This window comes from Bradyrhizobium sp. CCBAU 53338, assembly GCF_015291665.1.
In the GTDB taxonomy this organism is placed as follows: Bacteria; Pseudomonadota; Alphaproteobacteria; order Rhizobiales; family Xanthobacteraceae; genus Bradyrhizobium.
In genome coordinates this window covers 576716-807401 of record NZ_CP030049.1, presented here as the reverse complement: position 1 = coordinate 807401, position 230686 = coordinate 576716, and the positions used below count along the sequence as shown (strand labels likewise).

200 protein-coding genes and 24 pseudogenes (2 of these 224 cut by a window edge) are annotated in these 230686 nt (G+C 58.5%); 67 read left to right on the top strand and 157 right to left on the bottom strand.

Annotated elements, in window-relative coordinates:
- The 4 genes and pseudogenes from XH90_RS37965 to XH90_RS37950 all read right to left on the bottom strand — a co-directional run.
- Positions 1 to 718, bottom strand: the 5' portion of a protein-coding gene (locus XH90_RS37965) for a hypothetical protein (RefSeq protein WP_128929588.1). The gene continues 449 nt to the left of window position 1, outside the view; 718 of the gene's 1167 nt are visible here — the first part of the coding sequence; the start codon lies at positions 716 to 718; its stop codon lies beyond the left edge, outside the window.
- On the bottom strand, positions 718 to 1614 hold the full coding sequence (locus XH90_RS37960) for an ATP-binding protein (RefSeq protein WP_128929589.1): 897 nt from the start codon (positions 1612 to 1614) through the stop codon (positions 718 to 720). The genes XH90_RS37965 and XH90_RS37960 overlap by 1 nt, the downstream gene beginning before the upstream one ends.
- On the bottom strand, positions 1611 to 2111 hold the full coding sequence (locus XH90_RS37955; protein ID WP_128929590.1) for a hypothetical protein: 501 nt from the start codon (positions 2109 to 2111) through the stop codon (positions 1611 to 1613). Before XH90_RS37955 ends, XH90_RS37960 begins: the two co-directional genes overlap by 4 nt.
- Positions 2112 to 2113: 2 nt before the next feature.
- Positions 2114 to 3053 (bottom strand): annotated as a pseudogene (locus tag XH90_RS37950) (CBASS oligonucleotide cyclase).
- A gap of 212 nt (positions 3054 to 3265) precedes the next feature.
- Between XH90_RS37950 and XH90_RS37945 the strand changes: the two are divergent.
- Complete coding sequence (locus XH90_RS37945) at positions 3266 to 4330, top strand: XRE family transcriptional regulator (RefSeq protein ID WP_128929591.1); 1065 nt, start codon at positions 3266 to 3268, stop codon at positions 4328 to 4330.
- Between the two features lie 1796 nt (positions 4331 to 6126).
- Here the strand turns inward: XH90_RS37945 and XH90_RS37940 are convergent.
- Entirely contained in the window at positions 6127 to 7047 is a 921-nt protein-coding gene (locus XH90_RS37940) for a nucleotidyl transferase AbiEii/AbiGii toxin family protein (RefSeq protein WP_128929592.1), read from the bottom strand.
- Positions 7034 to 7831 carry a type IV toxin-antitoxin system AbiEi family antitoxin gene (locus tag XH90_RS37935; RefSeq protein WP_128929593.1) on the bottom strand — a complete coding sequence of 266 codons (798 nt, stop codon included), beginning with the start codon at positions 7829 to 7831 and terminating at the stop codon, positions 7034 to 7036. The genes XH90_RS37940 and XH90_RS37935 overlap by 14 nt, the downstream gene beginning before the upstream one ends.
- 315 nt (positions 7832 to 8146) lie before the next feature.
- Here XH90_RS37935 and XH90_RS37930 point away from each other — a divergent pair.
- Positions 8147 to 9422 (top strand): annotated as a pseudogene (locus tag XH90_RS37930) (DUF2130 domain-containing protein).
- A 416-nt stretch (positions 9423 to 9838) separates the two neighbouring features.
- Here XH90_RS37930 and XH90_RS39515 read toward each other — a convergent pair.
- A pseudogene (locus XH90_RS39515) lies at positions 9839 to 11050 on the bottom strand (AAA family ATPase).
- Positions 11051 to 11175: 125 nt separating this feature from the next.
- On the opposite strand from XH90_RS39515, the pseudogene XH90_RS37915 reads away from it, so the two are divergent.
- Positions 11176 to 11518, top strand: a pseudogene (locus tag XH90_RS37915) (transposase); the annotation flags it as partial.
- Here the strand turns inward: XH90_RS37915 and XH90_RS37910 are convergent.
- From XH90_RS37910 to XH90_RS37880, 7 genes and pseudogenes are all read right to left on the bottom strand, one after another.
- Entirely contained in the window at positions 11428 to 11823 is a 396-nt protein-coding gene (locus XH90_RS37910) for an AAA family ATPase (RefSeq protein ID WP_164935606.1), read from the bottom strand. The pseudogene XH90_RS37915 and the gene XH90_RS37910 sit on opposite strands and share 91 nt — an antisense overlap.
- A gap of 129 nt (positions 11824 to 11952) precedes the next feature.
- On the bottom strand, positions 11953 to 12699 hold the full coding sequence (locus XH90_RS37905) for a restriction endonuclease (RefSeq protein ID WP_128929596.1): 747 nt from the start codon (positions 12697 to 12699) through the stop codon (positions 11953 to 11955).
- Positions 12700 to 12750: 51 nt separating this feature from the next.
- A pseudogene (locus XH90_RS37900) lies at positions 12751 to 13757 on the bottom strand (nucleotidyl transferase AbiEii/AbiGii toxin family protein).
- Positions 13750 to 14349, bottom strand: coding sequence for a DUF6088 family protein (locus XH90_RS37895; protein WP_128955174.1), 600 nt, complete (start codon positions 14347 to 14349; stop codon positions 13750 to 13752). Before XH90_RS37895 ends, XH90_RS37900 begins: the two are co-directional and overlap by 8 nt.
- A gap of 179 nt (positions 14350 to 14528) precedes the next feature.
- A complete protein-coding gene (locus XH90_RS37890) occupies positions 14529 to 14945 on the bottom strand; it encodes a hypothetical protein (RefSeq protein WP_128929598.1) in 417 nt (138 codons plus the stop codon).
- Positions 14946 to 15003: 58 nt separating this feature from the next.
- Positions 15004 to 16197, bottom strand: a complete 1194-nt coding sequence (locus tag XH90_RS37885; protein WP_128929599.1) for a Fic family protein — start codon at positions 16195 to 16197, stop codon at positions 15004 to 15006.
- Between the two features lie 405 nt (positions 16198 to 16602).
- Complete coding sequence (locus tag XH90_RS37880) at positions 16603 to 17427, bottom strand: hypothetical protein (RefSeq protein WP_128929600.1); 825 nt, start codon at positions 17425 to 17427, stop codon at positions 16603 to 16605.
- Positions 17428 to 17483: 56 nt separating this feature from the next.
- Here XH90_RS37880 and XH90_RS37875 point away from each other — a divergent pair, with 56 nt between their 5' ends.
- Entirely contained in the window at positions 17484 to 17903 is a 420-nt protein-coding gene (locus tag XH90_RS37875) for a GFA family protein (RefSeq protein ID WP_128929601.1), read from the top strand.
- 52 nt (positions 17904 to 17955) lie between these two features.
- On the opposite strand, the pseudogene XH90_RS39730 reads toward XH90_RS37875, so the two are convergent.
- Positions 17956 to 18678: pseudogene (locus XH90_RS39730) on the bottom strand (CBASS cGAMP synthase); the annotation flags it as partial.
- Positions 18679 to 18991: 313 nt separating this feature from the next.
- Between XH90_RS39730 and XH90_RS37865 the strand changes: the two are divergent.
- The 5 genes from XH90_RS37865 to XH90_RS37845 all read left to right on the top strand — a co-directional run bounded on the left by XH90_RS37865 (position 18992) and on the right by XH90_RS37845 (position 22488).
- On the top strand, positions 18992 to 19183 hold the full coding sequence (locus XH90_RS37865; RefSeq protein ID WP_128929603.1) for a hypothetical protein: 192 nt from the start codon (positions 18992 to 18994) through the stop codon (positions 19181 to 19183).
- 240 nt (positions 19184 to 19423) lie between these two features.
- Complete coding sequence (locus XH90_RS37860; protein ID WP_128929604.1) at positions 19424 to 19681, top strand: hypothetical protein; 258 nt, start codon at positions 19424 to 19426, stop codon at positions 19679 to 19681.
- A gap of 111 nt (positions 19682 to 19792) precedes the next feature.
- Positions 19793 to 20593 carry an SAM-dependent methyltransferase gene (locus XH90_RS37855; RefSeq protein ID WP_194408521.1) on the top strand — a complete coding sequence of 267 codons (801 nt, stop codon included), beginning with the start codon at positions 19793 to 19795 and terminating at the stop codon, positions 20591 to 20593.
- 15 nt (positions 20594 to 20608) lie between these two features.
- Positions 20609 to 20830 (top strand): hypothetical protein, encoded by a 222-nt coding sequence (locus tag XH90_RS37850; protein WP_128929606.1) that lies wholly within the window; start codon positions 20609 to 20611, stop codon positions 20828 to 20830.
- A complete protein-coding gene (locus XH90_RS37845; RefSeq protein ID WP_128929607.1) occupies positions 20827 to 22488 on the top strand; it encodes a hypothetical protein in 1662 nt (553 codons plus the stop codon). Before XH90_RS37850 ends, XH90_RS37845 begins: the two co-directional genes overlap by 4 nt.
- 280 nt (positions 22489 to 22768) lie before the next feature.
- On the opposite strand, the pseudogene XH90_RS39510 reads toward XH90_RS37845, so the two are convergent.
- The 3 pseudogenes from XH90_RS39510 to istA (XH90_RS37835) all read right to left on the bottom strand — a co-directional run.
- Positions 22769 to 23168, bottom strand: a pseudogene (locus XH90_RS39510) (hypothetical protein); the annotation flags it as partial.
- A gap of 211 nt (positions 23169 to 23379) precedes the next feature.
- Positions 23380 to 24102 (bottom strand): annotated as a pseudogene (gene istB, locus XH90_RS37840) (IS21-like element helper ATPase IstB); the annotation flags it as partial.
- Between the two features lie 8 nt (positions 24103 to 24110).
- Positions 24111 to 25601, bottom strand: a pseudogene (gene istA, locus XH90_RS37835) (IS21 family transposase); the annotation flags it as partial.
- A gap of 115 nt (positions 25602 to 25716) precedes the next feature.
- Here istA (XH90_RS37835) and XH90_RS37830 point away from each other — a divergent pair.
- From XH90_RS37830 to XH90_RS37820, 3 genes and pseudogenes are all read left to right on the top strand, one after another.
- Positions 25717 to 26103: pseudogene (locus XH90_RS37830) on the top strand (transposase); the annotation flags it as partial.
- Positions 26100 to 26702 carry a plasmid pRiA4b ORF-3 family protein gene (locus tag XH90_RS37825; RefSeq protein WP_128929609.1) on the top strand — a complete coding sequence of 201 codons (603 nt, stop codon included), beginning with the start codon at positions 26100 to 26102 and terminating at the stop codon, positions 26700 to 26702. The pseudogene XH90_RS37830 and the gene XH90_RS37825, both read left to right, overlap by 4 nt.
- A complete protein-coding gene (locus tag XH90_RS37820) occupies positions 26666 to 27013 on the top strand; it encodes a hypothetical protein (protein ID WP_371746379.1) in 348 nt (115 codons plus the stop codon). The genes XH90_RS37825 and XH90_RS37820 overlap by 37 nt, the downstream gene beginning before the upstream one ends.
- Before the next feature lie 81 nt (positions 27014 to 27094).
- On the opposite strand, the gene XH90_RS37815 is transcribed toward XH90_RS37820, so the two are convergent.
- From XH90_RS37815 to XH90_RS37685, 27 genes and pseudogenes are all read right to left on the bottom strand, one after another.
- Positions 27095 to 27751, bottom strand: coding sequence for a GntR family transcriptional regulator (locus tag XH90_RS37815; RefSeq protein ID WP_128929610.1), 657 nt, complete (start codon positions 27749 to 27751; stop codon positions 27095 to 27097).
- 162 nt (positions 27752 to 27913) lie between these two features.
- Positions 27914 to 29320, bottom strand: coding sequence for an MmgE/PrpD family protein (locus XH90_RS37810; protein WP_128929611.1), 1407 nt, complete (start codon positions 29318 to 29320; stop codon positions 27914 to 27916).
- Positions 29321 to 29524: 204 nt separating this feature from the next.
- Positions 29525 to 30346 (bottom strand): pyrroline-5-carboxylate reductase, encoded by an 822-nt coding sequence (locus XH90_RS37805; RefSeq protein ID WP_164933845.1) that lies wholly within the window; start codon positions 30344 to 30346, stop codon positions 29525 to 29527.
- A gap of 29 nt (positions 30347 to 30375) precedes the next feature.
- Positions 30376 to 31692 (bottom strand): FAD-binding oxidoreductase, encoded by a 1317-nt coding sequence (locus tag XH90_RS37800; RefSeq protein WP_128929613.1) that lies wholly within the window; start codon positions 31690 to 31692, stop codon positions 30376 to 30378.
- A 7-nt stretch (positions 31693 to 31699) separates the two neighbouring features.
- Positions 31700 to 32995: an FAD-binding oxidoreductase gene (locus XH90_RS37795; protein WP_128929614.1), complete on the bottom strand. Its 1296-nt coding sequence runs from the start codon at positions 32993 to 32995 to the stop codon at positions 31700 to 31702.
- 116 nt (positions 32996 to 33111) lie between these two features.
- Positions 33112 to 34666: pseudogene (locus tag XH90_RS37790) on the bottom strand (MFS transporter).
- A gap of 124 nt (positions 34667 to 34790) precedes the next feature.
- Positions 34791 to 35816: an Ldh family oxidoreductase gene (locus tag XH90_RS37785; RefSeq protein WP_164933844.1), complete on the bottom strand. Its 1026-nt coding sequence runs from the start codon at positions 35814 to 35816 to the stop codon at positions 34791 to 34793.
- Between the two features lie 25 nt (positions 35817 to 35841).
- Positions 35842 to 36609: a LamB/YcsF family protein gene (locus tag XH90_RS37780; protein WP_128929616.1), complete on the bottom strand. Its 768-nt coding sequence runs from the start codon at positions 36607 to 36609 to the stop codon at positions 35842 to 35844.
- Positions 36587 to 37633: a biotin-dependent carboxyltransferase family protein gene (locus tag XH90_RS37775; RefSeq protein WP_128929617.1), complete on the bottom strand. Its 1047-nt coding sequence runs from the start codon at positions 37631 to 37633 to the stop codon at positions 36587 to 36589. The genes XH90_RS37780 and XH90_RS37775 overlap by 23 nt, the downstream gene beginning before the upstream one ends.
- Positions 37630 to 38334 carry a carboxyltransferase domain-containing protein gene (locus XH90_RS40065; RefSeq protein ID WP_128929618.1) on the bottom strand — a complete coding sequence of 235 codons (705 nt, stop codon included), beginning with the start codon at positions 38332 to 38334 and terminating at the stop codon, positions 37630 to 37632. Before XH90_RS40065 ends, XH90_RS37775 begins: the two co-directional genes overlap by 4 nt.
- 16 nt (positions 38335 to 38350) lie before the next feature.
- Positions 38351 to 39775, bottom strand: a complete 1425-nt coding sequence (locus XH90_RS37765; protein WP_128929619.1) for an MmgE/PrpD family protein — start codon at positions 39773 to 39775, stop codon at positions 38351 to 38353.
- A gap of 22 nt (positions 39776 to 39797) precedes the next feature.
- Positions 39798 to 41015, bottom strand: a complete 1218-nt coding sequence (locus tag XH90_RS37760; protein ID WP_128929620.1) for a pyridoxal phosphate-dependent aminotransferase — start codon at positions 41013 to 41015, stop codon at positions 39798 to 39800.
- Positions 41016 to 41086: 71 nt separating this feature from the next.
- Positions 41087 to 42154, bottom strand: coding sequence for an extracellular solute-binding protein (locus tag XH90_RS37755; protein WP_128929621.1), 1068 nt, complete (start codon positions 42152 to 42154; stop codon positions 41087 to 41089).
- A gap of 117 nt (positions 42155 to 42271) precedes the next feature.
- Complete coding sequence (locus tag XH90_RS37750) at positions 42272 to 43339, bottom strand: extracellular solute-binding protein (protein ID WP_128929622.1); 1068 nt, start codon at positions 43337 to 43339, stop codon at positions 42272 to 42274.
- 71 nt (positions 43340 to 43410) lie between these two features.
- The gene (locus tag XH90_RS37745; RefSeq protein WP_164933842.1) at positions 43411 to 45225 is read right to left on the bottom strand and encodes an ABC transporter permease subunit; all 1815 of its coding nucleotides are present in this window, start codon (positions 45223 to 45225) and stop codon (positions 43411 to 43413) included.
- On the bottom strand, positions 45222 to 46250 hold the full coding sequence (locus XH90_RS37740; RefSeq protein WP_128955179.1) for an ABC transporter ATP-binding protein: 1029 nt from the start codon (positions 46248 to 46250) through the stop codon (positions 45222 to 45224). Before XH90_RS37740 ends, XH90_RS37745 begins: the two co-directional genes overlap by 4 nt.
- Before the next feature lie 13 nt (positions 46251 to 46263).
- Positions 46264 to 47721, bottom strand: coding sequence for an NAD-dependent succinate-semialdehyde dehydrogenase (locus XH90_RS37735; RefSeq protein ID WP_128955180.1), 1458 nt, complete (start codon positions 47719 to 47721; stop codon positions 46264 to 46266).
- Positions 47718 to 48302 (bottom strand): thiamine pyrophosphate-dependent enzyme, encoded by a 585-nt coding sequence (locus XH90_RS37730; protein WP_128929626.1) that lies wholly within the window; start codon positions 48300 to 48302, stop codon positions 47718 to 47720. Before XH90_RS37730 ends, XH90_RS37735 begins: the two co-directional genes overlap by 4 nt.
- A gap of 11 nt (positions 48303 to 48313) precedes the next feature.
- A complete protein-coding gene (locus XH90_RS37725) occupies positions 48314 to 48829 on the bottom strand; it encodes a thiamine pyrophosphate-binding protein (protein WP_164933841.1) in 516 nt (171 codons plus the stop codon).
- A 243-nt stretch (positions 48830 to 49072) separates the two neighbouring features.
- Positions 49073 to 50491, bottom strand: a complete 1419-nt coding sequence (locus tag XH90_RS37720) for an amidase (RefSeq protein WP_128929628.1) — start codon at positions 50489 to 50491, stop codon at positions 49073 to 49075.
- A gap of 71 nt (positions 50492 to 50562) precedes the next feature.
- The gene (locus XH90_RS37715; RefSeq protein WP_194408520.1) at positions 50563 to 51939 is read right to left on the bottom strand and encodes an FAD-binding oxidoreductase; all 1377 of its coding nucleotides are present in this window, start codon (positions 51937 to 51939) and stop codon (positions 50563 to 50565) included.
- Positions 51940 to 52159: 220 nt separating this feature from the next.
- Positions 52160 to 53323: an FAD-binding oxidoreductase gene (locus tag XH90_RS37710; protein WP_128955182.1), complete on the bottom strand. Its 1164-nt coding sequence runs from the start codon at positions 53321 to 53323 to the stop codon at positions 52160 to 52162.
- Between the two features lie 77 nt (positions 53324 to 53400).
- Complete coding sequence (locus XH90_RS37705; RefSeq protein ID WP_128929630.1) at positions 53401 to 53805, bottom strand: biotin/lipoyl-containing protein; 405 nt, start codon at positions 53803 to 53805, stop codon at positions 53401 to 53403.
- Complete coding sequence (locus XH90_RS37700; protein ID WP_164933826.1) at positions 53802 to 53972, bottom strand: biotin carboxylase N-terminal domain-containing protein; 171 nt, start codon at positions 53970 to 53972, stop codon at positions 53802 to 53804. The genes XH90_RS37705 and XH90_RS37700 overlap by 4 nt, the downstream gene beginning before the upstream one ends.
- 4 nt (positions 53973 to 53976) lie before the next feature.
- Positions 53977 to 54390, bottom strand: a complete 414-nt coding sequence (locus XH90_RS37695) for a biotin/lipoyl-containing protein (protein WP_128929632.1) — start codon at positions 54388 to 54390, stop codon at positions 53977 to 53979.
- A gap of 205 nt (positions 54391 to 54595) precedes the next feature.
- Positions 54596 to 56101 carry an argininosuccinate lyase gene (locus tag XH90_RS37690; RefSeq protein WP_128929633.1) on the bottom strand — a complete coding sequence of 502 codons (1506 nt, stop codon included), beginning with the start codon at positions 56099 to 56101 and terminating at the stop codon, positions 54596 to 54598.
- Between the two features lie 242 nt (positions 56102 to 56343).
- Entirely contained in the window at positions 56344 to 57636 is a 1293-nt protein-coding gene (locus XH90_RS37685; RefSeq protein ID WP_128929634.1) for an aminotransferase class I/II-fold pyridoxal phosphate-dependent enzyme, read from the bottom strand.
- Positions 57637 to 58484: 848 nt separating this feature from the next.
- Here XH90_RS37685 and XH90_RS37680 point away from each other — a divergent pair.
- The 4 genes from XH90_RS37680 (at position 58485) to XH90_RS40060 (ending at position 60585) form a co-directional block, all read left to right on the top strand.
- Complete coding sequence (locus XH90_RS37680) at positions 58485 to 58811, top strand: hypothetical protein (RefSeq protein ID WP_128929635.1); 327 nt, start codon at positions 58485 to 58487, stop codon at positions 58809 to 58811.
- A gap of 187 nt (positions 58812 to 58998) precedes the next feature.
- A complete protein-coding gene (locus tag XH90_RS37675) occupies positions 58999 to 59313 on the top strand; it encodes an extracellular solute-binding protein (protein WP_164933840.1) in 315 nt (104 codons plus the stop codon).
- Between the two features lie 272 nt (positions 59314 to 59585).
- Positions 59586 to 60449 carry an asparaginase gene (locus XH90_RS37670; protein WP_128929637.1) on the top strand — a complete coding sequence of 288 codons (864 nt, stop codon included), beginning with the start codon at positions 59586 to 59588 and terminating at the stop codon, positions 60447 to 60449.
- A complete protein-coding gene (locus tag XH90_RS40060) occupies positions 60361 to 60585 on the top strand; it encodes a hypothetical protein (protein WP_371746378.1) in 225 nt (74 codons plus the stop codon). Before XH90_RS37670 ends, XH90_RS40060 begins: the two co-directional genes overlap by 89 nt.
- A 521-nt stretch (positions 60586 to 61106) precedes the next feature.
- Here the strand turns inward: XH90_RS40060 and XH90_RS37665 are convergent.
- From XH90_RS37665 to XH90_RS37645, 5 genes are all read right to left on the bottom strand, one after another.
- The gene (locus XH90_RS37665; protein WP_128929638.1) at positions 61107 to 61835 is read right to left on the bottom strand and encodes a bifunctional 2-polyprenyl-6-hydroxyphenol methylase/3-demethylubiquinol 3-O-methyltransferase UbiG; all 729 of its coding nucleotides are present in this window, start codon (positions 61833 to 61835) and stop codon (positions 61107 to 61109) included.
- A gap of 797 nt (positions 61836 to 62632) precedes the next feature.
- Positions 62633 to 63562, bottom strand: a complete 930-nt coding sequence (locus XH90_RS37660) for an alpha/beta hydrolase (protein WP_206733167.1) — start codon at positions 63560 to 63562, stop codon at positions 62633 to 62635.
- On the bottom strand, positions 63559 to 64899 hold the full coding sequence (locus tag XH90_RS37655; protein ID WP_164933839.1) for an MFS transporter: 1341 nt from the start codon (positions 64897 to 64899) through the stop codon (positions 63559 to 63561). The genes XH90_RS37660 and XH90_RS37655 overlap by 4 nt, the downstream gene beginning before the upstream one ends.
- Before the next feature lie 114 nt (positions 64900 to 65013).
- On the bottom strand, positions 65014 to 66636 hold the full coding sequence (locus XH90_RS37650; protein ID WP_128929640.1) for an FAD-dependent monooxygenase: 1623 nt from the start codon (positions 66634 to 66636) through the stop codon (positions 65014 to 65016).
- 42 nt (positions 66637 to 66678) lie between these two features.
- Positions 66679 to 67371, bottom strand: coding sequence for a GntR family transcriptional regulator (locus XH90_RS37645; protein WP_128929641.1), 693 nt, complete (start codon positions 67369 to 67371; stop codon positions 66679 to 66681).
- A 93-nt stretch (positions 67372 to 67464) separates the two neighbouring features.
- Between XH90_RS37645 and XH90_RS37640 the strand changes: the two genes are divergently transcribed.
- The 4 genes and pseudogenes from XH90_RS37640 (at position 67465) to XH90_RS37625 (ending at position 70085) form a co-directional block, all read left to right on the top strand.
- Positions 67465 to 68244, top strand: a complete 780-nt coding sequence (locus tag XH90_RS37640; protein WP_128929642.1) for an SDR family oxidoreductase — start codon at positions 67465 to 67467, stop codon at positions 68242 to 68244.
- A 27-nt stretch (positions 68245 to 68271) separates the two neighbouring features.
- Positions 68272 to 69216, top strand: coding sequence for a VOC family protein (locus tag XH90_RS37635; RefSeq protein WP_128955087.1), 945 nt, complete (start codon positions 68272 to 68274; stop codon positions 69214 to 69216).
- 229 nt (positions 69217 to 69445) lie between these two features.
- A complete protein-coding gene (locus XH90_RS37630; protein WP_128929644.1) occupies positions 69446 to 69691 on the top strand; it encodes a type II toxin-antitoxin system VapB family antitoxin in 246 nt (81 codons plus the stop codon).
- A pseudogene (locus XH90_RS37625) lies at positions 69691 to 70085 on the top strand (type II toxin-antitoxin system VapC family toxin). The gene XH90_RS37630 and the pseudogene XH90_RS37625 overlap by 1 nt, the downstream one beginning before the upstream one ends.
- Positions 70086 to 70508: 423 nt before the next feature.
- On the opposite strand, the gene XH90_RS37620 reads toward XH90_RS37625, so the two are convergent.
- From XH90_RS37620 to XH90_RS37590, 7 genes are all read right to left on the bottom strand, one after another.
- Positions 70509 to 70814, bottom strand: coding sequence for a hypothetical protein (locus XH90_RS37620; RefSeq protein ID WP_164933838.1), 306 nt, complete (start codon positions 70812 to 70814; stop codon positions 70509 to 70511).
- Positions 70815 to 71632: 818 nt separating this feature from the next.
- Entirely contained in the window at positions 71633 to 72571 is a 939-nt protein-coding gene (locus tag XH90_RS37615; RefSeq protein WP_128929645.1) for an ABC transporter substrate-binding protein, read from the bottom strand.
- Positions 72568 to 73662, bottom strand: coding sequence for an LLM class flavin-dependent oxidoreductase (locus XH90_RS37610; RefSeq protein WP_128929646.1), 1095 nt, complete (start codon positions 73660 to 73662; stop codon positions 72568 to 72570). Before XH90_RS37610 ends, XH90_RS37615 begins: the two co-directional genes overlap by 4 nt.
- Before the next feature lie 28 nt (positions 73663 to 73690).
- Positions 73691 to 74863: an acyl-CoA dehydrogenase family protein gene (locus XH90_RS37605; RefSeq protein ID WP_128929647.1), complete on the bottom strand. Its 1173-nt coding sequence runs from the start codon at positions 74861 to 74863 to the stop codon at positions 73691 to 73693.
- On the bottom strand, positions 74857 to 75639 hold the full coding sequence (locus XH90_RS37600) for an ABC transporter ATP-binding protein (RefSeq protein WP_128929648.1): 783 nt from the start codon (positions 75637 to 75639) through the stop codon (positions 74857 to 74859). Before XH90_RS37600 ends, XH90_RS37605 begins: the two co-directional genes overlap by 7 nt.
- The gene (locus tag XH90_RS37595) at positions 75633 to 76649 is read right to left on the bottom strand and encodes an ABC transporter permease (RefSeq protein WP_128929649.1); all 1017 of its coding nucleotides are present in this window, start codon (positions 76647 to 76649) and stop codon (positions 75633 to 75635) included. Before XH90_RS37595 ends, XH90_RS37600 begins: the two co-directional genes overlap by 7 nt.
- The gene (locus XH90_RS37590) at positions 76627 to 77727 is read right to left on the bottom strand and encodes an ABC transporter substrate-binding protein (protein ID WP_128929650.1); all 1101 of its coding nucleotides are present in this window, start codon (positions 77725 to 77727) and stop codon (positions 76627 to 76629) included. Before XH90_RS37590 ends, XH90_RS37595 begins: the two co-directional genes overlap by 23 nt.
- A 477-nt stretch (positions 77728 to 78204) precedes the next feature.
- Between XH90_RS37590 and XH90_RS37585 the strand changes: the two genes are divergently transcribed.
- Positions 78205 to 79185, top strand: a complete 981-nt coding sequence (locus XH90_RS37585) for an ABC transporter substrate-binding protein (RefSeq protein WP_128929651.1) — start codon at positions 78205 to 78207, stop codon at positions 79183 to 79185.
- Between the two features lie 213 nt (positions 79186 to 79398).
- Here XH90_RS37585 and XH90_RS37580 read toward each other — a convergent pair whose 3' ends face one another.
- From XH90_RS37580 to XH90_RS37515, 14 genes are all read right to left on the bottom strand, one after another.
- The gene (locus tag XH90_RS37580; protein WP_232995584.1) at positions 79399 to 79689 is read right to left on the bottom strand and encodes a WGR domain-containing protein; all 291 of its coding nucleotides are present in this window, start codon (positions 79687 to 79689) and stop codon (positions 79399 to 79401) included.
- Positions 79690 to 80021: 332 nt separating this feature from the next.
- Positions 80022 to 80339 carry a hypothetical protein gene (locus XH90_RS37575; RefSeq protein ID WP_128929652.1) on the bottom strand — a complete coding sequence of 106 codons (318 nt, stop codon included), beginning with the start codon at positions 80337 to 80339 and terminating at the stop codon, positions 80022 to 80024.
- A 1306-nt stretch (positions 80340 to 81645) separates the two neighbouring features.
- Complete coding sequence (locus XH90_RS37570) at positions 81646 to 82878, bottom strand: type II toxin-antitoxin system HipA family toxin (protein ID WP_128929653.1); 1233 nt, start codon at positions 82876 to 82878, stop codon at positions 81646 to 81648.
- Positions 82878 to 83258 carry a helix-turn-helix domain-containing protein gene (locus XH90_RS37565; RefSeq protein WP_128929654.1) on the bottom strand — a complete coding sequence of 127 codons (381 nt, stop codon included), beginning with the start codon at positions 83256 to 83258 and terminating at the stop codon, positions 82878 to 82880. Before XH90_RS37565 ends, XH90_RS37570 begins: the two co-directional genes overlap by 1 nt.
- A gap of 202 nt (positions 83259 to 83460) precedes the next feature.
- Positions 83461 to 83637 carry a hypothetical protein gene (locus XH90_RS39505; protein ID WP_232995585.1) on the bottom strand — a complete coding sequence of 59 codons (177 nt, stop codon included), beginning with the start codon at positions 83635 to 83637 and terminating at the stop codon, positions 83461 to 83463.
- A gap of 310 nt (positions 83638 to 83947) precedes the next feature.
- On the bottom strand, positions 83948 to 84679 hold the full coding sequence (locus tag XH90_RS37555; RefSeq protein WP_232995649.1) for an enoyl-CoA hydratase/isomerase family protein: 732 nt from the start codon (positions 84677 to 84679) through the stop codon (positions 83948 to 83950).
- A 41-nt stretch (positions 84680 to 84720) separates the two neighbouring features.
- Entirely contained in the window at positions 84721 to 85296 is a 576-nt protein-coding gene (locus XH90_RS37550) for a cysteine dioxygenase (protein ID WP_164933837.1), read from the bottom strand.
- Between the two features lies 1 nt (position 85297).
- Entirely contained in the window at positions 85298 to 86488 is a 1191-nt protein-coding gene (locus XH90_RS37545; protein WP_128929657.1) for a CaiB/BaiF CoA-transferase family protein, read from the bottom strand.
- Positions 86489 to 86561: 73 nt separating this feature from the next.
- Positions 86562 to 87968 carry an MmgE/PrpD family protein gene (locus XH90_RS37540; protein WP_128929658.1) on the bottom strand — a complete coding sequence of 469 codons (1407 nt, stop codon included), beginning with the start codon at positions 87966 to 87968 and terminating at the stop codon, positions 86562 to 86564.
- 40 nt (positions 87969 to 88008) lie between these two features.
- Positions 88009 to 89115 carry an ABC transporter substrate-binding protein gene (locus XH90_RS37535; protein WP_128929659.1) on the bottom strand — a complete coding sequence of 369 codons (1107 nt, stop codon included), beginning with the start codon at positions 89113 to 89115 and terminating at the stop codon, positions 88009 to 88011.
- Between the two features lie 19 nt (positions 89116 to 89134).
- Complete coding sequence (locus XH90_RS37530) at positions 89135 to 89953, bottom strand: ABC transporter permease (RefSeq protein ID WP_164933836.1); 819 nt, start codon at positions 89951 to 89953, stop codon at positions 89135 to 89137.
- 40 nt (positions 89954 to 89993) lie between these two features.
- A complete protein-coding gene (locus XH90_RS37525) occupies positions 89994 to 90800 on the bottom strand; it encodes an ABC transporter ATP-binding protein (protein WP_164933835.1) in 807 nt (268 codons plus the stop codon).
- Between the two features lie 16 nt (positions 90801 to 90816).
- Complete coding sequence (locus tag XH90_RS37520) at positions 90817 to 91449, bottom strand: thiamine pyrophosphate-dependent enzyme (protein ID WP_206733166.1); 633 nt, start codon at positions 91447 to 91449, stop codon at positions 90817 to 90819.
- A gap of 5 nt (positions 91450 to 91454) precedes the next feature.
- On the bottom strand, positions 91455 to 92012 hold the full coding sequence (locus XH90_RS37515; RefSeq protein ID WP_232995587.1) for a phosphonopyruvate decarboxylase: 558 nt from the start codon (positions 92010 to 92012) through the stop codon (positions 91455 to 91457).
- Between the two features lie 292 nt (positions 92013 to 92304).
- Between XH90_RS37515 and XH90_RS37510 the strand changes: the two genes are divergently transcribed.
- Positions 92305 to 93753: an aldehyde dehydrogenase gene (locus tag XH90_RS37510; RefSeq protein WP_128929662.1), complete on the top strand. Its 1449-nt coding sequence runs from the start codon at positions 92305 to 92307 to the stop codon at positions 93751 to 93753.
- A 153-nt stretch (positions 93754 to 93906) separates the two neighbouring features.
- Entirely contained in the window at positions 93907 to 95166 is a 1260-nt protein-coding gene (locus XH90_RS37505) for a Glu/Leu/Phe/Val dehydrogenase (RefSeq protein WP_128929663.1), read from the top strand.
- A gap of 198 nt (positions 95167 to 95364) precedes the next feature.
- Here XH90_RS37505 and XH90_RS37500 read toward each other — a convergent pair whose 3' ends face one another.
- Positions 95365 to 96300: a LysR substrate-binding domain-containing protein gene (locus tag XH90_RS37500; RefSeq protein ID WP_128929664.1), complete on the bottom strand. Its 936-nt coding sequence runs from the start codon at positions 96298 to 96300 to the stop codon at positions 95365 to 95367.
- 92 nt (positions 96301 to 96392) lie between these two features.
- Here XH90_RS37500 and XH90_RS37495 point away from each other — a divergent pair, with 92 nt between their 5' ends.
- Both XH90_RS37495 and XH90_RS37490 read left to right on the top strand, forming a co-directional pair.
- Positions 96393 to 97241, top strand: coding sequence for a MaoC family dehydratase N-terminal domain-containing protein (locus tag XH90_RS37495; protein WP_128929665.1), 849 nt, complete (start codon positions 96393 to 96395; stop codon positions 97239 to 97241).
- Positions 97242 to 97254: 13 nt separating this feature from the next.
- Positions 97255 to 98406 (top strand): CaiB/BaiF CoA-transferase family protein, encoded by a 1152-nt coding sequence (locus tag XH90_RS37490; RefSeq protein WP_128929666.1) that lies wholly within the window; start codon positions 97255 to 97257, stop codon positions 98404 to 98406.
- 137 nt (positions 98407 to 98543) lie between these two features.
- On the opposite strand, the gene XH90_RS37485 is transcribed toward XH90_RS37490, so the two are convergent.
- The 21 genes from XH90_RS37485 to XH90_RS37385 form a co-directional block, all read right to left on the bottom strand.
- On the bottom strand, positions 98544 to 99908 hold the full coding sequence (locus XH90_RS37485; RefSeq protein WP_128929667.1) for an acetyl/propionyl/methylcrotonyl-CoA carboxylase subunit alpha: 1365 nt from the start codon (positions 99906 to 99908) through the stop codon (positions 98544 to 98546).
- Positions 99908 to 100675 (bottom strand): LamB/YcsF family protein, encoded by a 768-nt coding sequence (locus tag XH90_RS37480; protein ID WP_128929668.1) that lies wholly within the window; start codon positions 100673 to 100675, stop codon positions 99908 to 99910. Before XH90_RS37480 ends, XH90_RS37485 begins: the two co-directional genes overlap by 1 nt.
- A 28-nt stretch (positions 100676 to 100703) precedes the next feature.
- Complete coding sequence (locus tag XH90_RS37475; protein ID WP_128929669.1) at positions 100704 to 101117, bottom strand: biotin/lipoyl-containing protein; 414 nt, start codon at positions 101115 to 101117, stop codon at positions 100704 to 100706.
- A complete protein-coding gene (locus XH90_RS37470; RefSeq protein ID WP_128929670.1) occupies positions 101114 to 102118 on the bottom strand; it encodes a biotin-dependent carboxyltransferase family protein in 1005 nt (334 codons plus the stop codon). The genes XH90_RS37475 and XH90_RS37470 overlap by 4 nt, the downstream gene beginning before the upstream one ends.
- Positions 102115 to 102819, bottom strand: a complete 705-nt coding sequence (locus XH90_RS37465; RefSeq protein WP_128929671.1) for an allophanate hydrolase subunit 1 — start codon at positions 102817 to 102819, stop codon at positions 102115 to 102117. Before XH90_RS37465 ends, XH90_RS37470 begins: the two co-directional genes overlap by 4 nt.
- Entirely contained in the window at positions 102816 to 103292 is a 477-nt protein-coding gene (locus tag XH90_RS37460; RefSeq protein WP_164933834.1) for a biotin/lipoyl-containing protein, read from the bottom strand. The genes XH90_RS37465 and XH90_RS37460 overlap by 4 nt, the downstream gene beginning before the upstream one ends.
- 257 nt (positions 103293 to 103549) lie before the next feature.
- Positions 103550 to 104350, bottom strand: a complete 801-nt coding sequence (locus tag XH90_RS37455) for an ABC transporter permease (protein ID WP_128929673.1) — start codon at positions 104348 to 104350, stop codon at positions 103550 to 103552.
- Positions 104351 to 104359: 9 nt separating this feature from the next.
- A complete protein-coding gene (locus tag XH90_RS37450; protein WP_206733165.1) occupies positions 104360 to 105256 on the bottom strand; it encodes an ABC transporter permease in 897 nt (298 codons plus the stop codon).
- A gap of 26 nt (positions 105257 to 105282) precedes the next feature.
- Positions 105283 to 106329 carry an extracellular solute-binding protein gene (locus XH90_RS37445; protein WP_164933833.1) on the bottom strand — a complete coding sequence of 349 codons (1047 nt, stop codon included), beginning with the start codon at positions 106327 to 106329 and terminating at the stop codon, positions 105283 to 105285.
- The gene (locus XH90_RS37440) at positions 106326 to 107483 is read right to left on the bottom strand and encodes an ABC transporter ATP-binding protein (RefSeq protein ID WP_128929675.1); all 1158 of its coding nucleotides are present in this window, start codon (positions 107481 to 107483) and stop codon (positions 106326 to 106328) included. Before XH90_RS37440 ends, XH90_RS37445 begins: the two co-directional genes overlap by 4 nt.
- Positions 107476 to 108237: an aspartate/glutamate racemase family protein gene (locus XH90_RS37435; protein WP_128929676.1), complete on the bottom strand. Its 762-nt coding sequence runs from the start codon at positions 108235 to 108237 to the stop codon at positions 107476 to 107478. Before XH90_RS37435 ends, XH90_RS37440 begins: the two co-directional genes overlap by 8 nt.
- Positions 108238 to 108554: 317 nt before the next feature.
- Positions 108555 to 109790: a pyridoxal phosphate-dependent aminotransferase gene (locus tag XH90_RS37430; RefSeq protein WP_128929677.1), complete on the bottom strand. Its 1236-nt coding sequence runs from the start codon at positions 109788 to 109790 to the stop codon at positions 108555 to 108557.
- A gap of 274 nt (positions 109791 to 110064) precedes the next feature.
- On the bottom strand, positions 110065 to 110406 hold the full coding sequence (locus XH90_RS39725; protein WP_283810013.1) for a carbonic anhydrase: 342 nt from the start codon (positions 110404 to 110406) through the stop codon (positions 110065 to 110067).
- Positions 110407 to 110831: 425 nt separating this feature from the next.
- Positions 110832 to 111698, bottom strand: coding sequence for a DUF1989 domain-containing protein (locus XH90_RS37420; RefSeq protein WP_128929678.1), 867 nt, complete (start codon positions 111696 to 111698; stop codon positions 110832 to 110834).
- Positions 111699 to 111742: 44 nt separating this feature from the next.
- A complete protein-coding gene (gene ehuA, locus XH90_RS37415; RefSeq protein WP_188637407.1) occupies positions 111743 to 112522 on the bottom strand; it encodes an ectoine/hydroxyectoine ABC transporter ATP-binding protein EhuA in 780 nt (259 codons plus the stop codon).
- Positions 112522 to 113181, bottom strand: a complete 660-nt coding sequence (gene ehuD / locus XH90_RS37410; RefSeq protein ID WP_128955088.1) for an ectoine/hydroxyectoine ABC transporter permease subunit EhuD — start codon at positions 113179 to 113181, stop codon at positions 112522 to 112524. Before ehuD ends, ehuA begins: the two co-directional genes overlap by 1 nt.
- Positions 113178 to 113861, bottom strand: a complete 684-nt coding sequence (locus XH90_RS37405) for an amino acid ABC transporter permease (protein WP_128929681.1) — start codon at positions 113859 to 113861, stop codon at positions 113178 to 113180. Before XH90_RS37405 ends, ehuD begins: the two co-directional genes overlap by 4 nt.
- 28 nt (positions 113862 to 113889) lie before the next feature.
- Positions 113890 to 114735: an ectoine/hydroxyectoine ABC transporter substrate-binding protein EhuB gene (gene ehuB / locus XH90_RS37400; RefSeq protein ID WP_164933832.1), complete on the bottom strand. Its 846-nt coding sequence runs from the start codon at positions 114733 to 114735 to the stop codon at positions 113890 to 113892.
- A 277-nt stretch (positions 114736 to 115012) separates the two neighbouring features.
- Positions 115013 to 115936, bottom strand: coding sequence for a LysR family transcriptional regulator (locus tag XH90_RS37395; RefSeq protein WP_128929683.1), 924 nt, complete (start codon positions 115934 to 115936; stop codon positions 115013 to 115015).
- 83 nt (positions 115937 to 116019) lie between these two features.
- Positions 116020 to 116925, bottom strand: coding sequence for a TrmB family transcriptional regulator (locus XH90_RS37390; protein ID WP_206733164.1), 906 nt, complete (start codon positions 116923 to 116925; stop codon positions 116020 to 116022).
- 782 nt (positions 116926 to 117707) lie between these two features.
- Complete coding sequence (locus XH90_RS37385) at positions 117708 to 118592, bottom strand: LysR family transcriptional regulator (RefSeq protein ID WP_232995588.1); 885 nt, start codon at positions 118590 to 118592, stop codon at positions 117708 to 117710.
- A 92-nt stretch (positions 118593 to 118684) separates the two neighbouring features.
- Here XH90_RS37385 and XH90_RS37380 point away from each other — a divergent pair, with 92 nt between their 5' ends.
- From XH90_RS37380 to XH90_RS37370, 3 genes are all read left to right on the top strand, one after another.
- On the top strand, positions 118685 to 119743 hold the full coding sequence (locus tag XH90_RS37380) for a YeiH family protein (protein WP_128929685.1): 1059 nt from the start codon (positions 118685 to 118687) through the stop codon (positions 119741 to 119743).
- Between the two features lie 185 nt (positions 119744 to 119928).
- Positions 119929 to 121170 carry a CaiB/BaiF CoA-transferase family protein gene (locus XH90_RS37375; protein ID WP_128929686.1) on the top strand — a complete coding sequence of 414 codons (1242 nt, stop codon included), beginning with the start codon at positions 119929 to 119931 and terminating at the stop codon, positions 121168 to 121170.
- A gap of 24 nt (positions 121171 to 121194) precedes the next feature.
- Positions 121195 to 122064, top strand: coding sequence for a CoA ester lyase (locus XH90_RS37370; RefSeq protein ID WP_128929687.1), 870 nt, complete (start codon positions 121195 to 121197; stop codon positions 122062 to 122064).
- 54 nt (positions 122065 to 122118) lie between these two features.
- On the opposite strand, the gene XH90_RS37365 is transcribed toward XH90_RS37370, so the two are convergent.
- The 5 genes from XH90_RS37365 to tcuA form a co-directional block, all read right to left on the bottom strand.
- Positions 122119 to 122952 (bottom strand): ABC transporter ATP-binding protein, encoded by an 834-nt coding sequence (locus tag XH90_RS37365; RefSeq protein ID WP_128929688.1) that lies wholly within the window; start codon positions 122950 to 122952, stop codon positions 122119 to 122121.
- Complete coding sequence (locus tag XH90_RS37360; RefSeq protein ID WP_128929689.1) at positions 122942 to 123709, bottom strand: ABC transporter permease; 768 nt, start codon at positions 123707 to 123709, stop codon at positions 122942 to 122944. The genes XH90_RS37365 and XH90_RS37360 overlap by 11 nt, the downstream gene beginning before the upstream one ends.
- Before the next feature lie 71 nt (positions 123710 to 123780).
- Positions 123781 to 124650, bottom strand: coding sequence for an ABC transporter permease (locus XH90_RS37355; protein WP_128955089.1), 870 nt, complete (start codon positions 124648 to 124650; stop codon positions 123781 to 123783).
- 10 nt (positions 124651 to 124660) lie between these two features.
- Positions 124661 to 125656, bottom strand: a complete 996-nt coding sequence (locus XH90_RS37350; RefSeq protein ID WP_206733163.1) for an ABC transporter substrate-binding protein — start codon at positions 125654 to 125656, stop codon at positions 124661 to 124663.
- 54 nt (positions 125657 to 125710) lie between these two features.
- The gene (tcuA, locus tag XH90_RS37345; RefSeq protein ID WP_128929691.1) at positions 125711 to 127219 is read right to left on the bottom strand and encodes an FAD-dependent tricarballylate dehydrogenase TcuA; all 1509 of its coding nucleotides are present in this window, start codon (positions 127217 to 127219) and stop codon (positions 125711 to 125713) included.
- A gap of 130 nt (positions 127220 to 127349) precedes the next feature.
- Here tcuA and XH90_RS37340 point away from each other — a divergent pair, with 130 nt between their 5' ends.
- The 5 genes and pseudogenes from XH90_RS37340 to XH90_RS37320 all read left to right on the top strand — a co-directional run.
- Positions 127350 to 128099: an electron transfer flavoprotein subunit beta/FixA family protein gene (locus XH90_RS37340; protein ID WP_128929692.1), complete on the top strand. Its 750-nt coding sequence runs from the start codon at positions 127350 to 127352 to the stop codon at positions 128097 to 128099.
- Complete coding sequence (locus tag XH90_RS37335; RefSeq protein WP_128955090.1) at positions 128099 to 129037, top strand: electron transfer flavoprotein subunit alpha/FixB family protein; 939 nt, start codon at positions 128099 to 128101, stop codon at positions 129035 to 129037. The genes XH90_RS37340 and XH90_RS37335 overlap by 1 nt, the downstream gene beginning before the upstream one ends.
- 296 nt (positions 129038 to 129333) lie before the next feature.
- On the top strand, positions 129334 to 130194 hold the full coding sequence (locus XH90_RS37330; protein ID WP_128929693.1) for a site-specific integrase: 861 nt from the start codon (positions 129334 to 129336) through the stop codon (positions 130192 to 130194).
- 9 nt (positions 130195 to 130203) lie between these two features.
- Entirely contained in the window at positions 130204 to 131382 is a 1179-nt protein-coding gene (locus XH90_RS37325) for an IS91 family transposase (protein ID WP_128955091.1), read from the top strand.
- Between the two features lie 374 nt (positions 131383 to 131756).
- A pseudogene (locus tag XH90_RS37320) lies at positions 131757 to 132769 on the top strand (IS701 family transposase); the annotation flags it as partial.
- A 50-nt stretch (positions 132770 to 132819) separates the two neighbouring features.
- Here the strand turns inward: XH90_RS37320 and XH90_RS37315 are convergent.
- Positions 132820 to 133056 (bottom strand): response regulator transcription factor, encoded by a 237-nt coding sequence (locus tag XH90_RS37315; protein WP_128929695.1) that lies wholly within the window; start codon positions 133054 to 133056, stop codon positions 132820 to 132822.
- A gap of 2008 nt (positions 133057 to 135064) precedes the next feature.
- Between XH90_RS37315 and XH90_RS37310 the strand changes: the two are divergent.
- A pseudogene (locus XH90_RS37310) lies at positions 135065 to 136179 on the top strand (IS630 family transposase).
- 411 nt (positions 136180 to 136590) lie between these two features.
- Here XH90_RS37310 and XH90_RS37305 read toward each other — a convergent pair.
- The 4 genes from XH90_RS37305 to XH90_RS37290 form a co-directional block, all read right to left on the bottom strand.
- Positions 136591 to 137385 carry a phosphosulfolactate synthase gene (locus XH90_RS37305; protein ID WP_206733162.1) on the bottom strand — a complete coding sequence of 265 codons (795 nt, stop codon included), beginning with the start codon at positions 137383 to 137385 and terminating at the stop codon, positions 136591 to 136593.
- Positions 137385 to 138662: a 2-methylaconitate cis-trans isomerase PrpF family protein gene (locus tag XH90_RS37300; RefSeq protein ID WP_206733161.1), complete on the bottom strand. Its 1278-nt coding sequence runs from the start codon at positions 138660 to 138662 to the stop codon at positions 137385 to 137387. Before XH90_RS37300 ends, XH90_RS37305 begins: the two co-directional genes overlap by 1 nt.
- The gene (locus XH90_RS37295) at positions 138607 to 140019 is read right to left on the bottom strand and encodes an MmgE/PrpD family protein (protein ID WP_128929697.1); all 1413 of its coding nucleotides are present in this window, start codon (positions 140017 to 140019) and stop codon (positions 138607 to 138609) included. The genes XH90_RS37300 and XH90_RS37295 overlap by 56 nt, the downstream gene beginning before the upstream one ends.
- Before the next feature lie 574 nt (positions 140020 to 140593).
- Positions 140594 to 140770, bottom strand: coding sequence for a hypothetical protein (locus XH90_RS37290; protein ID WP_164933831.1), 177 nt, complete (start codon positions 140768 to 140770; stop codon positions 140594 to 140596).
- A gap of 355 nt (positions 140771 to 141125) precedes the next feature.
- Here XH90_RS37290 and XH90_RS37285 point away from each other — a divergent pair, with 355 nt between their 5' ends.
- The 6 genes and pseudogenes from XH90_RS37285 (at position 141126) to XH90_RS37260 (ending at position 150372) form a co-directional block, all read left to right on the top strand.
- On the top strand, positions 141126 to 142052 hold the full coding sequence (locus tag XH90_RS37285; protein ID WP_164933830.1) for a tripartite tricarboxylate transporter substrate binding protein: 927 nt from the start codon (positions 141126 to 141128) through the stop codon (positions 142050 to 142052).
- 189 nt (positions 142053 to 142241) lie between these two features.
- Positions 142242 to 143042 carry an IclR family transcriptional regulator C-terminal domain-containing protein gene (locus XH90_RS37280; protein ID WP_164933829.1) on the top strand — a complete coding sequence of 267 codons (801 nt, stop codon included), beginning with the start codon at positions 142242 to 142244 and terminating at the stop codon, positions 143040 to 143042.
- 25 nt (positions 143043 to 143067) lie between these two features.
- Entirely contained in the window at positions 143068 to 146823 is a 3756-nt protein-coding gene (locus tag XH90_RS37275; RefSeq protein WP_128958244.1) for a hydantoinase B/oxoprolinase family protein, read from the top strand.
- 16 nt (positions 146824 to 146839) lie between these two features.
- Positions 146840 to 147541, top strand: a complete 702-nt coding sequence (locus XH90_RS37270) for a ribonuclease activity regulator RraA (protein ID WP_128929700.1) — start codon at positions 146840 to 146842, stop codon at positions 147539 to 147541.
- 46 nt (positions 147542 to 147587) lie between these two features.
- A pseudogene (locus XH90_RS37265) lies at positions 147588 to 148789 on the top strand (pyridoxal phosphate-dependent aminotransferase).
- 236 nt (positions 148790 to 149025) lie between these two features.
- Positions 149026 to 150372 (top strand): IS5 family transposase, encoded by a 1347-nt coding sequence (locus XH90_RS37260; protein ID WP_128929701.1) that lies wholly within the window; start codon positions 149026 to 149028, stop codon positions 150370 to 150372.
- Between the two features lie 174 nt (positions 150373 to 150546).
- Here the strand turns inward: XH90_RS37260 and XH90_RS37255 are convergent, their stop codons facing one another.
- The 11 genes and pseudogenes from XH90_RS37255 to XH90_RS40045 form a co-directional block, all read right to left on the bottom strand.
- Positions 150547 to 151956, bottom strand: coding sequence for a DUF2130 domain-containing protein (locus XH90_RS37255; protein WP_128929702.1), 1410 nt, complete (start codon positions 151954 to 151956; stop codon positions 150547 to 150549).
- A 107-nt stretch (positions 151957 to 152063) separates the two neighbouring features.
- On the bottom strand, positions 152064 to 152384 hold the full coding sequence (locus XH90_RS37250; protein WP_128929703.1) for a hypothetical protein: 321 nt from the start codon (positions 152382 to 152384) through the stop codon (positions 152064 to 152066).
- Between the two features lie 167 nt (positions 152385 to 152551).
- Entirely contained in the window at positions 152552 to 152638 is an 87-nt protein-coding gene (locus tag XH90_RS40055) for a hypothetical protein (RefSeq protein ID WP_371746381.1), read from the bottom strand.
- Positions 152639 to 152708: 70 nt separating this feature from the next.
- Complete coding sequence (locus XH90_RS39490) at positions 152709 to 152897, bottom strand: hypothetical protein (protein ID WP_232995589.1); 189 nt, start codon at positions 152895 to 152897, stop codon at positions 152709 to 152711.
- Positions 152898 to 152962: 65 nt separating this feature from the next.
- A pseudogene (locus tag XH90_RS39485) lies at positions 152963 to 153061 on the bottom strand (hypothetical protein); the annotation flags it as partial.
- A gap of 1120 nt (positions 153062 to 154181) precedes the next feature.
- Positions 154182 to 154622 (bottom strand): VirK family protein, encoded by a 441-nt coding sequence (locus tag XH90_RS37235; protein WP_128929705.1) that lies wholly within the window; start codon positions 154620 to 154622, stop codon positions 154182 to 154184.
- A 197-nt stretch (positions 154623 to 154819) separates the two neighbouring features.
- Positions 154820 to 155794, bottom strand: a complete 975-nt coding sequence (locus tag XH90_RS37230; RefSeq protein WP_232995590.1) for an IS4 family transposase — start codon at positions 155792 to 155794, stop codon at positions 154820 to 154822.
- The gene (locus tag XH90_RS40050; RefSeq protein ID WP_232995591.1) at positions 155791 to 156306 is read right to left on the bottom strand and encodes a transposase DNA-binding-containing protein; all 516 of its coding nucleotides are present in this window, start codon (positions 156304 to 156306) and stop codon (positions 155791 to 155793) included. The genes XH90_RS37230 and XH90_RS40050 overlap by 4 nt, the downstream gene beginning before the upstream one ends.
- Before the next feature lie 190 nt (positions 156307 to 156496).
- Positions 156497 to 156923 (bottom strand): annotated as a pseudogene (locus tag XH90_RS37225) (transposase); the annotation flags it as partial.
- Positions 156924 to 157351: 428 nt separating this feature from the next.
- Positions 157352 to 157516: pseudogene (gene tnpB / locus XH90_RS37220) on the bottom strand (IS66 family insertion sequence element accessory protein TnpB); the annotation flags it as partial.
- 110 nt (positions 157517 to 157626) lie between these two features.
- Positions 157627 to 157941: a transposase gene (locus XH90_RS40045; RefSeq protein ID WP_128929707.1), complete on the bottom strand. Its 315-nt coding sequence runs from the start codon at positions 157939 to 157941 to the stop codon at positions 157627 to 157629.
- A 2043-nt stretch (positions 157942 to 159984) separates the two neighbouring features.
- Between XH90_RS40045 and XH90_RS37210 the strand changes: the two genes are divergently transcribed.
- The 4 genes and pseudogenes from XH90_RS37210 to XH90_RS37195 all read left to right on the top strand — a co-directional run bounded on the left by XH90_RS37210 (position 159985) and on the right by XH90_RS37195 (position 166703).
- Positions 159985 to 162630 carry a PAS domain-containing protein gene (locus tag XH90_RS37210; RefSeq protein ID WP_128929708.1) on the top strand — a complete coding sequence of 882 codons (2646 nt, stop codon included), beginning with the start codon at positions 159985 to 159987 and terminating at the stop codon, positions 162628 to 162630.
- A gap of 1271 nt (positions 162631 to 163901) precedes the next feature.
- On the top strand, positions 163902 to 164600 hold the full coding sequence (locus XH90_RS37205; protein ID WP_128929709.1) for a response regulator transcription factor: 699 nt from the start codon (positions 163902 to 163904) through the stop codon (positions 164598 to 164600).
- A 70-nt stretch (positions 164601 to 164670) separates the two neighbouring features.
- Positions 164671 to 166061, top strand: a pseudogene (locus XH90_RS37200) (type II and III secretion system protein family protein).
- Positions 166062 to 166070: 9 nt separating this feature from the next.
- Entirely contained in the window at positions 166071 to 166703 is a 633-nt protein-coding gene (locus XH90_RS37195; RefSeq protein ID WP_128929710.1) for a CpaD family pilus assembly lipoprotein, read from the top strand.
- A gap of 166 nt (positions 166704 to 166869) precedes the next feature.
- Here XH90_RS37195 and XH90_RS37190 read toward each other — a convergent pair whose 3' ends face one another.
- The 11 genes from XH90_RS37190 to XH90_RS37140 all read right to left on the bottom strand — a co-directional run bounded on the left by XH90_RS37190 (position 166870) and on the right by XH90_RS37140 (position 175555).
- Positions 166870 to 167907 carry an EscU/YscU/HrcU family type III secretion system export apparatus switch protein gene (locus tag XH90_RS37190; RefSeq protein WP_128929711.1) on the bottom strand — a complete coding sequence of 346 codons (1038 nt, stop codon included), beginning with the start codon at positions 167905 to 167907 and terminating at the stop codon, positions 166870 to 166872.
- Complete coding sequence (gene sctT / locus XH90_RS37185) at positions 167904 to 168719, bottom strand: type III secretion system export apparatus subunit SctT (RefSeq protein ID WP_128929712.1); 816 nt, start codon at positions 168717 to 168719, stop codon at positions 167904 to 167906. Before sctT ends, XH90_RS37190 begins: the two co-directional genes overlap by 4 nt.
- Positions 168720 to 168982: 263 nt before the next feature.
- The gene (locus XH90_RS37180) at positions 168983 to 169258 is read right to left on the bottom strand and encodes an EscS/YscS/HrcS family type III secretion system export apparatus protein (protein ID WP_128929713.1); all 276 of its coding nucleotides are present in this window, start codon (positions 169256 to 169258) and stop codon (positions 168983 to 168985) included.
- Between the two features lies 1 nt (position 169259).
- Positions 169260 to 169925 (bottom strand): type III secretion system export apparatus subunit SctR, encoded by a 666-nt coding sequence (sctR, locus tag XH90_RS37175; RefSeq protein ID WP_128929714.1) that lies wholly within the window; start codon positions 169923 to 169925, stop codon positions 169260 to 169262.
- On the bottom strand, positions 169918 to 170991 hold the full coding sequence (gene sctQ / locus XH90_RS37170; RefSeq protein WP_128929715.1) for a type III secretion system cytoplasmic ring protein SctQ: 1074 nt from the start codon (positions 170989 to 170991) through the stop codon (positions 169918 to 169920). Before sctQ ends, sctR begins: the two co-directional genes overlap by 8 nt.
- A 44-nt stretch (positions 170992 to 171035) precedes the next feature.
- Positions 171036 to 171572: a hypothetical protein gene (locus XH90_RS37165; RefSeq protein WP_128955093.1), complete on the bottom strand. Its 537-nt coding sequence runs from the start codon at positions 171570 to 171572 to the stop codon at positions 171036 to 171038.
- The gene (gene sctN / locus XH90_RS37160; RefSeq protein ID WP_128929717.1) at positions 171548 to 172903 is read right to left on the bottom strand and encodes a type III secretion system ATPase SctN; all 1356 of its coding nucleotides are present in this window, start codon (positions 172901 to 172903) and stop codon (positions 171548 to 171550) included. Before sctN ends, XH90_RS37165 begins: the two co-directional genes overlap by 25 nt.
- A complete protein-coding gene (gene sctL / locus XH90_RS37155; RefSeq protein WP_128929718.1) occupies positions 172900 to 173523 on the bottom strand; it encodes a type III secretion system stator protein SctL in 624 nt (207 codons plus the stop codon). The genes sctN and sctL overlap by 4 nt, the downstream gene beginning before the upstream one ends.
- Complete coding sequence (locus XH90_RS37150) at positions 173520 to 174152, bottom strand: nodulation protein NolU (RefSeq protein ID WP_232995592.1); 633 nt, start codon at positions 174150 to 174152, stop codon at positions 173520 to 173522. The genes sctL and XH90_RS37150 overlap by 4 nt, the downstream gene beginning before the upstream one ends.
- A gap of 10 nt (positions 174153 to 174162) precedes the next feature.
- Positions 174163 to 175029 carry a type III secretion system inner membrane ring lipoprotein SctJ gene (gene sctJ, locus XH90_RS37145; RefSeq protein WP_128929719.1) on the bottom strand — a complete coding sequence of 289 codons (867 nt, stop codon included), beginning with the start codon at positions 175027 to 175029 and terminating at the stop codon, positions 174163 to 174165.
- A gap of 10 nt (positions 175030 to 175039) precedes the next feature.
- Entirely contained in the window at positions 175040 to 175555 is a 516-nt protein-coding gene (locus XH90_RS37140; RefSeq protein ID WP_232995593.1) for a nodulation protein NolB, read from the bottom strand.
- A 207-nt stretch (positions 175556 to 175762) separates the two neighbouring features.
- Between XH90_RS37140 and XH90_RS37135 the strand changes: the two genes are divergently transcribed.
- The 8 genes from XH90_RS37135 to XH90_RS39480 all read left to right on the top strand — a co-directional run bounded on the left by XH90_RS37135 (position 175763) and on the right by XH90_RS39480 (position 184946).
- Positions 175763 to 176434: a nodulation protein NolW gene (locus tag XH90_RS37135; protein WP_128929720.1), complete on the top strand. Its 672-nt coding sequence runs from the start codon at positions 175763 to 175765 to the stop codon at positions 176432 to 176434.
- A 715-nt stretch (positions 176435 to 177149) separates the two neighbouring features.
- Positions 177150 to 178943, top strand: coding sequence for an HrpF/NolX family T3SS translocon protein (locus XH90_RS37130; protein WP_128929721.1), 1794 nt, complete (start codon positions 177150 to 177152; stop codon positions 178941 to 178943).
- A 1209-nt stretch (positions 178944 to 180152) separates the two neighbouring features.
- Positions 180153 to 180386, top strand: coding sequence for a hypothetical protein (locus XH90_RS37125; RefSeq protein ID WP_128929722.1), 234 nt, complete (start codon positions 180153 to 180155; stop codon positions 180384 to 180386).
- Positions 180387 to 180492: 106 nt separating this feature from the next.
- The gene (locus XH90_RS37120; protein WP_128955094.1) at positions 180493 to 181386 is read left to right on the top strand and encodes a hypothetical protein; all 894 of its coding nucleotides are present in this window, start codon (positions 180493 to 180495) and stop codon (positions 181384 to 181386) included.
- Positions 181387 to 181418: 32 nt separating this feature from the next.
- Entirely contained in the window at positions 181419 to 181955 is a 537-nt protein-coding gene (locus tag XH90_RS37115; RefSeq protein WP_128929724.1) for a hypothetical protein, read from the top strand.
- A gap of 2 nt (positions 181956 to 181957) precedes the next feature.
- Complete coding sequence (locus tag XH90_RS37110) at positions 181958 to 182380, top strand: histidine kinase (RefSeq protein ID WP_128929725.1); 423 nt, start codon at positions 181958 to 181960, stop codon at positions 182378 to 182380.
- 10 nt (positions 182381 to 182390) lie between these two features.
- Positions 182391 to 184508, top strand: coding sequence for a type III secretion system export apparatus subunit SctV (sctV, locus tag XH90_RS37105; protein WP_128929726.1), 2118 nt, complete (start codon positions 182391 to 182393; stop codon positions 184506 to 184508).
- Between the two features lie 216 nt (positions 184509 to 184724).
- Positions 184725 to 184946: a tetratricopeptide repeat protein gene (locus XH90_RS39480; RefSeq protein ID WP_232995594.1), complete on the top strand. Its 222-nt coding sequence runs from the start codon at positions 184725 to 184727 to the stop codon at positions 184944 to 184946.
- 910 nt (positions 184947 to 185856) lie between these two features.
- Here the strand turns inward: XH90_RS39480 and XH90_RS37095 are convergent.
- From XH90_RS37095 to XH90_RS39475, 3 genes are all read right to left on the bottom strand, one after another.
- Positions 185857 to 186654 carry an effector protein NopP gene (locus tag XH90_RS37095; RefSeq protein WP_276575808.1) on the bottom strand — a complete coding sequence of 266 codons (798 nt, stop codon included), beginning with the start codon at positions 186652 to 186654 and terminating at the stop codon, positions 185857 to 185859.
- Between the two features lie 446 nt (positions 186655 to 187100).
- Entirely contained in the window at positions 187101 to 187670 is a 570-nt protein-coding gene (locus tag XH90_RS37090) for a maturase (protein ID WP_232995595.1), read from the bottom strand.
- Positions 187636 to 187890 carry a hypothetical protein gene (locus XH90_RS39475; protein ID WP_232995652.1) on the bottom strand — a complete coding sequence of 85 codons (255 nt, stop codon included), beginning with the start codon at positions 187888 to 187890 and terminating at the stop codon, positions 187636 to 187638. The genes XH90_RS37090 and XH90_RS39475 overlap by 35 nt, the downstream gene beginning before the upstream one ends.
- Before the next feature lie 366 nt (positions 187891 to 188256).
- Here XH90_RS39475 and XH90_RS37085 point away from each other — a divergent pair, with 366 nt between their 5' ends.
- The 4 genes and pseudogenes from XH90_RS37085 to XH90_RS39460 all read left to right on the top strand — a co-directional run bounded on the left by XH90_RS37085 (position 188257) and on the right by XH90_RS39460 (position 189657).
- Complete coding sequence (locus XH90_RS37085) at positions 188257 to 188424, top strand: DUF2309 domain-containing protein (protein ID WP_164933827.1); 168 nt, start codon at positions 188257 to 188259, stop codon at positions 188422 to 188424.
- Complete coding sequence (locus tag XH90_RS39470) at positions 188417 to 189160, top strand: recombinase family protein (protein WP_232995596.1); 744 nt, start codon at positions 188417 to 188419, stop codon at positions 189158 to 189160. The genes XH90_RS37085 and XH90_RS39470 overlap by 8 nt, the downstream gene beginning before the upstream one ends.
- Positions 189061 to 189291 (top strand): annotated as a pseudogene (locus XH90_RS39465) (recombinase family protein); the annotation flags it as partial. The gene XH90_RS39470 and the pseudogene XH90_RS39465, both read left to right, overlap by 100 nt.
- Positions 189292 to 189387: 96 nt before the next feature.
- Positions 189388 to 189657, top strand: coding sequence for a zinc ribbon domain-containing protein (locus tag XH90_RS39460; protein WP_232995653.1), 270 nt, complete (start codon positions 189388 to 189390; stop codon positions 189655 to 189657).
- An 86-nt stretch (positions 189658 to 189743) separates the two neighbouring features.
- Here the strand turns inward: XH90_RS39460 and XH90_RS37075 are convergent, their stop codons facing one another.
- The 4 genes and pseudogenes from XH90_RS37075 to XH90_RS37060 all read right to left on the bottom strand — a co-directional run bounded on the left by XH90_RS37075 (position 189744) and on the right by XH90_RS37060 (position 192685).
- A complete protein-coding gene (locus tag XH90_RS37075; protein ID WP_128929727.1) occupies positions 189744 to 190376 on the bottom strand; it encodes a hypothetical protein in 633 nt (210 codons plus the stop codon).
- Positions 190377 to 190815: 439 nt separating this feature from the next.
- Positions 190816 to 190965: a DUF2274 domain-containing protein gene (locus XH90_RS37070; RefSeq protein ID WP_232995654.1), complete on the bottom strand. Its 150-nt coding sequence runs from the start codon at positions 190963 to 190965 to the stop codon at positions 190816 to 190818.
- Positions 190966 to 191087: 122 nt separating this feature from the next.
- A pseudogene (locus XH90_RS37065) lies at positions 191088 to 192206 on the bottom strand (IS630 family transposase).
- A 194-nt stretch (positions 192207 to 192400) separates the two neighbouring features.
- On the bottom strand, positions 192401 to 192685 hold the full coding sequence (locus tag XH90_RS37060; protein WP_128929728.1) for a hypothetical protein: 285 nt from the start codon (positions 192683 to 192685) through the stop codon (positions 192401 to 192403).
- Between the two features lie 330 nt (positions 192686 to 193015).
- Here XH90_RS37060 and XH90_RS37055 point away from each other — a divergent pair, with 330 nt between their 5' ends.
- The 3 genes from XH90_RS37055 to istB (XH90_RS37045) all read left to right on the top strand — a co-directional run bounded on the left by XH90_RS37055 (position 193016) and on the right by istB (XH90_RS37045) (position 196652).
- Positions 193016 to 194041, top strand: a complete 1026-nt coding sequence (locus tag XH90_RS37055; protein WP_164934317.1) for an IS110 family transposase — start codon at positions 193016 to 193018, stop codon at positions 194039 to 194041.
- Between the two features lie 281 nt (positions 194042 to 194322).
- On the top strand, positions 194323 to 195813 hold the full coding sequence (gene istA / locus XH90_RS37050) for an IS21 family transposase (RefSeq protein WP_128929730.1): 1491 nt from the start codon (positions 194323 to 194325) through the stop codon (positions 195811 to 195813).
- Positions 195810 to 196652, top strand: a complete 843-nt coding sequence (gene istB, locus XH90_RS37045; protein ID WP_128955095.1) for an IS21-like element helper ATPase IstB — start codon at positions 195810 to 195812, stop codon at positions 196650 to 196652. The genes istA (XH90_RS37050) and istB (XH90_RS37045) overlap by 4 nt, the downstream gene beginning before the upstream one ends.
- Before the next feature lie 706 nt (positions 196653 to 197358).
- Here istB (XH90_RS37045) and XH90_RS37040 read toward each other — a convergent pair.
- The 24 genes and pseudogenes from XH90_RS37040 to XH90_RS36930 all read right to left on the bottom strand — a co-directional run bounded on the left by XH90_RS37040 (position 197359) and on the right by XH90_RS36930 (position 220885).
- On the bottom strand, positions 197359 to 198081 hold the full coding sequence (locus tag XH90_RS37040; RefSeq protein ID WP_128929732.1) for an LrgB family protein: 723 nt from the start codon (positions 198079 to 198081) through the stop codon (positions 197359 to 197361).
- Positions 198078 to 198455 (bottom strand): CidA/LrgA family protein, encoded by a 378-nt coding sequence (locus XH90_RS37035; protein ID WP_128929733.1) that lies wholly within the window; start codon positions 198453 to 198455, stop codon positions 198078 to 198080. The genes XH90_RS37040 and XH90_RS37035 overlap by 4 nt, the downstream gene beginning before the upstream one ends.
- A gap of 273 nt (positions 198456 to 198728) precedes the next feature.
- Positions 198729 to 199010, bottom strand: a complete 282-nt coding sequence (locus XH90_RS37030) for an aldehyde dehydrogenase family protein (RefSeq protein WP_164934311.1) — start codon at positions 199008 to 199010, stop codon at positions 198729 to 198731.
- A 268-nt stretch (positions 199011 to 199278) separates the two neighbouring features.
- The gene (locus XH90_RS37025) at positions 199279 to 200286 is read right to left on the bottom strand and encodes a PAS domain-containing protein (RefSeq protein ID WP_128929735.1); all 1008 of its coding nucleotides are present in this window, start codon (positions 200284 to 200286) and stop codon (positions 199279 to 199281) included.
- Positions 200287 to 200418: 132 nt separating this feature from the next.
- Positions 200419 to 201831: a pyruvate kinase gene (gene pyk / locus XH90_RS37020; RefSeq protein ID WP_128929736.1), complete on the bottom strand. Its 1413-nt coding sequence runs from the start codon at positions 201829 to 201831 to the stop codon at positions 200419 to 200421.
- 105 nt (positions 201832 to 201936) lie between these two features.
- Complete coding sequence (locus XH90_RS37015) at positions 201937 to 203715, bottom strand: FAD-dependent oxidoreductase (RefSeq protein WP_128929737.1); 1779 nt, start codon at positions 203713 to 203715, stop codon at positions 201937 to 201939.
- A gap of 36 nt (positions 203716 to 203751) precedes the next feature.
- Positions 203752 to 204576, bottom strand: coding sequence for a phosphoenolpyruvate hydrolase family protein (locus tag XH90_RS37010; protein WP_237867295.1), 825 nt, complete (start codon positions 204574 to 204576; stop codon positions 203752 to 203754).
- The gene (locus XH90_RS37005) at positions 204569 to 205822 is read right to left on the bottom strand and encodes a Tm-1-like ATP-binding domain-containing protein (protein ID WP_232995598.1); all 1254 of its coding nucleotides are present in this window, start codon (positions 205820 to 205822) and stop codon (positions 204569 to 204571) included. The genes XH90_RS37010 and XH90_RS37005 overlap by 8 nt, the downstream gene beginning before the upstream one ends.
- A gap of 218 nt (positions 205823 to 206040) precedes the next feature.
- A pseudogene (locus tag XH90_RS37000) lies at positions 206041 to 206898 on the bottom strand (IS66 family transposase); the annotation flags it as partial.
- A gap of 79 nt (positions 206899 to 206977) precedes the next feature.
- Positions 206978 to 208231, bottom strand: a complete 1254-nt coding sequence (ltrA, locus tag XH90_RS36995; protein WP_128955096.1) for a group II intron reverse transcriptase/maturase — start codon at positions 208229 to 208231, stop codon at positions 206978 to 206980.
- 214 nt (positions 208232 to 208445) lie between these two features.
- A complete protein-coding gene (locus XH90_RS39695; RefSeq protein ID WP_256436599.1) occupies positions 208446 to 208580 on the bottom strand; it encodes a hypothetical protein in 135 nt (44 codons plus the stop codon).
- Between the two features lie 202 nt (positions 208581 to 208782).
- Positions 208783 to 209592, bottom strand: a pseudogene (locus tag XH90_RS36990) (IS66 family transposase zinc-finger binding domain-containing protein); the annotation flags it as partial.
- A 45-nt stretch (positions 209593 to 209637) separates the two neighbouring features.
- Entirely contained in the window at positions 209638 to 209832 is a 195-nt protein-coding gene (gene tnpB, locus XH90_RS36985) for an IS66 family insertion sequence element accessory protein TnpB (RefSeq protein ID WP_128929738.1), read from the bottom strand.
- Positions 209833 to 209865: 33 nt separating this feature from the next.
- Positions 209866 to 211092: a group II intron reverse transcriptase/maturase gene (gene ltrA / locus XH90_RS36980; protein WP_128929739.1), complete on the bottom strand. Its 1227-nt coding sequence runs from the start codon at positions 211090 to 211092 to the stop codon at positions 209866 to 209868.
- 606 nt (positions 211093 to 211698) lie between these two features.
- Positions 211699 to 211872, bottom strand: a pseudogene (gene tnpB, locus XH90_RS36975) (IS66 family insertion sequence element accessory protein TnpB); the annotation flags it as partial.
- Positions 211869 to 212270, bottom strand: coding sequence for a transposase (locus tag XH90_RS36970; RefSeq protein ID WP_128929741.1), 402 nt, complete (start codon positions 212268 to 212270; stop codon positions 211869 to 211871). The pseudogene tnpB (XH90_RS36975) and the gene XH90_RS36970, both read right to left, overlap by 4 nt.
- A 296-nt stretch (positions 212271 to 212566) precedes the next feature.
- The gene (locus tag XH90_RS36965; RefSeq protein ID WP_128929742.1) at positions 212567 to 213268 is read right to left on the bottom strand and encodes an ABC transporter ATP-binding protein; all 702 of its coding nucleotides are present in this window, start codon (positions 213266 to 213268) and stop codon (positions 212567 to 212569) included.
- Complete coding sequence (locus tag XH90_RS36960) at positions 213261 to 213995, bottom strand: ABC transporter ATP-binding protein (protein WP_128929743.1); 735 nt, start codon at positions 213993 to 213995, stop codon at positions 213261 to 213263. Before XH90_RS36960 ends, XH90_RS36965 begins: the two co-directional genes overlap by 8 nt.
- Positions 213982 to 215019, bottom strand: coding sequence for a branched-chain amino acid ABC transporter permease (locus XH90_RS36955; RefSeq protein WP_128929744.1), 1038 nt, complete (start codon positions 215017 to 215019; stop codon positions 213982 to 213984). Before XH90_RS36955 ends, XH90_RS36960 begins: the two co-directional genes overlap by 14 nt.
- Positions 215020 to 215097: 78 nt before the next feature.
- On the bottom strand, positions 215098 to 216318 hold the full coding sequence (locus XH90_RS36950) for a substrate-binding protein (protein WP_128929745.1): 1221 nt from the start codon (positions 216316 to 216318) through the stop codon (positions 215098 to 215100).
- A gap of 4 nt (positions 216319 to 216322) precedes the next feature.
- Complete coding sequence (locus tag XH90_RS36945) at positions 216323 to 217180, bottom strand: branched-chain amino acid ABC transporter permease (protein WP_128929746.1); 858 nt, start codon at positions 217178 to 217180, stop codon at positions 216323 to 216325.
- A 33-nt stretch (positions 217181 to 217213) separates the two neighbouring features.
- Positions 217214 to 218728: an amidase gene (locus XH90_RS36940; RefSeq protein ID WP_128929747.1), complete on the bottom strand. Its 1515-nt coding sequence runs from the start codon at positions 218726 to 218728 to the stop codon at positions 217214 to 217216.
- A 442-nt stretch (positions 218729 to 219170) separates the two neighbouring features.
- Positions 219171 to 219548 (bottom strand): nuclear transport factor 2 family protein, encoded by a 378-nt coding sequence (locus XH90_RS36935; RefSeq protein ID WP_128929748.1) that lies wholly within the window; start codon positions 219546 to 219548, stop codon positions 219171 to 219173.
- 428 nt (positions 219549 to 219976) lie between these two features.
- A complete protein-coding gene (locus XH90_RS36930) occupies positions 219977 to 220885 on the bottom strand; it encodes an AraC family transcriptional regulator (RefSeq protein WP_232995599.1) in 909 nt (302 codons plus the stop codon).
- Between the two features lie 215 nt (positions 220886 to 221100).
- Here XH90_RS36930 and XH90_RS36925 point away from each other — a divergent pair, with 215 nt between their 5' ends.
- The 7 genes from XH90_RS36925 to XH90_RS36895 all read left to right on the top strand — a co-directional run bounded on the left by XH90_RS36925 (position 221101) and on the right by XH90_RS36895 (position 228206).
- Complete coding sequence (locus tag XH90_RS36925) at positions 221101 to 222042, top strand: ribokinase (protein WP_128929749.1); 942 nt, start codon at positions 221101 to 221103, stop codon at positions 222040 to 222042.
- A 25-nt stretch (positions 222043 to 222067) separates the two neighbouring features.
- A complete protein-coding gene (locus XH90_RS36920) occupies positions 222068 to 222934 on the top strand; it encodes a 3-methyl-2-oxobutanoate hydroxymethyltransferase (RefSeq protein ID WP_232995600.1) in 867 nt (288 codons plus the stop codon).
- A 98-nt stretch (positions 222935 to 223032) separates the two neighbouring features.
- The gene (locus tag XH90_RS36915) at positions 223033 to 224028 is read left to right on the top strand and encodes a sterol desaturase family protein (protein ID WP_128929750.1); all 996 of its coding nucleotides are present in this window, start codon (positions 223033 to 223035) and stop codon (positions 224026 to 224028) included.
- Between the two features lie 129 nt (positions 224029 to 224157).
- A complete protein-coding gene (locus tag XH90_RS36910) occupies positions 224158 to 224478 on the top strand; it encodes a Rieske 2Fe-2S domain-containing protein (RefSeq protein WP_128929751.1) in 321 nt (106 codons plus the stop codon).
- 17 nt (positions 224479 to 224495) lie between these two features.
- Complete coding sequence (locus XH90_RS36905; RefSeq protein ID WP_128955097.1) at positions 224496 to 225371, top strand: sugar phosphate isomerase/epimerase; 876 nt, start codon at positions 224496 to 224498, stop codon at positions 225369 to 225371.
- Positions 225368 to 226600: an NAD(P)/FAD-dependent oxidoreductase gene (locus tag XH90_RS36900; RefSeq protein ID WP_128929753.1), complete on the top strand. Its 1233-nt coding sequence runs from the start codon at positions 225368 to 225370 to the stop codon at positions 226598 to 226600. The genes XH90_RS36905 and XH90_RS36900 overlap by 4 nt, the downstream gene beginning before the upstream one ends.
- A 454-nt stretch (positions 226601 to 227054) precedes the next feature.
- On the top strand, positions 227055 to 228206 hold the full coding sequence (locus tag XH90_RS36895) for a glycoside hydrolase family 88 protein (RefSeq protein WP_128929754.1): 1152 nt from the start codon (positions 227055 to 227057) through the stop codon (positions 228204 to 228206).
- 228 nt (positions 228207 to 228434) lie between these two features.
- On the opposite strand, the gene XH90_RS36890 is transcribed toward XH90_RS36895, so the two are convergent.
- Positions 228435 to 229757 (bottom strand): MFS transporter, encoded by a 1323-nt coding sequence (locus XH90_RS36890; RefSeq protein WP_164934143.1) that lies wholly within the window; start codon positions 229755 to 229757, stop codon positions 228435 to 228437.
- A gap of 873 nt (positions 229758 to 230630) precedes the next feature.
- Here XH90_RS36890 and araD1 point away from each other — a divergent pair.
- A protein-coding gene (gene araD1 / locus XH90_RS36885) for an AraD1 family protein (RefSeq protein WP_128930170.1) crosses the window boundary here: on the top strand, positions 230631 to 230686 show its start. Its footprint extends 937 nt past the window's final position; only the first 56 of its 993 coding nucleotides appear in the window; the start codon lies at positions 230631 to 230633; its stop codon lies off the right edge, out of view.

The following is a 230686-nucleotide window of genomic DNA, read 5'->3' as shown; positions in this document are numbered from 1 at the left end:
TTTCCAGGGACTCGAGCAGGTCGACGAGGACCGCGACGCGATCGGGGATGGACTGGCGCGGCGGAAACCGGATCTTGTTGAGCCAGTCATGGGCGTCGCCGTCATCCGCAACCTGGAACAGGCGGCGGGTTTGGCTGCTAGTCAATCCGAAGCTGTAGAGCCGGCGAGCGCCCGCCGTTTCCGGCGACACGGGAAGATTGAGGGGAATGATCGGCTTTCCGGCATCGTGGTAGAGATTTGCGAGGTAGAGGACCCCTTCCGTCCCCCCGAGCGCGACAAGAATATCGCCGAAGCGGGCCTGGGCTTCCATGCGCTTGCTGGCCATGTTCCAGTGCGCGGCGTTCTCGATCTTGACCATTGGCGAGCTGCGCAGCTCGTCCCATAGGTCGGCATACTCAGCCGGGACCTGATCTTCGCTCTTGTGGTGCTGCACGGCGACCGCGAGCGGGCCCGGAACATTCGCCGGGCGTGACGCGAGGCTCTCCCTGAGCGTCTTCCAGATCAGCCAGTCGAAGCAGATCGGAAGCCCGTCGGATTTGCGCAGAGGTTCAGCGTCGACAGGCACGACGAAATTCGCACCGCGACGGGCCAATTCCTTGACCAGCGCAGCAACGAGCTCGCGGGCCTGATTGACGTCGGCGGTCGAGGCGATGGCAAGGTCTTCGACGATGCTGCCGGCAATGTGGATGCGCCGGCCGAACAGAGGGGAGCGCGCCATCAGCGATCCTCCATCACCGGCGACGCGGTGATCGCCGCGGCGGCGAGCTTGAGTTGATCGAAGCGCAGTGGCCCGCTCGGGAAGGCCTTTGCCAGCGCGGCCGGATAGAGCCTCGTCCTGATATCCGAATAGGTCCAGGACGGCTTGCCTGCCCGCGCTCCGGTGGCTTCGACGAGCTGCGATAGCTGAATGGGCGTCAGAGACAACCCGGCCAGATCCATCGTGAGCAATTGGCGGCGCTCGTCGTCCGTTGGACGGCGGAACTCCTCGATGATGGCGGCGCGGCGGCACAAGGCAGGATCCAGGACCGACAGCCGGTTGGTGCACAGGATCACCACGATCCGGCCGCCGTACTGGCGCAGGTCATCGACGCCCTGAATGAGCGTGTTCACCGCTACCTTGTCTTCGTGGTGGCTGTGCTCCTGGGCGCGCGAGGCGGCGAGGCTGTCGCCTTCGTCGATGATCAGGACCGCGCGGCGGTGCTTGCCGGCCGATTGAATGACCTTCTTGAAGGCTTCCGCGATCAATGTTCCCATCTCGCCGACCATGCCGCTGCCGCGGACGCGGTTACTCAGCTTGAACAGGATCGAATCTTCGCTTCTGGCCTCGATTACCAACTTGTTGGCGATGCACTCCGCTGTTGCGGTCTTGCCGGTGCCGACATCGCCGTGAAAGATCACCAGCGGATACTGCTCGGCGACGAGATCGCAGATCGGAAGGCTCTTGCCGTGATTCTTGTGGCTCCAGCCCGCCAGCTCGCGGACATTCAGCAGCAGACGAAGCTGATCGTGGACCCGCGCATATCGGGTATCGAACCCCAGAAGGGTCTTCTCGCGTTTGGCCAGCGTATCGCTGGGCAGCGGCGTCTCGCTGTCGAAGATGCTGGGTTGACTCACGAGGCCCAATCCTTGCGCTGCATGCCATAGGCATTGCTGACATAGTTGCGGCCGCCAGCCGACGAGAGAGCGGCATGGCTGGTATCGTCGTAGCAGGTCACCCAACCGATCTTAAGCTTACCTTTCGTGGCTTCGCGTGCGGCACTGGTGTAGTCGTCGGTGTAGCTCAGCACGACACGAAGCTTGGCCCCTGCGACCTTCGGCCAAAGAACGCCGCCGGGCCGGCTCGTAGACAGCGAGCCGGCGTCGGTATCGACTTCGAACCTGACGGCCTTGATCTCGACCCCACTGCTGATCAGCGTGACGTCGACCCATTTGAGGTAGCCGTCCTTGGCCAGGACCTCGATGTCATGGGCGTAGTTGCGAGCCTCCTCCGGAGTCCAGCAGCCGGTGCTGTCCGCGATCATCACGAGATCGGCGTTGACGCGCCGAACGACGTTCTCGATGTCGACGTAGGTGTAGGTCGCGCTCGCGCTTCTGACCTGGGTCATGCTCATCTTCAGTCCTCCGTCTTGAATCGAGGGCCGAAGATCTCCTTCCAGACCTCATTGTCGTTCTCGGCCGATGCAAAATTGGACGTCTCCCAGGCCTCCTGGGCGGCGGCGACGATCTGTTTCCGCTCGTCCTCGGAAATCCGGCTGGTCACGTTGTTGAGGCTGTAGACCGGATCGAGAATGACCACCGGATCGCAGAACGTCGTGAATGGCGCGACATTCTCGGGAAACTTGATCTCTTCCTTCAACTGCGACTGCGCGACGTAGAGGAGGAAATTGCGAAAGCGCTGTTCGATGCTTGCACCGTTGCCCTGCTTGGCGAGGACATGCGCCATGATCAGCTCGATGGCGAAGGACTTCAGCGGCTTCAGTTCCGCCTGGTTGCGCCACTTCTTGGCCATGCGCACCAAGGTGCGGAAATCCGCGTCCTGGTCCTTGCGATCGCGGACGAACTTGATCTGGCAAGGCGCGCAGGTCTGCGTCTTCGTGCCGTCGTGAATGTCGAACTGCCAACCGTAGCCGGCGCGGTTCTCGTCTTCGATGACCGGCACGATATCAACGCTGAGGCCCGTGCCCACGAAGGTGACGGTCGCCGCCTTGCGCTGGATCTCAAAATCCTCGACCGACTTGTTCGGATACTGCTTGATCAGCAGCGCGTAGATCGTGTCGTTCAGGCTATCCAGCGTCTCCTTGCTGACGTCTCGGCCAGAAATGTAAAAAACGACATCGACATCGACCGGATCGACAGCGGTCTTCCGCAGAATCGTGTATTTGGCGAAGGCCGGCCTTCACGACCTTAGTGATCTTGATCTCGGTCTTGTCGCGAACGGTCTTGCGGAGTTCATCGATCAAGCGATCGACCTGCTCGTGGTATTCCTTGCGCTTGTCGGCAGGCAGGCGCAGCACGTTGCTGTCGTAGTACCGCAGTTGAGTATTGTTCAACATCGCTGCTCGATTCCTGCTGGTCGGTTTCGCCGGCGGCTGGCGCAAAAGTACGCCACAGTGGAACTTGTCCGACCCAGACCGGTTTACAAATCCGGGACAATGGAGCGGTATGCGGGCCATATAGGCTCAATTTTCCGCGCATCAAGGGTTTTTGGTTTACAAATTTGTGCCCATATCGTACTTCTGTAAACTGAGACGCAAAGGAGGCCCAGATGATCGGACACAAGCTTAAGGTCGCACGGTCGGCCTCGGGCCTGTCGTTGCGTGGCCTCGCTGACGCCATGGATGGCATCGTATCGGCCCAAGCCATTGGCAAATATGAGAGAAACGAGGATATGCCGAGCTCGCGGGTGCTGATCGCCTTGGCGGCGACGCTCCACGTGACGGAGGATTACCTGCTCAGCGAGGACGAACTTGCCCTTGAGGGCGTCGAGTTCCGCAAGAAGGCGGGCACGTCGTTCCGGGAAGAAGCCGCCCTCGAAGCCCGCGCGATTCACATGCTGGAGCGCTATCTCGCGATCGAGGACCTGCTCCAGATGCGCAGCATCGATTGGGAGCAGCCACGCAGCGCACCACATCCGGTGGCCGATGTCCGGGACGCCGAAGATGCGGCTCGCTCTGTCCGCGAAGACTGGGGTTTGGGAAACGATCCCATCCCGCAGCTCGCCGAGCTTCTGGAGGAGCGCGGGATCAAGATCCTGTCGCTCGATCTCGACGATATCGACGGGCTTGCCGCCAAGGTGCGACGCAAGGACCGCAACGCTGCGCGAGTAATCGTCATCAAGCAAAGCACGTGGTCGGAGCGGAAGCGCTTCAATCTCGCCCATGAGCTCGGTCATATGGTGCTGGCCCCATCCCCCGGCGTCGATGAGGAAAAGGCGGCGCATCGGTTTGCCGGCGCCTTCCTGATGCCGGCCGACGTCCTTCGGGCCGAAGTTGGGGTCAGCCGATCGTCGATCAGTCTTGGCGAGCTGGTCGCGCTCAAGAAGCGTTTTGGCGTCAGCATCCAGGCCATCGCCTATCGCTGCAAGGATCTCGGCATCATCAGCCAGTCCGCTTTTGGCCGGCTGTTCAAGATCTTCGCGGAACGGGGATGGCGGACGGCGCCCTATGAAGAGCCAGGCCGGATGAAGCCTGAACTCGAGGAGCCGAAGCGCTTCGAGAGGCTTTGCTATCGTGCGCTGGCCGAACGAGTCATCGGCGAAGCCCGGGCCGCTGAACTGCTGGGAATAACGGTTCGCGAACTGGACGCTCGTCTGGATCAAGTTGCGGCGTAAGCACCTTGGCGGTCCTCGTTTCCGATACCTCGGTTTTGATCGATCTGGAGCGAGGCGCCTTGCTCGAGGACCTGTTTCGTCTCCCTTTTGAGTTTGCGGTCCCCGACCTGCTCTTTGTTCGAGAGCTGGCCGGGGACCTGGGCGATCGCCTTACTGCGCTCGGCCTACGGGTCGAAGAGCTGTCCCCGGCAGAATTGACCCGCGCGACGACAGTCCGCGGCAACGCGCTCATCTCTCCACGCCGGACACGTTCGCGTTTGCCATCGCGGAGGCCCGCCAATGGACGCTTCTGACCGGCGACGGAGGGCTGCGCGAGTTGGCGACCTCGGTCGGGCTGCAAATGCACGGCGTGCTATGGATTTTCGACCAGCTCGCCGACGGCAACCACTGCGAACTGAGCCGACTGCACGCGGGTTTAACTGCCATTTCCAGGCATCCTCGCTGCCGGCTTCCAACGACGGAAGTTCGGCGACGACTGACCCGGTTCGGCGCGTGAACGATCCACCACGCCCCCCCCCCGAAGACGACCGCGAAAGCGCCGAGCTCACGCCAGAGGTCGTATCCATACCCCCTGCCCGCCGGGACGGTCTCTGGACCATCGAAACCGGCGGCGCAAAGTCAATAGGCGCAAAATCCCTCGACGCTCGGCCTAGGTCCCGAGGAGGTTGGACCATTCTCCTTCATCAAGAGGAAGAAGTTTCATTTTGCCATCAAGCCCGACATGCAACTCAGACCAAGGGCTGCTGTCGCCCTGGCGCGCCAGCTGTCGACGAGGGAGTTTTAGGTCGATGGCGCGATAGACTCTCGCACTTCAATGCTAACGAAGGGCAACATCGTTCCTGGCGAACGCGAACCTCATAGGCGGCTCGCCGCTTTCTATCGGTCGTAGTGTTTGCCGCCGGTGCTGATTTGATAAAGGGTCGCCGAATAAGGAAGACGCAGGAGAATGGGACCTTCCTTCGTGACCTTGCCGAGGACGGCAGCCTGGCACAGGAGGCTGACACCACCCATTGTTCGGTCGCAAAAGGCGTCCGCGCTGTCGATAAAGTTCAGCTTTGTAAGGCGAGCTATGACGACGGTCCGCCCCTCGGGTAACGCGCCAATAGGCTGGACAACAAAGATGGTGATGAACTGCGCGCCAATGATGAGCGCTAGAAGGAGCGCACCAATACCGAGTCAGGCTTTCACCCTCCCCTCCGTCTACCTTGAATAATCTATTTCGGCATACTCGGCGCCGACCCGGGTCGCCATGATCAGGCTTCTCACCCGAGGTGGCGAATCCGGCTTGCAACATCGACGCGCGTTCAGCGGATAGGCGCATCGCGCGCCTTTTCTCGAGCAAGCTACGATCGGCAAAGACGATGTGGGCAAATCTCGCCAAGCCTGCCTCGCGCATCTTCTTGCCGCCAGAGGCGGTGATAAAGACGAGAACGATATTGCGGTTCATGCCCTCAATGCGCAAATCCGACAAACACAACAGCGAGCATTTCTGAGCGTCTGCTGTTGGAATAGGTGGTAGCCATTTTGGCGGCCGCGTGTCGTATGGTGGAGACCATCATACCTCTAGCCACGGCGGGACTTACATCGGCGGCTCGGGCTCTTCTCATAAAGGCGGCTCCTACCGAAATCCAAGCACCGGAAACGTGTACGGCACGCATAGGTAGGCGCGTCCACTGTTCGATAGGCGGCTGAGCTGAAGCCCGCAAGCTCTGGGCTCGCTGGGTGGCGGGCGTACCCCAAAAATTCTCTCAACAAGTTGCTACGAGCGTGCTCGACTGAGATCCCCTCCTCCGACCTCAGGCATTGCGCAAGACCTTCTCGAGCTGCGCGACGAGCGTCGCCCTGTGCTCGGCAGGAAGCTTGTCCAGATTGATCTGCTTCCAGCGCACCGCCGGCAGGTCCGCTGCGTCAGGGACGCCTAGCAGGTTCCAATCCGGCTCGCCGCGCTTGAATCCCATGAGGAAGTCCTTGCGAGCTTGCCGCATTTTTCCCGCGATTTCGGCGATCAGCGTTTCCCGGGTTTTGAGCAACTCGTCCAGGGTCACTTCATCGGCGGTCATGCCCTCAAAGCCGTGCGTGAATTCGTGCTGGATGTCCTTGCGACGAGGAACCACGACCTCGGAGATCGGCCGGTCATGGCTGATGAGGTAGACAATGAACGCTTTGCGGAGATCGTCCGTGATGCCTTCGTTGGCGAGCAGATCGCGGACATCGAAGAGGTCGCGCGGATGCTGCCGGTCGAGCGCCGCGACAAGCTTGCCGGCGTATAGATCGGCGAACGAAACGACTTTCATCTGCGCGAAGCCGAACGTCTCTTCGACGCTCGGCGACACGTCGCGCAGCTCCGGCTCGAAGACGCAGCCCCTGATCACCGGCGTGATCTCGATCTTGATCTGCGCGTCGCCTTTCTGGACGGTCAGCTTGGTGACGATCTTTTCACGGGGATTGACGACTTCCGTCAGCCGCGCGCCCGGCAATCCTTTCCTTATGGCCTCTGTCATGCGCTTCATCGCCGCATCTATCGCCGCAAGAGATTCGGGACGCGGAGCCACCGGCAGATATGTCAGGTCGATATCGACCGATAGGCGCGGCATATCTCGGTGGAAGAGATTGATGGCGGTGCCACCCTTGAGCGCAAAATCGGGCTCCGCCGCGACGAACGGGATCGTCTCGATCAACAAGGCCACTTGATGCCGATATTTTTCAGACAGGGGCATTGAGGTCGTCTGGGATGGTTATGAGGTATTTGGTGTCGAGTTTGCCGCCCTTGACGAGCATGCGCTTTCCCGTGCCGAGATTGACTTTCGACTTGTCGATCTGTTTGAGCCAAGCGTGCTGATGTCGCTCCGCGAACCAGAAAAACAATCGTTTGACCTTGACGCTTTTGCAGTCGTTCAGAAGCATTTGCAGCCGCCGGGGGCTCAGGCTCCTCAAGCCTTCCGCCAGTGCATCGACGTGATGGAAGCTTTCGTGGCGGGGCAATTCGTCGAGCAGTTCGAGAAACGCGCGTTCGGGCGTCGATACCGTGAGAGGCCAGTCGAATGGTCCCGGTATTTCCCGCGTTGTCCCCGACTCTGATGTGGGCAGGCTCCCGTGCGTTTTGAACAGGCTTTGCGTGCGGTGAACGCGGAATTTCTGTTTGAGCGGAAGTTTGCCGAGCCAGCCGGGAGCAGACCGCGTTCCGTATAGATGTATGGTCGAAGGACCCGTCTGGCTCAGGTAGTGGCCGAAGCCTTGCACTTCGATGGCGGTGCGTCCGCCAACGACGAAGTCGGAGCCGAGCAATCGCTGGAGTGACACGACGGCGCCCTGCCAGGAGAGTTCACCGAGCGGGCGCTTGAAGGTTCCCCGCGCCGGCTGAACGAGCCAGCCGGCCGATACGTATTGGCTGCGCAAGCTGGTGGAATATCCATGTCGTTCCATCCAGGCGGCATCGACCAGAAGTCCCTGCGGAAGGGTCCTTTCGAGCCTGTTTAGCTTTCTGTCCTTTTGCTCAGCCATACTAAGTAAACTAGCGCATATTCAAACTATATCCAAGGTTTAAGTTCTATCCATTTCCCATGGCCAGACTAAGTAAAATCGTCGTCATACAAACTCACCTCGGGATCCAAAGTTGACGCGCGTTCCTATTTTGTTCTATTCTGGACTACATTCGTGCGAGGCTGCTCGTGCACGCGTTCGGGTAGATCGACGTGTCGGTGGAAAACCCGCCGGCCAAGGTCGAAATCGACGACGCGTATGTGGACATGAAGTCGAGCGACATCGCAATCACGCACAGATCATGTTGAATCCGGTTGCAACGATGATGGGGAATTCATGAGTTTCAAAGCAACCGGCGCTTCGCACGAGGCGACCCTACATTGCCCCAACTGCAATCACGAGATCCGTCTGACGGAGTCATTGGCCGCTCCCCTCCTCGCTGAAACCCGTCAGCGCTTTCAACAGCAGCTGGCCAGCAAAGATGCAGAGATGGAGCGTAAGACAGAGGCACTGCGGCTGGAACGCGAGCAGGTCGCTAAGGACCGCGAGCAAATCGAGGATCACGTTGCGAAGCGATTGACCGCCGAACGTGCCCAGTTGGTCGCGGCCGAAAGCAAGAAGGCGCGAGAGGCGGCCGCCGCCGAGCTGCAGGCGAAGGAAGCGGAAGCTGCGGAGCTGCGAGCCAACCTGCTTACCAACAACGCAAAGCTTGCCGAGGCCCAAAAACAGCAAGCCGAACTGATGCGACAGCAGCGCGCACTCGAAGAGGAAAAGCGCGAACTCGACCTGACAATAGAGAAGCGCGTGCAGGCCTCAATCAGCGAAATCCAGATCAAGGCCAGGCACGAAGCCGACGAGGCTGCGCGCTTGCGCGTTGCCGAGAAAGACCAGACCATCGAGTCGATGACGCGCACGATCGAGGAACTTAAGCGAAAGGCCGAGCAGGGATCACAGCAATCCCAAGGGGAAGTGCTCGAACTCGAGCTCGAAGATCTTCTGCGCGGACGCTTTCCGACAGATTCGATTGAGCCGGTGGGAAAAGGTGAGCTCGGGGCGGACGTAATTCAGCAAGTAAATGGTGCTATCGGCCAATCTGCCGGCATCATCCTTTGGGAAACTAAACGCACCAAGGCATGGAGTGACGTGTGGCTCGCCAAATTACGTGACGACCAGCGCCGTTCCGGCGCCGACGTCGCTCTGATCATCTCCCACGCGCTGCCGAAACAAATCGAGCAATTTGACCTCGTCGACGGCGTATGGGTGGCTCATCCGCGTTGCGCATTGCCGGTCGCCGTGGCGCTCCGCCAGGGTCTGATCGACGTGAGCAGCTCACGCCTCGTTCAGCAGGGCCAGCAGACCAAGATGGAGCAGGTCTATCACTACCTGACAGGCACGAAGTTTCGACAGCGGGTCGAAGCTGTCGTTGAGAAATTCAACGATATGCGCGAGGATCTCGACAAGGAGCGCAAGTTTATGGGCCGGCCAATGGGCCAAGCGGGAAACCCAAATCCTGGCCGTCATCGATTCGACCGTGGGCATGGTCGGCGACCTGCAGGCAATTGCCGGCAAGGCCATGCCGGAGATTCCCAGCCTAGATGCTCCGCTGTTGTAGAACGCTGTCGAGGCCGAACGGAAAACTGGGTGATCCGTCCCCTACCCTCTTTGCGCTGCATCCAGCGATTGGGCTCGATCGCCATTGATGGCGAATACTAAAGCGGAAAACGATCAGCTGTTGCGACGATAGATAAAGGTGACCGGCTTCAAACGGTCGTTCTCTGGCTTCCACGGACGCTGCAAGTCGATCTTTCCCCCTGATTTCTTGCGTCGGCCCAAGGTGATACCGTGAAGGACAAACAGCACGCAGTCGTGCAGTGGATTCTGCGCGTGCCCTTACTTCGTTCGCCGTCAGCACGATCTGCTCACCAGCCGTCGTGGTCTAGTCGGCCAGGCAACAAGGTCCTTGCCTCCGAACTGGACCACTTTAGCATAGCTGTGTTCTTTGCGCCGGGTTGGAACTGCGACAAGGGTTCATCGGCATAGTCGTTGCAGCCCAGCCAGATGGGTAGGGTCTACGGCCTCCATCATCGCGATCAAGGCCGCCGTGGCAGCCTTACTCTCCTCCAGCGTCATAGAGGAAAACCCGATTAGGTCATCGATGTTATCGGAGTGCGATTCCAGTTGCACGAGACGTTCCAGCGCGGCCAGGCGCTCGCCGTCGAGCGTAGCATGATCTTTTCGCAACTGGCCCATCTTCGAAGCGAAACCTGCACTTCCCGGGCACCGGAACGCTAAGAAAACGTCGAGCACTCGCCGAAGTACATTCGGCATCATGTAGGCGTATTCGTAGTCTGGATCTGCGCTGGCGTTGAACTTCAGGACGTGATCCACCAAGTAGTGGTATTCAGACTCATCCTCACGGAGCAGCTTTGACATCTCAACAATAGCTGTTGAGCGTCCGTCCAGCCCTTTTGGAATTTTGACATCTAAAAACAGGAGGCTTGCCGTAGGCGGGGTCGCTTCGTTGCGAGGTTTGTGGAAACCCTTCCAGGCTTTCTTGAACTCGTTCATGCAGTTTTGGTTGTGTGTCAAAACGAACACCTGAGCTGCATTCCCAAGCCGACTTAAAAGAAGGGAACACGCTTAGTTCAACGCTCTGCTGTCCAGGCTAGAAATCGGATCATCCACGACGAGGATACGGTCCTTGATCGAACGCCCTTCAGCCTCAAGCCTTGAAAGGAAATAGCAGAGTGCGATCGCCGTCTTCTCCCCTTCGCTAGGACTGCTGTCTATCGGCCTACCGCGACGGTGGATTTCATAGCCTTTTTCTACGCTTGCAATAGAAAGTTCCTTGTGGCCAAGGTAGGCCTCGATCAAGCGATTGATTTTCTCCGCAGCCTGACCGTGCTCTTTGATCCGAGATCGCAAGTCCGTGGCTTGCTCTTGAAGTTGATTGTAACTGAGCGTCCTAGCATCAACGTCCGTTTTGGCTTCGCTCACCGCGTCGCACGCGTTCTGAAACTCCTGGGATTTGTCAGCCAAATGGTGGCGCCTCAGAGCAAGACGGGCTTCATCCTGCCGTTGGGTGAATTGCGCGAAGGTCTCGTTGTGCTGCTTGATGGCAGCGTTGAGCGTGCCCACCCAGGCGTTTACCAAGCCCAACGTCACGGCGATCGTCTCGTCGTCGTTCCACGCCAGTTCCTCCCGTAGCGCAATTGTCGGTCGGGCTAACTTTGCGTCGATGGCGGCAACCGCCGGACTGAGAACTGTCTCGACCGCTTCTAGCAGGCTGCTGAAAAAGTCGTTTCGTGAGGCGGCTGGAGTGTGATTCTGTGCATGCGGTTGATTCCTTTCGATTGAGGAACGGGATGCGCGGCGAAGATGAGCATGCGGAACGCCTTTTTAGCTACGTGCGGCTGGAGACCCGGATCCCGGCGGACCATCCGCTGCGAGCGATCCGGGAACTCGTTGATGCGGCGCTGAAGGATTTGTCGCGGTCGTTTGATCGGCTGTATGCCCGCGAAGGACGGCCATCGATCCCTCCGGAGCGGCTGTTGCGAGCGCTGTTGCTGCAGGCGTTCTACACGGTGCGGTCGGAACGGCATGATGGAGCAGCTTGACTACAACCTGCTGTTTCGCTGGTTCGTCGGCTTGTCTGCGGACGATTCGGTGTGGGACGCGACCGTGTTCTGCAAGAACCGCGATCGGCTTCCCTGCCGCAGCTCTGTTGAGACTGTACGAGCATGCGCACGCTTGAAGTTTGCTAGCTGTTGCTCCTTTGCGCGAAAGAGCGCTTCTGCCGCGATCTTGCGTTCGTTGGCAACCGGTAGCGCTGCCTCCTTCTTTGCAAGCTCGGCGGCTAACTCGGCCTGTTCTCGGCCGATGTAGAAGACGGGTTTGGCCCGACCAGCCGACCATTGCAGATTCAGGTCGATGAAATCTTCATTGAAGACTGCAAGGCGATTGCTCAAGCTATTGCCCGCACCCGCCTTTACCGTCGTTCCTTCGCTTGTCACAAACTCGAACTCGCAACCAGCGGGTACCCGCAGCTATACCCGCTACATGCGTGTCGCTAAGCTGAAGTCGGTCTGATCAGTCGGAGACCGACACTGCTTCAACTGTTCGACAGATGGTTCAATGCTGGCTTACTTGTTGCGATCTCTGACCGCGCGGAATTTCGCAATCGCCGCTTCTCCATGGTGAAGTGTGGCGTCGAGAAGATCGCGATAACCCACGGCGCTCATGATATCCGTGGGAAGCCCCTTATACTTCTCGGTGGGATCGGGAATATTCTTGAGCGGCAGCGGTGGATAACTGCTATGGCGGAGAATCCTCGAATAAGTAGCCATCGACATCGCGAACCAGCCGAGGGGATCGAGCTCATCCTTCAATTGAAGATATTCGTTTTGATCGGCCTCAGGCCAATGGGGAAACGAGGGCGGCAGGAACGGCTCGGAAAAGCCCATCAGCGGATCGAGCTTCGCTGTGATCACCGGAGTGAAACAATTTTCGAGCCAACTCGGCTCGAACGCGTTCTGAAACTGATCCCAGGTGACCAACTCGACATTTGTCATCTGCGCGGCATCGCGGGCTCCCGACTGAAAGCCCGAACTCGAGATGATGTAGCCCTTGTGGGCGCCGACATCCGTCATCACGCTGCGAAAGGAATGAACCACGGTTTGGGGAACGGCGGCCCTCCAATGCTTGCACCCACAAAGGATGATGTATTTTCGTCCTTTCAGAGTTTCCTCGGCATAGACGTCGATTTCCGCTTGGCCACGAACAAGCTTCACCTTTTTTTCGATTTCGACGGCAAACCCGCATTCCGCCAAGATGCGTGCGGACTGTTCCTGAAGATCTTGCCAGCTTGAGGGGGTTCTCGATGTGATCATGCGAAAGGCGATTGAATGAACATAGCCGACGATGGACAGGGCGGCGGCGCATCAATGTCGCTCGTTGGCACGCTTCTGCAAATCTGCGCAGCGCATCATCAGACCGGCAAAAGGCATGGCGTCGCCGAGAAGCAAACCGGCATCGACCATCTTCTGATAGTCGGCCTCAAGTTCTTTGCGCATTTCACCGTCAGGGACGAGCTGGAGTTTGCCGGAAACGGCGGCATGATAGTCAATCACGTTGCCGTCCCGATCTTTTGTGCGAAAGAATTTGCTTTTCCAGTCGGCGACTTCGTTTGCGAGATCCTGATCGTCGAATGCAGCCTTGGCATAGCCAGCATCATCAAGCTTCACAAGGTCATGCCAATGGCGGGAGATGCGATCGCCTTTGATGCCTTGGGCGCAAAGGACGTGGACGGCGGTGGCTTTCTCCCAGAAGGTGCGCTGAGGCAGCATGATCTTGGGCGCCGCTGCCGAAAACGATAATTCCGGCAGATAAGATGCTGCGTCGCATGTGACCTGGCGTATCTCGGCCGGCTCGCCGGTTGATCGAGCACCGAATTCGAGTTTGACGGACGGCGCTACATATTCGGAACCTTCGGAGACTTGGTGATAGTCGATATAGATCACATCCGCATCGACGCGGAATTTTACATTCACACCCGTCGCCGCGGCATGTTGCTGTAGAACCGGCAGGGCTTCATCTTTGACCCACACGACTAACTTTTCGCGCGCAGCCTTCGTCCATTTGTCGGCTTGGGCGCGTGTCTCGGGTATCGGGTGATCGCCTTTGGCGAGTTCGGGAATGATCTGACGAACGTCGTAGGTGAGATCGATATCTTCGGAGAAGCGCTGGATGATGCCATAACCTTTTGAGAGCGAGGTGCCGCCCTTGAAAACGAGATGTTCGCCGAGCTTCGTTTCAAACAGGCCCTGCAAGGCCCATACGACCCAACTATCTTTTTCAAGCAAATGAATGGGTCGGCTGAGGCGGTGGCAGCAACGCCAAGTGCCTCAAGCCGATCTTCGGCAGAAAACGTCAGAAAGGATTCAGCCATAGCTTAGCAGCGATTGGCTGATCGATTTTGACATCCACGCAGGCAGAGCGGGGCGCACGGCGATGAGGTCTTGCAACGTTTCCGCCGACAATTTCTGCTTAAGGACCCGCAGCGCATCGTTCGCTTGCCGTTTGCCGAGCCATTCCAAGGCGCGAATGGCTTGCCCGGCAGCCGGCTTTGCCGGAAACAGCATCCATTCTGGCGCATGCTTCACCTCAACGGTTTGTGCGCCGAGCTTAAGCTCCCGGTCAGGACCAGACGTCAGATAGACGAGTTTCGTTGGCACCTGGGTCGTAAGACCAAGTGCGTTTGCAGCTGCTGCCCCGTGCGGGACGATTGTTTCGGCACGCGTGGCAGCGAGCGCTTGGACGACTTTCTCCGCTTGCGGTGCGCGTACACCGAACCGGGTTTTGACCGGCAGGACGTAGAACCCATGAGCAAGGCGCATCAGCTCGTTGCGCTCAGAAAGCCTTTTCAGAGCTTGATCGACCGCTGCACGGCTCCCCAAATGCAAAGCATCCTTAGCACCAATCAAGGCGCCTTCGGGCAATGTTCGGGCATATTCCAGAATGCGCTCAGCTACGGTCTGCATGCCCCTCCTCCTATCTGTCAGAAATAGATAGTGATTTCTGACAGCCTGCAATACTTAGCATGCTTGCCAAGCAAAATCAGCAGGTTAGCTGCTAAATTCATCAAGCAGGTAGGTCGAAACACGCTGGATTTTGTTCCCGAGCGGGCTGATGGATCGCACGCCCGCACCCTAAGATAGTGTCATGAGGAATCCGTCACGCAAGCTAATTCACCGAGGTTCCGATGACCCGAATTGATCGTTACTCGCTGGCTGTCGTGCCGCTCGAACAGCTCTTCAATGAAGAGAGCCTGGACATTGCCATGGGTTTTATTTGGAGCCGAAACGGACGTTTCTATTTGGTCACGAATTGGCACGTCATCACATGCCGGCGATTTCCGACTGGCGAAAACTTGCATAGCCAAGGCGCGCGGCCGAACAGGTTGCGCGTCTTGTTCAATCTGGGATTTCAGCAATTTGGAAAGCAGGAGCACCTGATAACGATACGTGACGACGACTCTCGCCCTTGCTGGCTGATCCACCCGAACCGGAATGTCGATGTCGCTGTGAGGGGGCAGTTTTCCATGGCGCGCGACATGTTTCCTGCGCTCCCGCGGCATTACGGGTGTCTGGGCGCGCTCAGGGGCGTAACGAGTCTCCTACCACTCACTCCCGCAATCACGTTTCCGGGAACAATCGCGGAAACAGCACATCCAAGGCCTCAACCGGAAAGCGGAGCGATACCGCGCCCTTGGGCGTGTCTGATCCGAGCACGCCGTCGGCAAGCACGTCAGCAAGCACGCGACGCGCGGTGCGCTCAGGCAAACCCGTTATCCGGGCGACGTCACCACGCTCGAACTGCCCGCGAACCAGCGCCTCTTCGAGGAGGCGCTTTGCTTCTGGCTTGAGCGTGTCGCTGCGTTCGACATAGGTGTTTAAGCGCGAGCCTAGGTTATCAAGCTCAAACAGCCCGTCCATGAACTTCACCTGATCAAGACAGACCTGGAGAAACCATAGAACAAACTCGTTGAGCGCCTTCAGCGAAAGATTGCCCCGTCCGTCGAGGTCTCCCTGTCGTGACGAGTCCGCCATATCCATCATGCGCTTGTACTCGCTCGGCGATTTGAGGCCTCGGGCGAGGCCGCGCGAAATCGACCATAACCCGTGTGAACCGATGCCGGCCAGCTGGGCCATAGCGTGGCTCATCAAGCGGCTAACGCGGCCGTTTCCGTCAGGAAACGGATGGATGTAGTTGAAGCGGTGATGCGCCGCAGGGATCGCCATGATTCGGCCGGCTGTTTTCAGCGGCCTGAAGGCGTAGCGTTGCTCGAAATAGCGCATAAAGTCGTCAACACGCTCGCTAGATGGCGGAACGTGACGGCCTATCGCAACATCATGCTCAGGCTTCGACCGCCATTCGCCGGGCACCATCATAAAGGTCGTGTCGTTGCCGCGGATTTGGAGCATATCGCCCGGCGCCCCTCGATAGAATTCACGATGCAACCACTTGATAAACTCCACTGAGGCCGGCTCACCGAGCTCGCTGTCGGCGGTAAGGCGATCGATCTCCGTCTGCACGCGTACATGTGCCGCGGCCTCCAGCTGAAGGTTGCGACGGCCCTCGTCTTGGTCAAGCTCCCCCTCGAGCGCGCGAGCAATGTCCTTTGGCCGCGTGTTATGGCCCTCGATGAGGTTGCTGTAGTAGGTGTTCATCAGCCGCACCAAGTTGGCAAGGTTCGCAGCTGTGCGCTGATGAAGCCCGACACCGAGCCTGGCCGAGGCTGCCGACAGGTCGGCAACCACATCCGCGATGGCCTCGGACGTTTCCTCAAGCCGCGCCGGCTCAATGCGCTGGGGTGTTTCTATCGCCATTGGCCGATCTTATCGCAAATTAACTAGCTGATTTTACGCATGAATTTCCAAATTACAACCGAATTTGGCCCATTTATTGGCCGATCTCCGATTGCGCTTTCGTGACCGCTGGAACTTTCATTCAAGGCATTGACTTTAAAGCATATTTTAGACCTTTAACGTTTCGATTGGCCGGTATTTTGGCCGGTCCTGCGATCTCTACATGAAAGGTTCTTCATAGGCAGTCCTCTCACCCAACGGCCCTCCTCGCTGGCCGGTACATACATATGCCTCGCCGCCCACTACGAAAAATACCAGTCCCGACGTACTGGGATGTTTATAATCTTCGCGCGACATATTCGGCAAACTCGCGCGCCGTGACGTGCGGATAGCGGCCATGACGGCGAGTGCTGCGCTGCGGCGTTCCTACCCGAGTTCGTGCATCGGCCACGGTCTTGGGCAAACGCCTGCGTGGCGCTGACCGATGACGGTAAGGAGGCCAAGTAAAGCGCTGCCGCAGACATCACGTTCGCCGATTTGAAGCGAGCCGGCGTCCGCTGGGGCCGCACTTGGGTCGATGCCCGCGTTACTGTCGTTCGAACCACTGTTGCTCCCCCGAGCGGTTACTCGCGCCCAGAAGAACACGTCGTCGAGGTAGTTCAACGGCAATATCTCGGAGAGTGTCACCCGGTCTCCGGGCTTCAATTGGACGCGCGCGGGCGAGTAGTAGGCGGATCCAGACTCGACGACCGGACAATCGGATCGGAGGTTGACTGCGATATCCGGGGAAAGCCTCGTGCCCATCAAGAATCCACGCTTATCTGCGTCGAGGAGTATCTGCAGAGTACTCAATCCGAAAGGCATGTCGGGCGTATTTTTGGCGAGCCGAGCCGAACGTTTTCCGAGAAAGACGCACCCTGAAACCGCGATTTCGATAGCATCTACGGCCGTGCTCGTCGGCCTGGTTCCGCCGAGCTCGGCCATGCTCGGAATGGCTTTTCGCGCGATCGGTGACGCGGTCGGACCGCTGAGGATCGATGCGAAGCGCGTCACCGGAATTGCGATGCCTTGCGTCGCGCTGCCCGGCTGGTTGGTCGCTTCGATCATAAGTCCGATCACCCGGCCATCCGAATCCAGCACCGGCGAACCGCTGTCCGATCGGACGTAGTCGCCGGACAAAGTTATCTTGTCGGCGGTCTCATCGAGAACGCGCGCGGCCTGGGCCGTCGCTTTCGCACTCTCCTCGCGCAACTAATCTGCTAGCCTAGTGCTTTGCAGTGAGTCTCGGACGACGATGGGGAATTACTATGGTCTACGCAAGGTGCAACTGTGGTGCAGTCATGCTCTCGCTCCCGGAAGAACCGTCCAAGATAGTCGTTGCTTGTCACTGCATCGACTGTCAACGTCGAACAGGTGCGCCGTTCGGCGTGGGAGCATATTACCCCGCGGAGGTTGTTACCGTCTCAGGAACTTCAAAAGAGTTCGCACATGCCGCTGCAAGCGGCGGGGAAATGCATAACTATTTTTGTCCGCAGTGCGGATCAACGGTCTATTGGAAAGTCACCAGCTTGCCTTCGATGATCGGTGTTGCAGTCGGCGCGATGGCAAATCCAAAGTACCCAGCTCCCGGCATATCGGTTTTTGAGAAATCGAAACACGACTGGGTTCAAATTGAGGGTGCCGTAAAGCACTTTCGGGAAAACTACCACCCGGAAAATTCAGGCTGAAATCTCGCCCCGCGCCGACGAGGTGATTGACGCGTCGAACTTGCGGTCCGAGGTCGGCCACCGCCTGCTTAAACCAATCTTCGAGCAGACGAGGGTCGGATTCGATCCACTTGCCTTCCCGAAGAGCGAGCCGGAGTTCGTCCTGATTGAGGCGCTCGTATATCTCGTCATCGAGCGTCTCTGCATCAAGAAACAGCGCGCTGTCAGCCCGCTTGGTCAATGCGGCGTCCTCGGCCAGCCGAACGAACTCCTGATCCGGGATCGCGTACAGCGGAAGGTCGATGTAAGCTTTGCTGTCGAGGACGACGCGGACGCATTTTTTGGCTCGTCTATCCAACGTCCATTTTCGTTTTTCGCAGAGCGGCGCAAGGACCGTCTCGACCAACCGGTAGTAACCTGCGGCCGCGATCACGGGGTTTCCCGTCTTGGCGAGAAACGAGACCGGAAGGTAAACGCCATCGTCGTAATCAATCTGCTGCGGCGGATGTGCCGGATCATTGAGCGTGCGATACGCGGGCGAGGCACTACCCTGCATACGGAACTTCAGACGCAATCGAGGTTCGGTCGCGCCCTTCCGAACGGCAGTCGTTTCCATAACCAAACTACGATCCGCGAAGCGTTGCCAATCCGAAAATCCAGCCTTAAGCGTCTCTCGGATCTCGTCACGTGCCTTGCGGAGCTTTCCCTCGCGCGGCTCCGGTACCGTGAGCCGGGCGAGATAGTCGTTCTCGGTCGCCGCGTCAGTGAATGCGCGATGCAAGTTGAGTAGAGCCATTATCACCCCCAAATCGAGCGGAATATCAACAAAATGTGGTGGGCTGCTGCCCAGACACGAGAGGTGACGTGAACAAATAGGGTCCCGCCGGAACGCGCCTTCTTTCCCAGTTAAAAATGCGAGAGGATTCGGTCTTCCGGTGGGCAAGCCGTGGTTTGTAACAAAACTTCAAAAAAATATAAGTGATTTCAATACGATCTGGCAGAGAGAGTGGGACTCACCCCCTTTCGGGGTCGCGGACCCCTTGTTTACAAGCCTAACCTTCATTTTCAGGGGTTCTTGTACGGCCGGTCCCACACCGAGGTGCTCCACCATGTCGAATTTCAAGATGCCCAAGCCGATCAAGCGACCGACCTCCGAGAACTACTGGATCCGCAAGAAGGTGCCCCTGGTCGGCAAGACCGAGCTCTGGGCCACTCTGGGGACCAAGGACGAACGCCAGGGCCAACATCAAGATCGGCGCCGTCAACGTGGCCATCGAGGCTCAATGGGCCCGCCTGCGTGACGGGGCTGCCCGGGCGGCGAACTCGACCGAGGTAAGTGGCGACCCGCGCCAAGCTCAAGAAGCCTCTGTTCTACGATCCGGAACGTCGTCGCGGCGGAACGGTCAGGGCATCCTCAATTCCACAAGCTCGCGGAGCGGATCGGCGAATGGGTTCACGGTCCCGGAATCAACATACCCTACGACGTGAAGCCCAACCACGGCTGGCGCCATCTGTTCAAGAGCGTGGCGAGGCACGTCAAGATGGACCGCGAGGTCGAAGGCTTCATCACCGGCCACCGTCCCAAGGACTCGAACGCGGGCAACGACTACGGAGACTGCTGGATCGAGACGATAGCGGCCGAGATCGAGAAGTACCCGCGCTACGACATCGCCGCTCTTGATCATCCCCCGGTGCCGCACAAGCGCCGCGGGCGGACCAACTTCGACGTCGCGATCGCGAAGGTGGCGAAGGAAGGGCGCAAGGCAGCACGCGCGAGCCGGAACTCTGGTGCTGGCTAGGCGACAGAGGAGAGCGGGTGGATGGGGCAAGCGGAATTCGCTTCCCAATTTCCGGATTTCTCCGGGCAGGAGTAGCGGATAGTGAAGGAACTGGGGTAAAAACGACCTGTGATGTCGCAAAGCTGTCCACCTTCGCCGGAGTACCCGCCGATCAAGACCGCCGATCTCTACCTCATCGGATGCGGAATCCTGCCTGCGCGAGACGTCACTTTGGAAGCGCTCTCGATCCTGCGTCAGGTGGTCTCATATACGACGCTGCCAAGCCCCAATCTCCGGTCGTTTCTCGAAAGCAACGGGCTTGATTTCGTCAACATCGAGCACCTCTACGAAAAAGGGAAAGAGCGAGCGAAGATTTACGCAGATGTCGCCGCCCATATTTTCGAAAAGGCGACCAGGGAGCGTCCGGTCGCGTATTTGACCTACGGGCATCCGATGTATCTCGACGAGCCCGTTCGTTTGATGATAGCCGGCGCACCGGCAAGAGGTCTGCGGACGCACGTCGTACCAGGTGTCTCATTCGTCGATTCCATCATCGCACGATTGCCGCTTGTGGTCGGCCCGGCCGGCTTCCAGGTCATCTCGGCCGATCCCTTGGTCGAAGGCACAGCCTCGATCAATCCGTGGCGATCGACCCTCGTCGCGCAAATCGGCAGCTTTCGGATCCCCACCGCAGACGGCGAGCAGGCATTGGCTCCCGCATTGCTGGCACCATTGATGGAGCGGCTGCTCGAGCAGTATCCCGCCGACCACCGCATAACTTTTTGCGACCTCGATGAGAGCGGCGCGGAGCCGCTGTTTCTGACCGTTCCGCTTTGCGCTTGGAGCCTGGCGGCGGATGGGGTAAATTACGCGACGACAATCTACATTCCGCCGATCGACCCCGCCAATGGCGGTCGCGAGAACGGCTTTTGAAACGGGACGTTTGCCATGACTACCGGCCCACTTGAGCGCGTGCTCGCCAGAGCGAAGGAGTTGCTGCTGACGGCGCCCGACGATTGCGCCCGTGAAATCAGAGCAATGCCGGAATTCACACAGCTGTCATCAGCCGAGCGGTCGGCTGTCGCGCAGTTGCCCGTGCGCGAGATCGCCGGTTTCCTGGCGACCGCCGATATCAGGCGTGTGGCGTCACGGAAGGCTGCGCAGGCTTGACGCAGACAGGTGAGCCCGAACAGGACTCACCCCCGCCGTACCGCGAAGTCTACGCGGCGGCGATTATGCCGTTCTTGTACCAACCCAATATTCATGAGTTTGGGGGATGCGGGAGCACGAAGCACTTCACGCGAGTAAAGTCTGAAAAAAAGACGGCCAAGGCAGCGACGTCCCCCCAGCAGACGCCCGAAGCGGCGACACCAAGCTGGGTCAAGGCATTCGGCAAAGCTAGAGACAACATCTACAAGGCGCAACCGGCTTGGCGCGAGGTCACTCAGTTCAGCATCGAGGTGCCGATCGAAAAATTCGACCTCTATAAACAAGAGCTTGAAGAGAAGCCTGATAGAGAGGAGGCTAAAAAGCCGCGGAAATTTCCGATTGAGAATCCTCGCTTCAGGGCGATCGTTTCACTCTTCCCTGGGACGGGCGTCGGCACGATCGCCTTCTGGCTGAAAATCGGGTCAATCCATGCGTGCGATGCTTTGCAAGCGGTTGACCTCTTCAAGCTGACCGACCCCGCTGCGGCTTTCGGCTGTCTGAAGGTGGCTCACAGGTCGACCCCCTTTGAGCAGGTCTCGGACCTTGCAAAATTTTACCTGCAGATGTTCCGGGAAGAATCTCCGGCCTTATTCACCGAGCCCCCCGAGCGTCCTGCGGTTCATCCCGAGCTGCGACGATGGAACGAGACCTATAGGCAAGTCTTGGAACGTGCCCGAGCCTACTGGGCCAGATTTCAAGAGAAGTATCCGGATCTTTCGCGCGACTTCAAGGAACCAAGTCAAGAGGGTGATGAACAAGACCCGTCTTTCTCCTATCCTTTCTTGTACGTTTCCTCCGTCGCGGACACGAGAAATGCGGCCGACCTCAAAGAGGGGAAAACAGGGCAGGAGATCGTTTCGATCAACAACCGCTACCGCCTCTTGGACCAAACCATTGCGGCCTCCGAGGTCGAACAGGCGTTCGAGGCCAATCTACTACAATACGACTATGGGGTGATCCTGGTCTCGCGTGCGAGCACGGTCGAAATCCATGCGGAGATGCCGTTCTCAAGGCCGAAGGCCGGGCAGACGGTGCAAGACTCGATTCTCGACGACCTCTTCCAGTTGATGCTCCTCGCCGAGGTCCCGGTCATGCAGTTGTTTTCGCTGCAGCACGTGAATTTACGACTAGGGAGCGATCTCGAGAACGTTCGGACCGAGTTGCATCCTAGGACTTGGCGTAACCCGCTCGCTGTAGCCTTAATTTCGCTGGTGGCTCTCTTTGTTGCAGTAGTCATCATTTACGCATCTGTGCGGGCATCGTGGCCGCTAACACTTTTGAGATGGCCAGCGAGGCTTTTGGAAGTTTGCGCTTCCATCCTCTTCTGGCTGTCGATCTCGGTGGTCGCTTTCAGCTTAGCAGAACCGCTTTGGCAGAATTTGCTGCAAAAGCGGAAGTTCATGAACTTGATCAGCCGCTTCGGCACTGTGTGGGTAGCCGGTGAAGTGATCTACGGTCGATTCAACGATGCCTACCAAAGCGCGTTTCCGATCGCCCAACTGACGAAGAGTTACGAACAGAAGCAGGCGACACTCGATTCGCTGCTTGAGTCCGGGTTCCGTCTATTCGTTACGGTCGTAGGCCTGCTGGTCGGGCTGTTCACTGCGCTTGTTCGATGAGCACAAAGGCGCCGGTCTCGTCTCAGCGAATCCTCCTCGCCGACGATGGCACAGAAAGCATCTTCTCGGCGCCGGAACGACCAAGCTCGCTTACAAAGCCGCACGCCTGATCGCCTGGGCAGACGACACTGGAGGCTCTTGCGGAGCAAGGGGTCGACCGCGCGCTCGACCTCGGTCCGGGACACGCGCTGGCCCAGATGATGCAGAGCACATTCCCCTCGATCCGATGTTATGCTTCCGACGGATTCCACAGCATCAATGGTCTGCGCGACTGGATCGCCTTCAGGAAAGCGATCTCGTCCTCGGACGCTGTCTCGCAGACGTCGATGTACCCAGGATTTGGACCGACCGTCGCTGCCGTCGCTCCCGCGATAGCCGCGCCTCTTGAGTAAATCCTTGAGATCGAACGGGGATTGCTCCGCCCACACCCGCAGCGTCGGCTTGCGGGCGGTCCCGAGCAGGAGCGCGAGAGCAGGCTCTCCTGTTGTCGGCAGGTCGATCGAGAGGATTTCCAATAAAGCGTGGCAATCGTCGACCGCGCGATGCGCATGGTGGAAGAGGCCGGCACCGTTCAACAGGTAGCCGAGACGCGACCCCTCGAAGCCATGCTTCCGCCAGTCGACCTCGGTAGCCGAGCATCCCCAAGCCTTCGTCTCGAAGACCGGCCAACAGCGCGCCGCCATCTCTGCTGCGAATTGCGCCAGCCACGGCAGATCATACCGCGGTTTCATGAAGAGCGGCGATTTGCCTGTCAATCGGCCTGCAAATTTGACCCCTCATCGGCGTCCAATTTTGACCCCTTCGTGCGGCGGGCTTTGCTGGTAGCGCTCGTCTCGTCGGAGCTGGCCGGGATAGCGGAGGCGAGACGAGCGCGGTGGCGTGATCGTCGTCTCGGCTCTTGAACCGCCAGCTATCGTTGCCGGTTTCGACAATGTCGCAGTGATGGGTCAATCGGTCGAGCAGCGCGGTGGTCATTTTGGCGTCGCCGAACACGCTCGGCCATTCGCCGAAGGCGAGATTGGTGGTCACGATGACGGAGGCGCGCTCATGGAGCCGGCTGACGAGGTGGAAGAGAAGCTGGCCACCGGACTGGGCGAAGGGCAAATAGCCGAGTTCATCCAGCACGATGAAGTCCATCCGGGTCAGATGCTCGGCGAGCCGTCCTTGCCGTCCGTTGCGGGTCTCGGTCTCGAGGCGATTGACGAGGTCGACGACGTTGAAGAAGCGGCCACGGGCACCGGATCGGATGCAGCTTCTGGCGATGGCAATGGCCAGGTGGGTCTTGCCTGTGCCGGTGCCGCCAACCAGCAAGACGTTGCGTTGTTGGGCGATGAAGCCGCCGCCAGCGAGATCATTGACGAGAGTCTGATTGATCGGCGTGCCGTCGAACTGGAAGTCGGCGATGTCCTTGGCCAACGGCAGCTTGGCAATGGTGAGCTGGTATTTGATCGACCTGGCTTGCTTCTCGTTGATCTCGGCGTTGAGCAGGTCGCCGACAATGCGCTGAGGTTCGTGCTGGCGCTTGACGGCAGTTGCCATGATCTCGTCGAAGGCAGCCTTCATGCCGTAGAGCTTGAGTTCGCCCATGAGGTCGAAGATTTGGGTTCGTTCCATCAGATGGTCCTCCGGAGGTTGTCGTAGCGGGCACAATCGGCGATCGGCGCATGACGGAGCGTCAGTGCGGCCGGCGTCATGATGTTGGCCGGTGGGGCGGGTTCACGTTGACGGGCCAAGATATTGAGCACGACATCGGCGGAATGGACGCTGTGACTGAGCGCTTCGGCACAGGCCGCTTCCACCGCGGGCAGACCGTCAGTCAGCACCGCGTTGAGGATGTCGATCATTTGCCGATTGCCATCGTCCGTGCTGGCAAGTTTGCGCCGGATCCGCTCGATCGCGGCCGGCAGCACCCAGTCTTTGAAGGGAGCACCGTTGCGCAAGGCGCCGGGTTTGCGGGCGAGCACCGGCACGTAATGCCAGGGGTCGTAGACGGTATCGCCGCGGCCAAAGGATCGCGGGTGCTCGGCAACGATGCGTCCATCCTGACGGATCACGATGCGATCGGCATAGGCTTGAACCTCGACCGGCCGTCCGACTGCGCTGGCTGCGACCGAGTACTTGTTGTTGTCGAAGCGCACCAGGCAGGTCTTCGAGACCGATGCCGTCACCGCATGGAAGCCGTCGAAGCGGCCAGCATAGGGAACGAGTTTGGGGCGTTCGGCTTCGAACACTTCCCAGATCGTCTGATCGACCAGCTCCGGATGGCGATGAGCCTTGGCGTAGGCGATGCATTTGTCGAGCAGCCAGGCGTTTAACTCGTCGAGGTTTTTGAACCGCAGCCGCGGCGTGAAGAAGCGTTCCCTGACCAGCCCGACCTGGTTCTCGACCTGCCCCTTCTCCCAGCCCGACGCTGGCGTGCAGGCGACCGGATCGACCAGATAGTGGCTGCACATCTGCAGGAAGCGGCGATTATAGAGACGCCCTTTACCGACGAAGATCGTCTCTACGGCGGTCTTCATGTTGTCATAGATGCCGCGGGTGCAGGTGCCTTTGAACAGCGCGAACGAACGGTCGTGGGCGTCGAACACCATCTCCTGCGTCTCCCGCGGATAGGCCCGCACGAACAGCATGCGGCTGTGACAGAGCCGAACATGGGCGGCCTTCACCATCACCGTGGTGCCGCTCAGCAAGACCACCTCGTGGCTCCAGTCGAACTGGTAAGCTTCGCCTGGGGCAAAACTCAGCGGGACATAAGCGGCTGCGGTCGATTGCCCGCGTTCCTTGCTCCAGCGCCTGGCGTAACGCCGCACCGCATCGTAACCGCCGTCGTAGCCGCGGCGGCGCAGCTCTTCGAAGATCCGGATCAACGTCAGCTGTTCACGAGCCGGTTTGGCCGCGTTCGCCGCCAGCAATCCGTCAAGCTCTACTGCCCATCGGCCCAGCTTTGGCCGCGGCTGCACCTGCCGCTCGTACTCGAAGGAGGTCTCTCCCGACCTCAGCACCTTCCGGACCGTGTTCCGCGACACCTTCAGGTCACGGGCGATCTCCTTGATCGTCTTGCCCTTGATGAAGTGCTCGCGCCGGATCCGGGCAATCGTCTCCACGATCAGCATCCCCCACCACCTGCTTCGTTCCAAAGCAGGCAGCGCAACAGACCAATCTGTAGGGGGTCAATTTTGGACGCCGATCCCCCGGCTTAGGGGGTCAATATTGCAGGCCGAATGACAGTTTGAGGCCAAGCTTGATCACCTTGCACCGAAGAGCGACACGGCGAAGGCTTTGCGTTACGCGCTGCGTCATTGGAACGGCCTGGCGCTCTACCTTGATGACGGGCGCATCGAATTGGACACGAATGCTGTCGAGCGTGCGATGCGGCCGATCAAGCTCAACGCCAAGAACTCCCTTTTTGCCGGTTGCGACGAAGGTGCCGAGAATTGGGCATTGCTGGCTTCGCTCATTGAGACCTGTAAGCTCAATGGCGTCAGTGCCGAGCACTGGCTCGCTGACGTTCTCGCCAAGCTCGTCAATGGTTGGCCTGCGGCGCGGTTGGACGAACTGCTTCCCTGGGCGTCGACCTATACGATGCATACACTTGATCCGAGGCTGGCGGCATGAACCTGAACACGACCGCGGTCCGGATCAAGGTGACCCTCAAGGATGTGAAGCCGGCGGTGATGCGTCGCCTCGTCGTACCCGTCACCTTGCGCCTTGATCGGTTGCATCTGACGCTTCAGGAGGCATTCGGCTGGACGAACGGTCACCTCTTCGAGTTCTTCGCTGGCGATGTTCATTGGGGAATTCCTGATCCCCACAACGATTACGGCCACCAGCCCATGGATGCGAGCAAAGCGCGCCTCTGCGACATCGTTCGCGAGACCGGCGCCAAGACGATCCACTATCTCTATGACTTCGGCGACAGCTGGGACCATGTGATCAAGCTCGAAAAATGGTTCGAGAACACCACGACGGAGGGACTTCCCTTCTTGCTCGAGGCCGCCGGTCGTTGTCCTCCGGAAGACGTAGGCGGTGCGCCGGGTTATGCCGAATACCTCGAAGCCATCAGAGACCCCGCCCATCCGGACCACGAACATATGCGCCTCTGGGGCCCGGGGCGGTTCGATCCCAACGTCGTCGACCGGAAGGCGCTCGAAGCCGCCGTCAACGCGTTGTCCGACATATGGAAACCGCGGCGGCGCGCTACGCGAACAAAATAGGCGTCAAGCGCCATTCAAAAGGGCCGCAGAGCTACACTTACCATGAATCCGAAGGTAATGCTGTTCGACGAGGTCCTGCCGCGCTCGATCCGGAAACAAAGAAGGAGGATCTGGTCACCATTCGCGATCTCGCCGCAGAAGGCATGACCTGCATTCTCGACACCTACGAGATGGGCTTCGCTCGCGAAGTGGCGGATCATGGCTACTGCACCGATGGCGGCGTCATCGTCAAGCACGGTGCACCAAGTTCGATCTTGGGTACGCCACGCGAAGAACGGACCCGGGTATTTCTCGATAAAGTACTGGGTTGATCTAACCGCCGCAGTATGAAGATTCAGGAAACGCCGGTGGCGTGAAGGAAAGTACGCTTTCCGCGCCAGCAATAGGAGCGCTCACCGACTCCTACGGCGCTGCACCATGAGCGCCTTCTTGGTGTTAGAGATATGTGCTTCGAGAAGATCGACGGCCTTTTCAACGTTCCCGGCGCGGCAAGCTTTTAAGATATCCACATGCTCTTCTTGCGGCGTTTTCTTGCCTGACGCCATAGAGACTTGTGCCCGGACGAACAAGCTCACCTGCCCGTAGTTGCCTTCGATAAGAGACAGCAATCTAGGTAGATTACAGGGGATATAGAGGGTTTCGTGAAACTTCCAGTTCATCTCCGCCCATTGAGCGGGGTCGCTTTTCTTGTCGTATTCCACGAGAATACGTTTGGCCTCATCAAAATCACTCTGAATCATATTAGGAATGGCTAGACGCAACGCGCGGCACTCCAGCGCAATGCGAATTTCCATCAATTCGATCACCTCGGCCGAAGTGAATGAGACTACCTTGGCGCCCCGATTGTTTAGGAGCGTGACCAGACCCTCCGCCTCGAGGTGTCGCAAGGCCTCCCTTACCGGAATGCGGCTCGTTCCGAATTTGTCCGCCAATTCCTCTTGGCGAAGCTGCTCGCCGGGGGCGAATGTCCCAGCAAGAATGTCAGCCCGGAGAAGCTTTCTCACCGTCTCAGTCGCCGAAGGCCTTTGTTGATTGTCCAGTTCTGTCACAAACTTCGCCTCAAATGTATCCTCTTTGCCGAAATTATATACAAAAGGAGGACGAAAGCAATTCGCTCACCCGAACATCAAGCGTTTCTGGGCCTTCCGACCTCCGTTGTTCTCCCTAAATACCCACCACCAGCAGATGTTGATTCTGACAGATTGTATTGACTACTCATCCAGAAGGCTATCGACTTCCGACCACTGCACAGTTTCGAGTTTCATCAGCATATTCCAAAGATCCCTGGCTTTCGGCTTTCCAACAGAAAGCGCTGCACACGTTTCGAATTTTCGTCGGAGCCTTTCAGGCGGAGCCGGATATTGATGGTTGCCGACCGCCACGCTTTGCCGCTTGAGATGGATCTTCCCCGACTTGTGAACCGCTTCGATTTCGGTAAAGGCGGCTCCTTTGGTATAGACCTTTTCGAACTGCTCCTTGGTTGACAGGTCGGGATGAACATAGGCATTGACTTTGCCCATGCGGCCGCGGATCTCATTTCCGGCAACGGACTGGTCGGAAAAACTCCCAAGCGTTACGTCGCCATGCGCCAATGCCGCCGCTATGCAATACGGGATGCTGAACCTCGCCTGCAGTGCATCTTTCGGATCGTTGTATCGCATTAAATTCAAAGCATGGTAGCTGACGCCCACATTGATGACCTCGAGGTCGTCCGCCACGATTTCGCCACTCGCAATACCCTCCGTTACAAGATCCAGGGCCGGATGTACAAGCGAGCATGTCGGATAAAGCTTGGGGTTATTGCGGATGAGTTCGAGGGATAGGCCAAGATCGCGGATTGCTTCGTCCGCGTTCAGCTTTTCTGGATCTGTAAAGAGATCGAAAAACCCCTCGTGCCCCTCGATCGCATTAGGGCTTGATCGCATTCCGGCCTTAGCAAGTTTGGCGGCAAGGACGCCGTTCTGCGCTGCGAATCCTGCATGTAGCGGTTTGGTCATGTATCCGAAGTTTTGACGTAATCCAGATGCAAGCGAGGCTGCAATTCCGAAGGCTTCTAGCATGAGCTTGCCATCAAGCCCCAACAGGTTTCCGGCGGCAGCGGCAGCTCCGAATGTCCCGAGCGAGGAAGTTGTGTGCCAGCCACGACCATTGTGTTCATAGGTTACGGCGATGCCGAGACGGCCTTCCATCTCGACACCGGCCGCATAGGCCGCAATGATATCTGCACCCGAAGCTGCCAGTTCGTCTGCGAGCGCAAGGATAGCGGGCAATACTGGGGCGGATGGATGCCCCACCATCGCATAATTACCGTCGTCGAAGTCATGCGCATGAGCCATAGCGCCATTGGCCAGAGCAGCATTTCGAGCTGTCGTTCGCAGCGCAGTATTCCAGACACGTGCCTTTCCTGGTTCTTCGGCGAAGAACCCGCCCATGACTCCCGCAACTTCCTCAGCTTTCGCCGCTAGGGCAACAGACAACGTGTCGGCAATGCCCCTCTTTGCGGCCTCGACGGCGGCAGCGGACATTGATTCGAACTTCAGCTCCGCGCAGAAGTCAGCAAGGATGCGGCCGACTTCCGGTCGCTGCTTTTGAGAGTCTGACGCTCTTTTCGCGTTCATTTTGCTTCCTTTTGCTTATCTATCGATTATGCCGACCAGACGTTTTTGTCCGGCCAATTCGGTTCGAGCTCGATTGGCATAGGTCCGCCATTTTTCAAATCGCGCCTTCGGTGCGCGGCAGCGCGATCCGGCCGCTTACGCATCCAGTTCGGCGAGAATTCGCCGTACACTTTCGAACCTCCCAATCGTCTTGCGATCCCAAATCTAACTTTTTCTTAGTTCGACACTCCGTCGATACGCAGCGCTGGTTGCAGCGCGTACTATCTTGGGAAGGGCCCCCTCACGCTCCATTTCGATCACGCCAGCCTCAGTGGTCCCTCCCGGACTTATGACGGCTCGCTTGAGCTCGGAAGGCGAGCGCGGATCAGCTGCTAACATCGCCGCCGAACCCAACATCGTCTGCGCAACGAGCAACTGAGCGAATTCTGTATCAAAATCCAGCCTCGCCAGCCGCTTGCGCCGCTGCTCAGCAAAAGCGAAAATATAGCGAGGCGCGCAGGCGTAGAACGGCATAGCCTTGTCAATCAATGCCGCGTCCACCACCCATTCAAATTTGCCGACTGGCGCGAAGACTTGCTCTACGGCCGTTTTTGCCGAGATTGGAAACGTCTGCCCGGTTACGCCGAGGCTCGTCCCTTGACCAACAAACGCAGGAAGGTTGGGCATAACGCGCGCCACTCTCGCACTGCCGCATACCTCCATTAATCGCCCAAGCGGCATGCCGGCCATAACCGAAAGAACCGGACTCTCGGCCAGCAAGCGTCGATGTCCATCAGAGAAAGTTGCAACATTCTGCGGCTTCACCGCCAATACGAGCAGATCGTAGCCTGATGATGAACTCGGAGCGTCCGGCAAGATTGATACGCCTTGAAGACCACGCACAGCGTCTTCCACTCGGCCGACATCCGGATCAACCAAGATCAATTTTAAATTAGGTAGTGCTTGGCGTACTCCTCGGATAAGAGCCGAACCCATATTTCCCCCGCCGAAGAACAGCAGTCGAGTGGACTCCTTCATCACCACCATTTCCCTATCCTGCTGGTCCAACTTTGAGATCAGGTTGCATCTGCACCGGCACGGAATTCCTCGTACATTGCCGTGCCACGCACGCCGACGAATCTGAATGGCTCGGGCGGCAGCCATCCGGGACGGCCGAGCGGTCCAGTCACCGTTTCTTGTGCGACTTTGCCGGCGACTAGTTCGGCAAGACGGCGCCCCAATGCGGTACCTTTCGCGACACCAGAGCCGTTATAGCCGGCACTTATAAAAAGCCCCTGCTCCAGCTCTCCCCAAAATGGAGCGCCTCCACGCGTGACGTCGGTAACTCCGCCCCATACGTATTCGAAGTCGATATCCGCAAGATGCGGATAACGACGGCGAAACCGATCGAGCAATCTTCGTCGGATTACGCTCTCCTTGAGCTCGGCCTCATAGGAATAGAGGCTGCGGATCATACAGCGTCCGTCGGAAAGTCTACGAAGGGTGCTACCACCGGCCCGTTGGGCCGACGTCATGCCCCATTCCGGAAGACTACCGAGCAGACGTGCCCTGTTGCCCAGCCTTTCCGTCACGCCCACATAAGTAAATAAGGAAACCAACCGATCTTTGCCGTATCCCAGCAGCTTAACAAAGGCATTGTTGGCCAGGATGACGTTCCGCGCGGATATCCGCGCCTGCGGACAAGTCAAGTGCCAACGCTCACCTACTTTTTCGATGTTGCTGACAGTGGTTCCTTCATGAAAGACAATGTCAGAAGGTAGATGATCTGCCAGACCGCGCACGAGCGCAGCCGGCTGAAATAGATGTGTAGACTCGGATCGAATGGCCAACCGATAAAAGCATGTGCCGGTTAGCTCTTCCAAAGCATCTTGTTTGTAAACCGGAAGCGTGCGGCCCTGTGTCGATGCGCTCTCGCTCATTCTCAACAGAGCCGCAGCGGCTCGCTCGCTTACAGCGGCCTTGAACGAACCGACCTGTCGAAGCCCGCAATCGATCCCGTACCGGGCCACGAGGTCTTTCAGCCAAGCCAAACCCTCGGCATCAAATACGGCTATGACGTTCTGTTTGCTTAGAGCATCGGCTGAGGCGTCAGCTCTGCTGGCCGATGCCATACTCACCGTTGGCAGATCGCTGCCAGAAAAGCCGGAATTCCGACCTGAAGCATTCTCGCCAACTGTTCCGCCGTCAATGATGAGAATATCAGTTTCGGGTTCCAGCTCTTTGAGCCTTCTTGCAACAGCGAGCCCAGTGAAACCTGCGCCTACAACGGCATGATCGACGCTCAGCTTTCCGTTGAGGGCGGGCCGGCAAATGCGAGGCGGTAGCATCGCGTTCCAACCGCTTCGCATCTGATACGTGCTTGCGCGATACATATCCGTTCTACTGTGCGAAAGCCGGCTGGCGTTTGACGCTCGACAGCCGGTTGAAAGTAAAAGGAGAAGGATCGACGATAGGTTTTTCGGAAGTAACCAGATCAGCCGTCAGATGCCCGGCCGCAGGACCAATCCCAAAGCCGTGACCGGAGTACCCGCTACTGATAAAAAATCCCGGAATGGTGTCCACTGCCCCAATGACCGGCTTTGTATCGGGCATGACATCGATCAGGCCGGCCCAGGTTGCGGCAACTCTCATATTGGCGAATACGGGAAACTCGCGACTGATATTACGCTGCGCCTGACGAAGATCGTATAGTGATGGCACGGGATCCAGGACACGTGTCTGTTCAAAAGGCGTTTGTTCATCCATGCGCCAGCGCGATTTCTGAAACAGCTCCGCAAGCGTGCGCCGCCCCAGACGCAGCCGTACATTGTTTCCACCAGTCAAAATCATCGGCAAATAGTCGACGAGATAGCGGAAACTGTCGGGCACGATTTCCGTTCGATTCCACGCGCCGTAACCTATGGTGAACCCTCCATCGTGCCGAGTGCGGATCGAAAAATCGGGGCCCTTGATCGACGTTTTTGGAGCCCCTTCCAACGGGTACGCTCGGACAAGGCTCGACATTGTCTTGAGTTGCGGCAACCGCAAACCCATATTGTTACAAAAGAGCGAAGACCAAACTCCGCCCGCCAAAACAACTGCTTCGCAAGATACTGGCCCGAGCTCCGTCACAACGCCACAAATGCGTCCCGCCCGGGTTTCAATTCCTCTCACAGCGCATGACACGACAATCTGCGCGCCGAGCGCCCTCGCCGCGCTTGCGTACGCAGCAGCTGCCAATGATGGCTCCGCCCTGCCGTCATTGGGAGAATACAGGCCGCAAGCCCACGGTCTTGACGCGCCAGGCAGCAAGGCTCGCAATTCAGCCCCTGAAACGATGCGAGCAACGATATCGTCGGGACAGGTGTTGGCGAGCCAGCTTTCACAAGCTTCTGCTTCCTCGTCGCGCTTGAATACCGTCAAAATACCCGTCTGTTTAAAGCCGACACTTTGGCCTAGCTGCCGCTCCAGATCGTTCCAGATTCGCAAACTTTCCCGGATCAACGGCATTTCTTGAGCGTCGCGCTTTTGAGCGCGAACCCAACCCTGGTTGCGTCCGGATTGCTCTGCTCCGATAAGTCCCTTCTCGCAAAGCAAGGTTGGAACCCCTCGCTTGGCCAGGTAGTAAGCAGTTGAACTGCCGATAATTCCGCCCCCTATCACGATCACTTTGGTTGAAGCGGGCAGTTGGGACATGACGAACCAGCAAAAAGTCAGGGCGAGAGACTTGGTGCATACTTAACTTAGCTATTGGATACAATCAACCAACTTCTGCGTCGAAAGGTGAGAGGGCGCTTGGATCGTACTCAAGATCAAAGCATTGCTTCGGGTTTTGGCGGAAAATCGCTTCGCGTGGGAACAATCCGGCTATCAATCAGGCGATGCACACGACGCAGATCCTTAGGCCCCCGATGTAGACTGCGAAGCGACGCCAAGTTGTCAGCGTCTGCCCGTACACGGCGGCCATGATGACGCAGATATTCGATCCACGTTGGCGAGTAGTAGCTTTCAACCCAGACGAGTGGCCGTTCAATGTCTCGTAACAAGGCCCAACGACGGGCCCAGTCACGCAAACGGATACGACGCCGTTCTCGCATCAGCTCAAGAAAGCGAAGAGTATCCTCGTGGGCAATTTCATACTCTATTAAGACCAAGACCGGCCCCGAATCCGGCTTGATCTCGACCATAGGCTCGGGCGCTTGGAATGGTCCGATGGGATCGAGATCATCGCCGGACAACGCGTGAAGCGGATATTGAAAGCCCAAGACCGCTCCGATCATCATTACGGTCCCTGCCGCCACGAAGGCGATCGAAAGACCGTGTGAACCTGCAACTTCGCCCCAAAGCCAGGATACAAGGGCCATCCCGCCGAAAGTCGCGGTCTGATAGAAGGAGAGCGCTCTTCCAACCACCCACCGTGGCGTGACAGTTGCACGGTGACGTTGAATAAGGACAATGAAATGACCCAACAGGCACCGGCGACAAGTAGTGCGATGCAGCTAAGGGGCATCGAAGTTGAAGCGCCCAACAAGATGAGCGCGAGCGCAAAATTCGCGAAAGTTGCGCGAATGACAACCTCGTTATTGAACTTGCGGACAATGGCAGCGTTTGCCAAGCCGCCGCCGATCGCACCGAAGCCAAAAGTGCCCAACATCATGCCGTAGGTTAGTGCCGTTCCCTTCAACGTGTCTCGTGCAACCAACGGAAGCAGAGCCAAAACGACGACACCGGCCAAGTTGAAGATCGCCGTTCGTAGGAGAACTCTCAAAAGATGGGGAGACACCCTGATGTAACGAAGGCCGGCACCAATCGCTGCTCCCACATGCTCGGGGGGAGCTCCGGCTTTGGATAGTGCGGCTTCCAATGCAAGAGCGCGCCTATCAGCGGCAGTGTGAGAAGAACATTCGCAGCGAACGCCGCGGCGGACCCTGCCACTACGACGACCAATCCGCCCGAGGCAGGGCCAACGCTGCGCATCATGTTGAAGCTGAGCCCATTCAAACCGACCGCGCCGGCAACATCTTCCTTTGAGATGACATCGCCTATCGAGGCTTGCCACGCGGGATTGTACAGCGCGTTGCCACAACCGATTAGAAATGTAAGGGCGAGAAGAAGCCAAGGATCCAGAACATTGAAGCAGATAGAAGTCGCGAGAACCGCGGATACTAACACCATGCCACCTTGTGCCATGATCAATATGCGACGACGACTATAATTATCCGCCAGCGCACCCGCTATCATCGAGAAGATCATCACGGGAAGGGAATTCATTGTCTGAACCAGCGCCACCATGGCCTGCGAACCCATCATAGTGGCCATGACCCAGCTGGCGCCCACCGACTGCACAAGCGTCCCGAGATTCGACATCATCGTCGCGATCCAGAGCGATCGAAACGCCTTTTGCTTTAATGGAGACAGAAACAGGGGAACCGGCACAATTGTCTCGGTGATGCTTTTGGCAACACTTGTCGCCTTCGCGATATCAAGATCGCTAGTCCTCCGCCAAACTGAGAACGCGCGCCCAATTGCGCGCATCGACCGACAGCATTCCGCTTTCATGCACCGCTTGGCGACGCCGATAGCGGTTATCGGCCGGCATGCGAGTTGATCCTGCGTGTTTCAATTCCGCTATTAGCCTCTCCAACTGTCCCTGGAACGAAGCATTCCCGCCAGCACCGGGATCAAGGGCCAAAATGAATTGCCCGGCATTCGAGGTCTTCGCCCCAGGAAAGTTGGAAGAACAATCTTCAAATCCGAAGGTGCCGCCGGAGAGTGCCGCCACCAGAACCTCGGCCATAAAGGCAAGCGACGCTCCTTTTGCTCCGCCGAACGGCAGGAGCGCCCCCCCGTCCAGTATCGCCGCCGGATCAGTAGTTACGTCTCCGTCCCTGTTAATTCCGACCCCTGAAGGAACGGGTCTACCAGCGGCAGCGTGCAGCAGGATGTCGCCGTGCGACATGATGCTCGAAGCTTGGTCCCACACCAAAGGCGGCGCGTTTGTCCTTGGACAGGCAAATGCGATCGGATTGGTGCCGAGCGTCTTTCGCTTACCCTGCCAAACAGCCATATGGCTGCGACTGTTCACCATCGCAATTGAGATCAGACCGGCGCGCGCCAGGGGTTCCACGTCCTGCCACAAAGCACCAAAATGATGCGAATTGCGGACAAACATCGTCGCGACACCTTGGCTCCGAGCCATACCAGCAAGACGGTTCGAGAAGGCGCGCGTTGCTTGTTGAGCAAACCCGTTGTCAGCCTCAACCGCCAAACAGCCGGGCCGCGTCTGCTCGCAAGCCGGTTTAGCTGCAGTATTAATCCAGCCGCTGGATATGCTTGAGACATAGCCGGGCAAGCGATGGATCCCGTGGCTTCTACTGCCGTCGATTTCGGCGCCGGCAACCGTTTCGGCAATGATTCGTGCGATGGGTTCCGACAGTCCCGCTCTGCGCAAGGCCGAAGCTAATTTGGGTTCGAGGATCTCTAGCGGGATCTGAATTTCGTCGTCCGCTACGGTCAAGTGACGCTCCGCGATGAACGCTGTTCTATTCGACAAGCTCTGTCAGTGGCGTCACTTGTCCACCGCCTCTCTCAATCGTGTCGCGCAAAGTCTTGGCAATCTCGACCGAGCCAGGCGTATCTGAATGAACCAGAATGCTTTTCGCATCCAACTTGATTCGTTTTCCCGTGATAGCTGTCACCGTGCCGTCATTCAAGAACTGGCTTGCTCTCGCGGCGATTTGATCGAGATCGTTGATGACTGCTCCCTGCTTCTTTCGCGAAACGAGCGAGCCGTCTTCCTCGTAGGCCCGGTCGGCATAAATTCGTCCAACAGTCCGCAACCCGATCTTCCGCGCGTAAGCTTGCCAAGGGCTGCCGGGTTCTCCCGGCACGATGATGTCGGGATCATAGGCTTTGAAAGCATCGAAGATGAGCTGAAGATATTCCGGTGTTTCGCGCGACATCATGCCAAAGACGCCATGCGTACCGGCATGTGTCACCTTATAACCTTCAGCCTTGGCGATCGCCGAGAGAGCGCCCAACTGGTAAAGTGCGTGTTTCCGCATATCGTGGGGATCAATCTTCATCGGAACACGACCGAAGCCTAGTAGATCGGGCAGGCCGACATGCGCTCCTAGCGCCACTCCCCGCGCTCTCGCCTGCGCCGCCATGTCGGTCATGATGACCGCATCACCCGCGTGAAAACCGCAGGCCACATTCGCGGACGAAATCAGCGCCATCAGAGCGGCGTCATCGCAAAGCCGCCAACGCCCGAACCCTTCTCCGATGTCAGAATTGATATCGATTTTCATCGTTCGCCATCCCTGCCTCGGTTTCTCGCGAAATGCGCGCTGGTACGCCGCCGTTGTCGGCCGTCGCTATCAGGCAACCCAGCCTGTCCAAATATTTCACGATCTCAGATAGAGCCTTACGCGCTTCGGTTACCGAACATTCCACGAAACGGAACACGCTGCCTGGCCGCGCTTGGGCGACGCGCCAGAGATCGGCTTCTATGACGTAACCAATTTTCGGATAGCCACCCGCAGAGTTGCCGTCGACCAATTGCACGATAGGGCGCCCGCCTGGGGGCACCTGGATCACCCCGGGCGTGATCGGACATGATCGCATTTCTCCGGGGTCGGTACGCATCAGTTCGGCGCCATCCAATCGATAGCCCATTCTATTGCTCTGAGCGGAGACCCTCCAGGGATCACGCCAGAACGTTTGCTGCGACCTAGATGTGAAATCATCATATTCTCCGGCACGAACGACGCGGAGAACAATATCGTCCTGCTCCGCTAATGCGTGAAGTCCGCGTTCGAGAACGTTGTCGGGCGGCAAGACGGAGAGTTCGGGTTGCGGCTGCGCACTCTTTTTCAGAGCGCCTAGCTTGTCGCCTACGCGAAGCATGCGCCCTTCCAGGCCACCAACGCGTTGCCTGAAATAGGTGCTGCGGGATCCCAGCACCTCGGGAACGTCGATGCCTCCGGGCACACAAAGATAGGCTCTAAGCCCCATACGTGCCGGTCCAATCGCCAGCTCGTCGCCCGGCGCAACCGCGAAACGCGACCATGGTGCGACTTGACGTTGGTTGAGAACGGCCTGACAATCGGCCCCACACAGTGCAACCATGATTTGCTGATTGAACAGCAACCGCATGGGACCCATCTGGACCTCAATTCCGGCGGCCTCAGTGGAATTTCCAAGCAAGATGTTGCCCACCGATAGAGCGACCCGGTCGGCCGCTCCCGTTCGGGCAATTCCATGGTGACGTTGCCCTATCCGCCCCAAATCCTGCACAGAATTCAAGGGAAGCGTTTGAAGCACTTCGATCATGTCTCAACCCGTTCGATTCGGAAACGAATGCAGTCTCCCAGGTCAAGAACGTTGGGCGGCGTTTTGCTGAAGTCGAACGGTATGGGCGATGCCGGTGCATGTCCGAGTGCGTACCAGCCGCTTGGAACGAGCGAAGGCTCCTCCCCCGGCTTCAACGGCGGTCCAAGAGACGTCTGCGCTCCCGCCATGCTCAAATTTGGACCATTGGGTACCATTTGAGGTTCAGGCCGGCGTGGCAGGTGCAGCCGTCTATCCAGTCCGAAGAGAAAGCCGAAGCCTGGACCCGTTCCAGGCGCAAAGACAGTGTAATTGCCTGCCGAATGCAATTCAGCCACCCTGCTCGGCGATACTCCGAGACGATCGGCAACTTCGCGCAGGTGCCGACCTGCAGCTCCCCCGTAAACGATCCCGATTTCGAGTGTGCGGCCATTACCGGACCAAGCGGTCGTTCCATTCCATTCCGCCAAAAATCTCATCGCCAAAGGCTCGGTGTCCGTTGTCAAAGGGTCGACAACGATTAAGAGGCTGTTCAATCCCACCTGCGCGTCAGTCACCTCTTGCCAATTCCGGACCGTTCTATCCAACGCCCAAATGCGTTGCTGCGTTTGCAACGAAAGTGGCCCTTCGGCATCGAGCAGCAGAGCCGAAGCACCGCAGTGACTGACCCTCGGTGCATCAAGAACCACTAGCTTTGCGCACATGCCCGTACTTTGTCCGTCACTGCAGCTCTTCAAGGCCCAATAGAATTGGTGTACCGACCCGGTTCAGCCTGTCCAAATGTTGGAAACGTGTCAAAATAAGATCCGACCTGGCGGAATCGAACATTCCATCAGTACACGCCCGATATTTCCGCTCCAGATGTTCCCAACTGACGGGGTCGCTGCTCGAGCCGATATAATTGGATTTGCGCCGTTTAAAGAGACTCCCGTCTCGCCGCATGACATCAACTTCGGTAAAGGCTTTTCCGGCTCTGTAGAGCGGCTCGAAAAGCTCTGGCGTGCTCTGGTCTGGATGAACATAAGGTTCAACCGACTCCATTATCTTGCGCGTCGCGGGATCCTTGAGCGCATCGGGAGTGAAATCGGCTAGCGTGACGTCGCCTTTTCGCAGTGCCACAGCCACGCAATAGCTGTAGCTAAATTTTGCCTGTAAGTGACTTTCAGGCCGATCATAACGCATGATGTTAAGCGTTTGATAGCTGGTGCCGCAACGCACCGAGGTTATATCTGCCAGATCAAGCTCTTTATTTCGGAGGCCTTCGACAAGCACGTCGAGAGCCGGGAGCACCATCGCGCAAACCGGATATAGCTTGACGTTGATGCGCATCACTTCAAAGGGGGCTCCCATGTCGCGCATTGCGTCTTCAAAACAGATCACACTCAAGTCACCGAATAGGTGCATGAAACCTTCATGACCCTCGATGGCAGTCGGGCTTGCGTCGATGCCAGCCAGAGCCAGCTTTGCGGCCATTACGCCGTTCTCGGCAGCACGGCCGGCGTGGACGGGCTTGGTCGACGTTCCAAAGTTCTGACGGATGCCACAAGCCATCGAGGCGGCGATCCCCAACGCATCTCTGGTCTGCTGCGCGTCCAAACCCAACAGCTTTGCCGATGCAGCCGTCGCTGCGAAGGTTCCGAAAGTCGACGTCGTATGCCAACCGTTGGCATTATGTTGGTAGGTCATCGCCCGCGCAATCTTGGCGCCGACTTCCATCCCAGCCACATACGCGGTGATCAGTTGTTCGCCCGAAACGTTGCGCTCGTCGGCCAGCGCAAGAAGCGCCGGAACCATGCCAGTGGATGGATGGCCAAGCATAGTCGCGTTGCCGTCATCGAAATCGTGCACATGAGCTGCCACACCATTGAGAAAAGCCGCCGTTCTCGCCGTCGTGCGCAAGGAAGTGCCGATAACCAGCGATTTGCCGGGTTCATCGACCAAAGCTTGACGCGCCCTGCTTGCGGCCGCCTCGCCTGCGCCCGCAAGCGTCACAGACAACGTGTCTGCGAAAGCGCGCTTGGTCGTCTCCACCGCCTCTGTCGGGATGTCGGAAAAGCGCAGTTTCGTAACCCAATCAGCAAGGAAGGCGGTCACGGGTGGACGTGATCGCGTCGCCTCGGCGGCACTGGAAGTGATCTCGTTCATATTATGATACTTCGAATTTGGTTCAGCGTAAGGCTAGAACCGCGGAGCGGATCGCTGCCACGGCGGTACGCAAGTCGTCGTCCGACGACGCGATGGAGATACGGAAGTAAGGAGAAAGGCCATAGGCCGCGCCTTGTACAACTGCGATGTCGGCCTCGGCCAGTAAGTAATCGCACAGAACGCTATCAGACGAGATTCGGCCGCCTGCCGGCGTCGTTTTCCCAATCAGATCGGTACAGCTCACAAAGATATAGAACCCTCCCTCAGGGCGCTCGGCGGAAAGACCTGGAATTGCCTTGATGATCGGTAAGACAAAATCTCGCCGCCGGTGGAACACAGCTACGCGCTGGGCTAAGAAATCTTGTGGCCCTTCGAGTGCGGCCAGAGCAGCAGCCTGCGCGATTGAACATGCGCCACCCGTCGCTTGCGACAAGACTCGAGTAATGTCCCTGATCAGCCAATCCGGCCCGGCGCAATAGCCGATACGCCAACCCGTCATGGCGTATGCTTTGGAAACGCCGTTGACCGTCAGGATGCGCTCCCGCAAATCGGGCGCAATCTGCGCCAAGGTGTAAAACGGCCGCCCATCAAACCGAATGTGCTCATAGATGTCATCTGACAAAGCAAGGACGTTAGGATGGCGACGCAATATTTCGGCGAAGGAAAGCAATTCCGCCTTTGAGTAAATTGATCCCGACGGATTGTTTGGCGAATTCAAAAGAAGCCAACGCGTCCGAGGTGTGATGGCCGCCTGTAGTTGTCCAGGCTGCATCTTGAAGTCACTTTCGACGCCGCACGCGACTATCACCGGCTGTCCGCCGGCGAGCCGCACCATGTCTGGCATCGGCACCCAATAGGGTGCAGGTATAATGACCTCGTCGCCGTCGTTTAAGGTTGCGGCGAAGGCATTATATATACTTGGTTTCGCGCCCGGAGCGACCACGATCTGATTGACTCCGTATTCCAAGTCGTTGTCGCGTCTCAGCTTGCGCGAGATGGCCTCGCGCAGCTGAATGGTACCCGTATTGATGGTATAGCGGGTTTCTCCAGCTCGGATCGCCGCAATTGCCGCTTCCTGAACGTGCTCTGGCGTATCGAAGTCAGGTTCGCCCTGTGCAAGGCTGATAACGCGCTTGCCTGAGGCCACTCTCAACTTTGCTTTTTGAGCCATGCTCTCGGAGACATCGACCTGAATCTTGCCAACCCGCTTCGATCTGCTTCGTGTATTCAAATTAGTCACCGCTTCCTAGTCCGTGAGAACGACGCCAGGCTTTCGACCCGTCTGCGCGCGGGCTCGGCTGTCGCAGCCTCTTATTTGATGAGCCAAGCGTTGAACATTTCATTCGACTTGGACAAGTTTTCACCCCAGAAGCTGACATCGAGGGGCACGAGCTGCTTAAAGTTGTCAGGCTGCGTCGGGATCAAATACAAGATCTTGGGGTCGATATATTGGTAGGCGCTGATCGAAGCCGTTCCGTTCAGGACGCGCGCTGCACGCGCGGCTTGTCGCTTCGGATCAAGAGTGAATTCGATGAGCTTCTGAACCATCGCCACCTTCGGATTCCCTTTCGGAATCGACCAGCCATATGCGGTGTAATAGCCTTGATTCCATAGGATCTTAAGATCCTCTCCTTGCACGATAAGCTCCGCTGCCCGGTTGACATAGGTCGCGGTAATGTCGATTTCGCCGCTGTGTAACAGCTGCGCGCTCTGCGGCGCCGTCGTCCACCACATAGCGATCCGCGGTTTGATTTGATCGAGCTTCTTGAATGCCCGAATCCAACCGGCATCTGTTTTCAGTTCGTTTATGATGGCCTGGCCGGGCTTGACGCCGTCGGCGCGCAATGCCCACTCGATGTTGTCCCGGCCGCTGTTGCGGAGGGACCGCACGCCAGGGATCGCTTTGTCCCACATGTCCGCAACGCAAGTCAGATCTTTCCCGGTCGCGGAGGTCCGATAAACCGTTGAATAGGCTGATATCGAGTCGGGCACAAAACCGGCGAGGTTCCTCAGCTCCACCGGAAGGTCGTCATACAGGTGTTTTGGAAGGGTGATCTTTTCAACCAAATCCAAAGCCAAATATCGAACTGCTTCGTCCATGCCTGCGCCAATGCAAGCATCGAAGATATAATTCTTCGTGTCGACCATCGACTGCATCTGGGGCAGCGGCTGCGCGGCTCGCACCACGGGAACGACCGTGATGCCGGTAGCCTCCGTGAAAGGAGTGTAAAAGAGCTCCTTATAAATCTGAGATACGGAGCCACCAGCATCTGCAATGTAGAGAGTTTCGCCCGCTGCCGAAGCGCGACCCATGATCGCGGGTGCTGCTAACGTTGCGCCCGCCAGCATTGTGGTCTTAGTAAACTTTCTTCTGTTCATTTCTGGCCTTCCGTTAGCGACTTACGCCGACCGCGGATTTCATCGAATGTCGTCGGAGGCAATCATCCCGGGGCGTTCAAAGGGATGGTCGTTGCCGATAGTGCCGATCATCATTCGTCATTTCACAAGCCACTGATTGAACAGCTCATTCGATTTCGTGAGATTCTCTCCCCAAAAAGCCACGTCCAACGGGACCATCTGCTTGAAATTATCTGGTTGCGTCGGGACGTACTCGAGCACCTTCTTGTCGATAAATTCGAAGGCACTTTTCGAGGCGCTTCCTTGCATCAACTCGGAAGCAAGCGCGGCTTGACGCTTCGGATCCAATGAGAACTCGATGAGCTTCTGCACCAAATGGACCTTTGGATTGCCTTTTGGGATGACGTACCCATAGGCAGTGTAATAACCTTCGTTCCAAAGCACTTTGAGGTTCTCACCTTGCCGGATCAGCGTTGCAGCCCGGTTCGCATACGTCGCTGTAATATCGATCTCCTGAGCTTGCAGAAGCTGAGCGCTTTGTGGGGCCGTACTCCACCAAGTCAGGATTTTCGGTTTGATCTCATCCAATTTTCGAAATGCGCGCTCCCACCCGGCTTTTGTTTTCAGCTCATTGATAATGGCCGGTCCCGCGGGAACGCCATCCGCTCGAAGCGCCCATTCTATGTTGTCGCGACCGCCAGTACGCAGCGAGCGAACTCCCGGAATGGACATGTCCCAAATATCGGCAACTCGTTTCAGATCCCGTTTTGTCGCTAACGGCCGATATACCGTCGCAAACGCTGCAACGGAGTCCGGATAGAAGCCCGGAACATTTCTGATGGAGTCAGGAAGGTCGTCATATATTGACCTCGGCAACTCAATTCGTTCGCTGAGCCCCTCAGCATCGTAGCGGACACCTTCATCGAGACCGGCGGCCCCATGCACATCGAACGTATAGTTCTGCGTTTCCACCATGGTCTTCATCTGAGCCAGCGCTTGGGCTGGCCGAACGACCGGAACGACATCAATTCCCGTGCTTGCAGTAAAGGGCGTATAGATAACCTTCTTGTAGGACTCGGTGTACGCACCGCCCGCATCCGCAACATAGAGGGTCTCACCGGCCGCCGATGCGCGTCCGACGATGGCGGGTAGTGGGAAAGTCGCGCCGGATAGCGCAGCTATCTTGACGAATTGCCTTCTATTCATTGTTGGCCTCCTCACTAACCATTGCCTCGAACTGACGGCTCTAATGTCGGCCCATCCAACCGATGCAAGCGCTACACGCGTCTGGACGTCCCGCCAACGGAATTGGCTATGAGCATAAATCCGAGAATTAACGCCAGGAGTAGCGTCGACACTGCTGCCAACTCCGGTGACGCCCCGTACACTGCCTGTTGGTATAGCTGCTTCGGAAGCGTGGTGAAGCTGCCTCCCGTGACAAACAGAGAAATCGTCACTTCGTCAAACGACTGGATGAATGCGAAAAGAAACGCGCCATAAACTCCAGGCTTGATGATCGGCAGCATGATATATCGGAAGGTCTTGAATTTTGACGCGCCCATCGTCCATGCGGCATAGTCCAACGAACGATTGTAATTTTTGAGCACGGCCATCAGTGACATCGTGGCATAGGGCAGCGCAAACACCATATGCCCCATGATCAATCCGACCCATGTGCCAATCAGCCCGAAGCGGGCATAAGCGTAGAACAGCGCGACCGCCGTGATGATATGAGGCAGAAAAATCGGAATGGTCAGCAGCAGAATTATCAGGAACTTTGCCCTCGTCTTTTGACGAACGAGAAATAGTGCCGCCGGAATAGCGATGGCAATGGCCATCAAGCTGGTGATGGCGGCGATGCCAACCGATCGCCAGAAAGCCAATACCCAGATTGGTGAGCTAAGGACCGACGTGTACCATCGGAGTGAGAAACCCTGGGGCGGCCAGCCGAACAGAAGGCTGTTAGAGAATGAAATCGGAACGATACAGAAGATCGGAAGTATCAAGAACAACGCAATTGCCAGCGAAACCATCGACAGAATGGGTCTACTCACCCTTTGCCTGAGCTTCACCGTCCGTCCCGTCAGTTTTTCGGCGACCAATCCGAAGCTGGCGGTAATCCATGAAATTCCGTTGATTAGTTTCATTCCGCCACGGCGGAGCATTCGGTTCAGTCTCGACGGATGCTGGTCGCCCTCTTCTCCGGTCAGAATGTGCATTCCAACCACCCGATCAAACAGAAAGAAGGAAATAAGTGTTGCCAGCAACAGCATGGCGGATATCGCCGCAGCGAAGTTCCAGTGCAACACCTCGGTAACTTGTTCGATGATCAATTGAGCGATCATCGTTTCCCGAGGACTCCCGAGCAGCTGCGGCGTGATGAAAAACCCAAGAGCACTCACAAAGATCAAGATACCGCCGGCCGCCACTCCCGGTAACGACAGAGGAAAATAGACCCGCCAAAAACCATGGGAGGGGCGGGCACCCAGCGTGCTCGCCGCTTTTTCCAAGTTCGGCTCGATGCCCTCCATTACGGAGTACATCGTAATAATCGCCAAAGGCAAAAGCGAGCTGCTCAGGCCGATCATCACGCCGTTCCAGTTGTAGAGGAAGGCGATCGAATGATCGAGCCAGCTCAACTTCAAGCCGGTTACGTTGATCAAACCGCGGCGACCGAAGATAATAATCAGTGACAGATTGCGGATCAGAAAGCTAGTCCAAAGCGGCACCAGAACGGACGTCAGGATTGCTGCTCGAACCCCTGCATTTGCTTTGGAGAGTGCATATGCAACGGGGTAACCGAGCGTCAGGCAGATCCCGGTGGCCCAAGCAGCGGTTTGAATCGTTCGCACGAGCACGCTAACGTATAGATTGGTCTTAAATACTCGCGAAAAATTCTCTAGCGTCAGCGCACCGTGAGCGTCAAAGAGGCTGAGAACAAGAATTCCGCCGACAGGCAGTACAAATACGACGGATAGAAACGTCAGCAGCGGTGCTATCTGAAGAAACGGCCAGCGCGCTAGCAATTCGCTCAGAGGTAGGCGCCGATCTGATCGCGGCCATGATCCCGGGATGGTCGTCCGATCTGTCACGTTCCTACATCCTTTATTTCTACCGACCGGGAGGCGGCCCAGCTCAAGATGCAACGTTGACCGTTCTCGATATCGTGAGGAGCCTGTGCATTCAGAACAAGGGCTGAAAGGACGCGATCGGACGCCGACTTGAAGAAGTACCGGGTTGTCGGCCCAATATTGATGCGCTCAATAAACGTCGCTTCGGTCCGGTGGTGCGCGGGAACGACGTCGGCGTTGACGCGAACGTATTCAGGTCGAACCATCAGTCGCGTTCCCGCCTGCATGGGCGTCACGTTGCCGCTTGCATCGCTCACTTCGCCAGCCGCCATGATATTGGACTGTCCGATGAAGTTAGCGGCGAAGACCGTCGAGGGGCGATCGTAAATTTCGTTCGGTGGTGCCAGTTGCTCGATCTCGCCACCGTTCATCAGACAGATCCGATCTGACATGGCCAACGCTTCTTCTTGGTCGTGGGTCACGTAGATGATGGTCGTCTTTAATCGCTTATGCAGATGCTTGATTTCGATCTGCATCTGCTCGCGCAAGTTCTTATCCAGCGCGCCCAAAGGTTCGTCCATCAGTACGATCGACGGCCGGTAGACCATTGCGCGTGCGAGAGCCACGCGTTGTTGCTGACCACCCGATAGCTCCTTGGGCACACGCTCGGCAACGTGAGGTAAGCTGATGATCTCCAACATCGACTTTACCCGGTCGCGTATATCAGCCTCCGGCATCTTCCGCATGCGCAGCGGAAATGCGAGGTTTTCCGCGATACTCAAATGAGGAAACAAGGCATAGTTCTGAAAGACCATGCCAATATCCCGATAAAACGCGGGCTCGTTGGTAGCTCGACGACCGTTGATGTAGATCTCGCCGGAGTTTGGAGGGGTTAGTCCGGCGATCATGGTTAGGAGCGTCGTCTTTCCGGAGCCAGAAGGGCCCAATAGAGTCAGAAATTCTCCTTCGGCCACATCGAGAGACGTCGGCTTCAAAGCGTCGAACGCACCGTACCGTTTCGAGAGGTTTTCGATCTTGAGCTTCATTCGTATGCCCGCTCTAACGATGCGCAGGAACTGAGTTGCGGGGCGGTCCCGCCAGGAATGAAATGCTGCGTACAATCGTGTAGTTCAACAACCCCTCAGCCCCACCCTCACGCGCATACCCCGAGTCCTTTGTTCCCCCAAAAGGCGTCTCCGGCAGCGATGACGTGAAGTGATTGATCGCAAGGTTTCCGACCTGCATGTGGTCGGCGATGTAGCCGGCGTAGTCAGCCGAATGAGTCATCGCGTAACCCGCAAGCCCATAGGGCAGTTCGTTGGCGCGCTTGATCGCGTCTGGCAGCGAAGTAACCGAATTTACGAGTGCGACTGGGCCAAACGGTTCTTCCTTCATAATACGCGCATCCGCGGGCACGTCGGCCAATACCGTAAGAGGCCAATAGTAGCCGTTATTCTTGATGCGCTCCCCACCGGCAACAAGCCTGGCACCTTTCGCGATCGCCTCGCTGACGAGTTCCTGTATCGCAGCAAGGCGCCGTGAATTGGCTACGGGCCCCATCTGCGTGGCCGGATCGAGGCCATTGCCGACCTCAATTTTTCGAGCCGCCTCGCCCATGTTGTTGACAAACTCTCCATAAATGGAGTCGTGGACGAACCAGCGTGTCGGTGATGTACAGATTTGGCCCGAGTTGCTGGCTTTAGCGGCAACCGACCTGCTCGCTGAATCGAGCGGATCGACATCGTCACAAATTATGACCGGCGCATGCCCGCCCAATTCCATAATGCAGGGCTTCATATGCATTCCGGCTTGCGCGGCAAGTCCCTTGCCAACTGGAACGGAGCCAGTAAACGCAACCAGTCTGATTGACGGGTGTCCTATCAAATAGCGCGAGATATCTGCGGGAATGCCGAATACCAAATTCAACACGCCATCTGGCAGTCCGGCTTTCACAAAGGCTTCCGCCAGATGCACGGCAGCCGCCGGTGTTTCCTCAGAAGCTTTCAGGACGAGACTGCAGCCTGCCGATAGCGCACCGCCAACCTTCCGGGCGACTGAACTTAAGGGATAGTTCCAAGGACTAAAGGCCGCTACAGGGCCAATCGGATAGAGTTGCACGGTGTTTCGATACCCGGGCTCGGACGGAATGGTCCTGCCGTAAAGTCGGCGTCCTTCTTCCGCATCCCATTCCAACACCTGACATGCCCGCCGAACTTCGGTCTGCGCGTCGCGTAGCGGCTTGCCTTGCTCCAGAGTGATATCGCGGGCCACCACATCGGCATTCGCACGCAGGTTCGCCGCGGCTTGACGAATTATCTCGGATCGCCGGGCCGCTGAGGTCAGTGACCAAACGTTGAAGCCGTTCGTTGCAGCATCGACGGCAGCGGCAAGATCGGCCTCCCTTGCCATAGGAACGATCCCCAGCACGGCTTCGTTTGCGGGGTTCAATATCGGAGCGCCGTTACGTTCGATCCATTTTCCACCGATAAACAGCCTTATTGGGGTGTGCCCAGTCATCGGGTCACTCCGAGGAATTTTCGTGTGTCGGCCACCACTTTTGCCGGACTACGCTTACGCCACGGCGCGCGCTGACCTGGCGGACGGTTTTCGATTTCTGGGTGGATCTTATTCCAGACGAAGACGGGCCCGTCCTTCGCCAGGATTTCTGGCAGGGCGGCAGTATATGTGGCTAGATCATCGAAAAAATAAGTGCGATTGATGCCACATCCGCGAGCCACAAGGTCATAAGCAACGTTCTTCGCGTTCGGTACGGGCTGTCCACCAGTTGTGGCATAGCATTCGTTGTCCATCAAGAAGTAGTAGTAGTTTCGAGGCGCCTTTTCGGCGATCGTTGTCAAGATGCTGAGGTTCATTAGTAGATCGCCCTCAGAATCGAAAACGACTACCGGCTTCTCAGGTTGGGCCAATGCGAGCCCAAAACTAAAGCCGGCATGACCGCCCATGGAAGGATCACCGACTGGAAGGTCCGCACCTCCTTCGCTGATGTCCAACCAATATTGACCCGAGCGACCCGAGACGACGAGCGCATTCCTGCGATGAGGTGCGAAAGCGTGGACAAGATCTTTTGTGTAAATCATCGACCCGCGCCTCAATTAAAACCGTGAAATTCGTCGGCGATCAGTACGACGACTGGGCGCTGAGTTAGTTCAGACTCGGTGAAAGCGAGCGAGATGCGATCGGCGTCCGCATTACTTTCCACCATGTAGAACTTGATTCCGAAAGCGAGCAGGAAGCGTTCTGTATATTCGGCCGCGCTATCGTGATTGACGCCGTGCCGCGTGTAACCGCGGTAACCAACCAAGAAGACGACCGGAACGTTCAGATTGAGCAGCCAGCCGCGCATGGAATCTCCCGATTCCATCATGCCGGTATTCTGCACCAACACGATCGGCTTTGCTCCTCCTGCGAAAAGTCCGGCCGCTATTGAGCAGGCATGCCCTTCGCGGGCGACGCCGACCAAGCTCAGCGATTGCTCCTCCTGCATTTTCAAGAACAGCCAGTTCGTCTCGCTATCTGGCAGCCAAACAACATGCGACACGCCGTTTTGCTTCATTTGCGCAACGACCGATTCGGGACTCAGTGCCGCGGCTTGCTCGTCACTCATCATCGTCCTCTTTTCGCCGGCCGCCATGGGAGCGAGGGCCCGCGGCCCAATTTGTATCCGAGACGTTAATTTAGGATACGATTAAAGGGCCTCCGGCACATTCGTGTCAACCTGAATGTGACGAAATCGTAATTTCCGAATGGAATCCTCATTTTCAGAAAGCCACGAACAATGCCCGAAACTCGGCAAGCCCCCCAAAAGGGCTCGGTCTGCGACAAGTCATTGGGGGGATCGCGAACGGTTTCATATGTATCCGGGAGGGATTGCTACGGCGCCCCCTCGTTCGCGGTCAAACGCTTGCGCAATCCGGAAGGCCGTTGCATCACCAAAACGGCGGACGGTAATTTGCAGACCTACCGGCATAAGGGCTGCGAGCCCCATGGGTATCGATATAGCGGCCAAGTCCATTAGATTGGCTATACGGGCGAGGAGACCAAAAGGTGCGGTTTGCTCGTGCGCCCCCTCGATCTCTGGAGTCACGATCGGAGCCGAGGGCAAGAGAAACGCTGCTGCGCCTTCCAGATAACGATCGAATTCCACCTGCATTTCGCGGCGGGTTGTAAGCAGGCCGAAATAGTCCCTCGCGCTGATGCCACTGCTTTTGCGCATTCGCTGCGCTATCAAACGATCAACTCGACTGTCGAGCCCCTCGATGTATTGCGATAGCCCATTCCAGCCTTCGGTCCCCGTGATACCGGATGCGTGAGCCGCATATTCTTCGTGACTCCGAGGCATGGGACGCACATCTATGTGAGCGCCTAGTCTCTTGAGGTCGCCCAGTGCCTTATGGAAAAGGTCCATAATTCGGGGGTCGACGAATTTGAGCTGAGAGTCAGTTGGCGCTCGCAAGATCAAGCCCTCGACGCCAGCCGTTAACTCGCCAAGAGGATTTATGCGCCCAATTCCGTAGGTCGAGGGATCCTGGGGATCCCGCCCTTGCAAGGCATCGAGTACCAACGCGGCATCCCGGATGCTGCGGGCCAACGGACCCACAGTGTCAAATGTCGGCGCCAATGGAAAGACGCCGCCCCGGCCGACCAAGCCGAGCGTACTCTTGTGGCCAACAATTCCACAAAGCGATGCGGGGGTACGAATTGAGCCGCCGGTATCGGTCCCGAGCGCAACCGGCACGAGCCCCGCCGCGACCGCGACTCCCGATCCGCTGGATGATCCGCCGGGTACTCTCGCAACCGAGGTATCCCAGGGATTCACCGGCGTACCGCAGACGGGATTGCACCCCCAACCACCAAAAGCGAATTCAACGGTGTGCGTTTTCCCGATGAGAACCATTCCTCGATCGAGGAGGCGCTGAACAGCGTGGGCTGTGTTCTCCGCAGGGGTCGATGCGGTCGCAAGCGATCCGGCCCGGGTCGGTCTCCCCTTGACATCAAATAGATCTTTGACCGCGAAAGGTATCCCGTCCAGCATATGCAAAGCGTTGCCGCCCGCACGCCGTGCATCGGCGGTCTTGGCAGCTACGCGAGCCGAATCCGCGTAGATTGCGACGAAGGCATGGAGCTGCGGGTCGAACTTCGCAATCCGCGCCAGAAAACGCTCCGTGATCTCGAGCGACGTGACCTGCTTGGTGGCCAATGCGCGCGAAAGCTCCCCGATCGTAGCGAACGCGACGTCACCAAGGGGCAATGTATGGCTGTCACTCATCGGAGTTCCCAACTAGTCCAACGCTAGGCGCGTATCTCTCAAGCAATGCATCAATCGGTCGGGCGCAGACATCAAAGCAGCCCCGCGCCCACCGAGCCCAGATCAGGGATCAACGAAGGATCCGTGAACCTGTCCATTGTGAAGACAGCCGATCCGGGCAACGGCTTATCCGCAACCCATGCGGCCGTTTGCTCTCCGACAGCGCAAGCCATCATCGTGCCAAAGCCGGAAAGACCGACGCACATATAGGAGCCTTCCGGTCCCATGGGCCCGACCAGCGGCCAATTGTCGTGGGTCCGCGTATACCAGCCGCTATAATGATGCAGACCGCGCGTCAGCCGTCCGATATAGGTCCTGAGTCCGGGGTTGAGCCTCGAAGCCCCTCGAAGCACAATTTCGGGAAAGCGGTCGTCCAGCGGAACGTCCCAGGTCGCGTTTACCTGCGCCCTCTCGTTGTAGGCCCATCCGAGCCGTAGCCAGCTGCCGCCGTCTCCTCCGTCGGGACGGCAATGAATTGCGCCGGTCATTGGTTGTGTGAGCCAGGCAGTGTCTGCACTGGCCCGAAGCAGGCTAGCTTCTTCTTCCGTCCAATTGATCATTTGATCATCGAGGTCGATCGAAAACGGCATGTCCCGAGGAATGACCTTGTGAACATCCTCGAAGGCGATTTTCTGCTGCATCACATTGAATAGGGGCAACTCGACGTCGAGCATGGCGGCAATGTCGTTCGCAAAGGGACCCGCACAGTTAATTAGCTTGACCGCTCGGAGAGTCTTAGAGGTCCCCTCGTCCTTAAAAGCGATAGTAAACCCGCCTTCTCGCTCCGCCCTAATGCCGTCGACCATGCCCTGCATGCGGTGCGCGCCGACGCTGCCCGTGTATTCCAGCATGAAGGCTCCCATCTGCTGCCCCGAAATGTCGCCGGCTTGGCGTACATGCAGGATTGTTCGCAGGTCGCGATCATAATTGGGAAACAGCGATTGGATCAGCTCGGGATTGCGAAGCAGATCGAAGCCTCGTGGCGCCAGCGTCCAGTCAGCGTCTGCGGGTCGTTGATAACTGCGGCTCGTGGTACCCTCATGGATCCGTACCTGCTCATCGAATTCCGCACCCAAGCTGAAGCGCAATCCCTCGATCAGCTCGGAGGCATCTGTCTTTCGCGACGCCAAGACATATCCGCGTCGAGTCATGTTCAGCCGATTGCCCGACTCTCGCGCGATGTCTTCCATGAGCTGGATGGAACGATCAGAGAGACGAACCATCAGTGGATGGGTCCACCAATTTCGATAATTCTCGCCAGACTGAGCGGACGTGAAGGCCATCGGAGGGCCTTGGTCGATGAGCGCGATATCAGTGATGCCGTGGTGTTTGGCCAGATAGTAGGCGACCGCGATACCAATCGTACCGGACCCGATGATAGCGACCTCGGCGCTTTTCACGCTCGCCATATTTTGCATCCCTTCTATTGTTTTTGGATACATTTTATATTGCCACACCGCAACTGATTTCGCATCGCCGATCGCGTTTTACGGAAGGGTTCCAAAGCGCCGTTTCGAGGTCACACGGTCCGTGGCGCGTGGCGCCTCAAGGAGAACGGCCTCGCGGTCACATCGGAAGGTCTTGGAAGGCAAAGCTCCCAAATCCCACAGGCAGGGGAAAGCGTTGAAACTATATGATGCCGCGCTCGGGCAGAGGGGCGTCGTCGATCAGTCGCTGCCAACCGAAACGAGTTAAATCCAGCGTTTCGTATCGTCCCTTCAGGATAAGTTCGGAAATCGCCAGACCACAGCCGGGCGCATGCATCAGGCCGTGACCTGAGAAGCCCGCCAGCATGTGGAAATTGCCCAGACCATCGGCCCCCGGCCCGATGATGACATTGCCGTCGAAGTCGTTCTGATCATAGAGACCCGGCAAAGTTGAACGGCATTTCGTCCGTTCGAACTGCGGGAAACGGTGCGCCAATGCTGGCCACACAACTGATTCGAAATAGTCGTAGTCGACCTCGAAATTATAGCCCCGCGGTTCCGCGAGCGTCGGAACACCGCCTGAATAGCCGGCGCCTTCGGGACGGAAAGCTAATCTTTCGGGGTCTTTGAGGTAAGGCAGCGGCTCGATGGGTTCTTGCGTTTCGAAGTAATGTTCGAAACGCCGCAGCGGGGTGATTGGAACATCGAACCCCAGTTGCTTGCAGATTTCCTTTGCCCACGCTCCTGCGCAATTGATGAATTGATCCGCTTCAATCTGAGCGCCGGATGCCACTCGGGCATGCGTTACAGCATGAGCGGCGCGGTCCATCCCCACCACATCGTCGGCAAGATATTTGACGCCGAGAGATTGCGATTTCTTACGAAAACCCATCAGCACACTATGCGGATCCAGCCAGCCGTCATCGGGAGAATGGACGCCGGCGCCAAGGTCCGAAACGTTCATCGAAGGGAATTTCTCTTTCAGACCGTCCGGCGTCAGCCATACGACATTGCAACCTTGATCTCGTTGAGCGTCGTAATTTTGACGCAACATCCCCGTCGCACTAAGGGGCACGATGAAGAGGTAGCCATTTTTCTTAAAGCCGATCTCGGCATCCACGCCTTCGATCGCCATCGTCTTCGGAAATGACTCAAAGAAGGGGATTGAGAAATTTGAAAGCTGGATATTCTCGGAAAGCGCGAAAAGACGTCGGACGCCACCAGACGCCCGTGGCGTCGAGGCTATCGCATAGGTCGGATCGCGCTCTATCACTATGACATCTGAAGCCGGCGCCATGAGCTTGAGAAAATAGGCAGCCGCGGAACCGATGGCTCCGCCCCCAATAATTGCGACATCATATTTCATTTTCCTACCTGCCCGAGTAGAGTAGATGGTGTGATACTATGCCAACGCCGTGCGCCGATGCCGTTCGTAGATGCCGCCTACTCCACGTCTACCGGAAGGATCTCGAACAAGGGCGCGCCGTAACTAACCGCGGCGCCTTCTTCGATAAGAATTGTGACCAACCGCCCCCGCTGCGGCGTTCTGATCGGGATTAGAATCAAATCATCCTGTAGGTAGCCGAGGATATCATCCGAGTTTAAAGACGAGCCCATCGGCACCGCCGCTGAAGCCGCCGCGGGATGCCTTGGTAAGAATCTTCCCGGCCCAACCGCGCGAACAACAATATTTGCCGTAGCCGGCGGCGCCGCTCGCACCTTCTCGTCGGTCGTCGCCGCAAGCTCAATGTTTATAAACTCGCCGCCTTCCTCATATTCCAGCCGGATCAAGCCATGGCGCCTCATGATGGCAGTCAATTGCGGAATGTAATCGCAAAGACCCGTCATGATGCCACCGCAGAAGTGGCTCTCTTCAGCCTCAGCCCAGCGGCCAACCAATTCTTCAGAAACCGGATGTCCGCGCTGCCGGCTTTGAACGCTTCAATGGCACCGCAGGCGCGCTCCATTCTAACGGCTATTTCCCCACGGTTGGCGATCAGCACCTTGTCAAACATTTGCTCACTCGAGAACGAGAAGAGTGTCACCCGCGCAAACCACCTGGCCGTCGTCGGGTAGGATTGCTCGCACCGTCCCCGCTCTGTCAGCTTCGACACGGAACAGTGTTTTCATGGACTCTACGACAGCAACGATCTGCCCCTTGGTGATTGTCTGCCCTACTTCAACCGCAGGAGAACCACCCTGGACATCCGAGCGATAAAACACTCCGTCGGTCAAAGCTCGTATCTTATGACCTTCTTGATTCGAACCGAGACTGTCAGCTTTTTGCAGTGACAGCGGCGCGCTGGTGAAAGCGGATGTCACTTCAGCGGCGGCGATCAGCAGCAGCCGAATGTCCCCTCTTTTCAGCTCAATCTTCTGCAAATTGAGCTCAGCCGCCTTCCGGCAAAAAACTTCGATCTGCTTCAGGTCCATGAAGGCCGCGGTCTCCCGAAGAACGAACTAATCGGCAACCGAAGACGGGGCTGACAGCATCAAACTGCGCCGGGCCGTTTGCGCCGATCGCGAGACAATGAGCACGACGCCCATAACAGTCAAGCACAATGTATTCTATTGCGGCCCTTTTGGATACATCATCATGTTGCGATAGATGCTGGCCGGACATATCGACCACCCAATGTTACTCAAGGATGGCATTCACGGCTTCATCAAGAGCTTTAGCGGCGCGTTCGCGAACACAACGCAGCTTTTCCTGCTGCTCCGCATCTCTGGTCTGGCTCTCGCGAGCGAGCTTTATCTGCGCGCACACATTGGCGGGCGCCGGGCTGCCGTAAGTCGAACGTCGGCCAACGAAAGCGAGTGGACTAAGGCTTTCCCGAAACAGTTGGGGGTCAAGGCTTGGTGCAGGAAAACCGAGCTGATTTGCTGCTGCATCCAAGTCGGCACTTGTCACCGTGTTTGGCATCATTCCGCAATTGAAACAGTGCGCCACGAATCCGGCGACCAATTCATGCGCTTTACGCCACCCCAACGCAGTCTCGCGCGCTATGGCCGCAGCAAGGTCCGTTGCGGTGCACCAGTTGGCACCCGCCAAATAGCTCATTCTCGCGACATCAAAGCGCACATCGCCCACAAGGCGCGACAGAGTATCCAGTCGTGCGGGAATCATTTCACCAATGGCCTTGAGCTGACTGTCCGTATTGACCCGCTCCATGGTGGTAAAACCAGTAGGTCCGCGTTCGGACATGCTTACAGCCAGGAAGGCCGATGATGCTTGCGTCGCCAAACTCTTGATGTCCTCCAGCCCATCAGGATTTTTCTTCTGCGGCATGATCGAGCTAGTACCACACAGATAATCCGGCAATTCGACATAGCCATATTCAAATGTCGACCATAACTGCAGATCATCGGCCAAGCGAGCGAGCGAATGCGTTAAACCTGCCATGAGACCGGCATATTCGATCTCCATGTCGTGGCTGATGATCGCATCGAAAGTGTTGGGCAAGGGCCCATCGAAGCCGAGGAGCTCTGACGAGCGCCGACGATCGATCGGAAAATCGCTCCCAGTCATGATGGCAGCGCCAGCAGGCGACTGATTGATGCGAGCATGAGCTTCTTGATATCGCTGCTGATGCCGGGCTGCGACCAGTTCAAACATCAGAGCCCAATGCGCCAGTGTTGTTGGCTGGGCGTGCTGGCCATGCGTGTTGCCCGCCATGACGGTCTCGATGTGTTTCGACGCCAATTCTATGAGAGAATGGCGCAGCTTCATCATGCCATCCAAGGCTGAACAGATCTGAGCCGCAAACGCCCTCCTTCGAGAAACGGCATTCAGATCTCCCGAACTGCGCCCGGTGGCGATCTGCCCACCAATTTCACTGCCATAAAGCTTTGTTAGATATCGTTCGCCCGCGTGCAGGCCCGAGTTCATCTTAGAATGAACATTTAGAACACCTTCTGCCTCCATCTGTCGCAGGCCGGCTAGAAGTTGCTGTCCGATTTTACGCTTAATTGCGCCCCCTTCGGTTAGCGCAACTAGATGGGCCTTGTCGAACGCATGAATATGCGGAGCCGTTATCGCATCGAACCGAGACTTGTAGTTGTCAAGATAATCTAGAGGAACTTGCTTCAAACGCGCTCCGGGGTTGGCGGCGCTGCGATAAGTTTGCGGAGCGTGGGTTTCCATTTAAGGATCTGCCTTAGCTTCGGGCCCGAACGAGCCGGTTTGCCGGCCACCGACACAACCAAGCAAGCCTGATGTATGCATATTAATTATACTGTATCCAGTCGCGCTGCCTGTCAATAACATGACACTGGGCGTGGCCGATAGCCTCCGGCGAAGCGGACGAAAAATCGATGGCGAGGTGGCCGCTGAGGTGACGGGTCAGAAGACAAATGGCTTGAGACGAGTTGTGCTGCGTGTTCACTTCAGTCATTGTCATTGATGCCAAGCTGCTTCTCGACTGCCGCCAGCAGAATTGAGATTGCAATTGCCTCAGCTGCAATCCGCACGTCTTCCAACGATGCAAAACTTGGCGCAATGCGGATATTGCTGTCCTTGGGATCATGCCCGTTTGGAAAAGTCGATCCTGCTGCAGTGAGAGAGATTCCCGCGTCGCCCGCCAGCCTGACAGCTCGTTGCGCTGCGCCTGCAATAGTATCGACGCTGATGAAATAACCGCCCTCAGGCCGAGTCCAGACGGCAGCACCTTTGCCTGCGAGACGTCTTTCGAACGCTTGGAGCACTGCGGAAAACTTGGGAGCAAGAATAGCGCGGTGTCTTTTCATGTGTCGTGTCACGCCCCCTGCGTCCTTGAGGAAACGCGCGTGACGAAGTTGATTAAGCTTGTCTTGACCAGCTCCACGCCGCTTGGCGCAGTCAAGAAACCAACGAACGTTCGCGGGAGAAGCTGCGAAGAAGCCGATACCGGCTGTGGCGAAGGTAATCTTTGAGGTAGACCAGAACATAAGCGGTCGATCCGCATTCCCGGCGGCCGCGCAAGCAGGCAAGATCCGTTTAGCTGGCTTGCTGTTATCGGCTAAGTGATGGACGACATACGCATCGTCCCAGAAGAGCCGAAAATCTGTGGCCGCAGCCTCCATCGCAGCCAGTCGATCAATTACTTCATCGGACCATATTTCGCCCGTCGGATTGGCATAAGTCGGCACGCACCACATGCCCTTCACACGTGGATCCCGCACATGATGCTCCACCACCTTCATGTCTGGCCCCTTGGGCGTGACAGGGACCGGAATCAGATCGATGCCATACTCGATGCACATGTTATGATGCAGTTCATAACCAGGCACGGGGCTAAGGAACGCGATTCTTCCCTGTTTCATCCAAGGGGTCGCAATTGCTGTCACACCCTTTAGAAGAGCCCACACAATTACATCATGCATGATCGCAAGGCTGGAGTTACCTCCTACCACGACTTGCTCCACTGGAACGTCTAGGATGGGAGCGAATATGCGGCGGAGTTCGACAAGTCCCTTCGGATCGCCCCCGTAATTTCGTGCATCGTCCCCAGCTTCCGTGATCCAATCATCGGGTTTCGGTAGCGAAAGCAGTTCGTTCGACAGATCGAGCTGCTCTTCTCCCGGGCGCCCGCGCGCGATGTTCAGCTTCAATTTGCGCGCGCGAATAGCATCGTATTCCGCCCTCACGTGGCGGAGCATCTGCTGAAGTTCGTCGGCGCTCATCTCGGCAAGCCGCATCATGATCCTCTCTCGCACCTGGCGAAGATGAGGCCTGTGGGACGATCCGATCCCGAGGTCTTGCATCATCGCACGTACGGCTTAGCTCTTCGCACTAATGCCATTTCGACGCCTGAGCCGATCTACTGCTCGCCTCTTGGCCATCATCGCGTGGTCTCATCCAGTTGCAGGCGAAACCCAGATCGCGCGTCACCACCAACATGGTCACGCGCTTGTTCCTCCGCATGGTCCATCCGTCGCCTCAGGCCAAAACGCAGCACTTCTGGTCGTGGCGGAGACACGGAGTTTCGGGAAGCACCCAGTTGCTCCAGCCGGCCCACAGCCGCCGCATCTTGCCGGAATTCCACCTGGAGGATTCGATCTCAGAAGCTCGGCAAAGCTGTTGATTATACACTTGACGGTGTTTGGATACGAAAATAGCGTCTGGTAGTCAAGCAGCGCTGGCGACCGCGAAGCGGAATGCCAGACTTGCGCGCCAACAGCAAGAAACCCGGAGAAGGTTGGCGATGGCAGCTCCCGTAACACGGCAACTCACAAAAATCTGCGCCTCACGGCGGCACCTTCGTCGCACTGCCCAAGCAGCTTTGGGAAGAAGCGATTTACCGCGCGACCCCTTCTCTTGCCGCGGTCTCCGCTTGGCTTCTGCTGGTCGTGCGCTCTGTGATGCTTATCGCTCACGTGACCGCAACGAGAGCCAACGCGACAGTGGTAAGGGCAATCAGGAATTCTAGGAACGCCATGAACAGAAGGACGTTTTTAAAATGGACGGCGCGCGCAACTGCCTCGTTGGCCGCGCCCACAGTCTGGAGTCCGGCGCACAGACATTATACGTTGCGGATACCGGAGGAGCGATGACTGAAGTCAATCGTGAGCTTCTCTATGGGCCATTTGAGAAAGCCACAGGAATCCAGGTCGTCCCCGTAATCCGTAGCGCTAGTCCGACCACCCAGATCAAATCGATGGTAGAGACCAAGAACTACATGTGGGACTGTGTTTTCGGGGCCGGCGCCGATGAGTCGCTGCAGTGGCAGCAGGCGGATTTGCTAGAACCGCTCAACGTGAGTGGCGAATTCGTCGATCAGATTCCCGAGGAGATGCGGCACAATCCAAGCTTTATGCCAGATATATCTCTGCCATTGCTCTGGTATGCCTTCCCTCTGCCACCAAGAAGGAGCTGACGTCTTTCGCCGACATGTGGGACTTTTCGATCCCAGGAGCTCGTTCACTTCGCAATGGCGGCCGCGACGACAGCGAAGTTGCCTTGCGGGCTGACGGGGTGCCCGGAGGCGAGGAGATCTACAAGGTTCTTGAGACTGACGACGGCTGGAAGCGCGCCTTCAACAAACTCGACAAGATCAGAAGATAGTGACTTGGTGGACGACTCCGCCACAAGGCGCTCAGCTGTTCCACAGTGGCGAGATCGATATTATGCCAACTTTTTCGAACCGGGCCTATCAATTGATCGCGCAAGGGGATGGGCTGGCGATTTGCTGGAATCAGGCATTTTACAACTCTTATGGCTGGGTCATCCCGAAAGGTAATCCCAAAGCCGAGCTGACTCGACGTCTCATCGTTTTCTCGCTGGAACCAGAGAGTCAGGCAGCTCGTTGCGCCAAGATCGGTGCCGGACCGTCTAATGTGAACGCATATCAGTTTATGAGCAAAGACGTCAGTCGATAATGTCCACCTATCCTGACAATCTGAAGCAAATGGTGCCGGTCGACAACGAATCTTGGAGCAAGAACCTTGCCGAAGGCGAGGAACGATTCAGGCAGTGGATACTCCAGTGAGCTGGCGTAACTTCGGAGCAGGCTCTTACAGGCCGGCAGTGCCGAAGGGCGTCAGAAGAGTGACCATGGTTCAGAAGGCATGGACGCAGCTACCCTGGCTTGGACCCTCCACAATCATCGGAGAAAAAGCATCCCTTTCCCCCGCAAACAGCTGAGGCGAGCATGTCACTACCATTAGTATATGTATTGACGACTGGCGGCACGATCGCGGGCAAGGGCGACTCGTCGGTTCGCCCTGCCGACTACGAGGTCGGTCTTCTTACCGGCAATGACCTCGTTCAGGCCATCCCCGAACTCGCTCAGTTAGCGGACACACGGGTCATCGAGATTGCGAACATTGGCAGTCAAGACATTTCGTTCGGTCATTGGAAAAAGTTAGCTGAGACTGCAAACGGTCTTCTCAGTTCTAAAGAAGAGAACATTGCGGGCATTGTGGTTACCCACGGAACCGATACCCTGGAGGAGACAGCCTACTTTCTGAATTTAACGATGAAATCGGACAAGCCGGTGGTCCTGGTCGGATCGCAGCGTCCCCCAACTGCAATGAGTACGGATGGACCCTACAATCTCTACAGTGCAGTTCGCGTTGCCATTCAGCCAGAGGCGGCAGGCAAGGGAACTCTGGTGGTCATGAACGAGCAGATCAACGCTGCTCGCGAGGTTGTCAAGACCAGCACCTTCCGGCTAGAGGCCTTTAAGTCGGGAGACTTTGGCCTTCTAGGCTATGTCGATACGGATAGGATTGTTTTCTATCGGGCACCTGTCCGTCGTCATGGCAACAACTCTGAATTTGATATCAAGAACATCAACGAGTTGCCGACGGTGCATATTGTTTACTCCTACGCCGATGCACCGGGAACACCGATCCGGGATGCTCTCGCTTCGGGCGCGAAAGGAGTTGTCATTGCCGGCGCGGGTGCCGGGACCCTATCCCAAAATGAGAAGGCGGCCGTCGCGGCTTATCGTAAGACAGGTGGTGAAGCCATCATCATGCGTTCCAGCCGCACTGAACGGGCGCGTCATTGAACGCGACCACTACCTAGAGCTTGGCGTCCTCAACGCAGACAATTTAAGTCCGCAAAAGGCTCGCATCCTCCTTGCGTTGGCCCTAACCAGGACCAACAAGCCGCATGAGATAAAGCGAATCTTCTCCGAGTATTGACCGACATGGACGAGTGCGCATGTCCTAGATGGCTACCTTGTCCCTCTGCGACGCGCCAGTGCGCTCATCGGATGAAGGGGACGGGTGGTGCATCATTCATGAGGGTGCTGAGACGTTCCTTGAAGCAGGCAACGTCGCACGGCACTTCTGGCGGTCATCTCAACGACCAGCATTCCCGACCACCCGCTTCATTCCAAGCCGACGGCGCAACAGCCCAATATTAGGAGGCATCCGCGCATGCTTCGCATCCCAAACGGCTTTCTCGCCATCCCAAATCCTGGGCGAGAGGCATCCCCGGCGACGGGGGTCTTTCTGTTGTGGCTTCGCGAGGTCCTGGCCGAGAGTTCTTTGGCCGCAGTCGAAAATCGCTGAAAGACCCGACCCGCCGGCTGGTCCGCCTGGTCAATATGGCGATATCTGCATAATGCGCATGGCCAAGGGCTTTGAGAAGATTACTGATTGACTCGATGCAGTCATTGACAACAAGCGCGCCGAACGACCCGAACAATTGACTTTGGGTGCTACCGTTGCGCGGAAACCAGAAGCATCATCGGTCGCTCCAACTCTTCTTCCAGCTCTGGCGTTTGTGTGATCTGCTCGGGGGACGGGGCAAACTCTTCGACGGCTAAGATCCGGAAGCCAGCACGGATCAAGGTGTTAAGCGTCGTGCCGATGGTCCGGTGATATTTGATTACGCCTTTCGCAAACCAGTCAGTCTGGCGCTCACCCTCGATCGAATAGCAATTGACTGGCCAAGTCTTGCGCCCGTCCTCGTCGGCGATCCAATGCGGATGGACCGCTGCCATAAAGATCGGATGCTCGATGGTGAATACGATATGCCCGCCGGGCGTGAGCGCTTGGTGGACCATGCGCGCGAGACGGCTGAAGTCCCTGATATAGTGAAAGGTGAGTGCACTATAAGCGAGATCGAAGGCTGCCGGCGGCAACTCCACTGTCTCCAGGTCTGCAATCCGGTATTTAATTTCTGGATCGTTGGTATCCGCCTTTGCCCGGCTGATCATGTTTTCGGAGAGGTCCAGGCCGAGCACCGAGTTTGCGCCTTGCTTGCGCATCCAGCGCGACGTCCAACCAAGGCCGCACCCCAAATCGAGGACGCGCTTGCCGAAAATCGCTGGCAAAATCGCGCGTATGGAGGGCCATTCAGGCGCACCGTCCAGACCGCGAATTTGTCTCGGAAGCTGGCTGTAACCGGCGAAGAAATCGGGATTGTCGTAGATATTCTGTGCCATGGTGTTCTCTTGTCCGGCGTAATGGGATTCGGATCATACGACAGACCGAGATTCCTTTTGTTCCCCTTTCGTCGCGTTTACGGCGCGAATTGGTTTCAACCAATTCTCACTATTTGGGGCAGTGGCGGCGGCGAGCTTCCCCTTGAACCCAGCGATGCGGGGCTCAATCTAGACCTAGGGGATGCAGCCGACACTCTGCACGCCCAAAGCGGCTGGAAGAAACGTCGGATGATGCCGGGATTATTGGGCGTCAAAAAGAACAGAGCGACTTGGAGACTCTAGACCCCATCCCGGACGCTCTATTGCCCGTCGCCAATGAGGTTTGGCAAAAGCAAAATCTGTCTCGCCTTCTCATTGCTGACTTTGTCGCCCCGGAAACGGGAGAGGTCTGCCTTACGTAAATGACGCGGTTCAAACGCTTCCAACCATTCTGCCGCCTGACATCACTCCGGAGTATTACCGTCGTCTCCAAGGGCCGCTCAACAGGAACTATCAGGACAACCGAGGCACGGCTCGTATTACTCTTCATAGCGCAAGTGTTACTCAGTAAGGCTCTAGGTAAGCCGCTTGGAAAGAGAGCTCTGGTGGGCATCACCAAAGGACCGGGTATCTCAACAGAGCGCCGTCAATTCAGATGAAGCTTGCTTTGGACTACGTGGTCATAGAGCGCTTTCGTGGAGCGGCCTGGAAGTCGCCGCCCCGTTCGCTTTCGGCTTCGCAATTCAGCGATGGCCCCCCTGACATCGCAATGCGGGACTGAGGCCGGCGTTCGGATCCGAATTGCAGTTCTCCATGGATCATTGGACTCTCGGCAGAGACTTCGCGAAATCGAGCACCCGTCCGCTTACGCTGGTATCCACCGTATTGTACGAGCTGAATTGAGAGATATGCCCATGGCCCAACAACCGGAGTAGCAGGGGGCAATGGGACGCCCGCAGCGCCAAGGTGGCGAATAGTTCTCCGGCTTGCACCTGCATCGGAACCGGATCGTATTCCGCGTAGGTGATCAAGGTCGGCACGTCCGGGGCATCTATCAGACGGGTCGTCGACATCTCCAAATATCGGGCAGTCTCCTCGCCGAAATAGGCCTGATTGCGCAGGTCGGGAGAAGGTATACCGAAAGCCGCAGCCGCGACGCGTTCGAGAGCGACGTTGTAAGACCCGGACTGCAGAACCACGCCGGCCGCTCGGAGAGGTCGCCCCTTGTGGAAGGTGGAGACGAAGGAAGCGAGAGCGACGTGCGCGGCTCCCGCCGATTCTCCGAGCAGACATATTCGTCTCGGATCTCCTCCATGATCTTGCGCATTCTCCTGGGCCCACCTCAAGGCAGCAATCACGTCGCGTGCCCCAGACGGCCACTTGCATTCCGGGGCAAGGCCATAGTTCGCGATGAAGGCCGTGACCCCGTTGCGGGCAAAGAAGTAACCCACATTGCTCCTATCGGACTTGTCGCCGCGACTGTAGCCGCCACCGTGGAAGAACAGCACCACAGGCACCGAACCCGATGTCGCAACCGGCCGATAGACGTCCAACGACTGCCTGGTCCCGTTTCCGTAGCGGATGTTGGGAATGACGTCGACTCCGTCGGTCGGCTGGTGAGCCAGGATGTCTGCGTAGATCCGCGCGGTTCCGGGCGGATCTATCACCGGCCCCAAGGCTCTTATTCTTTCTGCTATCTCGTTCGGCGGCGAAGACATCCAGCGATTGTTTTCGAATGGAGCGGTCATGCCTCCCCCTTTGCCCTTTCATCCAAAGTCCAGCCTCCGAACCTCTGCCGGCAGGCGTACGTCAGCACGCCAGCTATCAGGACGCCGAATACGAGAGGCAACGCGGCGGTTTCGAAGAAAGCGGTACCGGAGAGTTGCTTGGACATCAGGAAGCCTCCGAACAGAGGGCCTCCGATCGCTCCGAGGCGGCCGATCGCCATTCCCCACCCGACGCAGTTCGACCGGATGGTGGTTGGATATAACATTCCGAAAGCCGAGTTGATCGCGGATTGGGTACCGGCAACGCATATGCCGGTCACAAGAACCAACCACGGCAGGACTCCGCGATCGACGAACGGCTGGCCGATGAGCGCCATCGAGGGGATCGCGACGATGTAGAAAGCGACGATGACGAGAAAACCATAGCGATTGAACCCCACCGTAAGCATGAAGCTTCCGATCAATCCTCCGAGACCGAACAGGGTCGCCGTGAGCGCGGCGGCTTCGGGTGAAAGTCCAATGTCACGCAAGACCGTCGGAGCCCAGCTCGCCATCAGAAGGGTCGTGAACAAATTGACCACCGCGAGTAGCCAGAGGAGCGGTGTGATGATGTGCATGCCGTTTCGAAGCGGCACGAGCGGGGACAAGGCTCCCCTCGAGCCCGTGGACTTCAAGGCGAAAACCGCGTCGTCCGGAAGGTGGCCCCTCGGGTCGAGAGCCCTGGCGATCCTGAGAAGCTCCGCTCGCTTCGATGGAACGAGCGACAGGTACTTGATGGACTCGGGCAGTACGAAAACGAGCACCGTCGCCAGCACCACCGGAGCGGCGCCTCCTATATGGAAAAGTACTTCCCAGCCGTAGCGGGAGACCAGATACGCGGCGACGAGGCCGGGTACTATGCCTCCGATCTGCACGCCGAGCTGTACGACTATGAGGAAGGCACCGCGGACGCGGCGTGGAATGAACTCCGATACGAGCGCGGTCGCGTTAGGGATGATCCCGGCAAGGCCGACTCCCGCGACGAAACGAAGAGCGCAGAACTGCGCGACGGAAGCGGCCAGCACGGTCGAGCACGTGGCTAGGCCGAAAAGCAATGTCGACAGAACGATCAGAGGCTTCCTGCCAAAACGGTCGCCGAGATAGCCGGCTATCGGAGTGCCGATCAGCATTCCGACCAGGCTGGAGCTCAGGATGACGCCCATCGCGCTCCGATCGAAGTTCAATATCTTGATGATCTCGGGGGCGGCATAGCCCATTACGACAAGATCGAAACCATCTGCGATCGTGACCAGCAGTGGCCAAAGCACGACATTGAGGTGGAAGGCGCCGATCGATCGGCCTTCCACGAATTCGTCCAAGTCGATCCTGCGGCCGTCCGGTCGGCTATCGACCGGAGCGGACCCATCGAACGGAACGACGACTTGTCCTCCGATTCCCATATTCCCTCCCGCTTTTTCGTTCGTTTTGGTTCGTCAAGCTCCGCGCACCCGGTCGATCACAGCCGTCGGATCCTCCGGTGGAGCGTTTCCGTGCCATGCGATGTGCTGGTCGGGCCTGACCAGAACGAGTTTGGATTGGTAGGGCTGGCCAGGAGCGGGACAACGGACCACCGACAGCGGGAGCCTCCGCAGCTTCGCGGCCTCGAGCAACGCCTCGAGAGGTTCTCCGCTTTCGAAATCGACAAGGGTGTAGTCTCGACCCAACAGATCGTAGAAGCCGCGTCCGGGCGACGGCCAGAAGTGGGGCGAACGCGCTCCCGGAAAGTCGGCGGGCTTGTAGTTGCTCCATGTGTCCGGAGGCGCGGCAGTGCCATTGGCACAAACGATGGGGGAGGATTCGTACCGCTCGCCCAACTGCAGTCCGGACGTGTCGTATTCGTCGAGATCGTCTACGACCACGAAATCCCCGAACGTCTTCCGGGCACGCGCACCGGCCTCGCCTTCATCCTCGATGGTCGGCGGGATCAGCCACTTGCCTTTCCGTTTCGAGCAGTGGATGCCGATCTTCGAGTTCCTCAAACCGATGGATCTCCGCTCGGCCTCGTACGAATCCAGGAGGTTGGGACCGGCCCACCCCGAGTATGCTGCCGCAAGCTTCCAAGTCAGGTTCAGGACATCTCCGATGCCCGTGTTCATGCCGAAGCCACCTAGAGGTGTGTAGAGGTGCGCCGCGTCGCCAACGAGGAAAGCGGGACCTGCCCGGTATGCCGCGGCAACCAAAGACAAACCGCCGGTCCACGGCCCCTCCGCGAGGATTTCGTACGGAAGGTCTTTGCCGAATATCGACCGCATCACCTCGTCGCTGCGGACCTGCTCCCAGCCGAGGCCTTCCGGAACCTGATAATGAATGATCCAGCGCTCGCGGCCGTCCTGGGCAAAAACGAACGCGCGGAGGTCGTGATTTATGATCCAGGTGATGGTCGCCGGCGCACGCCTGCTCTCCTCCAGCAGAGTCGGGGCCCGAACGAAATACGTGATCATGGTGCCGGAGACGAACGCATTGTCGATGCGCCCGTCGTCGCCCGCCATGGAAATGTTGAAGTGACGACGAACCGGACTCCGAGCCCCATCGGCACCGATGACGTACCGAGACCGGATTCGTTTGCGCACTCCCGTGCGCACGTCTTCGACCGTTGCGATCGGAGCGCCGTCCTCCCCACCGAGCGCGACCAGGCGTGTACCGAAGCGCACGTCGACCGACTCCGAGGCCTCGGCATGTCGGCGCAGCAGCGGCTCCAGAAAGAGCTGGGAGATGGACAGGCCGGACTCCGGTCCGAGCTGCCCTTCACTAAGGCGCGTCTTCAGCAGATCGATGTTACCGAATTCGTGGCCGCAGAAGCGCGTGACGAAGGCTACGCGCGGATGCATTTTGGCAAGCGGCGCCGCCGCGCGAACTTCCTCCGCCAGTCCGAGACGACGGAAATGCTCCATAGTGCGTGCATTCACGAAATTGCAGCGGGGCTGGGTCGCCGTCTCGAGGTTTTCCGTAATCAGAATGCAAGGTACCCCCCTCTGCGCGAGATCGATCGCGGATGTCAGCCCGACGGGTCCTCCGCCTACGATAAGAACGAACGTTTCCTCGAAATCGCCTGTCATTTCCTCTCTCTTCGGCTTCTTGTTTGTTTTTAGGAACGCTGCCTAGCAAGGCGTTCGCGTCACGACACCGGGCTGGGCTTTTCCCTGCAACAGCAGTTGCTGCCGGCAGAGTTCGGCGGTCTCGCTGAAGTGTCGTGTCAGCAGGACGACCGCCTCGTCCGGACGGTGCGCGAGCACCGCGTCGGCGATCATCTTGTGGTCGGCGGTGCGGGCTCCGCCGACGTGTGCGGCGCGAGACATGAACCGATACCTGTCGGCGCTGTCGAACAACTGATCGCAATACGCCAGAATGCGCGGCGCGCGGCACGCGGAGAGAAGCGTGGCGTGGAAGACACGATGCGCGCGCTCCCATTCCGGGTCAACGGAAGCCGGCGTAAACGGAATGCGGGACAGCCGGTGCCATGAGAGCAGGACCTGCTCCTCCCACTCGGCCCCACCGTACTCGAACGATTTTCTGAGAGCGAACTCGTTGAGCACGATCCTGGTCTGCAAGAGGTCGTCCAAATCCTCGATGCTCAACGGCGCGACGGAAAAGCCGCGCTGGTCGGAATGCATGATGAGGCCGTCTTTGGCCGCCCGGGTCAGAGCCTCGCGCATCGGAGCTGCGCTGACCCCATAACGTTCGCACAGCGAGCGGATCTTCAGCTTTTGGCCGAAGGAAAACATCCCTCCGATCACGTCCATACGGAGCTTCTGGTAGGCGGCCGTTGCGAGCGTCTCTGATGCGTCCGACAAACTACCCCTCCTGAAATAGAAATTTCTTGCCTTGACGTATGATAATCTTTATTTAAGTCGGGCAAGTCAAATAATATATTGTTTGGAGCCGAAATGGACCTCGGTTTGGCGGCTAAACGGGCCCTCGTATGCGCGTCCTCTAAGGGGTTGGGTTTTGCATGCGCGACTTCGCTCGCCCGCGAGGGCTGCGAAATCACACTGAACGGCCGGGATGAGGAGCGCCTTCGCCTGGCCGCAAAGTCCATCGAGGCCCTCGCGGGTAAGCCAGTGGCGTTCGTCCAGGCGGACATCGCGGAAGAATCGGGTCGCCAAACGGTTATCGAGGCCTGTCCCGAACCCGACATCCTCATCAACAACAATCACGGGCCGGCGCCCGGAAATTTCCTCGAGTTCGGCCGCACGGAGTGGTTGGAGGCGATCGAGCAGAACATGCTCGCGCCCCTTCACTTCGTAAAAACCTTTCTTCCTGGAATGCGGGACCGGAAGTTCGGGCGGATCATCAATATCACGTCTGCCATGGTGAAGGCGCCGCATCCCAAGATGGAACTCTCGTCAGGCGCGCGCGCCGGGCTCACGGCGGCCTGCAAGTCGCTTGCCCGGCAATACGCCGCCTACAACGTCACCATCAACAACATGCTGCCCGAGCGCATCGATACCGATCGTCAGCGCTTCATGGCGGAAAGGATGATGTCGGAGCTGGGAATATCGCTTGAAGAGGCACGCACCAGGATCGCCGACTCGCTTCCGGCGAAGCGATTCGGAAAGCCAGAAGAATTCGGGGATGCCTGTGCCTACCTCTGCAGCGTACAGGCGGGCTTCATCACCGGCCAGAATCTTCAACTGGACGGCGGCTCCTACCCCGGCCTGATTTGAACGAAAACCAATACAAGGGAGGACTTGATGGCGATACCGCGACCCGTATTTCGTCCACCGTTCAACATGACCCGAGCAAGCCATGTCGTGCTCGCGGTGAAAGACCTGAAAGAGAGCAAGCGCTTCTACGTCGACGCGCTCGGATTCGTAGTCAGCAGCGAAGACGAAAACCGCCTCTACCTCCGAGGACTCGAAGAAGGTTGCCATCATTCCCTCGTTCTGGAACAGGGCGGCAAGCCGAGCGCGCAACACATTGGCTTTCGCGTTCTGACCGAAGAGGATTTGGATGCTGCAGAAGCTTTCTTCCGGGATCTAGGTCATCGTCCGACCTGGGTCGAGGTACCTCATCAGGCTCGTACGCTGCGTGTTTCCGACGCCGCGGGTGTTCCTCTCGATATTTGCGCCTCCATGGAAACGAGGCCTCGTCTGATCTTGCAATCCAGCCGTTTTAGCGGCGCCTGTCCGCAGCGGCTCGACCATTTTCAGATTTTGACACCACACGTGGACCGGGCGCTCGAATTCTACACTCGTCTCGGATTCAGACTGTCGGAGTACATTACGCAGGACGGATCGGAAGAACCGAGCTTCGTTTTCCTGCAGAGAAAGGGCAATCCGCACGACATAGTGTTCGCCCCAGGTCCGGGCCCAGGACCTCTCCTTCATCACGCCGCCTTCACCATCCCGGAGACCTACCATCTCATGTTCATCTGCGATCTGCTCGCCGAGATGGGCTTCGGTAGGTCGGTGGAGTACGGCCCGGCGCGCCATTTCGCTCCCGGATATGCCCGCTTCGTTTATCTCCGCGACCCGGACGGACACCGCATCGAACTGTTCAACACTCACTACCAGACGATCGACATCGAGGACGAACCGCTCAAATGGGAGATGGCGAAGGTATTGGCCGGTGGATGGGGCCCCCCTCCTCCCCAATCGTGGATGACCGAGGCAGCTCCGTTCGGCGCGGCAGAATAGTCCGGCCAAACTGGCTGCGGCAGAGGGCCACCGGCTATTCCGAATAGTACCTCTAGAAGAGGCGCACCCGGGTGGAATTCAGGACTGAAAAGCTAGAGCGACGCGAGGTTAACCATCAGCGCGCCGACTGCCTGCGTCGGGAGCTCGGTGATCAACTTGGAGCCCTAGCCTTCAAAGGGTGTATCCGACGTGCTATATAATGATACACGGCAACGGCTAGAGGATCCGGATGGCTTTCCATATTAAGAATCCTGATACTGACGCGCTGGCCCGCAGGATCGCGGCGCTCAAGAAGATCGGCCTCACCGAGGCCGTGCATACGGCGCTCACCCATGAGCTGGAGCGTGAGCAGGGTAAGCCTACCTTGGTCGACTTGGGCGTACAGTTCTGTCGCGATCTCCGGGCCAGGGGCAATCCGCAAAAAAGTAGGCCGGCAGACAAGGTGTTTCGCGACGGCCTTTACGAAGTTGACTGATGTTTATCGATGCCTCGGCGTTGACCGCGATGTCGATCGATGAAGACGAAGCGCGGGAGCTGTTGACGCGCCTTCAACAAGCGGCCGCGCGTTGACACTCGCCGCTGGCAGTGTGGGAGGCGGTGATCGCCGTAGCCCGAATACTTGGTCTTCCAATCTCGGACGCTAGCGAAGCAGTCGAGAGCTATCTGGCGCTAATGGAAATCAAGATGGTGCAAGTGCCGCCCGAAACGGCCCGGATCGCGCTCGACGCCTTTGACCGTTAAGGCAAGGGCCGACACCCAGCACGGCTGAATTTCGGGACTGTTTTGCTTATGCATGCGCCTGCCATTTAGGAGAGCCTTTGATGTTCAAAGGCACCGATTTTCCGCAGACTAATATTGAAGCTGCATGATGCCGTCCGCGCAGGAGTGCTCACGGCAAGTGTAGGCCAGGACGAGAGCTACAAATCCCGGTCAACGACCGGCCAGTGACTGGAAAGGGCAGGTGGCTTTCCGAAGAACGCGGGCAGTCTCATCTTCTTCCCGAAGAGTGGTGCATTGACTTCCAGAGCGGACGCGCCACCCTAGACTCCGTCGAGACAGAACTGTTGCAGCTCTCCCGAGTTTCCAACTCGTTCACCTCCGCGGTGGCTCATAAATATGCGCAAAACGCCTGTCGGAATACACATTCGACGCAACCATGGATGCCATCATGGAGCTCGACATGCTCACGACGGCGTTTGTCGTAGCCTATGTGCGTCTGCATCAGGGCGGAAACGGCAGCGGATTCGATCGCCATAACCTTCCTTAAACGTTTCACAAAGTTCATGATGAAATCATCGAGATGCGCAACAAGATTCGCGCATAAAGACAGCCACCTTCACGAACTCATGGGGCTCGATTTTTATGGCGAACGCTTCTTTCTTAAATGCGGCGGAGAGGATGAAGGAGGCTGCATCCGACAAGTCCGCATTGCACGATGACGTCGACCGAGGAGAGCAAAGTGAGGAATTCAAGCGCATCACCGGCGCAGCTAGTGAACGATCGGAACGACCATGCTCGGCGCTGCCGCCGAGCATCTGAGGACCGAGGTCAAATTGACCGGCATTTAGGGCAACCGGGTGCAACGCTGCCATGTCCAAGCGGCACGCCGCCTATTCGCTGGATAGTTTCGATTGTCGCACGGTCGAACGACGCCTCCTATGTCGCGACGCCGGCGGTTGTAACCGCGACACGGATTTATCACGGTAAGCGCCTTGAAGGATCAGCTCGGTTTCCCGCGGGCACCCGTGTTGGAGCGCCGATGGCGTGGCGGCCTTCCCCGATCCCGTGTTCCTGCCGACTCCGCGCTCATTTGCGGAGCACACCTACCGACATGCCAACAGGCGGCCATTTCGCAGCGATGGGAGAGCCAAAGCTGATGCTGGCCGACTTGCGAGCTATCAACGGCAGAGTCTTGGGAGAGCGCTGCTAAAGTCGGAACTCTCGCTTTCCGAAGCGCGGCGCATCACGCTTGCGGCCCAGGGCTTCAATATCCCTCGTCGCGGCGGAGCCACCAGAGCGGCGCGGCTACAACGAGCGATCAAGCGGCTCTGCCTGCTTCAAGGGGCCCATTGGTTCAGCGTTGTTTGCTCGTCCACCTGCGGCAGAGACATCGTCGATGTCCTATCTCTTGCGACGCCGCCTTCGACAATTCGCGGACAGCTATAAGCATGACCTCACTGGAAGCCCACCGAAGGCATGCCATTCACCACCAGAGGGCCAACATCGACCTTGGTTGACATGAGAACGATCTCGGCAACTGGGATCTTTCCGTCACCGATGTCGCACAGCGCCAGCGTGCGAGCCACATTTCCGAGACAAATTGCTTGACCTAATGCGCGAGCGCGCTATCCGCGATAGTTGCTTCGTGTCGGCGGCGGCTGCTACGGAGCACCACGCATATTCTCGCAAAGAAGCATCAGAACCCCGCCTTTCCGATCGCATCAGCAAACGAACGATCGACGATCTCCGCCGCAACCAGCTTCTGCTTGATGAGGCCCCAGCGGAAATACAGATCAATCGTGCCCTGCTCGTCCGCAACCACGCCGTCGTCGATCGGCGCGATCCGGATTTTTGCGCGCGAGAGCCAGTTCTGCGGTACTGATGTCGGGATGTTCATCCACTTGCCCCAGGTCGCGGCATAGCTGTCGATATTGTTCAGCGACCACGCGCGCGCCGCGGTGAGGCGACGGATGAAGTCGTTGAGCTCGGTGCGCTTGTCCCTGATGGCATCGGATCGCGCCACCTGGAAGCTGAGGCCCGGCGTCAGGCCTTCCGAGGTGATGATGCGGCGCGATTTGAACAGCACCTCTTCCTGGCTGACGTACGGCTCCCAGGTCGACCAAGCATCGACCGAACCTTGCGTGTAGGCGATTTTGGCATCGGACGGCGCCAGGAATGCGATCTGCACGTCACCGGCACTCCAGCCGTTCTTTTCGAGCGCGGCCAGGATCAGCTGATGCCCGATCGAGCCACGGCCGGTCGCGATCTTTTTACCGCGCAGGTCGGCGAAGGTCTTGATCGCCGAGCTCTCGGGCACGAGGATCGCGAGCCCCTCGCGCGTCTGCCGGATCGCGGCGATCGCCTTGACGGGCGCGCCGGAGGCGGCGGCGAAAGTGAAGGGCGCGTCTCCGACCAGCCCGGTCTCGATCGCGCCGGCGCTGAGCGCTTCCAGCAGCGGCGCCGCGGCCGGAAACTCCTTCCATTCGATCTTGTAGGGAACGTCGTTGAGCAGGCCCGCGGCTTCCATCACCGCCCGCGCATTGCCCTTCTGGTCACCGACGCGCAGCGTCGTCTGCGCGCTGGCGAGACCGGCGCCCGCAAGGGCGAGCGCCAAAGCAGCGATGAGCCGGATCATTCCGCCGCGATGCCCCGTTGCTGGTCGCGTGTCGCGATCAGCTTGCGCGTCAGCGGGATCAGCTCGCGGCCGTAGTCGATGGCATCGGGCAGCGGATCGAAGCCGCGGATCAGGAAATGGCTGACGCCAAGATCATAATAATCGGCGAAGACCTCGGCGACCTGCTCGGGCGTGCCGACCAGCGCGGTGGTGTTGCTGTTGGCGCCGGTGAGCTTTGCGATCTCGGTCCACAGCCGCTTGTCAATGCGCGCGCCCTGGTCAGCCAGCGCCAGGAGCCGCTTGGCGCCGTCGGTGGCGTGGTTTGGCCGGCGATAGCCGGTCTGGTCCTGGAGCGCAGTTGCGCGTTCGAGGATGTGCTCCGCCTTCTGCCAGGCCTTCTCCTCGGTCTCAGCGAGGATCGGCCGCACCGACAGGCTGAAGCGCGGACTCGGCCGCCCGTGTTTCGCAGCCGCTGCGCGCACCCGCGCCGTGACGTCGCGCACCTGCGCATAGGACTCGCCCCAGAGCGCAAACGTGTCGGCATACTTGCCCGAGACCTCGATCGCGGCATCCGAGCCGCCGCCGACGAAGGTGTAGATGCCGCCCTTCTGCAGCGGCTTCACCTGGGAGAAACCGTTCTCGACGGTGTAATATTTGCCGCTGTAGTTGAACGGCTTTTCGCTGGTCCATTCCAGCCTGACCACGTCGAGGAATTCGCTGGTGCGGGCGTAGCGTTCGTCCTTGTCGTCGAAGGTGTTGCCGTCCTGACGCAGCTCGGCGGCATTGCCGCCGGTGATGACGTGCAGCGAGACGCGGCCGCCATAGAGCTGGTCGAGCGTGGCGAGCTGGCGCGCCAGCAACGTCGGCGCGGTGAAGCCCGGCCGCTGCGCAATCATCACCTTGAGCTGTTTGGTGATGGTCAGCACATGCTGGGCAACTTGCAGCGCATCCGGCGTGGTGGAATGAAACGCGAGCAGCGCGCGGTCGAAACCGGCAAGCTCATGTGCTTTTGCCACCGTCTCGATATAAGCGGGATCGAGGATCGGTCCCTGGCGCACGATGGTCTCGGAAGCATTGCTGTTGGCGATAAAGCCGATGAACTCGACCGACATGATAATCTCCCTGTTGTTTTCGGAAAGGCTAGAGGCCCAATGCGGCGCGGCCGAGGCCGGTGCGCGTGGCATCGTCCTGCGGCGTGTGCACGCGCCCGCACAGGACATCGCGATAATGCCGCTCCAGCGGATTGCTGCGGGATAGGCCGTGATTGCCGGTCAGCGACAGCGCGTCCTCGACCGCGGCGACCGCATTGTTGGTGACCGTCAGCTTGATGACGTTGGATTCGCCGTTGGAGAGATCGACGCCGTCGTCGAAGTCGCGGGCGAAGGTGTCGAGCAGCCGAGCATTAACCGCGAGCCTGGCCTCGATCGCACCGAGGATTTCCTGCGCGCGCGGCAGCGTGGCAAGCGGCGCGCCGAGGCTGGCGGGCACGCGCTGCTTCAGGAACTGGACGAACCAGTCGCGCGCCGCACGGGCAATACCATCATAGATCGCGGCGACGAAGACGGTGTGGACGGTCGCCTGCGCGACGTCGGGGGCGCGCCAGTCGGCGGGCTTGCGGACATCGACCTCGGCGTCGAGCGGGATCACGACGTCGTCGAAAATGACGTCATGGCTGCCGCTGGCGCGCAGGCCGTGATGGTCCCAGGTCTCGACGATCCGCGTTCCCGGCAGGCCTGCCGGCACCAGGAACTGGCCCACCCGCGGCTCGGCTTCGTCGGTCCGCGCCCATACCAGATACCATTTCAGGATCGGCGCGCCGGTCGAGTAGATCTTGTGGCCAGAGAGCCGCCAGCCGGTCTCGGTGCGGCGGGCCACTGTCGCCGGCAGGCCGCCCCGCGCGGGCGAGCCGAGTTCGGGCTCGACCCGGAGCGCATTGATGAGCGCGAGGCCCTCGACGCTTTCGCGCGCAAGCTTGCGCGACAGCCGCGCCGGCCAGGTCGGGCTGCGCGCCATCACCAAATGATTGATGTAGTGCATCGACAGCACCAGCGCGGTCGACGGATCGGCCTTGCCGATGATGCCGAGCACACGCGCGGCATATCGTGCGCCCGCGCCGGCCCCGCCGAGAGCCGCCGACACCGTCAGTGACAGCAGGCCGGCTTCGGAGAGCTCGCGAAAGTTCTGGAAGGGAAAGCTGGCGGCGCGGTCGTGCTCGGCTGCGCGCACGGCAAAGCCCGGCGCAAGCGCCTCGGCGCGCGCGATATAGTCGGGTTCGCCATGCGCCACCCGTCCCTGAGCGATAGAAGTCACCATGTTGCATCCAATCCCAGCAGGCCAAGAATCTGGCGGCGCAGGTCCGCAAGATATGGATCGCCGCGATGGCGCGGATAGGGACGGTCGACGCGGATGTCGGCCTTCACGCGCGCCGGACGCTCGCTGAAGACGATGACGCGGTTGGCGAGCACCAGCGCCTCCTCGGCATCATGCGTGACGAGGAGCGTGGTAAAGCCCTTGCGCTGCCACAACGAGACCAGCTCGGCCTGCATGGTGATGCGGGTCAGCGAGTCGAGCTTGCCGAGCGGCTCATCCAAAATCAGGATCTTGGGATCGTTCACCAGCGCCCGCGCCAGCGCCACGCGCTGCGCCATGCCGCCGGAGAGCTGGTGCGGATAGGCATTGCGGAACGACGACAGTCCGACGAGATCGAGCGCATCATCGACACGCTGCCGCTGGCTCTTCAGAATGCCCTGGGCTTCGAGGCCCAGGGCGACGTTGTCCCAGACCGACCGCCAGGGAAACAGGGTCGGATCCTGGAACACGACGACGCGTGACGGATGCGGCCTGACGATGCGGACTTCGTCCTCGCGCAGACTTCCCGCCTTGGGCTTGTCGAGCCCTGCCACCAGCCGCAGCAAGGTCGACTTGCCGCAGCCGGAAGGCCCCAGCAGCGCGACGAACTCGCCGGGCTCGACGGCGATGCTGACATCGCTCAGCACCGGCAGCGCGGCGCCGTCGATGTCGAAGGCATGGCCGACCTGCTCGATGTCGAGCGCGGCACCGGCGGCCGGATGCACGATTGCCTCTACCATTTCACGGTCCCCTTCTGCCAGACCAGCAGACGGTCGCGGATCGCAAACAGCAGCGTGATCGCGCCGGAGCAGAGCAGCGACATCACGATCAGCGCCGCATACATGTTGGCATAGGCAGCCCAGCCCTGCGCCCATTGCAGGTACCAGCCGAGACCGGCCTTTACGCCGATCATCTCGGCGACGACGAGCACGGCAAAGGAGGCGCCGAGCCCCATGAACAGCCCAACGAAGACGTGCGGCAGCGCGGCAGGGATCGCGACCTTCAGCACCAGGAAGGACGGTTTTTCCCCGAGCGTCCGCGCGACATCGTAATAAGCACTGCTGACACTCGCGACGCCCGACCATGTCAGCACCGTGACGGGAAAACCGGTCGCGAGCGCGATCAGAAAGGTCGACGCGCTCCAGCTCGAGGGGAAGGTGAAGAACGCGATCGGCAGCCAGGCGGTTGCCGGCAGCGGCCCGATGAAGCGCAGCACCGGGTGCACCCAATAGCCGACCGCGCGCGACCAGCCGATCGACACCCCCGTCAGGAAGCCGACCGCAGCGCCAATGATGTAGCCGCCGAGCTGCAGCTTGACCGAGGCGAACAGGCTGTCGAGCAGCTTCGGCAGATCGTCGGTATAGACCTCGATGATCGCCTGCGGCGGCGGGAAGAACGGCAGCGGCAGCCAGGCAAACTTGGCGGTCGCGACCTCCCACAGCGTCAGGAACGCGCCGAGCGCGATGAGCCAGGGCGCGCGCTGGCGCAGCGCCCTGCCCGCCGTGCCCAGATAGTCGGCGCCGACGGTCCCGAACAACACGACCGCGGCAATGACGAGCGCCGCGATGCCGAGCGAATGGGTGCGCGACCAGTCGCCGACATCCTCCCACCACAGGCAGGAGAGGCCGAAGGCAATCCACGCGATGCTGGCGAAAACCCCGGCGCCGGACTCGCGCACCCAGCTGGCAAACGCCGTCGTGGTCCGCGGCGCGCCGGAGGCGAGCCCGTCAGACAGAGAATACGTCGACATAGATGCGCTCCGCGAATTTGGTCGTATCGGTGCTCTGCTTGAAGACCTGCACGCTCTTGAGATCGTCGGCGTAAGCCTTCAGTTCGCGCTTGAGCACCTCACCGGTCGGATGATGATGGTGGGTGTGGTAGCGCACCATGCCCTCGATATCGGCGAGCGTTGCGGCCTTCGGTGCGTAGGGCTGGAATGACTTTGCCGCGACGGCCGGATTCTGCGAGGTGAACATGGCGGCGTCGAGCAGCGCCTGAGTGATCGCACGCGCGACCTGGGGTTCTTCGCGAACCAGCGAGCCGCGCAGGCCGACGATGCAGCAGCTCTTGTCGCGATAGTCGCCATCGAGGTTGGAGGCGACCTCCCTGTACTGGGTGTCCTTGAGCCAGAGATAGGCAAGCGGGTCGGACGACAGGAAAGCCTGCACCTCGCCCTTCTGGACCGCAACATCGAGCAGATTGCCGGGATAGGCGCGCCAGTCGACGTCCTTGTTAGGATCAATGCCGAGTTTTGCCAACTGGATCGAGAAGAAGTTCTTGTCGGGACCAGCGAGATCGCCGACCGCACCGATCTTGCCCTTGAGATCGGCAAGCTTGTTCACGCCGGAATCGGCGCGGCTCAGCACGCGCATGCAGCCGCCATGGGTGCCGGCGGCGATCTTGACGTCAAAGCCCTGCTCGAGCGGTTTCAGCCAGCGCAGCGCCATGCCGAGACCGGCATCGCTCTTTCCGGTCGCGATGGCCTCGAGCAACTGGTCGGTCGAACCGGAATAGTTGACGAGCTCGACATCGAGATTCTGCTTCTGGAAGAAGCCGTGCTCGATCGCAACAGGCAGCGGCGCAAGGCACACCGCGCCGGCATTCCACGAGAGCTTTAGCTTGCGCGGGGCTCCCGTGAGCACAGGACCGTCCGCGGCCGTGCGGCATAGCGGGAATTCCGAGAAGTCTATGCCAGGCGCGGGCGCCTGCGGCACAAACGCCTGTGCGCCCAGGGCGCCGAACGGGGCCGCAAAGGCCGCCGCCAGTCCCGCCTGAAGCAAATGACGCCGGTCGAGGCTCGATCCGTTGCGCTTAATGTCGTTTCCCATCAGCCCCACTCCTGAGTTGGCACGCTCCGCCATCGGCACAACTGTTCGCGTTGCGGATGTTCCTGAGGGAGCTGCGTAGAGAGAATATTTTTCGCGGGTCGCTTCCTGCGTCCACGTTGATGCGATGTGCAAATCATGCGGCGCGGGTACCGCATCGTCAATGAAATGGAATTTCGAATCTGGCGCGATGCGAAGTCATTCTCTCCATCGGCACACGCAACAACGATGAAACGATTTTCGCTGACGCATCGGCTCCCAGGCAGCTTCACGACTCTGCGAGAGGATCACTGTCACCCAGTCTGAGGCATGCGCACGCCGCTTTTCTGAAAAGCACACATTCATTGAAATGTCCTTGCTCATCGCGCGCGCAATACGGTTGGCCATTTCATTGACTGCGTATCACGCGGTCATAGACTTGATCGTCTCGCCGCATCACGCGCCCACGTGTCGTAACAGGCAAGCAACAAGACAGATCACATGAGCATCAACTCTTCGGACCATTCGATCACGCACCGCCTGGCGGCCTCTCTGTTCGCCGCGGTCGTCACCTTGTCGACGGCAGCCGCGTCGTTCGCGGCCGATACAGTCGTGCTGCGCGTCGGCGACCAGAAAGGCGGTAAACGCTCGCTACTCGAGATCTCGGGTTATGCGAAGGACCTGCCTTACAAGATCGAATGGTCGGAATTCCCGGCGGCAGCTCCCATTCTGGAAGCGCTCAACGCCGGCGCGCTCGACGTCGGCTACACGGGCGATCTGTCTTTCCTCTCCGTCTATGCAGCGGGCGCGCCGATCAAGGCGATCGGCGGCACGCGGTCGGATGCCAAGACGCAGGCGATCCTGGTTCGTCAGGATTCACCGATCAAGTCGGCCGCCGACCTCAAGGGCAAGCGCCTCGCTGGTACGCGCGGCGGCTGGGGCCAGTTCCTGATCGATGCAACCCTGGAGAAGGCGCAGATCAAGCTGGACGAGGCGACCTTCGCGCCTCTCGGCCCTGTCGATGCCAAGGTGGCACTGGTGGCGGGGTCAGTCGACGCCTGGGCGGTGTGGGAGCCCTATGTCTCATTCGCGACGTTGAAGGACAAGGCGCGCGTCATCGCCGACGGCGACGGCCTGACGCCGACCATCACCTTCATCGTCGCCTCCGACAATGCCATCGCCACCAAGCGCGCCGCGGTTCAGGACCTCGTGCAACGGCTGAACAAGGCACGGCTGTGGTCGCTGGACCATATTGCGGAATACGCCAGGAGCACGGCCGAGCTGACCAAGCTGCCGGAGGACGTGCTGATCTCGGCCTACACCGCGCAGCGCACCAGCCCGATTGTGATCGACGAGGGCGTGGTGAAAGAGGTGCAGGAAGCCTCCGACCGCTCGACCCGCTACGGCATCCTGCCGAAGACGCTCGACGTCAGCAAAGCCGTCGACCGCAGCTTCACGGCTGCTGCGGCGGGATCGAATTAGGTTGGCTCAGGTGGCGGCCGTCCGGACGAACATCACCACCGATTCGCTTGAACGCGGGCGCAAAGACGCAGTGTTCGAGCTATCGGGACCTTGAGAAGGGCTCCAACTTCATCTCGATGTTCCGACTTCAAACCAGGATAAGGTAGCTTGACGTAGAGAGCGGAAAGCCTTCCTGATGAGCCTCGATCACGGCGAAGGTACGCTATTGTTGTACTATGGAATACTGCAATTCTCGGAATAGATTCGAAATACCTTCGGATTACTTTGACATACTTTAATTGGAGATTTTCTCCAGATCAGACCGCTTGCCGCACGTCGCAGCCGGCTCCAAGCGAAAGTGCCGCTGTACGTAACCACGACGGGTCTTGCGCTTGAACCAGGACTCAAGCGCCTCTGCACGTGCCCATCGAACAGATCGAGCCGCCGTTGGCCGTGCCCACCGAGGCGGCCCCATTCGCGCACCAATGCTGTATCGCCAAACAGCGTCGGCTCGATCGTCAGCACGTAGAACTTTGCGGGCTTATTGCACGGTGAGTTCGGACATGCGCCAGAATCGCAATTCCCGAATCAACCGTCCAATTAAATAAGTGAATCGACCAGGGCCGACGATTCAGAAATTTCATAACGGCATTTGTGGCAATCGCTGCTGAGCTCGCGATAGGTGACCGAGGCGAAGCCCGCAAGCTCCGGGCCTGTCGGACTTCAACGAAAACGGCGAACGCACCGCGAAACAGCGCCGCGGGTACGACAGGCACGATTTTCTGAACTGCCCCGGGCAAGCGCTGGATCAAGATCATGGCGCCCCTACTCTTCATCTACATCACTGAATATCTCGATCAACGCTCCGGAGATCTTCGGCGAAGATTTGAAAGTTTCGCTTCGCCGCGGGGAGGCCGCTGGTCCTCATCCTCGTAGATCATCTCGTCCATCCGGCGCAAAGCCGTTGACAACGCCGCTTGCAACGCGTCATCGTCCCAAAAATACTTTGCGGCGGCCTCGAGAGAATCGCGAAAGTCACGATACATTCCTGCCTGATCGCTCGAGCTGTAACTTCTTCGCGTGCGACCGACCGACGCACCAAGGTCGGCAAGCCATTCCCATTTCACGTCGGCGCAGAGCCGTTCGAATTCGTCAGAAGGCAACAGTGATCGCACACGTCCATCCTGGAAAATCGACTCGTCGAAGCATTCCAGCGTATTCCCGTATCTCCCTCATCAGGTTTCAATGTCCTCTTCGGACAAAGGACGATTTGTTTGAATCGGGCAAGCAAGCGGATGTTATTGCCGTCAGCCATCGGAATATGCAGGGGAACTACCAAATCTCTGGGCGCGCCTCGACGAAAGTGCGCAGAAATCTTCATCACAGCGCTCGGCTAGGAAGTAATGAAGGACGCTATTGATCGGCACGTCCAATAGTACCTTCTGCGCTCTATGGCGTTCTGACGCATCGACATCGCTGCGACGTCCGCAAAACACGTACGCCAGCAGTCGCTCGGATTTGGCTCCGGGCAGGTATATCTCGACGAGGTCGGGGCCTCCCGCGACGAATAGGCATCCGCGATCGTCGGATGACGAAAGGTCCACCTGTCGCCTTCCTCGTGCTCGGCTATAGCAAGGTCATCCAGCGCGCCAAGAGACGATATCGCCGCGATCATCGATTTGCCGGAAGCCGGATCCCGCGAAGCAAGACGAACCGGTGATCCAGCAGCGCTTCCACGCTCCGTCTATGCGCGTCCGTGGTCGCGAAGCAGCGCAGATTTGTCGCCCATCGCGCCGAGTAGATGTCATGCCTGAAGATAGGCTCCGCCGTCGATGAATTGTCGGAGATGCGTGAGGTTGTAGATTCGCGGAATTAGCATCCTCGGGGACGGGCGGCTCCGAAGCTGGGCCGCGACCCAGTCGCCTCCAAACACGCGACAACGCTGCACACCGGCCTTTTCGAAAGCCTGCAGATGCTTGCCTCGGCAGCTCCCGAAACCCCGGCGTTCGTAATGAAGATGTAATCGCCTGCGCGCCCCCTGGGCAGCGAGCTCCTTGGCATTGCCCGGCTGTCGCGCGCCATGGAAAACTGCCCCCTCAGTTCCGGATGGCGTTTGACACCCGGCTTCTTGGTGAGGTGCGACAGAGATAGACGGGCGGCGGCATTTCCGAAATGCTTGATCTGGATCGTGCACTTTCCGGCGCGGGGCGGCCTCGCCTCCTTCCCAAGCGCCGGGAAATGCTCGTCCGACCGCCATCGTGGGAGGCCAAAAAGTTCTGTATCGGGGACTTCAAATCTTCCGCCACGATGGCGAGGCACAAATCTTGGAATGCCTCCCGTCCGATACGAGGCAAATCGTCGATCGTACCTAAGTGGATAGGGCAGAGGGAACCCGGCCGCGCCTTCGCAAGTCTCTGGCGCATCACTACGTAGTAGTCAAATATGATATATTGAAGCAGATAACATTTCATATATGATGAATTATAGACCAAGCGCTGTGTCGCTCTGATCATGGACGAAGGCGGCTTCGTAGTCGCGCGATTGGGCACGGCCGACCCCTGCCCGTCGGAAAGTTTCCCGCCATCCATCGGACACGCGTTGAGCTGTATCTCGGATGATCTTTCGCGCGTTGGCGTCGGTGATTTCGAAAAACTCGCAGGCCTCGAGGGCGAGCTTGATTGATCGGTCGTGCGTGCCACCTTCCATGATCGCCGTCTCGAGATGCGGGTTGCGATCGGGCGCCGGGTTCACATCGAACATCGGCGACAGACGCCACCGTCCCGAACCGACGTACAGGAAGCCATGGTTCTTCAGATGATCATCCTTGTTCGAAACAAGGATAGTGAAGACCATCCGCCGATAGAGCTCCTCAAAATCGACTTGCGGATCCGGAGCTGACGTCCGCATGAAATCGACAATCTCCGTGTACGAACCGAGCTCTAAGCCTGTCTTCCCGAGCGCCGTTCGGGCGGAGATGTAGGGAATGCGGGCGCGGCCGCGTCGATCGAAACGCTGGACCAGCGCGACCGGAAATTTCGTGTCAGCGAGTTCCAGTCTGACCTCTGGAATGCGGATGCCGCACATCCTGGCAAGGTTCAGCGTCGCGACCTCGACCTGTTCGATCGGGTGCTGATCGTGGACGGAAGTGAACTTGGCAAGCCAGAGAACGTCGCCGTCACGAACGTTGGCTTTGGGCCGAGCCCCGCCCGAGCCGCCGGCTCCGGCAAGAGCTTGCATGTCCGCAGGGGAAATCTCCTTGCCTTGTTCGTAGGCGCGGGCAATCGCCGTGATCGCCTCTAGATCAAGAAGACGCGGTACCGCTTCGTTGGCCTTACCGGTAATGATCTTCCCATGTTCATCGATGAAACGCAGAGCACCTTGCCGGCATGTATCGTCGGACAGTGTGAGATATTCGAATTCAGAGAGGCCATTGCCATAGGCACGTTCAAGCAGTCTGCGCCCCCAGCTGTCGGGCGCAGCATCGGAGAAGACGCCAGCAAGCGCCTCGCGCGAATTGCCAGACTGCGCCGACGCATGAAACGGCCCGCCCTCAAAGGGCATGTTCGGCTGCAATGCGAAAGCACGCGGATCCTTCGCCCAGGCCGGGTCATAGGTGAAGATCGAAAATTGACGAGGCCCGGTCTGCGTGAAGCGTAGTTCACCGACTCGCGTTAAGCCTTCGCCAAGGGCTACTTGGGCGTAGTATTCAGTCATCAGAAGGCCACGCCGTTCGGATCAACATCGTCCGGTTCGTTTTTCCCGTCCTTGTCGCCCTGCCTCTCCTGCTTGCGCAGCCTTGCAGCGTACGATCGACCGCGCTGCGGCAACCGCTCCGACGTCAACGCCAAACCCAGATCGTCTTTCCGTATATCGACGAGATCGGCGAGATTCTCGATAAGCCCGAGAGAGACGAGCACGTCCGCGAGCGTGCCTACGGCGACTCCCGGATCGCCTTTTTCCAGGCGTGCGATGGTGCTAGGCGACGTACCCGCGCGCGCAGCCAAGTCGGCCACAGCCACACGACGGCGCAGGCGAGCCGATCGAAGGTCGTGACCAAGACGTTCAAGCGCGGCATTGGATTTGGGCGAACTCATAATATCACCATATGTGGCGACTAACACTTGTTTATATGCCATATATGACGAATTGGTTTACTTGACAACAGCCTGAGCAGCTCCATTTGGGTCCGGAAGCCGGACATTTCTTCGACGCTCGACGAGACATCGCGCAGCTCTAGCTCGGCCCTGATCACCGGCGTGACCTCGATCCTGACCTGCGCGGCGCCTCTCTGGACGGTCAGCTTGATGACAATCTTTCACCGGCGCTGACGACTTCCGTCACCCGTGCTGCCGGCAATCCTTTCCTGATGGCCGCCGCCATGCGCTCCATCGCCGCATCGATCGGGGCCAGAGATTTGGGGCGCGGAACCACCGGCAGATAGGTGTGGTCGATATCCACCGACAGGCGCGGCATGTCGCGGTGGAAAGGATTGATGGCGGCGCCGTCCTCGAGCGCAAAAGTAGGCTCCGCCGCGACGAATATTTGCTAAATGTAAGCTACTCAAAGACGCCTGGGTCCGTCGACGATCTTGTGTGTGATGAGACCAAACAAGCGGAGTAGGCCGGCAAGCAATATCTCGTCAGATTGTCAGACGTCGCAGCTACCATCTCAAAAGAAGCGATGGTGACCGACCGGACGAAACGTTTCGAAGGTCAAATTGTGGCCGGCCCGAGGTAACATCGTTCACGCTGATTGTTCGGCGAGGTTAGATCACGATCCTATATCAAGGTGACGTGACGGGCCAGATCGATTGGCTTGCCGTTCGGTATGATGCTATTCTTTCCTTTAGGCCGACCTGCGAAGCGGACGCGATGAGCCTCAGCATGTCGAAGCCGTCACCCGTTTCTCCGCGAACGCTGCGAGCACTCGCTGCAGCCATCCAAATCGATTGATGCGTCGAACTATCTAGCCGACAGGCGCGAGCGGTCTCGCTAGACACTGCCCTTTCGATGTCTTCGTAGCCAATTTGTTTCATAGCCAAGCCGGATTCCAGCGCGGATTGCGCATCGACCGTCGCCCCTCCCATGATCCATTCCGCGGCCGTCGCGGCGCCGACGATCTCGGCGAGCCTTGAGGTACCCAAGACAAGGCCGAAATTCGCTCCCGGAAAGACGAACGACGACCCCGGTAGGATCCAACGGATGGCACAGGCGCAGAACAGGTCGGCCCCGGCTCCGATCGCTCGCCCTCGGGCTATTGCCAACGTCGGGAAAGGTGCATTCTTGATCGCCTGGAGACAATATTCGATACGGACGAATCTTGCCAATAGCGTATCGTCTGTTTCCTCCTGGAGTCGCGACAGATCAAAGCCAGTGCAGAAGTTGCGCCCACTCGACTCGACGATCATAAGCCTGGCGCACGATCTTCGTGCCTCCTCTACCTCGCGCGTGAGGGCCGCGATCAAACCTGGGTTCAAGGCGTTGCCTACTTCCGGTCGGTTCAGGCGCAATCGCACGACACCGTCGGCGCGACCGACGAAAAGGTCTTCCGTCCCACTCACTGCGCTGGCGCCCAGAGGTTGGGAGTGAGAGCATTGGAATAACCCGAGACAAACTCTTGGGTCTCACCGAGATCTTTGAAGACATGACGTCGGATTCTCCCGATATTCCCACCGTAGCAGTGGATACTAATGGACACGCGGTCATCGAACGCATTTCGCACTTGATGAATGTCGCCAACCGCTTCCGACACGATTTCCACGTCGCCTGGCTCCAGTCGCTCGGAACCACCGATCGGGTCCATCCCATAGGCCGTCCGGCCGTACCTCTGGTTGATCTCGGATCCTCGCAACATGCCGATGACACCCCACACGGAATGGTCATGGACCGGCGTCTGCTGGCCCGGTCCCCAAACGAAGCTCACGACCGAAAAGCGATCAAGAGGGTCTCCATATAGCAGATGTTGCTGATAGAATTTGGGATCGGACAGCGCCATCGTCTCAGGCAACCAGTCATCCGTTGACACAAGCTCGCTCATCGCCTTCCTGACGCGCGAAACGACTATGACTTCGTCCTGAACGTTTTCGACACAGCGTGTCACCTCGGCCACAAATGCAAGCAGCTTTTGGCTCACCTCAGTCCTCCGACCTTGTTGAAACTCGGTTGAGGTCCGGCTGCCTGCGGCTGTAGGCGTCACGGAACTCCTTTGTATGTTCACCCAGCAGGGGCGGTCGGCTCCGGATTTCAAAGCTTTCGCCGCCGAACTTCAGGGGCGATGCGAAAGTCTGCGTCGTTCGTCCACCCGGCAACTGGAGTTCTTTGATCCATCCCATGTGGCGCGTCTGAGGATCTCCAAGGGCCGCGTCGTAGCTATTAATCCTTGCATGAGGCACACGAGCCTTCGCGAAGGCTCCGATCCAGTAATCGACCGGCTGGGTTTCGAATACGGCCTCCAGCAGCTCCTTGAGGGAGTGCTGGTTCGAAGCCCTGTCAGCGGTGGTAAGGAAACGCCCATCGGTGACGAGATAGTCGCGTCCGACGACACGACAGACCTCGCGCCACAGTCCGTCGTTGCCAGCCGCAATCGCGAAGAAGCCGTCCGCCGCTCGATAAGCCTGGTAGGGCGCATTACGCGGGTGGGCGGATCCCAATCTGCGGGGGAGCAGACCAGTCCCGAAAAATTCACTTGTCTGTAACGCGGCTATACCCAACGTGCAGCCAAACATCGGAACGTCTATGTGAGCGCCGTTGCCCCCCGCCCGAACCCGCACCAGAGCGGAGGTCACGGCAAAAGCGGCGTATAGACCCGACGCAAAATCCGAGATCGGAACTCCGCATTTGACCGGCGCTCCATCGCTTTCGCCCGTTACGCTCATCACGCCAGCAGCGGCCTGAATGGTGAGATCAAACCCACCTTCGTCGGCTCGAGGTCCGGTTTGACCATATGCGGATATCGAGCAGTAGATAAGATCCGGCCTCTCCGCGGCGAATTGCGGATAACCGAGCCCCAAGCGCTCCATCACGCCGGGACGATTGTTCTCGATCAGCACGTCGGCATCGAGCACAAGCCGCCGCGCAATGTCATTGTCCTCATCATTCTTGAGATCCAGGACGATCGATTTCTTGTTGCGATTGAGTGAGGCAAAGTTCTCGCTAAATCCTTCTGTCAACGGCGGCCATTGGCGTAAGCCATCTCCATTTGGCGGTTCGACCTTGATGACGCTCGCTCCCATATCCGAGAGCAGCATGGACGCGAAAGGCCCCGCTGCCGTCGAGCAGAATTCGACTACGCTAACCTGATCCAGGGGAAGTGGCTTCGACGACATATTTTTTTCCGGTCGCAGTCGTTCTGCGCTGAATGGATCACGTGAGGCCGGATGCGTGGTCTTCCGGCCGCACTCACGCGAAGCTCGAAGTGCGGAAAGCGTGGTTTGCCTTTGCTCCGAATCGCAGCAAACCGGTGAACCGGGACAGATGCCCTTCGCTCTCGATATTGTTGATGGCCTCGAAGAGCCTATCGGAGGATACCTTGTCCAATCTAGATTTGCAGCAATCGTCGAATTTTGCTTTGCGGTCGTCGAGGCTAAACGGGTATTTGAGGGTACCGACCGGAAGATCCCGCGACCGTTCCAGCGACCGGCCATTCTTCAACTTGACGGTAATGACATGAGGACGCATTAGGTCGACGTTCTTCTGCTCCTCCGCAGGATCGTAGCAACTGACGGTTGTCAGTCCGAAAAGTCGACGGTATTTTTCCTGCTTGACGGATTGCGGCGTGAAGTGACTGAGCTTCGGAGCACCGTCGACAAGAGCCACGGCCATGCAATATTGCATAGAGAATCTAGCCTCCATTTCGGAGACTGGATTTGTGTACATCAGATTTCGCGAGTTACCGTATCCAATTAGCGTGTTGATGCTTTCGACCTCGTCGGCCTCGAACTTCTCTTGCGCCCTTAGCTCGAAGAACGCGTCTAGAACCCGGTGCGTCGAGGCGCAACACGGATAGCGTTTGAACATGAGACCGCGAGACTCCGCCGTCATCGGCGCGCCCAGTTTCTCGATGTTTTTTCCCCAGCCAGCCGGTCCTTTGCCGCCGAACAATTCGAGAAAGCCCATCCCTCCTTCAAGCGCATTCAGCCGTCCCTCGACGCCGGCCGCGGCCAATTGGGCCGCCTCGATGGCGTGCTGAGCGGCAAGCCCGGCGTGCAGAGGCTTTGCCATGCTGCCAAACTGGACCTTGCACCCAGACGCCATACTCGTCCCGAGGCTGAGCGCATGCGCGAAGCGCCTGGCATCCAGCTTGAGAAGCCGCGCGCAGGCGCCGGCGGCTCCGATGCACCCGATCGTCGAAGTGGAGTGCCAACCAAAATCGTAGTGGCTACGCATCACACCGCTGCCGACCGCGAATTGGAGCTCTAGACCGACCAAATAGGCATCGATTAATTCGGCGCCCGAGGATCCCGCTTGCTCGCCAAGCGCCATGAGGGCCGAGACGAGAACCGAACTGGCGTGATTGACGCCCGGAAGGAACGTATCGTCATAGTCCAATGCATGGCCGGCCGTTCCATTTGCGAGCGCCGCCAGCTGCGGCAACACGGCCTTCTCCTCTCCGACGACCGTGCCAGGACCGGCACTATCGGAGGCGTACACCATCTTGCGGACGTTAGAGGCGCCGAGATCGTTGGATCCCGCTATGATGCAGGCAATTACGTCTTCAACAGCGTGCCGAGCGACGTCTCGCGCTGCCCTTGAATGTTCGAAGGGCGCTTCGGACCCCCACTTTGCAAGATGCTCGATGACCGTCATTGAATATTCTCCTCTCTCGGTGTCCAGTTGTCGATTTCCTCTATTGCGGTTTCCAAGCGCGGGCCTGCGCCCGGAGCTCAGCGGGATCGAAACCGCCACAATCGTTCTTGAACCGTTGGTCCGCGTACTTTGATATTTCCATCCGCTCCGGAAGGATTCCGTTCTCGTACAGCTTGTCGACGGTGTGCTGAACGGTCGGCAGTTCCTGGTAGCCGATGATGCCACCGGCTCCTCTGTGGTTCACGACGTCGAGCTTGGCTCTCAGGATGACCTCGCCTTCCCGGACCGCTTCATCAAGTGGTTTGTTCGATGGGAGCTGGCCAGGATAGACCTTAAAGTGATTGCGCACGGTCCCTTCGATGTTTCCTTCGGCGAAGAAGAACGATTCGTAGAGCGCACGGCACAGGCCTGCGACCACCTTCGGATGCTTTTCGATTTCACTGCGGGTGACAACCATACCGACCATACCAACGAGATCGTTCAGCGGGGACGGCACGTCTCTCATCTTCACGCCGAGGAGATTTCCGATCACCGCGTTCGGGCTATCGAACCCCGCGAAAGCCTGGATCTTGCCGCTTTTCAAAGCGTCCGCCGCTGGTGCTCCGAGACCGACCGGCAGGAAGGTCACGTCCTTGTCGGGATCGAGGCCGGCTTCCTTGAGGATAGCCTTGCCATACGGATAGGCCGCCGTGCCAAAACTACCGACTCCAATAACTTTACCTTTCAGGTCTAAGGGACCCTTCACCGGACTATCGGGGGGCACAATCACCCGGAGAGAATTGCCGGGGTCGAACGAGACGATAACAAGGTTCGGGTCTTGACGGGCGAGCGGCAAGAAGGACGCTAACGCCACCAAAGTATAGAATGCATTGCCGTTGCTTACGGCCTGCACCGCAGCCGTCGCGCCAGCGGTAGGTTGAAACTTGACCGTCACCCCCGCGTACTTCTCCGGCAACTTCAAGGTGGGCTGGAGCGATGAGTAAGGCGCGGACCCGATGCTCAATGCTGTATCCGAGGATGCGAAGGTCACTTCCTTCAGACTCTCGGCTTGCGTCGCACCACAGACGAAGACGGACAGATTGGCTGCAACCGCCAAACAACCTACTAAACGCAAGGACTTCCTCCATTCAATCGTGCCGAAAGGCATTGCGTGCCCATACCTGCAATCAGCCCCACGCCATTGACTGAAGAGCTCGGGTCACCGTCCTGACGATGCTTCTAAGGCTTATGCCGATTGCGGCCGTGAGAGCGAGGACCGCATAAACGGCCGCTATGTCGCCCGTGAACGACTTTTGTTGAATGACCTGCCCCAGACCTGCGGCTCCGCCGACCAGTTCGGCAGCGATTGCTCCGAGCAAAGCCAGCACGATGGCCACATCGAGAGAAGGCACGATGAAAGCCATCGCGAAGGGCAGCCTCAATTTGCGAAGTTCTTGTAGCCGCGTCGCCTTCATCGATCGCAGCAGATCGATCATGTCCGAGTTCACTTCAGTGAATCCGGCAAGTGTAGCGGTGAATACCGGAAAGAAGGCGAGTAGAGCCGAAATGATGACCTTCGGTCCTATGCCGTATCCGAACCAGGCTATCAGCAAGGGAGCGATAGCGATCTTCGGGAACGTCTGAACAGCAATGACGTAGGGATAGCCGGCACGCCGCAGGAGCCCCGAATATGCGAACGTCGCCCCCAGAGTGATGGCGACGACCGTTCCAAACAGGAAGCCAAGTACGGTTTCGTTGAATGTCACGAGGATGTCGTTCAGGAAGCGTCCGCCGACCACGCCTTCGTAGAGCGCGCCCGCTACCAGAGCTGGGCTCGGGAGGATCAGAGCGGACACAAGTCGATATTGGGACGAGAGTTGCCAGATAGCGAGAAGCAGCAGCGCAATGCCGAGCGCTAGCAGTGCTGCTCCGAATTTTCGGCCCCCCTCTAGGATCGAGGGGACTGAGCCGATCTCGGATTCGCTTCTCACGGCCTGGCTGGACACTTGCATTCTCCGTTTACAACATCGAACGATAGGTCCCGAGTCACAAATGAAGCCTATCGAAGGCATCCCGGGCTCTCGCCACCTCCCGGAAAAATTCTTGCTTCTTCCGGAGTGAGGCGTCCCTCACAGCGGGAAAGCCCTGCGCTTCGATGATGCTGTCTAAGCGCCCGGGTCTTGGGGCCATCACTCCGATGCGATCAGACAGAAAGACCGCTTCGGATATGTTGTGCGTGACGAAGATGATGGTCTTTTGCGCGCTCTTTTGCAGACCCATCAGTTCATCGTTCAGGCGCTCACGCGTGAATTCGTCGAGCGCGCTGAAGGGCTCGTCCATGGCCAGGATTTCGGGATCTGTGATCAACGCCCGAGCTATCGCCGCTCGTTGTTGCATGCCGCCGGATAACTCGTCTGGCGAGCGATTTTTGAAAGCGGCAATTCCCATCATCTCAAGCAGGCGATCGGCCCGCGATCTCGCCTCTTGCATCGAGCATGATTTCGTCACCTCGACGGGAAGGAGAAGATTCTGAAGAACCGTTCGCCAGGGTAGAAGCGTGGACTTCTGGAAGACCATACCGATCCGTGAATCCGGTCCGGTCACTTGCGTGCCATTTATGAAAACGCCACCTGTCGTGGGGGTGGTGAGGCCGGCGATGATGCGGAGCAAGGTTGTCTTGCCGCATCCCGACGGTCCGATGAAGCTGAAGAACTCGCCCTTCCGGATCGTGAGGGAAAGCGGCTTGAGCGCCACGGTCTGTTCCGAAGCGCCGAGCGCGAAGATCTTCGATACATCGCGAACGTCGATGCCGGTAGCCGACGGCGCGGCGTCTTCGCTGCGTGCCGTCGGCACTTCGCGCCTCTTCGACTCAGCCGCCCGCACGAGCTGCATCCGCCAAAGCAGCCTTGAAACGGACGCGGCACACGGCCGGATCCAGAGTTCGCTTAAACTTCGGCGGATCGGTGGGCTTGACCCGCATCAAGATGAAGACGGCATCTTCAGATTCCCGCAGCAACTTGCTGCCTTTCGGTAGCTCGGCTGCTGTACCGATAGTCAGGGTGCGCCTGATGCCGGACCCGACGGCGATCTTCTCAAGGTCTACGCCCAAACTCGTATGGCTGCGCTGGTAGCCGGTTTCGCCGTAGTGACCGTTGTCGACACAAACGATTCTCAAGTTGGGAGGATTGCGGACGCCGATGGTGGCCAGGGACCCGACGTTCATCAGCAACTCTCCGTCACCGCAAAAGGCGATGACGGTACGATCGGGACGAGCGAGAGCGAGACCCAACCCCATCATCGTCGCCGCCCCCATGGCCCCTCCGAGACCATAGGCGGACGGACCATCGTTCACCAGCGAAGTCACATCGCGCGCGGTGCCAGCCAAGCCCGCGATGAACAGGAACTCCTTGTGACCTCCCACTAACGCTGGAACGGCCTCACGTCGATCAAGGACGTAGCGCTCGTCGAACTCCGGATTGCCAACATTTGCTTTCATGATCATGCCCCCTAGAACGCCTTCGCGCCGATGAGTTTTTGAGTGAGGAGGACCGCAACTGCCTCGCCGCCTTGGAAGGCCATCGTGATGGCAGCCGAGACGACAGGCACGACGTCCTCAGGCCGGTCTACACGCAGACATCGAACCGACATCGCTTCCAGGACCGGCTCGACGGCCCTCCCCATCGGCATCTGCCAGGGATTACCCTCGCCGAAATCTCCGCGCATACTCAGGAGCGTCAAGAAAGGGAAGCGTCCGCCCGCTATCAGGGAGAGAAGGTTGACGCAATTACCCGCGCCGCTGCTCTGCATAAGCAGCACGCCACGGGCGCCGCCCAACTCGGCACCCGCCATCATCGCGACACCTTCTTCTTCGGTTGTAAGCGCGATCGACTCGACCTCGGCATCTGCGAGCGACTCGTTGATGAGAACGGTGTGGCCGGCATCCGGGACGTAGGCAAACTGCGTGAAGTTGTTTCGTCGGAGCAGGTCGTACAACTCATATTGCCAGCCCGCCCGGGCGGCTTCCTTCGCCTTAACGCGGCTCTCTGCGTGCACAGCTGCTGACAATGAACGATCCTCCTTGTATCTCCGACCAACCCGGCAACCGGGACGACGTCGTAGTGATTGCTACGATCAGTGAGCCGGAGACGTCAAGGCGAGATCGACAGCCGGTCGCTTCCCGCGCTGCACCAAACCACGGCCGTCGCGACAAATTTACTCGAAGTCCCCGAAGCTTACGCGCAGGACAAGCCTCCTCTTTCATTTTGATCATACTTCCATAACAGCTGCTGTCGTTGCCCATGCTGCTACCTCGATCTATTGAGCTGCTTGTTGCGAACGCTCAAACGGAGGAGATGGAATGCAGCACTTCGAGATGGTGATCGGAGGAAAAAAGCGCGCGTCAAAGAGCCAACGGCGATTGGAAACACAGAACCCTTTTACATCAGAGACCTGGGCGACTGTCCCGCAAGCCGATGCTTCCGACGTGAACGACGCAGTCGACTCCGCACACAGGTCATTCGTCGAAGGACCTTGGCCTCGGCTGACCGGAAAGCAGCGAGGGGTTATTCTTCACCGGGTTGGAGATCTCGTGCTGAAGAACATCGAGAGCCTGGCGCGATGGGAGATCCGCGACAACGGAAAGACTATTTCCGAAATGCGGACCCAAATGCAGACGATGGCGCAGTGGTATCACTACTACGCCGGCCTTGCCGACAAGGTCCACAGCTCCGTTATCCCCGTCGATCCGGAGAATTATTTCAACTACACACGATACGAGCCGATCGGCGTCGTCGCCGCGATCACTCCGTGGAATTCGCCGTTGAGACTTCTTTCCTGGAAGATTGCCCCGGCCCTCGCCGCCGGCAACACGGTGGTCGTCAAGCCATCAGAATTCACATCCACATCGACACTGTTGTTCGTGGATCTGCTCGAAGAGGCTGGAGTGCCGCCCGGCGTCGTGAATGTTCTTACCGGCTACGGCTCCGAGATCGGACCCGCGCTGGTCCAGCACCCACTAGTCGCCAAGATCTCCTTCACTGGTGGTGTCGACGCCGGTCGCAAAGTCTACGAGCTCGCCGCTCGCCACCTCAAACCGGTAGCCCTGGAACTGGGCGGGAAATCGCCTAACATCATTTTCGAGGACGCCGATCTGGATGCTGCGGCAGCCGGTGCCGTCGGAGGTATTTTCTCCTCGACCGGGCAAACATGTGTCGCGGGCTCCCGCCTACTCGTTCAAGAGACGGTGCTTGAACAGATCCTTGAAAAGCTGGTCCGGCGTGGAAGCGGCATGCGGCTGGGCGACCCGTTGGATCCAGCGACCGACATCGGCCCTGTCGCGACGGAACAGCAATTCCGCAAGATACTTTCGATGATTGACACAGCCAGCTCGGAGGGCGCGCGGCTAGTGCTTGGCGGCAAGCGATCCCACGCCCCGGAATGCGGCAAGGGATGGTTCGTCGAACCGACGATCTATGCCGATGTGAAGAACACGATGACGATTTCCCAGCAGGAAGTCTTTGGTCCCGTTCTTTCTGTTATCGCGTTCAAGGATGAAGAGGATGCGATCCGCACGGCTAATGCGACCAACTTCGGCTTAGCCGGGGGATTCTGGACCAAGGACGTAAGTCGCGCTCACCGCGTCGCAGCCCGACTCCAGGCCGGAACGGTCTGGATCAACATGTATCGGAAGACTGATCCTGCCGTTCCCTTTGGTGGTTACAAGACATCCGGCTTGGGGCGTGAAAGTGGGATCGACGCGATGAAGGATTTCCTTCAGACGAAGAGCGTGTGGCTCCGATTGCAGTAGACATCCCGCTGCTATTTCGGGCCTGCGTGCTTGCACGCCCGCAAGTTCTCACGTGATCGCCGGCGCTGCGAGACAGCCGCGCGTCCTCCATCCGCTCGCGGGCGCTTAGTCGATTGCTCCCGGGCCGTCGCTTATTGATAAATCGGAGCCAAAATGAGCATCTATAGTGGGCCCGTCTTCGAGATGGCTTCACGACAGTTCACCGTGATTGCCGATCATCTGGCAATTCCCATCGACGAACGCAGCCGCTTGCTTCTTCCCAAGCGCGCCATCTCGGTTTCTTGCCCCATCCATTGTGATGACGGGTCGATCTCCGTATTCGAGGGCTATCGAGTCCAGCATCACCTTACACTCGGGCCGACCAAGGGAGGAACGCGCTTTGCCGCTAGTGTTGATATCGGCGAAGTCGCCGCCCTCGCGATTTGGATGAGCTGGAAATGCGCACTGGTCGGACTACCCTATGGCGGCGCGAAGGGCGGTATTCGTGTCGATCCAGCGAAGATTTCCCACCGAGAGCTTGAGGCGCTCTCGCGCCGCTATATGCAGGAGATGATTCCGTTCGTGGGTCCGCACGTCGACGTCATGGCTCCCGATATGGGCACCAACGAGCAAGTGATGGCGTGGTTCATGGACACGTATTCCATGTACCAGGGGCGTACCGTAACGGAGATCGTAACCGGCAAGCCTGTTGGCGCGGGAGGCACCTTAGGGCGTCGGGAGGCGACAGGACGCGGCGTCGCCCATCTGGCCAAACGAGTTTTGAAGGATCTGTCGATCGACTGGTCGACGGCGACCGCGGTGGTTCAAGGCTTCGGCAACGTCGGCTCGTACGCGGCACTGGAGTTGAGCAGGAGCGGCGTCAAGATAGTAGGTGTCGGCGACCACACGGGCGCATTTTACGACCGTGCAGGCCTCAACGTCACACAGTTGATCCGTCATGCGGCGAGGCACGGAAGTCTGTCTGATTATCACGAAGCGCCCCGTCTCGATCCAGCCGAGCTCCTGCAGCTTCCTTGCGACGTCCTTGTGCCAGCAGCCATGGAGCGGGTGATCGATGATCGCGTGGCGCGGGATCTGCGATGTCGCGTGCTTGCTGAGGGCGCCAACGGCCCGACCACTCCGGAGGCTGATCTGGTCCTAGAGAGGCGCCGCAACGAGATATTCCTCATACCGGATATTCTCTGTAACTCGGGCGGCGTGATCGTGAGTTATTTCGAGTGGCTTCAAGACCTCCAGCAATTGTTCTGGGAAGAAGAAGAGGTTATGCGGAGGGAATATCAGATCCTCGATCGCGCATTCAACGATATGGTTACCCGCGCCGCTCGTGACAACGTCTCTCATCGAACCGCCGCCATGGCCATAGGTGTCGAACGAGTGCGGGCAGCGAAAACGACCCGAGGGCTTTTCCCATAATAAGCTCACCATTCTTCGCTAACGGCGAGCGGCACTCTGCCCATCCTCATCTCACGAAAATGCCGAGACCTTTGAAGGCCTCGGCGAGTCAGGGAGGAAACGCCTCATGCGAGGCCGAGATCTAAAGCGCACGCGGCGAACTCTTTGTAAACTCGTTTCTGCCGAAAGCCGCCCTCGCGGTGGGCGAACACTGGCTGATTATGTCCGCAGGGGGCCGGCATCTCCGCCGATTTCGGCGAATCGAGACCTAGTAGACCTCGCTATGTCCGCTATTAGTCTCTGCACCAGATCTGATACGGGACGATCGACCGGGAGGCAGACCACAAGATTGCGTTGGGCCCAGTTATCCGACAACTCGACAGCCCGCGCTCCTGCGTCCTTCACCGAAGAAGAGATGACGCTTACTGGGACGACGGCAACGCCGGCGCCCGCAGCCACCATGCGGCAAACACTTTCAAACCCTCGCAAACGTATGCGGATGACCAGCTCTCGACCGAGCCTTCGCGCATGATCGGCGAGATATGTCTGAATGGATGCCTGCTCATCTAGGCCGATGAAGTGCTCGTTCAACACCTCGGCGAACCCTATTGAGGTGTAGTCGGCGAGCCAATGCCCCGGAGGAACCAGTACGACAAGGCGGTCCACTCCGAATGGCTCCGTTCGCAGCCCTTCAAACTGCGCATTCTCGGCGGCAATTCCGAGGTCTGCTTCACCCGCTCTTACCGCCACCGCGATGAGATCCGACGTCTGCTCCTGGAGATCGACCGTCACGTCGGGATGCCGGGCGAGATAGCTCGCCAAGACATCCGGAAGGAAGCTTGCGATGGCATTCGAATTGGCCCGCATCCGTATCAGGCCCCGTTCGCGCTTTCTCCACGATCGGACCGCCCCGCTCAGCCGCTCTGCCTGCATAAGTATGCTGCGGGCGTGCCCGGCGAACTCCAGTCCCGCTGAGGTCGGTCGTGTCCCTTTGACCGTACGCTCGAACAACTGCAGGCCAGCCCGCTCCTCTAGCGATTTCATGCGTTCGGACAGCGCAGAAACAGAGAGGTTGGCATGTCTGGCTGCCGCGGCAAGCCCACCTCTGTCCACGACGAGCACAAGCAGCCGCAGATCCACCAGATCGAAATGCATGCCTTTCTCCAACTCCGAATGCTGTTGCTGGATAATACGACTGTTGGTCCACCAGCGATATCCAATAGGTTCGACCAGAACGAGAGGTCTAGATGGTTGACGGACACGACTACCAGGAATGGATCGGGCGCACAGTAACCCAGGAAGACATGGTGACAGCCAGTCCGATTGAGCGTCTGGATGCGACCCTCGAAACCGACCACCAGCTCTATTCAACGGGGGTTGCGCTGCCTCCGCTGGCCCACTGGTTGTATTTTCTACCTAACGAACGGCAATCGACATTAGGGCCTGACGGGCATCCCAAGCGCGGGGGCTTTCTTCCTCCCATCCATGACCTTCCCCGGCGGATGTGGGCGGGCAGCAGGCTCACCTTTAAGAGCCCGCTGCGCGTGGGCATGCATGTCAAGCGGACATCGACGATCGAAAGCGTGACGTCCAAACAAGGTACGACCGGCCCTCTGGTGTTCGTCACGGTAGGGCACGCCGTCCACGACGAGAACGGCCATCTACTTCTGACGGACCATCACGACATTGTCTATCGAGATGTCACAGCGCCCGCCGACAGAGCGAGATCAACTGCACCGAAAGGACCATGGCATCGCAGCATCGTGCCGGATACCGTCATGCTGTTTCGCTATTCGGCTCTCACGTTCAACGGCCATCGTATTCACTATGACCGAACGTACGTCTTTGCGGTGGAAGGTTATCCAGGCCTGATCGTCCATGGTCCGCTCATTGCTACTCTCCTGATCGATCTCGTTAGGCGCAGTCTCCCTTCCTCAGTGGTGGTGAAGGCATATTCCTTCCGCGCGGTGTCGCCGCTTTTCGACGGCAGCGAACTTCATCTGAATGGCAGTCCGCCGGACGAAACCGGAAAAATCCTGCTGTGGGCCACGAACGATCGGGACGAGCTTATCATGAAGGCGGAAGCTACAATCTAAGGTCGGAGGTGTCGTGACGCGGCCACTGGACGGGGTATTGGTCATCGCAATCGAGCAGGCAATCGCGGCTCCCTATTGCACGCGTCAGCTTGCCGACCTCGGCGCCCGAGTCATAAAGATCGAACGGCCCGATGGTGGCGACTTTGCTCGGGCCTATGATACGCGTGCGCGTGGTCTTGCCAGTCATTTCGTCTGGACCAATCGGTCGAAAGAGAGCGTCACCTTCGACCTGAAACGGCCGGGAGCGTTGGAAGCCGTGCAACGGCTCATCGCGCACGCAGACGTGTTTGTGCAAAATCTTGCTCCAGGGGCAGCTGCCCGCCTAGGGCTCGCCGATGGCGTGCTGCGCTCCACATACAAGCAGCTGATTACTTGCAACATATCTGGATACGGTCCGAATGGGCCGTGGGAGAAGCGCAAAGCATACGATCTACTGATTCAGGCGGAGGCCGGCTTTTTGTCAACGACCGGCACGCCGGACGCCGTTGCAAAGGCCGGCATCTCGATTGCTGACATCGCTGCGGGCACAATGGCTTTTCAGGGCATTTTGGCCTGCTTGCTGCGTCGAGCCAAAAGCGGACAGGGCGATCATGTCGAAGTCTCGATGCTGGAGGCCATGGTGGAATGGATGGGATATCCGCTTTACTATGCGATGGACGGAGCACAACCTCCGGCTCGGGCGGGAGCTGGCCATGCCACGATCTTCCCATATGGGCCCTACGAAACTGCTGATGGCATGGTACTTTTCGGACTTCAAAATGATCGCGAGTGGGCCGCGTTCACGACGATCGTCTTACAACGGCCCGAGTGGGCCAGCGAAGCACGCTTTAAGGGCAATGCGGGCCGGATGAAAGAGCGAGCTGAGATCGATGCCGTCATCTGTGACACGTTCCGCAAGCTGCCGTCGAACGAAGCCATCTCGCGCCTCGAGACCGCCGGGATCGGTACGGCTCGCGTGAATGACATGTCCGCCGTGTGGGATCATCCGCAACTGCGCAGCCGCAAGCGCTGGGCTTATATCGAAACCCCGGCGGGCCCGATGCCATCTTTGCGACCAATTAGCGGTGAGTCCTGGCAGCCGCGTATGGACCCGGTGCCGTCCCTCGGACAACATACCGAGGCCGTCTTGAAGGAATTCGGTCTGACCGAGTTCCGCGAGAGCTGATATCTTCCTGGGACCCGAGCCCGAAGTCATCGACTCGATCGGACGCGATCTCGCACTGCACGAATTCGCCCAAGGCTGCCCGCCTTTGATGCGTGCTCGATTGCACATTAGGTTCGACGGGCCGTCGCCTATCACGCTCACCGTCGATCGGACGAGGCGCGCCGTCGAAGGATGTCTTCCAAGGAGTGGATGCTAAGGCGCGCGTCCCGAAAGGACGCGTCCTTCAATACCACCGAGTGAAGCTCGGTGTTCAACCGGATACCCTCTGCGCGCAGGTCTGCCAAGGCCGAAAGCATGCGCTCGATACACTCCGAACGATCCTCGCCCCTAGCGATCACCTTGGCTATCAAGGAGTCGTAGTGTGAAGGGACTTCCGAACCTGCCACGATATGGGTATCGACCCGAATTCCCGGTCCGCCCGGAGCCAGCCAGCTCTCAACACGACCAGGAGAAGGAATGCCGTCGAAAGGATGTTCCGCATTGATCCGGCACTCAATAGCATGGCCTCTGCAGGTGACCTCGGATTGACGAAGTCCGAGCGGCTCGCCCAATGCCACCCGAATCTGCTCGCGCACGATATCGATGCCGCTGGTTTCCTCGGTTATTGGATGTTCGACCTGTATGCGCGTATTCATCTCGATGAAAGCGAATATCCCGTCCTGGTAGAGAAATTCGAAGGTGCCTACGCCGCGATAGCCGATCGCCCGGCAAGCGGCTACACAGCGCTCCCCAAGTTCGGCGATATTGGCCTCAGGCACGCCTGGCGGCGGCGCCTCTTCAATTAATTTCTGGTGGCGGCGCTGCATCGAGCAGTCGCGGGCGCCGAGCCATACTCCCTCGCCTCCCCCATCGCAGATGACCTGGATCTCGACGTGCCTCGGGTGCTCCAAAAATTTCTCCAGGTAGATCGTCGGATTGGCAAATGCCCGCCTCGCCTCCTCCCGCGTGGCTCCGATCGCTTGGTGGAGACTTGCGCTGTCTCGTACGATCCGCATGCCGCGACCGCCGCCGCCGCCCGCCGCCTTAATGATAAGAGGGTACCCAACCTCGGTCGCACACGCTTGGCAGAGCTGCGGATCATCGGGAAGCGCGCCATGACTTCCCGCAACGCAAGGCACGCCGAGCTCGCGCATTTTCGCCTTCGCGGCGATCTTATCCCCCATTAGCCGGACAACATCGGAGGTCGGACCAATGAAGATGAGCCCAGCGCCTTCGACCGCTTCCGCGAAGTCTCCGTTCTCCGACAAGAACCCGTATCCGGGGTGAATTGCGTCGGCACCAACGGCGGCTGCTGCGAGCATCACCGCCCCAATATCCAGATAGCTCGTATCTGCCGCCGCGCCGCCGATGCAGACCGCTCGATCGGCAAGAGCAAGGTAAGCCGCCCCTCGATCTGCCTCGGAGCAGACAGCGATTGTTCGCAGCCCCAGCGTCCGACACGCGCGAATGATCCGGAGCGCTATCTCGCCTCGATTAGCGATCAATATGGACCGCACCGACATTACGCCGCAAGCTCCGTTAGCGGAACGATACGTCCTCCGCCGTCTTCGACCACCGTCCTTACGGCTCTCGCGATTTCCACAGCGCCCGGAGTATCGCTATGGACCAGGACACATTTTGCGTCGACCTTGATCCGCTTTCCCGACACGGACGTGATAGTCCCGTCATCGAGGAACTGGCTCATTCTCCTCGCAACCTCGGTCAGATCGGTGATAAGTGCGCCCGGATGTCGCCGATTAACCAAGCGAGCCTCGTCGTCGTATGCCCGGTCAGCAAAGATCTTGCCTACCACCCGCAATCCGAGCGACTTCGCGAATGTGCCTGCGTGACTCTTGACCGAAGCCGCGATGATCAGATCCCTGTCGAACGCCGCGAACACTTCGAGAATCTTCTCGATATATTCCTTGTTTTCCTGTGCCATCTGGCCCAGGGCGCCATGGGTCCCCGCGTGGGTAACCTTGTAGCCATTGACCTTCGCGATAGCAGAAAGCGCACCCAGTTGATAAAGCGCATGCTTCTGCATGTCACGCGGATCGATCTTCATCGGGATACGCCCGAAACCGAGTATGTCCGGCAGCCCGACATGTGCGCCGAGAGCTACGCCGTTCTCTTTCGCTGCCTCGACCATGCGCGTCATGATGACCGCATCGCCCGCGTGAAAGCCGCAAGCGACGTTCGCTGATGAGACCAGCTTCATCAGCGCCTCGTCGTCTCCCATCCTCCAACGGCCAAGGCCTTCGCCAAGATCAGAATTGAGATCAATCTCCATGGGTGCTCCTTTCGGCAGGACCTTCGTTTCAGCCCGATGCCATTATGCGGTATAGCGTCGTTCCGTATTCGACGTCGCTCTCACTGCGGCAGACCTGCTCGATCACACGACCGGCGACGGGCGCGATCACCGGCCTGAAGATTGGTCCGATAGCGATCACCCCGAGCAAGTCACCTTCTTGAACGTGATCTCCTACGGTCGTCGCCTCTCCCAACGGGTGTCTATTCGAGAACCTACCCACAGCAGGAGCCCGAACGAACGTGGCTGCGTCGGTCCGCTCGACGCCAGCCAGCTCTAGCGCTCTCGTCCCCACCATTTTGCGGTTGTGCCGGCCCAGAGAGAGGCGGATCGAACTCTCTCCGCGTTGCGCCTCCAACTCTTTCACGCCTGCCCGTTTCATTTGGGCGATCAACTCCGCTAATTCCCAAGACTCGATGCTCATGGGAGCTTCGCTCGCGGGGAACACCTACAAAACTTTGCCAACCGTCGGATCTCCTCGATGTAGCTGCGCGTCACCCTCTCGACATCGCGAGCTTCGGCGAAGCTGCACCGAACGAAGTGAAGACACTGGCCTGGCCTTGCTTGCCCAATCCGCCAAAGATCGGGCTCGATGACGACACCAATCTTCGGGTAACCGCCCGCAGAGTTACCGTCCGCCAGTTGTATCACCGGATCACCGGAAGGCGGCACCTGAATGACGCCAGGTACGATCGGGTGCGACCTCATTTCCACGTCATGCGTCCGGCACAGTGTCGCGCCCGTAAGATGATAGCCCATCCGGCTGCTTTTCGTGGAAATCGTCCAAGGTGTGGTCCAAAAGGCGGTTTTGGAGGATTCGTCGAACAGGTCGTACTCCGATGCCGTAATGACGCGGAGGATGACTCCCCCCGGGCTGCTGCCCGCCCACGTCGCCGACGGCAGCTCAGACAAGGCTGGACTGGCGCCATATCCTCCTAAATCCCGCAGAGTGACCGGAGCGGCGTGCCCTACCTCCAATTGGTCTCCGGCCTTAAGCGAGCGCCCTTCAAAGCCGCCGAAGCCATCGCGCAGCTGCGTACTGCGAGATCCGAGTATTACGGGAACTTCGACGCCACCGGCGATCGCCAAATACGTCCGCAAACCGTCCACCGGCTCGGACACCACAAGCTTTTGGCCGCCGCGAGCCGGCGTCACCCACCAAGGAAGTACCGCCACGCCATCGAGCTTTGCACGAGCTGTCGCGCCTGTAAGCACAAAAAGAGTGTCAGAATGAAACTTCACCGCGAACGGATACAATTGCAGTTCGATGGCGGCCGCGTTCTCCTCGTTTCCCAAAAGCGCATTGGCCGCCGCCAAGGCCACGTGATCCATCGCCCCGGATCGTCCAATCCCAAATCCTCGAAAGCCGACACGGCCGTCATCCTGCACGGAGTTGAGCGGCGGAGTCTGAACAACCTCAATCATCTCTCTATGCGCTCCACGCGGAAGCGAATTCGATCACCGACATCGAGAAGATTTGGCGGATTGCGACTTAGATCAAACGGCACCGGCGCCTCCGGTACGTGCCCGATGACGTACCAGCCGGTCGGAAACGTCGGTGGCCCACCGGCGCCGCGAGGATTTCCAAGATTTGATTGCCCGCCCCCGATCGTCACATTTCCCCCAAACGGACGCACCACGGGCACCTTTCTTCGAGGTGTGAAGAGACGTGGGTCTAAACCGAAGAGATAGCCGAATCCCGGCGTCGTGGAGGGCGCGAACACGACATATTCCGGAGTGGAATGCAGCTTTACGACGGTCTCCGGATCGATACCGTGATGAGCAGCCAGTTCACCAAGGTCCATGCCGCGATCGCCTCCATAAACGACACCAACCTCAAGAAGCTTCCCTTGTGGACCGCCCGGTTCAACTTTCCTCCAGCTCTCCAGAAGTCTCGATGCAAGTGCTTCCGGATCGGCCTTCGAAGAGTCGAACAGGACGAGAAGATTATTCATACCGACTTGAGTATCGACAACCACGTCCCATTGACCGACCTGCTTGCTAAGAGTCCAGATACGCTCCTGTGTGGGTAGACACATCGGCCCCTCCGCATCGAACAAGAGCGCCGCACTTCCGCACAAGCTCACCTGCGGGTTTGCAAACTCTATCGGCCTGGAAGGCTTCATGTCGCTTCGCCATCGCTACTGGTATTGCTATTGCACTTCACCTTGAACAATGGCCGTTCGGCCTGCACTTCCACTCCGTTTTCCACCAATATTTGCTCGATTACACCGGCTGTCGGAGCGAGCAGTGGAGTGAAGAGCTTCATCGCTTCGATGATGCCGACCTGCTGACCTGTGGAGATCCGGCTTCCAACTACTACGAAAGGTTCGGCACCCGGCGCGGGCGCGCGATGGAAAATGCCCTGCATTGAAGCGCAGACGAACGACGTCGTTTCGTCGACGGCTTCGTTCGACACGGTCGCATCAACTGGCGGATCGGAAGGCGCCGCCCCATGCATTTCCTGCCTACCCTGTGCGGCCGCAAACATCGTGATCTTTACGCGCAAGTCTCCGTCGGATGCTTCCAGCTCCTCGACCCCTGATCCATGCATCAAGCCAATGAGCTTTGAGATCATCTTGAAGTCTTCGCTTTTCATGGCTCCTTTTCGTCTCCAAGACTCATCTTCTTGCGTCGCAAACGTCGAAGCCATTCAGCCATCGATCCTCGATGGAGCTGCGTGCCAGCCATATGCTGGGCAACACTAAAAACAGTTCGCCAAAACAACGCCAATAACAAAAGTACCTACTTTCATGCATATGATGCATATAGCCCCGGCTGACGGCAGCTTCTTTTTTCCGCCGTCAAGCACCTCCTGTCGGAAGAGACCGGACGCCTTCTACACAGCAGCCGTTGCTATCGCCGGCCTGGCCCTCCCTCGGCCTCAGCAAACGCCTCCAAGCCAACCAACCTCTGCACAGCGATCAGTACAAAGACGGTTGCTCCGATCAACATCGTCGAAATTGCCGATATAATCGGACTTGCGTCCTCCTGTATCGCGGCAAAAATCTTGACTGGCAGAGTTGTGGCGTCGGGTCCGATTAGGAAGAGCGTCACGGTCGACTCGTCGAACGAAATGATAAAACTGAAGATGAGTGCCGTGACAATGCCCGGCCGCATCAGTGGAAGAATAACCTTGAAGAACATCACGACGGGCGTCGCGCCCAGATTCATCGCCGCCTCCTCGACATCCTTCTCAAGGCTCCGCATGTTGTTCAGGATCGGTCGATAAGCGAAGGGTAACGCTAGGATTGTATGGGCCAGCACAATGCCGCTATACGTTCCATTCCAGCCGAGCGATCCGATCACGGTCAGCATCACGACACCCATTGCGGCGTGCGGCAATACCAGCGGCACCAAAATCATGAACTCGAATGATGCGCGGCCCCAAAAATGGCGGCGCGCGGTCACCAATGCGGTTGTCAGCGCTAGGGCAGTGCTCGCCACCGCGACAACAAAAGCAATGACGACGCTGTCGGCCGCCGTTAAAATCCACTCGTCGCTACTGAAGAATTGACTGTACCACTTCAGTGAAGGCTGGCTGAGCGGAACTTCGATGAATCCCGACTCGAAGAATGAGGACAGCACCACGACCACAATCGGTGCGAGCAAAAAGGCGAGCACTAGGACGGCGACTATGCGGCAAGCGACTTTCATCCTACCTCCCTAAGAGGCCGCACTTTTCTTCGCACGAGCCTCGAGTAGCTGCAGAGGCAGCACGACCGCCAGGGCAGCGACGCAAAGAATCATCGCTAGCGCCGCGGCCTTCGGAAAATTGAAGAGTTGAAAGACATCTTGATAAATTTGCGCACCAAGCATCTTGTCACGCATGCTGCCGAGCAACAGAGGAGTGACCACCGATCCCATTGACATCAGAAACACGATGATGCTGCCCGTCACGATCCCAGGAAAGCTCAACGGCAACAGTACCCTGCGGAACGTTTCAAACGGTCCCGCGCCGAGACTGGCTGCCGCCTCCTCCAGTGATTTGTCCAGCCGGATCAGAACTGTCACTATCGCAAGGATCATGAAGGGTGAGAATACATGAACCAGCCCGATCACGATGGCGGTCGGACTGAACAGGATTTCTAATGGACCCGCGATCAGGCCTGATGACATCAACGCCTGGCTAATGACCCCTTTCTTGCCCAGGATCACTATCCAGCCGTACGTTCGCACGACGACGCTTACCAACCAGGGCATCATCAGAATGATGAGAAAGATGTCGCGCCTTCCCGGATATCGCGCGATCCAGTAGGCAGTGGGATAGCTTATCAGGAGCGAAATCGAGGTCGTGAGACCGGCCAACCAAATCGTTCGATAAAGAGTCTCAATGTAATCTTTACGCGCCAAGACTGCCTGGTATTGCGCGAAGCTCAATTCGTTGTTCGACGTGAACGAGCCGACCACGAGTGAGATGACACCGATCGCCAGAAGCATCAACGGTACGCTAGTTGGAACGAGAAGAAGAAATTGGGAGTCGACTTTTACCGGCCGCGCCTTGAACAACATTCCGCTGCCGCTGTGCCGCCGGGTCGTCCTCTCAGTTCCGACATCCGTCATTGACCCGCCGCTTTCCAATTTATTGCTTACTTGACCTGAGAGTAGATTTGTTCGACCAAATTGACCCGCTTCTCCTGGTTCGCGGCAAGCACCGAACAGTCTGGCTGGTAAAGTTTCGAACGCAACGATTGCGGCGAACCAACCTCCTTGAGCTGTTCCTGGCTAAGCGCGGCAGTTTGATTGAGCGGTAGGAAGCCAGACGCATCAAGCATGGCCAATTCTGGTGCTGGCCTTAAAGCATAGTTTATCCAGGCTTTCACGGCGTCCAGATTCTTCGCGCCTTTCGGCACGATCAAGAAATATGACAGCAGCAATCCTCCTTCGGAGGGTATTGTGATATCGACGTTCTTTACACCGGAAGCCCGCATGGTCCAGACGCGGCTCGAATAGTAGGCTCCCGCCGTGACCTCTCCGCGCGACAGCAGGGCATTCATCTGAGCAGTGGAGTTCGTGACAGTCAGAGCATTACGCGCGATCGACGTAAGCAGAGGAATGCCGGGCTGAATGTTGTTTTCGTCGCCCCCTCCGACTTTCGCAAAGAGAACCAAATCATTGGGAGCAGCATAGATCGGCCGGGCGATAGCGACTTTATCCTTGAATTTCGGGTCGGCCAATGCCCGCCAGGACTCGAAGTCTGACGCTTTTGCCTGATCGCTGTTGAATGCGGCCCCGTAATACTGAAAGTAGATGCCGAAAGCGTAAACTTCGCCGTTCTGGTCTATCAGATAGGACGACTTCTCGAAATTAGCCAGTTCGGGGAAGTCTTCCTTCTTAAAGCTTTCCAGCAATCCATCCTTTTGGAGATTTGCGGCGTTGTAGCAGGTGCCCAGTGCGACGTTGAACTGAGGTTTTCTCGCTTGGGCTCTTAACGTCGGCTCCGGATCCGACCAGTCGCGGATCTTGACCACGATACCGGACGACGCGGAGAACGGCTTGCCGACTTTCTCTCGCCACATCTCGCTGTTGCCTCCTCCCCAGGTGCCCATGACAACTTCTCCGTCGGCGGCGCACGCAACCGTCGTCGAAAGGCTGAACAAGCTCAGGGCCATCAATAGACCGGCAGCGTGCTTCACTTCCGCACCTCCTTGTTCGCGAAAACGATGGCGTCCTCCAAATCCCATGCCAACTTGACCTGAGTTCCCGGAAGCAGGCCTTGCTGCTGCACATGCCGGGCCGTCGTATCCACCACCACGACCTTGTCGTCGACCACAACGCTTTGACGGACGGTCGCGCCCATATAGATGTTCGCCACGATCTGGCCGACCATAAGACAACTGTTACCCCACACTTCGCGTCCCACACGTACGTTCTCGGGACGAATCGATATCGCGACTTCTGCGCCGATTTTCATCTCTGGAGTTGCCACTATCAGAGCGTCGGCCGAGACCTCGCTCAGGTGCAGACTCGCACCGTTTTTCTCGAGAGACTGCACGTGGCCGACGAAGATGTTGATATCCCCGAGGAAGCCTCCGACGAATGCATTCTTCGGGTTCTCGTAGACCTCACGCGCGCTGCCCAATTGTTCGAGCTTTCCATGATTGAAAACGGCTATCCGATCCGACAGGATCATCGCCTCTTCCTGATCATGAGTCACGAATACGAATGTTGTGCCGACTTGGTGCTGGATACGCTTCAATTCGATCTGCATCTGGCGGCGCAGCTTGAAGTCCAGTGCACCGAAGGGCTCATCCAGCAGGAGAACGGACGGGCCAGTGACCAGCGCGCGCGCCAGGGCCACGCGTTGACGTTGACCGCCCGATATCTGTTGTATCCGACGTCGTCCGAGCTCGCTCAGATCCACCAACGCGAGCGCCTCGCGTACTCTTGCTACGATTTCGTCGCGTTTGACCTTTTTCACCGCCAGCCCGAAGGCGATGTTCTCCTCGACAGTAAGGTGCGGAAATAGCGCCAAACCTTGGAAGACCAAGCCGACGGGACGCCGATAAGGCGCAACGCCCGTCATCACATGGCCGCCGATCTTGATTGATCCCGCGTCCGGCTGCTCGAACCCCGCGATCATGCGCAAGGTCGTTGATTTACCGCAGCCTGACGGTCCCAAAAATGTCAAAAATTCGCCCTGCTTGACCGTCAATGACAAGTTGTCGACGATCGAGTTATCTCCAAATCGTTTCGACACTTCGATGATTTCGAGCGCGGCCACTCTATCCGCGTCGGAATCGATCGAGCATGCTGGCGGTTCGACGATCCTGACGGCGCGGTTAGGCATTGCTCAACTCGAATACCGGTGCTTCTTGTGGCCGCCGCTCCTTGAACAGGCGGCCTACCCCCGTTGAGGTGACATCGATCTTCATCCTTCGGAGTGCCGCCCAAAGAGAGGCTTGGTTCGAGGTGACAACCGGCAGGTTCAATTCCCTTTCCAATCGGTCGATTTGATCCATCACCAGCAAATTGGTGCAACTGACAAACACGGCGTCACACCTTGAAATGACCTCACGGCTTGAGAGCACCTTGGAGGCAACGTCCGCCGACGAGATGGTCAGGATCTGTCGTCCATCTGCGCAAAAGAAGGAATCGACGGCCTCCACGCCGAAGCCATAGTGCTGCAGAAAGAGGGCCTCTTCCTTGTTGATTAGATCCGGATAGGGAGTGAGCATGAATACTCTGGTCGCCCGAACGGCCTTCAAGGCTTCGATGACGGCTGTTGAAGTGGTGACAGCGGGAATTCCGGTCAACATCGTGATGCGGTCGGCTAGCTTGGCTTCGTTGCCTAGCCCCTCTAGGAAGCTGGCACTCGTACATCCGTAAACTATCACCTCCGGATTCGCCTGTGCGAGATCCGAGGCCGCTCGATCCAACGAGTTGGCCATAGCGAGCTGCGCTTCCTTCGCTATAGCGGTGCCGGGTTTGGTGAGCCTGTTGTGATTGAGCTTGACATTGGGAGGAACGTAGGACGGTAGCTCGGTTTCCATAGCCACATTTATCGGCGGCGCGAGGATACCTATCCGTCGAATGGCGGCCATTACTTCCTCCCTTGTCGATCGCTTTGAGGCTAGCCATTTGGTAGTATTATTTCAAGCTACCAAATACCTCGACTTTCGTGGAGGCGGTTTTGCAAGACCAGCTCAGCGGCCAGCTCGATGAGTTGATCTTGGCGGTTCGCCCGTTTGGCCGCGATACAGAACGCTGGTTAGAGAGCTCATGCGGCCCTGGAGCAATGATGACATCATGTCGCAGATCTCCATTTCGCATCACGGACCCGATGAACCGCAAAACGATATGAGCTGCTCGAATGTGGTCCGACATCGCTCCACACGTATTGTCAGGGCAGCGAGCTGCATCAACTCAGTCGACTGCATGCCCGGGCTATGCGGACACAGGCCTCCTTTAAGGTTTCGTCCGCAGTAGCATATGAGATTCTGAAGTGGGGCGATAAGCCATAGGCCGCTCCGTGCACCACCGCCACCCCTTCGGCATCGAGGAGATACTTGCAAAAGTCCTTGTCATCGGCAAGGACGGTTCCGTCCGGGGTCCGCTTTCCGATCAGGTCGCGGCAGGAGGGGAAGACGTAAAAGGCGCCGGACGGCTTGTCGCAAGCCAACCCGGGCACGGACGCGAGTCCTTCCAGAACCAGATTGCGCCGTCGTTGATATTTCTCTGCTCGCTCTCGAAGCCCCTCTTGCGGCCCGTTCAAAGCCTCGACGGCCGCAGCTTGGCTGATGGACGATGGATTGGCCGTGGCCTGAGATTGCAATTTCGCCATTTGGGATATCAACTTCGCCGGACCCGCGGCATAACCGATGCGCCAACCCGTCATACAATAGGCCTTCGAGACGCCATTGACGACCAGGGTTCGCTCCGCGACGGACTGATCGATCGCCGCCGGCGTACAATATTCGAGCCCGTCATAGACAAGATGCTCGTATATGTCGTCGCTAAGGAGCCAGACGTGCGGATTTCTTCGCAATACATCGATGATTGGCTCCAGCTCCCTGCGCGTGTATACGGCCCCCGTGGGATTAGAAGGCGAGTTCAAGAGGAGCCACCGAGTCCTCGACGTGATCGCACGTTCCAAATCGATCGGATCGAGCTTGAAGTTCCTCGCCGCCGGGCAAGCGACGATTTTGGGTACCCCACCGAAGAACGACACCATTTCCGGGTACGACACCCAGTACGGAGCCGGGATGATGACCTCGTCTCCGTGATCCAACGTCGCCGCCAACGCATTGAATAAGATTTGTTTGGCGCCGTTGGCGACCGAAATTTGACTGACCTTGTAGGAGAGGCCGTTCTCACGCGCGAATTTCTTCGCAATTGTCTCTTTCAGGACTGCCGTACCATCCGTGTTGGTATACTTCGTCTCGCCCCTCTTCATGGCGGCGAGCGCAGCCTGCACGACATTATCGGGTGTGTCGAAGTCGGGTTCACCCTGGGTCAGATTGAGAATTGTTCGCCCCTGAGCCTGCAATTCCCGCACTCGCTGGGCCGCAGCACCACTCTGCGACGGTTGAATTCGATTCACGCGTGCGGCAAACTCGGAGCGGTTGGACGCAGACGCGGCGTCGAAGACTGTCATTGGTAGTTCCTCTCGTCGTTGTCATCTGCCGGATGTGCAGCAGGCCATTCGCGAGCCGATTTCGATTTCAAACCTATCGGCGCAGGAGCGGCCCCCTCATCGATATCGTCCGGATGCACAGGTAATCGCGTCCGTAAAACGGTCCGCACACGCTGGATCAGATTTGCCGGTCTCTCGATCTCGTATGTGCAGAACACCGTTCGCAATCTCGAAATACGATCCATGCAACGTGAGCTGCTTGCGACCTACGCGATCGCACACCACGGAAAACTCATTAGATTGAGCAAGGACTGATCGATCGCAGCCAGCTCCAAGTCGGTGTGATCGTCGTCCAGGCCGCCGCAACACGGCCAGCTCTGTGCGCCACCGGGACCAGACGTTGCATCCATGGAGTCGTGAAGCTTTCTGGTGAGGCCGATACCTTGCCTTTGGCATAAGCGGGGACGCCCCACACCGGGCGTGACCGAGCACAACCAGAGCAGCCCCGGCGGCGTGGAATTCTCCCTCGACACCGAAGGGCGGTACGCGCTGCAACGTTTCTGATGACGAAGATTTCCTCGGGTCTCGCATTGAATATCAATTCGGGTGAAACGCGGCTGTCGCAACATCCGATCACCAGGGCTTCCGGTGACTGCCCCGCGCGCGGCCAATGAATCGAACCTTTGTCGTTCCTGAGGAAAGCGGTCCAACATGAAAGCGGCGTAGCCCTGCATCAATTGTGCGGGAAAGCTCGACACGTCACTGGACATTCCGGATCCTACCACCGATGAGCAATTGCTGTCGGCCTGGCCACAGCGGACAGGATTGACCGATCGCTTATGGGGCCAAATTATCAATCACGCCTCGCCACGACGCCAATTACTAAAGCGCCTGCAACCATGCATGACGAGAATAATCTCGAAATTCGCTGTCGCGGTTGCACTTCAAACCCAAACGCGGCGTCAACTTGGCACGGCTGACGCCATTCCGGTCGGCGCCTAGCTGCCGACGGTATTTCCGAGCGCCTTGATGTTAATCGGCTCTTACAATGCGCTCCGCAAATCAGCTCATCCCGTGCTTGCCTTTGTAGGGCGAGGGTTCAGGCGACTTCCAACCATTCAGCGCGCCCTTCGCGGGACGAAGGATTTCCACCTTCAGGGGATAGCACTTGGGGGTCTGCCCTGGGACCCGCGGCCCACAGTCGCCGCCGGGACAGGCGGATAGCGCACCAAGGAGATTGATCTCCGCGAAGAATTCGATGAAGTCGCCTGGACGAACCGGGCTTGCCTTTTTGATATACTCGTGACTTTCGACATCGAAGCCTGTGCACATAAAGACGTTCATGACGTCGTGCACGTAGCCCTCGGCTTCCTTCGCCGAAATCTTTCTGAAGGCAGATAGGGCTCGAACGAGATTGGAATGGCAACAGTGATCGTAATCTTCACCGGTTATCATTCTTCTCGTGTAAGGGTCGCAGCGTGTTCCGATCACATCGTGAATTCCACAACCATCGGAATCCCACCCATACCATCCCAGACTGTCGTAAGTGATAGTCGCCATCGGCCTCAGGTATGGCATGCTGCTCCACAGGCGATCACCAGTAGAAATGTGCGTCGCATGAATCGCCCGCGTCTTACCGCTGTAGAAGTGTTCAGAAAGATTGTCGCTATTCCAAAGATTAAAATCACCAACCTGCGATCCCTCCACGCTCACGATCCGAAAGAGGTGCCCGGCAGGCACTTCGAACGCGCCGCCATCCCGAGCAGGGATCGTCAACTCCGACACTTTCTCAGCACCGGACCCAACGTTCTGGTAGAATTCCATATCGAGCGCCGGAATTTGTCCGACGGCGTAGACCGTTTCTTTGCGCGCCGACCGGCGAGTCTGAGCATTCTCCGGCTCGGGCATCGAAATGGATCTGGAAGTCATTTGAGTGTCTCCTAAGAGGAATTCGACTGCTGAGACTAAGATCGTCAGGCGTCCAGGACCGACTTTAGAAACGCCTGGGTTCTCGCGCTTTTCGGTTGAGAAAAGAACTGGTACGGCTCTCCTTCCTCGACAATTCGGCCGTGATCGAAGAAGCAAACCCTGTCGGCGATCTCTCGCGCGAAGGACATCTGATGCGTTACCATGATAACCGTCAGTTCCTTTTGGTGAGTCAGCTCCCGAATGACCGCTAGCACCTCGCCAACGAGTTCAGGATCGAGCGCCGAGGTCACCTCGTCGAATAGGAGTATTTTCGGTCTCATCGCCATTGCTCTCGCGATCGCAACCCTTTGTTGCTGACCGCCTGACATCCTCGCAGGGTAGTAGTCGCACCGATCTTCCAGTCCCACCCTTCGAAGCAGCTCCTTTCCGAGGCTCACGGCTTTCTCCTTCGGCATCTTGAGGACGCGAATCGGTCCCTCGGTCACGTTTTCAAGCGCCGTAAGGTGAGGAAAAAGATTAAAGCTCTGAAAGACCATGCCGACATCGCTCCGAATCGTACGTGTTTGCCGGGCCGATGCTTGGCGTGCTGCGCCGGTCGAATCGCACGACCACAACTCACGGCCGCAGATAGAGACACTGCCTCTGTCGATTCCCTCCAATGTCATGAGAACCCTGAGGAGAGTTGATTTTCCCGATCCACTCGGACCGATGACCACAAGCTTTTCACCCTGTCCGACTTCGAGATTTAGGTCATTTAGGACCGTGGACGCCCCAAAACGTTTTGTAACGTTCCTTAGCTGTACTGAGAACGGTCCGGCCGACATTACCGCCATCCCTTCTGGGACAGTCGCTCGAGCCTGTTGATGAGAAACGCGCCGGCAATGCTGAGGACGAGAAACATTATCCCAACCATCGTTATGGGTTCAAAGTACTGAAACCGCCTGGCTCCTTCCGCCTGAGCAACGGCCATGAGTTCCCAAACGGATATGGATGCGAGCAGCGGCGTGTCCTTCAGCATGTAGACGAAGTAACTTCCGGCATTTGGAATGATGAATGGGATCATCTGTGGAACAATGATCCGCCGATATGTGTCGAACGTTGAGAGATTTATGGATGTTGATGCCTCCCATTGCCCGGCCGGAACACCGATCATTGCGGCACGGTAGACCTCGGCCATATACGCACTGTAGTGCAAGCCGAGAGCAATGACGCCGGTCACCAGCGGGCTGATCACGACGCCTGCCGAAGGCCCCACGAAGTACAGAAAATAGATCAGGACCAGGAGCGGCACCCCTCTTGCGAATTCGACGTAGCCGCGAACTAAGATTTTGGTCAGACGGTGCTTAGCGCTGTACAGCGCAAAGAGAAGGAGGCCGCCAAGCAGGGAGGCGATAAAACCGAGGACGGCGGCGAGCAATGTGGTTTGCGCCGCGACCACGAGTTGCGGAAGCAACTCCCAGGCATATTGGAAATCGACCTTCATGCCGACCAGCCCCTGGTTGCGCCGTGCGTTGGCTTACCCTGCCATAACCCGAGACGTCGCTCTGCGTACGCGATTGCCGCTCCTATCAATTGCGCCGCAGCCACATAGAAGATCATGACAACGAGATAGATCGGCACGGTCTGAAAGGTTCTGATATTGAGAGAGTAGGCTTCAAAAGTCAGTTCCGGAACGGTCGCCAAGGCGGCAACCGAGGTGGCTTTCAATACCAGGATGCTGAGGTTACCGAGAGGTGGTATCATCGACAGCATTGCTTGAGGAAGAATGATCCGGCGCATCATCATTGATGGCACCATATTGATCGCCAAGGCGGCGTCATACTGGCCCCGCGGGATAGCGCCGATCGCCGTCCTGACGACCTCAGCTCCATAAGCCCCGAAGCACATGCCTATGGCGAGTGTGGCCGCCCAAAAGGCGGAAATCGCAACCCCGAAGAACGGCAAAACAAAGTAGAGCCAGAACAGGACGACCACCAGAGATATGCCCCTGAAGATCTCGACATAGAGCAAACTGATGGTTCGGATCCACCAGCTCTTGGATGTCCTGGCGATACCGAAAACGAGCGCGCAAGCGAACATCAATACTGTCGAGAGCGCGTAAAGGGCCATCGTCGTTACCGCACCAGAAAGGAGCAGCCATCTACCCTCGTAGAGCGCCGACATCTGTCACCGTCCGCTTCGGGCACGAGTCCTACTGCTTACAAAGAGTATCGAGCTTGACGTCGGCCGCCGGCACTTCGTTCTGCGTCATGCCGTACTTTTTCAGGATCTCAACATATTCCGAAGAATGCACGATCTTGAGCATCTCGGCATTAAATGCGTCCCGAAGCTCCGAATCCTCCTTACGGAAGGCAAATGCGCCGTAGTCTTGCTTCGGCTTGCCATCTATGAGCAGGCCCGTGTATGGTTCGGCGACTTCCAGGGTCGGATCGTTCTTTGCGTTCCAGCGTGCAGTTACCGATATAAGCAATGCCCCGTCGATCCTGCCCGCTTTCAGGCTCGCGACATTGGAGGGGATGTCCGGAAAACGCGTGATTTGGCTATCCTTCACGCCGGCCTTGACTGCATTCTGTGTCGGCTGGCCACTTATGTTGCCACCAACCTTGATGTCCTCGTGTTTGACGATGTCGTCAAGACTATGGATTTGCTTGGGATTGCCTTTGCGAACGAGAAGACCTTCCTGAACGGTGAAGTTGGGCTCGGTGAAGAGAACCTGAAGGCAGCGCGCGGGAAGGATATAGAGTCCGGTCGCGATAAAATCGAAACGTTTGGCTTGAAGTCCCGGGATGAGCGATCCGAACGCAACCACCGTTCCTTCGATCCGCTCTACTCCAAGGCGGTTGAATGCGAGCTTTGCGAGATCGTAGTCTGACCCGGCCAATGATCCATCGGCCTGCTTGAACGCGAAGGGCGGCTCGTTGCTGAAGCCGAGGGTAAGGCCGCTCTTCTTTGCGTCGTCCAGCCTGGCACCGGCAAAACTCGATGACGAGAAAGTCAGGAAAGCGAGTGCTAGAAAAATATGCAAAGTTCGTAGCATGTGTTTCCTCATCTGTCTCGAATGCGTCGCCATTGACACACCGGCATCTCTTTTGGCTTCTGCTCAGTTTGGATTGAGCCAGACTCGCATCCTACATATCTGAAGGGTTATTCGGAACCGCAGCAATTCAATTAGCGTAATGGATGCATTACTTGCTGTAATATCGAGGACGCGCGACTTGCCGGATCCTCCCGATTCCTCAGGAAAACGTGGTCAAGTTGGCTGTGCGTACCGCCGCGACCCGCGCGTCTACAGCACTGCACGGAAGAAGTGCAATTTATCGAATTGTTTGCCCTTGCACGAATTCGAACCGCCCCATCAAATTCTCCAGAGTGCTCCTCACGATTTCGGAAAACCGGACCGCCTGCGCCGTCTTCTTCGAATGGCGCGGATAGACGAAAGCATAGTTGAGCCTTGCCGACGTCTTGCAAGGGCGAACCACGACATCTCGCTCTGCTAGCAGCGCTGCGCTGAATGGATCCGATATCGACACACCCATTCCGGCTCCCACCATTTGGCACGCGATGAACGCCGACGACACTTCAACCCAAATGTTCGCGGCAAGGCCAGCTTGTACGTACATTCCATCAACGATCTGCCGCAACAACGTCGTCCGGTCCAGCGCAATAAAACGGTCCTCGATCAGATCACTGGGGAGAATCGTCTTATTCGCCGCAAGTGGATGATCGGGATGAAGCACCGCAACGGGAACCAATTCGGCGAAGGAATGCGACGTCAACATTTCAAATTGAGTCGGGAGCATTACTATCCCAACGTCGAACCTAAGTCCCGAAGCCCAACGTTCGACTTCGCGTCTTTCCCTGACTTCCAAAGAAATCGAAACACTCGGAAACTCCTTCGAAAATTGGGCCAGTGCCGGCACGAGTAGACTTCGGGCGAGTTGTGGCATTGCCACGATCCGAAGGCGACCGCCTCGATTGGCGCGGATTTCTTTGCCGATGCGGGTAAGATCGTCGATATCCAGCAGGATACGCTCGCATTCCCGCGAGAAGGCTTCTCCTTGAGGAGTCGGAACCAGGCGCCCACCAAGCCGGTTGAAGAGCTTGAATCCCAGCTCCGCTTCAAGGGCAGACAGCGAACGGCTTACCGCTGGTTGGGTCAAATGAAGTCGAGTTGCGGCCCCGGTGACCGAACCGGTCACGATTACACTATGCAGCGCGCGCAACTTTTGAAGGTTCAAAGCCAACTCCCCCTTAAGATTGCTGCTCCTTGCAGGCGCGCGAAACACGCCGGCGAAGCGTGCCAATCGCCGCGACAGACGCGTTAGATCTTTTCTTCTTTCAGCTTGGATTTTTTCTCAACTCGACTCGCGGTAAGCCCTAGAAGGCTTTCCAGCGCCGCAACTTGCGGTGCGGGAAGATACTTCCTTCGAAGCTCGATAATAGCGGGGCCGAACGTCTTCTGGATCGGTTGCCCGAACATTTCGAATATTTCCGCGAAGTAGATCTCGTGCCGCAATAGGGAGTCAGCAAGATTAACTATCGGCTTATTTCGCGTGTAGGAGCCGCCTTGCGCACGAATCTCCGCCACCAGAGCTTCTTCGAAATCCACTGTAAGGGTTACAAGATGCGGTGCGATTCCCACGGGAATGCCGTTTCCCTCGTGGAGATAAGTTCGCGACTTCGCACCGAATTGAAACTTCTCGACTTGAGTCCCGAAAAGGATGATGAGAATCGCAACCCCGCGGTCTGCAGCACGTCGAAGCGCGTCGCGGTGCGGCAGCAGTATTTTCTCTTCTGTTTTTACCCAAATGTGTGATTTCGCTCCGTCGATCATAGCCTCCATCTTGGCGGCGATCGCGTCCTCGCCGTTAATGGTCCATACGTAGCCACCGTCGTTGGACTGTGAAACAGCCGGAATCGTTCGGATCAACTTTGCGCAGCGCTTGCTCGTCGCTGTCGCAATTCGCTCAAACAGAACCTTGGGCGCTACCGCCACATACCGCAGTGGAGTTTCGGAGATCGGTTGAGCCGCCTCCTTCTTTGCCAGACTCTCGAGGACAGAATATGCGTTCGCCTTGGGTAAGCCTGCAAGTTTGGCTACTTCGTAGGCAGTCGCCTGCGAAAGCTCATAGAGCGCGAGGTAGGCACGCGCTTCGTACTCGCTAAAACCCAGAGCGAGCAAGTCTGGCATCAACTCACTTAGATTAGCTTGCTTATCGCCGCTCACCCGATTTTTCCTGATTTGAGCCAAGCAGCGCCCCCACCCGTCGACAAGAAGTGCTTTGCCTCAGTTGATCAATTCGCCTTCGAAGCTTGATTGTCACGCCCTAGCTGACCATTCCGACGTAGCTCCTTGCCGCTCGACGCCGTCGGCGCTCAATTTTGATAGAAGCGCAAGTCTTTGATATCCAGCGGGCAAAGCGAAACTAACATGGGTAGCAGCCTTTATGACTATGGCTTTCGTGTCAAGTGCATGACTTGATCGCGATGGCGCGTTCGACCAGATCGCGACCAGCCGATCGCAAAGCCAGCCAAAGCGAGCGCTCGAGATGAGATGGCCACAATCATCGACCTAATCAGGCCCACCCGACTCGCCAGATTTTCCGGAGAGCGGACTGGGGGCACAGTCTCAGCCTCCAAGCAACAGAGGACCCTGCCCAAAATATCCTGTCGGGGCGCCCCCTCGGAGAACATATTCCCATTACGGCCGCTCAAAACGAGACCTCGCTACCATTGCATCCAACGGCCAACCACCAATAATTTGCGCGTCGGCACAAGAACCGCGATGGGATGTCCTGACTACGGACCCCTCGGACGTTGATCGGATTGCAGTGCAGCAGACATCTGGCGAACTGTCTCGCTATCTATGGTGGATCGGATAAGTTGCTCTCTGGATGTTGCTGACGCAAACTGGGTTTATCTCGCGCCGCTCGCCTTTTTTGATCCGCCGTCACGTCCAGCAAAGCCTTCCGAATGACGAGACGATCCCGCGACTCCATCATATTGATGTCATGGGGCGACACCTATGATTCGCTCAAAGGCAATCGCGGCAGGAATTTTGGTTCGTCCCCGTACTTCCACGTGCCAAAGCGTGCGCGATATCTGCAGATCCTTCATTTTTATCGCCTTGAGCCGGCCAAGCTTGATCTGATCGCCAATGGTTGATGTTGAGACGATCGAGACACCAAGACCGCATGCGACAACTTGCTTGATCGCTTCCGTGCTGCCGATTTCGAGGGTTTTGCGCGGCCGCACGCCATGGTTCAACAGCGCCTGCGCGACGATCTCCCGTGAGCCGGAGCCTGGTTCCCGAACGATCAGGATTTCATCTTCGAGGGCCGCCGCATACACGTGATTTTCCGATAATGCGAAGGCGTGAGTCGGACCTGCTATCAGGCTCATCATGTCCGTCCGCCAGGCCGTACTGACGAGATCATCGTCTTCGACCGGTCCTTCCACGAGGGCGATCTCTATTTCATGCGCGCGCATCATTCCGGCAATATCCCGCGTGTTGGCGCTTACCAGATGCACATCGATGCTCGGATACCTGCGCCGGAAGCTGCCTATGTACTCAGCGATCATGTAGGTCGCGATCGTGGTGCTTGCCCCGATGTGAAGCGATCCGCTCGCGAGGTTGCGCAGCGACGACAGTTCCTCTTCGGCGGCCCGCTCGGCAGCGAACAGATTTTCTGCGTGCCTGAGAAGTGCCCGCCCCTCGCGGGTCGTACGTACTCCTTTCGATGTACGATCCAGCAAGCGACAGCCCACTTGCAGTTCGAAATCGCGTACTCCTTTCGAGACCGCGGGCTGGCTAACGCGCAAGATGTCCGCTGCTCGCGAAAAGCTTCCAGCCTCAGCGACGGTGGTAAAGAAGCGGAGGAAATGCAAATTCATTGGCATAACGCCTGCTTATCGGCCTAGATCAAAATTCTACTGTTATGAGCCCTTGGTTCTCGGGCATAGCCTTGTCGGCTGGCGAGGGACTCATGGCTCCATGCAAAGATCTTCCCAAATCGAGCAAGGTAGACGCGCCTGCCGGTCGTTTGGTTGCATTGCTTCCCGGCATCCTCTTATGCGTGCTCCTGACGCTGCTGTCGATTGGAATCCAGGAGGCCGAGGAGCACATCTTCCAACATCCCTATGTTGAAGCCTTGGTCATCGCCATCCTGCTCGGGATGATGATCCGCAGCGTCTCAACTACTTCCGAGCGCTGGAAGGTCGGAATCGCCTTCAGCGCGAAACAACTTCTCGAAGTGGCCGTGATGCTGCTCGGGGCCTCGATCAGCTTTGGGGCAATCCTGCCTTCCGGATTATTTCTGATTGCCGCGATCGTCGGAACGGTTGCGGTCACGCTTGCCGTGAGTTTCGGCCTCAGCCGCATGCTCGGCCTACCCACTAAGCTTTCGCTCCTGATCGCCTCCGGAAATTCCATTTGCGGCAATTCCGCGATCGCCGCGGTCGCCCCCGTTATAGGGGCAGATGGCGATGATATCGCGTCATCGATTTCCTTCACCGCGGTCCTTGGCGTGCTGATGGTGCTCGGGCTTCCACTGCTCATTCCACTCTTGGAGCTCTCGGCTACTCAGTACGGGATTCTCGCCGGCCTCACCGTGTACGCCGTTCCCCAGGTGCTTGCCGCGACCGTTCCGGCAGGAATCGTCAGCACTCAAATTGGCACCGTGGTGAAGCTCGTTCGGGTCCTCATGCTAGGGCCGTTGGTGGTCGGCTTGTCGCTTGTCGCACCACGCCTGCGTGGCGAAGTCGCGCCCGGCAAGCGCATTAACCTCATCAAATTGGTACCTTGGTTCATCATCGGCTTCTTGGTACTGGCCGGCCTTCGTTCGTTGCAGATCATACCCAGCAGCGTTGCCGCCCCCGTTGCGAAGCTCGCCAGCGTGCTAACCGTAGTCTCCATGTCCGCACTCGGGCTGGGTGTCGATATCCGGGTGCTTTCGAAGGCCGGCGGGAAAGTCACGATTGCGGTGACCTTGTCTCTGATACTTCTGCTCGCGATGAGCCTCGGCCTGGTTCAACTCTTCAAGTGAGGGCACTCTCTGCTTAACTTCGGGTTGCCAGCTGCGGTGAACATCGGGTTCACCGAAAGGATGTTGCAGGATGTGGTCGTATCACTTAATACTACCCCATACAAGTCAGCTTGTTGAGGATCGATGGGGACCTCCGCGGGTACTGTACAGGCACTACTTCCGCCTTGCATCGTTAAGTCGGCGCAATGAAGGCCGTACCTAAGCAGTTCGAGCCAGAGGCTGCTGGCGCGCTTAACGGCGTCCGTGTCGTGGACCTTTCGCGTCTGGTCGCCGGGAATATGCTCACCCTGCAGCTCGCCGACTTCGGAGCCGAAGTCATCAAGATTGAGGACATCGTCTCGGGCGACCCTCTGCGCGCTTGGCGGGTCAACGATGTCAGCATCCATTGGAAGACCTACGCCCGGAACAAGAAGAGTGTCGCGCTAGACCTTCGCGACGAGAGAGGTCGGACGATCCTATCGGATCTGCTCGCGACGGCGGACGTGCTGGTCGAGAACTTCAGACCCGGAGGTCTGGAAAAGCTGGGTTTGTTGCCCGAGGTCCTTCGAGCACAGAATGCAGGACTGATCATCGTGAGAATCTCGGGATGGGGGCAGACCGGTCCCTATCGGGACAGGCCCGGCTTCGGCACTCTGGTCGAAGGCATGTCAGGCTTCGCTTCCCGCAACGGATTCCCTGATCGACCTCCGCTGCTGCCACCCGCCACGCTCGCCGATATGGTCGCGGGCATTTACGGATTTGGGGCAACCATGGTTGCGCTCAGGCATCGAGAAGTGAGCGGGGGTAACGGCCAGGTTATCGACTTGCCCTTGTTAGATCCGCTTTTTTCCCTCCTCGGTCCCGAAGCCGGAATCTATCAACTAACACAGCAGGTACGCCCGCGGACCGGCAGTCGATCGCTTACCGGAGCGCCGCGCAACACATTCCGTACCAGCGACTCTCGCTGGATCGCAATCTCCGCCTCGATGCAAGTTGTGGCCGAGAGGTTGTTCCGGACTATCGGTCGCCCTGACATGATCGTGGATCCCCGATTTTTGACGAACTCTGATCGCATCAAAAACGCCGATGCTTGCGAGGAGCCTATCGCGGAATTCATTGCCGCGCGGACGCTTGAAGATAACATGAGTATATTCGAGCGGGCAGACGTAACTGCTGCACCAATCTACGACATCGATCAATTCTTGGATGACCCCCATGTTCAAGCTCGCGAAATCGTCGTTGGGTTACCGGACTCCGAACTCGGAACGGTTTTAATGCACAACGTGGTCCCGAGGCTCGAAACTACGCCCGGAAGGATTCGGATGCCCGCTCCGGATCTCGGTCAACACACGTTTGCGATTCTGCGCTCCCTCGGCATCACGCAGGCCCGGTTGGAAGAACTGCGCGAGGCTGGCGTCATCGTGCAGGCTAAGCCATCATCCCAATGACCCGTAGGCGACCGGAAGACACCAGTGTACCGATCTCTGCTTTATGTCCCCGCCTCATCTGAGCGCTTCATTGCAAAGTCGGCGCTTTGTGGCGCCGATGCCATAATCCTGGATCTTGAAGACAGCGTCGCGCCCGCACAGAAGGAGGGGGCACGCAATAGGCTTGCGTCGTCGATAAAACGATGCGCTGCCGCAGGAGCTGACATTTGGGTGCGTATTAATCGACCTCTGTCGGCTGCCGTCCGAGATATCGAGGCTTCGGTGCTCGGTGGTGCCAAGGGCATTCTGATTACAAAAGTCGAGGGCGCCGAGCACGTGCGGTTGCTTCTAGAGGTTGCTGAGCGAACCGAACGGGATCATGACCGTCGCGAGCCACTCCAAGCGATCGCAGTCATCGAGTCCGTCAAGATTTTGGCCAAAGCGGACGACATCGCACGCGCCCACGAGCGGGTGATAGGCCTGATGGGCGGTAGTGAGGACTTAGCGCTATCGATGGGAGCTAATCCCACTCATGAGGCACTTAAGATACCCAAGATGCTGGTTCACATGGCCGCTGCCGGAGCCGGAAAATACTCGTTCGGATTGTTCGGCTCCGTTGCGGACTACAAGGATGTCCGACTAATGCGCGAGCTAGCGGAGGAGGCATTCGGTCACGGAGTTACGGGTGCGACCTGTGTCCATCCTTCAGTGGTACCGATCCTAAACAATGCCTTTGCACCGTCCGACGCTGATGTCGCAAGGGCGCAATTGATCATCGAGACCGCCCGTCAGCAAACCGAACGTGGCGTCGGCGCCTATTCGCTGGAAGGCAGGATGGTCGACGAGCCCGTCGTCGAACGTGCCCGGCAACTCTTGGAGCGGGCGCGGCGCCACCGGCGTGCCGACGCAAGCTGATCAGAGCGTTAGAGTGTCGGCCTGCGGTAATCTGGGCTATTGATTCACAGCGCTCTATGAGCGGCCAGCAAACGTCTGGCGTTCGCGCTTCATCGCCTTGTCGACTTCCGCCGACAGAAGAGCCGTAACCTCGTCTTCGTATCGCCGGACCTGCGGGTCCCTTAAGTCCCGAGGGTGGGGTAGCTTGATCGCCACGTCCGCAATTATTCGCGAGGGCCGTGAGCTCAGAATAAGCACTCGATCGGCAAGCTGAACGGCCTCTGATACACTATGAGTTATCATCACGATAGTTCGATTGGCCTCGACCCAGAGGTTTTGTAGATCCTGGATCATGTAGTTCTTTGTTTGCACGTCGAGTGCGCCGAACGGCTCATCGAGTAGCAGCACCTCCGGATCGTAACTAAGTGCCCGAGCGATGGCGACGCGCTGTTTCATGCCGCCCGACAGAGACGATGGATAGGCATTCTCGAACCCCGAAAGGCCTGTCAGACGAAGCCACTTCCTCGCCCGCTCCTCAGCTTCCTGCCGTGGCACACCTTTGATGTCCAGGCCCAGCGTCGCATTACGCAACACCGTAAGCCAGGGGAACAGCACGAACTCCTGAAAGACCACGCCACGGTCGGGTCCTGGCCCCACCACGAGTTCGTTGTTGATTAGCAGTTCCCCCTGGCTTGCCTTCTCGAATCCAGCGATCAGGTACAGAAACGTCGACTTGCCGCAACCGCTTGGACCGATGATAGCCACGAATTCCCGTTCGTTGATCGTGCAAGAAATGTCCTCCATCGCCAGCACGTTTCCGAAATACTTCTGGACATTCTTGGCGACAATCTTGGGCTTGGTACCGGCACCGTCGCGCAGCGGGAGTATTTTTGCCGTTTCAACGCTCATTGAGTACTCCCCATTTCTCGATGGTAGCAGCTTCGATCTTGCCAACCAGAACGTTCTCAAGAAGATAGCCGAGCGCCGCAATCATCATCACGCCACCATAGATGACGCCAATGTTCATGTATTCGGAGGCGTCATAGATCATGAAACCCAGGCCATAGCTGCTGGCGGCCAGCATCTCGGCGGCGATCAGAGCGCGCCAGGCGTAACCTGTACCGAGCCGTGTGCCGGTGATCAGGCAAGGAAAAATGCCGGGAATAATGACGCGCCAAAATACCTGCCGTCGGCTCGCGCCCATCGACCAAGCCACCCAAAGCATTTTGACGTTCAGCATTTCGATGCCGCTCGCGACGATGTATATCATTTCGAAAACCGCTGCGAGAAATACGACTAGGATGGTCGTGCGGTTATCGATACCCATGACCAACAGCAGGACGGGGGTCCATGCTAGCGTCGGCACAGGCATCAAGATGCTAATGATTGGCTGAAACACCAGCCGCGCCCGCTGACTCATGCCAAGTCCAACCCCGAGCAGGGTACCTATGATTACCGCAAGTGATAATCCCGAGAGCAAGCGCAGCATGCTGTCTGCCACGTGCCACAGAATTGCATATGGCGGGTTTCCGTTTGGGCCGGATTGCACCCAAAGCTTGTTGAGGATCGCGGACGGCGCCGGAAACAAGAAGCCGTTTATCAACCCTAACCGCGAGCACACCTCCCAAGCCACCAGCGGCACCAGGATCAGCGCGATACGAGCCATCGGTATCGCGAGACCGGACGAGGCTGGGGACCGAGTATATCGCTGCAGACGGATGCCGGATGTGTCCACGCTCATCGATGGCTACCCACTTTTCCGTTACCGTGCCAGCGGTGAATGGTAAGTGCTTCGAGCGAGCCAAACACGCCACGTTCGATAAGGAGACCGATCAGGGCCAGGCATACGATGCCGACGAACATCGTGGATACGTCCATATAGGAACGCGCCGCGAATATCATGAATCCGAGGCCATGGGTCAACGCAGCTAGCATTTCGGCCGCGACCAGCGTGCGCCACGAATGCGCCATTCCAAGCTTCAGCCCCGAGATCAGCGCCGGCAGCGCACCGGGTAACAGCACACGCCGAAAGATATCAAACCGGCTTGCGCCCATGCTGCGCACGACCCACAAGGAGTGTCGGCCGATTGCGCGCACGCCCTGGATAGTACTGTACAGAATCGGAAAGAAGGCACCGAGGAAACAGACAGCAATGATCGTGATATCGCCTTGACCGAAAATGACCAGGAAGATCGGAGCCCAGGCAACTGCCGGTAGCGGCAGTAACAGGCTCAGGAGTGGGGAAGCAATCAGATAGGCCGTCCTGTTGAGGCCCAGGAAGAGGCCCATTGGGATGGCCAGCACGCATGCCAGAGCGAACGAACTCAGCGCACGCCACAAACTAACGACAATATGCGTCAGCAATATGCTCTTGGCGGGATCGGCTGGATCAAGCAGCACCCACGCGCGCCGCGCGATATTTGATGGCGAAGGCAGGATCGTCGCATTGATCCAGCCGAGACGTACCGTTGTCTCCCATATTAACAGGAAGACGATGATTGGCAGCGCGAACAAGAATGCCGATGCCGCCCCGCGGTACAAGATGCTACGCAGCCTCTGCTCGTCGGCAACACCCGCGAACGGCGCCGACGGCGTCGCGTTAGACATGATGGAGCCCTTAGTTGGTAGATGACGCGAGTTTCGCCGCTTCCTCATAGAATTGATTGCGCACGAGGCTCTTGAAGTCCGGAATGTTGGGAATCTTTCCGGCCGCCTTCATAGACTCGGCAACCGGCATGAGCTCGTCGGTCATCGCGTCGGTCAGCTTTGGATCGACGTTGATCCGCGTCAAGGCAAGCTCCAGCGCCTTTGGATCGATGTCCACGCCCTGCTTGCTGATATCGGCTGCAACCTTGCTGGCGGCATCGTCCGGTTGCGTCTTCATGTACGTGCCGGCATCGATCAACGTGGCAAGATATCGCGCCACGGCCTCGGGATGCTCATCAGCAAACTTGCGGCGCACCAGCACAAGGTTCGGCGATTCACTTACGCCCTTCATCGACTGAATACGCTTTACCACGCCCATCGTCTCGCCAATCGCAACATGCGGCTCCCATGCCACTGCAGCGTCGACAACACCTTGCTGCACGGCGGCTCGCAGGTCCTCAACCTTCATATTGACGATCTGGAAGTCGCCTTCCTTCATCCCGTTCTTGTCTAAAAAGACACGGAAAGTGCTGAAAGAGCCGGATCCGGCAACCGCGCCGATCTTCCTTCCTTTGAGTTCAGCCACCGCTTTGACAGATGAATGGTTCGCGACAATTACGCCGTAGCGATCGCCCCCATACTGATCGGCGGCAATAATGTAGAACAGATTGGGCTGCATCGCAGCCATAGTGATTAGTCGACCTGAGCCTCCGTTGCCGATATCGATTTGCCCGGCGACAAACGCCTTGAGTATTTCGCTTCCAGAGCTATAGCTCCCGATGTCAACCTTAAGGTTGTACTTTGCGCCCCAATCCTTGGTGCGATAAACGTCGTCGGTTGGAACGGCTTGCAGACCTATCTTTATTGTCAGCGCATCTTTGGACGTGGCGTGCGCTGGAATCAGCATCACGCAGGATGCCACAACAAATGCTACACGACGCAACTTGTTTTGGATTGAGCGAGCCATTTTTGTGCCTCCCTGTCGGCAGTTTATGATGCAGTTTGTTCTGCAACTTATTGATCAGGCCGCTGAACGGCTCTTGCTTGCAGCGACTGCCGCAGCAGCGCTCTCACCTGCGATCTTCCCGAATACAGCGCCTGAAGTGAGCCCCGTGCCACCTGGATAGTTATGATAGAACAGCCCCCCGACCAGCTCTCCAGCTGCGAACAAGCCGGGAATCGGAAGGCCGGCTGTATCCTGCACCTGACCGCTCTGGTCAATCTTGAGTCCACCGAATGTGAAGGTGACACCGCACGTGACGGCATAAGCCTCGAATGGTCCTGTATCAATCGTGTTGGCCCAATGGGACTTGCGCGGCGAACTCTCCGCGGAGCGGCCATCTTTCGCATTCGGGTTGAAGGGAACGTCCTGCCGCACCGATGCGTTAAATTCAGCGACGGTCTTGAGAAAGGCGTTGCGATCAACGCCTTCGAGTTGGTCGGCGAGACCCTCCAGGGTATCCGACGTAATCTTGGTGATTTGCCGGATCCTGTATTCGTCGCGCAAAAGGTGATGCACCTTAGCATCGAATACCTGCCAAGCGAACTGGCCGGGTTGCGCTAGGATTTCGCGACCATACTTGGCATAGGTATAATTGCGAAAATCGGCTCCCTCATCAAGGAAGCGTTGGCCTCGGGAATTGACCATGATGCCGAATGGGTAGCTGTGCTTCTGGTAGGCATCCCCTACTGCGAGATCGCCGAACGCCGGAGCATTTTGGTCCCAGCCGACGGCATGTGCTCCGGACCAATGTCCACATGGCATTGCACCAATCGCAAGCGCCATTTGGATTCCAGCGCCGGTATTGAAGCGTGTGCCACGAACTTTCGCCAGGTCCCAGTTTGGTCCGAGATACCGCGCGCGCATTTCCGTATTAGACTCGAAGCCTCCGCACGCCAGGATGACAGCATTTGAATGCAGATCGCGCTCCTTGCCTTGATGCCGGACGCGAACTCCAACGACCCCGCTATTGTCATTGATCAAACTGACCGCGGCAGTTTCGTAAAGAAACTGGATACCCTTCCCTTCCGCGGACTCTAGCAGCATGTCCACGAGACCGGGACCACCACCCCACACTTCCACACTGAGCCCACCCCAGAATTGGAACCGTCCGTTCACTTTGTAGGCTTGCCGCCCATGACTAGTTTGAAACCTAACGCCTTGCTCTCGCATCCACCGAAGCGTCGGCAAGCTGCGCTTGACTAAAATCTCGCATAAGTCAGGATCGGTCCTGAATTGCGTCACGCGAAACATGTCATCGAAAAATTGGTCCTCGGTGTAAGTGCCGAAATCAGTATTGGCTAACGTATCGGGATTGATGTCCGGCACTACGCTTAGCACGTCCTCCACACCATTGAAGACGTATCGCATGGCGCCCGCCGTATAGGTCGAGTTCCCTCCCCGCTCGTCCCGAGGCGCCGCCTCAAGCATGAGGACAGTCGCGCCATTATTGCTGGCGGATATGGCCGCACAAGCGGCAGCATTTCCTGCCCCTACCACGATGACGTCAGCGTCGAATTCACGAGGCATAATACGAGTTCTTTCCTGGCGGGGTCTTGGGCTCGCAGATTCCGCCTTCCCTGCTTCCTGGAATATGGTAGTAGCATGAGATACTATCCTTCAACAGATGTCAACTGCTGCAATTGTTGAGGAAACCCTGATGAAGGTCTTAGTGCCGGTAAAGCGGGTGGTCGATTACAATGTCAAGGTCCGCGTCAAGGGCGATGGATCGGGCGTTGAACTCGCCAACGTCAAGATGTCGATGAACCCCTTCGACGAAATCGCGGTTGAGGAAGCGCTGCGCCTGAAGGAAGCCGGCAAGGCGGCCGAAGTCGTGGTGGTCTCCATTGGACCGGCGCAGGCGTCGGAGACGATCCGCACCGGTCTTGCCATGGGCGCCGATCGCGGCATCCTGGTGAAGGCCGAAGGCACCGTCGAGCCGCTCGCCGTCGCCAAGATCCTCAAGAAGGTTGCAGAAGAAGAGCAGCCCGGCCTGATCATTCTCGGCAAGCAGGCGATCGACGACGACAGCAATCAGACCGGCCAGATGCTGGCTGCGCTGCTGGGCTGGTCGCAGGCGACGTTTGCCTCGAAGCTCGAGGTCGAAGGCTCCGACTTCAAGGTCACCCGTGAAGTCGACGGCGGCCTGCAGACCGTCAAGCTCAAGGGACCGGCGATCGTCACCACCGATCTGCGTCTCAACGAGCCGCGCTATGCCTCGCTGCCCAACATCATGAAGGCCAAGAAGAAGCCGATCGCGGAGAAGACCGTTGCCGATTACGGTGTCGACGTCACTGCGCGCCTCGAAGTTTTGAAGACGGCTGAGCCCGCGGGCCGCAAGGCCGGCGTCAAGGTGAAGGACGTCGCCGAGCTGGTGTCGAAGCTCAAGAACGAAGCCGGGGTGCTCTGATGACTGCGTTGTTGATTGCTGAACACGAACAGGAGGTCCTCAAGGACTCCACCAACAAGGCGCTGACCGCGGCGTCCCAGCTCGGCGGCGACGTCCACGTGCTGGTCGCTGGCGGCGGGCAGGGCACCAAGGCTGCGGCCGAGGTCGCCGCGAAGCTCGCTGGTGTTGCCAAGGTGCTGGTCGCCGAAGGCGAGGCCTACGCGCACGATCTGGCCGAGCCGCTGGCCGCGCTGATCGTTTCGCTGGCCCCGTCCTACGATGCGATCGTCGCGCCCGCGACCTCGCGCTTCAAGAACGTGATGCCGCGCGTCGCGGCGCTGCTCGACGTCATGCAGGTCTCGGAGATCACCAAGGTGGTCGCGCCCGACACCTATGAGCGTCCGATCTATGCCGGCAACGCCATCCAGACGGTGAAGTCGAAGGACGCCAAGAAGGTCATCACGGTCCGCACCTCGACCTTTGCGGCGGCAGCTGCCGGTGGCAACGCGCCGGTCGAAAGCGTCGCTGCCGCGGCCGATCCCGGCCTGTCGACCTTTGTCGGTGAGGAAGTTGCCAAGAGCGACCGTCCCGAGCTGACCTCGGCCAAGATCATCGTCTCTGGTGGCCGGGCCATGCAGAGCCGCGAGAACTTCGCCAAATACATCGAGCCGCTCGCCGACAAGCTGGGCGCCGGCGTCGGTGCCTCGCGTGCGGCGGTGGACGCCGGCTATGCGCCGAACGACTGGCAGGTCGGCCAGACCGGCAAGGTCGTGGCCCCCGAGCTCTATGTCGCCGTCGGCATTTCCGGTGCGATCCAGCATCTGGCCGGCATGAAGGACTCCAAGGTGATCGTCGCGATCAACAAGGACGAGGACGCGCCGATCTTCCAGGTGGCCGATTACGGCCTGGTCGCCGACCTCTACCAGGCGGTTCCGGAGCTGACCGACGCGCTCTCATAACCCCGCTCCACAAGCTTGGTGAGGCGACCGAGAAACGCCTGCAAGTTAAAGTCTGCTGGTGTCTCAGAACAGCCAAACGCCATCCGCGACCACCTCAAAGGCCTCTCGCTCCTGCGCAGGCCACTGTTATATCGACGGCGCCTAGCACTACTTTGGCAGATTGTTGATTTTGCCGCGTTTTATAGGATTGAACGAAGCCGCTGGCGCGGCATGTAGGGAGGCATAGCAAGGATTGCCTCCTGTCTGAGAGGATTGCGGGTTTTCGAAGCCCAACCCTTCAGACAGGAGGTTTTCCGATGGCTGAGATCAGCCCACTTCGCCGCCGCATGATCGAGGACATGACGGTCCGCAATCTGTCACCGGCGACGCAGCAATCCTACCTCAACGCCGTAGCGAAGTTGAGCCGGTATTTCGGTCGCTCTCCCGACCGCCTTGACCTGGAGGATATCCGTGCCTTCCAGGTTCATCTGGTGGCGACGGGGATGTCCTGGCCGGCGCTGAACCAGATCGTGTGCGCGCTGCGGTTCTTCTACGGTGTGACGCTTGGTCATGACACCGTTCCGGAGCGCATCGCCTATGCGCGCCAACCGCGCAAACTTCCGGTCGTGCTGAGCGCCGACGAGGTCGTGCGCTTCCTGGAAGCAGTCCCGAGCCTGAAGAGCCGTACCGCGCTGACCACGGTCTATGCCGCCGGACTACGCGTATCGGAACTGGTCCTCTTGAAGGTTGTCGACATCGACAGCCAACGGATGCTGATCCGGGTCGAGCACGGGAAGGGCGGCAAGGACCGTTACGTTATGCTCTCGCCGCAGCTTTTGAGGATTCTGCGGACGTATTGGCGGCTCACTCGGCCAAAGCGATGGTTGTTTCCCGGCCGCGACGACGAGCGTCCGCTCGTCCCGAACGTGCTGCACGCCGCCTGCCGTTCAGCTTGTGCGGCGGCCGGCTTGAGCAAGTCGGTGACGGTGCACACGTTGCGGCACACATTCGCGACCCATCTCCTGGAGAGCGGGGCCGACGTGCGCATCATCCAGGTGCTGCTCGGCCATGCCAGCCTGGCCAGCACGGCGCGCTATACCCAGGTCGCCACCAAGACCATCAGCAATACGCCAAGTCCGCTGGACCGGCTCCACCTGGAGGTCGTGCCGCCCGGCTGAGCGGGCGCCATGGCTCCGGTTCTGGAAGTGGCGGATATCTTCCGCCGCCACGGCGAAGTGTTTCGACAAGCCCGTGCCGAGCATCTGGGCCGCGTCGAGCGGCGCGTCATGGGCGCGATCACGGCATGCCGGACGGCTGTGCTCGGCGGCCACGTCGAGCAGTGCGATGACTGCGGCGCCACACGCATTGCCTACAACTCCTGCCGCAATCGGCATTGCCCGAAGTGCCAGGGCGCGGCGCGCGCGCAATGGCTCGCCGAACGGCAAGCTGAACTCCTTCCCGTACCGTATTTCCACGTCGTCTTCACCATGCCGGCCCTCGCCGGAGGGATCGCCTTCCAGAACAAGGCCGTCGTCTATGCCATCCTGTTCCGCTGCGCAGCCGAAACGCTCACCACCATCGCAGCCGACCCCAAGCATCTCGGCGCTCAGCTCGGCGTGACTGCCGTCCTCCATACCTGGGGCCAGACCCTGCAACACCATCCGCATATCCACTGCGTCGTGCCGGGCGGTGGACCCTCGCTCGACGGCACACGCTGGGTCGCTTGCCGGCCCGGCTTCTTCCTGCCAGTGCGCGTCCTCTCCCGGCTGTTCCGCCGCCTGTTTCTGCAAGAGCTGCAAGCTGCCTACGCGGCTGGCCAGCTGAGCTTCTTTGGCGCTCTCGCCCATCTCACCGATCCCGCTGCATTCGCCGCGCGCCTTAATCAACTTCGACGGACCGACTGGGTCGTCTATGCCAAGCCACCATTTGGCGGGCCCGAACAGGTGCTGGCTTATCTCGGCCGCTATACGCACCGCGTCGCCATCGCCAACAGTCGGCTGATCTCGCTTGCCGACGGCAAGGTGAGCTTTCCCTGGAAGGACTATCGGCAGAATCGTAAAGCCAAAGTGATGACGCTTGATGCCGATGAGTTCATTCGGCGCTTTCTGCTACACACCCTGCCGGACGGCTTCCATCGCATCCGCCACTATGGCTTCCTCGCCAATGGCGGACGCAACGATAAAATCGCTCTCTGCCGTCAACTCCTTGCTGTCCGCAACGCGCCGACTGATCAAGAAGCCGGCGACGATCCCCTCACCACATGTCAGATCCCCGTCTGCCCGCATTGCGGCGGCACCATGCGCCGCGTCGATGTCGTCCCGCGAGCCCGTGCCCACGACCATCCGTTTCGTTGTGATACGTCATGACCAGCGCCTGCACCATCCACCTCTTCTGTGATCACCTTCGCGGTGGCAACGTCCGAAGTCGCCGTGGCCGCACTCGTCTCCGAACACCCGGCCAATCGTTCGGCCACGCATCCCAGCGCAGCAAATCGCTCGCTGGATCGCGCCCTTGGCCCGATCAATCCGGCCGCTCACATCCGATGAACGTCTCGCCGACGCCCGGCGACCACAGGCGCGCCTTCCCCGCAGCCGCACCCGCTGCACTATTCCCATAGCGCCCACAACTCCGCAGCTTCGTTCAATCCGGCTTCTATGAGGTCGCACCCACGACCGAGCGCGCGGCTCGCGCCTGCCACGCGACCTCACAGAACCCTCAAGATTCCCGAATCAATTTTTCAATGATTCATGGGTGGTCGGCTCTTGGAGGGCTGACCATGCCAGGATGGGAAGACGAACTCGAACGCTGGTTGATGCCGTTCTTGGACCGGCTGGGTCATAAGACCCGGCAGCGGATGTGTCCTCTGTATGTTGCGGGATTGATCGGTCCCGGCGATCGTAAGAGCGTTCAGCCGATGGCGGAACGCCTTGCCACCAGCACCTACGACCAGTTGCACCATTTCATTGCGGACGGTGTCTGGGACGCGACGCCGCTGGGGACAGAGTTGCTCAACCAGGCGGATCGACTTGTCGGCGGCAGGGCTGCGGTGCTGGTTATTGATGACACCTCACTTCCCAAGAAGGGTGAGCGCTCGGTCGGTGTTGGGGCTCAATACGCCTCGGCACTCGGTAAAACGGCAAATTGCCAGACACTGGTGTCTTTGACGCTTGCGAGCGGCGAAGTGCCCGTGATGGTCGCGTTACGTCTCTTTCTGCCTGACAGTTGGACAAGCGACGTATCTCGTTTGAAGCGCGCTCGCGTGCCAGTCGAACATCGAACGCCACGGTCCAAGCCGGAGATTGCTTTGGCCGAGATTGACCGCGCGATAGCAGCCAACGTGCGCTTTGGATATGTGCTGGCGGTGCAGGATACGGTCTCAGCGTACCGTTTCGACTAGGGCTAACAGAGCGCGGGCTGGTCTGGGCTGTCGGAATCCCTCGGCACCTGAAAGTGTACCCGGTCGATGTGAAGCTCATTTGGCCGATTACCAAAGCCCGCGGGAAACCACGAAAGCACCACGTGCCTGATATCTTGTCGATTGGCGCAGAACAAATGCTGGCCAGCGCCAAATGGAAAGCCGTGAGCTGGCGCAGCGGGACCAAAGGTCGGCTGACAGCCCGCTTTGCTGCTCTCCGTGTCCGCACCGCCGACGGCCCTCCTCAGCGGATTTGGGATAAGGGTCAGCAGCATCTCCCGGGCGACGAAGCTTGGCTCATTGGCGAGCAACGTGCCTCAGGGGATCGGAGGAGGTTCACATTCCCGGGACTTGAGGACGTCGCAAAAGCTCGACGTCGCGCTAGTCCTTATCCTCGTCGCGTTTCCTGCGACGGATCTGGGATCAGCTTGAGGCGTATCGCCTTGATGATACCCTGGACGCGGGTCCTCGTAGCAAGCTTTCGCAGGGCGTTCTTATGATAATTGACCGTATTCTCGCTGATCTTCAGTTCCCTCCCAATTGCCCAAGACGATCTCCCTTCTGCCGCGAACTGCAGGCATTGTTTTTCGCGCTCGGATAGCTTTATTGACGTATCGTGGCTCATGTTTGAGGCGCTCCGTATCAAGATCAGATCGCAATGCCGAGACAGCAAGCCCCATGCCAATGGGGGGTTGAGAAAATCAGGCGGGAGGAAATGATTGAGAAAGGGCGGACGATCGATTTGCGTCCCCTTAGCGGTCGAAGCATTACGACATAGGTCGGAAGCTCAACGTCCCCTTTGCAGCATCGGCTACAATGATCGATATCGATCAAGAAGAGCGCGGCCTAGAACGGGACCGTTTTGCTCTCTTCTTCTGCGGCGACAGCGCGGTGTGTAACTGAACAGTGTCCGCTGCGTTCACGAGGATATGAAAGCTCCCTACCACGATACGTGCTGGAAGATGCGTCGCACCATCATGAGCAAGTCGCGAACTCGGATCGTCTCGAGGCTGACCAGAGCTAAGACTGCTGAGTCGATTAGGATTACCGGTTGCCGAATGGATGCGCCTTTTTGACTTTCTGCCACCCAGATCCACCATCCTGTCATCCGCCGCGATCGGCTCGCGGCGGAAATACGCCATGCTTGGGTCATAGGGCATATGGTGCAGCTGCATAAGGCCGGATGCTTATAGTAGGGGTAGACGTTCGCGCCCGTGGTCCACAGCACGATCCTGGCGTCGACCCGGTCCGCAAGCTCACAAACCTGCCAAAGCGCGATTGCGCCGCCTCCTGGTCCGGCTTAAGTTGCGGAAGCCGTGGAAATACCAGGAAGATTTGCTCTATTGGCTTGGCCCTGGACTTGCAATTCAGAGAAGTAGCAGGATTCTCCACCGTCTTGAGCTCGAGGTTGATGAAGGTGTCGGTTCGACGTTCGGCGAGCTCCCGTCGTGAAGTTCGACCTCGACAGCAGCGCCGCTTAGTTGGTGTAGGAAGGTCAGTGGGTTTCCTTCATCGCGTTGGCATAGACGCCGCTGAATGTCCTCCGGCGTTATGGCATGAAAGGCGCGACGTTCTCCTCACGAACTCCGAATCCGAGTAGTCGTGGATTGCCTAAAATCGCTGGTGCAGCTTTGAGTCCGGCTCGGACAGGTTGGTGCGGTCCTCGGCAAGCGCAGGTCCTTCCTTTCCGTGTAACCGGACAGGCAGACGTCGGCGATCAGTGCGGTCAGGATCTGTAAGGGTGCTTGCGCAGCCAGCGAAGCGACAGGAGCGTTGAGCAAGCGGGCGATCCTGCTTCTGGCTCTGCTCGCATCATTATCAATGCGGAAGGGGGTTGCCGAAACCTCGAAGGTGTCTAGTGCATGCGCCCTATTGCATTGTCGTATATCCTGGCAAAGAAACCGAACCGCTTCGGCCATGGGAGGGCCGCGGGCTATCGGCCAAAGTGCGGTACCGCTGACCTCGCCCTGTCCCTTGACGGCAGCGTGAGTAAGCGCCAGCACAATGCATATGCTCCCATCGGCATTCCCATTGTTAAAACGGAAAGCAACTTCGGTTGGTCATGTGAAGCGTACGATACAATTTTTGCTGAGCTAACTCAGAGCGCAGCTGGCTTCTAAGAGCGTCTTGCGCCATTCGTCGCAGATCAAAGCATGATCGAGATCTCACATGATATCAAACGCTGGTTGCTGGTCCTGGTTTCCAAATTGCTTTACATCTCCCGCCATGTCGACGAGTTCAGAATGTTGCGCTTCAAATCTCGCAGATCAAGCGCGTCTCATTGCGACGAGAAGCCAAAAAGCCGGAAGGTCTAGTGGCTCTGCACAGTGATTTTGACGTGTTGCGCGTCCGGCGGTCAGATTAGCTCCGGCAGGCTCTTGGGATCAACGAGGACCTCGATGCTGCGGGGTATCCTTGGCTGCCGTCTGATTAGGCCAGCTCGTTCCAGAGTCAGCACCATCTGGTGAACCGAAGGCGGGCTGACGCGAAAATACTCTTGCATGTCGGTTTCCGCCGGGGCCCTGCGGTGCAGCCGCGTATAGAGGTGGATGAAGGCAAGGTATTGCCCCTGTTTGGGCGTGAAGGTTTTTGCCGAAGGACTCACGCCGGCCATCCGATTCAGTTGTACGTGCGTGCCTCGATCAAGGAAACTCAGCCAAGTCGAGCGCACCGAACTCAAGACCCTGCTCAGCGGCGGCAAGCATGCGTCCCGCAAGCTCAAGCGAGCGCAGATTTTGCTGGCTGCCGATGCCGGGGTCGGCGACGAGGAGATCGCCAGAAGTGTCGGCGTGGGCGGCTCGACCGTGTACCGGACTAAGCGACGCTTCGTGGAACGCAATCTGGAGCGGGCGCTGAGCGAAGAGCCGCGTCCCGGGGCGGAGCGCAAACTCACGGGCAAGGAAGAAGCCTTGCTGGTGGCCACCGCCTGTGCCGGTCCGCCGGAGGGCCGTGCCCGCTGGACGCTCAAGCTGCTGGCAGGTGCGCTGGTCAAGCTCACCGAGCACAAGAGCCTGTCGCACGAGACGGTTCGGCGGCGCCTGGTCGAAAATGACCTCAAACCCTGGCGCAAGGACATGTGGTGCATTCCGCAGATCGATGGCGAATACGTCGCCCGCATGGAGGACGTGCTGGATCTTTACGCCAAGCCGTCCAATCCCGAGCGGCCGGTGGTGTGCTTCGATGAAAGCCCGGTGCAGCTCATCGGCGAGGCGCGCTAGCCAATCCCGGCCGAGCCCGGGCGGCTCAAACGTTACGATTACGAGTATCGTCGCAACGGTACGGTCAGTCTCTTCGTCCTGCTTGACGTGCATCGTCCCTGGCGCAAGGTCAAAGTCACCGAGCGGCGCGCGGCAGAAGACTACGCCCAATGCATGCGCGAGCTCGTCGACATCCATTATCCGACGCCGAGACCATCCGGGTCGTCCAGGACAATCTATCGACTCATTCTGCCGGCGCCCTCTATCAGGCGTTCCCGCCTGCCGAAGCCCGACGGATCTTGCGGCGGCTCGAGTTCCACTACACCCCCAAACGCGCAAGCTGGCTCAACATGGTCGAGATCGAGATCGGCGTCTTGCGGGGACAGTGCCTCGATCGCAGGATCGATGACCCCAAGCGGCTGCGCCGCGAAATCGCCATTTGGGAACGCCAGAGGAATGCCGCACGCTCCCGCATCAAATGGATGTTCACGACAGACAGGGCCCGCGCCAAAATGGGCCGCGCCTATCCCGACACTTCCAAAGAGTCATAATAATTGTGCAGAGACACTAGTACGGCCAGCACACTATCTGGCAAACGGGGACGAACTCGCAAAAGTTCCGCAGCTGACCGCCACCCATTGCGCGCGCAGTCAAACCGGCTGGCCGCCGCAGATTCCGAGTGCGTACGTCAGATCGTGGACGGCATGCTGCGAGAGGCCAAACCCGACAATAACACGATCTACAGCCTGGCTGGCAAGGAGATAACCACAGCGCGATCTGCCGAGCTGGCGACTAAGCCTAACGCATTCAAGCGTGGAGCACGGAATGGCGGCGACGATAGAGCACGTCGCCACCTTCATGCGCCGAGGACTCGGCCCTACGTTGCAAACAACGTCAATTTCCTGCGCGCCGCATTTGCCGTCGCTGAACTTTGTTCGCAGTGATGCTGTGACTTAAGCGTATCACTCGGCGAGAATGGAATAATTGACAGCGCGACCTATCCCGCGACGCAAACCCTCCAGTCTCAGGGCCTGCCCGGGCGCGATATTGGCAAGATTGACATCCGGGCCGAAATCCTGCAGCAGGCCGACATGTTGTTTTGGGTAGCGGTACGGATCAGCCTCAATCAAAATTCGTTCGAACCAAGGCGCGGCCGCCAGCGCCTTGAGCAGATCGGGCGCGCTTTTTGCAGCCATGTCTATCTCGGACTGCTCCACGATAATATGGTCGACGCCTCGATTGGTTAACGAAGTGACGAGACCTTCAAGTTCTTCCATCCGCATCGGCTGCTCGGGGTTCTTACGCCCAAATTCGTAGATAACCGAAAGCCCAAGGCGCTGAAAGCGCTCGATGAACGAAAGACGCTCGTTGTCGTTCAGCGTGATGTAATTTTCCGAAATCTCCAGAGAAGTGAAGCCGATCGAACACAGATGACTACTGAAGCGATCGATTTCGTTGCGCTGATAAGCATATTCGAACAGAATGCCGCCTGAATAGCAGTTCACTCCCGAGTCGCGGTACAGTTTGACGATCCGCTGCACGACCGGTTTTGGCAAAAGCAGTGCGTTCATCGCATAGATCTTGGCGAAGTCGATATACTCGGCCGCGCAATCAAGCAGATCGGCCACGCCTCGCTCTCCCGTCCAACCGAAGCCGTCCGGACCGTAGTCGATAACCGCTGTCATCCCTCGCTTGCGGGGTTTCCCCTGGCGCGCGGGGGGAACAAAGCCATCGTCGTGCGATTGCATCTCACTCATCAAGCTATCTTTCTGGCCAGAGCAGCGGCCAGCTCCTCAAACTTCCGTCGGCGAATATACACGGCCCCATCCATAATGATCCGTGCCGTACGCTCGATTTGCGCGCTCTCGATGATCGGGCCACTTGCTCCCTGAGCGATACTCGAGGCTACTCGCAGCACGCCGCTCGGATGGCCAAGTCGGACGTTCTGCAACGGCTTGCCGATGGCTGCCGCAACTACCGAGTTCGGGACCGAGCAGGCCACTGCGGTACACACCGCACCGGTGACGGCGAGCGCCTTGTGGGGGCGCTGCATGGCGAGCTGCCGAACGCAGATATCGATGTCCGATGCCGCGACCTCATGGCCACCAATAGCCGAATAGGACCTCGGCGGCGAGACCATTATTACACGCGGAATGTTTGGGCTTTTGGTGCGGGCCTCGGCTTGATCTGTCACCAGACCGAGTTTAACAGCCGCCCATCCCCTAACCTGCTCCAAGCGGGACATTAGCATTTCGTTGATGCGTAGCGCGTCCGGCGACTCGGTGCCGACTGCCCCGACATCGACCGCGTTGACAAAAACGAATGGTGTGGCCGCGTCGATCAGTGACACTTCAATGGTCTTGCCATCGATCGATATAGCTTCGCGAGCGCGCCCCGTGGGCAATAGCTTGCCTGATACGGCGCCGGCACAATTGCCGAAATCTAAACGGATCGGCGCCCCCGTATCGGGCACACCGGCGATTGCGCAGTCGCCGTCTGACAGCGGCTCACCATCGCGAACCGGAATGCGGGATACCACGACCTGCCGAGTATTGGTGTTATATATCCGCACAATCGTTTCTGGCTCGACCGCATCGATCAAACCGCGACGGATAGCGAACGGCCCGACCGCGGCAAGCATGTTACCGCAGTTGCCACCTGTCGAAACCGAAGGATTATCAATGCCGACTTGGTAGAATGTATACTCGATCTCGGCATCCGGGCGCGACGACAACTTCACGACGGCGGCCTTGCTGGTCAGTGGATCTGCGCCACCGATACCATCGATCTGGCGGTCGTCCGGCGATCCATACGCCGCGAGCAGGACGGCAGCCCGTTGGACTTCATCCTGCGGCAGATCGTCGTCCAGGAACACGCCCCCCCGACTGGATCCCCCGCGCATAAATGTGCAGCGGATCGGGATTTGATCTCCGCCGCCCGCATTCATTGCGGACGGCATGACCGGATCGACGTTTGCGTTATGCTGCTCGAAGCGACGGCCCATTATCCACCACGGCAGCTTGAGGAACGACATCGGCCTTGGGTTGCTTTTCGAGCGACATCATGAGGTCGCTGATTCGACGTGCTTGCTTCTCTTCGATCACCATAGTCGTCATCGCCAAGAACTTCGCTTCCAGCTCGTCGGAGGTGAGAGGATTGGACGGTTCACCCTTCGGCTCGAGGGAGCTGCGAGTCACGACTTTGCCGTTCTTCAGCGCGATGTCGATCTGAGCCTGACGTCCGCCCAGTCCATAGGCCGCCTCCTTCTGCAACTCGATCTTCCCCATGCCCTCGTGGACAGCCGCCTGCTTGTAGCCGTCCCAATATTCCTTCAGGCCATTCTTTCCGGAGGCCAACGCCAGCGCGATGCTAAATTGCGTGCTGCCCATCGCCGCATTGAGGTTGGTAACTTTTGGCTTTGACGCCTGACGAATCGCAAGCTCGCTCATATGAACGGTAACACGATCGACATTGTCGAGACGCACGCCGTCGAGCGCGAACGCATCCTGCGCGAGGTCGATCGGGCCGTGGGCATATCGGCACGCCGCATGTGGCTTGAATCCGACTTCCATGATCGCGAAATGCTTGCCGAGGTTGTCTTGCAAGTCGTCGAGGCGGACACTGTCCGTGAAGGCATTCAAGAAGCCCTCGCGCGACTCTAGCACTTTCTTAGGACCGCTGAAGCCGCGGCTCGCCATGATCGCCGCGAGAACGCCGTTAAAGGCGGACTTACCGGGGCTAAAGGGTTTTGCCATGCAAGGATCGTCGAGATATGACTGAATGCCCGCCGACTGCATGCAAGCCAATCCGATGGCCCAGGCGATCTGTTCAGCATTGCAGCCCAGAAGCTTCGCGCACATAGCAGCAGCACCGATGGCTGAAACGGTTCCAGTCGTGTGATAACCGCGCTGGCGGTGACCGGGATTGATCGCTTTCGCGATTCGGATTGCCACGTCATAGCCTGCAACAACCGCCGTGAGGACGTCTTTACCTGAAGCGCCCGACAGTTCCGAAATTGCAAAGGCTGCCGGAACGAGAACGGAACCGGCCTTTATCAATCCAGAGCCATGCGCGTCGTCCAGCTCGATTCCGTGCCCCATCATCGCATTAACGAGCGCAGCATTGGGCGTCGGCACTTTCATGCCATGGCCAATGATGGTGCTCTGCGGCGTGCCGGCCCACTCTTTGACAAGCTCGATGACTTTATTTGCTGGCTCGCTGATAGCGGATGCAGCAATTTCATTACCAACGCCATCGCGCAGGATCAGCTTCGCCTTGTTGCTGACGTCAGCGGGAATTTCCTCGAACTTGAGCAAAGCAACGTGCTCAGCGAAACGCATCGTTAGGCCGATGAGGGCCTCAGATTGCTGGGGGGTCGACACAGAGGTCATCGAAAGGCTCCACAAAGATGATGGTAGTAGTGCATAATACTATCATTTGGCGATGTGTCAACGCTATCGGGTCTGAGCTCATGATGCGATCTCGCCCGCGGATTTCAGACGTGGCTCTGCTACAACTACTCATCTTGGCCTTTTAAGCTATCGGAACTGAACTTCCCGATGACGAAGCCATTGAAGGAGACGTCGCAAATCTAAGAAAAAGAGCGTGCGAGCGCCTTCAGGCAAGCATCGGCGGATATCGAAAGCTCCGCTGGGGCCGCTCTTTGATGCGTCGTTGCTGTGATTTTTCTGTGCGCATCCAGAAGACCCCAGATAGCGCAGGTAACGCTCGTCAGGGAGCGACGATGGCTTGCTGAGAGGCCTTCAATTCCACAGCAGCTGGTCGGCGACTCTGTTGGCTGGACGCACAAGTAGCCGCGCAGGACGTCCGAGAGCCACGCTTTGGGATCATCATCGGTCATCTTGCAGGTTCGATGATCGTGTAGACGCCCTCTAGCACGGTGATTACCGGCGTCTGAGCCGGCGAAGGTCGAGTTTCATCTGCCGGCCGACACCCTCGCGCTGTTCAGCAGCGTTGTTGGTGAGGGAAGCGGGTGAACGCGGCCCACCGGTTCAGCAGCAAGTTGATCGCTTTCGCGATGTCGGCGCGGTGCGCCGTTCGCCGGCGAATCCCTCGATCACCCCCGCGGTCGCCAGCGCAGTCGACGAACAGCTTGTCGCCGGCCGCACGCGACTGGCGCATCGCAAACCTCTCCGTCAGCATCCCGGAATTGTAGCGAGATCGTGTCGGCATCTGAGCGACCGGCGAAGAAGCTGCGCTATCGCCGCTCCTACCAACAGCGCGGAGGTCGGCATGCGCGCGAGGACTGTGCGTAATCTCGATACTTCGCTCAGCCTCTTCATCCTGGAAATGGATTCCGAGATTCTATTCTCGGGCGACGTCGGCATACCAGGGCGGGCACGGGACGACGTTTTTAGAGTTTGACGATCTCGTGCAATCTGTGCTCCACTACGTACAAATGTACGCTGAACGTACGAGCGGAGACAGCATGATTACGCGACGGTTATTCCACGTCGGCGTTATTGGGACGGCCGTCATGGCCAATGCGCCTTTTGCCCGGTCTGCCAGTTATCCGACCAGAACGATAAGGTTGGTCTGCCCATTCCCTGCCGGCGGCGTTGTCGACGTGCTGTCTCGGTCGCTAGGACAAACCCTTTCGACCGAGCTTGGCCAGACGGTGATCGTGGATAACCGCGCGGGAGCTGGGGGCATGATTGGCTCTTTAGAGGTCGCGCGCGCTAACCCTGATGGCCACACCTTGCTCTTCAATTCGTCGAGCCTTGTACAGGCGCCGGCCGTTGCCGCCCAGAAACTCTATGATGCGGTGGACGATTTCACGACGATCGGCTCGCTCGGCCGGACCGTGATGCCACTCGTGGTCCCCGCCCTGTCTCCCGCCAACACGATGGAAGAATTTGTCGCCTACGCTCGCGGCAAAAGACTTGCATACGGCACTTTTGGCGCCGGCACCACGAGCCATGCTTTTCAGCAGCTATTTTCCGACTATAACAAGCTCGAGATGGTTCATGTGCCCTACAAGGGCGAAGCGCCGATGCTCAACGATCTGTTGAGTAACCAAGTGGCCTGCGCAATGGGCACGATGAGCACGATAGCGCCTCAAATCGAGGCCCGTACGGTCAAAGCTTTGGCGATGCTATCGCCCGATGAAGTCGACGGCTTTGCAAACATTCCGACATTTAAGAACCTGGGCTATCCTGCCGAATTCGATTGGCGAGGCGGCTTCATTGGCCTGTTTGGTCCGGCAAAGCTTCCCGCGGAGATAACGGATATCCTCGAGAAGACTTTTACCAAGATCGTTTCAACCAGCGCGATGCAAAATATCATGAAGCAGAATTTCGTCGTCGGCAAGCCAAGCGTTGGTCGTGATGCCGCCTCCGAGGTCGCCGCGACGCAAGAAGCATGGACAAGTCTTGTCTCGCGGCTTGGCCTGGTTATTAACTGAAACTCAACAACCCGCCAGGAGTGAACTCCGTAATCTCGTAGAACGCCACGAGCGCAAAATGGACTTTGGCTGGTTGTCAGACGTCAGCTTCGACCCATGCAGGCACCTGCCGAATCACTGCACGCCGCAGATCGTCGTAGCCGACGCGGCAGAGACCCGGGGCTTCCGTCCAGCCGCGGAGAATGCAATATGACGAAGTTGCGAGCCGAAGACACCGAAAGACGTCAGGCAGCGGGCCGCGGGCCCGATTTCCTCGAAGTGCTATCGCGCAGCCTGAGCGTCATCGAGACACTTGGCAATCATCGCGAGCCTCCGACTATCAGCGATCTGGCAAGGGCGACGGATCTTCCCAAGCCGAGCGTCCGCAGGATCCTGCACACCCTGACCACGCTTGGCTATGCAGAGACTTCGGGTCGTACTTTCAGGCTGACGCCAAAGGTCGTCCGTTTTGCGACGTCCTACCTTGCGAGCGGCGGTCACGCCCAGGTGCTGCAGCCTGCCTGTGAAGAGCTCTCGCGGATCACAGGACAATCCTGTCTGGTCGGCGTCCTCGACGGCGCAGAGGTGCTCGTCGTCGCCTACACGATGCCCGAACAACTGATGTCGCGATCGCTAGGGGTGGGCACGCGGTTTCCCGCCTACTGCACCGCGGCCGGTCGCGTGCTGCTGGGCCAGAAGACCGAAAACGAGCTCACCTCCTACTTGGCGAAACTGAAGCCGGTCGCACAGACAGAGGCGACGCAGACCGATAAAGCAGTCATCAAGTCCGAGATCATGGCCGCGCGCAAACGCGGCTACAGCGTGATGGAAGACGAGTTCGTCATGGGATGGCGCACAGTTGCGTTCCCTTTGTATCGGCACGACGGCTCGATCTTCGGAACGCTTAATCTCAACTGCAAAAAATCGCCTACGCTGACCAATGACGAATTCGACCGCTTCGTCGGATTGTGCGGACGGAAAGCGGAATCATTGAAGTCGCTTCTCATATGAGCACCGGATCTGTCGGAGACATTCCTTGACCAAGAAGATCGAAACCCGCCTTGCCATTGACATCGGCGGCACGTTCACCGACGTGGTGCTCGATGGCCCCTTCGGCAGGGTCACCCGCAAGGTCCTCACTACGGTTGCGCAGCCCGAGGTCGGGTTGATGAACGGCGCGAAGCAGCTTCTCGCGACGGTCAACCTCGACTTCTCGAAAGTCGACGTCTTCATCCATGGCACGACGCTTGCGACGAACGCGGTGCTCGAACGTAAAGGCGCGAAGACGGCACTAATCGCGACCGCTGGCTTCCGCGACGTGTTGGAAGTCGGCAGTGAGGGGCGTTACGACCAGTACGATCTGCAACTAACCAAGCCTCTGCCGCTGATACCCAGAGAGCGCCGCTACACCGTGGCCGAGCGCATCGACGCAAAGGGCGACGTCAAGCTCGAACTGGATCTCGCGGAGCTCGCCGAAATCGTCAACAAACTCAGGAAAAGCCTTGTCGAGAGCGTGGCGATCGCTTTCCTGCATTCATATGCGAATTCGGAGCATGAACGGAAGGCCGCGCGCTTCCTCGCCGGGCAGATGCCCGACCTGTCGATCACAATGTCGTCCGACGTCTGCCCGGAAATCCGGGAGTACGAACGCACGTCAACAGCGGCCGCCAACGCCTACGTGAAGCCGCTCATCAACGGCTATCTTGAAAGGATGGAGGCGGCGCTCACGGCAGCGGGCTTCACCGGTCGGCTTTTCCTAGTGACGTCCGGAGGCGGTCTGACTTCCATCGAGACCGCCAAACGCTATCCGATCCGGCTGGTCGAGTCCGGCCCCGCGGGCGGAGCGATCTACGCCGCACAGCGCGCCCGCAGGCTTGGGGACAAGCGGGTCGTCTCTTTCGATATGGGCGGTACGACCGCAAAGGTCTGCCTAATTCAGGACGGCGAGCCGGTCACCGCCAACTCGTTCGAGGTCGACCGGACGCACCGCTTTATGAAGGGCAGCGGGCTGCCGCTGCGGATCCCAGCCGTCGAGCTCGTCGAGATCGGAGCGGGCGGCGGATCCATCGCAGGCGTCGACCGGCTCCGCAGGGTCACCGTCGGTCCGCAGAGCGCGGGCTCGCAGCCGGGGCCGGCCTGTTACCCGGGTGGTGGGTCCGGGGCGACAGTGACCGACGCCGACCTCGCGCTAGGGCTCTTGGATCCCGGCGCGTTCGCGGGCGGACGAGTTCAACTCGATCCGCAGGCAGCCTCCCGTGCGCTCGACGCCGCCGTTGGCAAGAAGCTCGGCCTTTCGAGCAAAACGGCGGCCTTCGCCATCACCGAGACCGTGTGCGAAAGCATGGCGAGCGCGGTCCGCGTGCACGCAGCCGAACGCGGCGAGCCCATCGCCGACTATACGATGATCGCATTCGGCGGTGCGGCCCCACTGCACGCCGCTTGGGTTGCCGAGAAGGTCGGCATCCGCAAGGTGGTCGTGCCGCGCAACGCGGGCGTCGGCTCGGCGGTCGGATTCCTAGAGGCGCCGATCTCCTTTGAACTGATCCGGAGCAAGCACGTCAATCTCGCTTCCGTCGATCCAGCCGAGATCGGCGCTTTTCTCGACGCCTTGGCGGCCGACACCATCGCCCTGGTGAAGACCGAGGGCGCAGAGCTCGTCGAGCGTTGCGTGGCGCACATGCGCTACGTGGGCCAGGGTCATGAAATCTCGGTTGTCCTGCCGGACCGGTCCAAGCCTCTGACGGGCACCGTGCTGCGCGAATGGTTTGAGGATCTCTACGGACGCCTCTTCACCCGGTTCATTCCGGGCGCTGCCATCGAGGTCCTGAGCTGGTCGGTGACTGTCTCGACGACGCGCAAATCCGTCGAACCGACAGCTCTCATTTGGAACATCGGCGAGCCATCGGATGCAGGCGTGCGCGAGGTCTTTGATGGCACGGCCTCGAAGTCCATCGTTGTCCCCGCCTACAATCGTTCGCAGATGGCAAATGGATTGACCATCCGCGGCCCGGCACTCATCGTGGAGGACGAGACCACGACCTTCATCACATCACGCTTCTCCGCCTCCATCGACGGGGACGGCAGCATCGTCATGCAGCGGATCGCCGCCTCGGAACAGGCGGTCGAAACCCGAAATCTAAATTCCGCGATCCACCATCAAGTCCTCTGGAATCGTCTGCTGGCCCTCGTTGAGGAGCAGGCGCAGATTCTGATCCGCACCGCCTTCAGTCCACTAGTCCGCGCCTGCGGCGACGTCTCGGTCGGCGTATTCGACCTTTACGGCCGGATGTTGGCGCAGGCCGTGACCGGCACGCCGGGCCACGTGAACACGATGGCAGAGTCCGTGAAACACTTTCTGGGTCGCTTTCCGACCACAACGATGAAGCCGGGCGACGCCTATATCACCAACGACCCGTGGCTCGGAACCGGCCACCTCAACGACTTCGTCGTTGTCACGCCTTGCTTCCACAAAGACAAGTGTGTCGCTCTGTTCGCCTGCACCAGCCATCTCATGGACATTGGCGGGCTGGGCGCGGGGACTGAAGCTCCGGACGTATTTGCGGAAGGTCTCTACATTCCGTTGATCAAGCTAATCGACGCCGGCACGGTCAACGAGACGCTCATGGCGGTGATCGAAGCTAACACGCGGCTTCCGGTCGACACCATCGGGGATACCTACTCGCTCGCGGCGTGCAACGATGTCGGCGTCAGGCGGCTTCAAGAGACAATGACAGAGTTTCGCCTCGATGATCTTTCGGAGCTCGCCGACTTCATTCTCGAGCGCTCCCGCCAAGCGGTGCTTAAGGAGATCGTGTCGCTTCCGAAGGGAACTTGGAGAAACGAGATGATCGTCGACGGCTACAACGAGCCGCTGACGCTCCGGGCCGCACTGACGATTAACGAGGACGGCATCGTTGTCGACTTTGCCGGCAGCGCCCCCGCGGTGATTAAGGGCATCAACGTTCCCTTGACTTACGCGACCGCCTACACGTCCTTCGCCATCAGTTGCGCCATCGCTGACGACATTCCCAACAATGCCGGATCTCTGTCCCTGTTGAAGGTCCTCGCGCCGGAGGGTTGCATCGTCAACGCCAGGAAGCCCTCGCCCGTCGGAGCGCGGCACGTGATCGGCCAGATGCTGCCGGATCTGGTGTTTGGCTGCCTCTTGCAAATCCTGCCGGAGCGCATCCCCGCCGAGGGCAGTTCGTGCATGTGGAATATCGCACTGCGCGGGACCTTCACAGTCGGAGAGCGCAAGGGGCGCAACTACTCGTTGACGGTTACCACCAGCGGCGGTATGGGAGCCCGCTTCACAAAGGACGGCTTGTCGGCGACAGCGTTCCCAACGGGCATCCAGTGCATGCCAATCGAGATCGCGGAAACGCAGATCCCCTTCGTGTTCTGGCGCAAGGAGCTCCGCATAGACAGCGGCGGTCCGGGGCGCACGCGCGGTGGTCTCGGCCAAATCATCGAGGTCGAGAACGCCGACGGCACCGCGTTCCGGCTCAGCGCCGCCTTCGAGCGCGTCAAGAATCCGGCGCGAGGACGCCTGGGCGGCGAGAACGGCGGGGCGGGCTATGTCGGCCTCGCGTCCGGACGGCCGATCGCCGGCAAGGGGCTTCAGACGATCGAGGCGGGCGACCGGCTGGTGATCCATACGCCCGGCGGTGGTGGTCTCGGCAACCCGAAGGAACGACCGGCGGCGTTGATCGAGAGGGACGTCTTCGAAGGACGTCTGTCGCAGGAAGCGGCCGCTCGTCTTTACGGCCACCGCGACCGCGAAGCTTCATGATCGAAAGAGAGCGGCGATGACGAATATTTCGACTGAGGCCCTGCTAACCCTCGAAAAGACGGCCGTCGCGACCGTCTCGACTGTCCTTCGGCAGAAGGGCTTCGCCCGTGTCTCGCTGCGCGGACCGCGGGCGCTGGTGGAAGGGCAGAAGCGCATCGCGGGGCCGGCCTACACGATGCGTTTTGTGCCGGCGCGCGAAGATATCACGACGACCATGGCCGTAGCCGGCCCCACGTCGCCGCGCACGGTCATGGAGAAGATTCCCGCCGGCGCCGTGGTGGTCGTGGATGCGATGGGGCTGCGGTCGGCCGGCGTGTTCGGCGACATCATCTGCGCTCGGATGCAGACGCGAGGCATCGCAGGTCTTGTCACCGACGGAGCGATACGCGACCTCGTCGGCATGAAGAAACTCAATTGGCCGATCTGGGCGGACGGCACCACCGCGCCGCCCTCGCCGTCCGAGTTCTTCTGTGCCGACACGCAGGTCGCGGTGGCGTGCGGCGGCGTTACGATATTTCCCGGCGACATCGTGGTTGCGGACGACGACGGTGCCGTCGTCGTGCCGGCCGCGATCGCAGAAGCCGTTGCGGTCGAAGCCTTCGAGAAAGATCGCTTCGAGGAGTGGGTCTACGATCAGGTGAAGGCGGGAGCATTGCTCGACGGTCTATATCCACCGAACGATGCGACCAAGGAACGCTACGCGAAAGAGAGGCGCTGATTCTATCGTCAGCGCCCTAATCAAAGGATTTTTCCAGGAAAGCAAGATGTCATTCGTGTCCGACGCGCTCGAGCGCATTCAACCCTCCGCCACTATCTTCGTCACGCGCAAGGCGCGCGAACTGAAGAAATCCGGCTGTGATGTCGTCTTCCTCTCCGTCGGGGAGCCCGACTTCGATACGCCGGACAACATCAAGGAGGCCGCCAAGGCGGCGATCGATAGGGGCGAGACCAAGTACCCAGGTACGCCCGGCGTGCCGGCGCTGCGGGAGGCAGTTGCCGCGAAGTTCAAACGGGAGAACGGGATCGACTACAAGCCGAGCGAAACCATCGTCGGGACGGGTGGCAAAAACGTGATCTTCAACGCGCTCCTTGCGACGCTCAACAAGGGCGACGAGGTCATCATTCCCGCGCCGTATTGGGTCAGCTATCCGGATCTCGTCCTGTTTGCTGGCGGCAGGCCAGTTTTGTGCCAACTTGTCTGTCTGACGGTTTCAAGGTGACCGCGGCGGCGCTCGAGGCGGCCATTACACCGCGCACGAAATGGCTGATTCTGAACTCGCCGTCGAACCCGACCGGTGCCGCCTACAGCGGCGATGAATTGAAGGCTCTTTCCGAGGTGCTGGTCCGGCATCCGCACGTATGGACGCTGTCGGACGACATCTATGAACATCTCACCTACGGCAATTTTGTCTTTACCACCATGGCGCAGGTCGAGCCGGCTCTCCGCGACCGAGTCCTCACGGTCAATGGCGTCTCGAAATCCTACGCGATGACCGGTTGGCGCATCGGTTACGCGGGTGGGCCCGAGAGGCTGATCAAGGAGCTCGAAAAGCTGCAGAGCCAGCAGACGTCGGGTGCCTGCTCGATCGCGCAATGGGCGGCTGTCGAAGCGCTAAACGGCCCGCAGGATTACATTGCCAAGAGTCGTTCTGTCTTCAAGGAGAGGCGCGATCTCGTCGTGTCGTTGTTGAACGAGGCGGATCATCTCAAATGCCCGGTTCCCGACGGGGCCTTCTACGTCTACCCGTCCTGTGCAGACGCGATCGGAAGGAGCACCCGCTCCGGTAAGTTCCTCCGGAACGACGAGGATTTTGCCGCGGCACTCCTCGAGGAGGAAGGCGCCGCGGTCGTGCATGGCGCCGCGTTCGGCCAGGGGCCGAATTTCCGATTGTCTTATGCGACCTCGACCGAGGTTCTCCTTGATGCCTGTGCACGCATTCAGCGGTTCTGCTCAGGGCTCAAGTAGGTCGGTTGTTGCGGGCGCCCAGGGTACGCACCTCAAGCCGCTACTCGCGCAGTTCGTCGCAAAAGTTAGTCGTCCGTGAAGAGCGGCTAAACGACTGAGCTGGGATCGCATTATTCGTTGTTGCCTGTTTTGGGATTGCAGGGTTTTGATGCTTCGGGCATCGGAACCCTGCAATTTCGTTTTGAGGATTCCATCGAATCGCCAGTCATGATTCCGTCCTCGCATCGGAGGTGGCGATGCGACCGAAGAAGCCCAAAGCGACGGGATCGGGCGATCTGTTCCGGGCCAGGCTGGACCAGATCATCAACATGAAGCACGAGCTGGTTCAGCTCGCCGGCAAGGTCGACTGGGACTGGATCGACGGCGAGATCGCGCCGCTCTACAGCGAGAACGGTCGGCCGGGCATCGCGACCCGCTTCATGATCGGGCTCTTGCTGCTCAAGCACATTTACGGCCTGTCCGATGAGGGGGTGTGCGAGCGCTGGGTCCACGACCCGTATTTCCAGTACTTCACCGGCGAAGAGTTCTTCCAGCACGCCTTCCCGCACGAGCGCTCGGACCTGAGCCACTGGCGCAAGCGGCTCGGCGACAAGCTGGAGCTGCTGTTGGCCGAGAGCCTGCGGGTGGCGCACGAGGCCGGCGCGTTACGCAGCCAGGACCTCAAGCGGGTCACAGTCGACACCACGGTGCAGCCAAAGGCCATCACCTTCCCGACCGATGCCAAGCTGCTGCACGCGGCAATCAAGGGGCTCAACCGCCTGGCGAGGAAGCACGGGGTCAAGCTGCGGCAGTCCTATCTTCGCATTGCCAAGACCGCGGCGATGATGGCGGGACGCTACGCCCACGCCAAGCAATTCAAGCGGCATCAGCGGCAGTTGCGCATCCTGCGCAGCCGGTTGGGCCGGATCATCCGCGATATCCGCCGCAAGATCGAAGGTCAGGCCGTGCTCGAGAACGCCTTCGCCCTGCCGCTCGGCAGGGCCTCGCAGATCCGCTCGCAGCAGCAGCGCCAGCGCGGCTGGAAGCTGTATTCCTTCCATGCTCCAGAGGTCGAGTGCATCGGCAAGGGCAAGGCCGCCGCACCCTACGAGTTCGGTGTCAAAGCCTCCATCGTCACCAACAACCGCCGTGCTCCAGGCGGCCTGTTCGTGCTGCACGCCAGGGCGCTACCCGATAACCCGTACGACGGTCACACCTTGCGGGACGTCATCGACCGCACCGAGACACTCACCGGCTGTGCGATCGAGCGGGCCTATGTCGACAAGGGATACCGCGGCCATGACGCGCAAAATCCTCGTCGCGTCTTCATTTCCGGCCAGAAGCGCGGCGTCTTCGGTGTCATCAAGCGCGAGTTGCGCCGCCGCTCCGCCATCGAGCCCATCATCGGACACCTGAAGACCGATGGTCACCTCGGCCGATGCTACCTCAAAGGCCGCCCCGGCGATGCGGCTAACGTCATCCTCTCCGCCGTCGGTCACAACTTCCGCCGGGTCCTCGCCTGGCTGAGGGCTCTTTGGTGCCTGATCCTGACCACCTTCATCGCGGCCGCCAGCGACCGCTCATCGCTACAATCGGCTTCTTAACGGACGACAAGTTAAGGACAATGTGATTGCGACCGCGCCGCCGGCCGCCATTGCGGCAATCGTCGCCTTGTTTTTGGTCATATCTTCGGCTAACGGCCCGCCTTCTTCAGTCAGGCCGTGACATCGTGAATTCGAAAACACGATTTTACGCGCAGACTCAATACTTCGACCGCCTCACTCCGCGGCTTCGGCAGGCGCGCTCTTAAGCTCCGCAAATTTCGCAGCCATTGTCGGATTGCCCCGAGTTAGCTTCTTAATCGTCACGTCCTGTGCCTTGTCATTGGCAAGACGCAGGTTGCGATCCGCACCGATCAAGGCATCCTTCGTCTTCTGCAGATGATCGATCGACTTGTCGATCTCCGTAAGAGCCGTCTGAAAGTGCCGGGAAGCAAGATCATAGTTCTTTGAGAATGCGGTTTTGAACGATTCGAGCTGGTTCTCAAACTGGGTTATATCGACATTCTGCGCTTTCACGAGCGCAAGCTCGGTTTTGTACTTCAGCGAATTGACTGCCGCGTTCCTTAGGAGCGTAATCATAGGCAGGAAGAACTGCGGCCGGATGACATACATTTTTGGGTAGCGGTGGAAGACGTCGACGATGCCGGCATTGTAAAGCTCGTTGTCCGGTTCAAGCAATGAGACCAAGATAGCGTACTCGCAGCCCTTCTCGATGCGATCCCGGTCAAGTTCTTTGAGAAAGTCTTCGTTTTTGCTTTTCGTCGCGGTCTTATCGCTCTCGTTCTTCATCTCGAACATGATCGAAATGATTTCAGTGCCTGCCTCGTCCGAGTCGCGGAAAATGTAATCGCCCTTGCTGCCGGTCCGCGCGTCGTTGTCCTTCTCGAAATAAGCGCGCGGAAAAGCCATCGACCGGACCCGGTTAAACTCAGTCTCGCAGTGTTGCTCGAGGGTCTCGCCCACCATCTTGGTCGAGAGGCGGGCCTTCATATCCTTGAGACGCTCGATGGCGTCGTCGCGATCTTTGATCTGGGTTTCGTACTTATCCTTCAACGATTGCTCGGAGAGCTGCTTTTCGAGCTGTACTCGACTGATGCCGCTTTTCAGCTCATCACGCTCTTTTTCGAGGGCACCTACCGCTTCAGTCACGGCGAGCTTCTTCTCAAGCTCAACTGCCTGAACCTTCGCCTTCAGATCCTGGATCTCCCTTTCCTTGGCAGTAGCAATCTTGTGCTGCTCGCTCGCCAGGAGCGCGTCAGCAAGCTCCGAGGCCGCCTTCTTTTCGCGCTCGGACTCAGCTAGCGCGTTCGCGAGTCTATCCCGCTCCTTTTCGACGGCGCTGAGCGCTTCAGCAACCGCGAGCTTCTGGGCAACGCCGCTCCCCTCAAGCTTGGACTTTAATTCCTGGATTTCAGCGTCCTTAGCAGCCGTGGTCTTCTGCAGATCGCTGCTTACCTGGGCCTTGGCCAATTCAACGGCGCTCTGCTTGTCACGCTCGGCCAGCTCCAACCGTTCGTGGAGCTGCTGAGCGAAATCCGCGTCACGGACTTGCTTCAGGATGTCCGCGTAACCGGCTTCATCAACCTTGAAGGCCTTGTCACAGTGGGGACAGATGATCTCGTGCATGGTTCCTGGCCGGATCGTGGCGCTGCTGTTGTCATTGAAAAGGGACGGACCGGCAGAATCGGACCCCAGGAGAACAAAATTAGAACGAGCGAACTTGGAACGTCAAGTCAAGCCCAGCAAGTTCTGGGCGCTTTGCTTGGACTATCCCCCGCTTTCATGAACGCCATAGGTCGGCCCAGATCACGACATTCGCTTTGATGACCACCAGTGCTCATGTCAATCAGAGTGTCCATTCCGAATCGTCCTTGCGGCAGGGCGGTATTGATCCCGACTGTGTTCGCGTCGCTGCTTTGCGCCGCGCTAAAACACGACACGGCCACGCTCCCCTCCGGCCAGCGCATCCAGATCGACCTTCGCCTGGCGGCACGAGCATCGACAATAAGTACGCCTCGATCGCGCGGATCGTCGCGCAGCGCCGCGATGCTCATGCGCTATTTCGAGCATATCGCGGCCGCGCCTGCTACGTTCAAAGTAGCTTTCGAGTCATTCTGCCGCAGTTGTCCCGCCGCCTGCGGGCGCCGTGCTTCTTCCGGACGGACTAACCTCCAATCCAGCCCCTCGAAAAAGGCCGCGAACATCGCCCGCGACATCCGCATCACGCCGTCCGCAATCGTTGGCCTCGGTTCGATCGGAACACGAAGGCCGCGCCGAGGAACGGGTCGAGACGAAGCATCTCCTGCACCTCCGTCGCAAGCCCATCATGGCCGCCGCGGAAGTCGATCGGCCGCGTTGCAAATCCGCACCAGCCGCGATCATCGTGACGCTCGCACCGCACGGATTACCCGGGACAGCTGCTCGGCATCAATGGCCATATCCGTCCGCAGCACGACATCGCCGATCGCGATCTCAAGCTTGATCGCCGGAACCTGACGCTCCTCCAACGCACCTTCCACGACCAGCGGCGCGAATGTCGGCTGCGACGCTTCGCACGGCGGCAACATGTCTCGCTGTCGCAACCCCCTCGCCAATCGTAGATCTGCCAGCGCGTCGCTCCGTGCTTGCGCGCCACCTCGGACACCTGAGCACCGGGCAACAGACTCTCGGCGACGATCCGAGCTCTCTCTGTCGCGCGGCGATCAGGGTGGATGGCGCCACCACCGTGCATTCGTGGCCGAGCGATTGGATCAGACGATAAAGGCCATGGCCCGTCGGGCCGGCCTCGTAACAGAAGTGGATGCGATTAAACCGGCTGGCGAATCCACACTATAATACAATACGGCGCACGTTAACGTCCGAAGCATCGACTTCACCGAAGAAGCGAACCCCTCCCTCCCAGCCTGCCTCCGCAATCGCGACGGCATTTCTCAGTTTGGCGACACGATTCCAACAAATGCTTCCCTATAATCCGCCACGGCGCCTCGGCTCGGACCTAAGCAACCTCGGACACGCAGTGTAGGGCGAACGACCCCACCGGCAGAGACGGACATGCGGTCTTACAATCAATTCCTGCCATGACGATGAGATCAATCTATTCCTTTACCGCTTGGAGCGATGAGGCCGGCTTCGACCAGCAGTTTTCCCCGAGAGAGTTCCATCACCCATGTCGTGAGCCTGACTACCATCTCGGGATATATACTCCTGCGAACGTTTAGCATGGCGCCTTGCGCCGCCTAGTGCAAGGCGCACTGGCCCGGCACTCGCGACGTTCTGACCACAACGTTCTGCGTAAGCGGCCCCCCTAGTGTCGGCACGCCCCCGGGTAACTGTTGCAAACATACTGGCCAAATGGATATGGAGCAAGATCTTCACATCCATTAGGGTCGCCGACGCAAGGACTTGATGGTCCGGCTCCGAGTGCATCGGCGTTGAGATGCTGTCTTGCGACGTAGACGAAAGACGTCGCCGCCAGCGCGAGGGCGAGGACGATCGCCGATATAATCCAAACGTTCTTCATTCCAGCCGTAACTTCCTTAGGTTGACTCGGTGACGCTTAGCCAAATGGTAACAACGCGGAGCTCAACTCGAGCGCAATTGAGCTTTCATTTCTTGGCTGCTCCACACCTCGGCCTTTGTGATGGCGAGGCTCTTCGCGTCTCCGGCTTGCGACCAGTCAGCGGCAGTCGACTCCGAACGGGTAAGTCGAGCTGCAAACCACGTTCTCATCTGCTCCGGTCAGCAAATCTCTTGAGATCGCGCCGATCACGATCTCTGTTGCGCTTCTTTGCTGACGCCCCGGGTGGCCGATGCCGAACGGCAGCTCGGCCCCTCGACGGCGGCTATTGCCCTTACCAAAGGAACTTCGCGCCGTCTGGCAGCTCGCAGACAAATTCACCCTGGATCACGGCTTCGGCCGCGCCAGCAACCAACTTTGAGGCCTTTACCTTGAGCTTGCCTTCGCGGTTAAGGCTGTGGCGGATGTATTCGGTAACAGGGTGTCCTGAGTCGTCCAAGGTTTGATGCACATTGGCGAAGCTGATTCCGTTCTGCGCGCTAACCCTGAAGGCGCTGATAATCAGACCACCTTGCATGGCTGGTCCGGGCTGACCGCCATCAACGGTTGTGCAACGATCGAGATCTAGTATTAGCGTTACTACCTTGCCGGCCCGCAGGGCACTTAGCACGTCTACATATTTTGCAGAAGGCTCGCCGGCCTTCGCTGTCGTGCTTACGCTTGCCACTAAAAGCAAGGAAGACAGTCTCGTTAGACATGTGATATTGAGCCGCATATGCTCTTCTCCAATACAAGACTCACATACGTAGCAGTACCCGTCTCGTCTCGTGCTCGGAGACTTTGGCGGGCACCGAACGTCAGGCGAACGTCGCCGTTGCGATAAACAGCATGCGCTACTACCGTACGCAAGTGGTTGCGAACGCAAACCTAACGTCACAATCTCGTATGTAAGGTACGCATACGACGAAGCTTTCAATTACCCACATTTCCAGCCGCTGCAATTTCGGCACCGAGTTTGATATCTGTGAGTCTCGAGAGACAGCGCCAGATGACAACATTTCCCGGTGGCGGATCGGCTGCCCGGGCCAAGTAGCCCCCTAATCGTGCAAGTTTGGTAAGATAAAATGCAAGGGTTCCAGGCCGACATCGTCGATGGCTGGCGCCGCTGATGAGTTGATCGAGCAATGCGATCTCGGTGTCTGTCAGTGCGAGCTTCGGTGACGCGTTTGGGGCGAGGCGATTGAGCATGGTGAGCCAGAGGACGCGCCAGCTGAGAATGCAGAAGACTGCCATTAGATTGGCAAGTCGCTCCGCGGTCCGGAGTTTTGAGTCTTCCGCCTTACAACCCGATTTCAGGATCTTGTGGAACGCCTCGATTTTCCACCGCATGGCGTACCAGTTGATCTTCTCGATTGCCTCCGAGCGCCTGCGGACGGCTAGGTCCGTGATGAGCTTCCACTCAATCGGTTTACGGCCCTTTGGCGTACCGCGCTCAGTGGCATGGATTATAGTAAGGTCGAGGGCTGGATAATGTTTCTGCTTCCCGATGGGAGGCAAGACCGCGATCCGCTTGAACTTGATTTCCAGCGCGGCCTTCGTCGTCTCGCCCTTGTCGTTGCGCACGTCGATGTAATGCAAGCCTTTGACGCTGGTCTCTTCCATCTCGGTTGCAATCGTATGACCGCCATCGCCTGCCAGCCGATCGACGCAGGCGCGGACAAGGAAGTGAGCGCCAAGCTCTTGCGTCAGGCAATACAATTCGTCGATGTCGCTTTCACGGTCACCGATATGAATGCAACGCTCCGGCTGTCGGAGCCGCTCGATCGATTGCCTGAGATTGTCGAGCCAGCGAACGCTCTCCTTCTTCTCGATCGGAACGCGGGTCGGGTTGATCTTCTTCTTGAGCTGCGCCCTGCCTTTGAACTTTTTTCGTGTCCAGAACTTCACCGCCGCCAATCCCAGCGGCAAGCCTCGACAGTCACAGCGAGACTGGAATGCATCAGCATTCCGCAGACCGTGTGATGGCGCCAACGACCGTCCTTGTTCCGACCGCTGTTGACGCTCTTGGTTAGGCCAATGGCGCTCGTGTTCGCGCGTTGATAGGAGAATTCCGTCGTGTCCTGAATGAGGAGAATTGGGCCTGTACAATCATCGTAACGTGCGCGTGTGGCGGCGAAGTGGCCGCTGAGGATGTCGGCTTCCTCCACGCGCTCGTTGGCGAAGAAGCGGTAGGCCGCCTTCGTGTTCGCCCAGTCCTGACGCGCGAACGGTATGCTCCCGCCCATACCGTCACCAATTTGCTTCAACAGCTCGCCAAATCGTTGACCAAGACGAGCATCCTTGAAAGCTGTCTTGTCGATCTCGCGCTCCGTCCAGTGTTCGACGGCGCTTTCATCACCATCATCCTGGCGACCATCCGGGCCGGCCGACCAACGAGATGTCGTTCCACTTGAACACATCAAGGCACCTCGCCGTCGCGATTCAGGTGCTCGACAATGAATCACAAGCGATTCATCCGATTCAAGATTTTTCGATCAGGGCTACCGCAATCGAATAAAGCATTCGTGGGTAATTGAAAGACGACGAAGGTCGCCTGATTGACGCATGCGCGCGGGGGCCGGGTAGCGCTATGATAGCGCTGCGTGAAGGTTAGGCAGCTTGCTGATCGGTAGGTTCGTCGGCTTGGCGCGGGAGCTTCCATTCCCAGGGCAGCAGTTCGTGCAGACGCGAAGCGGGAAGATCGACGATCCGGGCGAGGACGTCGGCAAGCCCGGCTTTGGGATCGACATCGTTAAGACGACAGGTAGTGATCATCGTCAGCATGATGGCGGCGCGTTCGGCGCCGCGCAGGCTGCCGGCGAAGGTTCAATTGCGCCTTCCCAAGGCGATGCCGCAGCGCTCTTTCGGCGGCATTGTTGCTGAGGCAGATCCTGCCATCGTCGAGGAAGCGCGCAAAGTCGGCCCAGCGCCTGAGCATGTAATTCATAGGCTTCAGGACCTCGGAAGAGCGCGAGAGGGTTTCTCGCTCGCGCAGCAGCCAGGCGTGCATGTCGTCGAGCAGCAGCTTGCTTCGCGGTGTGCGCCGCTTGAACTTCTCCCTTGGCATCACAACGACTGGTTCCTGCAGTTCTCTACAAGAGCCTGTATCCAGATCGCGTCCCCTAAACGCCGGTCGCCATCCGCGCAGTAATCCAGGCGTCTCACGGATTGATCTCAGGGATGGCACGCGCCCCTGATTTTGGCGACGCCTTAGTAATTTTCGACGCGTCATCGGAAGATTTGCTTTCGCTCGCCTTCTGGATACGTACCTGCCCCGTAAACCCGGGACTTTTGCAACACTTGCTGATGACCGCGCCTTTTAAACGAAGCCACAGTGTCGTGGTTTTGCACCTGCGCCTGGAACACCGATGCAGGAGGGCCGTCCTCCATCTCTCATAAAGCTGTACGCATCAAATTCGGATATTCACCTCCTTCATGCTCTGCAGCACACCGTGCCAGATCACCTTTCACAAGATCGCTTCGGCGACCACGGAAGACGAACAGGTGACCGCTGAGCGGGTCCTTGCGCAGCACCTCCTGCACTTGGCGCGCCAAGGACGGAAAGCCTCGGCGCATATCCGTGTGGCCGGTCGCCAGCCACACTCGCGCACCCGCCGGAACCGGAATCATCGGCGCACCAAAGCATCGAGAACACGACGCAGCGCGTCTCCATCACCATCCCTGGAATGCGCACTCCATCAACCTCGCCATCGATCCGGATGCGGGGTCCGGTACCAAGATCAATCTCGATGATGCCTTGGCTCTTCCGTCGACGCCCCGATGTCGTCGCCAAAGGGGCTTCGGCAACCTCCCGCGGCGGCACAGACGGCCGACTCTCGACCGGCACGAACGGCCGCTATACTCGCTTCACCGTGCTTACAAAGCTCTTTGCGCCACCGGAACAGCTGGCTCACATGAAGGCCGGCCGTGCGAGCCACCTCGGAAACATTGGCTCCGGGCTCGAGCGATGCTGCAACTAGCCGTTCCTTCTCATCCCGCGACCACCGGCGCCGCCGCTCGACCGATGTGATCACCTCCGCCCTCGAAATCGTCATAGCGCTTCTCCTAGGATTACCCCTAGGACCTGCAGCGTTCGCCTCCGTCAAACAAGGCGGCCCTCAACGGAGGAATACTATGTAAGTGTTACGAGCGGCACACACTTTGCAATATCGTTCGGCACTATCAATCCGGCGAAAGGCGAAGGGCAGCACGCGCACTAAACGACGAGGTCGATGATCTTCTATGTCAGCGCCAGGGGACTTACCTAATTCCGCATTGAAGATTAGCCTCTGCATCCGCGCTCGTGCTTGACGCGAGACGATTCATGATCCCGTAAGTCGAGTAACGATACGGAGGTCAGCCGTCGTGCTCTCTTGATCCCTAAATTGCATCCTCTCGACACGACGCCCCACTAGACGCGGCAAGCTCAGAAGCGTGACATTGAGGACACTTGGCGCCACATCGCTCACCTCGTCCACGACATCCAGCCTCGCGAATGCACCTGAATGCATTTCGACAACGCTTGCGAACACCCAAGTGGTCCGGACATAAAGCGCTATGTGACAAACAGAAAGCCGGCCTTAGCGGCTGGTTTCTTGAAGGCGACTAACCAATTTGCATCCAGATTGCTTGTTCTTAGGGTCGCCAGCCCCGATGCTATCCGTTTCCGTTCGGAAGTCTAAAGCCTGGCGCATCTTGACATGGGCACAGCGGACCTTGACGGCTTGATTAGACGAACGGCCACGGCGCTGGCCCCAAGCGCACTTGCGCGGGCCCACAAAAATGTTGGCCAAACCGTCTTCTCCCGCCTATTGCAAGGAGAATACAGCATATCAGTCCACTCGCCTGCTGCGCGCATTCAGCGTCATTAAAATCGGCCTTTGTGAACTTCAGCGCTTGGGCTCCGCCCCTTGCACGACGAACCCGCCCGGCTGCGACATGGCGACGAGGCGCGCCGCCGGCGGAGGAGCTGGCTAGTGACCTATTGTGGGTACCTTGGCTGATAGGCCTCGATCCGATCGAGGCAAGTTGAGAAAGCAGTGCCGCATCTGCGACTTCGCGACATCGCCAAGCCGCCAGCTTTCGCGGATAATGTCGAGGAGGTCTCCATCTTGACAGCGTCGGTCCATTTGCTGGCGCCCCCTTGCGCGAGGCCGTCGGCCGACCATTCTATGGCTCCCTTGGCGCCGACCGTTGGACGGACAATAGCGGCACGTGCCAAGTCAAGCGGCTGGCGTCCAACGCTCGGCTACCCCTCCTGTGCAACTCGAGCTGTCTGCACGCGTACACATCTTAGAAACGTTGCCAGCTACCTTCCCAAAGGCAGCTACCAATCCCGAGAAGCTCCGGGGTATCGCCGATATAGGAAACGTGAATCAAATTCTGGCCCGAATGAGCGAGCCAATTCAACAAAGGAATTGGACTTCAGTTGGTCGGAGGCATCTAGGCGGTTTGCCTTGAGCAGATCGACAAGACCGAATTAATCTCCATGGCGCTGCCTAAAATTACGGCGAGCGTCAAGGCTTGCAGGTAGACAGCGAGCTATACGGAGAGCAGAAGGGGCGCTGTGGACGAGAACGTTAGGACAGCCACCAGCCTTACAATCGGATGGCTCGAGCACATGACAAACCTGAGGAGAGCGATCCGGATCGAACCGCCGGCACGCTCTCGCGATTGGCTCACACTAGCCCGTCCACCCTCTTCCTCTCCATCAGAAGGAGCCGCTCAAAAGGCTTTCGCCCGGCCCTTTCCGGAACGACACACGGCCTCCTCAAAATCCCTGAGACTCAGCAATGCCCCGCGGCCATCCGTCCACCGTTTGGTTTTGCACTCCTCTGCCACTCGCCGCGGCAATCCAGATTGTAGCATTGCCGCCAACGAGGAGGACCGCTAAAAGCACGATACGCCATTGATTTACTATGTGAGCGTACGATTTCTACCATGTAAGAGAACTATACGAAGGTTTGTAATGCGCCTTTTTTTTTGGCTATGCTGATTTCGGCGGCCGACGTAGAAAGCGCTCAGGAGCGCTTGTCCGGCGGCTCGAACAAATTCCTGCATTTTAATCATCCCGCCAGAAGGGCCGGACGGATACAAGCATGTTTAATTGGCTCATCGCGTTTGGACGTTCATCGGCGCAATTTATTTTGGCTAGCATTACGCTCGCGGCATTGACGCTAGCTTCCTTGTATCTTCATAGCCCTTTCGCAGCCACAGCGCTTGTCTATTTGGTCGTGATTTTGGTGTTTTCGCTGATTGGCACTTTCGTCGCATCGTTGGCGCTTTCCATAGTCGCCGTCAGCGCTTTAATTTACGTCCTCACGTTCAATCCCCAGATCGACGCCCCTCACGAGCTTTTGGTGATTATCGCTTTCCTTACTGCGTCCATCATCGGAACGCGCCTGATCGCAAAACTCCGCTACGAAAAGGAAGCAGCGCGTGAGGTCGCCGCCGAGCTAAGGCACAGCGCGGACGATCTGCGCAACCGAGAGAAACTCTGGCGCGAGATCTTTGAGCATAACCCGGCCATGTACTTCATGGTCAATGAAACCGGAACCGTCCTGAACGTCAATAGTTTCGGCGCGATCCACCTCGGCTATACGCCCGCGGAACTGATCGGCCAATCGGTGTTCAGAGTCTTTCTGAAAGACGATCGCGAGGTCGTTCGCAAATCCATCGAGCGATGCCTTACATATATCGGCCAATCGCGTACATGGGAAATCCAGAAAGTCCGTAGGAACGGCTCGGTGCTGTGGGTGCGCGAGACTGCCAAGGCGATCTTGTGGGCCGACGATAAGCCCATCGTCCTCATTGCCTGCGAAGATATCACCGAACAGAAGCGGACGGTTCTTGCTCTTCAGCGGAGCGAAGCGCATTTGGCTCAGGCGCAAGAATTGAGCCACACAGGCAGCTTTGGCTGGAACGTGGCCACCGGCGAGGTCTTTTGGTCGAAGGAAAGCTTTCGGATATTCCAGTATGATCCAGAGACCAAAGTAACGGCGCAACACGTCATTGACCGCACTCACCCAGAAGACAAGACTTCTGTCCAAGACACTTTGAATCGGGCCCTTCGAGGCGAGCATTTCGAGCACGAATACCGATTGCTGATGCCCGACGGCTCGATAAAGTACATTCACGCGGTGGCACGTGCTACGAGAACCGCGTCCGGGAATATCGAGTTTGTCGGGGCGGCCACGGACGTCACGACAGCAAAGCAGACGGAACAACAACTGCGCCGTAGCGAGGCCTATCTGGTCGACGCGCAGCAGCTCAGTCGCACGAGCACCTGGTCGTGGGACTGCAACCGTCGCTGTTTTGCTTATCGCTCCGCCGAAGTCAGTCGTCTATTTGGCTTTGACCCGGATGAGCCGGTGACCATTGAGGCCATCCGATCGCGGATTCATCCAGACGACTTGCCGCGGCAACAGGAAATCCAACGTCAGGCCATTGAACAAAAAACAGGGAATTTTGAATACGATTTCCGAATCTGTCTTCCCGACGGCGCGATACGACACATACATGCTGTTGCGCACGCCGTGCTGGCAAGCGATGGCTCAACTGTCGAACTCGTCGGAACGCACATGGATGTCACTGAGCAGCACGCAGCCAAACAACAATTGGAAGACACTCTTGCTGCGCTACGCGAGAGCGAGCAGCGCTTTCGTGACTACGCCGCAACTGCTTCTGACTGGTTATGGGAGACCGGGCCGGATCACCGGTACACCTTGTCGGAGCACACCAACGCTACGGACCTCTTGGCAAGAGCGGTCATCGGCCTGCGTTGCTGGGAGATTGCGAGCGACGTTGAAGAAGAGCCCGAGAAGTGGCGGCAGCATGAAATAACGCTAAATGCCCATCTTCCATTTCGCGATCTGGTCTATCGTACCGTGGGGAGGACCAGGTCACCAATCTACTTCCAGAGCAGCGGCAGGCCCTTATTTGATGTAAGCGGCCATTTTCTCGGCTACCGAGGCGTGGCCACTGATATCACGGCGAAAGTTCGCGCCGATCAGGCTGAACAAGGACTGCGAAAGGCACAGGCGGATCTTGCGCATGTGACGCGCCTGACGGCGCTGGGGGAACTAACAGCCTCTATCGCCCACGAAGTGAACCAACCGCTCACGGCCATAATCAGCAACGCCGATGCGTGCCTTGGCTGGCTACGTCGCGAAGCTCCCGACATTTCCGCCGTGCACAGATCCGTAGAGTGGATCATTGATGACGCTATGCGCGCAAGCGAAGTGATTCGCAGGGTCCGCACACTCGCGAGGAACGGTGATATCGAGATGGTAGCGCTAGACATTAATGAGGTTGTGAACGACTCTATCGCGCTGGTAACGCGTGAGCTGATTAACCACCAAGTGACCTTGCGAACTGAGCTAGCACCATCACTTCCCAAAATTCTCGGTGACCGGGTTCAGCTGCAACAAGTAATCATCAATCTGGTGATGAACGGAGTAGAGGCCATGCAAGCTGTTGACGACAGAGCGCGCGAACTGATGATTCAGTCATCCAGAGACAATGAGAGCCGCGTGCAGCTCTCCGTGACTGATAGCGGCGTCGGCATCGCTGAGGGTGATAGGATCCGAGTCTTAGATCCGTTCTTCACCACCAAATCTACCGGCCTTGGAATGGGTCTGTCGATCTGCCGCTCGATCGTAGAAGCTCACGGAGGCCGCCTGTCGATCGTCCAGAAGCAAGAGCCGGGCGCATCCTTTCAATTTGTCCTGCCAGTCGTGTCATGATTGGAATTTGACTAGCCGTGTGAAATCGGGTCGACAAGTACGATCGTGCTTATTGTCGAAAGCTAAACGGCTCGATGCCTCGACGAAACTTTCGCTCGGCATATCTGGATATCGCCGCATTCGGATCGGCTCACGGAATGCTGCAGGGCACACCTTCGGGTCGCATGGCCATCGGGTTCTTGACACCGACTGCTGGGACCGTGAGTTTGTATCTAACCTGGCGAAGTTGAATGTTCACCCCGCATGAACCTCAAACTGAGGAAGGCGAAGCGTTCGATCGGATCGCAACAGAATCGAAGCTGAGCAGACGATCACGACGCCTCGCTGGCAAGCAGCTTTGGCACTGGGCACCACCGGCTCCGATTCAGGGCGCTTTCGCGTGCTTCCCGCTCGACGGCCCGAATGCCGCTTCCGTCCGCAGAAGGATGCACGAGCTGAGCAGCAGACCACTCGTTAGATAGCGAAGCGCTGGCGATTAGCCGCAGTCTCAAGAGCTAACGCTGCGGGTTCCCTAGTCACACCGCCGGCGCCTTCAGGGCCTTGAGTGACGGCCTTAACCGCTTTCCGGCCAGATTCGCCACAAATTCCATCGGTACTTTTTGAAGGGGTCGATCCCTTTCGGGGTGTCAGCCCTAAGAAGCTGAGTTCCTTCAGCAAGCGCGTCGTGCCGCTTCGGCTTGACCGTACAAGCTGATCAGCTTGGACTTGCACGCGTTGCTGTACGAAATCCCCGGCGCCGCGATACGATTATTACGGCTCCTCGATCTGGCCGAAGCGGAAAGAGGACGAGACGTTCGAGGCCCCCTCCTTCAAAGCGTTGAGCCGATGGGACGTCCTGGGCCATAGCGGAACACATTGACGCACAATCGAGCGCCGGCACCCAACCTGCGCGTCAACAGCGACGCCCGATGCTCGCGGTTCTGTTTTTCGACGCGGCAAGCCAACGCATAAGAGCGTTGCTGCTTCCGCTTATTCATCGGCTCGCGGCGAGCTAGGCGCTGACTCTCCGCGCCGCTACGTGCATTCCCTTTGCAACCTATTCGCGGCTTGGATGAACACTATCAAGAAAATTGATTTTTCGATCCTACCTGAAGCCTCGTAAGTCGTATCCGTTCTTTACAAGGAGGACGCAGCTACTCGTGCGGTTCGATTTTCTCTTCAGTCAAATGCTCGACAATTGCAGCTGCTCGACCAGGCGGGGGGATCATCGTAGCTCCGTGCCGACAGTGATGCGCTCAGGCCTCGACACAATCGCACTATAGGCGACCACAATGCGAATCCTACTGGTCGATCAGGACGCCGCCTTCGTGCGAGCCGCCAAGAAAACCCTGTTCGTTCGCGGTTTTGCCGTGGACCTCATCTCTACTCTTGACGAAGCGGAGACCGCGCTGAGTTGTGCCAGCTATCACATTCTCTTGCTCGAGTTGGCTCTGCCGGACGGAAATGGATTGGACTGGTTGAAACAGTTGAGACGTGAAGGATATTCAATGCCTGCCATGATGATGAGCAGCCTGAGCGATCTTGAGACCAGGATCGCGATATTCAATGGTGGCGCCGACGATTTTCTTCCTAAGCCGGTGTCTATCGATGAGCTTATTGCTCGAATGCGCGCCATTTTGCGACGATCGACGCAATTGACGGCACCCGTGATCACCTTCGGGAACTTACATTTCGATCCTATTGGCCGGCAAGTCTCAGTTGACGGTCGGCCACTCAGAATTGCGCGCCGCGAAGTCTGCATTCTCGAACATCTGCTCAGCCGAGCAGGCCGCACCGTGCCGCGAGCGTTGCTAGAGGAAAGCCTCTATGCGTTTGACGATGAAGTCTCGACCAATGCCTTAGAAGTCGGGATCTATCGATTGCGCACACATTTGAGCAAGTCCGGCACAACGCTACGAATCAAAACCGCGCGCGGCGTCGGCTACGCGCTTGAACTGAAGAACGATCCGCTGCCTTGCCGCCACACTTGAAAACGACGCTCAGTTGAAGTTCCCCCTTGATGTTCGCAGCTGCCGATGGCCGACGGCGGTCACCTCAGCTATTCGCTCGCGCCTTCTGTATGTCGTTTGCTCGCTTCCTCTCGTGCTGCCGCCCACTACCGCAGCTCAGATAAAGCGCGACCCTAATCAGGCGTCGCCACGGTCAACAACTGACAGCCTTAGCGGGGTCTTGAATCTTTCCTCCTCTCAGGGCCAGACGATTCATCTTCCGGCGCCGGCGGCCAGCATATTCGTTGCCGACCCAACGATAGCCGACTACCAGGCCCCATCGAATACAACCATCTTCGTCTTTGGAAAACAGTCGGGACGGACCAGCCTATTTGCTTTGAACGACAATGGAGAAGCGTTAGCCGAGTTACGTGTTGTCGTTACCCAGCCTATCGAGGATTTGCGTGCTGCACTAAAGGCTGAGCTCGGGGACCATCCGATCCAAGTCACCTATACGCCACGCGGCGCAATTCTGAGAGGGACAGCACCAAGTGTCGACGTCGTTGAGCGCGCCAAGAAGATTACCGAGCAATTTCTGGGCGCGGGCGCGCTGGTCGTCAACAACATCCAAGTGGCCGGCTCATTGCAAGTGACGCTTAGCGTGCGCGTGGCGGAAGTCTCGCGCAGCGCCGTGAAGGAGCTTGGCATCAACCTCTCTGCATCGGGCCAAAACGGAGCGGTCATTTTCGGGTTTAGCAGTGGCAAGCCTGGCGGTTCCGGTGCGAGCCGGGGTGGCGGCACGGCAAGTGTCGGAGTCGGCGTTGGCAGCACGAACATCAGTGCTGTACTTGACGCCCTCGCCAACGAGCATCTCGCGTCGGTATTGGCGGAGCCAACTCTTACCGCGATGTCCGGCGAATCAGCAAGCTTCCTGGCAGGCGGCGAATTTCCAATTCCGGTCATGCAGGACAATCGTCAACTCTCAGTTCAATTCCGTCAATTCGGAATCAGTCTGGAGTTCGTTCCGACCGTTCTCAGCAACAATCAGATCAATATCCACGTCAAGCCTGAAGTCAGTGAGTTATCCAAAGAAGGTGAAGTCAATATCAACGGAATGTCTCTGCCTGGCCTCTCCACGCGACGTGCCAGTACTGTTGTCGAGCTTGCCAGCGGTCAGAGCTTTGCAATCGGCGGGCTCATAAGACGCAATTTCAACACCGACATCAGCACGTTTCCCGGGTTAGGCGATGTCCCGATCCTTGGTGCACTGTTTCGGTCCTCCTCATTTCAGAAGCAGGAGACGGAGCTTGTCATCGTCGTTACCCCTTACATCGTGCGGCCAGCATCATCTGCCGCCAAGATAAGCGCGCCGACTGACCGCCTCCGGCCGCCATCAGACGGGGGGCGCATTTTAACGAATACGTTGGCGCGTCCCCCGCGAAGCCGCGAGGCTCCCGCACCGAACCAGACGCGACCGGCGGAGCCGGCTTTGTTATCGAATGAGGACCGCTAATGACCTTGCGAAACCTGGGCCACTTGATTGCCGTAGCGGCAACCGTAGGCGGATGCACACATAATGCTGCGATCTATTCTGAGCCGACTGATCAAGCGATTCAAGTGGAGCAGAAGACCAGTATCTTGCGACTACAGAGCCTTCGTCGCGCCGAGAGGTATGGTCTGCGTAATTTCATTGCGAACGCCAGCCGCGGTCGGCGGGATGCACTCCATCTGGACGTCAGTGGTTCGCCCCGGCTCATTACGCAGGTGGCTCATGAGGCCCGCGAGATGGGCGTTCCCGCCTATAATATTCGCCGGTCCGCTTCCCCCGTAGATCTGCCCAGCCATTTCGGTGTCCAAATCGAGGCGATCATTTACGAAGCACGTCCTCCGCTCTGTCCATCCCTTTCAATCATCGGCCCTTCAGTAGACGACAATTCTTTCAATCCAACGCTCGGCTGTTCGATCCGCAATAACCTCGCGGTCACGGTCAACGATCCCGGCGACTTGCTCGAGAACAGAGCTATCTTGCCAACCAGTGGTGACCGTGCGGTGCTTCCGCTTACCGCACGGGGAGGTCTCGCCGCAGGCAACAAGAGCCACTTGGAAAGTGACACTCATAATCGCATTGCGTCAGAAGCCCAATGAGCACTCTCAATGGCTGAGCGGCAAGAGCATTGGCGATACTCTGGCGGCCAACTTCCGCAGACGCCACGATCTGCTTCCGCCTTTCCAGACGACGTGACTTACAGATCAAGTAGCGACTGGACGTCTTTGACTAACACGCCCGAATGCATCGCATTGCCGCGCCAAGCTAGACCAGGCCAGCGGCAAAGACTGCCTTTGCAACCCCCTCGAAACAGTCCTTCGGAACGGCCTTGCCCATTATTCCCTTTCGGATCAGCTGACGCGCCAAAGCAGGTTCCTGAATAATGCTCAGATGCAGCGCCCTCGCCTGATCAAACAACTGTGAAGCAAGTTCGTCCTCACCGCGGCATACCAAAACCGGCACTCCGGTCTGTCCACGAACGTAGCGCAGTCCAACTAACATCGCGGGGCCCGTCAGTATCAATGTGGCCCGATTGACTCCGAGCGGCGGCTCACTCGCCGATTCCCGACGAAGCCGGCGGTGTTCGCCCTTTACATGTGGGTTGCCTTCCTGCTCCTTAGACTCGCGCTTCGCTTCACTCTCCGTCATGCGCATGTCACGCAAGAATAGCCAGCGCTGAATTAGCAGGTCGGTCAAGCCGCCGATCAGAAACGCCCCAGCAGCAATTTCAATTAAGAATTTGACCTCTTTGAATACAAAGCTGAAACAACCCAAACCGCAGACAGGCAGGTACACCAGCGCCTTCCAACTTGCGAGTGAGGTGAAAAACAGCGTTACGCCGAGAAGGAACACTTTGATCAACGACTTACCAAGCTCGACAAGCGACTTCTGAGAGACAATCCGTTTGAGCCCTTTGATTGGATCCAATTTCTTAAGGCTTGGTTTCAGCGGCTCCACGGAGAACGTCAGCCCACCAGCAGCCAAGACACTGGCTAGAATGCCTGCAGCCACGGCCGCTCCAATGATTGGGGCAACGCTCGTCAACGAAAGTTCGATCAATCCGACCAGTGCCTGCTGGACCGCACTGTTGAAGGGCTGCCCCTGCAGCTTGTCGACGAGCCGCACCCCCTCACGCCATACGCCCTCGATCGCGCCCGCTCGGAAACATAGACAGCCGAATGCGGCGCAAATGCTAAGCGCGCTCACAAAATCGGCGCTGCGCGGGATCTGTCCCTTCTTACGCGCCTGCCGTAGCTTCTTGGGAGTTGGCGGACGCTTCTTCTCTTCGCTCGAGTCGCTCATTTTAGGAACTTCCCGAGCCACTCCAGCACTCCGTAGGACTGGATAATCTCCGTTCCCATGTATTCCATGAGGAAGACGGTGTAACTCACCATGATGATGCCAAAGGCGGCGTTCTTGATGGTGGGGGAGAGGTCGTTCAGCTTAATTTGCGGCGCAAACCGCCCTAGCAACATGAGGGATATCTCAATCAGGAGCAGCAGAGCCAGCACGGGTCCGGAAAATAGCAGGGCCGTGTGCATGATATGATCGAGAAGCGCTACAACTTCCATTGCCCCTTGCATTGTCAGAGGAGGTAGTAGCCGGTACACGGGCCAGATCAGATAGCTGCCATACAGGCACCGAACCATCGTCTGTAGACCTCCAGACGCAACGAAAATAGTAACCCCAGCAGTTCCGAGAAAGAGACCCGTGGCGGAGGCCTGGCTGCGCGTCGCAGGATCGTCCAACTGGCTTGAAACGCTCCGTTGCGTGTCAATGATGTCGCCAACTGCCTGGATGCTCCATAGCGGTATACTTAGGAACATCCCGAACAGCAGGCCGACGAATATCTCTTTGAGACCGAGGAACGCGACCGCGGCCAGACGGGTGGCCGGATCTAGAGTCTGCAGACCGGCCTTGACATGCGCAAGGCATGGCAGTCCAATCACGATCGTCAAGCTTGTGCGGATCATCCCGCTAATCTGCGGCCGCGTGAATACGGGAAGCACCAACATAATGCCTAAGGCCCGCGCAGCGCTAAGGCCCGCTGCAACGACGAACTCGACAGCACTCTGAATTAGAGCTTGCGCCTCGGTGGGTGACAAAGCATGCATTCGCGGCGCTCGTTGTTCGCCTCAGCTAATCTAACCGGTTCCGCTCGCCGTGCCTTAATGTTTGACGCCAAGGCCGCAAATAGTCGGCGGTGTTCGTTCTAATAGCGCTCAACGAGAGCACCAGCCGCACTGCGAGCCCGCAGGGTAGGCCGTCGATCCCCATACTCTCATGCTCGCTCGACAAACTGGCCAGCCACTTTGGTAATTCACCGGTGATGTCGATGGGCGGTTTTGTCCTCACAAACTCGGCCTTCGGTTCCTCACTAATACCTCGATGTGAGAGAGGGGAACTCCGTGAAGATATGTTTGGCCTGTTCGATAAGCGGCGCACTCAGCACCCGAGAAAACAGAACGAGCACGGCGACGACGACGAGGAGCCTCACGGTTAGGGGCAAGGTTTGATCCTGGAGCTGCGTTGCCGCCTGTATTATGCCAACACCCAAGCCGGCCACGAGAGCTGCTAGGAGCGGTGGCAGAACCCACATCATGAAGAGGACGAGCGATCGGGTCAAATGCGTGAGGATGCTGGTCTCGTCCATATTAACCTCCGGCCGTGGCGTAACTTAACACCAACCCGTGCATGAGCCGCGACCATCCGTCGATCGTGACGAACAGAAAGAGCTTAAAAGGAACAGATATCATTGTGGGCGATACCATTGACATGCCCATGGCCATCAGAATCGTCGTTACAATCAGATCAATCGTGATGAATGGAAGATAGAGAAGGAAGCCGATTTCAAAGGCACGCTTTAATTCCGAGATCAGAAAGGACGGTACAAGAATCGCAAAATCATCCGCTGTAGCGTTTGCCCGCATCTCCTCTGACCAAACATGTTCTGTGGATGACAGGAAGAACGTGCGCTGCTCCTCACTGCTGAACTTTTTCAGGTGAGCGCGCAGCGGCTCGCTTCCCTCCTTAGCGGCTGTCGCCCAGTCATCGAGCGTTTGGTAGTGAAGTTGCGGGGCGGTAACGTGGTTGTAGATCTGCTCCAGCACTGGAGCACCAATGAAGACCGTAAGGATCAATGCAGCGCCATACAGAACGATGTTCGGGGGTATGGATTGGGTTCCGAGCGCGTTGCGCACGAGGAAGAGAACGACGGAAACTTTTATGAATGCCGTCGTCGTGACAACTGCGAACGCCAGCAGACCGAGACCGACCGTCGCTGCAAGAAGTGCAGGAATGCCTGGCTGAATGTCAGTCATTGACCGCCAACCCACCACGTAGCCTGATGGCCAGTTCCTCCCCGACACGCACGATGTCGCCGTGGCCGATCAATCGACCATTGGCAACAATGTCAACCGGACGGTCAACGGGACGGCCAAGTTCAAAGACATGCCCTTCGTTGACGCTCCTCAACGTACCCAGCGGGATAGGCCAACGGCCGCATTCGAACACGAGCGTAATCTCAATGCTGTCGATGTCGGTTTCCGAGGGCAGGGTCGATGGCTGGGTTTGGGGTCGTGTTGTCATATATGCACTCTTGAGAGGGTGGGGTTGCAGGCGGAAGGGTCCCCGCAAGATTAGTCTGTCGCCAGCAATCTCCGCCGGCGCCCACAATTTGTCCGCAGTCAGGATGACCTGACCGCTCGCAAAGGGAATGACGTCCGGCAACAGCGCATCGCCAGTTTGTGCTTGGCGAAGAAGCCCGACGGACACGCGCAGCGAGCTAATCTCGCTGGCAACCATGATGGGCAACTCCGGGGAAAGCTTGCGCATTTCTCGGGGCAATTGGCCAAGCATCTCGCCTAACTTACAGAAGGCAGCCGGAACCGGACCCTCAAGAGACGAGAATAGGAACAGCCGCGCCTTGCCCACGAGCGCCCCGTAGACGATGTCGAGTTCCAGATAAGGACCTTCCATCGTTGCTTCGTCGATGCGGATAATTTGCAAATCCTGCGCTAGCAGATGCTCTACTCGAGTGAACCATGGTTCAAGCGCAAGTTCGAGGACGAAAGAGCGGGCTGGGTCCGAAGGTAACGTAAGGCCATGCTGCACTGTCGAAATCAATGCCTCCGCCAACTGGCGCGGCACCGACAAGACGGCCATTTCGGCTCCGACGCGAAATACACAATCAAGCATCGGCGCGGTCGATTGCTGCGCCTGCCACACAAGCCGGTTAATACATATCGAGACCGGCGTATCGCCAAGGCGGCTCTTCAGAACCGTTCGCCGGGGGGCCATCAAATTGAGGCACGAGACCGCGCTATGCGACAATCTTAGCCGCGGCACGAATCGTGCCGGTTCACCGACCGCATTTTCCGCGCTCATGTTCACGGGGTCGGCAGTTCGCGCCGACATAAGAGAAGCAGCCATTAAATCAAAACGCCAATTGCCTGGCTTCGCGAGCCACTCTGATACCGGAGCAAGACCTCATCGTCCGTTTCGATTTGAGCTGCACACTCCGAGCAAGCGTTGGTCGAGCGCTGCACATCGCACTCAATCTGCTGCCATTTCTGGCTCGCCGCCGAACGCTTGGCCCACACGACCCGCGCCTCAACAACCGCCGCCTGGGCCTGCTGTTGAGCGATGCGCGCTTGCTCAAGCACCTGGCGTGCAGTTGCGATCTCAGCTGTGAGGCGTCCAATGACGAGATGAAGCCTACGGTCGAGTTCGGTGACGCACATCCTGTTAGACGATGCGAGTTCTAAATAAAGTTCAGCTTCGAGGCTTGCGCGGCGTTTCTCGGCGCTGGCGGCATTCTTGGAAGCTTTCTCCATCGCTTTAACCGCAATTTGGCGTTCGGCTTGCGTATTGGATAATTGACGAAGCGCACTTCGCTCCCTCATGTCCTTCACCAGCCGCAATTTCGACGCTTGGCTGGGATTCAGTCGGTAAGACGCGACATCCACGTGATGGCCTCCTCAAAGCTGGACGGTTCATCCTGCCCCTGGCGCAAGAAATTCCGCAAGTCCTCGATCGACGCGATTGCTCGGTCGGTCAGCGGATCGCCCCCTGGCTTGTACTCACCGACCTTGATCAAAAATTCGGCCTCATCATAGCGCGAAAGAAGATCTCGAAAGAAAGAGGCGGCCTTTCGATGTGACACAGAGACGACCGCATCCATCACGCGACTTCGGCTCGACAACACGTCGATGGCCGGAAAATGCTCTCGCGATGCGAGCGCGCGTGAGAGAATGATATGACCATCGAGAATACCGCGCGACTCTTCGGCGATTGGATCGCCTGTCCCGTCACCTTCGACAAGTACGGTATAGAAGGCCGTGATCGAGCCCTGCTCGCCCATACCGGCACGTTCCAACAGAGCCGGCAGCAGCGCAAAGACGGAGGGAGGAAAGCCTCGCCGCGTCGGAGGTTCTCCCGCGGCTAGGCCGATTTCACGCATCGCGCGGCTGAAGCGCGTCAACGAATCCATCATGAGAACGACCCGCTGTCCCTGATCACGAAAGTACTCGGCGAGTGCCGTCGCCGTATGAGCACATTGCGCGCGCTCCATTGCCGACCGGTCGGAGGTCTCAACGACAGCGATCGTCCGATCGATGGCATTGCCAATATGGCGCTCGATGAATTCACGCACCTCACGTCCGCGCTCTCCTATAAGCGCAACGACGGTGACCTCAGCGTCCGCGCCTTTAACAATCTGCGACATCAGCGTCGACTTGCCGCAACCAGCGTCTCCATAGATTCCGATCCGTTGGCCTTCGCCACACGTCAGAAGTCCGTCGAGCACGCGGACGCCGAGCGGAAAAGGCTGCTCGATCCCCCGCCGCCTCATTGGGTTGGGTGCCCTGCCGCGTAGGGGACGAGTGTGGGTCGTCTTTATTGGCCCCTTCCCGTCGAGCGGACGGCCGAAGCTATCGATGACGCGGCCCAGCAAATCGGCACCGACCGCAACTTCCTGCATTCGCCCGGTCGGAACCACTTCCGCACGGCTAGACATGCCTACCATGTCGCCGATTGGCGTGAGCAATACTCCATCCGGCAGCAGACCGACCACCTCCGCATCAAGTGACCATCCCGTACTGTGATCCTGCAATAGGCACAGCTCCCCAACGTGGGCCCCGGGCAGCACGGCATGGACCAAGGTGCCGACGGCTCGGGTGACTCGTCCGCGCACAGCACGCGTATCGACATGCTTTGCCGTAGATTTCAGAGATGATAATGCTGCGTGCACCGCGCCTTCAGCAGCCGCATTGCCATAGCTTGGCCTTTGGGAAGTCATTGTTCGTCCTCCTGAACAGGCGGAGCAAGGGCGAGGCGCAGTGTGCGGAGCTGCGCGGCAAGTCCTAGATCGACATTACCAAACTCACTCCACAAAACGCATTGGTCCGGCGTTAGAGCCGGGTCCGGATCAATTCTGACCTTCGGACGCCCATGCGTTCCATGGAATGACGCGAACTCGCATGTCATGGCATCGACGTTCACAGGAGACACATGAAGGCGCAATTCCGCACCGCCATATCTTTGCTCGATAGCGTGACGAACCGACCTCACTAACATCTCGCCCGGATCGAACGAGCCCACCAAGTCGTTCAGGACCTCAATGACAAGTTGTGGCAGCTCCTGTTCCAGCACGGCTTTTCGCCGCGCCAGCTCAGAAGCAGCTCGAGCAACCAGCCGCGCCATTTCGTCCGAGCCTGTCTTCAGGCCTTCGGAGTGCCCGCGCGCCTGCTCGCGATGATAAGCGTTCCTTGCCCAGTTGCGAACCTGCTGTAGATACCGCTGAGCTAGCGCGCGCGTCTGTACCACATCGCACCAGATCCCAAGTTCCGAGGCTGGTATGACTGGACCCACCGGACGTATCTGCGGGCGTTCTGGCAATGCTGGCTCACCCGCGGTCATGCCGGCCGTGTCTCTGCGGCCAAATGGGTCATCACCAAAGACATCAATTGGCCCGCGGCTTTGTGATGTTCGGCGGCTGGACTCTCCGCGGCAGTCCCGACAGGCAAGCAGAGAAGCACGCGCGTACGGTCGAGTTCTGAGGCTCGCTTGAGGAAAGCGCCAAGGCAGGCATATCCGTCATGTGCAATCCGCTGCGAAAGTTGCTCCGGATCGACAATCAATTGGGTTTCGACGGCGCTGGATACATGTCGGATAGCGAAAGCATGTGCTTCCGCACCAATATTTCCGATCAGTGGAGCAAGATCATGCTTTGACACCAGCTTCAGTACCGAACGGGCATGCCAAATGCCGCCAGCGAGCAATGCCGCACGATGCGGATCATGCCCAAGCAAAGCGCCCCTTCCCCAGCTACTTCCCTTCAAGACCAGTTCACTGCCTAGGAGCAGTTCGACTAGTCTTTCCTGTAGTCTGGGAGTTTTCTGCAGTTGCAGCACTGTAGACGCCGCCAGCGACGCATCAAGACGTTCAGCAAAACGGCTTGGATGGATTATCGCAGCAAGCTCCCGCGGCCGACCGGAATGTTGGTTGAGCAAATGATTTGGTTCGTTGGATGTCATCGTTGCGGACATTGCATTCGGCCTATCTCGCATCGGAGTTCCGCTTTTTGCCAGCGGCTAGGACGGCGGGCATACTCGCCGCTGTGTCAATATTCGGCACTTTCCGCCAGAATTGACCTAGCTGGCGCACACGTGTGCTCAGCAGCACGTAAGATAGAATGCCGACCGCGGCGCCGACACCCCCGACCACGATCGCAAGAAAGGTGGCTGACGTGAACTTGGTCGGGTGGATCGAAGCAGCTGCTGGTGCAGAGAACATCTCATGCTGCGCTCGCTCAACCGGCACGAAAACGACGGCCACCTTGTCGTATGATAGTCCTTCAATGCCATTGGCGACGAGCATCTTGATTTGGGGCAACAAGGCTGAGAGGTTCGCATTGGAACCATGTCGAATGAAGACCGACGCCGAGGACGGGGTCGCATCCTGTCGCAAAAGGTCGTTCTTCGGCAAGACAACATGAACCCGGGCGGAGAGAACCCCATCGATATCATTGATTGTGCGCGACAATTCTTCGCTTAGGGCATAAACGTAACGAGCGCGCTCCTCAACTGGGGACGCAACCAGGCCGGATCCCTTGAACACCTCCCCAAGATTCTTAAACACCTGGCGCGGCAAGCCCTGGCCATTCAGCAGTTCTATCGAAACGGCCAATTGCTTTTCTTCGACCTGAATCGTGCTGCTACCGTCCTTAGCGACAACACGGACTGCATCGACACCCTTACTAAGGAGAAGGGCAAGCATCTCGTTGGCTTCACGCTCCTGAACTTTCGTATAGAGATCGGCCTTGCAGCCGGCTAGCAACAGCACAAGCGGCAATAGGAGAACGGCATGCACCTGCCTTCCAGAAGTCGCGCCGCGACCGATCTTTCTTTGCGCGAAAAGAACCATCAACCGCCGCTCAGCCCGCTGATAGCAGCTTATTCAGAGATGAACCGACGGCGCCAGCACTCTTGGAGATGAGCGAAACCTGAATGACGCCGTTGTAAACATCCCGCAGATTCTGCAACGTCGACTCGAAATTGTCGGCACCTTCTGGTTTTCCGATAACATGGACATCGACTCCGTCCAAGCGCGAGATAGGCCGCGCGGCGGGCCCAAGCTGGACGCTCTTCGAAGGGCCCGGCTCGCCGATCGAAGGGAGTCCGGTCGAAGGATATGGTTTGCCTAAGTGCGCTCCAAAAAGATTCTGCAGAATGCGATCGCCCAGTGGACCTGTCTGCGCGACTGCACGCTGAACCTCCGGTACAGGTGGCGCCAACGCGCTGTCGGCCACCAAAGAGGCGGCGCCTTGTTTCGATGCCGCCTTTGCAAGATGCTCATGAAAGTTGCCCGGCGCCGATGAACACCCCTCGGTGAGACACTCGCCGAGGTTGGCAGAGATCGGCATCGCGCCAAACATCACGGAAGGAATCATTGCTCTCGCGTCTATTAGCTGTCGTTGCCGGGAACGGCTCGGCACCCTAGCGAGCCGAGCTGACCAAAACCTGACGTGGATCAAGAGCTACGTCATCCAAAAATCACGATTGGCTTCCAATTTGCGACGAAGTTCGTCTTCCAACTTTGGAAGAGTACCAGCGCATGACCGCCTGGAATACTCAACCACACCACGAGGCTGCACACGTTGAAGAACATTCTAATTGTTGGTGTTTTCATCTCCTTGAGCGCGGTTAGGGCGCTCGGCGCCACTCTAGAGCTGCCATCCACGCCTTATACTTACACAGTTCTGGATCAGGATCTCGCGGCCGCACTGCAGGAGTTCGGCAACAATTTGAATATTCGAATCAATGTCAGCACCCATGTAAAGGGGCGGATTCGCGGGCGCATGCCGGATCTCGCGCCGCGAGATTTCCTCGAACGCGTGACCACTCTTTATAATCTTCAGTGGTACTATGACGGGCTGGTGCTGTACGTATCCGACGCGCACGAGGCGGAAAGTCGCCTGCTTGTCTTAAACCCGGTCACTTTCGATGCATTCAAGGCGGCACTCGATGCACTCAAAATTTCCGATGAACGCTACGTCGTGAGAGCCGCACCGGAAGATGGACTGGTCTTCGCTTCTGGTCCGCCTCGCTTCATCGCGCTCGTCGACCAAATGCTCAACGGCCTAGTGGCGGAGGCCCAGGCGCGACGAACTCTTACGACAACCGCAAAGCCGGCGCCCGCGTCGGTCTTGATGTTGTTTCGGGGCTCCTCAAGTACGGTTATTCGTGATGGACGACCGGAGGGACCTGTTTTGCCCGAGGCGACGCATCAAGATAACGTGGCTCACGCGCCCGGCCCAAGCCAGAGATGAATTGGACAGCAAAAGTCGCTTACAACGGCGCTCAATGCGGTCGCGGCTTTCTTTGTGAGCATGTTGAAAGCTGATGCTGTCGGCATGAGAGCCCGAGACCTAGACGGTGATGCCTTCAACTGGAAAGGTGGGCAGCATCATTCTTGCGCTGGCTACGGCTTTAGCTCCACTCAACGATCGACGATCTCAACCGTTTGAGTACATTTGCCGGCAAACGGTGACTGATCCCATAATGCTTCATGGCGCTGACGGAGCAGACGCTAACCCTCTCGTAACGGGCCGTAAGCGCGCCCACTCGCCATCGCCAGACGACGCGGCAGTATCATTTAATTTTGTTGCACGAACCCGCGCCGATCTTCCGCGGATTGCAGGCCCGAGTTCCCATTTTTGCCATCTGCCGCGTGAGGACGCGACGGAGTGGCAGACACTTTTGGGGGGATGCGGGTATTGCGCAACACCGCATTCATGTCCGTTCGCGCATTCCGCTGAGCGCCGTCAGCTTCTCGAAAGCTAACTCCCGCTACTATAAAAGGGGGTGAATATCTAGCAGGCAATGAGCCTGTTGATCGGGACCTGAGCACTGGACGCTCACTCAGCCGCCGGGAGCAGCCGCCAGGAGTTGTTGGATCTGCCCATCAACACTTGGTGTTCGTCGCGAACTCGGGCTGCACGGTGTGACAGGACGGTGGCGCAATCTCACAGCACAGGATGTATAATGTCAGTCAACAACCTATCCCTCGCCGCCAACTCGAACGTGGCTTTGTCCGGGCTTGCCCCCGGGCTCACTCCGGCGCAAGAGCTGTCAAGTTTCGAGGCGGTGCTTGCGAGCTACGCCTTAAATGACACGACCGGCGATCATTCCGCACCACAGGATTCGGCCTCGGAGTCGACTAAGAACCTGACGGAGGAGCTCATACAGCTGACGGGGAATATCGTGCCACCCGACGTTAGGGCTGCATTGGACGCAGAAGCGTATAGCCAGCCCCCGCAGTCAACCTCTGCTGCGGCCTCCACTGCGATTGCAGCGGCGCCAGTACCCAGCTCACGGATTACATGGAACAGTGGCACTCTGACTGACACCGAGTTGCAGATTGTGTCGGTGCTGAACCGTCATAAAGATAAATGCCCCCTAGATTGGAAGTCGCTCGTAGATTTGGCGACGGACCCCTCCACACCGCCGGATCTGAAGACGGCGATCGAAGCATTGCAGCAGGATCCGGAGCTCTTCTATGCGATAGGCTCACAAGGCGATGGCCGCTGCGGGGGGACAATCAAGGCAGGAGATCTCTCCGGCTTCTCCGATCATCACTCACAAGTGGCTGCATTCCAGGAGCAGCAGGCGCGGCGCTACGAGCATAACTACGTTCCGTCGGACGGCACCGGAAACGGCCAGCCCTGCGTTATGACCCAGACCGACGCACTGCGTGAGCTCTATCGCTATTCTGATAATTTGCCCAAGAACCTGAGCCTCGCGGATTTCAGGCAGATCGTTGATGGCGAGGCTAAAACGGGTAAATGCCCACCTCAGGTTCTCGCAGCCGCGAGATACTTCCTCAATCATCCAGAGGAATGGAAACAGTTGTATGGCGGCTCGGTAGATAAGGTCCACAAAGAGGACTTCTTGCAGATGGCTTCGTCATCGATGAACCTCACGCATGCCGAGTTGGATACGCTAGGTACGATCAATAAGAACCAAGCGGCTTTTTTCGGGAAGGGTGACCTGACCCGGGAGACGCTCACTAGTATGGTCGATGACAAGAGTCTCGCCCCGGACGTGCGAAAGGCGGCCTCCCAGCTGTTGTCGGATCCTCTCTTGTTCGGATTGCTGAACAACTCGATCACAGGCTACAAGACCCACCACAAGTTCTTCGACTTCGGCGGCGGCCATACGGTCGATTCCGGCAACATCAGCAGTAACGATTTCACCCATTTCTTCAGCAACATGTCCGGCGCGAACCGCACCGCTCACCAATTGAAGCAGCACGCTGTTCAGCCGGCTGCCGACCAGGCGGCCGTCAAGGACATGATGACGGGCGTGGCGGACCAGCCGGACGTCAAGTCACCCAAGAAAAACGGAGGTGCCTTCATGCACGCCTTTGATGAAGTGCTCAAGGTGGGCTCCAACGTGCTTGACTGGGCTGCGACGGCAGTTGGTGTACTCGGCTTCATTCCAGGTTTGGGGGAATTGACCGATCTCGCGTCAATGATACTCGAGAGCGAGGCGCAAGCAGCAAATCTTCTGCACACAGCCATCACAGGCGGCAACATAAAGCAGGCGCTGGAAGAAGCGGGACTCAATCTTGCGGCACAGGCGGTGGGTTGTATCGGCGGCCCGGAGGTCAAACTAGCCATGCGCGAAGGCTTGACGAAGCAGGCAATTCAAGAAGCCGCGACGGCCGGCGTCAACCTTCCGGTCTCGATGGCACAATCTTACGCGGAGGACTATTTGAACTCCCTAAAGGAGCGGATTGAGTCCGCGGACATGCAAGCTGCAGGCGTTTACAGCTAGTCAGAGTGACTTGGGGCTCTCGGCTCACAACTGCGTGGCTAGACGAGCTTGCGCAGCCCTCGTGCGGTTGGGTCTCCACTCCAAACCGGTAGGGGCTCGCAAGCTTTGCCAGCATGTTCGAGCTCCTTACCCACATCCGACGACTTTGCTTCGCCGGTTTTCACCATGGCCCGCTTTATGTTTGGCTGGACTCGACCGGTGCTTCGAGAGCAGCCCCAAATGCGGCACGTCGTCGCAACAGTTCGATAGGCGGCCGTCCGGTTCCAACAGCCGACGCTGAACTTGTCGACTTTCTTAACACCGGGACAGAACGAGATGATGTCGACGAGAAGGCACACGCCGCACTGAGATGCGCAATAGGGCAGAACGAATGAGACCAAGGGCGACCGCTCGAGGCTTGCCCTTTGCCCGCTCAGCGGGAAAGTGCTCGATGACGCTGAGGGCTTAGCAGACTTGGCGGATTTGCCTTGACGCTCTAATCGCTTCAGCACGCTTAACATTCCAGGTCGTGTTTGATCCGATCTAGGCACATCGCCGCCTGCGCTTGGCAGGGAGAAATGTCTTAATGCCTTACCTGATGGAGATGCCGCCGGCGACGGCGAGCGGGACGTTATAGCATCTCGGCCTCAAAGCCTGATGATCAACGAGACCGCCCGATCAACCGGCTTCATAACATGATCGTCTTTCTTGGTGCCAACTGTCTGATCTCCACACGTGGCCGATGCACCAATCACGTCGAATTCGTTAATCCGCCAAAACCGGTTGAATTTCTGAGATCCGTCAGCTTGTCGAAAGCTAATGCTCGCACAGTGAGGAAAGCCACGACGGCATGACCACCTTGACATAGGAGACGCCTTTAATGCGCATTCCGAGTTCAAGCGCCACTGCGCGCGTTGCTCCTGACTTCCATGCTGCTCGTGGTGACAAGAACGGCTCCCGCACACCCGACGACAATGACAATCATGGTCAATCGCCTGGTACAAGCAGCGCTGGAAATGGCACGTCAACTCCGGACAGTAGCTCGCAAGAGGCCGCGTTGCGCCAAGCATTCAACGCCGCTCTCGGAGCCGCGGCTGTCCAAATGGCAAGTAATGCAATGGCTCGTTTCCATGAGGCCATTAGCGAGGAGGATTCCTGACGCCGGATGTTGCGGCGTCGGGAAATAGGAGCCGCCAGGAGCGGCGACACCCGAACACACAGGAGAACAATATGCCTTCTAAAATTGGTGCGACTACTGCCTCGGTCGCAGGGGGGGCCGCTGGCACCGCTACGGCCGCAGTTGGTGCTGCAGCTGCTGAAGTCACCGGAGACGCCGCTTGGCACGCCCAAATCGCCGCTCTGACTGCTGAAACCACCAAAGCGACTGAGAGGGATGTGCAACTTCGCATCGTTTCAACAGAGCTCACGACGATCAAGAAGGTCGCCGACGAGCGGGTGCAGTAACGGAGGAGGTGGGACGACGTCGTCGTTCCACCTTTCTTCGCCTGCGTAAGCTGCAAAGCTCGCAACGAGCCGTACGGCTCTCTCGCTGTTCAGGAGACCGTCGACCGTGAATGAACCACACTCCCTGCATTTCGAGGTGCTGTCGGGGCTTTACTCCGGGCTGACCGGCAAATTGGGCTTTGGATCGAGCCTGATTGGTAGCGACCTGGATGCTGACTTGGTTTTCATCGAACAAGGGCTCGAACGTCATCACTTTCGTATCACCCCCCATCACAATTCGATTGAAATCGAGCCTCTTGCGCCGCAAGTAAGGATAGAGGGACAACGGGCACTTCTCCCGAACGAGCGCGTTGCTGTTTCTCTTCCCGCCGTCATCCATGCGGGCGAGATGTCCATCCGTTGTTCCATAGAGGATTCCAAACAAGCTGGCTCCATCAGCCGCTGGCTCGGATCGACCGCGGTACTCGCCTCTGTCCTGATCAGTTCCGTCGCGGTCGGCGCCGTCTCAACGAGTTTCGTCGAGACGGACAGCGCTGTTGACGTGAACGCCGACTTGCACCGTAACGTCGACGTTGCACCTAAGCTGGCGCCCAACGCTCCTGATGCTCCGACCGCCGAAGCAGCTGCCACACGGCTGCAAGAGGAAGTTGATCGAGCGGGCCTTTTTGATATCAAAGTCCGATCTGAGCCGGGTGTTGTCGCTGCTGACGGTACCGTAACGCGCGCTTCTCTCCCAAAGTGGCGGGAAGTTCAAGAATGGTTCGATCGCGATCGAAAGGACGCATATGTTCTCGTCAATGCAGTCGCCATCAGGGAGGAGAAGACGCCGTCCTCGATTTCCGTCGAAGCCGTTTGGCGAGGAAGTGAGCCATATCTGGTCATCGCTGGTCAAAAGTATTTCGTGGGCGCGCTGTTGAATAACGGATGGACCGTCAATGGGATTGAGGAACGACGTCTGCTGCTGAGCAGGAACGGCCGGCTTGTTGCCCTCCCCTATTAGAGTTTCAGCCCGCGAATAAGGAGGAAAGACTCATGACTAGGCTGTCTGAGCATTCGCTTGAGCCCGGCGCCTCTTTTGAGGAGCTCAAGGTCGACGACAACCCACCTGCTATTACGCCGGCGACTGCTAGAGCCACGGAATCCGCAATCGAGAGAACTCATGCAAATGGTGGCAAGAGCTTCGCGATTTTCCAGGATGATCCCCCGCAAGATCTGCCTGTTGTCTCCGCGATCGTAACCGCACTGGACCTTACCTCTATTGATCCCGTTTCGCGCGTCAATGTCAACGAGGCGCGCGGCGAGATTGGTGAGATCAAGCCAGGCTCAGAACTTGCTTGGCTTAATGGTCCCAGTCTCGCGGACAACCTGCTCTCCTTTGTCACGCCGCGCCTATTTCATTCGCATGTTTTGCGCCCAGAGAAGCAGGGCATTCTTCTCGAGCGTTTGGCCGATACGCTCTCGGCCGCGCCAGAGAGTTCGGTGTCTCGTGAAGACCTCGCGATTGTGCAGTTGGAGCTGCGACGGTTAATTCTGCTCCGGCAGAATGACAACGGTTTAATCAAAGGCTAGCAATGGCCGCGCCTGACGGAGAGCAACACCTCACACCTGCTCCGCCGCCACACTTATCACGTGCCGGTGAGGTTTTGCACATCACAAGAAGGGAGCGTGATTTGCTCTGCGCGCTTTCGTATGTCCATCTTGCCTGCGGTCAGAGCGCACAGAGCCTGGCTCTGTTGCAAATCGTAGCTCACGAACATTCTTACGACGTCGAGCTGCTCCGCATTCTGGTCTACGCTCTGATCTCGGAGGGCCACGGTGACGACGCATTGGCGGCACTGGACAGGTTAGACAAGCTTGACGACGACCCGTCTTCGCGCCTGCCTTTGATGGTCTTGCGCAGTCATGCGCTTCGTCAGGCCGGCCGCATGGCCGAGGCACGCGCACTCTTCAAGAGCTATGTTTCATTGCGGAGCGCTGCTCCAATCAAACAATAACAGGCTTCTCATGGCCAATACCCTGCATAGTCTCATCGTGCGCGCACCAGCTAACCCAGATTTGATGGTCGCGTTGATGCTTCTTCTGGCGATCGGAATGATGATCATGCCGATCCCGATCGTATTGATCGACATGCTGATCGGCTTCAACCTCGGCTTTGCCATACTGCTGCTGATGGTGGCCCTGTATCTCAAGACGCCGCTTGACTTTTCGTCCTTGCCAGGCGTCATCCTGATCTCGACCGTCTTTCGCCTAGCGCTTACCGTCGCGACGACGCGGTTGATTCTTGCGGAGGGGGATGCCGGCAGCATCATACATACATTCGGCGATTTCGTTATATCCGGCAATATCGCTGTTGGCATCGTCATATTCCTCATTGTGACCATGGTGCAATTCATGGTTCTCGCCAAAGGCGCAGAACGGGTCGCAGAAGTGTCGGCGCGTTTCACGCTCGACGCGCTTCCGGGCAAGCAGATGGCAATCGACGCGGAACTGCGCAACGGGCACATCGATCAGAACGAATCTCGCCGTCGGCGAGCGGCGCTGGAGCAAGAGAGCCAACTTCACGGCGCTATGGATGGCGCTATGAAATTTGTGAAGGGCGACGCCATCGCCGGGCTCATAGTTATCTGCATTAACATGCTGGGCGGCATCACAATCGGCTTGCTCTCCAAGGGCATGCCCCTGGAGGAGACGCTGCATCAATATACGATCCTCACCATAGGTGATGCGCTAATTTCGCAGATCCCGGCTCTGCTGCTGTCAATTACGGCTGCAACCATTGTCACTCGTGTCAATGGTCCTTTGCAGCTCAATCTGGGTGGCGATATTGTCAGCCAACTGACGGCCAGCACGCAAGCGCTGCGGTTGGCCGCCGGCGTCCTGATTGTGATGGGGCTCGTACCGGGTTTCCCTTTGCCTCCGTTCATCATGCTGGCCGTACTCTTCGGCGCGGCGAGCTTTGTCAATGTTGGCGTGCAGCGCGCCAAGAACGCCGCCAAGACGGAGGTCAGTAGCGCCGGTACGCCTCAAGCTCCATCGCAGGGTCAGAAACAGACCTTGCCTGCAGAGGCCCTTCCAATCGCGCTGTTCCTCGCACCAAACCTTGCAGGTGCAATCGACAAAGAGGAACTCGAGCAGGCAATCGTGCGAATATCGACACTGGTCTCATCTGATCTTGGTATCACAATTCCGCGCATACCAACCAAGATAGACCAGCTTTTACCTGAATCGCAATTCAGGGTAGACGTTGAGGGAGTGCCCGTTGGGCGAGATTTTGTGGATCCGACGCAACTCATGCTCAACGACGACGTAGCGAATATTGAATTGAGCGGTATCCCCTTTCGGCAAGACGTAGAGACAAATCGGATTTGGATCGAACAACTTCATGCGCCGGCTCTCAAAGCAGCCGGGATAGGGTATCACCGTCCGAGCGAAGTCGTCGCCTTGCGCGTCCAGTCGACATTGATGCGCTATGCACAGCGCCTGGTGGGCATTCAGGAGACCCGACAATTGCTGGGCCGAATGGAGCAGGAATATGCCGATCTGGTGAAGGAGGTGCTGCGCACGATGCCGGTTCCCCGGATCGCCGATGTCCTGCGCCGCTTACTGGACGAGGGCATCCCAATTCGCAACACTCGCTTGGTCCTGGAGGTGTTGGCAGAATGGAGTGAGCGCGAACAAAATGTTGTGTTGCTTACCGAATATGTTCGCTCCGGTCTGAAACGGCAGATCTGTCATCGCTATGCCAACGCCCACCGTGTCGTGGCAGCCTTTATCGTAGAGCGCCACACCGAGGATATCGTGCGCGGTGCGGTGCGCGACACCGCCGTGGGTCCTTATCTCGTTTTGGACGATTGCGATAGCGAGATGCTGCTTTCGCAGTTTCGCAAGATCCATTCGAGCATCGCACGCGGTCAGAGCCAACCCGTCATTCTGGGTTCGATGGATATCCGGCGTTTCGTCCGGGGTTTTCTCACCCGCAACGGGATCGACCTTCCTGTTCTTTCGTATCAGGATCTCGCTGCGGATTTTACGGTTCAGCCGATTGGATCCGTCAAGCTAGAGGCTTCACAACATAAGACTTCCCCAGGAGAGCGTCGTGACCCGATCGCCGCAACCAGCTAACAAAGGCACAGCAGTGGTCGTGAGATAGCAGTTGAATTTATGTAAAATGAATGTCTGGCGGCGGTTGTTCTCACTTGATCCGAAGTTATACTCAGCCATCCTCGCTCCGCTTGCCATTCTGCTACTCGGAGGCTGCGCGAGCTCGCCTAAGCCCAGTCCTTCATCGCAGCAAGAGACCGCTCCAGAACGCTAGGCGACAAGGATATCGATCCTGCTATGCGCGACCGCATTGCCTACGCTCTCCAAGCGGACGCTGACGAGGAGACTTTTCGCGAAACGTTGAAACAACAACCGGGCAAGGTCAATGCGGCGATTCCTCTGGCGCGTGCCCTGCTGGTGCGCAAGCGCCCGGATGAGGCGCTTGATGTCCTCGACAAGGTCTTGCTCGCGGTCCCTGCAGACCTGCGCGCCCTGAATTGCGAAGGGAGTTGTGCTTGACAGTGAAGGACGTCACCGTGAAGCACAAGCGCTATATCGGCAAGCTCTCGCAACGACCCTCGATAATCCGATGCTGCGCAACAACTTAAAGCTGTCGCTCGTACTTAATGAGAAGGCCAAAACAGGAAGCGCGAGCCTACAGCAGTTTTAGCCGCCCATCAGGGGGCGCAATCTCGCTAGCGCCGTTGCTCGCTAACGATACATTTCCTGCAGGGTTTGGTAGGTTGAGCACGGCTCAGCCTGCATCCGCTGGGGTCCTTTTTCGGCTAACGGGTTAGTCGCGAGTCAATGTGCAGATGCTCTCTTATCCCCGAGGCTTGGGATTGCGTGTGCTGGTTCTGACACTCATGTCTGTCTTCCAGCGACCTAGTGTATGCGATGGAGAGAGCATTTGCTGGTTTTTCTCTACAGCAACGCCGAAGAAACATTACGCACGACGCAAGCAATTCGCATTGCTTGTCGCACCGGCCGCCGACGAACAACTTGATGGTATGCTCAGCACGAGGTGGCTCGACATCTCTCCAGATTTGGCGTCTTCGATCGAAACGGCCGAAGACACACCATCAGATTCGCTCCTCAAACGGAAATCACTTTGGACCGTTCTGATGGTGGACATTGGCGCACACCGCGACTGGGCTGGAAACCGGCACGATGACGCGTGGCCCCCATGGCGTCAATCCGCGAATGATTCCTCCTCTCCGGATGCAAATGGAAAGCCCCGGCTCGAAGCCGGGGCTTTTGTTGAGCTATCATCGCCGCGCAACTCTCATAGACCACGGTGCGGTTGTTACCAGGGATCTCATCCGGTCAAAGCGGTCGGCTTCGACCCGCCGAGGACTCAACGTAAGCCGACAATGTCGACTTACGTTGCTCCACCGCCCGCCGCGACACGAACGCTTGCAGATCCGCGCTACATAAAGTCACCGTCCTCGTCGGAATCTGCTGCAGCTTCAGTATCACTGTCCGCTTTGGAGAGATAGCGCCGAGAACTAGTTGCACGTTGCCATTCACCATCGCTGTTTAGCTCCCACTTTCCGGACTGGGTGGGATCGAGCACCATGTCGTCCTCATCCACTTCAACGAACCCCATTGCTTGCGCGCGGGCTTTCGCTTCTGGATTAGCAGGACGCCAATTCACCAACGGTCGTTCGCCGTCTTGCCGAAGTTGGTGCTCGAGCAGAATATCGCCAGCATTCGTGACAAGCGGATGAGCCACCTGAAAGTCGACAACTGAGGTGACTTCACTTCTTCCGGGGAACTGGTCTCGCCACCTACCGCTTTCGAACTCAGTCATGCTGAATCCGCGTTCAGTCCTTTGCAGGCCGACGCTCATATTTCCTAACTGGTAGCTGTAGTATCGGGCGTCCTCGGAATCTCTTCTGACGGCGTACTTCTCGGCAACCTCTACCGTGCGCCTTGCTCTTTCAGATACAAGCTCAGAGTATTCGTGAGGATTGTTGGCGATTCGATTGATAGCTTCCCCATGATAGTTCCGCGCCTCTCTCCTGAATGTCGCTTGATCGATCTCAACCACGGGTGGCCTTGCAAGGAGGGCATATTGCGGATGCGAAGATGAGCTGCCGGCCGAATCTTGCAACTGCATTCTAGCGAACGCGTCCGCGAAGTCTTGGCTTTCGCAATTCGAATGCTCCGCATCTTGCCGATAATAAGTTTCGTTCTCGGAAAAATTGTTGATTCGACCGTACATGATGAGCACTCTCCTATGGTTCACATGTCTTGCATTGTGTCGGGCCGCTGACCAACCCACTCGTAGACCCCTAAGCTGTCCATACTCTGACACCAGCCTATAAATGGAAGGGACCTGCTGCTGCGCGGTGCTGGTCAGCGAGTACAGTTTCGGCGCCATGCCTCGGAACCGGTTGATGAGCGCCGTAACGAACAGGCCTCGCCTCCGCTAGGGCGAGGACCTTCCGAATAGAGTTGCATCATCCAAGCTCGCTCCTCCTCAGCATAGGATTAAATCAGACAATTCCCCTCTGACGATGTCGATTCGGGAGAAACAACAGGCTCTAGATCGAGATCTTACTTGGCCTGTTTGGATCGTGGTCGAGTAGCTCAGCCATTTGGCTTTCGCCCTCACAGATCCGGGCAGGCGGCTTTCCCGCACCCGGCTCTTCCCGAGAGTAACCCGCGTCATATCCGCGCCTGCGCCCAAGTGCGAGTGATGCCCGGACCGGGCAGACGGAAGTGTGTCGTCAGGGTCTCGAACTCCGACCAGCCCATGCGCCGACTTTTCTGGCTACGCCGTCTCAGACAGCGCATCCACGTCCGACGCACTTCGCGGTAGAAGCCGTTGAGCGCTGGATAATTGTGCGGCCTGCCGTAGTAGCCGTAGTGTCCACGCAGAACAGCGGCGAACCACTGGTGCTGCGTGGCCAGTGACTCGTGCATGAGCCGCCAGGCGTCCTGGCGCAACGCCGTCAGCTTGCGCGTCAGGCGTTTCCCGTCCGTCTTGTGCTTCACCATGAACCGGCCGTCCCGGGTCCGCCCGCAGTAGTGGGTGAAGCCGAGGAAGGCGAAGGTCTCGGGCCGCCGCTCGCCGCGCCGCTGACGCGAGAGGGCCTCAAACCGGCCAAACTCGATCAGCCGCGTCTTGCCCTCATGAAGCATCAGGCCAAAGCTGGCCAGCCGCACCTTGAGGGCCAAGAGCATCTCCTGCGCATCCGCCTTACTCTCGAAGCCCATGACGAAGTCGTCGGGCATAGCGCACGGTGCGACCGCGTGCATGGCGACGGCGCCATTGGTGGGCCCAGAGATCGAGGACGTAGTGCAGGAAGACGTTGGCGAGGAGCGGGCTGATGCCCGCCCCTTGCGGAGTACCCCTGTCCGTTTCTTGCTTCTCGCTGCTCTCCAGAACACCGGCCCGCAGCCACAGCCCAATGAGCCGTAGAATGCGAGGATCGGCGATCCTGTGCGCCAGCATCCGCAACAGCCACTCGTGGTCGACCGAGTCGAAGGAAGCGGCCACACACTACCCATCGCCATGATATCCCAGCTTCGGTGACGATCACGCGCAAGCGTCACGCATTCGAAGGTCAGGCGTTGGCCGTGATCGGCACCATTAGGCGGCGCGGCGTCCGCTATCTCCTCACAGTTCTGCCAGATGGCAGTCGGTCGTTGATTCCGGCGAGTTGGACCGATTGGAAGGTTGAGCCGCTTGGAGGCACGCCGCCGACCGATGACGCTGTCCACGATCTCGGCAGGCTCGGTGATTTGCTCCACTTGCGCAAGCTCGTCGACGCTCTTTGCATCGGGGGTGCCGAGTCGGCGCCGTGCAAGGAGAGTCGCCATGCAATTGAACCTGGAGTTTTTCGATCAGCCCGATGTTCCACCAAGCGCGCCAGCAGCGTGGGACCAAATCGACGAAGCCGCCCGCATGGCGGCAATCGAGATTCTGGCGCGCCTCATTGCACGCCTGCTCCCGGACGACCTGGCGATGGAGGCAAGCGATGAGTGAGCGCGTCAAGATTACGTCAAGTCATCTCTCTCGACAGGCTTTCGTCTATCTGCGCCAATCCAGCGCCGCACAGGTCGAGCACAACCGCGAATCAACCGACCGGCAATATGCGCTTGCCGGCAAAGCGCGTGACCTCGGCTGGCCCGATGAACGCATCATCGTTATCGACGAGGATCTTGGCCTCTCCGGTTTGGGCTCGGTGGCGCGTTCGGGCTTTGCCCGCCTCACCGCCGAAGTGGCGCTCGCGCGCGTGGGCCTGGTGCTCGGTCTCGAAGTCTCGCGGCTCGCGCGCAATAACGCCGAATGGTACCGCCTGATTGATCTGGCCGGATTTACCGACACGCTGATCGGCGATGCCGACGGCATCTATCATTCGGCCGTCTTCAACGATCGCCTCTTGTTGAGGCTCAAAGGCACGATGAGCGAAGCCGAACTGCACGTGCTGCGGGCTCGCCTCAACGGCGAATCCGCAACAAGGCGGCGCGGGGTGAACTGCGCCGCGGGCTGCCGGTCGGCTTCGTCTGGGGCGAGGCTGATGGCGAGGTCCGCTTCCATCCTGACGAAGCTGTCGTCATCGCCATTCGCAGTGTTTTTGCACGCTTTGCCGAGATGGGATCGGCGCGTCGCGTTTGGCTCTGGTTTCGTTCCGAGGGGCTCACGTTCCCGCTGCAGCTGCACGCCCGTGCCCAGATCCGTTGGGTCGAGGCAAGCTACACCGCCATCCACCAGGTCTTGACCAATCCCGTCTATGTCGGCGCCTATATCTATGGCAAAACGCGTCAAGAGACGATTCTCTTTAGCACTGGTGCCCGCAAGAGGCGGATTCGATTCTTGCCGCGTTCCCAATGGCAGGTTCTCATCCCCGAGCATCATCCAGGGTTCATCGACTGGCAGACCTATGAAGCAAATCAGCAACGTCTCGCCGCGAACACGCGACCCCAGCCGCACAAGGGCGGCGGCGCCGTGAGAGAGGGCAACGCCCTCCTGCAAGGTCTTGTCAGTTGCGGCCATTGCGGCCGCCGCCTGCACACCCACTATCGCGGACGCAATTCTTCGCCAGGTTATCACTGTGCTGGCAAAGTGCTGGTCGAGAACCGAGGCGTTTACTGCCTCAATATCGGCGGCGTTCAGGTCGATGACGCCATCACCCGGGCGTTCATTGCCGCGTTGGAGCCCGCCAAACTGACCGCGACACTCACCGCCGAGAGGGAGGCGACGGGAAGTCTAGTGTAGTGAACACCTAACTTTCGTGCGCTAGTGTCGGGGGCCGCGTGAGCTGTCGTTGTGTGAGTGAGCAAACTGCTCGTAGATCGAGCTAATCAGCTCAACGGGGATGATATCGAAGCGGTATGGAAATAGCGAATGCTGCCCAGTCTCCGGGTCAATGGCTTCGAGAAAGTCCGCAACCGAACAAAGTGCTTATGGCGCAAGCGGCTCATTGGCATGGAGGCTGGAAACATGTCTCCGTTGAACGTGGCGCGAAGCCATGCAAATAACGCGTGCGAAGACGTCGTATTGCGTAAGGCGTCAGGCAACGTGTCTTCGCCGCAATGTTTTTTGAGCTTGCGCTTATCTACGATACCGCGGTCGACGAGATACTGGGTAAATATTACTCGGCCGATTAGACCTTGAGCGATGCCTCGCTCTAGGTCATCAGCGACGAGGTCCCGCTCGAGAGCGCTTAGATCGGACAGAAGCCTTTGATCGACGGTATTCTTCCGATTGATGGAATCGTTTCGAAGCCAGAATTGGCCGCTCTCCATTGCGAGGCGCCCGGCGAGTTCGTCCAGCGCGGTTAGCTCGCTAGCGATGATCTTGAACGTGTGGAGTCGGTTAGCTTCCGCATCGCCTTGTGCAAGCGGCCGGCCAAAGCCGTTGTAAAGCTCGATTGTGCTCGGGCTGACGATCCACAGGAGGGGCGTGTCGTGCCCATGGCGTCGCCAGCCTCTCAAGCTCGCTCGTCGATCACGCGAAGTCAAAGGAACTTGCCGTTCGCACCAGGGACGTCGCGTTACCAACGGCCCCGAGTAGAGCAGTTGTTCAATCGGTTTCCTCTTAAGCACGCAAGATGCGCTGAAAGCGCCCTGGCGTTCACCACAAGTCGGCAGCCGACATTTATCGGAAATTGAACGGTGATGGGTTGCGCCGGCTCGCCGCGAACAGAAGCCCTGCGTCCATTCCGAAGCCGAGCTTTTGAGTGTCTGCCTTTCGCAAGAACCGTTAGTTGCGGGGATACGCAACACCCGATTGTTGCGTTTGGTAGAACAGGAAATTCCGAGAGCCTCTGCATAACTGATCAGAAATGGCGACTCTGCGCCCCAACGCCTTCTAAGCTGTTGATTTAAAAGGTAGTTCATCGCTGCGCAGGTTGCTCGACCTGCTTCGCGAGCGCTAACCGGATCTCTCGGCCGCTCGAGGGACGGAATGAGTGTCACTTCGCTGGGGACATCGCAAGGCGCGGTCGGTCGCCACAAAGCGCTCGATCATGGGAGGAATCAATTTAGGGGGCTCTGTTGGCGTCGCGCTGCGGTTCCGTGTCAGAATTTCCGCGTTGTCCGGCCTCTAACGGGGCTATTTCATGCCTGTGATGTCTGGTTGCTAAGACGGTCGCCGGACATCCACACGATGACGAGGTTGGCCGAAGCGTTGAAGGAGGTCTTATCCTAGTGTCTTGAACCAGAAGTTCGCAACATCGGGTCTTGTTTTTCCGGGGCGCTGTAACGACAGAAGCGCTCGATGGAAGCAAGGATGTCGTCGGCGGATTTGGTCCATCGGAACGGTTTCGGATCGGCGTTGTGTCGTTCGATGAATGAGGCGATGTCTGCCCTGAGGGCGGCTACGCTGCGATAGACGCCGCGCCTGATCTTCTTATCGGTAAGAAGCGCGAAGAAGCGCTCGACCTGATTGAGCCATGACGAACTGGTCGGGGTCAGGTGCACATGCCAGCGCGGCCGTTTAGCCAGCCATTTCCGGATCAGCGGAGTCTTGTGGGTGGCATAGTTATCCATGACGAGATGGACGTCGAGTTGGCGGGGCACAGCGGCCTCGATCTCGTCCAAGAACTTGCGGAACTCGGCGGCACGGTGCCGTCCGTAGCACTTGCCGATAACCCGTCCGGTCGCAATGTCGAGGGCGGCGAACAGCGATGTGGTGCCGTGTCTTTTGTAATCGTGGCTCCTTCGGGCCGGCTGGCCGGGACGCATTGGCAACATCGGCTGACTGCGGTCCAACGCCTGGATTTGCGACTTTTCGTCTACACACAGAACGATGGCGTGTGCCGGCGGCGAGACGTAAAGGCCTACGACATCGCGCACCTTGGCCACGAAGTTCGGATCGGTCGAGAGCTTGAACGTCTCCATCCGGTGCGGCTGGAGGCCGAAGGCCCGTCAGATGCGTTGTACCGTCGATACGGATAGGCCGCTCGCCTTCGCCATGTCCCGGGAGCTCCAATGAGTGGCGTTCTCAGGGCAACTCTCCAACGTTCTCACGATCACGGCTTCGATGCGGGCGTCGTCAATCGTGCGAGGCGCGCCGGAGCGCGGCTCATCATGCAGCCCGGCCACGCGCTGCTCCACAAAACGTCGTCGCCACTTGCCTACTGTGCCCCGCTCCAGGCCTAGCTTGGCCGCCACGTCCTTGTTCTGACCACCTTCCGCGCAGGTCAGCACGATCCGGGCTCTCAAAGCCAGCGCCTGCGCCGTCTTCCGCCGCTTCGTCAGCGACGTCAGTTCGGCGCGCTCGTCATCGCTCAATATCAGGGGGGCAAGTTGCTGGACCGCCATCGGAGACTCCGTCGCTGTTTGCCGCCATCTTTGGCACAGCGACGCGAATCTAATGCGAATCTACGATTGCGAACTTGTGACTCAGGACACTAGAGTTTTACTTCACCGATCTGGCGAACAGTCGTTGCAACGCGACTGCAAAAAAAGGGAGGCTGCCAACTGCGCGGGTGTGAATTGGCCGGATAGCTCTCGACTTAAGCAATGGTTTCCACGATTTCATAGCGCCGGATCAGCGGTCCGATCCCCTCGTTGAGCAGGGTCAGGACGTTCTGCGTTGTCGGAGCGAGGAGTTCAATCCGCTCGATGCGAACTGGACTCCATGAAGGCTGCTTGTCCTCATCCGAGGCGATTTCCTCGCGGAGTTCGAGAACGATCTGTCGCACCTCTTCCAGCTCTGCAAAAAAGAAACTCTGGATTCCTGTGTCTTTCCAGCGATCTTCGTTCGGCTCAATCTCGCGTGAGTAGGTATATAAGATCATGGTTCCTCGCCTGCATGGGCGGCGGCGATCAAGGTGAGACCTTAGCGACAATCAGGATGAGACTGCGCGGATGGGGACGGACCGAAGGGAGGGCGTAGCCCGACCGGAGGACCGTTCCCATCGGCGTCGCGTTTTTCGGACCGGTCTGGCGGCTGGGTGCGGCTGGTGCAAGCTGTTGATTCGTCTCGACAAGAGGGAATCGATGCCTTGCCTGGCCTTCACATCACCGACCACCAGATGAGATGGGATGGTTGCCGCCCTCCCCAGACGGCATCGTAATGTGCCAAGAACGCAGTGTTTGAACCCCGAAGCGAAGAGGACGGCAAATTGATGGATACGGTGATCGGAGTGGATCTAGCCAAGAATGTGTTTCAGCTCCACGGGGCGTCAATGGCGGGACACTTGAAATTTCGAAAGAAACTGTCGCGGCTTCAGTTTCGGAAGTTCATGGCGGGCCACCCATCGGCAGTGGTGGTGATGGAAGCCTGTGGCAGCGCCCACTATTGGGCACGGGAGATGGTCAAGCTCGGCCATGAAGTGAAACTGATCGCTCCGCAATATGTGAAGCCTTTTGTGAAACGCCAAAAGAACGACGCGGCTGATGCCGAAGCAATCGTGATCGCGGCACAGCGCCCCGAGATGCGCTTCGTCGAGCCGAAATCGGAAGAACAGCAGGCCAGGGCAGTGCTCTTTCGGGCTCGGAAGCGCCTTGTTCATCAGCGCACCGATCTGGTGAATGCGCTGCGTTCTGTTCTCTACGAATTCGGCCATATCATCCCGCAAGGAATCGAACAACTTAAACGCATTGACGCAATCCTCGAAGATCCGAACAGCGATCTACCAGAACTGGTCCGCGAGGAATGTCGGAGTCTCATTGATCAGATCGCCTACAAGACGGAGCGGATCGATGCCAAGGCAGAGCAGCTCAAGAAGTTGGCGACGCGGACGGTCACGGCGCAGCGGCTGCAGACAATGCCGGGGGTCGGCCCGCTGACCGCACTCGCGATCGAGGCTTTCGCGCCCGACATGGCGGCCTTTCGACGTGGCCGAGACTTCGCGGCTTGGCTCGGCTTGGTCCCACGGCAACATTCCTCAGGGGGAAAGGAAAGGCTCGGACGCGTTTCGAAGGAAGGACAGGCGGACATTCGCCAGTTGCTCATCGTTGGGGCGATGTCGCGGCTGAACTGGCTCGGGCGCAAGTCGATCCCTAGCGGATCCTGGCTGGCGCAGATGCTGGCGAGGAAGCCGCGCATGCTTGTGGCGATCGCCTTGGCGAACAAGATGGCTCGGACGATTTGGGCCATGCTCACCCGGAAGGAGGATTATCGGAACCCAGCGCAGGCAGTGACGGCATGACTGCATGCAGCACGAAATAGCCTGACGTTGGCGAAGGGGGTGTGAGAAGGCGACGACCCGAATGGGCGCAACGATCGAACAGATCTGGATCAGGAAACCAGCTAGAGCCAAAGAGCCGACGTGCTCGGAGATGAGAATTGGACCTGGTCCGCGGATCACCATACCGGCCAGCGGCTTCTGAAAATGCCGTAAAGGAAGGCCTGACAGAAGACCGCACTCGATCACACGCCAAAGGGTCAGAAACTTCTTGCATTGCGGGCGGCAACCACAGAAGGCTGTACATGACCTACCGACTGACATTGTCTCCCGAGGCCGCGGCGGCCAAGGCGGGGTTCTCGAAAGCGAGCGCGTATCGGATCGAGGACGATTTGCGCCTGCCATCGCAGAAGAAGGTGCCGAGAGGCCGGCGACGGTCCGATCCGCTCGTGCCCTATTGGGACGCCGAGATCGTTCCGATCCTGAAGGCTGCGCCCGGCATCCGCGTGATCGGCGTGCTGGACGAGCTGCGCCGTCGGCATCCCGACCTCAACCCCAACATCCGACGCACGCTGGAGCGGCGCATCAATGCCTGGCGGGCGCTCAATGGCCCTGAACAGGACGTGATCTTCCGCCAGGAGCACGAGCCCGGTCGTCTGGGTCTGTCCGACTTTACCGATACAAGCCCGCTCGGCATTGCCATTGCTGGTGAGACGCTCGATCACCGGCTCTACCACTTCCGGCTGGCGTTCTCCGGCTTTGAGCATGCCCATGTCGTGCTCGGCGGCGAAAGCTTCGTCGCCCTGGCCGAGGGCTTGCAGAACGCCCTGTGGGCGCTCGGCGGCGTTCCGCGGGAGCATCGCAGCGACAGCCTGTCGGCAGCATTCCGCAATCTGGCGGCCGACGCGCGGGAGGATCTGACACAGCGCTACGCCGCGCTGATGGGCCACTACGGCATGGCGCCAACGCGCAACAATGCGGGCATTGCACACGAGAACGGCTCGATCGAGAGCGCGCACGGTCATCTCAAACGAGCGCTGGAGGATGCGCTGTTGCTGCGGGGCACGCGCGACTTCATCAGTCTCGATGCCTACCGGGCTTTTGTCGACGAGATTGTCGGCCGGCGCAACGCCAACCTCGCTAAGCGGATCGCGCTCGAAAAGGAAGCACTGGCGCCACTGCCGAAAGGCCGCACGACCGACTTCGAGGAGAAGGTGATCCCGGTGACGTCGTCAGGCGGCTTCATCCTGCGGCGCGTGTTCTACACTGTGCCTTCAAGACTGATTGGCCATCGCCTGCGTGTGCGCATCTTCGACGACCGGCTCGAATGCTTCCTCGGCGTCACGCCGGTCGGGACGCTGCGGCGCGGGCGGCCTGTGTCGGAGAACCACGGCGGGCATGTCGTTGATTATCGGCACGTCATCCATGCCCTGCGGCGCAAGCCGATGGCGCTCGTCAATCTCGTCTATCGCGATCAGCTCTTCCCGCGCGCGGCTTACAAGCGCCTCTTCGAGACCTTGCGGGAGCATGGCGACGACCGGCGCGCCTGCAAGGTGACGGTCGAGCTTCTGGCTCTGGCCCATGAGCGAGCCTGCGAAGCCGAGCTCGCCGAGGCGATCGCGACCGCTCTCGATGCCGGACGGTTACCCGATCTTGCGGCATTGCGCGATCGCTTCCGACCCGAGGCGGCCTCGATCCCGAGTGTCGCCGTCAAGCTGGCGTCGCTCGACGTCTACGATGAGCTGGCCTCCGTCAGCGTCGTGTCGGCCCACTCGAACCTGGGAGGAGCAGCATGACCAGCGGAGCTACCTCCATCGATGCCGCCCGCGTCGAGCTGCTGCTCAATGAGTTGCGCCTGCCCGGCGTCAAGGCGATCTGGCCGAAGCTCGCCGCGCAGTCGGACAAGGAAGGCTGGCCCGCCGCCCGCTTCCTTGCGGCCCTTGCCGAGCACGAGGCAGCCGATCGCACCCGCCGCCGCATCGAACGACACATGGTGGAAGCGCGTTTGCCCGCCGGCAAGACGCTCGCCACGTTCGAGTTCGAGAGCGTGCCTATGCTGTCAAAGGCACAGGCGATGGCGCTCGCCGCCGGTGACGTCTGGTTGAAGACCGGCGCCAATCTGCTGCTGTTCGGTCCACCCGGCGGCGGCAAGACCCATCTCGGCGCAGCGATCGGCCTGGCTCTCGTCGAGGACGGTTGGCGCGTTCTCTTTGCACGTACCACTGATCTGGTGCAGCGGCTGCAGGTGGCCCGGCGCGAGCTGGCGCTGGAGTCCGCAATCGCCAAGCTTGACCGCTACGACCTCCTGATCCTCGACGACATCACATATGTGAGCAAGGACCAGGCGGAAACCAGCGTATTGTTCGAGCTGATCGCCTCCCGCTACGAGCGACGCTCGCTGCTGATCACGGCCAATCAGCCATTTGGCGAATGGGGGCGTATCTTCCCCGATCAGGCGATGACACTGGCGGCGATCGATCGCCTGGTGCACCACGCCACGATCCTCGAGATGAACGTCGAGAGCTACCGTCGAAAAGTTGCTCTCGATCGCAGGCGCGGTCCAGGCCGGCCGCCGGTTCACGCCACTCCAAATGAACTCGAGAAGGCGGTGACTGACGCTGGCAATGCCGCTTGATTGTCGCGCAGCGTCAATCAAGCCTTGCCAAGCCCGCAGCCAGCGTCAATTATCTTCTGACTCGGCCGCCTCGTCTCATCTTGATTGACGCGCCGCTCTCATCCTGATTGTCGCGCCATACCTGCATACCTGCGATATCCCCGCCGGTCTTATACTTTCCAATTCTGCCATGGAAGATCAAATCCCTTGTTGAGGACGATGTAGTTGTCACTCTCCGGCTCGTGCGAGTCCGATGAAGTGCGTGCACTCCGGGCGGCAAACGGGCAATGGCGCGACACCTCCAGGCCTTCAGCCATCTCGTGAGGACTTGTCGACAAGATCGGACAGCTTCAGTTGGAACTGTCGCCGTCGGAATCCCTGCAAACCGTCCCTGACGGCGAGTAAATGCGTCCAGCACTATGGCCGTATGGGCGGGGGCGATAGCCAACGACAGCTTCCGTGGCGTCGGGCGCTGCATGGTACCAATCGTTGCCCACGAGTAGTAAATTCAAATTGCAGGCTTGTGTGGCAAATATCCGGTTCAGGAGGCAGCCGCACTTGCGCTCACAGCGCCGGGGCGTCCATTCCTACGCGATTGGGTTCAAGGAACCTATTCTGTGAGTGCGTAGGGTGGACTGCCCCGGCCCAGTGAAGATCGGGCCAGTGACGCTATCAACCATCAAGATCGATAGCGAGCTAGTGCGGAGCCGATACAAAAACCCGACGCTCATCTCATTAGCACTGTGAGCGCTAGCGGTACGAGGAAAGATGTGATTAGTGCGTTTAGGCTCATAGCAATTCCAGAAAACACGCCAGCCACCTCGTCCACCTGAAATGCTCGCGCGGTGCCGATCCCGTGCGCGGCGATTCCTGCCGCAAAGCCACGAGCCCGAAAATCGGTGATGCCGGTACGGTTCATCAATCGCGTGACAACGGTCGCTCCCATGATCCCGGTGAGGATGACCGCGACTGCCGTCAGAGACGGATCCGCCTGCAGCGTTTCGCTGATGCCCATTGCGACCGCGGCCGTTACCGACTTCGGGGCAAGGGACAGGATCACCTCGCGAGGCAGGCCGGCAGCCTCCGCAAGCAGCACAATCGAGAAGACGGCCGTGACCGAGCCCGCAACGAGCGCTGCCAGCATCGGCACGATCGAGGCAAGGACAATCTTGCGATTTTCGTATAGCGGGACCGCGAGCGCGACGGTTGCCGGGCCGAGCAGGAAATGCACGAACTGCGCTCCGCCGAAATAGATCGCATACGGCGTGCCAGTTGCGAATAGAAACGCGCCGATGATCCAGACCGCGTGCAGCACGGGATTGGCAAGGGCATGACGGCGAAGCGCAAGCGACACGGCATCCGCGATTGCATAGACCAGCAAGGTGACCGTCAACCAAAGCAACGGGGATTGCGAGAGATAGACCCAGAGGGAGAACGGATTGTCCTTCACGGTGCCTCGCTGAACAGCCGACTGATAAGGCGGAACGTCAGAACCGTCGCAAGCAAAGTCACCATGACCGAGACAGCAAGGATCAATATTATAGCGAGCCCGTGCGTCGCGAGGAGATCGAGCTTTTCCACGACGCCAATGCCGGCTGGGACGAACAGGAGCGACAGATGCTTGAGCAGCCCCTTGCTTGCTGTTTCCACGCCGCTATTTCGTAGTGGGCCTCGAGCGATGCTTGAAAATCTGTCACGGGCAAGCAGCAGAATCAGCAAGAGCAGGAGCCCGAGCACGGGACCTGGCAGCGGTAGGCCGAGGCCCCGGGTGATGACTTCGCCGGCGAGTTGGCAGAGCAAGATAAGACTGAGACTTGCAAGCATGAAACACCCTGAGCGGCACATTCATATCAGGAGGAGCTACCGAAAAATTGTCCATGGCCGCGTGGTCGAGAACCGACCGCCCCTTCTTCGATTTGCTCAAGTCCGAGACGGCTTCTGACCACATCAGGTGCTCGCCCGGATCACGAACTTAGTACTGAGATATCCCTCGATTGCTTCCACCCCGCCTTACGAACCGTAGCTGGAATCCCTGATGTTTCCGAACGGGACTTCTGAAAGCGCCAAGCTAGGTATTTGATGGACACCATACCGCTTTCAAGCGGTCGGCCCCGAAGGCACAAGCCGTCGATTGGCCTCCTCGGCGACCTCGTCGTAGCTCTTGAATGCAATGATCTGGCGCGAGCGGCCAAACGACTCTTCATTCATGATACACGCCTCGGGCGAGGTCCCCGTCAGGACCGTTGACTCGACGAAGAACCCTTCGTTGCCAATGCGCTTGCCATCGGTCTGCAAGAATGCGCCGCGCTGGACTGACAGCGCCGGCAACGAAGCTCTCCATCGCATCGGCCAGCCGCGAATTGGCGAGTTGTCCCCCATTCGCGTATCCTTCTCGAACACATTTCCGACCTTGATGCGCCAAGCTTCTATCGTAGTTCGCCAAGTCGGCCCTTCTCGCCACATTTCAGACCTTTCTTGATAGGGCATTGAATTCGAGCAGCAGGCAATCCGCTATGCCTTCACCATGGCTGCGACCACCAGGAAGGAATGAACGCGTTCTCTGAGAAGCGTTCGCCGAAGTTTCGGGGTAGCTAGACGAGAAAGAGAGCTGGGGAGTAGTCATCAGAGGCCGTTGGGTCTGCACCGGCTATCGCGGCCGGACACCGGGCTTGCCAACCACAGGGAACGTAAATTCGATTCCCGCTTCAGAAAACGTCTTCCGCAACGTTTCCATCAGCTCATCAGACATCTGGGGAGTGTCATTGTACTCCTCCAGCCGCCGAATGACCGCGGAAGACACGCCCGCTCGCTCCGCTAGCTCCTTTACCGACCAGTTTAACATTCCACGCGCTGCACGCAGTTGCCTCCCCGTGACCTTTGAGGCCCCTCTTCGCTCCCGCGCGAGTATATCATGGTGTGCGTCGCTCCACGTGCCGAGCCATTCTCGAACGCCACCCTCGCTGTTCTTGAGGGGCACCGCCGCGCCCTGGTGCCAGCGATAGATGCCGTCCGGCCGGCGCAAGCGACATTCGACGTTATAAGGCTGCGCTGTCTCGACCGAGACCGCCCACTCTCTTAGAGCTGCCTCGCGGTCATCCTCATGGATGAGACCGATCCAGTCCTTGAAACGTGATCCATGATCTTCGGCAGTCTCTAGCGCATTGGAAACTGCAGTGAGGCGACCATCGCTACTGCTTGTCCATGGGAAACCCCGACAGATCTCAGCCAATGCCCTGTAGCGCTCCGCTTCTACTTTGAGCGCGTCCAAGAGATTGCGCTGTTCAGTGATATCGCGCGCGAGCCCAAGAATGCACTCTGGTTTGCCGGCCTCATCGAGCAGCGGTTCGGCCCGGCCGTGGATCCAGCGCAAAGTTCCGTTCGGACGGATGACACGAAATTCACCCTCGAGCAACGATCGATTGAGCTCCCGTGCGCCGAAACAGCGCATGCTGCTGCGGTCATCGGGATGAATCCTTTTCTCGATTTCCGCGTATGCTGGCGTAGTTCGACGCGGATCCAGCCCAAATAGCTCATAAAGGCCACGGGACCATTGCATCTGGCCGTTGCCGTCGCTGCGCCACAGTCCGACAGAGAGCTTCTCTTCCAAGAATGGAAGGACATTTGCAAGGCTGAGGCCGCTCTCGAAGTCAGGCAATGTGAGCTCCTGGCCGGACCTGGGGCCGAGTTCGGTGCATCTCGCGCGCGATCATCTTTGACGCCTCGCCCTCCTCCCGACCGCAACCAAGACGCCTCGCCCGACGGTTCACGGCAAATGACCTTGTCCTTCTTAGCAGGCAGCCACGCGGAGATTGTTTGTCGCGCCTCTATGTCCGAATGGCAGGCCAAAAACCACCACCGCCAGGTCGCCCGACCGCGCATAACCTTCCCGCTGGGCCGCCACGGCGGCGATCTGGGTTATTTCCTCATAGCCAGAGGGATCGCTGGCCACCACACTGTGTACGCCCCACAACAGGCACATGCGCCGCGCCACGTTTTCATCCTGCGTCAGAGCAAGGATCGGAACCGGCGGCCGCTTGCGCGAGATGCGGGCCGCGGTCGTCCCGCTGGCTGTGAAGCCGACGATGGCTTTGGCCTCGATGGTGGCTGCAAGATCTGCACCCGCGGCAGCGACCGCATGCGGAGGCGTATTCTCCTCGTCAACTCGTGAGGCCTCAATCAGGGACCGGTAGAGACGATGCTGCTCTGTACTCCTGATGATGCGATCCATCATGGCGACGGCCTCGATGGGATAGGCGCCGCTTGCCGATTCGGCTGACAGCATCACGGCATCGGCGCCATCATAGATGGCGGTCGCAACATCTGAGGCTTCCGCGCGCGTTGGCGTCGGCGCCGCCACCATAGAGTCGAGCATTTGGGTTGCGACGATCACGGGCTTTGCGGCCAGCCGGCAGGCGCGGACGAGTTCTTTTTGCCGGCCAGGCACGTCTTCTGGGGGGATTTCGACCCCGAGATCACCGCGCCCGACCATGAGAGCGTCTGACAACTGAATGATATCGTCGATGCGATCAAGCGCCATGGGCGTCTCGATTTTGGCGACGAGGCCCGCTGCTTCACCAATGAGGGCCCGCGCCTCGATCAGGTCTGAAGGCTTCTGAACAAATGACAGCGCAACCCAGTCGACACCGAGCTCCAGGCCGAAGGCGAGATCGGCGCGATCTTTCTTGGTGAGGGGCGAGATATCGAGCGACGCCCCCGGCAGGTTTACGCCCTTATGATCGCGGATCGGGCCGCCGACAATGACGCGCGCGACCATTTCGCGATCGCCCGGTCTTTCGACGCTCAGGCGCACACGGCCGTCGTCGATGAGCAGCTTTTGGCCTGGATGCGCAGCTGCAAATATTTCCGGATGCGGCAGAGGGATTGCCTGCTTTCCACCTCTTGCTCCGTCGAGGACAAAGCGGACGCTCTCTCCAGCATGCAGGCATAGCTTGCCCTCTTCAAGCAAGCCGATCCGGATTTTCGGGCCTTGCAGATCCTGTAGCACTCCGATGGGACGGCCGAACTCTTGCTCGAGCGCGCGGATCGCCGAAAACGCGCGCGCGTGGTCGTCTTGGCTGCCATGGCTGAAGTTCAGGCGAAAGGTATCTGTGCCTGCAAGATAGAGATCACGGATTTTGTTAGCCTCGGTTGTGGCCGGACCGAGGGTTGCGACGATCTTGGCGTGGCGCGAACGACGCATCAAAATTGAATCCTGTGCAATGGGCTACGTTAGGGATCGGCGCTCATAGCTGTTGCCAATACCGGGTTTATCACGCGCCTCGCCCGCGCCATTCCCAAGTCGACATCACGCTCCCGAAGCGGCAGCAGCTTTCTCTTGCTGCGTCGAGGAAACGATACTGTTGACGGCCCGGTACGCGAACACAATGGCTGGCCCAATGGTGATGCCTGCTCCGGGATAGATCCCACGCATCGGGGAGGTCATGTCATTGCCGCAAGCATAGAGTCCTGGAATTGGCCTTTCCTGACCGTCCAATACCTGCCCGCAAGTGTCGGTTGCCAATCCGGTTGCAGTGCCGAGCGTTGCCGGAACGATTGGGAGTGCGACGAACGGGCCGGTTTTGATTGGCCCAAGGTTTGGGTTCTTCTTGCCCACGGCCGAATCGCCGAGCGTGCGATTGAAAGCCGATTCACCGCGATTGAACAGCGGATCGCGCCCCTCAGACGCATGCGCGTTGTGTTCTTCGACAGTCTTTTGAAGCGCGGCGGACTCCAATCCCAGCTGCTTCGCAAGCTCTGGAATCGTCCGGGCGACCTTGATGTAGCCAAGGCGCGCATATTTCCCGATGCTCAAGGTCCATGGCCATGGCAGCAAATGCCCCATCCCTCTCAGCCGTACGAAGTCGTGGTCGCAGATGAAATAGAACCGCTTGTCTGCCGGATACCCACCGTTGAACATCGCCAAGCAGATGTCGTGATAGGAATTGGATTCGTTGACAAAACGCTTTCCATCTGGCCCCACGGCAATGACGCCGGGACGGCCGCGGTCGAGCCAGCCGTAGGGAACGACTTGCGAGGAACTGCCGCTCTTCAGAATCGATACGGGCGTCCAGAAGCCGGCAGAGGCAACATTGTTGTCGATTGCCGCTCCGAGCCTTGTCGCAAGAGAGATGCCGTCGCCTGTCGCATCGGGATGGGCGAGCGTGTCGTCGTGCTGGTGGGGGCCACTGAGCTCGGCTCTCAATTGCGCGTTACGCGCAAACCCGCCCGTTGCGAGGATCACCCCATGGGAAGCGCGCACGCGAATCTCGGAATCGGCCGACTTAACGACCGCGCCGGTGACGCGGCCTTCTTCCTTGATCAACTCTACGAGCGGGGATTCCGGCCATATCTCGACGCCGTACTTGCGCAGGCTCACAAGCAAGCGCGCGATCAGGGCGTTGCCTCCGCTGAGCTCGGTGCCGCGCCTGTGGCCAAGCCGGTCACGCGCGTAGCGGCTGACGCGGCGCAAGACGTGCCTGAGCGAGGCAAAGGATTGAAACGGATTGAGGAAGCTTCTCACCTCGCTCGATGAGATCATCATTCCGCCGAGCACAACGCGGATGGGATTGCCTATCAGATCGAAGTCGCTGCCAAGAAGCCGTCCGTCATAAGGCGCGGGGCTCAGTGCCCGGCCCTTATCGACTCCGCCGACCTGGCTTGAATGGTAGTCGGGGGCCGAGGCCAGCGTGAACTTGACTTCAGTCCCGTTCTCAAGGGCGGCGAGCGCAGCCGGGCCGTCCTCGAGATAGGCATCAACAAAGCCTGACCGGTAATATGTGCCAAGTTCATGTTGCAGGTAGGTCTTCGACTTCGCAAGCGAGTCGTCGATCTTCGCCGAGCGCGCTTGGTTCGAGCAAGGAACCCAGATCATTCCATTGGAGAGAGCTGTCGTGCCGCCAAGCCGCGCCGACTTTTCGCAGACAGTGACGCGCAGTCCTGCCTTTGCTGCATAGAGCGCAGCCGAAAGCCCGGCCGCACCACTACCGACCACGAGAACGTCGGTTGCCCAATTGTGCTCCGGCCTCCCCTCTCGGGCGAGTGCGACGGTCTTTCCCTTGCCTGATTGGCCCATCGGGTTATTCATTCGAGCCTCGCTGCGAGTGTTCTCTTGGAGCTGACGTCAGTGATGCCGCGGAAGCGGGACGGCTTTGAACTCCTCAGCCGCCGCCTTCACTGCCCGTTCGATCGGGATTCTTTCGATGGACGAGGCGCCAACGAAACCCACGCATTGCGTTGATCGGTACACCACGATCGTATCCTCCGGCTCCGCGATTGCACCGCCATGGCAAAGCAGGATCACATCGGAGCGCACGCTCCTTGCGGCGTCGCTGATGTCGTTGATGCGCCTGATCGCCTCTTGGATGGGCTGTCCTTCCTCATGGCCGACGAGCCCGCCTCGGGTGGCTCCTACGTGAGGGACGATGCAGTCCGCACCTGCGCCCGCCATCGCTTTGGCGTCGTCAGGGCTCGCGACATAGGCAAGCGAGAAGATGTCCTTCTTGCGCGCAGCCGCGATCATCTCGACTTCGCGTTCGAAGCCTAGTCCGACGCGCCCGCGGCGATAGCGCCATTTGTCGCCCATCGTGGAGATGGTCGGATAGTTGATTACGCCGGAGAAACCGGCCGACCAGAATTTGTCGAGCAGGGCATCAAGATCGAGCCGGAGGGGATCCCATGCCTCAATGCCGCCGATCACGGGCACCGAAGAAACGACGTTGCGGACTTCCGAGGCAAGTTCGAGCGTGCGCGCATTGGAATCGCCGATCCGGCTGGTCGGAAGTCCCATTAGGCGCGACAGCCCGGTGCTGTAGACGACCAGCATGTCCGCGCCCCCGAGCACTGCACATTTCGCAACCAGACCACAGCTGCTGCCCGCGGCAAGAATGGCTTTTCGCTCCGCCACCTGGTTTGCGATCTTGGCCAGGATTTCGGTTCGCTCAAACATTCGCATCGCCATCAGCCTTCTTGCCCAATTGCTTGAGGATCCATCTCGCAGCCGCCTCCGCAAATTCGGGATCGTTGATGTGACAGTTCAATTCGCGGACCGTAACCTTGGGCGGCAGATTGTCCTTAAGCGCATCGAGCCACGCGCGGTCCGCATCAGGATCTCGAAAGATGCCGCCGTCGCGGTCATAGTCGGAGACGCCTTTTGCCGGCCAAAGGACCATGACAGGCCCTTCTGCCAACGACAGCCGCTGGGCCGTAAGCCGGCCGATGCTCGTATTCTCGGCGAGGGTTGTGCGCATCAGCGTCGTGTACGGTGTATGGGAGTAGAATAGCCGGCCGCGAAATTGATCAGGAACGCTGGATGGCGCACCAAAATTGACCATGTCCACCGCGCCAGGCGCGATAACATGCGGTATTGATTGCTCTGCCGCTCCCTTGAGCCGATCCGGCCCGGCGCTCGCGGTGCCACCCACGATTTCGTCGGCGAGTTCGGTTGTGGTCAGATCAATCACAGCATCGAATTCGCCGGCCGCGATCAGCTGCTCCATCTTGCGGCCGCCCGCCCCGTTTGCAGGAAAGACGATCGCGTCGACCCCGGCCTTGCCGAGGCGCCCAACGCACTGAGTTGCCGCCGGCGTCGTCACTCCGAAGGCCGTGATCGCAACGATCTTCGTCTTTCGCGCAGCTTTGGCGGGCGCATAGCGCATGGCGGCGATGGCCTGTCCTGCATTCTGCAAGACCCGCTCGGTAAACGCATTGATCCCGAAGAGATCGACCAATGTCGGATAGAGCATGATGTCGTTGTGGACCGCCAATTCGGCGAGAAGTGCTGGCCTTGCGCTGCTCACGAGCAGCTTGGGAAAGCCATAAGGCAAATCAGATACGACTTCGCCGAACACCGCACTCCCCTTCCCACCGGCGACCCCGACGATCGCGCCGATGGCCCCTGATGCCAGCAGATCGCGAACTTTCCCGCGTGTTGTTGCGGCGATTTCTTTCAAGAGCTCGGCGGGCGAGGCGACGCGAACGCTATGACCGCCTGCTTGATTCGTCCGGGGCGCAATCTTCGAGGTGCCGACGTCAATCAGGACGGTCTTGCGGCCACACTTACAGATGATATCGGCCAAGTAGGAGACTTCGCGGCCCTTGGTATCGAGCGTAGCCACAATCGCGACTGCGTTCGAAAGCTCGGACAGGCTACCATCCCGGACCGCCCCCTGGCCGTCCGTGCAATGGTGAGACACGATTTTTCTCCTAGATCATTCTGACCAACGCGAGGTCTAGACCGAGCGGGATCGGCGTATAAGACCGCAAAGCGTCTAAGTGGGTAAGATTGGGTAGCCTCCTCCCGAAGTTCGAGCTACGTGCGCGCGGGCTTTTCAAGTGTACGCATACGACGAAGGCCGCCTGATTGACGCATGCGCGCGAGCACGGCGAGTTCTACGATGGCGTTGCGTGAAGGTCAGGCGGCTTGCTGATCGGCGGACTTGCCGGCTTGGTGCAGGAGCTTCCATTCCCAGGGCAGCAGTTCGCGCAGACGCGAGGTGGGAAGATCGGCGATCCGGGCGAGGACGTCGGCGAGCCAAGCCTTGGGATCGACGTCGTTGAGGCGACAGGTCGTGATCATCGTCAGCATGATAGCGGCACGGTCGGCGCCACGTTGGCTGCCAGCGAAGGTCCAGTTGCGCCTTCCCAAGGCAATGCCTCTCAATGCACGCTCAGCGCAATTGTTGGTCAAGCAGATCCTGCCATCGTCGAGGAAGCGGACGAAGTCGTCCCAGCGCTTGAGCATGTAGTTCATGGGCTTCAGGACCTCGGCGGAGCGGGAGAGGCTTTCTCGCTCGCGGAGCAGCCAGGCGTGCATGTCGTCGAGCAGCGGCTTGCTCCGCTCCTGGCGCACAGCACGCCGCTCGTCGGCACCACGGCCGTTGATGGCGCGCTCGATCTCGAACAGGGCGTCAAGACGCCTGACCGCCTCCAGCGCGATCGGGGAGACCGGTTTGCCCTTGCCTTCCCGGGCGGCTTTCTCGATGTCAGCCAGCTCGAAGAATCCCCGCCGCGCATGGGCCAGGCAAAATGCCGGCGTGATCGGCATTGCTTTCCTTTTTGGATCGAACAACGGCTCGAAGCCGCCATAGCAATCCGCCTGCAGAATGCCGGCGAAGGCGGCCAGATGCCTCTGAGGATGTTCGCCCCGTCGGTTGCCCGAGGCATAATAGACCGCCGCCGGCGGCGCAGGCCCGGCGAACGGCCGGTCATCCCGCACATACGTCCAGATCCGGCCGGTCGTGCATTTGCCCTTCGCCAGGATCCGGATGGTGGGGTGAGTAGGCCGGAGGGATTTCACCTCCAGCCTCTCGCAGAACCGGGCGTGAGACTCTCGCCTCACCCGGCTCCCATCAGGCAATCTTGCCGCCATCGCCGAGTTGCCAATGCACAAAGAGCCTGCGGTTCTCACGCGCGATCTTCTCCAGGAAGAGACGCGCGCGTCCTAAACGGTGATGGAAGCGCTTGTACTTTCGCTTCAACCAAATACCTAACGTCTGGTTGATGTAGCGCGCCAGCGGATAAAGCGCTGAGCGGGTGTATTGCCCATAATAAGCGATCCACCCCCTAACCATCGGGTTTAGCTCGCGAGCAATATCGTCCAGCGTCACCTCGGCTCGCCTGCGAAGTTTCAAGCCTCGGACCTTCGCCCGCATGGCGTTCAGCGCTGGTTTGCTGACCGCCGGGGTGAACCCACAGAACATCTTCTGCGAATGCGGCCCCAGGACCGATCGTGGCCGGAAGCAATAACCGAGAAAGTCAAACATGACCGTCTCGCTTTTACCTCGGCGTCGATCATCCTTGCAGTAGACGATCCTCGTCTTCGTAGGATGCAATTCCAGATGGCACTCCGCCAGCCGAGCCTGGAGCGCTTCGCGAACGCTTTGCGCCTCCATCTCATTCCGATAATGTACCAACCCGTCATCCGCATACCGACACCACCTGAGATCGGGGAACGTCCGCGCCATCCAGAGATCAAATGCATAGTGCATGAAGAGGTTGGCGAGGATCGGGCTCACCACGCCCCCTTGTGGGGTGCCGCGGCTTCGCTCGATTATCGTTCCATCCTCTTGCACCATCGGCGCTGTCAGCCATCGTTCGATGTAGAGCAGCGCCCATGCGCACGTCACATGTTTCCGGACGGCCCGTAGCAACAACTCGTGGTCGATATTGTCGAACAATCCTTTGATGTCGAACTCTAGAAACCAATCATACTTCCAGCACCGCTGTCGCGTGACGCCTACGGCATCGAGAGCCGATTTTCCGGGTCTGTAGCCATAGGAATCCGCCAGAAAGATTGCGTCAAGAGCCGGCTCAATCAGTTGTTTAACAACTGTCTGTGCCACGCGGTCCGCCACGGTGGGCACCCCGAGGATCCTCTGGCCTCCACTCTTCTTTGGAATGGAGACAGCCCGAACAGGCGGCGGGAAGTAAGCGCCTGAACTCATTCGATTCCAAATCTTGTAGAGATTTCCCTTCAAGTCGGACTCGAACTGCTCAATCGTCACTCCGTCGACACCGGCTGCGCCACCATTGGATCGCACCTGCAGATATGCTTCGTACACCTCTCTCTTGTCGATGTTGAACGGCTTGCTCGGCTGGTTCATCGACGTCCTCCTGTTGCCAGTTGCGACGATGGCCAGCCCACCTGATCCGATCCCTTCGCTCCGGCCCCATTACGAGCCTTCGTCGCTAATACGGATCGGTCCGTCCCAGTGCTCCGCGTCGGTAATCTCGCCTCGCGGTCTTCTCCGCTTGTGCTTCTCCCTTTCCATCGGAGCGACTGGTTCCTGCAGTTCCGCGGCAGCGCCTGCATCCGATTCACGCCCCCTCAACGCCGGTCGCCGCCCGCCCGGTCATCAGGCTCCCGGCGGGCTCATCCCAGAGGGACGACACACCTCTGGTTTTGACGACGATTTCCACGTTACGACGGTTCATCGGCGGGTTCATTTTCATTCGTCTCTCGGACGCGTATCCGTTCGGGTCTCCCCCGACCGTTAGCTTCAACGCTCACGACCGCGCCTCTTAAGCGAAGCCGCTTGAAGTGATTTGAGACCTACTCCTGAAAGTCGATCCCGAGGGGCCTACCCTCATCGCTGCCACAGCTTGCGCGCACAGATTTTCAGATCATTTTGATCATCCTTTCTGTGTGCTTCTGCAGAACACTGTCATCGCCGTGCAGCCGCTCGGCGGCGAGGACATGGCGCTCAATCAGCTGGAACAACGGCATGACGGCGAAGGTTCCGTGGCCGACCTGGTCGGCCAGCGTCGACAGCGGCAGGTCGATCCGCTCAGCCTTGAAGCGCACGCTCTGGCGATTGAGCGGGATATGCATGCCGAACTTGTCGAACAGCATTGTCGCCAGCAATTGCGGACCGATGAAGCCGCGCGGCGTGGCATGGAACGGTGCCGGCGGCTGGCTTATCTTCTCGCAATCACGGCAGGTGAACTTCTCGCGTACCGTCTCGATGACCTTAAAGCGACGCGGAATCTCCTCCAGCGTCTTGGTCACATCCTCGCCTAGCTTCGCAAGGCGCGATCCACCGCAGCAGGCGCAGGTCGTTGGAGCCTCGATAACGACGCGCTCACGTTCGATGTCGTCCGGCCACGGCTTGCGCACCGGCCGCTTACGCGTGAAGGCGCTTACGCTCTGGGTTTTTGCGGCGGCAGCCTGCGCAGCCAGCTCATTCTCGGTCGCCGTGGTGGCGAGTTCTTCGAGCTCCAATTCCAACTGCTCGAGTAGCCGCGCCGTGCGCTCGGAGCGCAGCCCGTGCAGTTCGCGTTTGAGCTTCTCGATCCGTAGCTCAAGATGAGCGATCAGCACCTCGCTGTCCGACAGCTCCGCCCGCGCGTTGGCGGCATCCGCGACTGCCACATCGCGTTCAGCCTGCAACGCCTCGCGCTCGGCCAGCAGCGCAAGGTAGGCGCTCGCGAGATCCGACGGAAGATCGTCCGGCTTCGATGTCATGAAGCCATTGAATCAGATCAAGCCGCAGATTCAAACCAAAAACGGCTATCCGACACGCGTCGGACGATGAGTTTCTTGAGGGTTGCGCCAATCGATTCCGGACAACAGGTAGCTCATCTGAGCCGATGAGATCGTCACCGCTTCGCCCGCAACCGATGGCCAGACGAACCTTCCTCTCTCAAGTCTCTTAGTGAACAGGCATGCTCCCTGGCCATGGTGAGTCGGCCCCGGGAGTTGCACCCGGAGCCGCTCTCCGAACCGTACGTGACGCTCTCACGTCATACGGCTCTCAACAAGTAACGAAGCAGAACCTAACATCGTCCAATGAGCGAACAGCTTCGGCCTACGGCAGCGGATCAGCCTGAGCCTGGTGGAGGCCCTGACTTTTCCATTCTTCAGCCCTTTGTATTTGCGTCGCGCCCAGCGGTTTAGAGATTCGTCGACGTATCGATACAGGTTATGCATTTCTGACCGCCCATATCTGCCGTAGTACTGCATCCATCCACGAAGGACGGGGTTCAGTTCCAAGGCGATTGCGTCGATTTCCGTCTGCGAGCGAAGCCTGAGCCGGAGCTGCCGGATCGTCATCCGCATAGACTTCATTGCCGCCCTGCTGACCGCTGGCGAGAACGTACAGAAGTTTTCTTTCTTCTGATGGTTTCTTGCCCTGCGCGGTCGAAAGGTAAATCCCAGAAAGTCAAATGACTGACTGGCATGGCTACCCGGGCGATTGCTATCTTTGCAGTAGACGATCTTGGTCTTGTCGGGATGCATTTCGAGTTCGCATTCCCTGAACCTCGCCTGCAGCGCCGCCTTGATGGCTTCCGCTTCAGCCTTGGTTCGGCAATGTACGAGCCCGTCGTCCGCGTATCGACACCACGGTGACTGCGGGAAGTTTCGCGCCATCCATATATCGAACGCATAATGCAAGAACAAATTGGCAAGGACGGGACTGATCACGCCGCCTTGGGGTGTACCCCGGTCGCGAGCGGTGATCGCTCCGTCTTTGCCTTGCATCGGCGCTGTTAGCCAGCGTTCGATGTAGAGCAGAGCCCATTCGTCTTGCACATGCTTCCTGACGGCTTTCATAAGCAACTGGTGGCTGATATTGTCGAACAGGCCTTTGATGTCGAACTCCAGCACCCAGTCCATCTTCCAGCACCGTTGCCGGGTGATGCCGACGGCGTCCAGCGCGGCTTTTCCGGGCCGGTAGCCGTAGGAATCGGGAAGGAAGATTTTCTCGAGTACTTGTTCAATCTGAAGCTTGACGACCGTCTGCGCCACGCGATCTGCTACTGTCGGCACGCCTAGAATGCGTTGTCCGCCGTTCTTCTTGGGAATGGGGACAGCCCGAACGGCAGGTGGAAAGTAGCTGCCAGAAGACATTCGATTCCAGACCTTGTAAAGGTTGCCCTTGAAGTCCTTCTCAAAAGCTTCGAGCGATACCTTATCCACGCCGGCCGCGCCCGCATTGGCTTTGACCAGTTTGTAGGCCTTCATCACTGTCTGCTTGTCGATATCGTACTGCTTACGTCCGGTTACACTCACATGTCCTCCTGCTCATCACAGTTGCATATGGGCGCAACCCACTTGTTTCGGCCCCTTCGCTCCAGTTCCATTACAGCACCTTCATCACTACTACGAGCCGATCCGCCCCAGTGTTGTGCTTCGGTACTCTCGTCTCGCGGTGTGTGCCGCTTGAACTTCTCCCTTGGCATCACAACGACTGGTTCCTGCAGTTCTCTACAAGAGCCTGTATCCAGATCGCGTCCCCTAAACGCCGGTCGCCATCCGCGCAGTAATCCAGGCGTCTCACGGATTGATCTCAGGGATGGCACGCGCCCCTGATTTTGGCGACGCCTTAGTAATTTTCGACGCGTCATCGGAAGATTTGCTTTCGCTCGCCTTCTGGATACTTACCTGCCCCGTAAACCCGGGACTTTTGCAACACTTGCTGATGACCGCGCCTTTTAAACGAAGCCACAGTGTCGTGGTTTTGCACCTGCGCCTGGAACGCCGATGCAGGAGGGCCGTCCTCCATCTCTCATAAAGCTGTACGCATCAAATTCGGTTATTCACCTCCTTCATGCTCTGCAGCACACCGTGCCAGATCACCTTCACAAGATCGCTGCGGCGACCGCGGAAGACGAACAAATGACCGCTGAGCGGTTCTTTGCGCAGCACCTCCTGAACTTGGAGGGCCAGCGACAGGAAGCCTCTGCGCATATCCGTGTAGCCTGTCGCCAGCCACACTCGCACATTCCCTGGTACAGCAATCATCGGCGTCCAAGCACATCGAGGACCCGCGCCAGCGCCTCCGGATCGACGTGCGCATCCACCCGGATGCACCGTCGGTTGCCGAGATCGATCTCTATCAATCCAGTACGTGCGGCTGCCGCCGAGCGAACTCGGCCATCAACCGTAGGCAAAAGCTTCGCAGTTTCTTCAGCCGAGGCCGCTACGGCGGCGATCTGCACCGGCGTAAAAGATGGTGCAACTTGTTCCGATGTCCGTGCTTGTCGACGCCAGGTAAACACCAGGCTGGCCGCTACTCCGTTGCGCCGCGCGACTTCAGTTACCTTCGCGCCCGGTACTAGCGTCTCCTCGACAATCCGTGCCTTGTCGTCCTGCGACCAACGCCGCCGCCGCTCAAGCCCGCCCAAAACTTCGACCCGCATCGCCTGATGACCTTAAAGCTAGACTTAAGGTCACACGCTTCGCGAATTACCACCCGTCACGCAAGACGGTCCTCGTCGGAGGCGTACTTTCAAGTGGACGAGAATGTCGGCTCGCTTCGAACGCAGAATGGGGCCCAGCGCGCCTGTGAGCCCGTAGCGGGCGCGTCAAGTTGCTGAGGTCAAGTCAGCAAACTCCGCTGCTGGAGTTTTCCAAACAGCCGCTCAAATCTAGGGAGAAGTCAGCCGAACCGGTCTACGATTAGCGTCGGCCGTCAAAGCAATCTGGAACGCGCCACTTAAGGCGCGAGGTAGCGCAGAAGTTCCGGATTCGTGCGGATATCGGCTGCAGCGCCTTGTAGTGCGATACGGCCGCGATCAAGGACATAGGCCTTGCTCGCCACGCGCAACGCGAGATCGAGGTGCTGTTCGACGATGATGACCGCGATTTCCTTGGCGAGTTCAATGAGACGTTCGGTAATCTCTTCGATGACGCCGATCCAGACGCCCTCGGTCGGCTCATCCAGCAGCAGCAGCTTTGGGTTCCCCAGGAGGGCGCGCCCGATCGCTAACATCTTACGCTCGCCACCAGAAAGCGTACCAGCCGCCTGGTCCAGGCGGTGGCCGAGCTTGGGAAAGATCGCCAGGACCCGATCGATCGCCGAAGCGTCGGTGTTGAAGAGGGAGCCCATTGCAAGATTATCCCGCACTGAAAGGCGTGAGAACACTGAGTGCTCTTGCGGCACATAGCCGATGCCGGCGCGCACGCGTTGCTCGGTCTGGAGCCGATTGAAATCGTGGCCATCGAAGACTACCTCGCCTCTCCAGCTTGGTAGCTCGCCAACGATAGCTTTCATAAGCGTGGTCTTGCCTGCACCGTTGCGCCCAAGCACGGCGGTACCACCACGCCACGGAATGTCGAGGCTCAGGTCAAACAGCACCTGGCTGCGACCATAACCGGCGTCGAGATGTCTTATGTCGAGAAAGCGTTGTTCAAGCACGGCGCAAATAGATCTCCTGGACACTTTTGTCAGCCTGGATCTCAGCGACGCTTCCTGTCGCCAGCACACGGCCCTGGTCGAGGACGGTGAGGCGGTCGCAAATGTCGCGGATGAAATCGAGATCGTGCTCGACGATAACGAGGGAGCAGTGCTCCTTTATTGGTCGCAACAGTTCGCCAGTGACGCGACGCTCCTCCAGGCTCATGCCTCCGGTAGGCTCGTCCAGCAGCAGGAGCCGGGGTTTTCCCGCGAGCGCCATCGCAATCTCCAGCCATTGCTGCTGGCCATGGGATAGCGCTGCTGCTGCATCGAACGCACGATCGGCAAGACGAAACTGGGTGAGCATCATCATGACCTGGTCGTGCAGCTGTCTGCGGCTGCGCGAGAACACAAGATCAAAAAGAGAGCAGTGCCCCTGCAGGGCAAGGAGGATGTTGTCGTAGAGGGTGAGGGATGGCAGAACCGATGTGATTTGGAACTTCAGGCTCATGCCAGCGCGCGCGCGCTCGGTGGGGGTGAATGTGGTAATATCAGTGTTGATGAATCGGACTTTGCCTTGCGTCGGTACCTCCGCCCCCGCGATGCACTTCATCAGCGTGCTTTTCCCCGAGCCGTTCGGCCCGATCAACCCGTGGAACTCGTTCTCGCGGACGGTGAGCGCCGCACCGTCGACTGCCGTGAGCTTGCCGAAGATCTTTCGAATGCCTGCAGCTTCAAGAAGCGGCATGATGCTGCGCCCTCTTCTTGTCTTGCGCTTTGGCGGCGAAACTGCCTACCCGCTCGCGCTCCGTCAACACCAGGCTGATAAGCCCAAGCGGCCGAAAAAGGATTACCAGGAGCAGGAGCACGCCCAGGATGATCGGCCAGATATCGCGGTAATTGTCCGACAGCCAGAAGGAGAGACCTTCGACAATCGCCGTACCGATCACCGCACCGATCAGCGTGCCGGAACCGCCGAACAGAACGTAGAGCACGACTTGCGTGGAGACGACAACGCCAATCATATTGGGCCACACAAAACCCTCGTGGAAGGCATAGAGGCTGCCGCTCAGGCCTGCGATGGCGCCACCGATCGCGAACACTATGGCTTTTAGATGCTGTGTCCGGTAGCCGAAAAAGGCAATGCGTTGCTCGTTCTCGCGGAGGCCTGCGAGTGCAAGACCGAACTGCGAGCGCACCAGGAAACGGCATGCAACGTAGACGATGACAAGAAGCCCTAGTGCCAGATAGTAAAAGTTCGACCCTTCCGATAATTCGTAGGAGCCGAGCGTCATCGGCGGAATCGAGGGAATGCCGTTCTGGCCGCCGAGATAGTACCAGCCACGCGCGAGGCGATCCGCCGCATAGGCACCGGTGAGCGTACCGAGCGAAACGAAGATCATGCTGGCCGGATGCCGTCCGAGTAGGAGGAACCCACCAAGTAGCAGCGCGAATACGAGGCCAATCAGCGTGCCCGCCGGCAGTACCAAAAGGATTGAGGTGATATCGAGGTCGCGCGCAAGCAGCGCAACGCCGTAGCCTGCGGAGCCGAAGAAGAGGGCCTGCCCAAAGCTCATGATTCCGGCATAGCCCCAGACCAGATCGAACGAGAGAGCGAAGAGCGCCAGGATCACAACGCGAGTGGCAAACACCGTAAGATAGTCGTGAAGCATCACCGGAAGGACTAGTGCTCCAATCAGCACTAGTCCTTCGATGATGAGCAGGACACGTCGTGCACGACTGACCTGTCCTGCAAAGGCGATTTCAGCCATGTCAGCCGTCGCACAATTCACTTCTAGCGTGGGCACCGATGGCCTCTCTACCGCGCTTGTCGCTTTCACAGTGATTCGTCAACATTGCCCGGGATCGACAAGCCCATTGCTGCGTTGCACGACTTGAAAAACCCCGCTCTTGCACACGGCCGTGTACATGTTCATCTTACAGTGCCGCTTGCCCGGCACCATCTCGGCGGGGCCGCCCGGACCCTCCGCGATCTTTGCGTGATCGAGCGTCGCAGCAACCGACTCGCGATCGACCTTTCCGGCCTCTTTGACGGCAGCTTCCCAAAGTTTCAGCCCGCGATATGTACTGGGAGCGGCACTGCTCGCGGCAAATAGAGAATCGCCTGGATAGTCCTTATCATAGGCAGCCTGAATTCTGGCGGAGACCGGGTCATCTTTGGCGACGGCTTTGTAATAATCGAGACAACTCGCAAGCCCTTCCATCTCATTGACCGGATGGAGGCTGAGATAATTCTCGTCCTCGTTGACGGCAGCAAGCCGTCCGCCGTTCTTCAGATAGCCCGCTTCATAGAGCTGTTTGAACAAAGGACCGACGCCGGGTGGAATAACGGTGTTAAAGACGGTGTCGGCCTTGTTGGACATGATCGCGTGGACAGTGGCGGAGAAATCCACTTGGTCTAAAGGATAATACTCCTCGAACACGACCTCGCCGCCATTGGCTTCGATTAACTTGCGAGCATATGCATTCAGGTTACGCGGCCAAATGTAGTTGGAACCTGGAAGGGCAAATCTCTTGCCGCCGTTCTTGATCAGCCACGGGATAAATGTGTCGCATTGCTGCGCCGGTGTGGCGCCGCTGCAGAACAGGTATGGCGTGCATTCCCCCCCTTCATAAAATTGCGGATAGATATAGAGCGTCTTGCCCCGAGAAACGATCACATCCTTGATCGCATTGCGCATTGAGCTCGCGAGGCCGCCTAGGACCATGTCCACCTTGTCCCGCTGGATCAGCTTGCGCACGTTGCCTACAGCGACCGATTCATTGGAGGCGGTGTCTTCGATGTACAGCTCGATCGGCCGGCCCAAAAGACCACCTGAATTGTTGATCTCCTTGATGACCATTTTGGCGACGTTGGCATCCGCCTTTCCGGCAAAGCCGATCGGGCCGGTCAGATCGATCGCGATGCCGACCTTGATGGGACCTTCGGCCGCATTGGCCCAGTCGGGACGGATCACCCAGCTACTCGCTCCTGTGGCGATTGCACCGGCCGTGAAGGCAAAGTTCGAAAGGAAACGACGGCGTGTGAAATTGAGTCGATCAACAGCCATATGACTACACTCCCCCTTGCGCGATGAGGCCTTGCGGCCGACACTTGATGAAAACAATGGCAAGCAAGAAGACGAGCACATCGGCGAGGACCGGAGGGATAACCCAGGGCAGCGCCGCGCTGAGAGCGCCGATGATACCGGCTCCTGCCACTGGGCCCATAAAGGAGCCGACACCGCCAAGCATGACGGCGACAAATCCCTGGATCAGAAAGCGAATTCCGAGATCTGCAAACAGATCGAACACCGGCACGATAAGCGCCCCGGCGAGCCCGGCCAAAGCTGCGCCGAAGGCAAAGGTGGTGCCATAGATGAAATTCGTCGAAACCCCGGAGGCGCGCGCTAGCGCCGGATTTTCCAGGGTCGCCCGAACGCGCAAGCCGAAGCTTGTGCGGGACAGGAGCAGAAAGCAGCCCCCCATCACCAAAGCCGTGATCACGAGAATCGTAAAGCGCCAAGCTGAGATGTGTATCGTGGCGATATCTATGGATCCACCGATAGGCTCCGGAACCGTCAGATAAAACCCGCCAATTAGGCCCCGCACAGACTCCCGGATGATAAGACCGAGCGCATAGGTGCCGAGCATTGCAACGATCGGTGCGGCATAGAAGCGGCGGATGATGAGCGCTTCGAGTACGAAACCCAGCAATCCGACTAAGATCGGTGCCGCCGCCATACCGAGCCAAACCGGGAGACCATGACTATAGGCGAGATAAGTAATATAAGCGCCGAGCAGGACGAACTCACCCTGGGCAAAGTTGAAGATGCCCATCATGCTCGCGATGATTCCTAGCCCAAGCACGATCAACACGATAATCGCACCGAAGCTCAGGATCTCGAATGCCGCCATGAATGCACTAGTCATATGCCGCGATCCAGTCGCACTATCGTCTCGGCCTCACATCTTCTTCCAGTCGCCTATCTGTTCGAAGGCATGGGCGGCGCGGTAGATGGTGGATTCCTCGAAGTGGCGACCGACCAGCATTAGGCCCACTGGCAGGCCGTCGACCATTCCGCAGGGCAGCGACATAGCTGGATGATGCGTAATGTCGAATGGCGCGGTGTTGGTGAACATCTCAATCGCGCGCGTGAAGTAGTCCTCGCGACTGGCATTGGATGGCGGCAGCGGGGTTGCCTTCATCGGCGTCGTCGGCATGAGGAGGAGATCATAGCTCTCGAGAGCTTTGTCATATGCCGTAGCGAGGCGGCGGGAGATGTTGAGCGCCTTGCCGTAAAACCTGGACCCGAAGGTGTTGTTGATATAGGTCCCCCACAACATAAACAGCTTGTTAGTCTCGGACAATGAGTCCGCCTTCTGCCGCCACCCGCGATGGAAATCCATCAGGGAGGTTGGATAAAGATCGCCTCGGCTGAGACCATAGCCGTCACCGAACATCATGGTCTGGACAGCCCCCTCAGTTCCGATGGGGGTCCAGATCGCCGCGCCTAGAAGGTGCATCGGAATCGAGACGATCTCTACGGTCGCGCCGAGATCTTTGAAGCGCTTTGCGGCCTCACGCACGCTTTCGTTCACGGCAGCTTCTGCGGACGGCTGCTCGAAGCCCTCCTTGAGGATACCAATCTTCATCCCTTTGATGCCCGCACCCAAGGCCTTGGTGTATTCATCCACCTTCGGAGCCTTGATGCGCGAATCGTAGCCGTCGTCGCCGGCGATCACCTCGAGTAGCAGGGCGTTGTCGGCCACCGTTGCCGTAATCGGCCCGGTGTGGTCGATAAAGATCTCAATCGGCATTATTCCTGTATAGGGAACGAGACCCCAAGTCGGCTTCATACCGTACGTGCCGCAGAATGAGGATGGCATTCGGATCGAACCGCCCTGATCGCCGCCGATCGCAATGTCGACCTCGCGTAGTGCGACCACAACCCCGCTTCCGGAGGAAGAACCGCCGGCCGAATAGCCCATCTTGTGTGGATTGTGGACCGGGCCAGTCGCGTTGGTGTGGCTGCCGCCAGAGAGACAGAAGGCTTCGCAGTGAACCTTGCCCACAATTTCGGCGCCAGCATCAAGCATGCGTGTAACGATGGTGGCGTCAAAATCGGGTACGTAGCCTTCGAGGGTGGCCGAGCCATTCATCATAGGCACTCCGGCCAACATAATGTTGTCCTTCAAGGCAACGGTCTTGCCTTTCAGTTTTCCGCTGCCGGCGCCTTTGATGTTGGTTTTGCGGTACCAAGCATTGCGAGTGTTTTCGTCTGGCGATGGCCGATAGCCGGGCGTCCGCGGATATTTGACCACGGGCAACTCGTCGGGCATCGCGGCAACGAGATTGTATGCGTCCAGCGAGCCCCGCATCAAACCGCGGAACGAGGCGACATCTTCGTCGGTCAACGAAAGACCACACTGCTTGGCAACTTCGAGAAGCTGGGTGGGAGTCGGAAGGGAAACTGACACGCGGCTCTCCTGAAAGGTTGATCCCGTCATTGGGACACGCGGCGTTCTTCTGTCGTGGCCGCTTATCAGATTAGCCGTAGGTAAAGCGCAGCAGGGCGCTCGGCCCCAGAAGGTGCGCAACGCAAGTTGGGTAATATTGGGTAAAACGACGCTGAATGCGTCTGCCAGTGCAGGCGTTTCGCCGATCTGTCCTGCCTCGCCGGCTTGTCTTTGAGCCCTTAGGTCTTTTTGACGGGCTGGTAAGGCGACAAGTGAACCGGTCTCGTCACCTTAGAGTTGAAATATGGCACGGATCTGACAATGCAGCGGATTACATCAGAGGCCTAAGCATTTCAAAGTAACAACCAGCCAATTTCGGCGATCACGCGCTTCCCCTAACTGGCGCGAACTGCCGCGCGCCAAGCTCACGATCGTACGCGCATTCGCCACCACCTTAATCCACCTAAAGGGGGGTGGTAGATGAATGATGGTGTAAAATCTTCCAGGAGGCATCATGACGGCGCAGCACAAACGTAAATCGGGCGGGTGTCGCCACTTGCAGATCATGCCGCGTTTCAGAAAAGACATAATTTCCGACGGCCATAACAATGTCAGCCGCCAAGCTGACGCAATGACATACGTCAAATTTTACCCTTGCGGTGCCATGGAAGTAGGTGCGTATTTCTGCGACACCGATGTAGAGCGTGGAACTAGACGTACCGTGAAGCAAGGCATCATCTGCGTATAACGCAACAAGATACTCCGGCTTGCCAGAGTTGAACGCTCGCGCCCAAGCTTCCAAGAAGGCACGCACATCCAGCACAACTTTGTCGTTGTTCACGATGAACGCCTCTTCAGCGGAGAAATGGCGACCGGAAGCGATAAGAGTGGGTTGGCCTTACCATCTGATATAAGGAAACCTCTTGCATATGCACTGCATTTTTGATCCGTTCGTTCATGCTTCCGACTGCGCGCTCATCCACGATCTTGTTGAGGTCGCTGCTTGTCAGCGGAGCGCAACGTTTTTTGCAAGCTCGCCTCCTCTATGCAGCTTGTCGGTCATTATGTTCTCATTGCGAGCCAGCAGTACCTTCGCCACCCCGTCCGGGTCCACACCAAATTGGTGATGGGGCCGCAAAAGAATTGGCGCGAACTCAACAAGTACGGACCGAGTTCAGAAGTGTTCGCAGAGGATCAGGGGCAGCGACGTGAAGTCGCTGCTTCGAGCCCTTGATCGCCGCGTATACGACGCAGCCCTGATACACCGGCTTATCTTCCCTCAGCTCGCCGCCAGGTGCTGGGACTGGTGCCAGTGCTGCGCTTAAATTCACGGCTGAAGTGATAGACGTCACAAAAACCGCAGCGTTCGGCGATTGCGCCGAGCCCAGCGTCACTTTCCAAGAGCAGCTTTTGCGCCATCATGATCCGCTCTCGAATCAACAAGCGCCTTGGGCTGATCTGCAGATGCCCTTGAAATAGCCGCCGCGTCTGTGCGGCGCTGAGGCCAGTGACCGAGGCGAGTTCATCGGCGTGCCAGGATCGCTCCGGGGACTGCCGCATCTTTAAAATGATGGCTCGCAATGGGGCCGGGAGACGGGATTCACCGTGCTTCGAGGAAGGTGCTGCGATGAGGTGAAGCAGTTCCGCCACGAGGCAGTTAAGTGCCAAATCGACGTTATCATCCCTGGCGCGCAAGACATCAAATAGTCTTGCGAACCACCGTTCGATCTCGTTCGGCACTGATATCGTTGCTAGCGTTGCTCCGGTGCCGAACACCTTTCGCCGAATGGCCGCACAGTCGGGCCCGTCGATCCGCACCCACAGAACAGTCCAGGGATCATTTTCATCCGGCCAGTGCGCATGCGACGTTTCGTTGGCAATCCAGATCAACTGACCGCGCTCAACAGTCGATGTCCTGCCTTCGCTGACTACAAAGCCGCGCCCAGCGGAGCAGTATAGAATGTCCTGGCCCGGATAATTGTCTCGAGCGATGTGATGATCACGTGCGGTGATGGCCTTGCCCGCCCTAAGTACCGTAAAGGCGCATCGGGTCCAGGCAGCATCAGGGAGGACGTACTGATGGCTCTCAGGAAAAAGTGTGCGCTGCGGCAAGCCGGCCATGCGCGTTTTATATAAATTGAAGCGTGCTTTGTCCATTCCCGCTGGGGCTTTCTGCATCTAGGCTCGATGTCAATGACTAACAAATGAGCTCGTGATCAGGCTCCCGGATGCACGTTTTGTATCCATAGAGATCGCTGAGGGAGCTCAGGGAGGACCGGTGCCGATGCTCACGGCCCACGAAACTGCGCCACCGCGCGCAGGGCCCTTGTGGCGACGTGGTGGAGGCATTCCACGCCACGCCTTGATCTCAGGCACTTTCAGGGGAGGAATTGATGAGTAAACCGAGAATTACCGTCGTCGGCAGCTTCGCCGTAGGACTGACCATTCGCGCTCCGAACATCCCGGTCTTCGGGGTCACGATGTTAGGCAGCAGTTTCGATATGGGCCCGGGCGGAAAAGGTTCGAATCAGGCTGTTGCCACTGCGCGGCTCGGGGCGGACTCGTCGCTGGTTGCGATCATCGGCAAAGACCAATTCGCAGATATTGGCATTGATCTGTACAAGGCCGAGGGCGTCGATACGGCGCATGTCAAGCAGATCACCGAGAAGCCGACGGCGGTTGGCTTCATCATCCTCAATGAGCGAGGCGAGAACTTCATTATCATGGATTATGGCGCCACAAACGCCATGGATCCGGCTTTTGTCGATCGCGCCGAGAGCCGCATTCGCGAGAGCGACCTCGTCATGGCGGTCCTGGAGCCGCCGGTCGAGGTGGCTATGCGGGCGATGGAGCTCGGTCGCAAATACGGTAAGAAAACCATTCTCAATCCGGCGCCGGCCGCACCGCTGCCGGATGAAATCTTCCCGTTGGTCGATTTCCTGACGCCGAATGAAAGCGAACTTCGCATCCTGCTCGGTCTGCGCCCGGATGATCCGCGGCCCTCGCGCGAGCTGGTCGATCTGTTGCGCAAGCGCGGGGCCGCCAACGTGATCGTGACGCTTGGCGACCGTGGTGTACTGATCGTCACCGACAAGGTCGATACCACCATTCCGGCTGCAGTGGTCGACGTAGTGGACACGACGGGTGCTGGCGACGCGTTCAATTCCGGCTTCGCCGTGGCTCTGGCGGAAGGGCGGGATGTGATCGAGGCCGCGCGCTTCGGGGTGTGCTGCGGTGCCCTGGTCTGCACAAAGCTAGGGGTCATTCCCGGCATGGCGAGGCGCGCCGCAGCAGACGAGATGTATCGCACAATGCGCGCCTCGGCTGCAGAATGAGAGAGCAACAAGAAATCAATGCGCCTTGGGCGCGAACAGTGAGAACTGGAACGATATGCCGCGGATTTACGATTGGGCGGCGCGCGAGGCCGAGCGCACGGTGACGGTGGCCGACCTGCGCGCTTCCCGAAAGTCGGGCAAGCGCTACACTCAGGTCACTGCCGAGACCGCCGAGGAGGCAGCGGCCGCGGAGCAGGCCGGCATTGAAATGCTGGTGACCCGCGCCCGCAACGTGGAAGCCGTACGGAGGGGCTCAAAGCACCTCTTCGTCACCGCCGCGTTGGGCTTTGCCGATGCTGTAACACAGGACGACATCCTTCGTACCGCCTTGAAGGCGCTAAGCGACGGGGCCGATGCGGTGATCACCGCACGCGGCATGGCGACCGTCTCAATGCTCGCGGCCGAGGATATTCCGGTTGTCGGTCACTTGGGCCTCGTTCCCAGAAAATCGACCTGGCTCGGAAGGCTTCGCGCCTTCGGCAAATATGCGGAGGAAGCCTTGGCACTCTTCCAGCGCTTCCGACGTCTAGAAGAAGCCGGCGCTTTTGCGGTGGAATGCGAGGTCATCCCAGCCCGGGTCATGTCGGAAATTCGCCGGCGGATCGGACTGGTGACCGTCTCGCTCGGCTCCGGACCGGATGCTGACGTGATCTTTCTATTCACCGAGGACATATGCGGTGGCGAAGGCCGGCGGCCCCGGCACGCTCGGGTCTATGGAGATCTTCAGGCCCTGCAGGAGCGCATCAAACAGGAGCGCGTGAAAGCTCTCAGCGCATTCCGTGCTGACGTCACCGCAAATGGCTTTCCAGGCCCGCAGGAAATATCGGACATCGCCGACGATGAATATGCGGCCTTCGTGTCGAGACTAAAAGACTCGGGCTTTGGCGATTGATCTAAAGCTCTTGCGACGGCGACGAGAGCTGATCTCAATCAGCCGGCGAAGGATCTAACACACGAGCTGTCTGCCTTGAAGCGGCAATGGAGTGCAATATGGACGAAGCATTGTACGGCACGCGCGATAAGCGGGGCAATTGGGTACCAAAGAAGAAGCCCGAACGTGCGCCGATTTTTGTCTGGCCGGTGCAACCGCTGAAAATACTGCGCTGGTTACCGGGCTATCTCCTGCCCTGGAATACGGTCTATTTCCTGATCTCTCTTGTATCGTGGACTTATCTCACTCCATCGCTCGATACGATGCGAGAACTCCACGCCGACTGGATACTGCTCATTCTGCTTCGTAACACCGCTTTGACTCTCCTCCTCTACGGCACCTTCCATTTCATTCTTTATATCGAGCGGCGTCAGCAGACGGCGTTTAAATACAATGCAAAGTGGCCGGATGCGCACAACCCGACCTTCATGTTCGGAAGTCAGACGGCCGAGAACATATTCTGGACCATGTGCAGCGCCGTGCCTGTATGGAGTGCATATGAGGCGCTCACCTGGTGGATGTACGCGAACGACCGCTTGCCTTACGTCGATTTCGCAGCGCATCCGCTATATTGTGCTGCACTCGTGCTGGTGATGCCGGCGTGGCGCGAACTGCACTTTTACCTCATTCACCGCCTCATCCATATTGGGCCGCTGTACCATCTCATCCACAAGGTCCACCACAAGAACGTCAATCCGGGGCCGTGGTCCGGCCTCTCGGCGTCGACACTGGAACACATCGCTTACTTCTCAGGGGTATTGATTCATTTCGTTCTTCCGTCCCATCCGCTGCACGCAATGTTTCAGCTGATGCACGCGGGACTGTCCCCCGCAAAGTCACATACCGGTTTCGACCGCGTGGTCGTGGATGATGCGAAGGCGATCAGCACCGACAACTTCTACCATTACCTGCACCACAAGTATTTCGAGGTGAACTACGGTGAACGCCGCATCCCGCTCGACGAGTGGTTCGGCACGGCTCACGACGGCTCTCCAGAGGCCGACGAGAGAATGTATAAGCGCATAAAGGCCAAGAAGTGGGTGCGCGGCGGTTAGCGCCGAAGCGGGGAGGCTCCGAAGGCCTGTCACGTTGAGGCAGCCCTTGCGCCGCAACGGTACTGGCGCACGCTGCGCGACTGAGCCACAGCCGATTGATCGCCGCCAGTTGAAGATTGAGGACTAGATATGACTAAACAAGCTGAATGGGTGGCGGCCTGCGCTGCGGACGCTTTGAGGCCTGAAGAGGTTCGCCGCCTCGATCACGGCGGCCGCACGTTTGTGATTGTTCGCTCGCCCGAGGGCGATTACTTCGCGATGGACGGCCACTGCTCACACGAGAAGGTCCATCTTGCGGATGGCATTGTCGATGGCGGAATTATCGAATGCCCGAAACACTTCGGCACCTTCGACTATCGAACGGGCGAGTCGCGTGCGCTGCCCGCATGCGTCGACTTGCAGAGTTACGAGGTAAAAATCGAGAATGGCATTGTTATGGTCAAGGTCTGAGCGGGTGAGAGCTGCGGATGACCTCACAGCGTTTACTTGTCTTGCAGTCCCTCTGGGCCATGGAGCGGCGGCAGCCTGACGGTTTCGAACGTTCTCTCGATGAAAACCTGGCGATGATACAGCAAGCGGGGTTCGACGGGATCTCTACGTCCTGCAATGATCCAGGACGCGTCAACCTGATCGCACGCGCTTTGAACGGTTCCGGGCTTGCAGTCGAGGGCATGTGCTTCCCGCAGACGATCGATCACTTGAAGTCTGCCATCGACCTCGCCAAGCAGATCAACGTTCTGCATCTCAACGTCCAGCCAGACATCCGTCCGCGCAGGGTCAGCGATTGTATCCCGCTGCTGGATGGCTGGATCAGGGTGGCGGAAGAGGCAGGCATGCCGATCTACTTCGAAACGCATCGCAACAGGATGACCACGGATCTCCTCTTTACTCTCGATCTGATGGACGAGGTGCCCGGGATGCGGATCCTTGCCGATTTGTCGCACATCCTGCTGGGTCGGGAGTTCTGGTATCCCATCTCGGACGAGGATGAAGCGCTGGTGCGGCAGGTGCTCGATCGCGCTTGGGCGTTTCATGGACGGGTTGCATCTCGCGAGCAAATTCAGGTTGAGATCACGTTTCCTCAGCACAGGATATGGCTGGATCTGTTCCTGGGGTGGTGGAAATACGGGTTCCGAAGCTGGCGAAAGCGCGCAGGCACGGGTGCCTGCCTTAGTTTTACCTGCGAACTTGGCCCGCAGCCCTATGCGATCACCGATCGGCAAGGCAAGGACACGACGGATCGTTGGGAGGAAGCTCTTCTTCTTAGGTCCCTAGTCCGTGACCTCTTCGATAGCGTGGCCAGTGAGGAGCAGGCTCTGCCTGCAAGAGGGGTGGCCATTTGAGTACTCATTCGACGATTGCCATTGTTGGCGCCGGCGAAGCTGGCACGGCAGCCGCCCTGGCGCTGCGCGAGCGCGGCTGGGAAGAGAGCGTGGTGTTGATCGGCAACGAAAGCAGTCTCCCGTATGAGCGCCCTCCTCTCTCCAAAGCAGTTCTGGTCGATGAGACGAGGCCTGGGCCGAAGACGATTGTGACGTCAGAGCGGCTTTCCGAATTGAAGATCGATTATCGCCACGGCTGTGAGGTGGTCTCGATTGATCGCACGGCCAGCATGGTGATTCTCTCGAATGGGGCCAAGATAGGCTATCATCGCCTCCTCTTGGCCACTGGCGCTCGTCCGCGTGACCTGAACGTGCCAATTGCTGAGGGATCAAGGGTCGCAACGCTTAGGTCGTATGAGGATGCCACACGCCTTCGCGAGTTAATCGGCCAAGGCTGCGAGATGGCTGTGATCGGCGGCGGCTTTATCGGGCTCGAGGTTGCTGCGAGCTCGATCTTGCGAGGCGCTTCGGTCATCGTCTTCGAAGCAGGATCGCGCATACTTTCCCGGGCAGTGCCAGTTGGCATAGCTGAACTGATCAGGGCCAAGCACGAGCGTTCTGGGGTACGGATCGAGACAACGGCAGTCGTTGAACGTATCGAGCTTTGTGAAGGACGCTCCTGCGTGGTACTGGCCGGGGGCCAAAGACATCTTGCCGATCTCGTGATCGTGGGGGTCGGTGCAACCCCCAACGTCGAACTGGCGCAAGCGGCGGGGCTCGCTGTCGACAACGGCATCGCGCTTGACGAAATGCTGGCCACATCGGATCCGCGCGTATTCGCAGCGGGGGACTGCTGTTCCTTTCCACATCGCCTTTACGGAAAGCGGATCAGGCTGGAAGCTTGGCGCAACGCGCAGCGGCAAGGGGTGATTGCGGCGGCGAATATGGTGGGCGAGGATCGTCCGTATGACGATCTCCCCTGGTTCTGGTCGGACCAATACGATGAGACTTTGCAAATGGTCGGCCTCTGCTGCGGCGGAGAAATCCCGGTCGTCAGAAGCCTAGGCCCGAGGGGCCAACTTCTATTCTCCCTTGTCGACGGCGGGCGCCTCGTGGCTGCTTGTGGGTTTGGAAGCCTCGGCGCCGTTGCGAAGGAAATCCGAGTTGCAGAGACGATCATTAGGCGGGAACTGAAGGTCGAGGCAGAGGCGCTCGCTAATCCGGCGCTGAACTTGAAGCAGCTTCTTTAGTGACTACTGCCGCGGCGCAGGTCACCCGGCAAGCAAGTCACCTGGCAAAAGGACATGCGCCACGCGGGCTACCGAATGCTCGCCCATTGGGCGTAGCGGCAATCCCTCGTCAGAGGCTGGATGCGGCGTTTGTCGAGCCAGGACGACCGTTGAGAAGGCTCGATCGATAGATCAACTTCGGGCCGGCGCGCCAGCGCTCCACTGTGCGCCAATATCCCTGCAAGCAAACGCAGACTACTTTGATACCGCGCTGAACATCATGCGCTGCTTTTCGGGACCTGGCGGCATCACGCTGGGAGCCCGATTGAATGTAGCAAGACCTACCTCGTTGAGCAAATACACTATCCCAATTTCAGATTGATATAATGCAATAATCATGAGAAGCTCTCAAGTGAAGCAATGGTGAGAACCCGCTTTCAGGTGGAACCATCCTGCATTTTCACGAGGAGCTTTGATGAGCATAGACTGGGAAGAAGCGATCGCACGTATGATGCGGCGGATCGAGAATACAGCTCAACAAGTTGGCGACGCCTATCCACATTGGGCAGATCCGGAGAGCGGCACCTGGACGACAACTTCAAACGGAGACTGGACCGGCGGCTATTGGCTGGGGATGCTTTGGCTTGCCTCGCGGAGTAACGGCGGCGAGCGCTTCAGAGATCTTGCAGAACGAGGTTGCGAGCGTCTTGAACCGCGCGTCTCGGCCGATACCGCGTTCAAGGCTGCGACCTTCTATTACGGGGCCGGACTGGGTTCGCTGCTCACCGGAAGTCACCGCGCGCGGACGCTCGGCCTTGCGGCGGCACGAGATCTGAAGCAACGCTACAACCATCACCTTGGTCTTGTGCCCCTTGGCGCGAATGCCGAGGAGGGCGCTGACGTGGGAGCCACTGCAAGCAGCGTCGACAGTTTGGTCGTCTCATTGCTGCTGTTTTGGGCCGCTCGAACTCTAGACGACCGCGCGATGCGCGAAGTGGCTGCCAATCATACGGATAAAGTTCTGACCGTCCATCAGCGTGAGGACGGATCCTTCATCCAGTCCTCCTCCCTCGATCCCGAGACCGGCAAGGTTCTCCGACGCTACACACACAAGGGCTTCAGCGAGAACAGCGTTTGGGCAAGAGCACAGGCGTGGGGCGTGGTGTGCTCGACGATCAGCTACTTTTCCGGCGGCGGAGAGGAGCGATGGCGTCAAGCCGCCATGAACGGGGCCGACTGGTGGCTCGCCCATGTGCCAGATGATTGCGTGTCGTACTGGGATTTTGACGCTCCTAAAGCGCCCAACGTCGAGCGGGACACTGCGGCGACCGCTTTTATGGCATCGGCTCTTCTAAAATTGAGCTCGATTGCGCCGACTGACAGTAAGCGGCGGCAATACCGTAGCGCCGGAGAACGCACCGCTTTGGCGCTGGTCGAACGATATCTCACTCCGGTTCATAAGAACGATAGCCGTCCAGCCGGCATGCTGGTGGAAGGATGCTTCAACAAGCGCGGGGATTCGAGAGCCGAGGACTACGTCAGTAATGCCGAATTGATCTTTGGTAGCTACTACTTGTTCGAGGCGCTTCATTTGCTAACCGGCAGGTTGCGGCCTGAAGAAATCTAAAATGGCACTCGCTGCTGGCGAAGGCCAGCGGCGAGCGCTCTCTGTGTCACTCTCGCGTTACCCCGGCCGAAATCCTTAAAGCGGCTTGGAACGGACCTAGGGGCGCATTTGACGGCTGGAGAGATCAAGGGTTTCTTGTTCAGCCGCTGTTCCACTGAGACCATTGCCTTTCCAGAGGGGAGCCGCCGATCGGCCGGACCTCTCTGGAGTGCCCTAACAAGACTGTTATCACTCGCCTACATAGATGCAGCCGCGCTTTTTAGCGATCTGATATACGACCACGCTGAGCAAAGCGACGAGCGACCCGTAGATTGGGAACATCCATGCCATGTCCTCGCGTTGCAACCATACCAGCAGGTAGGGCGTGGTACCGCCGAAAATTGTCACACCGATTGCGTAACCAAGGGCGACGCCTGTCGTTCTCACTGTGCGCGGCATCAAGGTTGTGGCTATGAAGTTGTAGAGAGCCATATTGCAGCCCACCATGGCCCCGCCAACCAGCATCACCATGGCGTAGGTCAGAAGGCTTTGGTGTGAATAGAGCAGCGTCAGGAAGAATGCTGGGATGAGCAGAAGGCGCATCAAGATGAACGCGCGCGAGGGCTTTATCTTGTCTGCAAACGCACCGATGGCAGGTGAAAAGACCATCCAGCAAAATCCCATGAGGGTCAGGATGCCGTACACCCACGTGCTGTTTTCCTTGAAAACACCATTGGCGATGTTGGGCAGGCCCACGTTGTACGTGTAGTTGGCGAGCTGCACCGAGCCGATCACCAAAATCACGGCCAGAAGCGACAGTCGCACATTCCAGAGCGCCTTCCAAACGCCGCCGGTGGTTTTCTGAACGCGCGACATCTCGTCATGATGCATAGCGCGGGCGATCAATGTTTCCGGGATTGCTTGGCGCAGGAAGAAGATGAGGACGCCAAGCAGGCCTCCGACCGCAAACGGCACTCGCCAAGCCCACTCGCGCATGACCTCGGGGGCGACGGCCGCGCTCACCAGAAAAGCGACGAGGCTTGCTCCGATCGAACCCAACATGATGAATGTACCGTTGATCAAGCCGAGATACCGCCCCTCCTCACCTGGTGGTGCCAACTCGATGGCGATTGCATTGGCGACGCCCGCCTCTGCGCCAGTGGCAAGCCCTTGCATCAGTCGAAGAATGACCAGCGCTGCAGTGGCAAGGGTCCCGATGTCCTTATGAGCCGGCAAGATCGCAATCAGGAACGAAGATAGCGCCATGACCGTAACAGCGATCATCATGACGCGTTTATGGCTGATGCGATCTGCGATAGGACCAAGCAAAGCCGCTCCCAGAGGCCGCGCAATGAATCCGGCTCCAAATACGGCAAATGCTCCCAGCAGCGAAACGACCGGGTCATTTGAAGGGAAGAAGTGGGGAGATAGAAAAGCCGCCATGAAGCCGTAGACTTGCCAGTCATACCACTCCAGCGCGACGCCTCCGCCCAGACCAATAGTCATTGATCTCGTTGCAACTTGCTTCTCGGGCTGAATGAAATCGATAGAAGGTTGGGCCATTGTTTGCATGGGTCTGCTTCCGCTCATTGGGTAAGACTGCTTAAGCCTTGCGCGGCAAGCGCGAATGCGCGCCGGCCTGTCGCTTGTTGGCCTGCTCAAGGCGCTGAGATTTCTGGCGGCACGCCCGTAAATGGACGCTGGCGCGATCGAAGGCAGCTGATCGGGCTTCCTTCATTCCAATCGTCTGTGTAACAGCCCGCGGGCGGGCTTATGTCCCAACTCCATGGTCCCTCCTGTAGCAATGCGCCCTTCTGCGGGACGCTTAAGTTTTTCGATTCAAGGCAGGCGGACAAACTCCTCCGCGCTGAGACGTCCGCTCGGCTTGGCGAGGCGAACGTTTCCTACTTTTCCGCGCAAACGATGCGAGCTGATCGAGTATCTGCTTACGTAAGCCGAACTGACCTGGAAAAGGTGAATGATGAGATCGTCTCGGGGCCGCCGCTTGGATCACAAGGACTTGCGCGGAAAGACAAAGGGGCTCGCGCGAGCGCGAGAGGGATGGTTGTAAAGGGCGCGGGCTGGCGAGAAGCTTGGCATGGACTGCAATATCGCCAGCCCAGCCGCTCCTCCCATGAAACCAGTAAATCGCCTCCACCGCTTCGTCTCCCATGACGGCCGGCATCTCTGTGCACTAGCCCAATATCGAGCGAGACCATCACAATGACGGGCCAATGTCAAGCAATAGACTATCTCAAATACAATTAGGATATATCAATCTGGTAGCCATCATTCTAGCTGAAGGATTGATACATCTATACGACTGAAATCGCTCATGAAATATTGGCACCCCCGATTAGCCAAGCACATTGACCTATCTCAATTTGAATGTCAGTCTGGCTTTGCCGCAATCAGCGCGGCTGGCTCTCACCTGGAATGGATCTCGTGCGCCTCATCCAATTTGTATCTCTGAACGGTTCTCGTCATGTCGCTGCGCTCCA

Coding starts and splice junctions, on each gene's coding strand:
- XH90_RS37955 (WP_128929590.1), bottom strand. CDS start 2,111: ATGAGCATGACCCAGGTCAGAAGCGCGAGCGCGACCTACACCTACGTC.
- XH90_RS37945 (WP_128929591.1), top strand. CDS start 3,266: ATGATCGGACACAAGCTTAAGGTCGCACGGTCGGCCTCGGGCCTGTCG.
- XH90_RS37940 (WP_128929592.1), bottom strand. CDS start 7,047: ATGCCCCTGTCTGAAAAATATCGGCATCAAGTGGCCTTGTTGATCGAG.
- XH90_RS37935 (WP_128929593.1), bottom strand. CDS start 7,831: ATGGCTGAGCAAAAGGACAGAAAGCTAAACAGGCTCGAAAGGACCCTT.
- XH90_RS37905 (WP_128929596.1), bottom strand. CDS start 12,699: ATGATCACATCGAGAACCCCCTCAAGCTGGCAAGATCTTCAGGAACAG.
- XH90_RS37895 (WP_128955174.1), bottom strand. CDS start 14,349: ATGCAGACCGTAGCTGAGCGCATTCTGGAATATGCCCGAACATTGCCC.
- XH90_RS37890 (WP_128929598.1), bottom strand. CDS start 14,945: ATGCCGCGGGAGCGCAGGAAACATGTCGCGCGCCATGGAAAACTGCCC.
- XH90_RS37885 (WP_128929599.1), bottom strand. CDS start 16,197: ATGGCGATAGAAACACCCCAGCGCATTGAGCCGGCGCGGCTTGAGGAA.
- XH90_RS37875 (WP_128929601.1), top strand. CDS start 17,484: ATGGTCTACGCAAGGTGCAACTGTGGTGCAGTCATGCTCTCGCTCCCG.
- XH90_RS37865 (WP_128929603.1), top strand. CDS start 18,992: ATGTCGAATTTCAAGATGCCCAAGCCGATCAAGCGACCGACCTCCGAG.
- XH90_RS37860 (WP_128929604.1), top strand. CDS start 19,424: ATGGACCGCGAGGTCGAAGGCTTCATCACCGGCCACCGTCCCAAGGAC.
- XH90_RS37855 (WP_194408521.1), top strand. CDS start 19,793: ATGTCGCAAAGCTGTCCACCTTCGCCGGAGTACCCGCCGATCAAGACC.
- XH90_RS37850 (WP_128929606.1), top strand. CDS start 20,609: ATGACTACCGGCCCACTTGAGCGCGTGCTCGCCAGAGCGAAGGAGTTG.
- XH90_RS37825 (WP_128929609.1), top strand. CDS start 26,100: ATGAACCTGAACACGACCGCGGTCCGGATCAAGGTGACCCTCAAGGAT.
- XH90_RS37820 (WP_371746379.1), top strand. CDS start 26,666: ATGGAAACCGCGGCGGCGCGCTACGCGAACAAAATAGGCGTCAAGCGC.
- XH90_RS37810 (WP_128929611.1), bottom strand. CDS start 29,320: ATGAACGCGAAAAGAGCGTCAGACTCTCAAAAGCAGCGACCGGAAGTC.
- XH90_RS37805 (WP_164933845.1), bottom strand. CDS start 30,346: ATGGTGGTGATGAAGGAGTCCACTCGACTGCTGTTCTTCGGCGGGGGA.
- XH90_RS37800 (WP_128929613.1), bottom strand. CDS start 31,692: ATGTATCGCGCAAGCACGTATCAGATGCGAAGCGGTTGGAACGCGATG.
- XH90_RS37795 (WP_128929614.1), bottom strand. CDS start 32,995: ATGTCCCAACTGCCCGCTTCAACCAAAGTGATCGTGATAGGGGGCGGA.
- XH90_RS37780 (WP_128929616.1), bottom strand. CDS start 36,609: ATGAAAATCGATATCAATTCTGACATCGGAGAAGGGTTCGGGCGTTGG.
- XH90_RS37775 (WP_128929617.1), bottom strand. CDS start 37,633: ATGATCGAAGTGCTTCAAACGCTTCCCTTGAATTCTGTGCAGGATTTG.
- XH90_RS40065 (WP_128929618.1), bottom strand. CDS start 38,334: ATGTGCGCAAAGCTAGTGGTTCTTGATGCACCGAGGGTCAGTCACTGC.
- XH90_RS37765 (WP_128929619.1), bottom strand. CDS start 39,775: ATGAACGAGATCACTTCCAGTGCCGCCGAGGCGACGCGATCACGTCCA.
- XH90_RS37755 (WP_128929621.1), bottom strand. CDS start 42,154: ATGAACAGAAGAAAGTTTACTAAGACCACAATGCTGGCGGGCGCAACG.
- XH90_RS37750 (WP_128929622.1), bottom strand. CDS start 43,339: ATGAATAGAAGGCAATTCGTCAAGATAGCTGCGCTATCCGGCGCGACT.
- XH90_RS37740 (WP_128955179.1), bottom strand. CDS start 46,250: ATGAAGCTCAAGATCGAAAACCTCTCGAAACGGTACGGTGCGTTCGAC.
- XH90_RS37735 (WP_128955180.1), bottom strand. CDS start 47,721: ATGACTGGGCACACCCCAATAAGGCTGTTTATCGGTGGAAAATGGATC.
- XH90_RS37730 (WP_128929626.1), bottom strand. CDS start 48,302: ATGATTTACACAAAAGATCTTGTCCACGCTTTCGCACCTCATCGCAGG.
- XH90_RS37725 (WP_164933841.1), bottom strand. CDS start 48,829: ATGAGTGACGAGCAAGCCGCGGCACTGAGTCCCGAATCGGTCGTTGCG.
- XH90_RS37720 (WP_128929628.1), bottom strand. CDS start 50,491: ATGAGTGACAGCCATACATTGCCCCTTGGTGACGTCGCGTTCGCTACG.
- XH90_RS37715 (WP_194408520.1), bottom strand. CDS start 51,939: ATGGCGAGCGTGAAAAGCGCCGAGGTCGCTATCATCGGGTCCGGTACG.
- XH90_RS37710 (WP_128955182.1), bottom strand. CDS start 53,323: ATGAAATATGATGTCGCAATTATTGGGGGCGGAGCCATCGGTTCCGCG.
- XH90_RS37705 (WP_128929630.1), bottom strand. CDS start 53,805: ATGACGGGTCTTTGCGATTACATTCCGCAATTGACTGCCATCATGAGG.
- XH90_RS37700 (WP_164933826.1), bottom strand. CDS start 53,972: ATGTTTGACAAGGTGCTGATCGCCAACCGTGGGGAAATAGCCGTTAGA.
- XH90_RS37695 (WP_128929632.1), bottom strand. CDS start 54,390: ATGGACCTGAAGCAGATCGAAGTTTTTTGCCGGAAGGCGGCTGAGCTC.
- XH90_RS37690 (WP_128929633.1), bottom strand. CDS start 56,101: ATGGAAACCCACGCTCCGCAAACTTATCGCAGCGCCGCCAACCCCGGA.
- XH90_RS37685 (WP_128929634.1), bottom strand. CDS start 57,636: ATGATGCGGCTTGCCGAGATGAGCGCCGACGAACTTCAGCAGATGCTC.
- XH90_RS37680 (WP_128929635.1), top strand. CDS start 58,485: ATGACTGAAGTCAATCGTGAGCTTCTCTATGGGCCATTTGAGAAAGCC.
- XH90_RS37670 (WP_128929637.1), top strand. CDS start 59,586: ATGTCACTACCATTAGTATATGTATTGACGACTGGCGGCACGATCGCG.
- XH90_RS40060 (WP_371746378.1), top strand. CDS start 60,361: ATGAGAAGGCGGCCGTCGCGGCTTATCGTAAGACAGGTGGTGAAGCCA.
- XH90_RS37665 (WP_128929638.1), bottom strand. CDS start 61,835: ATGGCACAGAATATCTACGACAATCCCGATTTCTTCGCCGGTTACAGC.
- XH90_RS37660 (WP_206733167.1), bottom strand. CDS start 63,562: ATGACCGCTCCATTCGAAAACAATCGCTGGATGTCTTCGCCGCCGAAC.
- XH90_RS37650 (WP_128929640.1), bottom strand. CDS start 66,636: ATGACAGGCGATTTCGAGGAAACGTTCGTTCTTATCGTAGGCGGAGGA.
- XH90_RS37640 (WP_128929642.1), top strand. CDS start 67,465: ATGGACCTCGGTTTGGCGGCTAAACGGGCCCTCGTATGCGCGTCCTCT.
- XH90_RS37635 (WP_128955087.1), top strand. CDS start 68,272: ATGGCGATACCGCGACCCGTATTTCGTCCACCGTTCAACATGACCCGA.
- XH90_RS37630 (WP_128929644.1), top strand. CDS start 69,446: ATGGCTTTCCATATTAAGAATCCTGATACTGACGCGCTGGCCCGCAGG.
- XH90_RS37615 (WP_128929645.1), bottom strand. CDS start 72,571: ATGATCCGGCTCATCGCTGCTTTGGCGCTCGCCCTTGCGGGCGCCGGT.
- XH90_RS37610 (WP_128929646.1), bottom strand. CDS start 73,662: ATGTCGGTCGAGTTCATCGGCTTTATCGCCAACAGCAATGCTTCCGAG.
- XH90_RS37605 (WP_128929647.1), bottom strand. CDS start 74,863: ATGGTGACTTCTATCGCTCAGGGACGGGTGGCGCATGGCGAACCCGAC.
- XH90_RS37600 (WP_128929648.1), bottom strand. CDS start 75,639: ATGGTAGAGGCAATCGTGCATCCGGCCGCCGGTGCCGCGCTCGACATC.
- XH90_RS37595 (WP_128929649.1), bottom strand. CDS start 76,649: ATGTCGACGTATTCTCTGTCTGACGGGCTCGCCTCCGGCGCGCCGCGG.
- XH90_RS37590 (WP_128929650.1), bottom strand. CDS start 77,727: ATGGGAAACGACATTAAGCGCAACGGATCGAGCCTCGACCGGCGTCAT.
- XH90_RS37585 (WP_128929651.1), top strand. CDS start 78,205: ATGAGCATCAACTCTTCGGACCATTCGATCACGCACCGCCTGGCGGCC.
- XH90_RS37570 (WP_128929653.1), bottom strand. CDS start 82,878: ATGACTGAATACTACGCCCAAGTAGCCCTTGGCGAAGGCTTAACGCGA.
- XH90_RS37565 (WP_128929654.1), bottom strand. CDS start 83,258: ATGAGTTCGCCCAAATCCAATGCCGCGCTTGAACGTCTTGGTCACGAC.
- XH90_RS39505 (WP_232995585.1), bottom strand. CDS start 83,637: ATGCCGCGCCTGTCGGTGGATATCGACCACACCTATCTGCCGGTGGTT.
- XH90_RS37545 (WP_128929657.1), bottom strand. CDS start 86,488: ATGTCGTCGAAGCCACTTCCCCTGGATCAGGTTAGCGTAGTCGAATTC.
- XH90_RS37540 (WP_128929658.1), bottom strand. CDS start 87,968: ATGACGGTCATCGAGCATCTTGCAAAGTGGGGGTCCGAAGCGCCCTTC.
- XH90_RS37535 (WP_128929659.1), bottom strand. CDS start 89,115: ATGCCTTTCGGCACGATTGAATGGAGGAAGTCCTTGCGTTTAGTAGGT.
- XH90_RS37520 (WP_206733166.1), bottom strand. CDS start 91,449: ATGATCATGAAAGCAAATGTTGGCAATCCGGAGTTCGACGAGCGCTAC.
- XH90_RS37510 (WP_128929662.1), top strand. CDS start 92,305: ATGCAGCACTTCGAGATGGTGATCGGAGGAAAAAAGCGCGCGTCAAAG.
- XH90_RS37505 (WP_128929663.1), top strand. CDS start 93,907: ATGAGCATCTATAGTGGGCCCGTCTTCGAGATGGCTTCACGACAGTTC.
- XH90_RS37500 (WP_128929664.1), bottom strand. CDS start 96,300: ATGCATTTCGATCTGGTGGATCTGCGGCTGCTTGTGCTCGTCGTGGAC.
- XH90_RS37495 (WP_128929665.1), top strand. CDS start 96,393: ATGGTTGACGGACACGACTACCAGGAATGGATCGGGCGCACAGTAACC.
- XH90_RS37485 (WP_128929667.1), bottom strand. CDS start 99,908: ATGTCGGTGCGGTCCATATTGATCGCTAATCGAGGCGAGATAGCGCTC.
- XH90_RS37480 (WP_128929668.1), bottom strand. CDS start 100,675: ATGGAGATTGATCTCAATTCTGATCTTGGCGAAGGCCTTGGCCGTTGG.
- XH90_RS37475 (WP_128929669.1), bottom strand. CDS start 101,117: ATGAGCATCGAGTCTTGGGAATTAGCGGAGTTGATCGCCCAAATGAAA.
- XH90_RS37470 (WP_128929670.1), bottom strand. CDS start 102,118: ATGATTGAGGTTGTTCAGACTCCGCCGCTCAACTCCGTGCAGGATGAC.
- XH90_RS37465 (WP_128929671.1), bottom strand. CDS start 102,819: ATGAAGCCTTCCAGGCCGATAGAGTTTGCAAACCCGCAGGTGAGCTTG.
- XH90_RS37460 (WP_164933834.1), bottom strand. CDS start 103,292: ATGAAAAGCGAAGACTTCAAGATGATCTCAAAGCTCATTGGCTTGATG.
- XH90_RS37455 (WP_128929673.1), bottom strand. CDS start 104,350: ATGAAAGTCGCTTGCCGCATAGTCGCCGTCCTAGTGCTCGCCTTTTTG.
- XH90_RS37450 (WP_206733165.1), bottom strand. CDS start 105,256: ATGACGGATGTCGGAACTGAGAGGACGACCCGGCGGCACAGCGGCAGC.
- XH90_RS37440 (WP_128929675.1), bottom strand. CDS start 107,483: ATGCCTAACCGCGCCGTCAGGATCGTCGAACCGCCAGCATGCTCGATC.
- XH90_RS37435 (WP_128929676.1), bottom strand. CDS start 108,237: ATGGCCGCCATTCGACGGATAGGTATCCTCGCGCCGCCGATAAATGTG.
- XH90_RS37430 (WP_128929677.1), bottom strand. CDS start 109,790: ATGACAGTCTTCGACGCCGCGTCTGCGTCCAACCGCTCCGAGTTTGCC.
- XH90_RS37420 (WP_128929678.1), bottom strand. CDS start 111,698: ATGACTTCCAGATCCATTTCGATGCCCGAGCCGGAGAATGCTCAGACT.
- ehuA (WP_188637407.1), bottom strand. CDS start 112,522: ATGTCGGCCGGACCGTTCTCAGTACAGCTAAGGAACGTTACAAAACGT.
- ehuD (WP_128955088.1), bottom strand. CDS start 113,181: ATGAAGGTCGATTTCCAATATGCCTGGGAGTTGCTTCCGCAACTCGTG.
- XH90_RS37405 (WP_128929681.1), bottom strand. CDS start 113,861: ATGTCGGCGCTCTACGAGGGTAGATGGCTGCTCCTTTCTGGTGCGGTA.
- ehuB (WP_164933832.1), bottom strand. CDS start 114,735: ATGCTACGAACTTTGCATATTTTTCTAGCACTCGCTTTCCTGACTTTC.
- XH90_RS37385 (WP_232995588.1), bottom strand. CDS start 118,592: ATGAATTTGCATTTCCTCCGCTTCTTTACCACCGTCGCTGAGGCTGGA.
- XH90_RS37380 (WP_128929685.1), top strand. CDS start 118,685: ATGGCTCCATGCAAAGATCTTCCCAAATCGAGCAAGGTAGACGCGCCT.
- XH90_RS37375 (WP_128929686.1), top strand. CDS start 119,929: ATGAAGGCCGTACCTAAGCAGTTCGAGCCAGAGGCTGCTGGCGCGCTT.
- XH90_RS37365 (WP_128929688.1), bottom strand. CDS start 122,952: ATGAGCGTTGAAACGGCAAAAATACTCCCGCTGCGCGACGGTGCCGGT.
- XH90_RS37360 (WP_128929689.1), bottom strand. CDS start 123,709: ATGGCTCGTATCGCGCTGATCCTGGTGCCGCTGGTGGCTTGGGAGGTG.
- XH90_RS37355 (WP_128955089.1), bottom strand. CDS start 124,650: ATGTCTAACGCGACGCCGTCGGCGCCGTTCGCGGGTGTTGCCGACGAG.
- XH90_RS37350 (WP_206733163.1), bottom strand. CDS start 125,656: ATGGCTCGCTCAATCCAAAACAAGTTGCGTCGTGTAGCATTTGTTGTG.
- tcuA (WP_128929691.1), bottom strand. CDS start 127,219: ATGCCTCGTGAATTCGACGCTGACGTCATCGTGGTAGGGGCAGGAAAT.
- XH90_RS37340 (WP_128929692.1), top strand. CDS start 127,350: ATGAAGGTCTTAGTGCCGGTAAAGCGGGTGGTCGATTACAATGTCAAG.
- XH90_RS37335 (WP_128955090.1), top strand. CDS start 128,099: ATGACTGCGTTGTTGATTGCTGAACACGAACAGGAGGTCCTCAAGGAC.
- XH90_RS37330 (WP_128929693.1), top strand. CDS start 129,334: ATGGCTGAGATCAGCCCACTTCGCCGCCGCATGATCGAGGACATGACG.
- XH90_RS37325 (WP_128955091.1), top strand. CDS start 130,204: ATGGCTCCGGTTCTGGAAGTGGCGGATATCTTCCGCCGCCACGGCGAA.
- XH90_RS37315 (WP_128929695.1), bottom strand. CDS start 133,056: ATGAGCCACGATACGTCAATAAAGCTATCCGAGCGCGAAAAACAATGC.
- XH90_RS37305 (WP_206733162.1), bottom strand. CDS start 137,385: ATGAGTGAGATGCAATCGCACGACGATGGCTTTGTTCCCCCCGCGCGC.
- XH90_RS37300 (WP_206733161.1), bottom strand. CDS start 138,662: ATGTCGTTCCTCAAGCTGCCGTGGTGGATAATGGGCCGTCGCTTCGAG.
- XH90_RS37295 (WP_128929697.1), bottom strand. CDS start 140,019: ATGACCTCTGTGTCGACCCCCCAGCAATCTGAGGCCCTCATCGGCCTA.
- XH90_RS37290 (WP_164933831.1), bottom strand. CDS start 140,770: ATGCGCCAGTCGCGTGCGGCCGGCGACAAGCTGTTCGTCGACTGCGCT.
- XH90_RS37285 (WP_164933830.1), top strand. CDS start 141,126: ATGGCCAATGCGCCTTTTGCCCGGTCTGCCAGTTATCCGACCAGAACG.
- XH90_RS37280 (WP_164933829.1), top strand. CDS start 142,242: ATGACGAAGTTGCGAGCCGAAGACACCGAAAGACGTCAGGCAGCGGGC.
- XH90_RS37270 (WP_128929700.1), top strand. CDS start 146,840: ATGACGAATATTTCGACTGAGGCCCTGCTAACCCTCGAAAAGACGGCC.
- XH90_RS37260 (WP_128929701.1), top strand. CDS start 149,026: ATGCGACCGAAGAAGCCCAAAGCGACGGGATCGGGCGATCTGTTCCGG.
- XH90_RS37255 (WP_128929702.1), bottom strand. CDS start 151,956: ATGCACGAGATCATCTGTCCCCACTGTGACAAGGCCTTCAAGGTTGAT.
- XH90_RS37250 (WP_128929703.1), bottom strand. CDS start 152,384: ATGAGCATCGCGGCGCTGCGCGACGATCCGCGCGATCGAGGCGTACTT.
- XH90_RS39490 (WP_232995589.1), bottom strand. CDS start 152,897: ATGTTGCCGCCGTGCGAAGCGTCGCAGCCGACATTCGCGCCGCTGGTC.
- XH90_RS37235 (WP_128929705.1), bottom strand. CDS start 154,622: ATGCGGCTCAATATCACATGTCTAACGAGACTGTCTTCCTTGCTTTTA.
- XH90_RS40050 (WP_232995591.1), bottom strand. CDS start 156,306: ATGTGTTCAAGTGGAACGACATCTCGTTGGTCGGCCGGCCCGGATGGT.
- XH90_RS40045 (WP_128929707.1), bottom strand. CDS start 157,941: ATGACGATTTCGAGGGCGGAGGTGATCACATCGGTCGAGCGGCGGCGC.
- XH90_RS37210 (WP_128929708.1), top strand. CDS start 159,985: ATGTTTAATTGGCTCATCGCGTTTGGACGTTCATCGGCGCAATTTATT.
- XH90_RS37205 (WP_128929709.1), top strand. CDS start 163,902: ATGCGAATCCTACTGGTCGATCAGGACGCCGCCTTCGTGCGAGCCGCC.
- XH90_RS37195 (WP_128929710.1), top strand. CDS start 166,071: ATGACCTTGCGAAACCTGGGCCACTTGATTGCCGTAGCGGCAACCGTA.
- XH90_RS37190 (WP_128929711.1), bottom strand. CDS start 167,907: ATGAGCGACTCGAGCGAAGAGAAGAAGCGTCCGCCAACTCCCAAGAAG.
- sctT (WP_128929712.1), bottom strand. CDS start 168,719: ATGCATGCTTTGTCACCCACCGAGGCGCAAGCTCTAATTCAGAGTGCT.
- XH90_RS37180 (WP_128929713.1), bottom strand. CDS start 169,258: ATGGACGAGACCAGCATCCTCACGCATTTGACCCGATCGCTCGTCCTC.
- sctR (WP_128929714.1), bottom strand. CDS start 169,925: ATGACTGACATTCAGCCAGGCATTCCTGCACTTCTTGCAGCGACGGTC.
- sctQ (WP_128929715.1), bottom strand. CDS start 170,991: ATGAGCGCGGAAAATGCGGTCGGTGAACCGGCACGATTCGTGCCGCGG.
- sctN (WP_128929717.1), bottom strand. CDS start 172,903: ATGACTTCCCAAAGGCCAAGCTATGGCAATGCGGCTGCTGAAGGCGCG.
- sctL (WP_128929718.1), bottom strand. CDS start 173,523: ATGACCGCGGGTGAGCCAGCATTGCCAGAACGCCCGCAGATACGTCCG.
- XH90_RS37150 (WP_232995592.1), bottom strand. CDS start 174,152: ATGTCCGCAACGATGACATCCAACGAACCAAATCATTTGCTCAACCAA.
- sctJ (WP_128929719.1), bottom strand. CDS start 175,029: ATGGTTCTTTTCGCGCAAAGAAAGATCGGTCGCGGCGCGACTTCTGGA.
- XH90_RS37140 (WP_232995593.1), bottom strand. CDS start 175,555: ATGATTCCTTCCGTGATGTTTGGCGCGATGCCGATCTCTGCCAACCTC.
- XH90_RS37130 (WP_128929721.1), top strand. CDS start 177,150: ATGTCAGTCAACAACCTATCCCTCGCCGCCAACTCGAACGTGGCTTTG.
- XH90_RS37125 (WP_128929722.1), top strand. CDS start 180,153: ATGCCTTCTAAAATTGGTGCGACTACTGCCTCGGTCGCAGGGGGGGCC.
- XH90_RS37115 (WP_128929724.1), top strand. CDS start 181,419: ATGACTAGGCTGTCTGAGCATTCGCTTGAGCCCGGCGCCTCTTTTGAG.
- XH90_RS37110 (WP_128929725.1), top strand. CDS start 181,958: ATGGCCGCGCCTGACGGAGAGCAACACCTCACACCTGCTCCGCCGCCA.
- sctV (WP_128929726.1), top strand. CDS start 182,391: ATGGCCAATACCCTGCATAGTCTCATCGTGCGCGCACCAGCTAACCCA.
- XH90_RS39480 (WP_232995594.1), top strand. CDS start 184,725: ATGCGCGACCGCATTGCCTACGCTCTCCAAGCGGACGCTGACGAGGAG.
- XH90_RS37095 (WP_276575808.1), bottom strand. CDS start 186,654: ATGTACGGTCGAATCAACAATTTTTCCGAGAACGAAACTTATTATCGG.
- XH90_RS37090 (WP_232995595.1), bottom strand. CDS start 187,670: ATGCCCGACGACTTCGTCATGGGCTTCGAGAGTAAGGCGGATGCGCAG.
- XH90_RS39475 (WP_232995652.1), bottom strand. CDS start 187,890: ATGCTGGCGCACAGGATCGCCGATCCTCGCATTCTACGGCTCATTGGG.
- XH90_RS37085 (WP_164933827.1), top strand. CDS start 188,257: ATGCAATTGAACCTGGAGTTTTTCGATCAGCCCGATGTTCCACCAAGC.
- XH90_RS39470 (WP_232995596.1), top strand. CDS start 188,417: ATGAGTGAGCGCGTCAAGATTACGTCAAGTCATCTCTCTCGACAGGCT.
- XH90_RS37060 (WP_128929728.1), bottom strand. CDS start 192,685: ATGATCTTATATACCTACTCACGCGAGATTGAGCCGAACGAAGATCGC.
- XH90_RS37055 (WP_164934317.1), top strand. CDS start 193,016: ATGGATACGGTGATCGGAGTGGATCTAGCCAAGAATGTGTTTCAGCTC.
- istA (WP_128929730.1), top strand. CDS start 194,323: ATGACCTACCGACTGACATTGTCTCCCGAGGCCGCGGCGGCCAAGGCG.
- istB (WP_128955095.1), top strand. CDS start 195,810: ATGACCAGCGGAGCTACCTCCATCGATGCCGCCCGCGTCGAGCTGCTG.
- XH90_RS37035 (WP_128929733.1), bottom strand. CDS start 198,455: ATGCTTGCAAGTCTCAGTCTTATCTTGCTCTGCCAACTCGCCGGCGAA.
- XH90_RS37030 (WP_164934311.1), bottom strand. CDS start 199,010: ATGGGGGACAACTCGCCAATTCGCGGCTGGCCGATGCGATGGAGAGCT.
- pyk (WP_128929736.1), bottom strand. CDS start 201,831: ATGCGTCGTTCGCGCCACGCCAAGATCGTCGCAACCCTCGGTCCGGCC.
- XH90_RS37015 (WP_128929737.1), bottom strand. CDS start 203,715: ATGAATAACCCGATGGGCCAATCAGGCAAGGGAAAGACCGTCGCACTC.
- XH90_RS37010 (WP_237867295.1), bottom strand. CDS start 204,576: ATGTTTGAGCGAACCGAAATCCTGGCCAAGATCGCAAACCAGGTGGCG.
- ltrA (WP_128955096.1), bottom strand. CDS start 208,231: ATGAACCAGCCGAGCAAGCCGTTCAACATCGACAAGAGAGAGGTGTAC.
- XH90_RS39695 (WP_256436599.1), bottom strand. CDS start 208,580: ATGAAAATGAACCCGCCGATGAACCGTCGTAACGTGGAAATCGTCGTC.
- ltrA (WP_128929739.1), bottom strand. CDS start 211,092: ATGAAGGCCTACAAACTGGTCAAAGCCAATGCGGGCGCGGCCGGCGTG.
- XH90_RS36970 (WP_128929741.1), bottom strand. CDS start 212,270: ATGCGGGTCGAAGTTTTGGGCGGGCTTGAGCGGCGGCGGCGTTGGTCG.
- XH90_RS36960 (WP_128929743.1), bottom strand. CDS start 213,995: ATGCCGCTTCTTGAAGCTGCAGGCATTCGAAAGATCTTCGGCAAGCTC.
- XH90_RS36955 (WP_128929744.1), bottom strand. CDS start 215,019: ATGGCTGAAATCGCCTTTGCAGGACAGGTCAGTCGTGCACGACGTGTC.
- XH90_RS36950 (WP_128929745.1), bottom strand. CDS start 216,318: ATGGCTGTTGATCGACTCAATTTCACACGCCGTCGTTTCCTTTCGAAC.
- XH90_RS36945 (WP_128929746.1), bottom strand. CDS start 217,180: ATGACTAGTGCATTCATGGCGGCATTCGAGATCCTGAGCTTCGGTGCG.
- XH90_RS36930 (WP_232995599.1), bottom strand. CDS start 220,885: ATGCAGAAAGCCCCAGCGGGAATGGACAAAGCACGCTTCAATTTATAT.
- XH90_RS36925 (WP_128929749.1), top strand. CDS start 221,101: ATGAGTAAACCGAGAATTACCGTCGTCGGCAGCTTCGCCGTAGGACTG.
- XH90_RS36915 (WP_128929750.1), top strand. CDS start 223,033: ATGGACGAAGCATTGTACGGCACGCGCGATAAGCGGGGCAATTGGGTA.
- XH90_RS36910 (WP_128929751.1), top strand. CDS start 224,158: ATGACTAAACAAGCTGAATGGGTGGCGGCCTGCGCTGCGGACGCTTTG.
- XH90_RS36905 (WP_128955097.1), top strand. CDS start 224,496: ATGACCTCACAGCGTTTACTTGTCTTGCAGTCCCTCTGGGCCATGGAG.
- XH90_RS36895 (WP_128929754.1), top strand. CDS start 227,055: ATGAGCATAGACTGGGAAGAAGCGATCGCACGTATGATGCGGCGGATC.
- XH90_RS36890 (WP_164934143.1), bottom strand. CDS start 229,757: ATGCAAACAATGGCCCAACCTTCTATCGATTTCATTCAGCCCGAGAAG.